The 230,686-nt window shown below is 62.8% G+C and carries 218 protein-coding genes, 2 tRNA genes, 1 other RNA gene and 1 pseudogene (2 of these 222 running past the window's edge); 90 read left to right on the top strand and 132 right to left on the bottom strand.

All coding sequences use genetic code 11. The features are described from left to right. Window positions 1-32, bottom strand: partial view of an electron transfer flavoprotein subunit beta/FixA family protein gene (locus V2B23_RS18565; protein WP_033231080.1) — the 5' end (the start) only. It extends 769 nt beyond the left edge of the window; the window shows 32 of its 801 coding nt (coding positions 1-32); its start codon is at window positions 30-32; the stop codon falls past the left edge of the window. Window positions 33-279: 247 nt separating this feature from the next. Between V2B23_RS18565 and V2B23_RS18570 the strand changes: the two genes are divergently transcribed. From V2B23_RS18570 to V2B23_RS18580, 3 genes are read left to right on the top strand one after another with little or no spacing between them, the layout of a single operon-like run. After that, window positions 280-1,074, top strand: coding sequence for a methyltransferase domain-containing protein (locus tag V2B23_RS18570; RefSeq protein WP_430951703.1), 795 nt, complete (start codon window positions 280-282; stop codon window positions 1,072-1,074). A 29-nt stretch (window positions 1,075-1,103) separates the two neighbouring features. Beyond that, window positions 1,104-2,639, top strand: coding sequence for a 1,4-alpha-glucan branching protein domain-containing protein (locus V2B23_RS18575; protein WP_430951957.1), 1,536 nt, complete (start codon window positions 1,104-1,106; stop codon window positions 2,637-2,639). Then, window positions 2,636-3,880: a glycosyltransferase family 4 protein gene (locus V2B23_RS18580; protein WP_430951704.1), complete on the top strand. Its 1,245-nt coding sequence runs from the start codon at window positions 2,636-2,638 to the stop codon at window positions 3,878-3,880. Before V2B23_RS18575 ends, V2B23_RS18580 begins: the two co-directional genes overlap by 4 nt. On the opposite strand, the gene V2B23_RS18585 is transcribed toward V2B23_RS18580, so the two are convergent. Both V2B23_RS18585 and V2B23_RS18590 read right to left on the bottom strand, forming a co-directional pair. Then, window positions 3,866-4,495, bottom strand: coding sequence for a maleylpyruvate isomerase family mycothiol-dependent enzyme (locus V2B23_RS18585; RefSeq protein ID WP_430951705.1), 630 nt, complete (start codon window positions 4,493-4,495; stop codon window positions 3,866-3,868). The two genes, V2B23_RS18580 and V2B23_RS18585, sit on opposite strands and share 15 nt — an antisense overlap. 28 nt (window positions 4,496-4,523) lie before the next feature. After that, window positions 4,524-5,285 carry an acyltransferase gene (locus V2B23_RS18590; protein WP_430951706.1) on the bottom strand — a complete coding sequence of 254 codons (762 nt, stop codon included), beginning with the start codon at window positions 5,283-5,285 and terminating at the stop codon, window positions 4,524-4,526. Window positions 5,286-5,402: 117 nt separating this feature from the next. Here V2B23_RS18590 and V2B23_RS18595 point away from each other — a divergent pair, with 117 nt between their 5' ends. Beyond that, the gene (locus V2B23_RS18595) at window positions 5,403-6,710 is read left to right on the top strand and encodes a PQQ-binding-like beta-propeller repeat protein (RefSeq protein WP_430951707.1); all 1,308 of its coding nucleotides are present in this window, start codon (window positions 5,403-5,405) and stop codon (window positions 6,708-6,710) included. A gap of 1 nt (window position 6,711) precedes the next feature. Here the strand turns inward: V2B23_RS18595 and V2B23_RS18600 are convergent, their stop codons facing one another. The 5 genes from V2B23_RS18600 to V2B23_RS18620 are packed head-to-tail and all read right to left on the bottom strand — an operon-like array spanning window position 6,712 to window position 11,434. Continuing rightward, window positions 6,712-7,869, bottom strand: a complete 1,158-nt coding sequence (locus tag V2B23_RS18600; RefSeq protein ID WP_430951708.1) for a THUMP-like domain-containing protein — start codon at window positions 7,867-7,869, stop codon at window positions 6,712-6,714. 18 nt (window positions 7,870-7,887) lie between these two features. Next, window positions 7,888-8,901, bottom strand: a complete 1,014-nt coding sequence (locus tag V2B23_RS18605; protein ID WP_430951709.1) for a class I SAM-dependent methyltransferase — start codon at window positions 8,899-8,901, stop codon at window positions 7,888-7,890. Between the two features lie 52 nt (window positions 8,902-8,953). Further along, window positions 8,954-9,733 carry an enoyl-CoA hydratase/isomerase family protein gene (locus tag V2B23_RS18610; protein ID WP_430951710.1) on the bottom strand — a complete coding sequence of 260 codons (780 nt, stop codon included), beginning with the start codon at window positions 9,731-9,733 and terminating at the stop codon, window positions 8,954-8,956. Between the two features lie 10 nt (window positions 9,734-9,743). Beyond that, complete coding sequence (locus V2B23_RS18615) at window positions 9,744-10,571, bottom strand: NUDIX hydrolase (protein WP_430951711.1); 828 nt, start codon at window positions 10,569-10,571, stop codon at window positions 9,744-9,746. Window positions 10,572-10,582: 11 nt separating this feature from the next. Next, window positions 10,583-11,434 (bottom strand): ABC transporter ATP-binding protein, encoded by an 852-nt coding sequence (locus V2B23_RS18620; RefSeq protein WP_033231090.1) that lies wholly within the window; start codon window positions 11,432-11,434, stop codon window positions 10,583-10,585. 33 nt (window positions 11,435-11,467) lie between these two features. On the opposite strand from V2B23_RS18620, the pseudogene glgX reads away from it, so the two are divergent. Next, a pseudogene (gene glgX / locus V2B23_RS18625) lies at window positions 11,468-13,393 on the top strand (glycogen debranching protein GlgX); the annotation flags it as partial. 29 nt (window positions 13,394-13,422) lie between these two features. Here glgX and V2B23_RS18630 read toward each other — a convergent pair. The 4 genes from V2B23_RS18630 to ctaD all read right to left on the bottom strand — a co-directional run bounded on the left by V2B23_RS18630 (window position 13,423) and on the right by ctaD (window position 18,107). Then, entirely contained in the window at window positions 13,423-14,112 is a 690-nt protein-coding gene (locus V2B23_RS18630) for a YczE/YyaS/YitT family protein (RefSeq protein WP_430951958.1), read from the bottom strand. Window positions 14,113-14,232: 120 nt separating this feature from the next. Next, window positions 14,233-15,006, bottom strand: coding sequence for an aminoacyl-tRNA hydrolase (locus V2B23_RS18635; protein WP_430951712.1), 774 nt, complete (start codon window positions 15,004-15,006; stop codon window positions 14,233-14,235). Further along, window positions 15,003-16,223, bottom strand: a complete 1,221-nt coding sequence (gene serB, locus V2B23_RS18640) for a phosphoserine phosphatase SerB (RefSeq protein ID WP_430951713.1) — start codon at window positions 16,221-16,223, stop codon at window positions 15,003-15,005. Before serB ends, V2B23_RS18635 begins: the two co-directional genes overlap by 4 nt. 150 nt (window positions 16,224-16,373) lie before the next feature. After that, window positions 16,374-18,107, bottom strand: a complete 1,734-nt coding sequence (gene ctaD / locus V2B23_RS18645) for an aa3-type cytochrome oxidase subunit I (RefSeq protein ID WP_430951714.1) — start codon at window positions 18,105-18,107, stop codon at window positions 16,374-16,376. A 416-nt stretch (window positions 18,108-18,523) separates the two neighbouring features. Between ctaD and V2B23_RS18650 the strand changes: the two genes are divergently transcribed. From V2B23_RS18650 to V2B23_RS18660, 3 genes are read left to right on the top strand one after another with little or no spacing between them, the layout of a single operon-like run. Beyond that, a complete protein-coding gene (locus V2B23_RS18650; protein ID WP_430951959.1) occupies window positions 18,524-19,474 on the top strand; it encodes an ABC transporter substrate-binding protein in 951 nt (316 codons plus the stop codon). Between the two features lie 37 nt (window positions 19,475-19,511). Further along, complete coding sequence (locus V2B23_RS18655) at window positions 19,512-20,576, top strand: iron-siderophore ABC transporter substrate-binding protein (protein WP_430951715.1); 1,065 nt, start codon at window positions 19,512-19,514, stop codon at window positions 20,574-20,576. Between the two features lie 4 nt (window positions 20,577-20,580). After that, a complete protein-coding gene (locus V2B23_RS18660) occupies window positions 20,581-21,057 on the top strand; it encodes an NUDIX hydrolase (RefSeq protein WP_430951716.1) in 477 nt (158 codons plus the stop codon). A gap of 66 nt (window positions 21,058-21,123) precedes the next feature. Here V2B23_RS18660 and nrdF read toward each other — a convergent pair whose 3' ends face one another. After that, window positions 21,124-22,089, bottom strand: coding sequence for a class 1b ribonucleoside-diphosphate reductase subunit beta (nrdF, locus tag V2B23_RS18665; RefSeq protein WP_033231096.1), 966 nt, complete (start codon window positions 22,087-22,089; stop codon window positions 21,124-21,126). Window positions 22,090-22,260: 171 nt separating this feature from the next. On the opposite strand from nrdF, the gene V2B23_RS18670 reads away from it, so the two are divergent. Both V2B23_RS18670 and V2B23_RS18675 read left to right on the top strand, forming a co-directional pair. Continuing rightward, window positions 22,261-23,178, top strand: coding sequence for an SPFH domain-containing protein (locus tag V2B23_RS18670; protein ID WP_430951717.1), 918 nt, complete (start codon window positions 22,261-22,263; stop codon window positions 23,176-23,178). A gap of 12 nt (window positions 23,179-23,190) precedes the next feature. After that, window positions 23,191-23,403, top strand: coding sequence for a hypothetical protein (locus tag V2B23_RS18675; protein WP_020969285.1), 213 nt, complete (start codon window positions 23,191-23,193; stop codon window positions 23,401-23,403). A gap of 69 nt (window positions 23,404-23,472) precedes the next feature. On the opposite strand, the gene nrdE is transcribed toward V2B23_RS18675, so the two are convergent. The 3 genes from nrdE to V2B23_RS18690 all read right to left on the bottom strand — a co-directional run bounded on the left by nrdE (window position 23,473) and on the right by V2B23_RS18690 (window position 26,425). Further along, the gene (gene nrdE, locus V2B23_RS18680; RefSeq protein WP_374700856.1) at window positions 23,473-25,656 is read right to left on the bottom strand and encodes a class 1b ribonucleoside-diphosphate reductase subunit alpha; all 2,184 of its coding nucleotides are present in this window, start codon (window positions 25,654-25,656) and stop codon (window positions 23,473-23,475) included. Then, window positions 25,614-26,093: a class Ib ribonucleoside-diphosphate reductase assembly flavoprotein NrdI gene (gene nrdI / locus V2B23_RS18685; protein WP_092800981.1), complete on the bottom strand. Its 480-nt coding sequence runs from the start codon at window positions 26,091-26,093 to the stop codon at window positions 25,614-25,616. Before nrdI ends, nrdE begins: the two co-directional genes overlap by 43 nt. Window positions 26,094-26,194: 101 nt before the next feature. After that, on the bottom strand, window positions 26,195-26,425 hold the full coding sequence (locus tag V2B23_RS18690) for a redoxin NrdH (protein WP_033231100.1): 231 nt from the start codon (window positions 26,423-26,425) through the stop codon (window positions 26,195-26,197). A 302-nt stretch (window positions 26,426-26,727) separates the two neighbouring features. Here V2B23_RS18690 and V2B23_RS18695 point away from each other — a divergent pair, with 302 nt between their 5' ends. Continuing rightward, complete coding sequence (locus V2B23_RS18695; RefSeq protein WP_430951718.1) at window positions 26,728-27,567, top strand: siderophore-interacting protein; 840 nt, start codon at window positions 26,728-26,730, stop codon at window positions 27,565-27,567. 75 nt (window positions 27,568-27,642) lie between these two features. On the opposite strand, the gene V2B23_RS18700 is transcribed toward V2B23_RS18695, so the two are convergent. Next, on the bottom strand, window positions 27,643-28,209 hold the full coding sequence (locus V2B23_RS18700) for an NAD(P)H-dependent oxidoreductase (protein ID WP_033231102.1): 567 nt from the start codon (window positions 28,207-28,209) through the stop codon (window positions 27,643-27,645). A gap of 107 nt (window positions 28,210-28,316) precedes the next feature. On the opposite strand from V2B23_RS18700, the gene V2B23_RS18705 reads away from it, so the two are divergent. Together V2B23_RS18705 and V2B23_RS18710 are read left to right on the top strand one after the other, a co-directional pair. Continuing rightward, on the top strand, window positions 28,317-28,916 hold the full coding sequence (locus V2B23_RS18705) for a TetR/AcrR family transcriptional regulator (RefSeq protein ID WP_430951719.1): 600 nt from the start codon (window positions 28,317-28,319) through the stop codon (window positions 28,914-28,916). A gap of 36 nt (window positions 28,917-28,952) precedes the next feature. Continuing rightward, a complete protein-coding gene (locus tag V2B23_RS18710; protein WP_430951720.1) occupies window positions 28,953-29,732 on the top strand; it encodes an META domain-containing protein in 780 nt (259 codons plus the stop codon). A gap of 15 nt (window positions 29,733-29,747) precedes the next feature. Here V2B23_RS18710 and V2B23_RS18715 read toward each other — a convergent pair whose 3' ends face one another. Beyond that, complete coding sequence (locus V2B23_RS18715) at window positions 29,748-30,302, bottom strand: nucleosidase (RefSeq protein WP_430951721.1); 555 nt, start codon at window positions 30,300-30,302, stop codon at window positions 29,748-29,750. 33 nt (window positions 30,303-30,335) lie between these two features. Between V2B23_RS18715 and nadE the strand changes: the two genes are divergently transcribed. Continuing rightward, the gene (gene nadE / locus V2B23_RS18720) at window positions 30,336-31,160 is read left to right on the top strand and encodes an ammonia-dependent NAD(+) synthetase (protein WP_430951722.1); all 825 of its coding nucleotides are present in this window, start codon (window positions 30,336-30,338) and stop codon (window positions 31,158-31,160) included. 73 nt (window positions 31,161-31,233) lie between these two features. Here nadE and V2B23_RS18725 read toward each other — a convergent pair whose 3' ends face one another. The 3 genes from V2B23_RS18725 to moaA all read right to left on the bottom strand — a co-directional run bounded on the left by V2B23_RS18725 (window position 31,234) and on the right by moaA (window position 33,711). Then, entirely contained in the window at window positions 31,234-32,007 is a 774-nt protein-coding gene (locus tag V2B23_RS18725; protein ID WP_430951723.1) for a hypothetical protein, read from the bottom strand. Window positions 32,008-32,372: 365 nt separating this feature from the next. After that, window positions 32,373-32,630, bottom strand: coding sequence for a MoaD/ThiS family protein (locus V2B23_RS18730; RefSeq protein WP_430951724.1), 258 nt, complete (start codon window positions 32,628-32,630; stop codon window positions 32,373-32,375). Beyond that, window positions 32,623-33,711, bottom strand: a complete 1,089-nt coding sequence (gene moaA, locus V2B23_RS18735) for a GTP 3',8-cyclase MoaA (protein WP_430951960.1) — start codon at window positions 33,709-33,711, stop codon at window positions 32,623-32,625. The genes V2B23_RS18730 and moaA overlap by 8 nt, the downstream gene beginning before the upstream one ends. Before the next feature lie 117 nt (window positions 33,712-33,828). On the opposite strand from moaA, the gene V2B23_RS18740 reads away from it, so the two are divergent. From V2B23_RS18740 to V2B23_RS18755, 4 genes are all read left to right on the top strand, one after another. Continuing rightward, window positions 33,829-35,028, top strand: a complete 1,200-nt coding sequence (locus V2B23_RS18740; RefSeq protein ID WP_430951725.1) for a molybdopterin molybdotransferase MoeA — start codon at window positions 33,829-33,831, stop codon at window positions 35,026-35,028. A 50-nt stretch (window positions 35,029-35,078) separates the two neighbouring features. Then, complete coding sequence (moaCB, locus tag V2B23_RS18745; RefSeq protein WP_430951726.1) at window positions 35,079-36,071, top strand: bifunctional molybdenum cofactor biosynthesis protein MoaC/MoaB; 993 nt, start codon at window positions 35,079-35,081, stop codon at window positions 36,069-36,071. Further along, window positions 36,064-36,477 (top strand): molybdenum cofactor biosynthesis protein MoaE, encoded by a 414-nt coding sequence (locus tag V2B23_RS18750; protein ID WP_430951727.1) that lies wholly within the window; start codon window positions 36,064-36,066, stop codon window positions 36,475-36,477. The genes moaCB and V2B23_RS18750 overlap by 8 nt, the downstream gene beginning before the upstream one ends. 233 nt (window positions 36,478-36,710) lie before the next feature. Further along, window positions 36,711-38,126, top strand: a complete 1,416-nt coding sequence (locus V2B23_RS18755) for a DEAD/DEAH box helicase (RefSeq protein WP_430951728.1) — start codon at window positions 36,711-36,713, stop codon at window positions 38,124-38,126. Window positions 38,127-38,141: 15 nt separating this feature from the next. Here the strand turns inward: V2B23_RS18755 and bluB are convergent, their stop codons facing one another. Genes bluB through V2B23_RS18770 form a run of 3 tightly spaced genes read right to left on the bottom strand, consistent with a single transcriptional unit; the run spans window position 38,142 to window position 40,439 of the window. Next, complete coding sequence (bluB, locus tag V2B23_RS18760) at window positions 38,142-38,771, bottom strand: 5,6-dimethylbenzimidazole synthase (RefSeq protein ID WP_033231112.1); 630 nt, start codon at window positions 38,769-38,771, stop codon at window positions 38,142-38,144. Beyond that, the gene (locus V2B23_RS18765) at window positions 38,768-39,787 is read right to left on the bottom strand and encodes a CobW family GTP-binding protein (RefSeq protein WP_430951729.1); all 1,020 of its coding nucleotides are present in this window, start codon (window positions 39,785-39,787) and stop codon (window positions 38,768-38,770) included. Before V2B23_RS18765 ends, bluB begins: the two co-directional genes overlap by 4 nt. A gap of 37 nt (window positions 39,788-39,824) precedes the next feature. Then, window positions 39,825-40,439 carry a lipocalin family protein gene (locus V2B23_RS18770; protein WP_430951730.1) on the bottom strand — a complete coding sequence of 205 codons (615 nt, stop codon included), beginning with the start codon at window positions 40,437-40,439 and terminating at the stop codon, window positions 39,825-39,827. Between the two features lie 160 nt (window positions 40,440-40,599). Here V2B23_RS18770 and V2B23_RS18775 point away from each other — a divergent pair, with 160 nt between their 5' ends. After that, the gene (locus tag V2B23_RS18775; protein ID WP_430951731.1) at window positions 40,600-43,134 is read left to right on the top strand and encodes an alpha/beta fold hydrolase; all 2,535 of its coding nucleotides are present in this window, start codon (window positions 40,600-40,602) and stop codon (window positions 43,132-43,134) included. Between the two features lie 72 nt (window positions 43,135-43,206). On the opposite strand, the gene V2B23_RS18780 is transcribed toward V2B23_RS18775, so the two are convergent. The 13 genes from V2B23_RS18780 to V2B23_RS18840 all read right to left on the bottom strand — a co-directional run bounded on the left by V2B23_RS18780 (window position 43,207) and on the right by V2B23_RS18840 (window position 54,678). Then, window positions 43,207-43,282: transfer RNA gene (locus V2B23_RS18780), tRNA-Ala, on the bottom strand. Between the two features lie 138 nt (window positions 43,283-43,420). After that, complete coding sequence (locus V2B23_RS18785) at window positions 43,421-44,158, bottom strand: DsbA family protein (protein ID WP_430951732.1); 738 nt, start codon at window positions 44,156-44,158, stop codon at window positions 43,421-43,423. Between the two features lie 60 nt (window positions 44,159-44,218). Further along, window positions 44,219-44,707, bottom strand: a complete 489-nt coding sequence (locus V2B23_RS18790; protein WP_430951733.1) for a MauE/DoxX family redox-associated membrane protein — start codon at window positions 44,705-44,707, stop codon at window positions 44,219-44,221. 9 nt (window positions 44,708-44,716) lie between these two features. Next, entirely contained in the window at window positions 44,717-45,928 is a 1,212-nt protein-coding gene (locus tag V2B23_RS18795) for an MFS transporter (RefSeq protein ID WP_430951734.1), read from the bottom strand. Between the two features lie 42 nt (window positions 45,929-45,970). After that, entirely contained in the window at window positions 45,971-47,608 is a 1,638-nt protein-coding gene (pgm, locus tag V2B23_RS18800) for a phosphoglucomutase (alpha-D-glucose-1,6-bisphosphate-dependent) (protein WP_430951735.1), read from the bottom strand. Between the two features lie 56 nt (window positions 47,609-47,664). Beyond that, window positions 47,665-48,009, bottom strand: a complete 345-nt coding sequence (crcB, locus tag V2B23_RS18805) for a fluoride efflux transporter CrcB (RefSeq protein ID WP_430951736.1) — start codon at window positions 48,007-48,009, stop codon at window positions 47,665-47,667. Then, window positions 48,006-48,404 carry a fluoride efflux transporter FluC gene (locus tag V2B23_RS18810; protein ID WP_430951737.1) on the bottom strand — a complete coding sequence of 133 codons (399 nt, stop codon included), beginning with the start codon at window positions 48,402-48,404 and terminating at the stop codon, window positions 48,006-48,008. Before V2B23_RS18810 ends, crcB begins: the two co-directional genes overlap by 4 nt. A 45-nt stretch (window positions 48,405-48,449) precedes the next feature. After that, on the bottom strand, window positions 48,450-49,229 hold the full coding sequence (locus V2B23_RS18815) for a DUF1295 domain-containing protein (protein ID WP_430951738.1): 780 nt from the start codon (window positions 49,227-49,229) through the stop codon (window positions 48,450-48,452). Continuing rightward, complete coding sequence (locus V2B23_RS18820; protein WP_430951739.1) at window positions 49,217-50,488, bottom strand: class I SAM-dependent methyltransferase; 1,272 nt, start codon at window positions 50,486-50,488, stop codon at window positions 49,217-49,219. The genes V2B23_RS18815 and V2B23_RS18820 overlap by 13 nt, the downstream gene beginning before the upstream one ends. Then, window positions 50,485-51,792: a class I SAM-dependent methyltransferase gene (locus tag V2B23_RS18825; protein ID WP_430951740.1), complete on the bottom strand. Its 1,308-nt coding sequence runs from the start codon at window positions 51,790-51,792 to the stop codon at window positions 50,485-50,487. Before V2B23_RS18825 ends, V2B23_RS18820 begins: the two co-directional genes overlap by 4 nt. Next, window positions 51,792-52,535, bottom strand: coding sequence for a DUF1365 domain-containing protein (locus V2B23_RS18830; RefSeq protein WP_430951741.1), 744 nt, complete (start codon window positions 52,533-52,535; stop codon window positions 51,792-51,794). Before V2B23_RS18830 ends, V2B23_RS18825 begins: the two co-directional genes overlap by 1 nt. Next, window positions 52,532-53,851: an NAD(P)/FAD-dependent oxidoreductase gene (locus V2B23_RS18835; RefSeq protein ID WP_430951742.1), complete on the bottom strand. Its 1,320-nt coding sequence runs from the start codon at window positions 53,849-53,851 to the stop codon at window positions 52,532-52,534. Before V2B23_RS18835 ends, V2B23_RS18830 begins: the two co-directional genes overlap by 4 nt. After that, window positions 53,848-54,678: an alpha/beta hydrolase gene (locus V2B23_RS18840; RefSeq protein ID WP_430951743.1), complete on the bottom strand. Its 831-nt coding sequence runs from the start codon at window positions 54,676-54,678 to the stop codon at window positions 53,848-53,850. Before V2B23_RS18840 ends, V2B23_RS18835 begins: the two co-directional genes overlap by 4 nt. Here V2B23_RS18840 and V2B23_RS18845 point away from each other — a divergent pair. Further along, window positions 54,656-56,032, top strand: coding sequence for a DUF222 domain-containing protein (locus V2B23_RS18845; RefSeq protein WP_430951744.1), 1,377 nt, complete (start codon window positions 54,656-54,658; stop codon window positions 56,030-56,032). The genes V2B23_RS18840 and V2B23_RS18845 overlap by 23 nt on opposite strands. Window positions 56,033-56,079: 47 nt before the next feature. Here the strand turns inward: V2B23_RS18845 and ssrA are convergent. The 3 genes from ssrA to V2B23_RS18860 all read right to left on the bottom strand — a co-directional run bounded on the left by ssrA (window position 56,080) and on the right by V2B23_RS18860 (window position 59,025). Then, window positions 56,080-56,450, bottom strand: a transfer-messenger RNA (tmRNA) gene (gene ssrA / locus V2B23_RS18850). A 66-nt stretch (window positions 56,451-56,516) separates the two neighbouring features. After that, window positions 56,517-58,004 carry an SDR family oxidoreductase gene (locus V2B23_RS18855; protein WP_430951745.1) on the bottom strand — a complete coding sequence of 496 codons (1,488 nt, stop codon included), beginning with the start codon at window positions 58,002-58,004 and terminating at the stop codon, window positions 56,517-56,519. Between the two features lie 28 nt (window positions 58,005-58,032). Continuing rightward, the gene (locus V2B23_RS18860) at window positions 58,033-59,025 is read right to left on the bottom strand and encodes an NAD(P)/FAD-dependent oxidoreductase (RefSeq protein ID WP_430951746.1); all 993 of its coding nucleotides are present in this window, start codon (window positions 59,023-59,025) and stop codon (window positions 58,033-58,035) included. Between the two features lie 65 nt (window positions 59,026-59,090). Here V2B23_RS18860 and V2B23_RS18865 point away from each other — a divergent pair, with 65 nt between their 5' ends. After that, window positions 59,091-59,675: a helix-turn-helix domain-containing protein gene (locus V2B23_RS18865; protein WP_430951747.1), complete on the top strand. Its 585-nt coding sequence runs from the start codon at window positions 59,091-59,093 to the stop codon at window positions 59,673-59,675. 14 nt (window positions 59,676-59,689) lie between these two features. Here the strand turns inward: V2B23_RS18865 and smpB are convergent, their stop codons facing one another. The 6 genes from smpB to prfB all read right to left on the bottom strand — a co-directional run bounded on the left by smpB (window position 59,690) and on the right by prfB (window position 64,496). Beyond that, window positions 59,690-60,166 carry an SsrA-binding protein SmpB gene (gene smpB, locus V2B23_RS18870; protein WP_033231128.1) on the bottom strand — a complete coding sequence of 159 codons (477 nt, stop codon included), beginning with the start codon at window positions 60,164-60,166 and terminating at the stop codon, window positions 59,690-59,692. A gap of 80 nt (window positions 60,167-60,246) precedes the next feature. After that, window positions 60,247-61,152: a permease-like cell division protein FtsX gene (gene ftsX, locus V2B23_RS18875; protein ID WP_430951748.1), complete on the bottom strand. Its 906-nt coding sequence runs from the start codon at window positions 61,150-61,152 to the stop codon at window positions 60,247-60,249. A gap of 82 nt (window positions 61,153-61,234) precedes the next feature. Next, window positions 61,235-61,915, bottom strand: coding sequence for a cell division ATP-binding protein FtsE (gene ftsE / locus V2B23_RS18880; protein WP_202025995.1), 681 nt, complete (start codon window positions 61,913-61,915; stop codon window positions 61,235-61,237). 73 nt (window positions 61,916-61,988) lie between these two features. Then, entirely contained in the window at window positions 61,989-62,489 is a 501-nt protein-coding gene (locus V2B23_RS18885) for a hypothetical protein (protein ID WP_430951749.1), read from the bottom strand. Then, window positions 62,486-63,370: a mechanosensitive ion channel family protein gene (locus V2B23_RS18890; protein WP_430951750.1), complete on the bottom strand. Its 885-nt coding sequence runs from the start codon at window positions 63,368-63,370 to the stop codon at window positions 62,486-62,488. Before V2B23_RS18890 ends, V2B23_RS18885 begins: the two co-directional genes overlap by 4 nt. 19 nt (window positions 63,371-63,389) lie before the next feature. Then, window positions 63,390-64,496, bottom strand: a complete 1,107-nt coding sequence (gene prfB, locus V2B23_RS18895) for a peptide chain release factor 2 (protein ID WP_033231132.1) — start codon at window positions 64,494-64,496, stop codon at window positions 63,390-63,392. 77 nt (window positions 64,497-64,573) lie between these two features. Between prfB and V2B23_RS18900 the strand changes: the two genes are divergently transcribed. The 3 genes from V2B23_RS18900 to V2B23_RS18910 all read left to right on the top strand — a co-directional run bounded on the left by V2B23_RS18900 (window position 64,574) and on the right by V2B23_RS18910 (window position 67,530). Further along, window positions 64,574-65,068, top strand: a complete 495-nt coding sequence (locus V2B23_RS18900) for a beta-class carbonic anhydrase (RefSeq protein ID WP_430951751.1) — start codon at window positions 64,574-64,576, stop codon at window positions 65,066-65,068. Between the two features lie 37 nt (window positions 65,069-65,105). Beyond that, a complete protein-coding gene (locus V2B23_RS18905; protein ID WP_430951752.1) occupies window positions 65,106-65,900 on the top strand; it encodes an inositol monophosphatase family protein in 795 nt (264 codons plus the stop codon). 124 nt (window positions 65,901-66,024) lie between these two features. Beyond that, window positions 66,025-67,530, top strand: a complete 1,506-nt coding sequence (locus V2B23_RS18910) for a multicopper oxidase family protein (protein ID WP_430951753.1) — start codon at window positions 66,025-66,027, stop codon at window positions 67,528-67,530. Here V2B23_RS18910 and V2B23_RS18915 read toward each other — a convergent pair. Next, the gene (locus V2B23_RS18915; RefSeq protein ID WP_430951754.1) at window positions 67,524-68,159 is read right to left on the bottom strand and encodes a response regulator; all 636 of its coding nucleotides are present in this window, start codon (window positions 68,157-68,159) and stop codon (window positions 67,524-67,526) included. The genes V2B23_RS18910 and V2B23_RS18915 overlap by 7 nt on opposite strands. Then, entirely contained in the window at window positions 68,156-69,244 is a 1,089-nt protein-coding gene (locus V2B23_RS18920) for a sensor histidine kinase (protein ID WP_430951961.1), read from the bottom strand. The genes V2B23_RS18915 and V2B23_RS18920 overlap by 4 nt, the downstream gene beginning before the upstream one ends. 187 nt (window positions 69,245-69,431) lie before the next feature. On the opposite strand from V2B23_RS18920, the gene V2B23_RS18925 reads away from it, so the two are divergent. From V2B23_RS18925 to V2B23_RS18935, 3 genes are all read left to right on the top strand, one after another. Then, window positions 69,432-70,847 carry an acyl-CoA dehydrogenase family protein gene (locus V2B23_RS18925; RefSeq protein ID WP_430951755.1) on the top strand — a complete coding sequence of 472 codons (1,416 nt, stop codon included), beginning with the start codon at window positions 69,432-69,434 and terminating at the stop codon, window positions 70,845-70,847. A gap of 27 nt (window positions 70,848-70,874) precedes the next feature. Further along, window positions 70,875-72,077: an acyl-CoA dehydrogenase family protein gene (locus V2B23_RS18930; protein WP_430951756.1), complete on the top strand. Its 1,203-nt coding sequence runs from the start codon at window positions 70,875-70,877 to the stop codon at window positions 72,075-72,077. 88 nt (window positions 72,078-72,165) lie between these two features. After that, entirely contained in the window at window positions 72,166-73,791 is a 1,626-nt protein-coding gene (locus V2B23_RS18935; RefSeq protein ID WP_430951757.1) for an acyl-CoA synthetase, read from the top strand. Between the two features lie 12 nt (window positions 73,792-73,803). On the opposite strand, the gene V2B23_RS18940 is transcribed toward V2B23_RS18935, so the two are convergent. From V2B23_RS18940 to V2B23_RS18950, 3 genes are read right to left on the bottom strand one after another with little or no spacing between them, the layout of a single operon-like run. Beyond that, a complete protein-coding gene (locus tag V2B23_RS18940; RefSeq protein WP_430951758.1) occupies window positions 73,804-75,153 on the bottom strand; it encodes an amidohydrolase family protein in 1,350 nt (449 codons plus the stop codon). Between the two features lie 25 nt (window positions 75,154-75,178). Further along, a complete protein-coding gene (locus V2B23_RS18945; protein WP_430951759.1) occupies window positions 75,179-76,156 on the bottom strand; it encodes an isopenicillin N synthase family dioxygenase in 978 nt (325 codons plus the stop codon). A gap of 19 nt (window positions 76,157-76,175) precedes the next feature. Next, a complete protein-coding gene (locus V2B23_RS18950) occupies window positions 76,176-77,381 on the bottom strand; it encodes a nitrate ABC transporter substrate-binding protein (RefSeq protein WP_430951760.1) in 1,206 nt (401 codons plus the stop codon). Between the two features lie 208 nt (window positions 77,382-77,589). Between V2B23_RS18950 and V2B23_RS18955 the strand changes: the two genes are divergently transcribed. The 4 genes from V2B23_RS18955 to V2B23_RS18970 are packed head-to-tail and all read left to right on the top strand — an operon-like array spanning window position 77,590 to window position 81,040. Then, the gene (locus tag V2B23_RS18955) at window positions 77,590-78,372 is read left to right on the top strand and encodes an ABC transporter ATP-binding protein (RefSeq protein WP_430951761.1); all 783 of its coding nucleotides are present in this window, start codon (window positions 77,590-77,592) and stop codon (window positions 78,370-78,372) included. A 56-nt stretch (window positions 78,373-78,428) separates the two neighbouring features. Continuing rightward, the gene (locus V2B23_RS18960; RefSeq protein WP_430951962.1) at window positions 78,429-79,232 is read left to right on the top strand and encodes an ABC transporter permease; all 804 of its coding nucleotides are present in this window, start codon (window positions 78,429-78,431) and stop codon (window positions 79,230-79,232) included. Between the two features lie 52 nt (window positions 79,233-79,284). Beyond that, window positions 79,285-80,346, top strand: coding sequence for an isopenicillin N synthase family dioxygenase (locus V2B23_RS18965; RefSeq protein WP_430951762.1), 1,062 nt, complete (start codon window positions 79,285-79,287; stop codon window positions 80,344-80,346). A 49-nt stretch (window positions 80,347-80,395) separates the two neighbouring features. Continuing rightward, window positions 80,396-81,040 (top strand): GntR family transcriptional regulator, encoded by a 645-nt coding sequence (locus V2B23_RS18970; RefSeq protein ID WP_430951763.1) that lies wholly within the window; start codon window positions 80,396-80,398, stop codon window positions 81,038-81,040. 74 nt (window positions 81,041-81,114) lie between these two features. Here V2B23_RS18970 and V2B23_RS18975 read toward each other — a convergent pair. Next, window positions 81,115-81,188, bottom strand: a tRNA-Met gene (locus tag V2B23_RS18975). A gap of 444 nt (window positions 81,189-81,632) precedes the next feature. Between V2B23_RS18975 and V2B23_RS18980 the strand changes: the two genes are divergently transcribed. Further along, window positions 81,633-82,187, top strand: a complete 555-nt coding sequence (locus tag V2B23_RS18980; protein ID WP_430951764.1) for a transglycosylase family protein — start codon at window positions 81,633-81,635, stop codon at window positions 82,185-82,187. Between the two features lie 85 nt (window positions 82,188-82,272). Here the strand turns inward: V2B23_RS18980 and V2B23_RS18985 are convergent, their stop codons facing one another. Beyond that, the gene (locus tag V2B23_RS18985; protein ID WP_430951963.1) at window positions 82,273-85,230 is read right to left on the bottom strand and encodes a UPF0182 family protein; all 2,958 of its coding nucleotides are present in this window, start codon (window positions 85,228-85,230) and stop codon (window positions 82,273-82,275) included. A gap of 147 nt (window positions 85,231-85,377) precedes the next feature. Here V2B23_RS18985 and V2B23_RS18990 point away from each other — a divergent pair, with 147 nt between their 5' ends. Further along, window positions 85,378-85,980 (top strand): PPA1309 family protein, encoded by a 603-nt coding sequence (locus tag V2B23_RS18990; protein WP_430951765.1) that lies wholly within the window; start codon window positions 85,378-85,380, stop codon window positions 85,978-85,980. Between the two features lie 7 nt (window positions 85,981-85,987). Here the strand turns inward: V2B23_RS18990 and V2B23_RS18995 are convergent, their stop codons facing one another. Then, a complete protein-coding gene (locus tag V2B23_RS18995; RefSeq protein WP_430951766.1) occupies window positions 85,988-87,034 on the bottom strand; it encodes a YlbL family protein in 1,047 nt (348 codons plus the stop codon). A 91-nt stretch (window positions 87,035-87,125) separates the two neighbouring features. On the opposite strand from V2B23_RS18995, the gene V2B23_RS19000 reads away from it, so the two are divergent. The 3 genes from V2B23_RS19000 to V2B23_RS19010 all read left to right on the top strand — a co-directional run bounded on the left by V2B23_RS19000 (window position 87,126) and on the right by V2B23_RS19010 (window position 90,907). Next, on the top strand, window positions 87,126-88,577 hold the full coding sequence (locus tag V2B23_RS19000; protein WP_430951767.1) for a zinc-dependent metalloprotease: 1,452 nt from the start codon (window positions 87,126-87,128) through the stop codon (window positions 88,575-88,577). A 109-nt stretch (window positions 88,578-88,686) separates the two neighbouring features. Next, on the top strand, window positions 88,687-89,580 hold the full coding sequence (locus tag V2B23_RS19005; RefSeq protein ID WP_430951768.1) for a hypothetical protein: 894 nt from the start codon (window positions 88,687-88,689) through the stop codon (window positions 89,578-89,580). A 4-nt stretch (window positions 89,581-89,584) separates the two neighbouring features. Then, window positions 89,585-90,907 carry an ABC1 kinase family protein gene (locus V2B23_RS19010; RefSeq protein WP_430951769.1) on the top strand — a complete coding sequence of 441 codons (1,323 nt, stop codon included), beginning with the start codon at window positions 89,585-89,587 and terminating at the stop codon, window positions 90,905-90,907. A 31-nt stretch (window positions 90,908-90,938) separates the two neighbouring features. On the opposite strand, the gene V2B23_RS19015 is transcribed toward V2B23_RS19010, so the two are convergent. Beyond that, window positions 90,939-91,229 (bottom strand): WhiB family transcriptional regulator, encoded by a 291-nt coding sequence (locus tag V2B23_RS19015; protein WP_430951770.1) that lies wholly within the window; start codon window positions 91,227-91,229, stop codon window positions 90,939-90,941. A gap of 371 nt (window positions 91,230-91,600) precedes the next feature. Continuing rightward, a complete protein-coding gene (locus tag V2B23_RS19020; RefSeq protein ID WP_430951771.1) occupies window positions 91,601-93,724 on the bottom strand; it encodes an ATP-dependent DNA helicase UvrD2 in 2,124 nt (707 codons plus the stop codon). 102 nt (window positions 93,725-93,826) lie between these two features. Here V2B23_RS19020 and V2B23_RS19025 point away from each other — a divergent pair, with 102 nt between their 5' ends. Beyond that, complete coding sequence (locus V2B23_RS19025; protein WP_033231152.1) at window positions 93,827-94,084, top strand: mycoredoxin; 258 nt, start codon at window positions 93,827-93,829, stop codon at window positions 94,082-94,084. A 4-nt stretch (window positions 94,085-94,088) separates the two neighbouring features. On the opposite strand, the gene nudC is transcribed toward V2B23_RS19025, so the two are convergent. Together nudC and V2B23_RS19035 are read right to left on the bottom strand one after the other, a co-directional pair. Further along, window positions 94,089-94,985: an NAD(+) diphosphatase gene (gene nudC, locus V2B23_RS19030; protein WP_430951772.1), complete on the bottom strand. Its 897-nt coding sequence runs from the start codon at window positions 94,983-94,985 to the stop codon at window positions 94,089-94,091. A gap of 42 nt (window positions 94,986-95,027) precedes the next feature. Continuing rightward, a complete protein-coding gene (locus V2B23_RS19035; RefSeq protein ID WP_430951773.1) occupies window positions 95,028-96,095 on the bottom strand; it encodes a potassium channel family protein in 1,068 nt (355 codons plus the stop codon). A gap of 80 nt (window positions 96,096-96,175) precedes the next feature. On the opposite strand from V2B23_RS19035, the gene V2B23_RS19040 reads away from it, so the two are divergent. Beyond that, window positions 96,176-96,571, top strand: coding sequence for a DoxX family protein (locus V2B23_RS19040; protein ID WP_033231155.1), 396 nt, complete (start codon window positions 96,176-96,178; stop codon window positions 96,569-96,571). Here the strand turns inward: V2B23_RS19040 and V2B23_RS19045 are convergent. Both V2B23_RS19045 and V2B23_RS19050 read right to left on the bottom strand, forming a co-directional pair. Next, window positions 96,568-99,939, bottom strand: coding sequence for an ATP-dependent helicase (locus V2B23_RS19045; RefSeq protein WP_430951774.1), 3,372 nt, complete (start codon window positions 99,937-99,939; stop codon window positions 96,568-96,570). The two genes, V2B23_RS19040 and V2B23_RS19045, sit on opposite strands and share 4 nt — an antisense overlap. After that, the gene (locus V2B23_RS19050) at window positions 99,940-103,299 is read right to left on the bottom strand and encodes an ATP-dependent helicase (protein ID WP_430951775.1); all 3,360 of its coding nucleotides are present in this window, start codon (window positions 103,297-103,299) and stop codon (window positions 99,940-99,942) included. A 63-nt stretch (window positions 103,300-103,362) separates the two neighbouring features. Here V2B23_RS19050 and V2B23_RS19055 point away from each other — a divergent pair, with 63 nt between their 5' ends. From V2B23_RS19055 to V2B23_RS19065, 3 genes are read left to right on the top strand one after another with little or no spacing between them, the layout of a single operon-like run. Further along, window positions 103,363-104,139 (top strand): alpha/beta fold hydrolase, encoded by a 777-nt coding sequence (locus V2B23_RS19055; RefSeq protein ID WP_430951776.1) that lies wholly within the window; start codon window positions 103,363-103,365, stop codon window positions 104,137-104,139. 27 nt (window positions 104,140-104,166) lie between these two features. After that, on the top strand, window positions 104,167-104,466 hold the full coding sequence (locus V2B23_RS19060; protein WP_430951777.1) for an MGMT family protein: 300 nt from the start codon (window positions 104,167-104,169) through the stop codon (window positions 104,464-104,466). A gap of 14 nt (window positions 104,467-104,480) precedes the next feature. After that, on the top strand, window positions 104,481-106,223 hold the full coding sequence (locus V2B23_RS19065) for an NTP transferase domain-containing protein (protein ID WP_430951778.1): 1,743 nt from the start codon (window positions 104,481-104,483) through the stop codon (window positions 106,221-106,223). Between the two features lie 37 nt (window positions 106,224-106,260). On the opposite strand, the gene V2B23_RS19070 is transcribed toward V2B23_RS19065, so the two are convergent. The 6 genes from V2B23_RS19070 to V2B23_RS19095 form a co-directional block, all read right to left on the bottom strand. Next, entirely contained in the window at window positions 106,261-106,968 is a 708-nt protein-coding gene (locus V2B23_RS19070; protein ID WP_430951964.1) for a sirohydrochlorin chelatase, read from the bottom strand. Continuing rightward, a complete protein-coding gene (locus tag V2B23_RS19075; protein ID WP_430951779.1) occupies window positions 106,943-108,082 on the bottom strand; it encodes a uroporphyrinogen-III synthase in 1,140 nt (379 codons plus the stop codon). The genes V2B23_RS19070 and V2B23_RS19075 overlap by 26 nt, the downstream gene beginning before the upstream one ends. Further along, window positions 108,079-108,474, bottom strand: coding sequence for a nitrite reductase small subunit NirD (gene nirD, locus V2B23_RS19080; RefSeq protein ID WP_430951780.1), 396 nt, complete (start codon window positions 108,472-108,474; stop codon window positions 108,079-108,081). The genes V2B23_RS19075 and nirD overlap by 4 nt, the downstream gene beginning before the upstream one ends. A gap of 90 nt (window positions 108,475-108,564) precedes the next feature. Further along, window positions 108,565-111,066 carry a nitrite reductase large subunit NirB gene (gene nirB, locus V2B23_RS19085; RefSeq protein ID WP_430951781.1) on the bottom strand — a complete coding sequence of 834 codons (2,502 nt, stop codon included), beginning with the start codon at window positions 111,064-111,066 and terminating at the stop codon, window positions 108,565-108,567. 56 nt (window positions 111,067-111,122) lie between these two features. Continuing rightward, window positions 111,123-112,523, bottom strand: coding sequence for an MFS transporter (locus V2B23_RS19090; RefSeq protein WP_430951965.1), 1,401 nt, complete (start codon window positions 112,521-112,523; stop codon window positions 111,123-111,125). A gap of 115 nt (window positions 112,524-112,638) precedes the next feature. Further along, the gene (locus tag V2B23_RS19095; protein WP_430951782.1) at window positions 112,639-113,868 is read right to left on the bottom strand and encodes an MFS transporter; all 1,230 of its coding nucleotides are present in this window, start codon (window positions 113,866-113,868) and stop codon (window positions 112,639-112,641) included. A gap of 105 nt (window positions 113,869-113,973) precedes the next feature. On the opposite strand from V2B23_RS19095, the gene V2B23_RS19100 reads away from it, so the two are divergent. Continuing rightward, complete coding sequence (locus tag V2B23_RS19100; protein ID WP_430951783.1) at window positions 113,974-114,654, top strand: FadR/GntR family transcriptional regulator; 681 nt, start codon at window positions 113,974-113,976, stop codon at window positions 114,652-114,654. Here V2B23_RS19100 and V2B23_RS19105 read toward each other — a convergent pair. The 3 genes from V2B23_RS19105 to V2B23_RS19115 are packed head-to-tail and all read right to left on the bottom strand — an operon-like array spanning window position 114,651 to window position 117,753. Beyond that, the gene (locus V2B23_RS19105) at window positions 114,651-115,505 is read right to left on the bottom strand and encodes a TIGR02569 family protein (protein WP_033231496.1); all 855 of its coding nucleotides are present in this window, start codon (window positions 115,503-115,505) and stop codon (window positions 114,651-114,653) included. The two genes, V2B23_RS19100 and V2B23_RS19105, sit on opposite strands and share 4 nt — an antisense overlap. 47 nt (window positions 115,506-115,552) lie before the next feature. Then, window positions 115,553-116,740, bottom strand: a complete 1,188-nt coding sequence (gene moeZ, locus V2B23_RS19110) for an adenylyltransferase/sulfurtransferase MoeZ (protein WP_430951784.1) — start codon at window positions 116,738-116,740, stop codon at window positions 115,553-115,555. 23 nt (window positions 116,741-116,763) lie between these two features. Then, the gene (locus tag V2B23_RS19115; RefSeq protein ID WP_430951966.1) at window positions 116,764-117,753 is read right to left on the bottom strand and encodes a DUF3152 domain-containing protein; all 990 of its coding nucleotides are present in this window, start codon (window positions 117,751-117,753) and stop codon (window positions 116,764-116,766) included. A gap of 410 nt (window positions 117,754-118,163) precedes the next feature. Here V2B23_RS19115 and V2B23_RS19120 point away from each other — a divergent pair, with 410 nt between their 5' ends. Beyond that, window positions 118,164-118,826: a TetR/AcrR family transcriptional regulator gene (locus tag V2B23_RS19120; protein WP_033231167.1), complete on the top strand. Its 663-nt coding sequence runs from the start codon at window positions 118,164-118,166 to the stop codon at window positions 118,824-118,826. A gap of 96 nt (window positions 118,827-118,922) precedes the next feature. Here V2B23_RS19120 and V2B23_RS19125 read toward each other — a convergent pair whose 3' ends face one another. Both V2B23_RS19125 and V2B23_RS19130 read right to left on the bottom strand, forming a co-directional pair. Then, on the bottom strand, window positions 118,923-119,153 hold the full coding sequence (locus tag V2B23_RS19125) for a DUF3107 domain-containing protein (RefSeq protein WP_033231168.1): 231 nt from the start codon (window positions 119,151-119,153) through the stop codon (window positions 118,923-118,925). A gap of 105 nt (window positions 119,154-119,258) precedes the next feature. Continuing rightward, entirely contained in the window at window positions 119,259-119,954 is a 696-nt protein-coding gene (locus V2B23_RS19130) for a ferritin-like fold-containing protein (protein WP_430951785.1), read from the bottom strand. A gap of 429 nt (window positions 119,955-120,383) precedes the next feature. Here V2B23_RS19130 and V2B23_RS19135 point away from each other — a divergent pair, with 429 nt between their 5' ends. After that, the gene (locus V2B23_RS19135) at window positions 120,384-121,922 is read left to right on the top strand and encodes a DEAD/DEAH box helicase (RefSeq protein ID WP_430951786.1); all 1,539 of its coding nucleotides are present in this window, start codon (window positions 120,384-120,386) and stop codon (window positions 121,920-121,922) included. 9 nt (window positions 121,923-121,931) lie between these two features. Further along, the gene (locus V2B23_RS19140) at window positions 121,932-123,134 is read left to right on the top strand and encodes an Rv3212 family protein (RefSeq protein ID WP_430951787.1); all 1,203 of its coding nucleotides are present in this window, start codon (window positions 121,932-121,934) and stop codon (window positions 123,132-123,134) included. 6 nt (window positions 123,135-123,140) lie between these two features. On the opposite strand, the gene V2B23_RS19145 is transcribed toward V2B23_RS19140, so the two are convergent. Next, window positions 123,141-123,938, bottom strand: coding sequence for a ParA family protein (locus V2B23_RS19145; RefSeq protein ID WP_430951788.1), 798 nt, complete (start codon window positions 123,936-123,938; stop codon window positions 123,141-123,143). A gap of 84 nt (window positions 123,939-124,022) precedes the next feature. Between V2B23_RS19145 and V2B23_RS19150 the strand changes: the two genes are divergently transcribed. Both V2B23_RS19150 and V2B23_RS19155 read left to right on the top strand, forming a co-directional pair. After that, the gene (locus tag V2B23_RS19150; RefSeq protein ID WP_430951789.1) at window positions 124,023-124,643 is read left to right on the top strand and encodes an acid phosphatase; all 621 of its coding nucleotides are present in this window, start codon (window positions 124,023-124,025) and stop codon (window positions 124,641-124,643) included. Window positions 124,644-124,648: 5 nt separating this feature from the next. Continuing rightward, a complete protein-coding gene (locus tag V2B23_RS19155; RefSeq protein ID WP_430951790.1) occupies window positions 124,649-125,128 on the top strand; it encodes a GNAT family N-acetyltransferase in 480 nt (159 codons plus the stop codon). Between the two features lie 4 nt (window positions 125,129-125,132). Here V2B23_RS19155 and V2B23_RS19160 read toward each other — a convergent pair whose 3' ends face one another. After that, a complete protein-coding gene (locus V2B23_RS19160; protein WP_430951791.1) occupies window positions 125,133-125,606 on the bottom strand; it encodes a hypothetical protein in 474 nt (157 codons plus the stop codon). Between the two features lie 41 nt (window positions 125,607-125,647). On the opposite strand from V2B23_RS19160, the gene V2B23_RS19165 reads away from it, so the two are divergent. Continuing rightward, complete coding sequence (locus V2B23_RS19165) at window positions 125,648-126,604, top strand: diacylglycerol/lipid kinase family protein (protein WP_430951792.1); 957 nt, start codon at window positions 125,648-125,650, stop codon at window positions 126,602-126,604. Between the two features lie 253 nt (window positions 126,605-126,857). Beyond that, window positions 126,858-127,112, top strand: coding sequence for a WhiB family transcriptional regulator (locus V2B23_RS19170; protein ID WP_003940950.1), 255 nt, complete (start codon window positions 126,858-126,860; stop codon window positions 127,110-127,112). Between the two features lie 127 nt (window positions 127,113-127,239). Here V2B23_RS19170 and V2B23_RS19175 read toward each other — a convergent pair whose 3' ends face one another. Then, the gene (locus V2B23_RS19175; RefSeq protein WP_430951793.1) at window positions 127,240-128,742 is read right to left on the bottom strand and encodes a sensor histidine kinase; all 1,503 of its coding nucleotides are present in this window, start codon (window positions 128,740-128,742) and stop codon (window positions 127,240-127,242) included. A 10-nt stretch (window positions 128,743-128,752) separates the two neighbouring features. Continuing rightward, window positions 128,753-128,968: a biotin/lipoyl-binding carrier protein gene (locus tag V2B23_RS19180; RefSeq protein WP_033231176.1), complete on the bottom strand. Its 216-nt coding sequence runs from the start codon at window positions 128,966-128,968 to the stop codon at window positions 128,753-128,755. Window positions 128,969-129,096: 128 nt separating this feature from the next. On the opposite strand from V2B23_RS19180, the gene V2B23_RS19185 reads away from it, so the two are divergent. Next, a complete protein-coding gene (locus V2B23_RS19185; RefSeq protein WP_095887907.1) occupies window positions 129,097-129,171 on the top strand; it encodes a 50S ribosomal protein bL37 in 75 nt (24 codons plus the stop codon). 89 nt (window positions 129,172-129,260) lie between these two features. Here the strand turns inward: V2B23_RS19185 and rsrA are convergent, their stop codons facing one another. Both rsrA and V2B23_RS19195 read right to left on the bottom strand, forming a co-directional pair. After that, window positions 129,261-129,542: a mycothiol system anti-sigma-R factor gene (gene rsrA / locus V2B23_RS19190; RefSeq protein WP_430951794.1), complete on the bottom strand. Its 282-nt coding sequence runs from the start codon at window positions 129,540-129,542 to the stop codon at window positions 129,261-129,263. Beyond that, on the bottom strand, window positions 129,539-130,264 hold the full coding sequence (locus V2B23_RS19195; RefSeq protein ID WP_430951795.1) for a sigma-70 family RNA polymerase sigma factor: 726 nt from the start codon (window positions 130,262-130,264) through the stop codon (window positions 129,539-129,541). Before V2B23_RS19195 ends, rsrA begins: the two co-directional genes overlap by 4 nt. Before the next feature lie 154 nt (window positions 130,265-130,418). On the opposite strand from V2B23_RS19195, the gene ybaK reads away from it, so the two are divergent. The 4 genes from ybaK (at window position 130,419) to V2B23_RS19215 (ending at window position 133,859) form a co-directional block, all read left to right on the top strand. Continuing rightward, a complete protein-coding gene (gene ybaK / locus V2B23_RS19200; protein ID WP_430951796.1) occupies window positions 130,419-130,913 on the top strand; it encodes a Cys-tRNA(Pro) deacylase in 495 nt (164 codons plus the stop codon). A 356-nt stretch (window positions 130,914-131,269) separates the two neighbouring features. Beyond that, window positions 131,270-132,505: a hypothetical protein gene (locus V2B23_RS19205; RefSeq protein ID WP_430951797.1), complete on the top strand. Its 1,236-nt coding sequence runs from the start codon at window positions 131,270-131,272 to the stop codon at window positions 132,503-132,505. A gap of 139 nt (window positions 132,506-132,644) precedes the next feature. Then, window positions 132,645-133,094 carry a class F sortase gene (locus V2B23_RS19210; protein ID WP_430951798.1) on the top strand — a complete coding sequence of 150 codons (450 nt, stop codon included), beginning with the start codon at window positions 132,645-132,647 and terminating at the stop codon, window positions 133,092-133,094. A 45-nt stretch (window positions 133,095-133,139) separates the two neighbouring features. Beyond that, a complete protein-coding gene (locus V2B23_RS19215; protein WP_430951799.1) occupies window positions 133,140-133,859 on the top strand; it encodes an SIMPL domain-containing protein in 720 nt (239 codons plus the stop codon). A gap of 44 nt (window positions 133,860-133,903) precedes the next feature. Here V2B23_RS19215 and V2B23_RS19220 read toward each other — a convergent pair whose 3' ends face one another. Further along, window positions 133,904-134,656, bottom strand: a complete 753-nt coding sequence (locus V2B23_RS19220) for an SOS response-associated peptidase (protein ID WP_430951800.1) — start codon at window positions 134,654-134,656, stop codon at window positions 133,904-133,906. Between the two features lie 49 nt (window positions 134,657-134,705). On the opposite strand from V2B23_RS19220, the gene aroA reads away from it, so the two are divergent. Together aroA and rsgA are read left to right on the top strand one after the other, a co-directional pair. After that, complete coding sequence (aroA, locus tag V2B23_RS19225; RefSeq protein WP_430951801.1) at window positions 134,706-136,013, top strand: 3-phosphoshikimate 1-carboxyvinyltransferase; 1,308 nt, start codon at window positions 134,706-134,708, stop codon at window positions 136,011-136,013. Further along, on the top strand, window positions 135,968-136,999 hold the full coding sequence (gene rsgA / locus V2B23_RS19230; RefSeq protein ID WP_430951802.1) for a ribosome small subunit-dependent GTPase A: 1,032 nt from the start codon (window positions 135,968-135,970) through the stop codon (window positions 136,997-136,999). Before aroA ends, rsgA begins: the two co-directional genes overlap by 46 nt. A gap of 55 nt (window positions 137,000-137,054) precedes the next feature. Here the strand turns inward: rsgA and V2B23_RS19235 are convergent, their stop codons facing one another. The 6 genes from V2B23_RS19235 to V2B23_RS19260 form a co-directional block, all read right to left on the bottom strand. Beyond that, window positions 137,055-138,296 (bottom strand): fatty acid desaturase family protein, encoded by a 1,242-nt coding sequence (locus tag V2B23_RS19235; protein WP_430951803.1) that lies wholly within the window; start codon window positions 138,294-138,296, stop codon window positions 137,055-137,057. Between the two features lie 115 nt (window positions 138,297-138,411). Continuing rightward, window positions 138,412-139,674 carry a fatty acid desaturase family protein gene (locus tag V2B23_RS19240; protein WP_430951804.1) on the bottom strand — a complete coding sequence of 421 codons (1,263 nt, stop codon included), beginning with the start codon at window positions 139,672-139,674 and terminating at the stop codon, window positions 138,412-138,414. 24 nt (window positions 139,675-139,698) lie between these two features. Continuing rightward, window positions 139,699-140,817 (bottom strand): ferredoxin reductase, encoded by a 1,119-nt coding sequence (locus V2B23_RS19245; protein WP_430951805.1) that lies wholly within the window; start codon window positions 140,815-140,817, stop codon window positions 139,699-139,701. Between the two features lie 117 nt (window positions 140,818-140,934). Then, window positions 140,935-141,429 carry a DUF6912 family protein gene (locus V2B23_RS19250; RefSeq protein WP_033231187.1) on the bottom strand — a complete coding sequence of 165 codons (495 nt, stop codon included), beginning with the start codon at window positions 141,427-141,429 and terminating at the stop codon, window positions 140,935-140,937. Window positions 141,430-141,470: 41 nt separating this feature from the next. Beyond that, on the bottom strand, window positions 141,471-142,880 hold the full coding sequence (locus V2B23_RS19255; protein ID WP_430951806.1) for a WS/DGAT/MGAT family O-acyltransferase: 1,410 nt from the start codon (window positions 142,878-142,880) through the stop codon (window positions 141,471-141,473). Then, window positions 142,874-143,338, bottom strand: a complete 465-nt coding sequence (locus tag V2B23_RS19260) for an HAD-IA family hydrolase (protein ID WP_430951807.1) — start codon at window positions 143,336-143,338, stop codon at window positions 142,874-142,876. The genes V2B23_RS19255 and V2B23_RS19260 overlap by 7 nt, the downstream gene beginning before the upstream one ends. A gap of 110 nt (window positions 143,339-143,448) precedes the next feature. On the opposite strand from V2B23_RS19260, the gene V2B23_RS19265 reads away from it, so the two are divergent. Continuing rightward, a complete protein-coding gene (locus tag V2B23_RS19265) occupies window positions 143,449-143,991 on the top strand; it encodes an Rv3235 family protein (RefSeq protein ID WP_430951808.1) in 543 nt (180 codons plus the stop codon). Window positions 143,992-144,033: 42 nt separating this feature from the next. On the opposite strand, the gene secA is transcribed toward V2B23_RS19265, so the two are convergent. The 18 genes from secA to V2B23_RS19355 all read right to left on the bottom strand — a co-directional run bounded on the left by secA (window position 144,034) and on the right by V2B23_RS19355 (window position 164,404). Next, entirely contained in the window at window positions 144,034-146,871 is a 2,838-nt protein-coding gene (gene secA / locus V2B23_RS19270) for a preprotein translocase subunit SecA (RefSeq protein WP_430951809.1), read from the bottom strand. A gap of 132 nt (window positions 146,872-147,003) precedes the next feature. Next, a complete protein-coding gene (gene hpf, locus V2B23_RS19275) occupies window positions 147,004-147,684 on the bottom strand; it encodes a ribosome hibernation-promoting factor, HPF/YfiA family (protein WP_430951810.1) in 681 nt (226 codons plus the stop codon). A gap of 174 nt (window positions 147,685-147,858) precedes the next feature. Further along, on the bottom strand, window positions 147,859-148,560 hold the full coding sequence (locus V2B23_RS19280; protein ID WP_430951811.1) for a ComF family protein: 702 nt from the start codon (window positions 148,558-148,560) through the stop codon (window positions 147,859-147,861). A 77-nt stretch (window positions 148,561-148,637) separates the two neighbouring features. Then, entirely contained in the window at window positions 148,638-150,410 is a 1,773-nt protein-coding gene (gene lpqB / locus V2B23_RS19285) for an MtrAB system accessory lipoprotein LpqB (protein ID WP_430951967.1), read from the bottom strand. After that, window positions 150,410-152,149, bottom strand: coding sequence for an MtrAB system histidine kinase MtrB (gene mtrB, locus V2B23_RS19290; protein ID WP_430951812.1), 1,740 nt, complete (start codon window positions 152,147-152,149; stop codon window positions 150,410-150,412). Before mtrB ends, lpqB begins: the two co-directional genes overlap by 1 nt. Further along, entirely contained in the window at window positions 152,146-152,823 is a 678-nt protein-coding gene (gene mtrA / locus V2B23_RS19295) for an MtrAB system response regulator MtrA (RefSeq protein ID WP_033231194.1), read from the bottom strand. The genes mtrB and mtrA overlap by 4 nt, the downstream gene beginning before the upstream one ends. Window positions 152,824-152,938: 115 nt before the next feature. Further along, window positions 152,939-153,580 (bottom strand): dTMP kinase, encoded by a 642-nt coding sequence (locus tag V2B23_RS19300; protein WP_430951813.1) that lies wholly within the window; start codon window positions 153,578-153,580, stop codon window positions 152,939-152,941. A 78-nt stretch (window positions 153,581-153,658) separates the two neighbouring features. Continuing rightward, the gene (gene ahcY / locus V2B23_RS19305) at window positions 153,659-155,137 is read right to left on the bottom strand and encodes an adenosylhomocysteinase (RefSeq protein WP_033231196.1); all 1,479 of its coding nucleotides are present in this window, start codon (window positions 155,135-155,137) and stop codon (window positions 153,659-153,661) included. A gap of 87 nt (window positions 155,138-155,224) precedes the next feature. Further along, window positions 155,225-155,845 (bottom strand): TetR family transcriptional regulator, encoded by a 621-nt coding sequence (locus tag V2B23_RS19310; RefSeq protein WP_430951814.1) that lies wholly within the window; start codon window positions 155,843-155,845, stop codon window positions 155,225-155,227. 34 nt (window positions 155,846-155,879) lie between these two features. Next, window positions 155,880-156,062: a rubredoxin gene (locus V2B23_RS19315; RefSeq protein ID WP_033231503.1), complete on the bottom strand. Its 183-nt coding sequence runs from the start codon at window positions 156,060-156,062 to the stop codon at window positions 155,880-155,882. Between the two features lie 3 nt (window positions 156,063-156,065). Further along, a complete protein-coding gene (locus V2B23_RS19320) occupies window positions 156,066-156,245 on the bottom strand; it encodes a rubredoxin (protein WP_430951815.1) in 180 nt (59 codons plus the stop codon). Then, window positions 156,242-157,453 (bottom strand): alkane 1-monooxygenase, encoded by a 1,212-nt coding sequence (locus V2B23_RS19325; RefSeq protein WP_430951816.1) that lies wholly within the window; start codon window positions 157,451-157,453, stop codon window positions 156,242-156,244. The genes V2B23_RS19320 and V2B23_RS19325 overlap by 4 nt, the downstream gene beginning before the upstream one ends. A 122-nt stretch (window positions 157,454-157,575) precedes the next feature. Next, on the bottom strand, window positions 157,576-159,069 hold the full coding sequence (locus tag V2B23_RS19330) for an amino acid permease (protein WP_430951817.1): 1,494 nt from the start codon (window positions 159,067-159,069) through the stop codon (window positions 157,576-157,578). A gap of 51 nt (window positions 159,070-159,120) precedes the next feature. After that, complete coding sequence (locus tag V2B23_RS19335) at window positions 159,121-160,047, bottom strand: cation diffusion facilitator family transporter (RefSeq protein WP_430951818.1); 927 nt, start codon at window positions 160,045-160,047, stop codon at window positions 159,121-159,123. 2 nt (window positions 160,048-160,049) lie between these two features. Further along, on the bottom strand, window positions 160,050-161,267 hold the full coding sequence (gene manA, locus V2B23_RS19340; RefSeq protein ID WP_430951819.1) for a mannose-6-phosphate isomerase, class I: 1,218 nt from the start codon (window positions 161,265-161,267) through the stop codon (window positions 160,050-160,052). After that, on the bottom strand, window positions 161,267-162,361 hold the full coding sequence (locus tag V2B23_RS19345) for a tobH protein (protein WP_430951820.1): 1,095 nt from the start codon (window positions 162,359-162,361) through the stop codon (window positions 161,267-161,269). The genes manA and V2B23_RS19345 overlap by 1 nt, the downstream gene beginning before the upstream one ends. 132 nt (window positions 162,362-162,493) lie before the next feature. Next, window positions 162,494-163,867 (bottom strand): phosphomannomutase/phosphoglucomutase, encoded by a 1,374-nt coding sequence (locus V2B23_RS19350; RefSeq protein WP_430951821.1) that lies wholly within the window; start codon window positions 163,865-163,867, stop codon window positions 162,494-162,496. A gap of 138 nt (window positions 163,868-164,005) precedes the next feature. After that, the gene (locus tag V2B23_RS19355; RefSeq protein WP_033231204.1) at window positions 164,006-164,404 is read right to left on the bottom strand and encodes a DUF3499 domain-containing protein; all 399 of its coding nucleotides are present in this window, start codon (window positions 164,402-164,404) and stop codon (window positions 164,006-164,008) included. Between the two features lie 80 nt (window positions 164,405-164,484). Between V2B23_RS19355 and V2B23_RS19360 the strand changes: the two genes are divergently transcribed. Further along, complete coding sequence (locus V2B23_RS19360; protein WP_430951822.1) at window positions 164,485-164,973, top strand: metallopeptidase family protein; 489 nt, start codon at window positions 164,485-164,487, stop codon at window positions 164,971-164,973. A 184-nt stretch (window positions 164,974-165,157) separates the two neighbouring features. Here V2B23_RS19360 and V2B23_RS19365 read toward each other — a convergent pair whose 3' ends face one another. Continuing rightward, window positions 165,158-165,421, bottom strand: a complete 264-nt coding sequence (locus tag V2B23_RS19365) for a WhiB family transcriptional regulator (protein ID WP_165826358.1) — start codon at window positions 165,419-165,421, stop codon at window positions 165,158-165,160. A 402-nt stretch (window positions 165,422-165,823) separates the two neighbouring features. Between V2B23_RS19365 and cofD the strand changes: the two genes are divergently transcribed. Genes cofD through V2B23_RS19380 form a run of 3 tightly spaced genes read left to right on the top strand, consistent with a single transcriptional unit; the run spans window position 165,824 to window position 168,738 of the window. Continuing rightward, window positions 165,824-166,816, top strand: coding sequence for a 2-phospho-L-lactate transferase (cofD, locus tag V2B23_RS19370; protein WP_430951823.1), 993 nt, complete (start codon window positions 165,824-165,826; stop codon window positions 166,814-166,816). Beyond that, window positions 166,813-168,180 carry a coenzyme F420-0:L-glutamate ligase gene (locus V2B23_RS19375; RefSeq protein ID WP_430951824.1) on the top strand — a complete coding sequence of 456 codons (1,368 nt, stop codon included), beginning with the start codon at window positions 166,813-166,815 and terminating at the stop codon, window positions 168,178-168,180. The genes cofD and V2B23_RS19375 overlap by 4 nt, the downstream gene beginning before the upstream one ends. Further along, the gene (locus V2B23_RS19380) at window positions 168,181-168,738 is read left to right on the top strand and encodes an NUDIX hydrolase (protein ID WP_430951825.1); all 558 of its coding nucleotides are present in this window, start codon (window positions 168,181-168,183) and stop codon (window positions 168,736-168,738) included. It abuts the gene before it with no gap. A gap of 3 nt (window positions 168,739-168,741) precedes the next feature. On the opposite strand, the gene V2B23_RS19385 is transcribed toward V2B23_RS19380, so the two are convergent. Genes V2B23_RS19385 through rfbD form a run of 4 tightly spaced genes read right to left on the bottom strand, consistent with a single transcriptional unit; the run spans window position 168,742 to window position 172,436 of the window. After that, window positions 168,742-169,515, bottom strand: coding sequence for an SGNH/GDSL hydrolase family protein (locus V2B23_RS19385; RefSeq protein WP_430951826.1), 774 nt, complete (start codon window positions 169,513-169,515; stop codon window positions 168,742-168,744). Between the two features lie 32 nt (window positions 169,516-169,547). Then, complete coding sequence (locus tag V2B23_RS19390; protein WP_430951827.1) at window positions 169,548-170,627, bottom strand: sugar phosphate nucleotidyltransferase; 1,080 nt, start codon at window positions 170,625-170,627, stop codon at window positions 169,548-169,550. Next, complete coding sequence (locus V2B23_RS19395) at window positions 170,624-171,538, bottom strand: glycosyltransferase family 2 protein (RefSeq protein WP_430951828.1); 915 nt, start codon at window positions 171,536-171,538, stop codon at window positions 170,624-170,626. The genes V2B23_RS19390 and V2B23_RS19395 overlap by 4 nt, the downstream gene beginning before the upstream one ends. Window positions 171,539-171,581: 43 nt before the next feature. Further along, window positions 171,582-172,436 (bottom strand): dTDP-4-dehydrorhamnose reductase, encoded by an 855-nt coding sequence (gene rfbD, locus V2B23_RS19400; RefSeq protein ID WP_430951829.1) that lies wholly within the window; start codon window positions 172,434-172,436, stop codon window positions 171,582-171,584. Window positions 172,437-172,584: 148 nt separating this feature from the next. On the opposite strand from rfbD, the gene V2B23_RS19405 reads away from it, so the two are divergent. Both V2B23_RS19405 and V2B23_RS19410 read left to right on the top strand, forming a co-directional pair. After that, window positions 172,585-174,045, top strand: a complete 1,461-nt coding sequence (locus V2B23_RS19405; RefSeq protein ID WP_430951968.1) for an LCP family protein — start codon at window positions 172,585-172,587, stop codon at window positions 174,043-174,045. Window positions 174,046-174,112: 67 nt separating this feature from the next. Then, on the top strand, window positions 174,113-174,826 hold the full coding sequence (locus tag V2B23_RS19410; RefSeq protein ID WP_430951830.1) for a TIGR03089 family protein: 714 nt from the start codon (window positions 174,113-174,115) through the stop codon (window positions 174,824-174,826). A 19-nt stretch (window positions 174,827-174,845) separates the two neighbouring features. Here V2B23_RS19410 and V2B23_RS19415 read toward each other — a convergent pair whose 3' ends face one another. The 7 genes from V2B23_RS19415 to V2B23_RS19445 all read right to left on the bottom strand — a co-directional run bounded on the left by V2B23_RS19415 (window position 174,846) and on the right by V2B23_RS19445 (window position 182,363). Beyond that, the gene (locus V2B23_RS19415) at window positions 174,846-177,293 is read right to left on the bottom strand and encodes an ABC transporter permease (protein ID WP_430951831.1); all 2,448 of its coding nucleotides are present in this window, start codon (window positions 177,291-177,293) and stop codon (window positions 174,846-174,848) included. Beyond that, window positions 177,290-178,150 carry an ABC transporter ATP-binding protein gene (locus V2B23_RS19420; protein WP_430951832.1) on the bottom strand — a complete coding sequence of 287 codons (861 nt, stop codon included), beginning with the start codon at window positions 178,148-178,150 and terminating at the stop codon, window positions 177,290-177,292. Before V2B23_RS19420 ends, V2B23_RS19415 begins: the two co-directional genes overlap by 4 nt. 129 nt (window positions 178,151-178,279) lie before the next feature. Next, window positions 178,280-178,972 (bottom strand): response regulator, encoded by a 693-nt coding sequence (locus tag V2B23_RS19425; protein WP_430951833.1) that lies wholly within the window; start codon window positions 178,970-178,972, stop codon window positions 178,280-178,282. A 10-nt stretch (window positions 178,973-178,982) separates the two neighbouring features. Then, window positions 178,983-180,164 carry a sensor histidine kinase gene (locus tag V2B23_RS19430; protein ID WP_430951834.1) on the bottom strand — a complete coding sequence of 394 codons (1,182 nt, stop codon included), beginning with the start codon at window positions 180,162-180,164 and terminating at the stop codon, window positions 178,983-178,985. 20 nt (window positions 180,165-180,184) lie between these two features. Next, window positions 180,185-180,568, bottom strand: coding sequence for a hypothetical protein (locus V2B23_RS19435; protein WP_430951835.1), 384 nt, complete (start codon window positions 180,566-180,568; stop codon window positions 180,185-180,187). 24 nt (window positions 180,569-180,592) lie between these two features. After that, window positions 180,593-181,111: a 5-(carboxyamino)imidazole ribonucleotide mutase gene (gene purE / locus V2B23_RS19440; protein ID WP_045070614.1), complete on the bottom strand. Its 519-nt coding sequence runs from the start codon at window positions 181,109-181,111 to the stop codon at window positions 180,593-180,595. Next, window positions 181,095-182,363, bottom strand: a complete 1,269-nt coding sequence (locus V2B23_RS19445; protein ID WP_430951836.1) for a 5-(carboxyamino)imidazole ribonucleotide synthase — start codon at window positions 182,361-182,363, stop codon at window positions 181,095-181,097. The genes purE and V2B23_RS19445 overlap by 17 nt, the downstream gene beginning before the upstream one ends. A gap of 139 nt (window positions 182,364-182,502) precedes the next feature. On the opposite strand from V2B23_RS19445, the gene V2B23_RS19450 reads away from it, so the two are divergent. After that, on the top strand, window positions 182,503-183,036 hold the full coding sequence (locus tag V2B23_RS19450) for a GtrA family protein (RefSeq protein WP_430951837.1): 534 nt from the start codon (window positions 182,503-182,505) through the stop codon (window positions 183,034-183,036). A 27-nt stretch (window positions 183,037-183,063) separates the two neighbouring features. Here the strand turns inward: V2B23_RS19450 and V2B23_RS19455 are convergent, their stop codons facing one another. From V2B23_RS19455 to V2B23_RS19475, 5 genes are all read right to left on the bottom strand, one after another. Further along, on the bottom strand, window positions 183,064-184,371 hold the full coding sequence (locus V2B23_RS19455) for a sensor histidine kinase (protein ID WP_430951838.1): 1,308 nt from the start codon (window positions 184,369-184,371) through the stop codon (window positions 183,064-183,066). A gap of 8 nt (window positions 184,372-184,379) precedes the next feature. Next, the gene (locus tag V2B23_RS19460) at window positions 184,380-185,060 is read right to left on the bottom strand and encodes a response regulator transcription factor (protein ID WP_033231510.1); all 681 of its coding nucleotides are present in this window, start codon (window positions 185,058-185,060) and stop codon (window positions 184,380-184,382) included. Between the two features lie 37 nt (window positions 185,061-185,097). After that, window positions 185,098-185,652, bottom strand: a complete 555-nt coding sequence (locus tag V2B23_RS19465; protein ID WP_430951839.1) for a PH domain-containing protein — start codon at window positions 185,650-185,652, stop codon at window positions 185,098-185,100. Between the two features lie 66 nt (window positions 185,653-185,718). After that, window positions 185,719-186,294 (bottom strand): HdeD family acid-resistance protein, encoded by a 576-nt coding sequence (locus tag V2B23_RS19470; RefSeq protein WP_430951840.1) that lies wholly within the window; start codon window positions 186,292-186,294, stop codon window positions 185,719-185,721. Window positions 186,295-186,346: 52 nt separating this feature from the next. After that, a complete protein-coding gene (locus tag V2B23_RS19475; RefSeq protein ID WP_430951841.1) occupies window positions 186,347-187,201 on the bottom strand; it encodes a biotin--[acetyl-CoA-carboxylase] ligase in 855 nt (284 codons plus the stop codon). A gap of 116 nt (window positions 187,202-187,317) precedes the next feature. Here V2B23_RS19475 and V2B23_RS19480 point away from each other — a divergent pair, with 116 nt between their 5' ends. Genes V2B23_RS19480 through V2B23_RS19490 form a run of 3 tightly spaced genes read left to right on the top strand, consistent with a single transcriptional unit; the run spans window position 187,318 to window position 189,972 of the window. Beyond that, window positions 187,318-188,958, top strand: a complete 1,641-nt coding sequence (locus V2B23_RS19480) for an acyl-CoA carboxylase subunit beta (RefSeq protein WP_033231222.1) — start codon at window positions 187,318-187,320, stop codon at window positions 188,956-188,958. After that, complete coding sequence (locus tag V2B23_RS19485; RefSeq protein ID WP_430951842.1) at window positions 188,955-189,293, top strand: acyl-CoA carboxylase epsilon subunit; 339 nt, start codon at window positions 188,955-188,957, stop codon at window positions 189,291-189,293. The genes V2B23_RS19480 and V2B23_RS19485 overlap by 4 nt, the downstream gene beginning before the upstream one ends. Window positions 189,294-189,330: 37 nt before the next feature. Beyond that, on the top strand, window positions 189,331-189,972 hold the full coding sequence (locus tag V2B23_RS19490) for a Maf family protein (RefSeq protein WP_430951843.1): 642 nt from the start codon (window positions 189,331-189,333) through the stop codon (window positions 189,970-189,972). On the opposite strand, the gene V2B23_RS19495 is transcribed toward V2B23_RS19490, so the two are convergent. Further along, a complete protein-coding gene (locus V2B23_RS19495) occupies window positions 189,957-191,669 on the bottom strand; it encodes a DHA2 family efflux MFS transporter permease subunit (protein WP_430951844.1) in 1,713 nt (570 codons plus the stop codon). The genes V2B23_RS19490 and V2B23_RS19495 overlap by 16 nt on opposite strands. Before the next feature lie 219 nt (window positions 191,670-191,888). On the opposite strand from V2B23_RS19495, the gene V2B23_RS19500 reads away from it, so the two are divergent. The 9 genes from V2B23_RS19500 (at window position 191,889) to V2B23_RS19540 (ending at window position 200,806) form a co-directional block, all read left to right on the top strand. Then, window positions 191,889-193,370 (top strand): condensation domain-containing protein, encoded by a 1,482-nt coding sequence (locus V2B23_RS19500; RefSeq protein ID WP_430951845.1) that lies wholly within the window; start codon window positions 191,889-191,891, stop codon window positions 193,368-193,370. Continuing rightward, a complete protein-coding gene (locus V2B23_RS19505; protein WP_430951846.1) occupies window positions 193,370-194,833 on the top strand; it encodes a condensation domain-containing protein in 1,464 nt (487 codons plus the stop codon). Before V2B23_RS19500 ends, V2B23_RS19505 begins: the two co-directional genes overlap by 1 nt. 128 nt (window positions 194,834-194,961) lie before the next feature. Next, on the top strand, window positions 194,962-195,864 hold the full coding sequence (locus V2B23_RS19510) for a sulfurtransferase (RefSeq protein WP_430951847.1): 903 nt from the start codon (window positions 194,962-194,964) through the stop codon (window positions 195,862-195,864). Next, a complete protein-coding gene (locus tag V2B23_RS19515; RefSeq protein WP_033231228.1) occupies window positions 195,861-196,277 on the top strand; it encodes a SufE family protein in 417 nt (138 codons plus the stop codon). The genes V2B23_RS19510 and V2B23_RS19515 overlap by 4 nt, the downstream gene beginning before the upstream one ends. Before the next feature lie 10 nt (window positions 196,278-196,287). Next, on the top strand, window positions 196,288-197,700 hold the full coding sequence (locus V2B23_RS19520) for a condensation domain-containing protein (RefSeq protein ID WP_430951848.1): 1,413 nt from the start codon (window positions 196,288-196,290) through the stop codon (window positions 197,698-197,700). Window positions 197,701-197,841: 141 nt separating this feature from the next. After that, on the top strand, window positions 197,842-199,638 hold the full coding sequence (locus tag V2B23_RS19525; protein ID WP_430951849.1) for an acetyl/propionyl/methylcrotonyl-CoA carboxylase subunit alpha: 1,797 nt from the start codon (window positions 197,842-197,844) through the stop codon (window positions 199,636-199,638). Between the two features lie 76 nt (window positions 199,639-199,714). Then, window positions 199,715-200,116, top strand: coding sequence for a DUF1707 SHOCT-like domain-containing protein (locus V2B23_RS19530; protein WP_430951850.1), 402 nt, complete (start codon window positions 199,715-199,717; stop codon window positions 200,114-200,116). 4 nt (window positions 200,117-200,120) lie between these two features. After that, window positions 200,121-200,462: a hypothetical protein gene (locus V2B23_RS19535; RefSeq protein ID WP_430951851.1), complete on the top strand. Its 342-nt coding sequence runs from the start codon at window positions 200,121-200,123 to the stop codon at window positions 200,460-200,462. After that, window positions 200,459-200,806, top strand: coding sequence for a VanZ family protein (locus tag V2B23_RS19540; protein ID WP_430951852.1), 348 nt, complete (start codon window positions 200,459-200,461; stop codon window positions 200,804-200,806). The genes V2B23_RS19535 and V2B23_RS19540 overlap by 4 nt, the downstream gene beginning before the upstream one ends. Window positions 200,807-200,814: 8 nt before the next feature. On the opposite strand, the gene V2B23_RS19545 is transcribed toward V2B23_RS19540, so the two are convergent. Then, window positions 200,815-201,615, bottom strand: coding sequence for a tyrosine-protein phosphatase (locus V2B23_RS19545; protein ID WP_430951853.1), 801 nt, complete (start codon window positions 201,613-201,615; stop codon window positions 200,815-200,817). 119 nt (window positions 201,616-201,734) lie between these two features. Between V2B23_RS19545 and uraD the strand changes: the two genes are divergently transcribed. Genes uraD through V2B23_RS19575 form a run of 6 tightly spaced genes read left to right on the top strand, consistent with a single transcriptional unit; the run spans window position 201,735 to window position 208,379 of the window. Beyond that, a complete protein-coding gene (gene uraD / locus V2B23_RS19550; RefSeq protein ID WP_430951854.1) occupies window positions 201,735-202,253 on the top strand; it encodes a 2-oxo-4-hydroxy-4-carboxy-5-ureidoimidazoline decarboxylase in 519 nt (172 codons plus the stop codon). After that, window positions 202,250-202,579 carry a hydroxyisourate hydrolase gene (gene uraH / locus V2B23_RS19555; protein WP_430951855.1) on the top strand — a complete coding sequence of 110 codons (330 nt, stop codon included), beginning with the start codon at window positions 202,250-202,252 and terminating at the stop codon, window positions 202,577-202,579. Before uraD ends, uraH begins: the two co-directional genes overlap by 4 nt. Before the next feature lie 17 nt (window positions 202,580-202,596). Beyond that, window positions 202,597-203,520, top strand: a complete 924-nt coding sequence (pucL, locus tag V2B23_RS19560; protein WP_430951969.1) for a factor-independent urate hydroxylase — start codon at window positions 202,597-202,599, stop codon at window positions 203,518-203,520. Continuing rightward, the gene (locus V2B23_RS19565; RefSeq protein WP_430951856.1) at window positions 203,508-204,872 is read left to right on the top strand and encodes an 8-oxoguanine deaminase; all 1,365 of its coding nucleotides are present in this window, start codon (window positions 203,508-203,510) and stop codon (window positions 204,870-204,872) included. The genes pucL and V2B23_RS19565 overlap by 13 nt, the downstream gene beginning before the upstream one ends. Window positions 204,873-204,879: 7 nt before the next feature. Beyond that, window positions 204,880-205,686: an FAD binding domain-containing protein gene (locus V2B23_RS19570; RefSeq protein WP_430951857.1), complete on the top strand. Its 807-nt coding sequence runs from the start codon at window positions 204,880-204,882 to the stop codon at window positions 205,684-205,686. Continuing rightward, window positions 205,683-208,379, top strand: a complete 2,697-nt coding sequence (locus V2B23_RS19575) for a molybdopterin-dependent oxidoreductase (protein WP_430951858.1) — start codon at window positions 205,683-205,685, stop codon at window positions 208,377-208,379. Before V2B23_RS19570 ends, V2B23_RS19575 begins: the two co-directional genes overlap by 4 nt. Here V2B23_RS19575 and lat read toward each other — a convergent pair. Beyond that, complete coding sequence (lat, locus tag V2B23_RS19580; protein WP_430951859.1) at window positions 208,369-209,700, bottom strand: L-lysine 6-transaminase; 1,332 nt, start codon at window positions 209,698-209,700, stop codon at window positions 208,369-208,371. The genes V2B23_RS19575 and lat overlap by 11 nt on opposite strands. A 65-nt stretch (window positions 209,701-209,765) precedes the next feature. Next, complete coding sequence (locus V2B23_RS19585; RefSeq protein ID WP_430951860.1) at window positions 209,766-210,227, bottom strand: Lrp/AsnC family transcriptional regulator; 462 nt, start codon at window positions 210,225-210,227, stop codon at window positions 209,766-209,768. A gap of 30 nt (window positions 210,228-210,257) precedes the next feature. Between V2B23_RS19585 and hglS the strand changes: the two genes are divergently transcribed. Beyond that, window positions 210,258-211,514 (top strand): 2-oxoadipate dioxygenase/decarboxylase, encoded by a 1,257-nt coding sequence (hglS, locus tag V2B23_RS19590; RefSeq protein ID WP_430951861.1) that lies wholly within the window; start codon window positions 210,258-210,260, stop codon window positions 211,512-211,514. Then, window positions 211,511-213,016 (top strand): L-piperidine-6-carboxylate dehydrogenase, encoded by a 1,506-nt coding sequence (gene amaB, locus V2B23_RS19595; protein ID WP_430951862.1) that lies wholly within the window; start codon window positions 211,511-211,513, stop codon window positions 213,014-213,016. Before hglS ends, amaB begins: the two co-directional genes overlap by 4 nt. On the opposite strand, the gene V2B23_RS19600 is transcribed toward amaB, so the two are convergent. Genes V2B23_RS19600 through V2B23_RS19610 form a run of 3 tightly spaced genes read right to left on the bottom strand, consistent with a single transcriptional unit; the run spans window position 212,967 to window position 216,188 of the window. Beyond that, entirely contained in the window at window positions 212,967-213,752 is a 786-nt protein-coding gene (locus tag V2B23_RS19600; RefSeq protein WP_430951863.1) for an alpha/beta fold hydrolase, read from the bottom strand. The two genes, amaB and V2B23_RS19600, sit on opposite strands and share 50 nt — an antisense overlap. Next, window positions 213,749-214,813, bottom strand: a complete 1,065-nt coding sequence (locus tag V2B23_RS19605) for an isopenicillin N synthase family dioxygenase (RefSeq protein WP_430951864.1) — start codon at window positions 214,811-214,813, stop codon at window positions 213,749-213,751. The genes V2B23_RS19600 and V2B23_RS19605 overlap by 4 nt, the downstream gene beginning before the upstream one ends. Beyond that, window positions 214,794-216,188 carry a uracil-xanthine permease family protein gene (locus V2B23_RS19610; RefSeq protein ID WP_430951865.1) on the bottom strand — a complete coding sequence of 465 codons (1,395 nt, stop codon included), beginning with the start codon at window positions 216,186-216,188 and terminating at the stop codon, window positions 214,794-214,796. Before V2B23_RS19610 ends, V2B23_RS19605 begins: the two co-directional genes overlap by 20 nt. 147 nt (window positions 216,189-216,335) lie before the next feature. On the opposite strand from V2B23_RS19610, the gene V2B23_RS19615 reads away from it, so the two are divergent. Genes V2B23_RS19615 through V2B23_RS19625 form a run of 3 tightly spaced genes read left to right on the top strand, consistent with a single transcriptional unit; the run spans window position 216,336 to window position 219,064 of the window. Then, the gene (locus V2B23_RS19615) at window positions 216,336-216,899 is read left to right on the top strand and encodes a helix-turn-helix domain-containing protein (RefSeq protein ID WP_430951866.1); all 564 of its coding nucleotides are present in this window, start codon (window positions 216,336-216,338) and stop codon (window positions 216,897-216,899) included. A gap of 21 nt (window positions 216,900-216,920) precedes the next feature. Continuing rightward, window positions 216,921-217,922 carry an acyl-CoA dehydrogenase family protein gene (locus V2B23_RS19620; protein ID WP_430951867.1) on the top strand — a complete coding sequence of 334 codons (1,002 nt, stop codon included), beginning with the start codon at window positions 216,921-216,923 and terminating at the stop codon, window positions 217,920-217,922. Between the two features lie 38 nt (window positions 217,923-217,960). After that, complete coding sequence (locus V2B23_RS19625) at window positions 217,961-219,064, top strand: N-formylglutamate amidohydrolase (RefSeq protein ID WP_430951868.1); 1,104 nt, start codon at window positions 217,961-217,963, stop codon at window positions 219,062-219,064. On the opposite strand, the gene V2B23_RS19630 is transcribed toward V2B23_RS19625, so the two are convergent. After that, window positions 219,061-220,392: an anaerobic C4-dicarboxylate transporter family protein gene (locus tag V2B23_RS19630; protein ID WP_430951869.1), complete on the bottom strand. Its 1,332-nt coding sequence runs from the start codon at window positions 220,390-220,392 to the stop codon at window positions 219,061-219,063. The genes V2B23_RS19625 and V2B23_RS19630 overlap by 4 nt on opposite strands. 118 nt (window positions 220,393-220,510) lie before the next feature. Between V2B23_RS19630 and V2B23_RS19635 the strand changes: the two genes are divergently transcribed. Further along, the gene (locus V2B23_RS19635; protein ID WP_430951870.1) at window positions 220,511-225,031 is read left to right on the top strand and encodes an ATP-dependent helicase; all 4,521 of its coding nucleotides are present in this window, start codon (window positions 220,511-220,513) and stop codon (window positions 225,029-225,031) included. A gap of 13 nt (window positions 225,032-225,044) precedes the next feature. Next, window positions 225,045-225,836, top strand: coding sequence for a DNA-formamidopyrimidine glycosylase family protein (locus tag V2B23_RS19640; protein ID WP_430951871.1), 792 nt, complete (start codon window positions 225,045-225,047; stop codon window positions 225,834-225,836). On the opposite strand, the gene V2B23_RS19645 is transcribed toward V2B23_RS19640, so the two are convergent. Beyond that, window positions 225,823-226,392, bottom strand: coding sequence for a TetR/AcrR family transcriptional regulator (locus V2B23_RS19645; protein WP_430951872.1), 570 nt, complete (start codon window positions 226,390-226,392; stop codon window positions 225,823-225,825). The genes V2B23_RS19640 and V2B23_RS19645 overlap by 14 nt on opposite strands. 206 nt (window positions 226,393-226,598) lie before the next feature. Between V2B23_RS19645 and V2B23_RS19650 the strand changes: the two genes are divergently transcribed. Then, window positions 226,599-227,135, top strand: coding sequence for a hypothetical protein (locus V2B23_RS19650; RefSeq protein ID WP_430951970.1), 537 nt, complete (start codon window positions 226,599-226,601; stop codon window positions 227,133-227,135). On the opposite strand, the gene V2B23_RS19655 is transcribed toward V2B23_RS19650, so the two are convergent. The 4 genes from V2B23_RS19655 to V2B23_RS19670 all read right to left on the bottom strand — a co-directional run. Then, complete coding sequence (locus V2B23_RS19655; protein WP_430951873.1) at window positions 227,113-227,559, bottom strand: hypothetical protein; 447 nt, start codon at window positions 227,557-227,559, stop codon at window positions 227,113-227,115. The genes V2B23_RS19650 and V2B23_RS19655 overlap by 23 nt on opposite strands. A gap of 313 nt (window positions 227,560-227,872) precedes the next feature. Further along, complete coding sequence (locus tag V2B23_RS19660; protein WP_430951874.1) at window positions 227,873-228,064, bottom strand: hypothetical protein; 192 nt, start codon at window positions 228,062-228,064, stop codon at window positions 227,873-227,875. Window positions 228,065-228,260: 196 nt separating this feature from the next. Next, window positions 228,261-229,793 (bottom strand): DUF222 domain-containing protein, encoded by a 1,533-nt coding sequence (locus V2B23_RS19665; protein ID WP_430951875.1) that lies wholly within the window; start codon window positions 229,791-229,793, stop codon window positions 228,261-228,263. Window positions 229,794-229,898: 105 nt separating this feature from the next. Then, window positions 229,899-230,686, bottom strand: partial view of a glycerol-3-phosphate dehydrogenase/oxidase gene (locus V2B23_RS19670; protein WP_430951876.1) — the final stretch only. Its footprint extends 955 nt past the window's final position; the window shows 788 of its 1,743 coding nt (coding positions 956-1,743); the start codon falls outside the window, past its right edge — the gene reads right to left on this strand; it ends in the stop codon at window positions 229,899-229,901.

The following is a 230,686-nucleotide window of genomic DNA, read 5'->3' on the forward strand; positions in this document are numbered from 1 at the left end:
ACCTGCTTGATCAAAACAACGATATTCGTCATGGGTCTTCGTCGACCTCCTGTGTGTAATTCACCTGATAAATCGTCTGTGTTGCTACGCGCAGGCCGAGGGATTCCGCAAATGGATTTCTCGTCTCACGTCGGCTGTGCGTTAGATTACCTCACGTTAAGTTACCCGTCGGTAACTTAACGTGGAACCACCCTCACCATAACGGCACGGAGTGCAAATTATCGCTGTGATCTGGACCACGTGAACACGTTCTATCCGTTTGGCACTAATCTCCCAGAGGTGAGTGAAACAAGTGTCAGCAACCACGAGGACGCACCCCTGCCCCTGACGGGCGAACGAACTGTGCCGGGAATTCCCGAGGAGAACTACTGGTTCCGGCGCCACGAAGTTGTCTACCGCGCGTTGCTGGAACGATGCACCGATCGCCGCGTACTCGAAGCCGGATCCGGAGAAGGCTACGGCGCCAACATGATTGCCGATGTCGCCACAAAGGTCACCGGCCTCGATTACGACATCTCCGCCGTCGAGCACGTCCGCGCTCGTTACCCCCGCGTCGAGATGGTGCACGGCAATCTCGCCGAATTGCCACTCGAAGACAACTCGGTGGACGTAGTAGTGAACTTCCAGGTAATCGAGCACCTGTGGGACCAGGGACAATTCCTGCGCGAGTGCTTCCGAGTCTTGGCTCCTGGCGGCGAACTTCTCATCAGCACCCCCAACCGGATCACCTTCTCCCCCGGCCGGGACACACCCCTCAACCCGTTTCACACCCGCGAACTCAACGCAGACGAGATGACGGAACTGCTGGTCGACGCCGGATTCCGCGTCCAACTCATGACGGGTGTCCATCACGGCCCGCGACTGAAGGACCTCGACGCCAAACACGGCGGATCGTTCATCAATGCGCAGATCGACCGTGCCCTCGCCGGTGAGCCATGGCCTGCGGACCTGACCCGCGACGTCGAAGGCATCACTGTCGACGACTTCACGCTCACCGTCCCCGACATCGACGCGAGCCTCGACCTCGTCGCAATCGCAGTGAAAGACGCCGCAGTGAAAGATCCCGCCGAGTGAGTAACGCAACACCCGTCCGAGAACCGGGGATGTTTGCCCTGGTCCTGCACTCGCACCTGCCGTGGCTCGCCAACCACGGGCGGTGGCCCGTCGGCGAAGAATGGCTCTACCAGTCGTGGGCCGGGTCGTACCTCCCCCTCACCGCGGCGCTACGACGCCTCGCCGACGAAGGTCGATCCAACCTACTGACGCTGGGAATCACGCCGGTACTCGCGGCGCAGCTCGACGATCCGCACTGCCTCGCCGGGATGCACCACTGGCTCGGCAACTGGCAGATCCGCGCGCACGAAGCAGCCGGCATGCCAGACGCGGCGCACCGTGAGCTCGGCGCGCGCGAGCACCGGGCGTCTGCGGAGGCGTTGGAAGACTTCGAAACCCGTTGGCAGCACGGCGCTTCCCCGGTTTTCCGTGATCTCATCGACCGCGGCGCCTTCGAACTGCTCGGGGGCCCGTTGGCTCATCCGTTCCAGCCGCTTCTCGATCCGCGGTTACGCGCGTTCTCCCTCCGCGAGGGACTCGCCGACGCTCAGGCGCGGTGGAACCACACCCCGACCGGAATCTGGGGACCCGAATGCGGGTACACCCCGGGCATGGAACGCGGGTACGCCGAAGCCGGCGTCACACACTTCATGGTCGACGGCCCCGCCCTGCGCGGTGACACCACCCTCGGCCGCCCGGTCCGCGACTCCGATGTTGTGGCCTTCGGCCGCGACCTGCAGGTCAGCTATCGCGTCTGGTCCCCGAAATCCGGATATCCCGGCCACGGCGCGTACCGAGATTTCCACACGTACGACCATGAGACCGGTCTGAAGCCGTCCCGTGTCACCGGCCGAACCGTCGATTCCGCCGACAAAGCTCCCTACGATCCGGACCTTGCAGCGGCCGCGGTCGACAAACATGTTGCCGACTTCGTCGAGGCCGTCCGTGCGCGCCTTCGGTCGGAATCCGCGCGCATCGGGCGCGACGCACTGGTGGTCGCGGCGTTCGACACCGAACTGTTCGGGCATTGGTGGCACGAGGGTCCGCAGTGGCTCGAAAAGGTACTGCGCGCCCTACCCGAGGCGGGCATCCGCGTCGGAACCCTAGGCGATGCGCAGGCCGCCGGCTACGTGGGTGAGCCTGTGCAACTGGAGGATTCGTCGTGGGGATCAGGCAAGGACTGGCGCGTGTGGGCCGGCGACCAAGTCAGTGATCTCGTGCAACTCAACACCGAGGTTGTCGACACGGCACTGAATGCGGTGGACAAGTCTCGTGGACACGACAATGCCCCCGGACGTCCGGAACTGCGAAACCGAGTAAACGATCAGGTGCTTCGGGAGACACTGATGACGGTGTCGAGCGATTGGGCGTTCATGGTGAGCAAGGATTCCGCAGCGGGATACGCGCGCGAACGCGCACACAAGCACGCCCACGCAACCAGGGAGATCGCCGAAGCCGTGGTCTCCGGCAAGGATGCGGTTGCCACCCGCCTCGCCGACGGCTGGAATCGCGCGGACGGACTGTTCCCCGGCCTCGACGCGCGCCGTCTGCCCCAGACAGAACTGCCAAACGGGAGCATCTCGTGAAAATTCTCATCGTGTCGTGGGAGTACCCCCCGGTTGTGGTCGGCGGACTGGGTCGGCACGTCCACCATCTCGCCACCGAACTGGCCGCTGCCGGGCACGAGGTGGTTGTTCTGTCGCGTCGCCCGTCCGGTACCGACGCGTCGACGCACCCGACCCTCACGCACATCTCCGAAGGCGTGCTTGTGGTCGCGGTTGCCGAGGACCCAGCACACTTCGTGTTCGGCGAGGACATGCTCGCCTGGACACTCGCGATGGGTCACGCGATGGTCCGAGCCGGAACGGCGCTGCACAAGCCTGGCGTTGGCGAAGGCTGGCAGCCTGACGTGGTTCACGCCCACGACTGGCTGGTTGCTCACCCCGCAATCGCCCTGGCCGAATTCTACGACGTACCACTGGTTTCCACGCTCCACGCGACCGAAGCGGGCCGGCACAGCGGCTGGATCTCCGGACGCATCAACCGTCAGGTCCATTCCGTCGAATGGTGGCTGGCCAACGAATCCGACGCTCTCATAACATGTTCCGCGTCGATGCAGGACGAGGTTACCGAACTCTACGGCCCCGCACTGCCGCCGGTTACAGTCATCCGCAACGGAATCGACTTGACCACGTGGAACTTTCGCGAACGCGCACCTCGATCCGGGCCACCGAAACTGCTCTTTGTCGGACGCCTCGAATACGAGAAGGGTGTCCAGGACGCCATTGCCGCGCTACCGCGAATCCGTCGTAGCCACCCCGGCACCACGCTCGCTATCGCGGGCGAGGGCACTCAGTTCGGCTGGCTCGCCGAACAGGCGCGCACCCATCGCGTCGTGCGGTCCGTCAGTTTTCTCGGCAACCTCGACCACACCGAACTCCTGAGTTGGCTGCACGGCGCCGACGCCATCGTCCTGCCGTCGCGGTACGAACCGTTCGGCATCATCGCTCTCGAAGCCGCAGCGGCCGGTACACCGCTGATTACCTCTACTGCAGGCGGATTGGGCGAAGCGGTGGTCGACGGCGTGACCGGCATGTCTTTCCAACCCGGCGATGTTGCGGGACTGACATCGGCCGTACGCGAAGTACTCGACGATCCGGCCGGAGCTCAGGAACGCGCCGTCGCAGCCCGGGCGCGCCTCACCTCGGACTTCGACTGGCACCAAGTGGCCGAAGAAACCGCGCACGTGTACGCGGGAGCCAAGCGTCGGGTGCGCCATCCACTGGCCCGCCCGGTGATTCCGGAGCGTCCGCTACCCGGCCGCTGACGTGAACCGCATCCGTGCGTCGCCGAGCAAATGGCCCGGCGGCAGGATGCGGCCACACAGCACCATCAGCAAGTCCTGTGCGGCGCCGTGTACTTCGGCGCCCGCGCCGAATTCCCAGTCCCGGTCGTCAGCGCGCAGACGTACGCCTTCGAGGTCTGCGCCGAAGTACTTCACGTTCTTGGGTGACAAGCCGCCCAGAACACGGCTGAGGCGGTCGTCCGGCACGACATAGTCGTCGCTGAGCGCTACGCGGATGTCCTGGCCGTGAATGACGTCGTGGGACAGCGCCCCGTCGAAGCCACCACCGGGCGGCTTCCAGGGGTATGCAACGTGCTCGCGCAGGGAGCCCAGCAGCTGCTGTTCGGTCAAGTCGCGTGCATCCGCGAGTGCACGGCGATTGGACATGCGGTTGAAGTTGCCGCGCGATTTCACCATTTCGAGAACGAATCGCGAAGCGGGATAGCGGTACGGCATGGTGATGTGCGCGACCACTTCACGCACACGCCACCCCTCACACAGTGAGGCGGTGTCCCATTGCGCAGCGGTAAGACTGTCCAGGAAGGTCACCAACTCGCGTCGGTGCTCCACAACCCAATCGGGTGTCTGTTCACTCATGCCGCACTCCCCTCCCGAGCGTCATGCTCTACTTCTTGACAGATTTGTCCGCCTCGGCTGCTGCCTTCTTCCGTGCGATGTCTTCGAGGGCCGCGATGTACTCGGCGCGATCCGCTGCGCCCGCTTCCCAGTCGGCCTTACGGTTCTTGACGACCTTGGCCGGGGAACCGACGGCGATGCTGTAGTCCGGGATGTCGCCCTTGACCACGGCGTGCGCCCCGAGAACACAACCCCGACCGACGCGGGTGTTACGCAAGACGCTGACCTTCGCGGCAACCCACGTGTCCGGACCGATGCGCACGGGACCCTTCACGATGCCCTGGTCCTTGATGGGTGTGTTGACGTCGTCCATGCGGTGGTCGAAGTCGCAGATGTAGCACCAGTCGGCAACCAGCGTCGAGGCGCCAATTTCGATGTCGAGGTACGTGTTGACGACGTTGTCCTTGCCGAAGACAACCTTGTCACCGATGCGAAGGGAGCCTTCGTGGCAGCGGATCGCGTTGCCGTCGCCGATGTGGACCCAGCGCCCGATTTCGAGGCGGGACAGATCGGGAGTCGAGTGAATTTCGACGTTCTTGCCGAGAAACACCATGCCGCGCAGAATCACGTGCGGATTGGCCATCTTGAACTTGGCAAGACGGTAGTACCGCACCAGGTACCAGGGTGTATATGCCTTGTTCGCCAGAACCCATTTGAGGGAATCAACGGTCAGGAACTTGGCCTGATCGCTGTCGTTTCGGCGTGATCCCCGCCACCGAGTGCGCAACGGTGCGCCCCACATGCTCGTCATGAGTATTCAGACTACGGGCAGTCGACGCACCGACCCTCGGGGTGTGCCCCGTCACGTTGCCTACGGCGGGATAGTCTCTGGTCCGAACTACTTTCGCAAGCGGCAGGGAGATGTGAGATGCGGCGGGTCCTACGGTCGTCCGTGATGGTGATGGCGGCGATCGCTACGGTGATGGCTGCCGGGTGCGGAAGCGAGAGTTCCGTCGTCGACCGCTACGCAACTACCGGTTGGCCGGCGATGCACGCCGACGCCCGAAACAGCGACACCAGCGAGGTCACGGGATCTCGCGATCTCGAGTTCGCGTGGTCGCGTCCGCTCGGCGGCCCCATTGCCGCGTATGCGTCCGTGGGAGCAAACGGACAGAGTTTCGTGACGGCGCGCGCCGAGAACGGCTGCAACCTCTTCTCGTTCCAGCTCGATACCGGCCGCAAGGTGTGGTGCACCCGGATGAACGACGGTGTTGCCGCGTCGACGCCCATCGTGGACACCGCGACCAACGTCTACGTGGGTGAGAGCGGCGCAATGGCGTCGTACACCCGCAATGGCCAGTTGCGTTGGCGCACACTTGTTGTCGGCACTCCCCTCTCGGCACAGTTCACGGGCGACGGCAATCTCCTGTTCATCACCCAGCTCGGCCAGATCAATGTGCTCGATCCCCAGACCGGCGCCAAGGTTGTCTCGTCGTTCAATCTGATTCCGCCGCCGACGTTCGATCAGCAGACCAACGCCGAACTCATTCCCGACAACCAGGGACTCAACGAGTGCTTCCTCGGCACGTCGGGCTGCCCGGTGGCAAACACTCCCGCAATCGACCTGGAAAGCGGCACGTTCTACTTCACGTTTTACGGACCCAACTCCCAGGCCGCCGATCTGGTCGCCATGAAGTACACGGGCGGCGACAACCCGTCGATCACTCCCGAGTGGTCCACCGACGCGCTGCCCGGTGGAACGGCGTCGAGCCCAGACCTGTCGAAGGACGGAAAAACCGTCTACACCACCGACAACAACGGCACCCTGTGGGCGATCGATGCCGGAACCGGCGACACCGTGTGGAGTTACGACATCGGCTTCAACTCTGCGGGCAGCCCGTCCACCTCCGACGACGGGTTGATCATCCCCGCCGGCGCTGCCGACGGTCACCTGCTTGCCGTCCAGGACAAGGGCGATCACGCCGAACTCGTCTGGGAGCGCAAGGATCTACTGCAGTTGGGTGTTCCCGCCCAAACTGCCGGGGACACCGGGTACGCCGTCGTCCGCGAAGGTGACAACGGGCTGAGCCTGGTCACGTTCGACACCCGATCCGGTGAAACCGTGGCCCAGAACACCCTGCCGGGAGCGGTCGGCTTCACCGTCGGCACCTCCATCGGCCCGAACGGTGAGGTGTTGACGCCCAGCGCAATCGGTGAGCTGTTCGTCTTCAAGTGAGCTAGCGCGACGCCTCACAGATGAAGGCCGATGCCGAGCGCCCGATCCGCACGATCACCACACTCAGCGACACGGAACCCTTGAGTTTGAGCCGCGGGCGCAGCACTGCCGGATCGACGTCGACACCACGAACCAGGATCTCGGCGACGCCGCAGTCGCGCTTCGAGAGAGTCTGCTTCAACAGCTTTTCGGAGTACTTGATCTGTTCGAGAATCCGGAATCCGCGAACACCATCGGGGACACTGTTTCCGGTGAGATACGCAATCCGCGGGTCCAGTTGCCACAGACCATGTCTGGCCGCGTAGTGACGCACCAGGCCCGCCCGAACGACGGCGCCGTCCGGGTCGATGATCCACTCCCCCGGTTCCTGCTCGGGGATGGTGTCGTCCTCCGCGTCGGTCACCGACCAGCCGGTGCCGTCGGACCGCAAGACCGATGCCCGACGCGTCACACCCGCCTCGGCAAGTCCCGCCGACCACAGACAAGCCTCTTTGACTCCCCCGTCGAGTGAGACGACCTCGACCTCGCCGTCCCAGCCGAGATTGTCGAAATCGAGTCCGGGAGCGCACTTCACGGCGATGTCGCGGCCGTCGTACGCATCGAGCAGATCCGGGAGCGGCGGCATCAATGCGGCCGGATCGTGCGTTCGTCGCCCACCCGAACGGCGTGCCGGGTCGGCAAGGATCACGGTGCCGCGCGTTGTCGGAAACAACGCGTCAGCCCGCAGCAGCGCCGCCGACGGCACGTTGTGACGGGCCATCGCCAATCGGACGCCGTCGATGTCGCTACCGATTACCCGATCCGCAACGCCGGTGAGCGCGTGCAGTTCCGCACCGATCGAACACGTCACGTCGTGCACGTTACGACCGGCAAGTCGCTGCGCTCGAAGATCTGCGACAGCTGACGGGGTAGCCTGCTGCATCGCGTCGTCGGTGAACAACCAGCCCCCGCTGCCGGGAAGTTTTGCAGCCGCCTTTCGGCGCAGCAGGACCGTGTCGACAAGCGCGGGCATGTGGCCACCGAAACGCGTACGCGCCCGGCCGATGTCGGCCAGACGCGTACGCGTGGACAGCTCGAACTGTTCCATCTCGGCCAATGCCGCTATGCCGGAATCACTTTCCAGATAGGCGACGTCGGCGAGGGTGAAGTCATAGCCCAATGTCTTGTATACCCGGTATTAGTTGCCGGGCTTTACGCCGGTGATCATGACGTTGTAGAAGAAGCCGCGGGGTACGACGTGGCGCAGAATCTTCTCGTCGACCCAGCTGAGGGTCTTCCAACCGCCGAAAGCGAAGCGTCCCCAGCCCCAACCGAGCTTTTCCTGCGGAACTGCGGCTTCGAAGGTGCGAACCGGCCAACCGAGCAGTGCGGCGGCAAACTCTTCGGTAGCTGCGTGAACCTGCTCGGCGCCTGCGGACTTCGCCATGTTCTCGAGGTCCGTCGGGTCGAACGTGTGAATGTCGACAACAGCTTCGAGAGCGGCTGCGCGCGAGGACTCGTCGAGTTCCTCCTGCGGACGACGCCAGTCGGCAAGGAACGGCAGCTTGGTCACCGTGGTGGTGGCTTCCCACGTCGCGCGGCCGAGCCAGCGAGCGTAGAAGTTACCGACGGTGGTCGGCTCGCCCGCGAAGACAAAGCGCCCGCCGGGCTTGAGGACACGAAGAACCTCGCGCAGCGACTTCTCCACGTCGGGAATGTGGTGCAGCACAGCGTGTCCGACCACGAGGTCGAAGGTGTTGTCCTCGTACGGAATGGTCTCGGCGTCGGCGACCCGTCCGTCGACGGGCAGACCGAGGTTCTCCGCATTGCGCATCGCGACCTTGACCATGCCTGGTGAGAGGTCCGTGACCGAACCCGTCTTGGCAACCCCACCCTGCATCAGGTTGAGGAGGAAAAAGCCGGTGCCACAACCCAGTTCCAGTGCCCGCTCGTACGGCAGCGGCTGATCACCGGCGACGGCGTCGAACCGGCCCCTGGCGTAGTCGATGCAGCGCTCGTCGTACGAGATGGACCACTTGTCGTCGTAGGTCTCGGCTTCCCAGTCGTGGTAGAGCACCTGGGCAAGCTTGGTGTCCTTGCGAGCGGCCTCGACCTCTTCGGCCGTGGCGTGCGGCCGCGGCGCGGGGTCCATTACTGCTGCCTCGGCAGCAGGCGGCGTGGCAATGTCGTCGTCAGTGGGGCTAGCAGTCATTCGGCTATCCTACTCGCTGGTAAGAGATGAACAAGTTCTAATTTAGGGAAGCCTACCGGCCCGTGAACTCGGCCTTGCCTGGACCGTTCTCGATGAACGATGCCATGCCGATCGACTGATCCTCGGTCGCGAACAGTCCTGCGAACAGATGCTGCTCGATCTTGAGGCCCGTTTCCAGATCCGTGTTCAGGCCATCGTCGATAGCAGCCTTCGCGGCGGCAATCGCGCGCGATGCGCCGCCCACGAACTGCGACGCCCACGTGCGGGCAGCGGTGTACACGTCGTCCGGCGCAACAACCTCGTCGATCAAGCCCATTGCCAACGCCTCGTCAGCGCCGACAAAACGACCGGAGAACACCAGATCCTTGGCCTTGGCCGGTCCGATGAGACGGGCCAGTCGCTGGGTGCCACCGCCGCCGGGAATGATGCCGAGCAAGATCTCCGGTACGCCGACTTTGGCGTTGTCTCCGGCGATACGACGGTCTGCGGTGAGCGCCACTTCGAGTCCGCCGCCCAGGGCGTAACCGGTAATTGCTGCAACTGTCGGCTTCGGGATCGCGGCGACCGCACCGATTCCGGCCTGCATTCCGGCAATCGCGTCACTGATCTGGGCGAAGTCCATCTCGGCCATTTCCTTGACGTCCGCACCGGCGGCAAAGACCTTTTCGCCGCCGTAGACGATGACGGCCTTCACTGCCGGATCGACTGCCGCCGCGCGTGCCGCGACCGCAAGTTCGTCCTGGACCTGACGGTTCAGAGCGTTCATCGGGGGGCGTGCGAGACGGATCGTGCCGATACCGTCGGAAACCTCGAGAGTTACAAATTCAGACATGCCCTGGAGATTACTTGGCGGGCCGGGCAGCCCACGGATGCGGTCCGGGGATGTAGTAATCATCCTGATTCGGGAAGTCGATCCGGAAAGTCGTCTCATCGCGGTAGAGCGTCGGGAGGATGATCGGAATCTCGGGTTCGGCGGCCAGGACGTCGGCAACGGAGTCGTACTTCGCCAACTCCGTCAGCTGAGTCCAGGTGGGCGGCAACAGGATACTGCCGCCGGCGCGCCAATGGTCCAGTGCATCGCGGGGAGTCTGCCAGCGAACCTCGGCTGCCTCGGAGGTAACTCCGTCGGCCACCTGACCCTCGGGTGACGCGGCCACGAAGAAGCGAGTGTCGTAGCGACGGTCCTCGCCGATCGGGGTTATCCAATTCGCCCACGGACGCAACAGGTCCGTACGCAGAACCAGATTCTCCTGCTTCAGGAAATCGCTGAACGTGAGTTCGTGGTTCTCGAGTGCCACCCGCGACGCCGAGTAGCCGGACGTGTCGGCGACGACGGTATCCGCGCTCGGCCCGGCGAGCAGGACACCGCACTCCTCGAACGTCTCACGGACTGCTGCCAGCACGAGCGACTTGGCGCGCGCGACATCGGTGCTGAAACGCTCAGCCCACCAACTCGGCGACGGACCCGCCCACTCGACCTCGGCCGTGCCGTCGGACTTGTCGACGCCGCCACCGGGGAACACGGTCATACCGCCGGCAAACGCCATCCCCTTGACCCGCTGGAGAAGGAATATCTCGATGCCCGATGGCGCGTTTTCCGCATCGCGCACCAGAATCACCGTCGATGCATCCTTGGGCGTGGGGACAGCGTCCGCAAACTCGTTAGCCATGTTTCGGGAACCTACACCGTCACTGGTGCCCGGTGCGCTCCGGATGCTCGCGTACGACGCGCGAAGTACCGACCGTCGACCTGGTCGAGGGTGATCGACTGACTGAACGCGTTGCTGAGGTTCTCGGCGGTGATGACGTCCTCGAGCAGCCCCTGAGCGACGACGCCACCTTCCTTGAGCAGGAGGGCGTGAGTGAATCCCGGCGGGATCTCCTCGACGTGGTGGGTGATCAGGACAGTGGCGGGCGCGTCGGGATCGGCCGCGAGTACAGCGAGGCGGGCAACCAGCTCTTCGCGGCCACCGAGGTCGAGGCCGGCTGCTGGTTCGTCGAGCAACAGCAGTTCCGGATCTGTCATCAGTGCACGCGCGATGAGCACTCGCTTACGTTCGCCCTCGGAGAGAGTCCCGTACGTGCGATCCGCCAGGTGTTCGGCGCCGAGACTCTCGAGCATCTCGACGGCACGGGATGTGTCCATCGACTCGTACTCCTCGCGCCAGCGGCCGAGAACCGCATAACCAGCCGATACGACAAGGTCGCTGACCTTTTCGTCGGCAGGCACCCGGTTGGCCAGCGAGGACGACGAGAGGCCGATGCGCGGCTTGAGCTCGTTGACGTCGACGCGGCCGAGCACCTCGCCCAGCAGATGCGCGGTACCGCTGGTGGGAAACACCTCGCCGGCCGCGATACGCAGCAGCGACGTCTTGCCCGCACCGTTGGGTCCGAGCACCACCCATCGCTCGTCGAGCTCCACCTTCCACGTCACCGGACCCACAAGAGTGGACCCGCCGCGGCGGATGAGAACGTTGTCGAAATCGATGAGCAGGTCAGGATCAGGTGTTGGCACCCGACCATCTTCCCGCACATTCTCCGGCCATCCACGGCAGGATCTACTTGCGTGTCGCCTCTAGATGAATCTCACACCCCGCTTCCGGGTTCTCCGTTCCCCCTCGGAGCTACCGTCGTCGACGGCGGAACCCAGTTTGCCGTCCATTCGCCGGACGCCACCGCGGTACAGATCTGCCTGATCAACAGCGCCGGCCACGAACAGCGTGTGAACCTCCGCCAACACACGTACGGAATCTGGCACGGAGTGATCAACGGCGTCGGGGCCGGGCAGCGCTACGGCATCCGCGCCGACGGACCGTGGAGTCCGCGCACCGGTCAGCGTTTCAATCCCCACAAGCTTCTGATCGACCCGTGGGCTCGCCGCATCGAAGGTGAACTCGGCGACGCCTCAGCGCTGCGCGACTACCAACACGATCCGTTCGGTGAACCGTCGACGGTCGACTCACTCGGCCACGTCCCGGTCGGCGTCGTGACGGCCGGCCTGACACCGCCGCACCATCGACTCGAGACACCGTGGGAGGAGACTGTGATCTACGAACTTCACGTCGGCGCCTTCACCGCCACTCATCCCGACGTACCGATCGCACACCGCGGAACATATCTCGGGCTCGCAGCCCCAGCCATCGTCGACTATCTCGTTGGCCTCGGCGTCACGGCCGTGGAACTGCTTCCCGTCCAAGCATTTCTGACCGAGGACAGCGTTCGGTCGCGCGGAATGCGCAATCACTGGGGCTATTCGACGGCGTCGTACTTCGCGCCGCACCCCGGTTATGCGGCTAGCCCTGGCAACGAGGTCTCCGAGTTCCGGTTCATGGTCGACGCGTTGCACAACGCCGGAATCGAAGTAATTCTCGACGTCGTCTACAACCACACCTGTGAGCAAGGCGTCGACGGAATCAGCGTCAGCTGGCGCGGATTGGATGCGCGCGGCTACTACCTCTTGAACGAGCACGGCAGCGATATCGACCTGACCGGGTGCGGCAATACAGTCGACGCCTCCTCCCCTGTCTCGGTGCGCATGATTACCGACAGCCTGCGTTACTGGGCCGACGAGATGGGCGTCGACGGCTTCCGCTTCGACCTCGCCAGCGCGCTGGGACGACCACGCGGCGCCGCCTTCGACCCCCGCGCAGCAGTGCTGTCGGCCATCTCGTCCGACCCCGTCCTGACGCGTCGCAAATTGATCGCCGAACCGTGGGACGCCACCGGCGACGGCTATCAGGTGGGCAACTTCGGCTTGCAATGGTCCGAGTGGAACGACAAGTACCGCAGCAGTATTCGACGCTTTTGGAACGGCGATTCCAGTGTCCGGGAAGTTGCGTCACGACTCGCGGGCTCGGAGGACGTTTTTGCCGGCAACGGCCGGCGGCCGTGGGCATCGATCAATTTCGTGACCGCCCACGACGGGTTCACCGCGGCTGATCTCGTGTCTTACAACACGAAACACAACGAGGCCAACGGTGAGGACAACCGCGACGGCGCCGACAACAACGATTCGTTCAACCACGGAACCGAAGGCCCCAGTTACGACAGCGACGTCATCGAAGCCCGCCGCCGACACGTCCGGGCGCTCCTGGCAACACTCGTACTCTCCACCGGCACACCGATGCTGACCGCCGGCGACGAGTTCGGGCGCAGCCTCGGCGGCAACAACAACGCGTACTGCGTTCCCACGTCTGCCACGCCGGCGCAATCGTGGGCACTCGATTGGTCGAGTGCGGATCCCACCCTGATCAGTTTTGTCTCCCGAGCACTTGCACTGCGCAGATCGGCGCCTGCCCTGCGGCAACCCGAGTTCTTCGAGGGGCGCCGACGCATCGACCATCCCGACCTCGTGTGGTTCGACTCCACCGGAACCGAATTCGACGACCGCGCCTGGTACGACGAGCGCAACCGCACGGTGCAAGCATGGATAGACGGCGCCGACGTCCGCTCGCATACGCGCGCCGGGCGACCACTCGGCGACAGCAGCTGGCTGTTGATCCTGCATTCCGGCGGACCGGGTCAGATCACCGTCGGAACACCGGAATGGTTCGACGGTTCACTGGTGCCTGTGTTCGATTCGGCCACCCCCACCGGCGAACCAGGTTCGGCCGGCCCCGTCGCAGTAGGTTCCACGCTGACGGTGAGCGGTCCGACGGTCCTGGCCTTGCGCGTACCTGTCACTGCCTCTGTCATGGAGTCGGGAAGCACCTTGATCAGGAGCTGAATGGTGGGCCCGATACCCAAGGCGTACAGCACGGTTCCCACACCGACCGTGCCGCCGAGGGCCCACCCCACGGCCAGGACGACAACCTCGATGCTCGTCCGAACCAGGCGAACGGACAGCCCCGTGCGCGCGACAAATCCCGTCATCAGGCCGTCGCGTGGGCCGGGGCCCATGCCCGCTCCGATGTACAGGACACTGGCCAACCCGTTGAGAAGGACACCGGATACGAGCATGAGGATTCGAACTGGCGTGGAATCGAAGTCCGGCAAAAAGGCCAGTGAGGTATCCACTGAAATGGCGATGACAACAACGTTGGCGACGGTTCCGAATCCCGGTCGTTGACGGAGCGGGATCCACAACAACAGCACAAGCGCACCGGTGATCGCGGTGATGACACCAAAACTCAACGAGAATCGCTCTGCCACTCCCTGGTGAAAGACATCCCACGGGTCCAGGCCGAGTCCGGCAGCAATCATCATCGCCATCGAGAAGCCGTACAGCCACAGGCCGAGGAACAACGAGGCAAATCTACGTATGAGCACTCAGCCATCCTGCAGGCTCACTGGACGCTTAACCCATAGCCAAGATGGCGATACTGGACTGGTCTAGCCGGGAACCGCAATCACCGTCATCGACCCGGGTGCCACTTCGGTGTATCCCGCGTCCCTGACTGCGACGGCGTCGGAACTCAACCGAGCCACAGCATCCGCCCACTGCTCTTTGTCCGCATCGCGGACTGAACAGCGGAATCCGGTCTGAGCCCAGCGCCAGGCTTCCTCGTCGGACATGGCTGCCGCCAACAACATTGACGCATGACCAACCTGTGCCGATGCTTTGCCCACCGTCATCTCGAGTGCGGGGTCAATCCACAGCACCGGCAATCCAGGTATGGGTGGACCCGGGTCGTCGTGTTCGAGGTCGGTGCCGCCGATCTGCATTTTCTTGATCCGCAGATCGAGTTCCCCGACAGGTCCGGGCACCAGAGCGCGGGCCTGGGCACCGTCGACCTCGACGGTGATTCCCGCGACATCCTGCGCCGCCAACCACTGCGCCCCCCGCGCGCGGCGCGACACCTTACGGATACGCCCACTCACCCATGCCGTGAAGTTGCCTCGCCACGGGCCGGGTTCGCCGTCCTCGGACACACCGACTCGCTCGTCGAGACACAATGCGACCGCCGCAGAAGCAGCCGCTTCGAGGAGCGAACTACGCAGAGGAGGATCAGCTTTCGGGATATGCAGGACGATGGGCATCGCCAGAACCTGGGCGGGGTCGGCCGGATCGGGCCGGCCACCGTAACCCGCAGCAAGCACGGCGTGCCGGGCGCGCCAGAGCGCGTCCGGTCCCGATATCACCGCGGCGCCGGGGTCGTCGATCATGGGATCGGCACGCGCCGAACGCCGCCGTCGATCGCGTCTGCTGCTTCGACCTCGTCGCGGGTCACGCCGAGGATGAAGAGCACAGCGTCGAGGAACGGATGCGACAGCGCCGCGTCGGCAACCTCGCGCAGTGCGGGCTTCGCATTGAAGGCCACACCCAGACCAGCAGCGTTGAGCATGTCGATGTCGTTTGCGCCGTCACCGACGGCCACGGTCTGCTCCATGGGGACACCGACCTGATCGGCGAACTTCCGGAGTGCAACAGCCTTGGCTGCGCGGTCGACAATTTCGCCGATGACGCGGCCGGTCAACTTGCCGTCGACGATTTCCAGGGTGTTGGCGTGAACGAAGTCCAATTCGAGTTCGTGCGCCAGACCTTCGATGACCTGACGGAATCCGCCGGAGACAACACCGCAGTGGAAGCCGAGACGACGCAAGGTGCGGATGGTGGTGCGCGCACCTGGAGTCAGTTCGATGCTCGCGGCCACCTCGTCGATCACCGAAGCGTCCAGTCCCGCGAGGGTTGCCACCCGCTGATGGAGCGATTCGGTGAAGTCGATCTCACCGCGCATCGCGGCTTCCGTGACGGCGCGAACCTCGTCTTCGACGCCGGCCTTGGCGGCGAGCATCTCGATGACTTCACCCTGAACGAGCGTCGAGTCCACGTCGAACACGATGAGACGCTTGGCGCGCCTCGCCAAACCGGCGCGCTCGACCGCGATGTCGACGTTCTCGAGTGCCGCGACTTCGGCAAGACCGGTGCGCAACTTCGCGTCGGCGTCGGCGCTGCCTGCGGAGCTGACACTGAGTTCCAGGCCCGTCACCGGGTAGTCGGCAACACCGCGAATCGAATCGATGTTGGCGCCCTGCTTGGCCAACTCGCGTGCCACGCCGCGCATTGCGCGAGCATTCACCGGGCTGCCGAGAACCACAACCGCGTGGGTGGATACAGCGGGCCGACCGGAATCCGCACCGATTTCGATGTCGACGTTCATGCCGACCGTCGCCATTGCCTGCTCGAGTTCTTCCTGCAGCGCCTCCGGATCGTTCGGGCAGGCAACAAGGACGCCGAGCGTGAGCCGACCTCGGATGACCACCTGCTCGACGTCGAGCAGGCTCACATCGTGCCGCGACAATGCGGCGAACAGTACCGAGGTGACGCCGGGCCGGTCAGGCCCGGTCACGGTCACCAGAACAGTGGTGTCTGAGGCACCCACCGAGAACTCCGATCATTTCTTGGAAATCGCGTCGTGATCGACATGCGTCGACACCTATTGTGCCAATCGGCAATCGAACAAGCGAAAGGCCCCACCCGTTGTGCGGGCGGGGCCTTTGGCGTTGACCTACGTGTAGGTCGGGTTGCTCATTTAGTGAGAACTGCCTTCGAGGGCGTCGTTCTTACTGCTGTGGCCGGGGCCGACGTGCGCTTCTGCGCGCATCCGCTCAACCATGTGCGGGTAGTGCAGTTCGAATGCCGGACGCTCGCTGCGGATGCGCGGCAACTCGGTGAAGTTGTGACGCGGCGGCGGGCAACTGGTTGCCCATTCGAGCGAGTTTCCGTAACCCCACGGATCGTCGACCGTGACAACTTCGCCGTAGCGGTAGCTCTTGAAGACGTTCCAGATGAACGGCAGCGTCGAGGCGCCGAGTACGAAGGCAAAGATTGTCGAGACCGTGTTCAGCGACGTGAAGCCGTCGGACGGCAGGTAGTCGGCGTAACGACGCGGCATACCTTCGGCTCCGAGCCAGTGCTGCACGAGGAACGTGCCGTGGAAGCCGACGAACGTGGTCCAGAAGTGCCACTTGCCGAGGCGCTCGTCCATCATGCGGCCGGTCATCTTCGGGAACCAGAAGTAGATACCGGCGTAGGTGGCGAACACAACGGTGCCGAAGACCACGTAGTGGAAGTGGGCGACAACGAAGTAGCTGTCCGTGACGTGGAAGTCGAGCGGCGGGCTCGCGAGGATGACACCCGACAGACCACCGAAGAGGAAGGTGATCAGGAAGCCGATCGAGAAGAGCATCGGCGACTCGAAGGTCAATTGCCCCTTCCACATCGTTCCGATCCAGTTGAATATCTTCACGCCTGTCGGCACTGCGATCAAGAACGTCATGAACGAGAAGTACGGGAGCAGAACCGCGCCGGTTGCGTACATGTGGTGCGCCCACACGGCGATCGACAGGGCTGCAATTGCGAGCGTTGCGTACACCAGACCGCTGTAGCCGAAGATCGGCTTACGGCTGAAGACCGGGAAGATCTCCGAGACGATGCCGAAGAACGGCAGCGCGATGATGTACACCTCGGGGTGACCGAAGAACCAGAACAGGTGCTGCCAGAGCAACACACCGCCCGTTGCCGGATCGAAGATGTGACCACCCAGATGTCGGTCGACGAACAGGCCGAGCAGTGCAGCGGTCAGCAGCGGGAACGCCAGCAGGATGAGAATGCTGGTGATGAAGATGTTCCAGGTGAAGATCGGCATGCGGAACATGGTCATACCGGGTGCACGCAGGCAGATCACAGTGGTGATCATGTTGACGCCACCGAGGATGGTGCCGAGGCCACCGACAGCGAGGCCCATGATCCAGAGGTCAGCGCCGACGCCCGGCGAATGCAGTGCATTCGTCAGCGGGGTGTAGGCGGTCCAACCGAAGTCGGCTGCGCCACCGGGGGTCACGAATCCGGCCGTCGCGATGATCGCGCCGAACAGGTACAGCCAGTAGCTGAAGGCGTTCAGACGCGGGAACGCAACGTCGGGCGCGCCGATCTGCAGCGGAAGAATGTAGTTGGCGAAGCCGAAGACGATCGGCGTCGCGTACAGCAGCAGCATGATGGTGCCGTGCATGGTGAACAGCTGGTTGAACTGTTCGTTCGAGAGAAACTGCATGCCGGGCACAGCTAGCTCGGCACGCATCATCAGTGCCATGAGGCCACCGATGAGGAAGAAGGCGATGGAAGTCGCCAAGTACATGATTCCGAGCACCTTGGGGTCGGTGGTCGTGATCATCTTGAAAATGAATGAGCCCTTGGGTCCCTGCCGCGGCGGGTAAGGCCTGGCTGCAGCTATCGCGGGGACTGGCTGGGGCGCTACGGCAGTCACTGATCCTCCTGAATGTGCCTTTGGTCGCTCCGCAGACTCCTTCGACAGAGCCTTTGGTCGCGCCGCAGGGTCCATTTCCCGGCGTGCGGGAAACGGCTTCTGGCTTGCGCTCATCGAATCGTAGACCGTGACCGTGACGCCTCGCGACCCGGTCCTACTCAGCGTCGTACTCGAGGGACCGTTTTGGCTTCCACTAAACGATCAACCTGCGGTTTATGTTCCCGAAGTGACGAGTGTGATCTCGTGTTGCGGCGTGTCGCACCCTGGGTTCGCTCCGCCAAGGACTCGACGCCCGAACTATCCCGTTGTTAGGTCTGGTTGTTAAGGTCTGGCTTGCCTAACCTAATACAGGAGAACCCGTGAAACACTTTGCTCGCCGAACCGCGGCGATTTCCGTCGTTGCCGCCCTGGCGTTGATCGTCCCCGCATGTTCGAATGACGAGCCGGACACCACCGCGACGTCGACCGAACAGACGTCGACCGAACAAAGGGCATTTCCTCGCACGATCGAACACTTCCGCGGTAGCACCGAGATTCCGTCACAGCCCAAGAGAATCGTGGCGCTCGACAACAGCTTCACCGACGCCACACTGCTCCTCGAGTCACCCCTCGTGGGATACGTCGACTACCGCGAGCCTGGATTGCCCGCCTACCTCGGATCAACCCGCGACGAGTTTGCCGCCGACGCGATTTCCGTCGGAACAGTCGGCGCCGTAAGCCTCGAGAAGGTCGCGGCACTCCAGCCCGATCTGATCATCTCGGCCGAAGTCCGAGACGGCAAGAACTACGAACAACTCTCCGCAATCGCCCCGACCGTGTTCACGCAGACGACGGGACCGACATGGAAGGACAACATCCGACTCGTCGGTGAGGCCCTCGGCAAAGAAGATCTTGCCGAGCAGAAGATCGGCGAATACGAAGCGCGTGCCGCCGCCGTCGGAAGCGCCATCAACAAGACTGCGAACAACCCGGTCATCTCCGTCGTCCGCTTTGCCGGCGAACCGACAGCACGCCTGTACCGCACCACCTCGTTCAGCGGCATCGTCCTCGAGGACGCCGGCCTGGCCCGCCCGGGCAACCAGGGCCCCGATCCTGCCGATCCGGGCAACATCATGATGAAGATCAGTCCAGAGCTCATCAACGAGGCCGACGCCGACATCATCTTCGTCAGCACGTGGCAGGACCCCGAGGGCAAGAGCGCCGAAGCCGCGAAGCCGTTCCTCACGAGTCCGCTGTGGCAAACTCTGCGTGGCCGTACCGTCGACGTCGACGATTCGGAGTGGATGTCTCCGGTCAGCATTCAGGGCGCGCACCTGATTCTGGACGACCTCGCGGACACGTTCGGAGTGGACAAGTCGAGCAGCTAACCTAAAGCGGCGCCCGCCCACACAGGAAGCCGTCGACTTGACCGTTCTCTCCCGCATTACTCTCCGCCGCGTCTCGATACTCGGCATCGCAGCCTCACTCGTTGTATTGAGTGGTTGTTCGTCGGACACCTCCGACGACATCGCCAGCAGCATCGTGCGGACCACGACGTCCATCGCCGGAGCCGGTGTCATGGGGCTCGCGCGCGATACGGCGACAGCGTGCCCCACCCCGACAGCGGCCGACGCCGGTGCCGGCCCCACAGTGACGCGACAGGTCGTGCATACGGCCGGCACGGCGGAAGTTCCCTCGGATCCTGCGCGGATCGTCGTGCTCGACAGCGCGTCGATGGACGCGGTGTGTGCATTGGGATTGTGGGAGCGTGTGGTGGGCGCCGCGACGGGCGTCGATTCACCTCAGCCGTCGTACCTCGGTTTCGGCATTTCCGAGATTCCGAGCGTCGGCCCGGTCAGCGCTCCCGATGTCACTGCGATCAAGGCCGCCGCACCGGATCTGATTCTCGGGTCGAGCCCGGCGTCGGCGGACCTGTACGGGCAACTCAACGGCATCGCCCCGACTGTGTTTGCCGGTTCCGATCCCGTCTATTGGAAGGCGCAGTTCGCACTGGCGGGCCAGGCCCTCGGACGATCCACCGCAGCAGCAGCCTCTCTGGACAATTACCAACGCGATGCTCGGGAACTGGGTGAGTCGCTCAATTCGGCGCAGACGCAGGCATCTGTGGTGCGGTTCGATTCGGACTCGCTGAACATCGAGGGGCCTGCCTCGTTCTCCGGTCAGATTCTCAGCGACGTCGGGGTGCGCCGACCTCCAGCACAACGACTCACCGACACCGTGACCACCGAGGTTCCCGCCGACGACCTCAGCGCCGCCGAAGGTGATCTGATCTACGTGCTCTTCGACGGTCCTGACGGGCTGAAGTACGGCACCGAAGTGATGAAGAGCGACCAGTGGCACGATCTGGGAGCGCCGTCCGGGAACCGTGTCTTTGCTGCCGAGGACGAGATCTGGAACGGCAACGGCATGACTGCCGCGCGCGCCGTTCTCGACGATCTCCAGCACACGCTCAACGGATACGCGAGCTGACGCGATGCCGATTCCTGAGTTCATCGTCGAGTTGCGCGAAAAAATCGGCCACGCGCCACTCTGGCTGTCCGGAGTCAGTGTCGTGATTCGCGACGACGAGGGCCGTGTGCTCCTCACCCGCCGCGCCGACAACGGTCTGTGGGCCGTGGTGTCCGGCGTTCTCGAGCCTGGTGAGGAGCCGGCGTCGGCTGCCGTTCGTGAGGCCAAGGAAGAGACGGGCGTCGACGCGGAGTTGGTTCGGATCACGAGTGTCGATGTGACAGAGCCCATTACGTACCCCAACGGGGATATCACGCAGTATCTCGACGTCTGTTTCCTGGCCCGCTGGACGGGCGGCGACGCGCATGTCGCGGACGACGAGAATCTCGAGGTTGCATGGTTCGCGCCGGACGACCTGCCGTCGGATCTGACCGACACGTCGCGCCTGCGTCTGGAAAAGGCGTTGCAGGACAAGGCAGAAGCCTGGTTCTCGGTGAGCTAGCCCTCCCCTACCGACAACAAAAGCCCGATTCCCGCGTCTGCAGGAATCGGGCTTTGTCGTCAGAGACTAGAAATCCCAGTCGTCATCTTCGGTGTTGATGGCCTTGCCGATGACGTAGGAGCTTCCCGAGCCGGAGAAGAAGTCGTGATTCTCGTCGGCGTTGGGTGAAAGTGCCGACAGGATAGCCGGATTGACGTCCGTCTCGTCCTTCGGGAACAGGCCTTCGTAACCGAGATTGTTGAGCGCCTTGTTCGCGTTGTAGCGCAGGAACTTCTTGACGTCCTCGGTCAGTCCGACCTCGTCGTAGAGATCCTGGGTGTACTCGACCTCGTTCTCGTACAGCTCGAAGAGAAGCTCGAACGTGTAGTTCTTGAGCTCTTCGCGCTCTGCCTCGGACAGCTGCTCGAGGCCCTTCTGGTACTTGTAGCCGATGTAGTAACCGTGCACGGCCTCGTCGCGGATAATGAGGCGGATGAGGTCGGCCGTGTTGGTGAGCTTGGCCCGCGAGGACCAGTACATCGGCAGGTAGAAGCCGGAGTAGAAGAGGAAGCTCTCGAGCAGGGTCGACGCGACCTTGCGCTTGAGCGGCGACTCACCGTTGTAGTAGTCGAGAACGATCTGCGCCTTGCGCTGCAGGTTCGGATTTTCCTCCGACCAGCGGAAGGCGTCGTCGATGTCGGGCGTGGAGCACAGCGTCGAGAAGATGGAGCTGTAGCTCTTGGCGTGCACCGATTCCATGAAGGCGATGTTGGTGTACACCGCTTCTTCGTGCGGGGTGATGGCGTCGGGGATGAGGCTGACGGCACCGACGGTTCCCTGAATGGTGTCGAGCAATGTCAGACCGGTGAATACGCGCATCGTGAGTTGCTGCTCGGGAGCGGTCAGAGTCCCCCAGGACGGGATGTCGTTGGAGACCGGCACCTTTTCGGGCAGCCAGAAGTTGCTGACGAGGCGATCCCACACCTCGGCGTCCTTCTCGTCCTGGACGCGATTCCAGTTGATTGCGGAAACGCGACTGACCAGCTTGACCATGATTCCTACCTAGCGCGAGAGATACTGCCGAATGTTGGCTTGCCTGAACACTACCCGTTGTGTCCGACTCCAGACGCCAACACAACAAGATGTGTCGTACGCGCCCACTCATCGACGCGAAAAATGTGATATCAATTAAATATCTCTTACCGATGAGGAAGCGAGTCTCACATGACCAGCACGCCCACCGTGGCCGAGAAACCAACCGGAGTTGCCACCACCACAATCGCCGAACGCCCAGGTTGGGACCTGTCGGGCAGTTGGATGCTCCTCGGCGGATTGATTCTGTTCCTCGGCGGAATCGCCCTGGCAGTTGTCGGAGGGCTCCTTGGACTCATAGCGCTGATTCCGATCGGAGTGGTGCTGTTCCTCGCGTCACTCCCCGCACTGATCGGCCTGACACTGGTACAGCCGAACCAGGCGCGTGTTCTGCAATTCCTGGGAAGTTCGTACAGCGGCACATTGCGCACCCCTGGACTGCGCTGGACAAACCCACTGACCGTGCGTCGTTCCATCTCCACCCGCATCAGAAACCACGAGACCGGCCAGTCCAAAGTCAACGACGCCGACGGCAACCCCATCGAGATCTCGGCCGTTGTCGTCTGGCAGGTAGCCGACACCGCGCTCGCGTCATTCCAGGTGGACGACTACGAGGAGTTCGTGTCGGTTCAGACCGAGGCGGCTGTACGCCACATCGCCGGCAGTTACCCGTACGACGCCGAAGACCGAGTCTCGTTGCGGGAGAACGCCGACATCATTACAACGACGCTGTCGGAGGAAGTTCACGCCCGCGTGCGCGCCGCCGGAGTAGAAGTGATCGAGACCCGCATCAACCGGCTTTCGTACGCACCGGAAATCGCCAGCGCGATGCTGCGACGTCAACAGGCAGGCGCCGTCATCGCCGCCAGGAAGCAGATCGTCGAAGGAGCAGTGTCGATGGTGGACATGGCTCTCAAGCAGCTCGAGGAACAGCACGTCGTCGAACTCGACGAAGAACGCAAAGCCACGATGATCAGTAACCTTCTGGTCGTGCTGTGCGGTGACCGCGACGCACAGCCGGTGCTCAACACCGGTTCGCTCTACCAGTAAAGGGAAGGCCACATGGCCACGGATCCAGCTCCGAGATCGGAGCGTAAGAAGATCCTTCTTCGGTTGGATCCAGCGGTGCACGACGCTCTTGCCCGCTGGGCCGCCGATGATCTCCGAAGCACAAACGCCCAGATCGAATTCCTACTCCGACGGGCGCTCACCGAGCACGGACGGATGCCGAAAAACGCCGGCAAGATGCACGGCCCTGGCCGTCCGCCGTCCTAGCAAAGAAAATGCCCCCGTGTGCCTTTCCGGTAGTGGTCACTATCAGAAAGGCACACGGGGGCAAAGCCCTTACAGCATGCAGGAAACGCAGCCCTCGACCTCGGTGCCTTCGAGTGCCAGCTGACGCAGACGGATGTAGTAGAGCGTCTTGATGCCCTTACGCCATGCGTAGATCTGCGCCTTGTTGATGTCGCGGGTGGTGGCGGTGTCCTTGAAGAACAAGGTCAGGGACAGGCCCTGGTCGACGTGCTGCGTTGCGGCAGCGTAGGTGTCGACGATCTTCTCGTACCCGATTTCGTAGGCATCCTGGTAGTACTCCAGGTTGTCGTTGGTCAGGTAGGGCGCCGGGTAGTAGACGCGACCGATCTTGCCTTCCTTGCGGATCTCGATCTTCGACGCCACCGGGTGGATGGAGCTGGTGGAGTAGTTGATGTACGAGATCGAACCGGTGGGCGGCACGGCCTGCAGGTTCTGGTTGTAGATGCCGTGCTTCTGCACCGACGCCTTCAGCTCACGCCAGTCGTCCTGCGTCGGGATGTGAAGGTCGGCGGCGGCGAACAGTCCACGAACCTTGTCCGTGGCCGGCTCCCACACCTGGTCGGTGTACTTGTCGAAGAATTCACCCGACGCGTACTTCGACTGCGGGAAGCCCTTGAAGTAGGAACCGCGCTCGATGGAGATCCGGTTCGATGCCCGCAGAGCGTGGAACAGCACGGTGTAGAAGTAGATGTTCGTGAAGTCGATGCCTTCTTCGCTGCCGTAGAAGATTCGCTCACGAGCGAGGTAGCCGTGCAGGTTCATCTGGCCGAGGCCGATGGCGTGAGAGTCGTTGTTGCCCTGCTCGATCGACGGCACAGAGTAGATGTGCGTCTGATCCGACACCGCTGTCAAACCGCGGATCGCGACCTCGATGGTCTTGGCGAAGTCGGGCGAGTCCATGGTCTTCGCGATGTTCAGCGAACCGAGGTTGCAGGAGATGTCCTTGCCGACGTGGCTGTAGGTCAGGTCCTCGTTGAACTCGGACGGTGTGGAGACCTGCAGGATCTCCGAGCACAGGTTCGAGTGCGTGATCTTGCCTTCGATGGGGTTGGCCTTGTTCACCGTGTCCTCGAACATGATGTACGGGTAGCCCGATTCGAACTGCAGCTCAGCGACGGTCTGGAAGAATTCGCGAGCCTTGATCTTGGACTTGCGAATTCGCTTGTCGTCGACCATCTCGTAGTACTTCTCGGAGACGTTGATGTCCGAGAACGGAACGCCGTAGATGCGCTCGACGTCGTACGGCGAGAACAGGTACATGTCCTCGTTCTTCTTCGCCAGCTCGAACGTGATGTCCGGGATCACGATGCCAAGCGACAGCGTCTTGATGCGGATCTTCTCGTCGGCGTTTTCACGCTTGGTGTCGAGGAAACGGTAGATGTCGGGGTGGTGTGCGTGCAGGTAGACGGCACCGGCACCCTGACGCGCTCCGAGCTGGTTTGCGTACGAGAACGAATCTTCGAGGAGCTTCATGATCGGGATGACACCCGAGCTTTGGTTCTCGATCTTCTTGATCGGTGCGCCGTGCTCACGAATGTTGGTGAGCAGCAATGCAACTCCGCCGCCGCGCTTGGAGAGCTGCAGAGCCGAGTTGATGGAGCGCCCGATGGACTCCATGTTGTCTTCAATGCGCAGCAGGAAGCAGGACACGGGCTCGCCGCGCTGCTTCTTGCCGGAGTTGAGGAACGTGGGGGTGGCGGGCTGGAAGCGTCCGGCGATGATTTCGTCGACAAGTTCGACAGCCAGGTCTTCGTTGCCGGCAGCCAACGTCAGGGCCACCATGCACACGCGGTCTTCGAAACGCTCGAGGTAGCGCTTTCCGTCGAACGTCTTGAGCGTGTAGGACGTGTAGTACTTGAACGCGCCCAGGAACGTCGGGAAGCGGAACTTCTTGGAGTACGCGTGATCGATCAGGAACTTCACGAACGTACGTGAGTACTGATCGAGAACCTCAGGCTCGTAGTAGTTTTCCTCGACGAGGTAGTCGAGCTTCTCGTCGAGATTGTGGAAGAACACCGTGTTCTGGTTGACGTGCTGCAGGAAGTACTGACGGGCCGCCGCGACATCCATCTCGAACTGGATCTCGCCGTTTGCGCCGTACAGGTTGAGCATGGCATTGAGTGCGTGGTAGTCGAGACCGTTGGTGGAATCACCGCCGCGTGCGTCACGTTCTACGCTTCCAGCCGCGATCGTGTCAGTGATGGTTGGCGCCACTGCCCGTTCTCCTTCTCTGCTTCGAGATGATTCCAGAACTCCCCCAAGCCTTCTCGTACCCGTTCGACGTCCTCGGCAGTGCCCATGAGTTCGAAGCGGTACAGAAAAGGAACGTGGCATTTCTGGGAAATGATGTTTCCTGCGTAACAAAAGGATTCACCGAAATTGGTGTTTCCTGCCGCGATCACTGCTCTGATCAACGACCTGTTGTGTGGGTTGTTCAAAAAACGAATGACCGGCTTGGGCACATAGCTGGTGTCGCGGCCTGTCACTGTTGCCCCGCCGCCGTAAGTCGGCAGGATCAGTACATAGGGCTCGTCGACCTGAAATGAGCCGTCACGGTCATGGATGGGTATGCGTGTCGCAGGCAGTCCGAGACGTTGAACGAATCGGTGGGTGTTCTCCGACACGCTGGAGAAATAAACCAGCGAAGTCATCGGTTGTCACCATTTCCTCATGCGGTGCCCGGAACTTTCGACTATTCAAAACTTCCAACTACGGGGCCGACAGCGCCGTCGGCCACCGGCGCGGTCGCGCTTCAAGCAGCGACGGCCAGCGTCTTGATGCGATCGGGACGGAAACCCGACCAGTGATCTTCACCGGCAACCACGACGGGTGCCTGGAGGTATCCGAGCGCCATGACGTAGTCACGTGCCTCGGCATCCTCGGTGATGTCGATGATGTCGTATTCGAGACCGGCCTTGTCGAGGGCGCGGTAGGTGGCATTGCACTGAACGCAAGCGGGCTTGGTGTAGACGGTGATGCTCATGAGAGTCCCTCTTTCGCTTAGCCAACGAAGGCCGATGTAGTGATGTTCAGCACCGATTCGACCGATTGCCGGAGCTTCGCTCGAGGCGTTCCGCGTTGTGGTCTCTCAGTGCTCAAGACACTACACCTAGTGGCCGACAGAATCACATAACCGAAGATGTTGTGAGTCACATAGATGAAATTCCCAGGTCGACCCAGCTCAGCACCCATAACTCCGCGCCAATTCCGCGCCGTGTCGGCGTGTCGGTGCTCACATACGCACCAAGCATTCGACCGGGTCTCGGAACACCCCACAGCTCTACCATGAGCGTCGTGGAATCAGCCCCGATCGACCTCCCCAGCGACGAAGCCCCGCGCCACCAGGCAACTGTTCTCGAGGCAACGCAGATCACGCCCGGAATGCGCAGAATCACGTTCGGTGGCGCCGGCTTGGCCGACTTCGCATCAAGTGGCCTACCCGACGAACGGGTGCTTGTCCGGTTCCCAGTCGAGCCCCCACACGCGCGTAGTTACACAGTGCGCCGCTGGAGCGCGGCCACCGGCGAGCTCGATATCGATTTCGTTCTGCATGGGCACGGCGGGGCGGCGCTCTGGGCCGAGACGGCGAACCCCGGCGACACCGTGCACCTGTCGAGCGCCAACGGATGGTTCCGCCCGCCCGAGAACATCGAGTGGCTGATGCTGCTCGCCGACCACGCCGCACTCCCCGCAGTCGGCCGAATCCTCGAGAGCCTGCCCGCCGGGATTTCCGTACAGGTGATCGCACAGATTCCCGATCCGAGCGAGCAGCAGAGCTTCACGACCGCGGCCGACGCCGACATCCGATGGATCGGTGACGCCGACTCCCTTCTCACCGAGTTGGCCGCCGATCCCCTACCTCCGGGCACCGGATACGTCTGGTGCGCAGTCGAGGCCGCAGCCGCGCGCAAGGTTCGCGCCTACCTGCGTCACACGCTGAACATCCCCGCGACCGCCATGCACACCATGGGTTACTGGCGCACGGACAAGGAGAACTGGGAACGTCGCTATGCCCTCGCCGCGGAGCGCATCGACGAGGCAATGGGCGCAGCAATGATGGCGGGCAAGGACTTCGAGTCCGTTCGTGATGCCGTCGACGACGCCATGGAACGCGAAGGCCTGTAGCGAAGCAGACACCGGCGCACATGCAACGAGGGTCACGCCAGTCCGGCGTGACCCTCGTTGAGAAACTGGTACAGATTATGCGTTGACGAGCGTCTTCGTGGCGTCGACCAGGTCTGCAACAACCTTGGATACCTGTGCGACAACCTCAGCGTTCTCGCGTGCGTGCGAGGTGCCGAACTTGTCGAACGTGCTGGCGACGGCAAGAGCGGAATCGCTGAGCACGTTGCCACCGGCGATGCCGACAGCCTTGACCGTGTCGTCGTTGGCCCACTTCGCACCGTTGCCGCTGGGCGATGCGCTGATGACTGCAACCGGCTTGCCGGAGACAGCACCTGCGCCGTAGGGACGCGAGATCCAGTCGATGGCGTTCTTGAGGACAGCGGGGATGGTGCCGTTGTACTCGGGGGTGACGAGCAGGAAGGCGTCGGCGTTGCCGGCTGCGGCGCGCAGGGCGTCGACTGCGGGGATCGATGCACCTTCGACGTCGAGGTCTTCGTTGTAGAAGGGAACGTCGGCGAGGCCTTCGAAGATCGTCAGGGCAGCACCCTCCGGCGCAGCGGACACTGCAGTCTCGGCGAGCTGACGGTTGACGGATCCGGCGCGCAGGCTTCCGACGAGAACGAGAACATTGCTCTGTGACATTGGGTGATTCCTTCGAGATTGGTGCGGTGGGTGGCTCTGGTTGAAAGTTATACCCTCTAAACGGACCACGGTCCACTTATATTCCGCAGCCATGTAACCTCGACCAAGTGAGCGCAATCCCCCTACCCCAGATCGGCGCGCAACCGGCCGAGCGCGGCGACGCCGCACGTAACCGGGCACTTCTGCTCGACGCCGCAGCATTGCTCGTGGCCGAACGCGGAGTCGACGCCGTCACCATGGACGCTGTTGCGTGCCGCGCCGGTGTGGGCAAGGGCACAGTCTTTCGCCGCTTCGGCAGCCGCGCCGGTTTGATGCAAGCACTCCTGGACCACACCGAGCGAGAGTTGCAGCACGCCTTCATGTTCGGCCCGCCGCCGCTGGGCCCTGGCGCGCCGCCGATAGACCGACTGGTCGCCTTCGGTCGCGCCCGCATTGCGATCGTGGAGGTCCAGGGCGATGTTCTCCGCGCTGCCGAGAACGCACCGGAGTTTCGATTCGGTGGCCCGGCCCGCTCGCTGAGCATCGCGCATGTGATCAATTTGCTCCGTGCAGCCGGCGTCGAGGGCGATCTGGAACTCCTCGCCTCGGCACTACTTGCACCACTCGAAGCATCGTTGGTTCTGTACCAGGTTCGTGATCTCGGGATGACGCCGGAAAGGCTCGCTGACGGTTGGGAGAATCTTGCCCGGCGCGTTACTCGATGTTGAAGACCTCGAACACATTCCAGCGCCTAGTCTGAGCAAATGCGCATCGCAGCCGCCGTCCTCGGCATCCTCGCCATCGCAGCCGTCAGCGGCTGTTCCAGCAACTCGGAAACTCCGGACTCGGTCGCCGATCCCGCGGGGCGGGTATTCATCTCCACCCAGGTGGACGGAAGCGCGATTCCCGGCGGCGGCCCGCTGTCCCTCGACTTCACGACGCCCGGCCTGGTGGCAGCGACTGCCGGCTGCAATACAGCGAGCGGCGCAGTCGAATTCACGGGCGGCAAGATCGGCACCGACACGATGGCCTCCACCATGAGGGCGTGTGAGCCCACCGTCATGGAATCCGACGCCTGGGTGACAACACTCCTGAGCGCGCAACCGTCCTGGACGCTGTCCGGTGACACACTCACCCTCACCACCGACACCATCACCGTCACGCTGGCCGACAAGAAGGTCGTCGACCCGGACCGTCCTGTCCAGGGCACTGCCTGGACCGTGACGTCGCTCATCACTCCCGATGCCGTCACGTCGAGTCTGGCACTCGAAACCTCGGCGCCGGAACTCACGATCGCCGCCGACGGATCGGTCACCGGCAGCACCGGATGCAACCGCATGATGGGCTCGGCAACGGTCACCGACACCACCATCACCTTCGCCCCGCTGGGCACCACGAGGATGGCGTGCGAAGCAGAAGTTGCCGACATCGAACGGCACGTCCTGACAGTGCTCGACGGTGAGGTCACCGTCGCCGTCGACGCCGCAACCATGACGCTTCGCAAGCCCGACGGCAACGGCTTGATCCTGACCGCCCAGGCTTGATCGAACTAGTCCGACTCAGACGTTCTCGGTCAGCCAGCGCCCCAATTCGCGGGCGCTGGCATCGATTTGGGCCGGCCAGTCCAAAGCCGAATCGTCAGCGTGATCGCTCACATGCTTGACCAACCGGCACCGAGCACCGGCGGCCTGCGCCGCGTAGGCAATCGCAAAACCTTCCATGTCCACCAGATCGGCCCGCTGCGCGAGCGCATCCCGGACGGCGGCGTCGGAGACAAACGCATCGCCGGTGGCCAGCACCGAATCGTCGCCCTCAGCCAGGACCAGGCGATCCACAACCTCGTGGCCGAACGATCTGATCGCCGCACTGCTGATGTCGTGATTGATCACGACACCCGGCACGAACAGCCCGCCGTGATGCACGTGTAGGGCGCCTGCGGTGCCGATATTGACGACCAACGGCAACTCGCCGGGAAGAAACCGTGCCAGCGCCGACGCGACTGCCGTTGCTGCACTGACCTTTCCGATACCGGCGATCACCAACTCGAACTCCTGCGGAACGTACGCCGCTTCCGCCTTGGTTGCGCTGACCACCAGAACTTTCTTCGCACTCATGCGCGAGACGATACCGGTCGCTAAAGTTCCCTCATGGCCACATTGCGCGAGAGCATCATCGACGAACTGGGCGCGAAGCCGTCCATCGAGCCGGCGGCCGAAGTCCGCACCCGGGTTCAGTTCCTGAAGGACTATCTGCTGTCCACTCCTGCCAAGGGATACGTGCTGGGCATCAGCGGCGGGCAAGACAGCACACTGACCGGTGCGCTCGCTCAGCGCGCGGTGACAGAACTGCGCGAGGAGGGCCAGGACGCCGAGTTCGTTGCCGTTCGGTTGCCGTACGGCGAGCAGGCCGACGAGTCCGACGCGCAGATCGCGCTCGGTTTCATCAAGCCCGACCGCAGCCTGACCGTCAACGTCAAGCCAGGAGCCGACGCCACAGCCCGGGAAGCATCCGAGGCCCTTGGCGACGGTGAACTGCGAGACTTCGTGCGCGGCAACATCAAAGCTCGTGAGCGCATGATGATCCAGTACGCCATCGCCGGTCAGTTGGGGTACATCGTGATCGGCACCGATCACGCTGCCGAGGCCATCACCGGTTTCTTCACCAAATTCGGCGACGGCGGAGTCGACATCACACCGCTGACCGGTCTGAGCAAGAGGCAGGGCGCCGCACTGTTGCAGGAACTGGGCGCGCCCGAGAGCACGTGGCGCAAGGTGCCCACCGCAGACCTCGAGGACGACCGCCCCGCCCTCCCCGACGAGGTGGCGCTTGGACTCACCTACGCCCAGATCGACGACTACCTCGAAGGCAAGGACGTCTCCACGGAGGTATCCGACAAACTCGAAAAGATGTACCTGAACACCCGTCACAAGCGGGCCGTTCCGGTCACGCCGCTCGACACCTGGTGGCGTTAGCCCCCAATTCCTATAGATGCACGGCGCCCACCTTCCGAGAGGAAGGTGGGCGCCGTGCTTCGTTCTGCTGTTATCAGCTGGCCGAGAGGCTGCCGAAGATGTTGCCCAGGCTGCCGAACGGGCTGGCAGGCTCGTCCTTCAGCGCGAAGTTCGTGGTGCAGCCATTGAACTTCACAGCGTCGACGTGAGTGGAGGTGCCGATTTCCCCGCGTCCGACGCTCACGCCATAGTGCTCAATCGTGGCACCCGGGTTGCCTGCGATGATGTCGTCGAGATCGGACGGCACGTTCCTGGGAGCACCCACGATGTCGCGGGTACTGATCCACTTGCCGTTCTGGATGTTGGTGTGCGTGCCGCCGGTGGTGGTGTCAACGGACTCGTTTCCGTTTGCTACCCAGTACAGCGTCGCGAAGCCGTTCTCGCCCGCAGCAGCGTTGGTGGTGCCGGTCAGACGCAACTGGAACGAAGCCTGCGAGGTGGGAGCCTTCTCCGCAAAACCGATCTCGTTCTTGACGGCGTCAGCGAGCGGGATCGAACCGGCAGAGTGGTACCACGCCGAACGGTTGTCGGGAGAGGCCTTGACGATATCCAGCTTCAGCGAACCATCGTCATCGAGAACCTTGGTATCCGAGTAGAAGGCAAGCTGATTCTTCTCGTCGTCGAACGGAATGCCCCAGCCGTTAGGGGTTGTCTCGGTCGATAGTGCCGAGCACGTGAATCCGGCAGCCGGAGCGTCGGAAGAACCGAGTGAGCCGGTGGTCGCTCCGGCAAGTGCCGGAGCGGTCAGCGCTGCTGCGCCGACGAGAGCAAAAGCGAAACCGAGACGACGTGTGGAATTGCGGGACATGTAAGTACCTTTCACCATGCACGGGGGGAATTACGACAAAAGGTAACACATGAATTTGGCGAAAATTCTGACTCGGAAAATACCTTGTCATTCATGTGAATGACTCATCTACCTGAATACCGAAAATGTTACATCCCCCAAAAGTATGAGTTGAGCCAGACAATTCCGACTAATCAGAATGACGATCAAACGTCAGCCAAACATCGCGACTAACTGCGCTGACCAGCACAACGAAGATGGATCGCGAATCGGATCGATACGTCATGCCCCGCCTCTTAGGACATCCGATCTCATCATTGAGGTCGGTACCTGTCAGCGAAAGTAAACCGTAAAAGAATTTTGACGATTATTTTTGATCGACAGCTCTAGCCGCCTGCAAAAGGCGGCAAAATGTCTACCGCAGGCCCTGCGACACGACCGGTATCACGCGTCAATTCCTCACCGACGAGAAACGCAGAAACAGACAAAACGCGCTTCATGTCGGAGCCGTATTTGTCGGACAGAACAGCAACAAGATCAGCGAGCGTGCTTGAACGCGGCAGAGCCAGGGTCTCGCTACGACACCCGGAAGCATCTGCTGCCGCAGCAAAGTACCGAACCGACATCGATTCCGAATCAGCCACCGATTGCACCCATGCTTCTCTCCGGCGGCACAAAGTCTGCTGCCGCGATTCCATGACCTGCCCACTTGTTCCACATCGCGCCCCGCCACAGATCAGCGATCTCATCGTCGCCGGCGCCCGAACGCAGTGCTGCTCGCAGGTCCACTTCACGATCACTGAACAGGCATGACCGAACAGTCCCCTCGGCTGTCATGCGCGTCCGATCGCAGTCAGCGCAGAAAGACCGGGTCACCGAAGCGATAATTCCCACCGTCGCCGGACCGCCGTCGATATTCCATTCCTCGGCCGGCGCACTGGGGTCTTCACGGCCGATCGCGGTCAAAGTGAATCGTGGACTCAATACCGTGAGAAGTTCCTCGGCGGTCACCATGTTCTCTCGCGCCCACGTGTGATCGGCGTCGAGTGGCATCTGCTCGATGAATCGCAATTCCACGCCGGCGTCCACGCACCATTGGAGAAGTTCCGCCGCCCCGCTCAACGTCTCACGCATCAGAACAGCGTTCACTTTCAGTGGAGCCAGACCTGCTCGCGCCGCAGCATGAATTCCCGCTAACACCGACGGCAGTCTGTCGCGGCGCGTCAGTTCTGCAAAATGCGCGCGATCCACTGAATCCAAAGAGACATTGACGCGAGTCAATCCGGCTGACGCCAATTGCTGCGCGCGGTGTTCCAATCCGACAGCATTAGTAGTCATAGCCAAAGGAATACCGGGAACACGCTCAGCGCAACCGGAGATAATCTTCTCGAGATCTTTGCGCATCAACGGTTCGCCGCCGGTAAAACGAACTTCTCGAATGCCGAGACGGTCGACTCCGATACCTACAACGCGAACAATCTCTTCGGTGGACAACAGATCTTCAGCGGGAATGACCGGCAGGCCTTCCTCTGGCATGCAATAAGTACAACGCAGCGAACACTTTTCGGTGATCGAGATCCGCAAGTCACGGGCGACTCGTCCGAACTTGTCGATCAACACGTCGGTATCAGGCCTGCCGGTCATCGACGCAGGATCGCCACCGACAGAGTTGCTACGGACAGAGTTGCTACGGACAGTGGGGATACCCACCACTACCGGAGTCATCGCTGCACCAAGTTCCACATCACTCCAGTATGGCGCAGCGGGCAGCGGGAAGTGTCACTCGTATCACTCCGCCTCGAACCAGACCATCTAGAATCGGACCATGTCGAGGCTATCGCTGTGAGCGCACGTTCAGTCGAAGACCATCAAGCGCACGTATCCGGATTACTGGCCGCGTTGCACACTCTGGCACCCACCGCCCTGCCCCTCACCGAGGCGCTGGGGTCGATAGTCTCGGCGGACGTCACCTCCCCTGTCGATCTGCCGCTGTTCCGCAATTCGCAAATGGACGGCTACGCCGTCGACGCCGAGTCCGTGCGCAACGCGCCCGTCACGCTCGCTGTGCGAGGAGTTCTCGCAGCGGGCAGTGGCACTCCCCCGAAACATCTCGCGGGCTCGGCATTTCGGATCATGACCGGCGCGCCCATGCCCGAAGGCGCAGACACGGTCATCCCGGTCGAGGACACCACCGGCGCCTCGAAGCACGCCGTCACGATCAACCGTGGACGCGCCGCCGGAGAGTTCGTCCGTGAACGCGGAAGCGACATCACGGCGGGCATGCTCCTGGTTCGAGAAGGCACTCGCCTGGAACCGCGGCACATCGCGGCACTCGCGGCCGTTGGCGCAGCAACTGTCATCACATACACACCGCCACGGGTTGCCGTTATCACTACTGGCGCCGAATTGAAAAGCGCGGGAACACAACTCAAACCCGGCGAGATCTACGATTCCAACGGGCCCGCTCTGGCGAGCTTGGCGCGCGCCAACGGGGCCGACGTCGTATCCATCGCCCGCAGCACCGACGATCCGGATGTGTTCCGCGAATTACTCTCGTACGCAACATCTGTCGCAGACCTAGTCTTCACCTCCGGCGGTGTGTCCATGGGCGACTTCGAGGTCGTGAAGGAAACGCTGCAACCCCTGGGTGCTGCGTTCGGTCACGTCGCGATGCAGCCGGGCGGTCCGCAGGGCTCAGCTGTAGTCAACGAGGTTCCGATACTGAGCTTCCCCGGAAACCCGGTGAGCACAATGGTGTCGTTCGAAGTGTTTGCACGCGAGAACATCAGACGCGCCGCCGGACTGCCGCCCATCACATCCGAACGTCGCCCATTGACCACCGCGCTGCGATCAATCCCCGGCAAGCGCCAATTTCTCCGCGGGCGACGCTCCGGCGAGGGCGTCGAACCGGTGTCCGGCACCGGCTCCCATCTTGTTGCCATGATGGCCTGGGCAGACGTACTTCTCGACATTCCCGCCGACGTCACCGAACTGGATGCCGGAACACCGGTAAGCGTCATTCCACTCTCTGCCTGGAATTGAAAACGCTGGAACTGAAACGCTGGAACTGAAAAGGACGGTAAGGACTTTCAATGACCGAACTGACACACGTCGACGGTGAGGGCCGCGCCCGCATGGTAGACGTGAGCGCAAAAGCCGAGACGACGCGCATTGCGGTGGCCGCAGGTGAACTTGTCACCACTGCGGAGGTCATCCGCCTTGTCCGGGCCGACGGCATGCCCAAAGCCGATGTCCTCTCGACGGCAAGAATCGCCGGAATCGCGGGCGCCAAGAAGACGTCCGAGCTCATCCCGCTGTGTCATCAACTCGCGTTGTCGTCAGTCAAAGTGGAGTTCGGGTTCACCGAGACCTCGATCACCGTCGAAGCAACGGCCAAGACTCGCGGGCAGACGGGCGTCGAGATGGAGGCCCTGACGGCGGTTGCCGTGGCCGGGCTCACGTTGCACGACATGGTCAAGGCCATCGACCCGGCCGCCACCATGAACGGCATTCGCCTGCTCACCAAAGACGGTGGGAAACGTGGACATTGGACGCGGGAGAATCAGAACGCATCTGAATCCGACACTGCCCCACACACGTTCGACACCACGCGCTCCGCAGCGGTTCTTGTTGCGTCCACCGGCGGCGCCGCTGGGACCCGCCCCGACACAACCGGCCCGGTCATCGAACAATGGCTCCGGGATCGCGATTTCGACGTGCGCGGCCCACTCGTCTACGCCGACGCCGACATCGCCGCAGGCATCGAGGACGCCAAAACCGGTTCCCCAGCCTTGATCATCAGCACCGGTGGAACCGGCGCTTCCCCCACTGATGCCACGCCCGAAGCGACGCTTGCCGTTCTCACCCGCGAACTACCGGGGATCGCGGAAGCGATCCGCGCAAAGGGGCTCGAAAAGACTCCGCACGCCTCGCTCAGCCGCGGAGTGGCAGGACTCACACAGCGCAGTGTCATCGTCAATCTGCCCGGATCTCCGGGCGGCGTGAAGGACGGGCTTGCCGTCCTCGACCCCATCATCGATCACTTGCTCGCGCAGGTTGCAGGCGGAGGAATGCATGATGAGTGAACTGCTCGCACGAATTTCCGAACATCCGATTCAAGCCGCCACTGTCGACGCGGCCGTCGCCGGACCGAAGAACGGCGCTGTTGTCGTCTTCACCGGCACGGTGCGCAATCACGATGGCGGCCAAGCTGTTTCAGCCCTCGAGTATCAGGCACACCCCGACGCCGAACGTTTTCTGCGCACTTGCTGCGAGGAAGTGTCAGCGTCTACCGGCCTACCCGTCGCCGCGATTCACCGCGTCGGGCATCTCGAGATCGGCGACCACGCTTTGGTTGCCGCGGTCGCTGCCCCACATCGCGCGGAAGCGTTTGCGGCGTGCGCCGAACTGGTGGAACGAATCAAGGCCGAAGTGCCGATCTGGAAGCGTCAGCGCTTCGCCAACGGTGTTTCCGAGTGGGTCGGGTTGTAGAGAGGCCGAGCCGTCCGGGTAGACTCGACATCACTAGGTGCCCGAAAGTGGGTACCCAGCGTCGAAAGAACGCAACTTCAGTTCGCGAAGAGTGCTTAACGCACCCGCACTTCTTACGGCGAAGAAGCCTGCCGACCGGCAGCGCCGCCACCACTGTGCTTGATTGTCAGACCGGCTAATTTGCCGTGTCGGCATCCGGGCACGCAAAGTGCCCCGAAAGGCTCTGAACACACTTGTCCGACACCTCGACTGTCACCACGACTACCGCTACCTTCGCTTCCCTCGGTGTACGCCCGCCGCTGGTCAAGGCTCTCGAAGACGGCGGAATCACCTCCCCCTTCCCGATCCAGATCGACACCCTCCCCGACACTCTGTCGGGGCGCGACGTCCTGGGCCGCGGAAAGACCGGCAGCGGTAAGACCCTTGCCTTCTCCATCCCCATGGTCTCGCGTCTCGCGGGTGAATTGGCCGGCGGTAAGCGTCGTCCGGGCCGCCCGCTCGGATTGGTTCTCGCGCCGACCCGCGAGCTCGCCACCCAGATCACGGCAACCCTCGAGCCGCTTGCCGCGGCCTACGACCTTCGCGTCACCACCATCTTCGGCGGCGTCTCGCAGCATCGTCAGGTCCAGGCACTCAAGGCCGGAGTCGACATCGTCGTCGCGTGCCCCGGTCGGCTCGAAGACCTCATGAAGCAGAAGTTCGTGAGCCTCGACGCCGTCGAGATCACAGTCCTCGACGAGGCCGACCACATGGCCGACCTCGGCTTCCTGCCCGTCGTCACCCGCATTCTCTCGTCCACTCCGGCCGACGGCCAGCGACTGCTGTTCTCCGCCACCCTGGACAACGGCGTCGACAAGCTCGTCAAGCGTTTCCTCAAGAACGAGGTCATGCACTCTGTCGACGAGGCCAACTCCCCCGTCGCCGCGATGACGCACCACGTGTTCGACGTCGACGGCGTCGAAGCGAAGAAGGCTCTGGTCGAGAAGCTGGCGTCCGGCACCGGTCGACGCATACTCTTCATGCGCACCAAGCATCAGGCTCGTAAGTTGGCTCGCCAGCTCACCGAGTCGGGCATTCCGTCCGTCGACCTGCACGGCAACCTGTCGCAGGCTGCCCGCGATCGCAACCTTGCTGCGTTCTCCGCCGGCGAGGCTCGCGTTCTGGTTGCCACCGACGTTGCTGCTCGCGGCGTTCACGTCGACGACGTCGAGTTGGTTGTGCACGTCGATCCCCCGGCCGAGCACAAGGCATACCTGCACCGCAGTGGACGTACCGCTCGCGCCGGCAGCGCCGGTGACGTAGTCACCGTCGTCCTGCCCGAGCAGCGCAAGGATCTCGCGATCCTCATGCGCAAGGCAGCTATCAAGGTGACGCCCGTTCGATCGACTGCGAACTCCGAGCACGTCGTGAAGCTTGTCGGCGACATCGCACCGCATGTCACCCCCGCACCCAAGGCGCCGGTGGCACCGCAGGGCGGCGGCCGCGGATCTCGTCCGGCACGTTCCGGTCAGGGCGGTCAGGCTCGTAGCGGCCAGGCACGTTCCGGTCAGGGTGGCCAGGCTCGCAGTGGCCAGGGTGGCCAGTCTCGTGGCGCGCGGTCCGGCGGCGCAGGCCGGGCACGCACCGGCGGACGTCCCGCAGCCCGCTAACCGCGAGCAGACAACTCAATAGGTTTCGAAATGGACAGCGTCGGCCAATGGCCGGCGCTGTTTCCATCCGAACCGCTCGAGATCCGGAACCTGTTGGAACTGAGTTACTTTCCCGATACACAGCCAGGCGATGGGCCTCACCGGAGCCGGAATGTTCATCAGTTCTGTGAGATATTCCTCGTCGTAGAACGACACCCACCCGATGCCGATGTCCTCGGCAACCGCGGCCAGCCACAGGTTTTGAATTGCGAGAACTGCAGAGAACAAGCCGGTGTCGTCGACCGTGTGACGGCCGAGAATGTTGGGGCCACCTCGCGACGGATCGTAGGTGACAACGATCCCGGTACCACTTTCCGTGATCCCCTCGATCTTGATGGGATCGAACGTCTCGCGCCGATCGTCAGGCAGTGACTGCGCAAAATTCACCCTCGCCTCCGCGACATGCGCGGCAAATGTCGAGAGCGTGTCCGGATTGCGGACCACCACAAAATCCCACGGCTGTGTGTTCCCGACGCTCGGCGCCCGATGGGCCGCGTCGAGGATGCGCATCAGCACATCGTCCGGAATAACCTCACCGGAAAACTCTGCCCGCACGTCGCGTCGGCGCCGGATCGCTTCGTACACAGATACAGCTGATTCACTCACGCTCCGACGGTATAGCGATGCAATCCCAGCATCGCATCGGGGTGCAACTCGACTCCCTCGACGCGTATGCACTCACTCAACGTGTCCCGTACGACCGCACTGTCCATGCCGCTGCCGATCACAACCAACTGTGTAGTCCGCGGCTCTCCGGACTTCCACCGCAATGGTGTGATCCGCACGTGATCACCCACCGTCTGTACTTCGAATTTTCCTGTGTAACCGCGGATATCGAAGTTCACGAACCCCTTGATCCGGTACACACCGGCAGGCTGGTTCTCGAGAAATTTTGTGACGGCGCGAGCATCGAGCGCCGTGTCAGACACAAAATCGACTGCCTCGTAGTGGGTGTGAATGTGGTCGTGATGATCGTCGCGCAGCAGTTCGTCGAGGCTCATCTGCTGACCAGGTACCGGCTGCGGGGCAGCAGCGAAATCGAACAGCAGCGCTGGGTCCACCCGCGAGTGGGTGGTGTCCACAATCGGCGCTCGGGGGTTGAGCCCACGAATCACCTCCGTGAAACCCTCGCGTTCCGCAGAGTCGACGCAGTCGATCTTGTTCACGACGAGTAGATTCGCCAACCCGACGTGCTGATCGAGCTCGGGATGGGTACTACGGGTCGACCGGAAGTTGGCCCCGTCGACAACAACAACAAGCCCGCCATACACGACCCGCGGATTCTCGCTCCCCAGCACCAACCTGATCATGTTGCGCGGCTCCGCCAGTCCGCTGGCTTCGATGACGATGACGTCGATCTCGGATTGGCTGTGCGCCAACTTGTCGAGCATCTCGTCCATGTCGGAGACATCAACTGCGCAGCACAGGCACCCGTTGCTCAGTGAGAGCGTCGAGTCGACCTGGCCGGCCACCATCATCGAATCGATGTTGACCGAACCGAAGTCGTTGACGATCACCCCGATGCGCACACCGTTGTTGTTATGCAGAAGGTGATTGAGGAGCGTCGTCTTTCCCGAACCCAGAAATCCTGCGACGACGATCACGGGAATCTGTTTTTTCACCGAGAAATCCTAAGCACCACGCAATCCTAGCGGGCCGTCAGATCGTGCAGAGCGGCCGAATCTCCTTCTTGCCTTCGGTTGTCGGCGACGTCACGATAGTGCAGGCGTTGTACCCGCGACTCTCGGCAACTCGGCGTATCTCACTCCACCCCGCAGCATCGACTGCGGGTGAACGCGACAGGACAAACCCGGACGTTCGAAGCGGGTCACCCACCAGTGCCCACGAGTAGTCGTCGGCAATGTAGGTGACGATGTAGTTGGGCGGCCCGTCCAGTCCGTCCTGAAAAGGCACGCCCGGGAAACTGACATGGAGCTGCGCGGTGGACTGAGTATCGGTAACTCGCGCATTACCGGCGATGCCGCTCTGGTCCCCAGCCCAGGTCGTGCACGTATTCCGCACGCTCACATTCGACGCATCGAGCACCTCGTACCGCGCCCGAGTGTCCTTGGCGCACATCAGGTTGAAGGGCTGCGGCACAGCCGCTAGCTGGTACCAGTCGCCGACGTAGCGTTCGACATCCAGTTTTTCGACGGGTGCCAACGGCTGCCACAATTCCGCCGACATCGGAGCGGCCTGCGCCGGCATGGCCATCATCGCCATGCCAACACTCGCTCCGGCTACCGCAATCGCACTTCTCCCCGACCACTTCATGACGTTGCCTTCCGTTTGGTTTGTCGCCTGACATTCGGAGCGGACGGTCGCGTGGATTGGTCAGTATGAAAAACTACTTTTGGTTTGTTATAGACCTCAAGACCAAACCTTCTGTAGTCTTTGCTAATAAGTAACTGATAGCTGGAACGGAGCGTCAGACATGAACGTGGTCGATCTAGGGCTCGAACGGACGCGGTACGCCGTCATCGACGAAACAATCGAATCGCGGTGGCGCCGCGTCACCTCTATGCAGCACGACACCGTCGCCGTTGTCACCCCAAGGGATCAGATCACGTTCGCAGATCTCGAAGTCCGCGCAGACGCGCTTGCTCGTGAACTCGATATTCGCGGGCCGCACGGCCGCTGTCCGGTAGCTGTGGAGCTCGACCCCACCGCCGAGGCCGTTGTCCGCATCCTTGCCACTCTGATTTCCGGTCGGCCACTCGTCATGATCGACCCGCAGCTGCCGCAAGCCAGGCGCGAGCACATCCTGTCCACGTCGGGAGCGGTCTCCATCGCAACAGTCCTCGAACACGCCGCTGCCACTCCGTTCCGTTTCGGCAACGCACTCGAGTCACTGAGCTCCGATCCAGCCATGATCGCATTCACCTCCGGCACCAGCGGCGCACCCAAGGGAGTGGTGCTCAGCCATTCGATGTGCCTGAACAAGGCGGACGAACTCGCCGCCGCCATCGATCTCCGGCCCGACGATCACATCGGGAACCTTCTGCCCGTCAGCTTCGGCGCGGGTATCACCGCACTCATCATGGGTTTGATGAACGGCGTCACCGTGTACTCCTGGGACCCCCGCGTCGACGGCAGTTCCACCCTCGGCAGTTGGCTCCGTAGAAACTCGATCACCACAGCTCATTGCGCACCGTCGTTCCTGCGGGCATGGACGCAGCAGAATGCCGCCGAACCCGGCGCCGAACCCCGGAGTTCCCTACGCGTTGTCGTTACCTACGGCGAAGCCGTTCACGGCAGCGACTACCAACGTCACCGTGATCGCGGATTCGCGAACGTGACCTATGTCAACTGGATGGCAACCACGGAAACGGGCGTCGTCGCCTACAACGCCTTTCCTCCCGCAGCCACGTTCCCGGCGGGCATCGTCCCCGCCGGTCGAGCACGTGACGGGAAGGAAGTCCGGATCGTCGATTCCGAGGGCAACCAAGTGCCCGACGGCGAGATCGGCGAAATCCATGTCATTTCCAGTGACTTGGCCGACGGTTATCACGGCGACCCGGAGCGGACTGCGCAACGATTCACGCGGCTCGACGACGGCGTCAGCCTGTATCGCACGGGCGACCGCGGATGCATCGACAGCGACGGCGAACTGCAACTCAAAGGCCGACTCGACGATGCTGTGAAAATTCGCGGATACCTTGTCGAACCCACCGAAGTCGACGTCGCCATCCGCGCGGTGGCCGGCGTCGTCGATGCGGCCGTGATCGTTCGAACCGAGAACGACCACCCAGAGCTCTGCGCGTATGTCGTGAGTGATTCACAGCGAATTGCTCTGTCTCCAGCGGAGATTCGACGCGCGTTGTCTCTGAGCCTGCCCGGCTGGATGGTTCCTCGCCACATCATGATGCTGACCTCGATCCCCCGCAACGAACGCGGAAAGATCGATCGCAACGCACTGCCGGCACCGGCGCCGGTCGCTACCTCCACCTCCACCGCCACGCCGACTCTCGAGACCATTACCGAATTTCGGGTGGCCATCATCTGGTCCAAGATCATCGGGATCGAATCACTCGACCGCGACGACGACTTCTTTGCCCTCGGCGCAGATTCCCTCGCTGCCGCAGAAATGCTCGCTGCACTACGAGCCGCTGTACTGGTCACCGTCAGCGCCGCCCAGTTCGCCGGCGCCACCACCATCCGCGAACTCGCCGCGCTCGTCGACGCGATGCTGCGAAACAAGAAGCGTGACGAAGGCCGAGCATCTGTGCTTGTACCCCTTGCCACGAGCGGTTCCCGAACTCCGCTCTTCCTGATCACCGGAGCCGGTGCGCCTGCACTGAGCTTTCTCGCTACGGTGCAGGCGATGTCCGGTGATCGACCTGTGTACGCGTTGCAAGCACACGGAATGGAATCTCGCGGGATCCCCGATCGCACCGTCGCCAAGATGGCCGACCGATACATCCGCGAGATCAGGAAGGTCCGTCCACACGGACCCTACGTGCTCGGCGGCTACTCCCACGGCGGGTTTGTCACCCTCGAAATCGCGAATCGCCTCCACGCGGAAGGCGAGATCGTCGAACAGGTTGTCATTCTGGACACTCGGTTGCGGGAGAACATGATCGGGCCGCGGCCTGACACCGCTGAGCCGCCAGCCACAACGGATTCTGGCGAGCCGGTGCTCAATGCCCGAGCCCGCACCTCGAAAACGTCGGTTCTGGGTATCTGGCTCCGGTACCAAGTTGCGGGCATCATGCAATTCGACCCGTCGATGCAGTGGTACCTCTTCTACCATCGCGGCCTGGCGTCCCTGCGCAAGTACGCACCGTGCCCGTATCGCGGTTCCGTTGCGGTCATCCGCGGCGACGACAACCGACAGGACGCACACGACTGGTCGGCCATCGCCACCGGCCAGATCACCTTCGAAGATGTAGCCGGAAGGCACGAAGACATTCTGCGGGCCCCGTACGCCGTAGCCACCGGCGAGGCGCTCGAGCGCGCGTTGAGGTAAAGGCCGACAACGACCAAAAAAGGACAACGACCAAAAAAGAGCAGGTCAGACATTTTGTCTGACCTGCTCTTTTGGTGGAGCTAAGGGGACTCGAACCCCTGACCCCCACACTGCCAGTGTGGTGCGCTACCAGCTGCGCCATAGCCCCGTATTCTGTTCCATCTTGCAGGCGGCTGTTCTGCGTGCCGCTTGCTTGAAGAAAGTTACACCACTTGCGCGGTGAGCAACAAATCGCCTGGTCAAGCCGGTGCGGCCGCTCCCGGTTTCAGAGCGGCCGCACACGCGTTCAGGAGGTGAACTGCGAAACCCAGTCGCTGTTCTTGGTGCTGACGATCTTACCGTCGGCGACAACCGTCGGAGTGCCCGTTCCGCCGGCTGCGGAGAGCGCCTCACTCGCCGCAGTAGCGTTGGCCGCAGCGGCCTCCACGTTGGCTCCCGAGGAGATGCACGCAGTAGCTGCATCCGATGCACCGGCTTCGCCGGCGATTCGAGCCAAATCGTCGTTGGTGTAATCGCTCTTGCCGCCTTCTGCCGGTTGGTTGTCCGGCGAGAAGAGTGCGGTGTGCAGATTCGAGTAGGCGATCGCGTCGCCGTCCTGCGCGACACACAGCAATGCGGCGCCGGCGCGGGTGGAGTAATCACCGCTGCTCGATGCCCTGTTGAGGAAGTTGAGCATGTGATAGCGAACAGCCACGTCACCGGTGTCGATAGCCGCCGACACCGATTGGCCACTCAAGTGCTCGAGTGCAGCGCACGCCGGGCACAGCGGGTCCTCGAAGATGTCGAGAGTGGTACGTGCGTCCGGTTTTCCGATCAGAACGACGCCGTTGTCCTCCACGGTGACAACCACCTCGGAGTTCTGCACCGAGCCGTAGCCGTCGTTTTGCACCTCGTTCTTGCTCGACTGCCACAGGACACCGCCGATGACGAGGGCTGCGATCACCAGGACGGCGATTCCACCGATGACGTAGGTGGACCGACTCGACACCGGTTCCGGTTTGTACTTGTTGTTCTTGGCGCTCACGCTGATGCAGTCCTTCGTGCGTCGAAACGATTTTACCGAGGGGTTACCTTGCCCGGGTATTCACCTTGCCATTGAAGACTGTGCTTCAACTGAGAATGCGGTACGTGATCCCTGTCCCAATGCGAGCGGTGACCGTGGGAAGAAACACAACCACAGGGCCAATGCCAGGAATCCGATGTCGCGCAGGATCTCGCTGAAGTAGTCCCACGCGTCGACGTCGGCAGCTCCACCACCACCGAAACACCCGCAGTCGATGGACAATCCGCGGGCCCACACCGAGATGATCACGCCGATAAGCACAACAAGCATGAGCACCGACACCGCGGCCGACGCTCGCACGGCAAGCCCGACGAGCAGCAACAACCCGAGAACGATCTCGACCAACGGCATCGCAATCGCCACGGGGCCGACAAGGCTCTCGGGCAGCAACTGATACGCCCGGACAGCGATCTTCGTCTGAACGGGATCAAGAAATTTGATGCCACCCGAAATCAGCCACACGGCTGCCAAACCCAAGCGGGCCACAAGACTCACGATGCGAATAGCCACGCGTCGAGCCTACAGAGGCACTTCTGAACTGACTGTTTTTGCGGCCACAGCCTTTGCCGGTACCAGCAGCCAACCCACGCTCGCAATGATCACCACAGCTCCCATCGTGGCAAAAGCCGCCGAGTACGAGAAATGCTCCACCAACAAGCCCGCGCAGATCGGCGCGACCACACCGCCGACATCGGACATCATCTGGAACACCGCCAGAACGGGACCGCCACGCGCCTTGGAACCGACAACGTCGGCAACGGCAGCCTGCTGCGACGGACTCATCAAACCGGAGCCCGCGCCCGTCACGGCAGCAATCAGGAAAAACGCCACCAAGTTGTGTGTGAATCCGATCGCCATCGTGCCCGCGCCGCACACGAGGAGTCCCGCGAGCACAAAGGGTTTGCGTCCGTACTTGTCCGAGAGCCGACCCGAGAAGGTCAGAACCAGCGCATTTCCGACCGCAAACACTGCAAGCGCATAGGCGGCCACCGAGTCTTCACGGCCGAGAGCCTCAACAACGAAGAGCGGAACCATCGCGACGCGCACGCCGAAGATGACTCCACCGAATGCCAGGTTCGAGCCCAGAGCAGCGCGGTAGACCGGCGAACGTAGACCCTCCGCCAATGTCATCGGTGCGATAACCGCGCCCTTGTCCGGCGACGCCAGATGTGAACCGCGCAGACTGAAGAAAACCACAGCGGCAGCAATGACCAGCGTCGCCGCATAGATGAGGAACGGCATCCGCAGGCCGAACTGCAGCAACGCGCCGCCAAATATCGGACCGGTAATCGAGCCCATCAGGAAGCTCGTCGCATACAGACCGGATACGCGTCCCCGATGATCAGGCGGCGACATCCGAATAAGCAGACCAAGCGCCGACACGGTGAACATGGTGGAACCGATACCGCCGAGTGACCGGAACAGCAGCAGCTGCCAATATTCCTGCGCAAACGCGCACGCTCCGGTGGACAAGGCGACGATCAACAGTCCCAAGATGTACACCGGGCGCTCGCCGAGTTTCTGCACCAACGTGCCGCTCATCGGCGCAAAGACCAAGCGCATGAACGCAAACGACGAAATGACGACTGTGGCGGCCGTAACCGATACATCGAAGCTGCGGGCGAACTGCGGTAGCGCCGGGGCGACGATGCCGAATCCGAGAGCGATGACGAAGCTGGCGGAAACCAGCACCCAGATTTCCTGTGGCAGCCTGGCTGCGCGAGTTTTCATGTCGCCCGGGATTCTAGCCGGGCGACACGAGCGGGCCGCGCGCTAGTTCGCGTTCAAGACACCAGACACCAAGTCCTTCGCCGCCGACTGAACCTGAGCCAGATGCTCGGCGCCCTTCATCGACTCGGCGTAAATCTTGTACACGTCCTCGGTTCCCGACGGCCTGGCCGCAAACCACGCGTTCTCGGTAGTCACCTTCAAACCGCCGATCGCGGCGCCGTTTCCGGGCGCTGCCGTCAGCGCCGCGGTAATCGGCTCCCCCGCCAGTTCCGTTGCGGTGACCTGCTCCGGTGACAGCTTTGCCAGTACCGCCTTCTGCGCGCGACTCGCGGGCGCATCGATGCGGGCGTAGGCGGGGCTGCCGAACTTCTCTGCCAGCGCTGTGTAGTGCGCCGACGGCGTCTTGCCGGTCACCGCCGTGATCTCGGACGCGAGCAACGCAAGAATGATGCCGTCCTTGTCCGTCGTCCACACCGAGCCGTCGTGACGCAAGAAGGACGCTCCCGCACTTTCCTCGCCGCCGAACCCGACCGAACCGTCGAGCAAACCGGGCACGAACCACTTGAAGCCGACGGGTACCTCCAGGAGTTCCCGCCCCAGCCCGTCGACAACACGGTCGATCATCGATGAGCTGACCAGTGTCTTCCCGACCTTCGTGCCGGCAGCCCACTGTGGGCGGTGAGCGAAGAGGTACTCGATGGCAACGGCCAGATAGTGATTGGGGTTCATCAAACCGCCGTCTGGGGTGACAATTCCATGCCGATCGGAATCCGCGTCGTTGCCGGTGGCGATGTCGTAGCGATCCCGAATACCGATCAACGACGCCATCGCGTCAGGCGAAGAGCAATCCATGCGGATCTTGCCGTCGGTGTCGAGCGTCATGAATCGCCAGGTCGGATCGACCAGAGGATTGACGACCTCGAGATCGAGTCGATGAGTCTCGGCGATGGCTCCCCAGTAGTCGACACTGGCGCCGCCGAGCGGATCTGCGCCGATGCGGATACCCGCATCACGAATCGCGTCGAGGTTGAGCACCGACGGCAGGTCGTCGACGTAGTAGCGCAGGAAGTCGTACCGCTCGACCCTTGCCAGCGCCTGTTCCGTCGTGACGCGCCGGACGCCGGCAAGACCGTCGCGGAGCAGTTGGTTGGCACGGTCCGCGATGACCGACGTGGCATCGGTATCGGCGGGGCCACCGTGGGGTGGGTTGTACTTGAACCCGCCGTCACGGGGCGGATTGTGCGAAGGCGTCACGACAATTCCGTCGGCCTTGGCCTCGGGCGCGGTGGAGTTGTACCGCAGAATCGCGTGACTCACAGCGGGCGTGGGGGTATAGGCGTCGCGCGAATCAACCAGCACCACTACGTCATTGGCAACAAGGACTTCGAGCGCGGACAACCAGGCCGGCTCGGACAACGCGTGCGTGTCTCGGCCGATGAACAACGGCCCGTCAATGCCCTGGGATGCGCGATACTCCACGATCGCCTGCGTCGTTGCCAGGATATGCGCTTCGTTGAACGCGCCGTCCAGACTGGAACCACGATGTCCCGACGTACCGAACAGCACCTGCTGCATCGGATCCTCGGGATCGGGTGTGCGTGTGTAATACGCGGAAACCAAGTGCGGAACGTCGATCAAATCCTGTGGTTGCGCCACCTGTCCTGCTCGTTCGTGTGCCACGAATCCCCCTAAGCCCGGTGGTCGACCACACAGCCGACACGACTGCCGCTCATTCTCTACCCTGTGATCTGAATTCCCAACCAGGCGAGGCTCAGCCCGACGGCAAGACTGGCGATGATGTACACCAGCGACATCGCCGTCTGACGCTTGTCCAGCATGCCCACATTTTCGGTCGCAAACGTCGAGTACGTGGACAAACCGCCGCAGAACCCGGTTGCCAACAGCGCCGCCATAGCGGTGGAGAGTGTTGCGCCGGTGAATAATCCGAGGAGAAAGCAACCCAGGACGTTAGCCACGAATGTTGCTGCCGGAAATCCCCCGTATGCCGGGACGTATTTCGCGAGCAGGTACCTGCCCGTCGCTCCGGCGCCTCCGCCGATCGCTACGAGGAGAACCGTCATACCGTCGTCCCCTCACGACGGCGCATCCAGCGCTCGCCGAGAGCCCTACCCCACGCTGCTGCCAAGATCGCCGGAATCAAAGTGCCGAGAACGTAAAGAATCGATCGCATCGGACTTTCGGTAACCGCCTGAACGGCAAAAGACGAGAAGGTCGTGAAGCCACCGCAGAATCCTGTGCCCAGGAAGATGTACCAGATCTTGTCGTGAATCAGCAGCGCCACAAGCACTCCGAGGATCAGCGACCCCACGACATTGATCACGAGAGTAGTCCAGATATGGGGAAACCACTCGCCCAACCCGTACCTCGTCAGCGCTCCGAGTGCCCCACCGGCGGCCACCGCCCCGATGGCCGGGACCATCGGGGCGGTGGTTGAGGGCAAACCTAATTCACTCATTCGCGCTCCTCACTCGCTCGAGCCGGATCTACTTCTGAGCCGGATCTACTTCGGCGGGCGCGGAATGAAGTAGCTCGTCCGCTCCTGGTACTCACGATAACCGGGGCGGTGCTCCATATGCCGCTCGAGAAGTCGCGCGCCGGTCGCAAACACGAGAAAATACGTCATCGCAACCGGTGAGAGAACCGTCAACACTCCTGGCCATACCGATGCCGCGACGAGGAATATCCCCCACCACACACAGGCGTCACCGAAATAGTTGGGATGGCGCGTCCACGCCCACAGCCCCTGATCCATGATGTGCCCGTAACTACCGGCATCGGATTTGAACTCGGCCATCTGACGATCCGCGACCGCCTCGAACGTCACACCGACCAGCCACAACACGACGCCCAGGAGTACCAACAGGTTGAACCCACCTGACGACACCGCGGAAACCTGAATCGGCAGCGACACAAACCACAGGGAGATACCTTGCGTCACATAAATTTTCCGTATCGCATACAGAGTTCGACTGCCAGACGCCTTTCCCAGCATCTGCTCGTACCGAGGATCTTCGCCCTTTCCGCGAGAGCGCACCGCCATGTGCCACGCCAACCGCAGGCCCCAGATACCGACCAACGCGAGCATCAGTAGTCGGCGCCACAGGTCGCCCGCACCGACAACTGCAGACACCGCGGCAATGACCACGAAACCCACACCCCAGGACACGTCGACAACGTTGTGCCTGCCGATACGTATACCGATCGCCGCAGTGACCGCCATCGTGACAACAACAGCCAGAAAGCTCGCGAACATCATCGGACCGAGCGTCATCGAAGACATGACGGCCTCACCGAGAGAATCTGATCCACACCCATCCGCCCATCACGAAATGCCATGCCGCCGCCGACGAGGTAGAGACGCCACACCCGGGCGACCTCCATGCCGACCAGTTCAACTACGCGATCGAGATTGGACTCGAACGTCTCGATCCACGCGTCGACAGTGCGCACGTAATGCTCCCGAAGGGCCTGAACGTCACGCACTTCCAGCCCACCTTCCTCGATCATCGCCACGGTGCGCCCGACCGAACGCATATACATGTCGGGTGCAATAAACGACTCGATGAACGGCCCGCCACCCGGATGCGCCCCGGTACGCGACATCTGCTGGATCAGCACGCGACCACCCTCGATCACATTGTCGTGCAGCGCTTTCACGTACGTCGGGTAATTGTCCTCGCCGACGTGCTCGCCCATTTCGATCGACGCGACGGCGTCGTAGGGTCCGTCCGGAATCTCGCGATAGTCCTGCAGTCGGATCTCGACCTGATCTTCGAGGCCGAGCGATCGGACCCTCGCGTCGACAAACGCCTTCTGCTCCGCCGAGATCGTCACTCCGACAACGTGGGCACCGTACTCGCGAGCAGCGTGCACGCTCAGCGAACCCCACCCGCAACCGACATCAAGCAAGCGTTGCTCGCGCGCCCGATCGAGCCCGATCTTGCGGCAGACCAGGTCCAACTTGTCTTTCTGAGAGTCTTCGAGAGTGTATTCCGGTGCATCGGATGTCCAGTAGCCCGAGGAGTACGCCATGTTGTTGTCGAGGATCAGCGAATAGAAGTCGTTCGACAGATCGTAGTGATGACCGATGGCCGCCCGATCCCTCGACATACTGTGCAAGCGACCCTTGACCCGCGCCTGCGACACGGGAGGTGGCAACGGACGCCCGAACACCCCTAAGGATCTCGCGGCCTTGACCGCGGCGAGGATAACCGACGGTGACGGCGAGATCGAGCCAAGACCACGCTCGGCAGACACTTTCCAGACGTGCGTGAGTGCGTCGCCAAGATCGCCTTCGACGTCGAGTTCGCCCAGAACATACGCCTGCGCCGCGCCCAACTCGCCAGGATTCCACAAGAGCCGTCGAAGCACGTTTGCGCTGTGGAGCGTCACTTTCGGCGCATCGACCGGTCCTGCTGCGCTGCCGTCCCACGCAGTCAGCCGAACCGGAAGTTCGCCGCCGACAAGCGGACTGAGGAGTTCCGCCAATCGCTCGGCGATGCCGGTGCTCTTTCCCGTTCGGTCCATCGTGGCTGTCATCGCTGGTTCCTCCGATCGAGAATCACTTGCTGCACATCGAGATATCCGGAACGGAAACCCGCCTCGGAATAGCAGAGGTAGAAATGCCACATGCGGGTAAACACGTCGTCGAATCCGAGCGCCGCAACTTCCTCCGCGCGGGCGCTGAACCTCTCATCCCAGAGGCGGAGCGTCTGCGCGTAATGATCACCCATCGACAGGCGTTCACGCACACGAAGAGTGGTCATGCGTTCGGTAACATCCTCGATCGCCCGCACGGAGGGTAGGAAGCCTCCCGGGAAGATGTACTTGTGCACCCACGTATAGGTATTGCGAGTTGCCAACATTCGATCGTGTGGCATCGTGATTGCTTGGATCGCGGCACGCCCACCCGGCGCCAGCAGGGAGTCGATCTTCTGGAAGTAGCTTCCCCAGTACTGGTGGCCGACCGCCTCGATCATCTCGACCGACACCACTGCGTCGTACTCTCCCTGCACCTGCCGGTAGTCGAGAAGGTCGACCTGAACGCGATCTGCCAGTCCCTCAGCGCTGATCCGCTTTGCTGCCAGTTCCTGCTGTTCCACCGAGAGAGTCACCGAACGCACCGTAGCACCACGCTGGGCCGCGCGGATCGCCAATTCTCCCCACCCCGTACCGATTTCAAGAACTCGCGAACCGCGGCCGACGCCCGCACCGTCCAGCAACCGATCAATCTTGCGGTGCTGCGCGGCGGCGAACACGTCCCACGACTGTGAGTCCCCACCTGACAGGTCGTCGAACAGCGCACTGGAATAGGTCATCGTGTCGTCGAGGAATAATTCGAACAACTCGTTCGAGAGGTCGTAGTGCCGCGAGATATTGGATCGAGTGTTCTGCGTCGAATTGCGTTCACTGCGTGGCTGCTTGGGAATGTAGAGGCCACGTAGCCGCTGCAAGAAGTCGGGAATCAGTGTCGCCACACGAGAGGCAAAAACTTCCAGGACTGCGGTGAGATCGGAAGCTTCCCAGTCGCCCGCCATATACGACTCACCGAATCCGATCAGACCGCTGTCGCCCACCCGAGCAGCAAAGTCATCCGGGCGATGAATAACCATCAACGGCGAATCCGGGCTACCGCCGCCGGAGAACTCACCGCCGGAGTACTCTCGCCCAGGAATCTGAACACGCAGCGGTAATCGAGCAACCGCCTTGTGGAACAGCGCCCGTGCAACCGGCGACGCCACCCGCACCTTGAGGCCGCTGGGAACTGTCGCAACTCCTGGCCAGAGTTCGACCTCAGCGCTACGAGTCGTTGTTGAAATCACGGGTGTCATCACAGTTGTCATCACACTGCCTCCTGCGGTTGATGGTGTGGCCGAGGAACTACCGGTAATCGTCTGGCCCACAACCGGATGCCCTGATATCGAATTTGCGCGGACACTCTCAGTGTCACGAGCGGGATCGCGAGGAAGCTCCGTATTATCGCGCCCGCGGTGGCCGGAACGCATCGACCACGCACCGTGGCGACAAAAGGTGCCTGATCCGGTCTAGCGAGCACTATCGACAGCTGCACCGAGTCCTTGGGAAGCGGTAGCCTCATCCGATACTCGCCGGACACGTCGTTGAACGGCGAGACGTAGAACTCCTTCGGCGCGCGTGCCGCACCATTGTCGTTGGTCTCGAGCAGGTAGCAGTGGCGTTCACCGTAGGTGTTGTGCACCTCCGCAACCACGCAGCGCTGTGTGCCGTCGTCGTTCAAACACCAGAACACGCTCAATGGGTTGAACACATAGCCGAGTACACGCGCATTCGAGAGCATGAGGATCCGGCCGCCGGCGAACTCGATTCCGTTGGCCCGCAGGAAAGACTCGACGTTGGACCGCAAAGGCGCAGTTGAATCACCGAAGTGATCGGCTGCGTCGAATCGAGCCAAGGGGCGCAACGGTTTCGGAAGTACCGGCAGCGCATCCACGTCGACAAGCCAGCTGTAGCTCCGGTATTCGAACTCGTTGTGCATCGGCTCGGATCGCACATGCCGTATTCGGGTGTGAACGATCGACGGAACTACCGTCGCGGCGCGGGAGCTCATGACCATCGCCCACCGACACGCTCAGCCGCGCGCAGGCCCGACAAGGCACCGTCCTCGTGGAATCCCCACCCGTGGTACGCGCCGGCGAATGCGAGCACATCCGAGTCCAACTCGGGAAGCCGGCTTTGAGCTGCAACGGAAGCCGGTGTGTACCGCGGATGCTCGTAGGTCATCTGGTCGATGACCGAATCCGCGGCAATCATGTCCTTGCCTCCGAGAGTCACGATGTACCGTCGACCGGTTTCCGGCAGACGCTGCAACCGGGTCATGTCGTAGCTGACGAGCACGTGGTCTGGCGTCGCATCGCAATGCGGCAGGTAGTAGTTCCACGATGCTCGCGCATTCGAATTGTCAGGCAGCACAGTCTCGTCCGTGTGCAATTGAGTGTGATTGATCGAATACGGCATAGCCCCGAGAACCTCGTGCTCCGTGGCCGTGGGATCGGCGAGAATCTTCAGCGCTTGCTGGGGATGTGTCGCGATTACCACCGCGTCGTATGTCTCGAGCTGATCCTCTCCCCCACGAATCTCGACTGAATTACCGTGCCGGTACACCGCGTGAACCGGCGTGTTCAGCCGAACGGCACTGATACTCTGTGCCACCGCTTTCACGTACTCGACCGAACCACCGGTTACGGTCCGCCAGGTCGGCGAACCGGAGATAGTAAGCATGCCGTGGTGATCGAGGAACGAGAACAGGTACCGCGCCGGATACTCGAGTGCGGCCGACGGGTCACACGACCACACCGCGGATACCAGCGGGGTCATGAAATGAGCGGTGAAATAGTCGGAGAATCTACCGTTTCGCAGGAAAACCCCGAGTGTCTGATCAGGTGTCGAGGCAGTCGAGTCCTCTGGCCGCTCGAGCAGTGCACGCGCTCGTCGATGAAACCGCTTGACCTCCATCAACATCGACAGAAAGCTGCCATTCACCAGGAGTCCAGGCGTTGGTAGAACCCCGCGCAGGCCCTGCCCACCGGAATACTCGAGGCCACACCCCTCGCAGCGCACAGACATGCTCATATCCGATTCCTGTGTCTCGACACCGAGTTCGGCAAACAATCTCAACAGCGTCGGATAGGTACGGTCGTTGTGCACGATGAAGCCTGTATCGACGGCGAAGTTGCGACCTTCAGGATCGGTCACCGCATGTGTATCGGCGTGGCCGCCGAGCCGCGAATCCGCTTCGTAGAGCGTGACGTCACTATCCTTGCTCAGCACCCACGCCGCTGTCAGGCCTGCGACCCCGCTGCCGACGACAGCAACCTTGCGCTTGTCAGAACTCCGCTTCACCGAACCCCGTCTGCCCGAATTCATCGTCGTTCTCCTGCCTTCGCTCCGGTTGTTTTCTCTGCGATCTCCGCGACCGCATCTGCTGCCAGTCGGTGCCACAGTGACGGCCGGCGCATCATGAAGTGCCCCGCACCGTCGATACCGATCCACTCGGCGTCGAAACCGGATCTACGCGCTCGCTCGACCGCCGCGTGGGAAAGATCCGGGTCGGTCCAGCGATCCGCCGTACCGTGCACTACCCGCAGTAGGCAACGCTGTCGCAGTCCGACGTCCGTCCCTGAAGGCCACCATGGCGCCAGCGCGATCACGCCTACGACTGCCGCGTCACCCGACAGAGCGGCGGCTACCCGTCCACCCATCGAATGTCCGAGCAGAATGACCTGCGCGTCAGAGTTTCGTGCCTTGATCCGATCGAGTATCTGCCGCGCATCTGCAACCGGGCTCTGCTCCGGACCGTTCCACCCACGTTTGCGATATCTGACCGCCACGACACCGAATCCACGTTGCCGAATCGCCACCGAGAAGGGGCGCATCCGGAGGTTCGATAAATGCCAGAATCGCGAACGGCGGTGACTCGAAACCTTCCCACCAGGCAGAACCATCACCGTGAGGTGTTGTTCTTCCCGATAGTGCGTCCGATGCTGAAGCGTCATATAGGGCATTCGGCGCCGAAAACCCGACGGATGGGGGCTTAGCGAGATTTCTTCTCGTGAAGAGTCTTCGCTCTGCCTGCCCCTCTTGACTGAAAGCGTCCCCGCGGGGACGCTTTTCGAACTCTGTCGGTGCCCCCAGTTACTGTCGAATGAACATTCGAACCGGGGGGTTGGCATGGACACAGACAAGCGCGACATCGATCTCGACAGCGATCTTGACAGTGAGACCGATCAAGTCATGAGCGTCGCGGACAAGCGAGAAGCCGTCGACAACATCGGCGTGGAAATCTGCGCACTAGCCGGACAAATCGCCGCAGCTACGGCTCGATTCCTCACGCTGCTCGCCGACTTCGACGAACAACGAGGCTGGGCAGGCCCCGGACTACATTCGTGCGCTCATTGGCTCTCCTGGAAATGTGGCATGAGCCTGCACACCGGACGCGAATACGTTCGTGTCGCCAAAGCGCTCCGCCCCTTGCCCGCGATGCGGAAAGCGTTCGAACAAGGCAATTTGTCCTACTCGAAGGTTCGCGCACTTACCCGAGTCACAACCCCCTCCAATGAGAAGCAGATGGTCCGACTCGGCCGCGAAGCACCAGCAGCACAGATCGACCGTCTCACTGCCGGGCTACGTAAGGTGGCCGACATCGAATCCGGCAAAAATAAAGCGCCGGAACGCTTTCAAGTCCGCTGGCATTGGGACCCCGACACGGGCGATTTTGTCGTCAAAGGTCGCCTGGCCGCACAGGACGGCGCCCGTATCCTCGCCGTCCTCACCACCGCAGAACGTGAACGCACACGGACAGCAATGCCGTCACCCGACAACGAGCCCAAGATCGACAAGGACGATGACTCCACCAAGGTGTCGGACGAGCCGATCACTCAGCAGAACACGGCAAACAAGCCACCCGGAGACATCGGACCCGCGCTCATCGCGATGGCCGAAATCGCTGCCACGGCCCCGACGAACACCACGAGTAGCGTCAGCAACTCAGCGGAGGTGGTGTTTTTCCACGAACACGACAACCTCCGGATCCCTGGCGGACCCGCACTGCCCGACAACGATTCCGAGGAAGTCCTCTGCAACGCCCACCTCCGCTTGGCTAAGACCAAGAAGCAATGCGTGCTCAATCTTGGCCGGAAGACGCGGGTCACCAGTCACAAACAAATGTTGGCGCTGAACTACCGTGACGGAAGCTGTCGCACACCAGGATGCGGTCGAACCAGATTTCTGCACGCTCACCACGTGAAATTCTGGGGTCGCGGCGGAGAAACCAACCTCGACAACCTGATCATGCTGTGCGGGACTTGTCACCGAGCGCTACATCGTGGCCAATTCACCATCACTGCGCTTGGTGATCAACAGTTCGAGTTCCAAACGACCAACGGCGACGTCATCGATCCGGCCCCTCCGATCAGCGGCCTGGCTGATCAGCTCCTGCGAGGCGACATCCCGGATAACGCAATCATCCCGAATTGGGGCGGCGACCCTCTGCACTTGGACCACGCAGTCAGCGCGCTCCTCGACGGTTGGGCGCGGCGAACGGCATAAAAATGAGGCAGGCCCTACACCTTGTCTCGGGTGTCTGACCTGCCTCTTTGTGGAGCTGCCGGGAATTGAACCCGGGTCCTACGTTGAATCGCTAGGGCTTCTCCGTGTGCAGTTCGCTAAGTCTCTACTTGGATCTCCCAGTCTCGCGAACAAGCCAGGATGACGATCCCAGTCACTGTTTGATGTCCCGTCCAACTCCGTGACCGAGCCGAACAGTAAAGCCCTCTAGCTGATGCCAGGAACCGGGTCGAGGGCAACCCCGGGCTGACAGACACGCTTCGCTACTTAGGCAGCGAGAGCGTAGTCGCGCTGATTGGAATCGGCGCTTATAGGTTTGCAGCGACGCTTACGGTGGTCTCTTGCCTGCACCGACACGCTTCCCCTAACTCAACACACGCAGTCGAAACCGTTCAGCCCCGTGTGTGCCCCGCGTCTTTCGTGGGGCTACCTACTATAACGCGCCGCTGCGCGGAAGTCATACCAATTAATTCGAGCGTTCTGCGGTGCCCGTGATGTTGGTGATCATGCCTTCGAAAACGACACCGTGGAATGGCAGGATCGAGTACCAATACAGTCGCCCAGCCAAGCCTCGCGGGAAAAATACAGCACGCTGCTCCAGGCACGATCCACTACCTTGCCCTTCGGCGGCACACTGCCCTTCGGACACTCTCAGCTCCAACCACGCTCCCCCGGGGACTTTCATTTCGGCCCGCAGTCGCAGCAACTTTCCTCTGTCGATTTCTTCGACCCGCCAGAAGTCCAGGGCCTCACCGGTATTGAGGTGACGCGGATCACGCCGACCCCGACGTAACCCGACGCCGCCCACCGCCCGGTCCATCCACCCCCGAATTGCCCAGGCCAAAGGGAATGAGTACCAACCGTTCTCGCCGCCGATGGATTCGACCACCTTCCACAAGGTCTCCGGGTCCGCAGCACAATCACGTTCACGATGGTCGACGTACACCGTTTCGCCGGCCCAATCTGGATCGGACGGTAGAGGATCCGACGGTGCGCCGGCGATAGTGGCGCCAGACCAAGACGTCTCGACCTCTCCGTTATCGATCTTGCGCAGAGCCAGCCGCACCGCTTCGCGATACGTGGTAAGGCCACCTTCGGGCGGCGGGATGAAACCGTCGATGTCGTGATCGTGCATAACGGCATCGTTCTGCAATGACTCGATCAGCGGCATTGCGAGCCCGTGCGGAATCGGCGTGACCAAGCCCACCCAGAGACCGGCGAGCCTCGGGGTCAAGACTGGCAGGACGACAATGCGTCGACGCACCAATCCCGCAACATCGGCGTAGGCGTTCATCATCTCGCCGTACTGCATGACGTCCGGTCCGCCGATATCGAATGCGCGGTTGATCTCCGGGGTCGTAGCCGCCGCGGCCACCAGGTAATGGAGTACGTCGCGCACGGCAATCGGCTGAATGTTGTTGTGCACCCATTTCGGCGTGGTCATCACCGGCAGGCGATTGGTCAGGTGGCGAACCATCTCGAAGGAGGCCGAACCCGAACCGATCACCACGCCGGCCTGGAACACGACTGTCGGAACGGCGGAGTCGAGCAGGATCCGGCCGACCTCCAGCCGAGACTTCAAATGCGTCGACAGTTCTGCGTTTGATGGATGCAGTCCGCCGAGGTAGACAATTCGGCGAACGCCTGCGGCCGCAGCCGCTTCGGCAACATTTGCCGCGCTGCGCTTGTCGACATCGGAAAACGAGCCACCACCGCCCATGGCGTGGACAAGATAGTAGACAACATCGATCTCGTCGAAAGCGCCTGCAAGGGATGCCTTGTCACTCAGATCAGCACGAACCACCTCGACGGAATCACGCCACGGAACATCGCGCAGTTTCTCAGGACTGCGAACCAGCACGCGGACGTGATGCCCCGCTGTAACCAACCTTGGAGCCAGACGCCCGCCGATGTAGCCGGTAGCTCCTGTGATCAACACTTGCAGCGTATCCATCACACCACGCTACGCAGAAAACCAACTGCTACGCAGAAATCGATCCGCGCAACGCCAATGCAGCCTCCAGATCATCGTTGGTGAGCGCCATGTTGATTCCGGCTCCCGCCTTCGCGCCTGCTGCTGCGGCCATGATGACCTGCGCACTCGGATCGACAACGTTGCCTGCCGCAAATACACCGGACACGCTTGTTGCACCCATCATGTCGACGGTGACGAACTCCCCCATCATCGTCGCCGCCGTCGATGCGCCGAACGACCGCAGAATCGAATCGTTCGGGTCCATCGTGACCGCGCCTCCGACAAAGATCGCCGACCGCGCAACAGTTCTACCGTCGGCCAGTTGCACTCCAACGAGACGATCATCCTCGAGCACGGGCGCTGCCACCTCGCCTTCGACGATCGAAATATTTAGCGCTGCAAGCTTTTCCCGATCCTCGGCACTGAGATGCTCGATTCGATGGAGGAACAGAACCACGTCGTCCGACCATTGACGGATCATCGGGGCCTGATGCATCGCGAACTCGACACTCTTGGCAATGACACCCAATGGCTGATCGCGCACGTCGTATCCGTGGCAGTACGGGCAGTGCAGGACGTCGCGCCCCCAGCGCTCGCCGAAGGCACTGAGTTCGTCGGGCAACCTGTCGGTCAGGCCCGTCGCGACAAGCACTTTGCGCACCGAGATTCGAGTGCCGTCTGCGAGGGTGATCGCGAATCCGCCACGAGAGTCATCGTCGCCGCCACGCTGTACATCGACGACGGTCCCGTCATGGAACTCTCCACCGTATTTCCGGACTTCGTCGCGTCCGATGGCGAGGAGTTCGGCTGGATTCATCCTGTCGCGAGAGAGAAATCCGTTCATGTGATCTGCCGCCGCGTTGCGCGGTGCGCCGTTGTCGAAAACCACAACGGATCTACGGGCCTGACCGAGAATGATCGCCGCGTTGAGTCCGGCAGCGCCGCCACCGATCACTGCCACGTCGTAGGTGTCTGCTGCGTCGTACGAAGTCTGTGTCATGAATTCAGGATTGCATCGCAACGCTAACTTGACAAACATCGTTGCCGATTTGGCAAAATGAAGGAATGACCGAATCATCGTTCGAGGCCGTCCTTGCGGGAATCGGCCCGCGCCTGCGCACATTGCGCCAGCAATCCGATATGACGTTGACCGACCTCTCCGAGGCCACGGGCATCAATGTCAGCACGTTGTCGCGGCTCGAATCCGGCACTCGCCGAGCCAACTTGGAACTTCTGCTGCCGATTGCGAAGGCGCACGGCGTCCCACTCGACGACCTCGTCAACAGCAAGATCGCAGACCCCCGGGTGCGGGAAGAACCGCAAAAGGTGGGATCGATGACGATCATTCCGTTGACCAGCCAGCCGGGAAACCTCCAGGCCTACAAAATGATCCTCTCGCCCACCGAGGACATCCGCGAGCCTGGTACACACGAAGGGTACGAGTGGCTCTACGTGTTGTCGGGCCGCGTCCGGCTACTGCTCGGTGATCGCGATTTTGTCATGGGGGCAGGCGAAGCCGCCGAGTTCGACACTCATATCCCCCACCGATTCAGCGCTGCGGACGGTCGCCCGGCCGAAGTGATCAGTCTGTTCGGGAAGCAGGGTGAACGAGTGCACCTACGAGCTGCGCCGGCCGACCGCCGCGGCTGAGACCAGGCCAACTGCTACCCGCGCATGCCCTTGATCCGACGGCCCAACTCGCGGGTCACCTCGCGCTCAGCGGTGCGCTTGGCCATGTCCTGACGCTTGTCGTAGTCCTGCTTGCCCTTGGCGAGAGCAAGTTCGACCTTGACCTTGCCGTCGGAGAAGTACATCGACAACGGAACCAGCGTCTGGTTGCCCTCACGGGTCTTGCCTACGAGGTGTTCGATCTCGCGCTTGTGCAGCAACAGCTTCCGGGTTCGACGCGGCGAGTGGTTGGTCCACGATCCCTGTGTGTATTCCGGAATGTGCAGCGATCGAAGCCACACCTCACCGTTGTCGACGGTTGCGAATGCGTCCACGAGCGACGCCTTGCCTTCGCGCAAACTCTTGACCTCGGTGCCCACGAGCGCGATTCCCGCTTCGTAGGTGTCGATGATCGTGTAGTTGTGACGCGCTTTGCGATTGGTCGCAATGACCTTGCGGCCCTTTTCCTTCACTGTCCGGGCCTCTCAGTCCGCTGTCTTACCCAATAATGCAAACAACTCTTGCTCTCAGCATAGAAGGCCGCGCAAACCAATTACTCGCGCACGTACAAACGAAGCGTGACATACGAGGTGATCGCTGCCATTCCCACACCTGCGAGGACCAGGAACGGTGAGACGAACAGGATGTCACTGTTGGAAATGCGCGCGACGATGTTGGCTTCGTAAACGTCGGCCAGCACTCCGTCGATGAACAGGTTCTTTGCTGTGAAGAGCCCGGCGATCGCCAGTACCGCACCGATCAATGCGGCAACAATTGCCTCGAGAAGGAACGGAAGCTGCGTGTACCAACGCGTTGCGCCCACCAGTCGCATGATGCTGACCTCGGTACGACGCGTGAAGGCGGCGATCTGAACCATGTTGGCGATCAACAGAATAGCGGCGATGGCCTGAACGACGGCAATCGCAAAGGCGGCATTGCGGACACCACCGAGGACGCTGAAGAGACGGTCGACGAGCTCACGCTGATTGAGAACGCTCTCGACGCCTGGCCGCGAACCGAACGTGTCGTTGATGACGCCGAATCGTTCCGGGTCACTGAGCTTGACCTTGAACGACGCCGGGAAGCTGTCCGGGCTGACCAGAGCGGCCAACTCGGGTTGGTCCTTGAACACTCGCTCGGTCGCGTCCTTCACCGCGTCGTCGCGATTGAGGAACTGAACCGCAACGACGGACGGTGTCTGCTCGAGTTCCTGGCGCAGAGTGCTGCAGATTTCCTGCTCACAACCGGGGTCTGCGGCGGAAATATCGTCGGTCAGGAAGATCTGGACCTCGACGCGCTCGAGGAAGATTTGCTGCGTCTTACCGGCCATCTGAACCACGAGGAGGCCACCGCCGAAGAGTCCGAGCGAAATGGCGGTCGTCAAGATCATGGCAATGGTCATCGTGATGTTGCGGCGCAGGCCGGTCATGACCTCGCTGAAAATAAAACTGGCACGCATCGGGGAATCCGATTCCTTCTCGAATGATCGGCGGCTTCGCGGCTACCGGTGGGCGTTCGGACGAGTGGTGAGCAGTCGGCGTTTACCTGCCGACGCCGTACACACCCCGCGCTTCGTCTCTGCTGACCTTGCCGAGATCGAGTTCGATGACTCGTCGACGCATCGAGTCGACGATGTGATGGTCGTGAGTGGCCATGACGACGGTGGTGCCGGTGCGGTTGATTCGCTCGAGCAGCAGCATGATGTCCTGGCTGGTTTCAGGATCGAGGTTGCCGGTGGGCTCGTCGGCGAGGAGGACCAGCGGCCGGTTCACGAAAGCGCGCGCGATAGCTACGCGCTGCTGCTCGCCACCGGACAGTTCGGTCGGAAGTCGATCGGCTTTGCCGGCCAGGCCGACCATGTCGAGGACCTCGGGAACCGTGCGCGCAATCACGTCGCGTGGCTTACCGATCACTTCCAACGCAAACGCGACATTCTCGGACACCGTCTTCTGCTGCAGCAGTCGGAAGTCCTGGAAAACGCAACCCATGGCCTGGCGCAGCTTCGGAACCCGACGGGCTGACAACTTGTTGACATGGAAATCCGCGACCTCGATGTCACCCGACGTCGGCGACTCCATCTTCAGCAGTAGTCGCATGAAGGTCGACTTGCCGGAGCCGGAGGGGCCGATGAGGAACACGAACTCCCCCTTCTCCACCTCCACACTGACATTGTCGAGCGCCGGCCTGGTGGAGGCCTTGTAGGACTTCGACACGTTCTTCATGCTGATCACAACAAGCCAGTCTAGCCGTTATCGAACAGTGACCTTGGAGCAACGCGCGGCCAGTGCGCCCGTGTTACCCGGTTCCACTCGTTGTCGCAGCTGTTGTGCTCGGAATTGTCGTGGCTGCGCCGTTGGAATTGCCCGAGTTGGAATTGTCGTTGCCGGAATTACCGACCGGAGGGCCCGGGGGCGGTGCTGTCGTCGTCACCGTCGACGTAACACCACTCTGAGCTGAACCAGGAGTCGCTGAACCAGGAGTTGCCGAGCCTGGAGCCTCGGTCGTCGACGGCACCGATTCCGAGGACGAAGGCACCGAAGACTCCGGGACAGTTGTAGTCGTCGTCCCCACCGGAGGCGGCGTGTACGGCTCCGTCACAGACGACCCTGCGGCCGGCGCGGGCGTGGCTACGGTTGGCTCCACCGGGTTGAGATACGCGTTGGCGACGTAGGCGAGCATCCAGGCGACGACCAAGATGAACGTCGACGTCCGCATTCGGCCACCGAACAAGCGGGAGGGCATCCAGTCGAGGTGGAGGATCCGGTCGAGACCGCGGCGGGGTTCCTGCTCGGTCATTCGCTCGCCTCCTCGATGTTGCCCGTATGAAGTCCCGGTGTGACCGTGATTCCTTGTCGACGCAGGGCCGCGGCAACTCGCACACGGAGTGCCCGACCGACCTGGAACTGCTTGCCGGGTAGCGTGCGCGCCACCATCCGAATGCTGACCTGATCCACTTCGAGGCTTTCGATGCCCATGACTGTGGGCTCGTCCAACAGGAGCTTCTTGAGTCCACGGTCGGACATCGCGTCAACGCCGACCTGGCGTAGAACTTCGTTGACGCGGTTGAGGTCGGCAGTCGCAGGAACCGGAACGTCGATAACCGCGCGTGCCCAATCCTTGGACAGGTTGGTCGCTTTCACGATCTGACCGTTGGGAACGGTGATCACTTCACCGTCTGCGTTCCGCATTCGAGTGACTCGCAAGGTCACGTCCTCGATGACACCTTCGGCGTCATCGGACGAACCGGTGATCGCGAGTCGCACGGTGTCGCCGAAGCCGTACTGGCGTTCGGTGATGATGAAGAAGCCGGCAAGGATGTCCTGCACGACGCGCTGTGCACCGAAACCGAGGGCGGCACCGAGGACCGTCGCCGGCGCCACGAGGCTCCCGATCGGGAGGTTCAACTGGTCGAGAACCTTGAGCGTCGCGATCACGTAGATGAAGGTGATGACCACCCACGTGATGACCTGAGCCACGGAATGGCGGTGTTTGGTGGCCTCGGAACGGACCAGAGCGTCACCCAACTGATAGTTGGCGTCGATCTGGTCGGTGACCTTGTTGCCGCCCCAACTGACCAGACGGGCAAGGATCATCGCTCCGAGCACGGTCATGAGGACTGACAATCCAGGGTTCTGGAGCCATTCGAGCAGGTTCTGCCCAGGTCTGAGAAAAGTCATCGTGCCTTTCGGTTGCCGCTTATGCGGACTGGTTCTCGCTCATGCGCCAGCGAATGCCGGCCTCGAGGAAACCGTCGATGTCACCGTCGAGCACTGCGGACGGGTTGTTGACCTCGTACTCGGTGCGCAGGTCCTTGACCATCTGGTACGGGTGCAGAACGTACGAACGCATCTGATTGCCCCAGGAGCTTCCGCTGTCGCCCTTGAGCGCATCCATCTCGGCTCGCTCTTCCAGACGCTTGACCGCCAGTAGCTTTGCCTGCAGGACGCGCATCGCCGACACCTTGTTCTGGAGCTGCGACTTCTCGTTCTGACACGTCACGACGATGCCCGTCGGGATGTGCGTCAGGCGCACCGCGGAGTCGGTGGTGTTGACGGACTGACCACCGGGACCGGACGAACGGTAGACATCGACGCGGATGTCGTTCTCGTTGATCTCGATGTGGTCGGTGGTCTCGACGACCGGCAGAACCTCGACCTCGGCAAACGACGTCTGGCGACGGCCCTGGTTGTCGAACGGGCTGATCCGGACCAGGCGGTGCGTGCCCATTTCCACCGACAGCGTGCCGTAGGTGTACGGCCCCTTGATCGCAAACGTCGCGCTCTTGAGTCCCGCTTCTTCTGCGTACGACGTGTCGTAGACCTCGACACCGTAATCGTGCTTTTCCGCCCAACGGATGTACATACGCATGAGCATCTCGGCCCAGTCCGCTGCGTCGACGCCGCCGGCACCGGAGCGGATATTGATCAGCGCGTCACGTTCGTCGTATTCACCGGACAGCATGGTCTTGACTTCCATCGCCGCGATGTCCTCGCGCAGGCTGGCGCGTTCGGCGTCGGCGTCGGCAATCGCGTCAGGACCTTCGTCTTCCGCCAATTCGTACAGAATCGGCATCTCGTCGAGCCTCTCTCGCAGCGCCACGATTCGGCGAAGCTCCGATTGGGCATGCGACAGCTGGCTGGTTACTTGCTGAGCGTGGTCCTGGTCGTTCCACAAGCCGGGATCGGCAGCCTGATGTTCGAGCTCGTCGATGCGTCGACGCAGCTCTTCGACGTCCACGACCGATTCGCAGGTGCGAAGGGTGGTGTCGAGCGCGTTCAGGTCTGCAATTACGTCAGGATGCACGGTTCTCAAGGCTACCGGGTGCCAAACCCTGCTATAACCGCGACTCGAATCAGGACCCGAACCAGAAAGGCGTATCCATGACCGTCACCGACAAATATCTACAGAACAACGCCGCATACGCCGAGCGATTCTCCGGACCGCTCCCCCTGCCACCGAGCAAACACGTTGCAGTTCTCGCCTGCATGGATGCGCGTCTGGACGTCTACCGCATGCTGGGCATCAAAGAAGGCGAATCACACGTCATACGCAACGCCGGTGGCGTCGTCACTGACGACGAAATCCGGTCGCTTGCCATCAGCCAGCGCCTACTCGGCACCACCGAGATCATCCTTGTCCACCACACGGACTGCGGAATGTTGACGTTCACGGACGACGATTTCAAGCGCACCATCCAGGATGAGATCGGCGTCAAACCGTCCTGGTCGCCCGAATCGTTCCCCGACGTCGACGAAGACGTACGGCAATCACTACGCCGAATCGAGAGCAGTCCGTTCATCACTGCGACGACCTCACTGCGCGGATTTGTCTTCGATGTGGCAACCGGAAAGCTGAACGAAGTTCTGCCCGCGTAGACAGGACTGTGCGAGCAGGACGGTAAGTTGTGTTCCCGTGACCGATCTCGCTTCCGACCTTGTTCTGGCCCTGCGTCTCGCCGACGAGGCCGACGCGATCACTCGCGCCCGCTTCGGCGCTCTCGATCTGCGAGTGGACGACAAACCCGACCTCACACCGGTCTCCGACGCCGACCTCGCCGTCGAACGCGCCGTGCGTGCGACGCTGTCCGAAGCTCGACTGGGAGATTCGGTGCTGGGCGAAGAGTTCGGCGGCGACGCGGTTTTCGAAGGACGGCAGTGGGTGGTCGATCCGATCGACGGCACCAAGAACTTCGTGCGCAACGTGCCGGTCTGGGCAACCCTGATCAGTTTGCTCGAGGACGGCGTACCCGTCGTCGGCGTCGTCAGCGCGCCAGCACTAAACCGACGCTGGTGGGCGGCAACAGGTTTGGGCGCCTATACCTCCTACGACGGCGGCGACGCCCGAGCGATAGAGGTGTCCGCCGTCGACCGCAGCGAATCCGCAAGCCTGAGTTTTTCAAGCCTGTCCGGCTGGAAGGACCGCGGAATCCGCGATCAGTTCATCGATCTCACGGATCACGTGTGGCGCGTGCGCGGGTACGGAGACTTCTTCTCGTACTGCCTTGTCGCCGAAGGAGCAGTGGATATCGCCGCCGAACCCGAGGTTTCCCTGTGGGACCTCGCAGCACTGGACGTGCTGATCCGCGAAGCCGGCGGAACCTTCACCGACTTGGACGGCGGAACCGGCCCGCACGGCGGCAGTGCCGTTGCCACCAACGGCTTGCTGCACGAGGATGTTCTCGCGCGGCTGCGGCAGCAGGCCGAGTAACAGAACTCCTCACTCGCCGCAAGGGCCTGAGGGAGGAGTCCTGGCAGGCCCGTCGGCAGGATTCGGCACGGCATCAGGGCACGTTGACTTGGAGTAGTCGATCACGCACTACTTCAGGAGAATGATGAACCGGATTTCCCGGCGCACGATACTGTTCGGTCTGGCTGCCGCGCCCCTCGGACTTGCGGTGGGCTGCGGCGCCGACTCCTCAGGGGCCTCACGGCCTACGGCAATACCAGGCTCTTCGCGTCCGTTACCGATTCCGCCGCTGGCTGCATCCACGGTCGACGACGCCGGGGTCCGCCATTTCACACTCCGCGCGGGCGCCGGAACCACCGAGATCGTCCCGGGAAAGATCACTGACACTTGGGGTTTCAACGAGTCCATCCTGGGTCCGACGGTCCGAGCCCGGCGCGGGGAATCCGTCGCATTCACGATCGACAACGCACTGGCAGAGCCCACAACCGTGCACTGGCACGGCATGCATCTACCCGCCAGGTTCGACGGCGGACCGCACCAGACCATCGAAGCCGGCGGGCGGTGGGAACCGGCGTGGACCATCGACCAAGCTGCGTCGACGCTCTGGTATCACCCACATCCGCATGGAGCCACCGAACGGCACGTACAGCGCGGACTCGCCGGACTGTTCCTGATCGACGACGCCGATACCGATACGCTGGACCTCCCGAAAACCTATGGAGTGGATGATATTCCACTGATCATCCAGGATCGCCGATTCACCGCGGACGGCAGTTTCGACGAGACCGACCCGACCGACGTCGGTCTGCTCGGCGACACGATCGTCACCAACGGCATCGCCGATGCCCACCTGGACGTCACTACCGGCGTTGTGCGACTGCGCATTCTGAACGGTTCCTCCGGTCGCCTCTACAACCTGGGGTTCCCGGACGACCGGACCTTCGATCTGATCGCCAGCGACGGCGGTCTTCTCGAATCACCGATACCGGCAAAGCGGATTCAGCTCAGTCCCGGCGAGCGCGCGGAGATCGTGGTCCACGTCGATCCGGGCTCCACCGCCACAGTGGTGTCGTTTCCGATCGAGGACGGCGGTGGCGTGAGTTACTCCGACGCAACCGAATTCGGCATGAACGACCGCTTCGACATCATCGAACTACGGGGCGTCGGCCTCCGAAAGTCACAGTCCACCCTCCCGTCGAAGTTGGCGACGATACCGCGACTCGATCCGTCGACGGCAAGCGTTATCCGGTCTTTCGATCTGCAGTGGTACATGATCAACGGCCAGCGAATGGACATGAACCGCATCGACTTCGAGGCCGTGGCCGGCGCCTCCGAAGTGTGGACGATCACCAACAAGGACAACTGGCCACACAACTTCCACGTCCACGACGTGCAATTCCAGGTCCTCGACGTCGACGGTCGCACTCCCCCACCTCACCTGCGCGGCCTCAAGGACACCGTCTACACGCCACCGGGCAGCAGGATTCGCGTCGCCCTGCGGTGGTCCGAATACACCGATCCCACTTTCCCGTACATGTTCCACTGCCACCTGCTGATGCACGAGGATCAGGGCATGATGGGCCAATTCCTCGTCCTCGAACCGGGACGGAAAGCCGCGCCGATGCAGATGGACATGCGCACCGGTCATTGACGGTTCTGTAAGTGGTACACGGCAAGGCGAACCCGATTGTCGCAGCCAGTCTTCGACATCAGGTTCGCCACGTGAGTCTTGACCGTCGTCACACCCAAATGCAGCGCGTCCCCGATTTCCTGATTGCTCTTCCCTTCCGCAACCAGGGCGAGTACTTCCGATTCGCGCGCGGTCAGCGAAACCGATTCTGTTACAGCGGTGTCCGGGGCGCCGATCACCGCTCGATTCACGACGCGCCGGAGCAGTTCCGGGGAGAACACCATCTCGCCCTCGGCTATCCGGCGGATGGCGCCGAGTAACTCGGCTGGCTCGGTGTCCTTGACGAGAAACCCCGAAGCCCCGGCAGCAAGCGCGGGATACAGATGATCGTCGTCGTCGAAGGTGGTGAGCACAAGAATACGTGCGCGGCGCCCGGAACTGACGATCTGCTGCGTGGCACCGATTCCGTCGAGGCCGGGCATCCTCAGGTCCATCAGGATCACGTCGGGATCCAGTTCGGCGGCGAGCGCTACCGCTTCGACGCCGTTCGACGCCTCACCGGATACGGTCATGCCCTCTGCCGCAGTGCACAGCATCCGCAAACCGGCGCGAACCAGTCGCTGATCGTCGACGATCAGTACGCCGATCACGAGTCCCCACCCGTCGCACCCAGCGGAATACTCACGTGCACTTCCCATCTCCCGTCATCGCGCACGCCTGCTGTCAACTCGCCGCCGACCAACTCAGTGCGCTCGTTCATACCTACCAGGCCGTGACCCGCCCCGCGGGCTGATCCTTCGAAGTTGTTGACCACCCCGACATGCACCCGATCGTCGTCTCGGTGAACCGATACCGAGACGGACCCCTTCCGGTCTCCGTGCTTCATGACGTTGGTCAGCGATTCCTGAATTACCCGTAACAACGTCAACCGGCCGATGGCGTCGAGGTCAGCTGCACCCGACTCGACGTGTGACTGAACCTGGAAGCCGGCAGCACGCACACGATCGACCGCAGCCTCGATTTCGGCGTCGACGGCCTCCGGTTCGACCAGAGCAACCTCGCCGAGCGAGGGATCGCGCAATGCGACCAGAAGGCGGCGTATATCGGTCAGCGCATCCGACGCGGTTGCACGCACGTCGGCGAGGACTTCGCGCACAGCCTCGTCCTGCGGTGCCAATACGTGTTGAGCGACTCCGATTCTCAGGACGATCGACGCCATATGGTGCGCAACGATGTCGTGTAGCTCCCGGGCCAGAGCGCTCCGTTCCGCAGCTCGGGTGTGCGCGAGATTGTTCGCGGCCAATTCACGCTGCGAGCGCAGATACAATCCGAGTAGCAGCGGTAAGCCCACGTACGCAAGCACTTTCACGGCAGTGGTGACCGACCAGAATGCTTCGTGAGATTCGAACCAAATCCCAGCCAGTACGGACCCGCACCATCCGATTGCCGATACGGCAACCAGGTCCCGGCGCTCGGCCCGCATCGTGACATCGACGACGGCTACCGCGCCGAGATACGGCACGAGTTCGGAAAGTCCCCACGCGTCGGCGACGAACATCGGAACGGCAAGTGCCGAGATGACCAGCGAAGCAGGAACCGGCCACCGGCGACCGGCCACGAAAACGAGCGCCGACAGCATCGAGACGATCCAATAGCCGACGGGAACCCGATACTCCCCGGGATACGTGCTTGCAATCAGTAGGCACGGAATCAATACCAACGGCGCGTAACGCATATACCGCTGAATCCGATCTGGCACATCTGTCCGGTTCACCTGTCGAGCCTATGACGCTCGGGGTCAGGGCACCTCCTACCCAGGGAGGAGTGGACGTGACTCGTGTCATTTCGAGGGTTTCTCGACAACTGACCTTACTCCTGAGTAAGATAGAAGCGTCCAACGCCCCGACACCGAGAAACCCCTGGTGATCATGACCAAGCAAGACAGTGTGGCCCCGAGCAAGAGCCATGCCACGGCGCACCCTCGCGACACGTCCGCAGTCGGCCTCAACCCCGTCAAGCGCGATGCGATGGGTACCGCCATGCGCGTGCTGACCAAGATCACGGGTTCTGAATTCGCAGATAAGTTCAACCTGCGCCAGACCATCGACCGGGTTACCTACGAGGGCACCAAGACCGGCTTCAAAACACTCGGCGCCGCAACGCGCGGTTTCAAGAAGGTCGCCGGCAACGACGCGCCCAAGCGACTGCCGGACAACCCCGCCAAAAACGCGGACTACTTCGATCTCACGCCCGACGACGACCAGAAGATGATCGTCGAGACCGTGCGCGACTTTGCATCGGAAATCCTGCGCACCGCGGCACATGACGCCGATGAGGCCGCCACCGCTCCCGCCGATCTGACCAAGCGTGCCGCCGAACTCGGGATCACCTTGATCAACGTCCCCGAGGAACTCGACGGCGCCGCATCCGACCGCGGCGCGGTCACCAACTCACTTGTCGCCGAGGCACTCTCGCACGGAGACATGGGGCTGGCACTGCCGATCCTCGCCCCCAGCGGCGTAGCCGTCGCCCTTACTCAGTGGGGCACCGACGCACAGCAGAAGACGTACCTCCCCGCATTCACCGGCGAGCAGGTTCCCGGCGCTGCCGTGGTAGTCAACGAACCCCGCGCACTGTTCGATCCCTTTGCTCTGCAGACTAAAGCCGTTCGCTCCCCGAGTGGATATCGCCTCAACGGTGTCAAGAGCCTGGTACCTGCCGCCGCAACGTCGGAGCTTTTTGTCATCGCCGCGGAACTCGACGGCAAGCCGTCGTTCTTCATCGTGGAGTCGGACACCAAAGGCCTTGTCGTCGAAGCTGATCCCAGCATGGGACTGCGGGCCGCATCACTGGGCCGCCTGATCCTCACTGACGTCTCGGTTCCCGAATCCGCACTTCTCGGCGACGGCGACGCCGATCAGCGCAAGGCCGAGTACGCCGACGCGATCCGTCTCGCTCGCCTCGGTTGGGCGTCGATGGCGGTAGGCACCAGCCAGGCTGTCCTGGACTACGTGATTCCGTACGTGAACGAGCGCGAAGCATTCGGCGAGCCGATCAGCCATCGCCAGGCGGTTGCCTTCATGGTGGCCAACATCGCCATCGAACTGGACGGAATGCGCCTGGTCACGCTACGCGGCGCTTCGCGTGCCGAGCAGGGGTTGTCCTTTGCTCGTGAATCCGCCCTCGCCCGGAAGTTGGCTTCCGAGAAGGGTATGCAGATCGGCCTCGACGGCGTGCAACTCCTCGGTGGACACGGATTCACCAAGGAACACCCGGTCGAGCGCTGGTACCGCGATCTTCGAGCCATCGGCGTTGCCGAGGGCATTGTCCTCATCTGACGCCGCTGACTTTCCAGGAGAACCACGATGATCAATCTCGAACTTCCCAAGAAGCTCAAAGCATCCGCGAACCAGGCGCACCAGGTCGCAGCCCAGATCTTCCGACCCATCTCGCGTAAATACGATCTGGCCGAACACGAATACCCGGTCGAACTCGACACGATGGCCGCCATGGTGGAGGGTCTGTCCGACTCGGGTGGTGACATCGGCGGCGCTGCCGGCGGCCGAGCCGATTCCGGTAAGACGGGCAACGCCAACGGTGGCAACATGTCGGCGCTGCTCAACTCCCTCGAAACCTCGTGGGGCGACGTGGGTCTCATGCTCTCGATTCCCTACCAGGGACTCGGCAACGCGGCGATCGCCGCCGTTTCCACGGACGAGCAACTCGAACGGTTCGGCAAGGTGTGGGCATCGATGGCCATCACCGAGCCCGGCTTCGGGTCCGACTCTGCTGCAGTCAGCACCACAGCGGTTCTGGACGGCGACGAGTGGGTTCTCAACGGCGAGAAGATCTTTGTCACCGCCGGTGAGCGTTCCACCCATATCGTCGTCTGGGCATCAGTCGACAAATCCAAGGGCCGGGCGGCCATCAAGTCGTTTGTCGTGCCGCGCGACGCGCCGGGCCTGAGCGTCGCCCGTCTCGAGCACAAGCTGGGCATCAAAGCGTCCGACACCGCCGTACTCTTGCTCCAGGACTGCCGAATTCCCGCGGACAACATCCTCGGCAGCGCAGAGGTCAACGTGGAGAAGGGCTTTGCCGGCGTCATGCAGACGTTCGACAACACCCGCCCGTTGGTGGCCGCCATGGCTGTCGGCGTCGGCCGCGCCGCCCTCGAAGAGCTGCGTACCATCCTGACGGAAGCCGGTGTCGAGATCTCGTACGACACACCGGTCTACAACCAGCATGCAGCGGCAGCCGAGTTCATTCGCATGGAAGCTGATTGGGAAGCCGCCTATCTGCTCGCGTTGCGCGCAGCCTGGATGGCGGACAACAAGAAGCCGAACTCCCTCGAGGCATCGATGTCCAAGGCCAAGGCAGGCCGCACGGGCACCGACATCACACTCAAGGCAGTGGAACTCGCCGGAACGTACGGCTATTCCCAACGTCCGCTGCTGGAGAAGTGGGGCCGGGATTCCAAGATCCTCGACATCTTCGAGGGCACGCAGCAGATTCAGCAGCTGATCATTGCTCGTCGCCTCTTGGGAAAGTCGTCTACCGAACTGAAGTAAACACGGCACCGAGATCGTCGGTGAAAGTCTCCGGTTTCGATTAGGCTGAGATCCGGTCCTTTCACCGACGCTCGGAAGAGGTTTACCCATGCCCGGATTGGTCACCAAGATCACAGACACCATCGGCGCCGTGGGAGTCATGACGCGAGCGGGACTGATCCCGTTTCCCCGGCTCGACAAGGGTCTGAAATCCATTGCAGCTGTGGACAAGTACGGACCCTTCGCCGGTCCCGTCCACGCGCACGCAGAAAGCGGCCTCGACGCGGTAGCCATCATCGACGAACGTGGACCGATCACGTACGCCGAACTGGAACGCCAGAGCAACGCACTGATACGGGCCTGGCAGGCCGACGGCATCACATCCGATTCCGTGATGGGCGCGATGTGCCGGAACCATCGTGGCCTGGTTCTGACCATGCTCGCGGCAGCCAAGAACGGCACCAAACTTGTCCTCATGAACACAGGATTCGCGCGCCCTCAACTGGTGGACGTCGCGGCCCGTGAAAATGTCGCGGCCTTTGTCTACGACGACGAATTCACCGAAGTCGCCGACGCCCTCCCTGCCACCACAAGGCGATACCGATCCTGGGCGGAGCGCGAAAATACCACCATCCGCACACTCGACGACGTCATTGCGGGCCGAACCACCTCTGCAGTGCCGGCGCCGGAACGCAGTGGTGGGTTTGTCCTTCTGACCAGCGGAACCACCGGAACCCCGAAAGGCGCGCCGCGCAGCCACACCTCGCCGTTGGCGTCGGCGCAATTCCTCGACCGAGTGCCACTTCGCCGCGGGCAGACAATGATGATGGCGGCGCCGGCCTTCCACGGCACCGGTGTCTCCCAGTTCGCGCTCGCCCTCGGTTTGGGACAAACCGTCGTGATGCACCGGAAATTTGATCCCGAGAACACGGTCAAGCTTGTGGCGCAACACAAGTGCGACAGCCTTGTCGTGGTTCCGACCATGCTGACTCGTATCATCGATCTCGGCCCCGAAGTGCTGTCGAAATACGACACCTCACACCTGAAGATCATTTTCTCCGCCGGGTCCTCACTCTCACCCGATCTCTGCAAACGAGTGACGGAGGCATTCGGTTACGTCCTCTACAACCTGTACGGCTCCACCGAAGTAGCCGTCGCCACTGTCGCCACACCCGAAGATCTCACGATCGCGCCGGGCACTGCCGGCCGGGCGCCCGTCACGTGCCACGTCGAACTGTTCGACGACAACAATCAGAAGATCAACTCTCCCCACACGATCGGACGAATTTTCGTGTCGAGCGGCCTCAGCTTCGAGGGGTACACCGACGGCCGTGACAAGGAGCGCATCAACGGACTCCTCTCCACCGGTGACGTCGGGCACTTCGACGCCAACGGTCTGCTGTTTGTCGACGGCCGCGATGACGACATGATCGTCTCCGGCGGCGAAAATGTATATCCCCTCGAAGTGGAGAACCTCCTAGCCGATCATCCGGATGTGCTGGAAGCTGCGGTGATCGGAGTAGAGGACGCGGATTTCGGGCACCGGCTGCGCGCCTTTGTTGTGATCGCCCCCGGTGCAGACAAGGACGCCGAGGATCTCAAATCTCACGTCCGCTCCAACTTGGCGCGATACAAGGTACCCCGTGAAGTCCTGTTCATCGAGGAACTCCCCCGCAACGCAACGGGAAAGCTGTTGCGCCGCGTGCTGATCGAGATGGACGTCGACGAGGTTTAAGACTTCACATACTCACAGCGCCGACAGTGCACTGATCAATTCAGCCTCGTCTACCCGCGTCGAGTGCCCGTCCCGGATGACAACCTCGCCGGCAACCAGAACGGTGTCGACGATCTGCCGGGTGCCGGTCGTGAGAATGGATGCACCCGGGTCGCGCACCGGCAGGCATCCGAAGTCTCTCTCGAACCGAATCATGGTGAGATCAGCAGCATCTCCGACAGACACACCGCCTGATCTCGGCGGCAATCCGAGAGCACTGTTGGCCCCGCCGGTGGCGATATCGATCATGGCCCCAAAACCGAGGAGGTCCGCACGCGCTCGGGTGGCCCGCTGCACGTAGGCACCGGTACGCAAGGTTTCGAGCATGTCCTGCGTATCGTTGCTGGCGGCGCCGTCCACCCCCAGCCCCACTGCGAGGCCGGCTTCCAGGAAACTCGGCACCGGTGCAACCCCGCTACCGAGTCGCATGTTGCTCACCGGGTTGTAGGAGACACCAACTCCCCTCTCTGCCAGCACTTTCTGACCACGATCATCGAGTTCGACGCAGTGAACCGCGAGAACTCGATCCCACAGGAAATCGTTCGCGTCCAGAAAGTCGACCGCACCCATCCCCGTGTGTTCAGTGCACATCATATTGTCGGTCTGCGTCTCCAGCAGGTGTATCGACACGGTCAGTCCGCGCGCCTGCGCAAATTCACGCACCTGCGCCATTCCCTCCGGAGTCAGCGATCGCGGATTCGGCACTGCCACAGCAGCATCGATGCGCGATCCGGCAACGTCTCGCATGATCTGATCGGTGTGATCGAGGACGTCGCCCAATGGCTGTAAAAGCCGCGGATCAAAGCCCCACTTACGCGTCGGGTCCGATCGATCCCCTACCCCGCGCCCCAACAGGGCGCGAATTCCGGTGTCGTGCAATCCTCGGATGACAGCGTCGTGTACCGCACTCGACGGGTGCGGCCACATGTGCTCCATCAATGTGGTGGTGCCGCTCCGCAGGGCCTCCAAGCTGGCCGCAACTGTTGCGGTATATGCCTTTTCCGGGGTGATCAGCACCGATTCCTCGGCGACGGCAAGCAGCCATTCGAGCAGTGGAGTTCCCTCCGCGATACCTCGCATCAGCGACTGCTGGATGTGCGTGTGCGTGTTGACGAATCCGGGAATCAGGTATGCCCCGGATCCGTCAACACTCCCGGGCTTCGGGTCACCACCGTCCGACCTACCGAGAGCCGACGTACCGCGTGACGCCTCGATCGCGGTGACAATGCCGTCTGTCACCACGACGTCTCGACCTTCGAGCCATTGCCTACCGCTGTACACGGTGACGTCGGTGATGGTGATGCTGGCGGGTGCGGTACTCATCGTTTTCTCCGTATCTTCGGTCGGCTCAGCGGGCGAAATTGGCATTCACGCGCTGGTAGAGATAATCCTCGGCGGTGATCGGCGGATACTTCCCGGCCGGACCTTCGATCGTGATGTCGCGGTTGGCCTGCGCGAAGAATGCCAGGCTGTATCGGGGTCCCCGATAGTCGTTCGGGCCTGGGCTCTTGACGCGATGAAAGTTCGACGGCAGCACATCGTCGCTCCATCGCATCAGCATGTCACCGATATTGCAGGTGATCGCTTCCTCGGCGGGTTCCACAGACGTCCATTCCTGAGCCTCCATCTCCTTACCCGGGCACAACTGCAGGCCGCCCTGACCGTCGCGCTGAAAGAGCAAGGTCAGGCAGTCGAAGTCGGTGTGGGCACCGGCCCGCCACATTCCTTGGACGTCGGCGTCGGGAGCGAGCGGGAAATAGTGGAGCAACCGGAGGGTGCTCTGGTAACTGGTTACCGACGGATCGTGCGCTTTCGCAAAGAAGTCCCGCTCGAATCCGAGTTTGTCTGCGAAACACGAGAGCAGGGCCATCGCGACGCCCCAGCACCGTGCCTCGAAATCGAGAATCGTTTCGCGGAAGCCCGCAAGTTCGTCGTCGGTGGGCCACAGGTCACCCATGTGGGGGCGAGTTACCTGGTAGGACTCCTTCTGATCGGGTGTCCCGATCGACGGCCGCACTTGCGACATGCTCTCCCAGCCGGAATTGAATCCCTTCTTCAAGGGATATCGGGCCTTGACCTCACCGGGTAGCGCAAAGAAGTTCTCGGTCGCGGCAAACGCCTTGCGAACTTCTCCGATGTCGATTCCGTGGTTGACAACCTGAAAGAATCCGATATCTGTTGCAGCCGACCATAACTCGTCCGCTATCTCGCTGCGGCGGTTCTCGAAGTCGGAGAGATCGATCCGACGCACTTCGCGGTCGGTTGTTTCGGTACCGAGGCCGCCCATACGGCTCTCACGGCTGAGTTCGGTCATCTCGTACGTCATGATTTTTCTAGTCTCCTGATCAGCGGATTCCGATGGACGGGTCGGTGAACTTGTTGGTGTAGATCTGTTCTGCGGTCAGTGAATCCGGAATCGCTGCACCGCCTGCCACCAGAACGGGCGTCAGGTCGGCGACGTTTCGGGTGACTCGGGCCATGTCATACGTTCCCACTGAACCGTCGGCCTCGTTTGCAATCAAACCTTCGTCCTTCAACATCTGAGCACTGAAGGCAGCCTCGCCCTCGGTGTAGGGACTGAACGAAATATCCTGGGAGACAATATCGACGATCGCGCTATTGGCTGCGGCCGGATCGGTGATGTAGTCGGCGCTCGCTTGCTGGATGATCGGAACCAATTTGGTCAGGCAGGACGAGAGCGATTCTACTTTGTCGGCTCGGACCGACACGTTGGATGCATAGATGTCGAAGCCTGAATCCTTCAGCAGATCAAAGGAAACCGGCTTGTCCCAGGCCGGTGTCTCGTTCTCGTACGTGTACGGTTCGGAATTCGCGAATCCTTGCTGCGCAATGGTCGGGTCGCCGACGAAGCGCGACGGTGCGCCGTCATAACTCGTGTCGAGCTGCGAGGCCTTCAACAACCCCTTCGCAACCAGCCACTGCGGGAACAACTGTTCCTTGGACACCACGACGCTTGCATCGGTCTTGCCGATGTCGGCAACACTCTTCCAATCAGGGTGCGACGCAGGATCCCACATCACGATTGCCGGGCTGTACTTGAGTAGTGGAGTCACCGCCATGACGGGCTGACTCGCCGACGCGGCGATCACCTGGTCACCATGGATCAGACCCAGGGTGATCGAATCATCCACGTACATCTGAGAACTGACGGACTGGAACCCGATCGCCGGGCCACCTGCCCGAAGCGTGAGATCGACGCCGGTATCCTTGCCGCCCGCGACCAGAGTGCCGCTGACCGACTTGTCGTCTGTGTCGACCGTATATCCCGGCCCGAGCATTTCGAACAGCGCGCCCATATCCGACTGCGGCTGCCATTGCAGCTGTACCACAACGTTTTCCGGACATGCGCCAGTCAGTGTCTGTGCCTCCGCAGCCGGTTCGAGCGCCTCCGACGCAACCGCCGTGTCAGCGTCGCTCGAACTGCATGCACTCAATCCGAATGCGGCAAGCAGCGCGAGGGCAATACCGGCAGTTCCCACAGTTGTGCGTTTACTCACTTGGGTTCTCCTCGAATGAAGTGACTCTGACATGCAGATTGGGGATGAGCCAAGTGTGTAGCACTTCGATTACATGCAGATGCCACTTTGTTTCTCGGAGGTTAATCATTCGAGATACCCGATCCACCTGCAATGTCACAATCAATTAACACTGAGAAATCCACACGACATACATGCAATCCAGACTCAAACCCATCAGAACGCAGATATTTTGCATGCATCATACGATCCGGAGGCACGGATGAAACTCGCAAACACGATGCAGGACACCGACGCACGCAGGCTGACCACGTCCATGCAGATGGCCTTCACCGATGTAGTGAAGAAATTCGACACCGGCACGGTGGCACTGGACGGCATCAATCTCGATGTTCGTCGTGGCGACTTCGTGGCCGTGGTCGGCCCGTCCGGCTGCGGAAAGTCGACACTACTGCGCATGGCCGCCGGCCTCGAGCGTCCCACCAGCGGATCCGTTGCCCTCGACACCGAATCGGTCGGCTTCATCTTCCAGGAGGCGACGCTGTTACCCTGGCGAACAGTGCAATCCAATGTCGAGTTGTCGGCCGAGTTGGGCGGCGCGCCCAAAACCCTCCGTCGTGAACGCGCCACCGAAGCCATCAACGCTGTCGGCCTGCGAGACTTTTCGGGGCAATTGCCCAATGCACTGTCCGGCGGTATGAAGATGCGAGTGTCTCTCGCTCGGGCTCTGACCTTGGCTCCGGAGGTCATGCTCCTGGACGAGCCTTTCGGCGCTCTCGACGAAATGACCCGCCTCGACATGCAGGTCGAACTTCAACGGTTGTACGCGGACAAGGGATTCACCGCTATGTTCATCACACATTCGGTGTCCGAGGCGGTGTATCTCGCCAACAAGGTTGTCATCATGACCGCGCGACCTGGTCGCATCCATTCGGTCGTCGACATCGACTTCGATTACCCACGCAGCCCGGACCTGCGGTACGACGCCCGTTTCACCGAATACGTCGCCGAAATTTCGGCCAGTCTGCACGGGAGCCTCCGATGACCGAAGCACTCACCCTTCGCCGAGAAGCAGTAAGCGCCACAGCAACTTCCCTACCCATGCAGCTTTGGAAGCCACGGCTGAAGAAAATCGGGAGCACGATCGCGTTTCCGTTTCTCTCGTTGGCCGGCGCCCTCGCGCTCTGGTCGATAGTGAGCAACCTCGTCCTCTCACCCGAACGCCAGTTCATGCTGCCGCCGCCGAGTCGAGTGCTCACGCAGTCGCTACTCGACTGGAAACACTTGGGTCCGATGCTCGAAGCGCTGGCCGTCACCGCGCAGGTCGCTGCGGTGGGCTTTGTCGTCGCCGTTGTCATCGGCGTGGGAACGGGCGTGCTGATGAGTCAGGCCAAATGGATCGAGCGGATCGTCTACCCGTATGCCGTTGTGCTTCAGGTCATTCCCATTCTCGCGATAGTCCCACTGATCGGCTTGTGGTTCGGCTACGGCATGACTGCCCGCACCTTGGTGTGCGTACTGATCGCGGCGTTCCCCATCATTACCAACACCCACTTCGGTTTGCAGTCCGTGGACCGTGGACTGCACGAACTCTTCACCCTCGGACGCGCATCACGCTGGGATCGGCTGGTGAAACTCGAACTGCGTGCGGCGATGCCTGCCATTCTCACCGGCATCCGCACCGCGTCGGGACTTGTTGTCGTCGGCGCCATTATCGGCGACATGTTCTTCGCAAAGGGACAACCCGGCATCGGCACCCTTCTGGACGTCTACCGCAGCCGACTTCAGTCCGAGGATCTGATCGGCGCGATCGTCATTGCATCGCTGTTCGGCGTCCTGGTCTTCTCCGCTTTCGGCTACCTCTCCCGCATTCTGGTCGGCAAGTGGCACACGTCAGGCCGCTGATCGACCCACTCCCCCTGAAAAGAAGCTACTGGCATGAAAAGGACCTACTGACATGAGCTTCGAGATTCCCACCATCGACATCAGCCCTTACGTCATCAGCCCCTACGTCGCGAACTCGGCGGACGAGCGCGATGACGCTGCCCGCACCGCCGTCGCTACCGACCTGGATCGAGCTTGCCGCGAAGTCGGCTTCATTCAGATTGTGGGACATGGAATTCCGCGCGAATCGATCGACGGGCTGACGTGCGCGCTGGACGAGTTCTTCAACCTGCCCCTGGATGTGAAGAAGACGTACGCTCGCTCGTCGTCCGAGAACCGCGGATACTCGCCGCCGAAGTCGGAGTCGTTGAGCATGAGCCTGGGTGTCGCGTCCGCAAATATGATGAACGATTTCTACGAAGCCGTTGTCGTCGGAACCGAGGCTGCCGACTACCCGGACCTCGACCTCCCCGAATCCAGTTACGCCGCCAACACCTGGCCGGATGCGGCACCCGGATTTCGACCTGCCGTCGAGCAATACTTCTCCCACGCACAGACTTTGGCCGCAGTCCTGATGCGCGCGTTCACCGATGCACTGGGTTTGGAGCAAGGATATTTCGACTCCATGCTCGACCACTCGATCAATGCGCTGAAAATGAACAACTACGCACTCCCCGAATACGAGATCGCTGTACCCGGCGAAATGACCGGCATGGGCGCTCACACCGACTTCGGGATTCTGACCATCCTCTGGGCAGATCAGGTGCCCGGCCTTCAGATCCTGGGTGCCGACAATCTCTGGCATGACGCCCAACCAGCGGACAACGCGCTGCTGATCAATCTCGGCGACGCGATGGCTCGCTGGACCAACGACCGCTGGCGGTCCACGATTCACCGCGTCGATCCACCGATCGTCGACGGTCGGATCATCAGACGACGTTCTGCCGCATTCTTTTTCGACGGAAACCACGACGCCGTCATCGAGGCGCTACCGGGAACGCTGCAGCCCGGCGAGGTCGGCTATCCGCCGATCACCATTGCCGAGAACATCGCGGCGAAGGTCGCAGGATTGAAAGGTGGACGCGCCCCCGGTGGGGACTTGAGAGAAGCCGAACGAGTACGCGCGGCCGGGTAATGTCGACGATGTGCAAGGGGACCTCGAATTCCATGACCAACAAGAAATCATGACCACAACCGAACGTGCACCGCTGACCGAATCAGTGCACGAGACTCTGCGCGAGCTCATCTTCTCCGGCGAACTCGCCCCGGGCGCGCCGCTCAGTGTCCCCGCACTCGCATCCAAGCTGAATGTCAGTAGAACGCCGGTTCGCGAGGCGGTTCAGCAATTGATCTACGAGGGCATCGCGGTGCACACCCGCAACGCCGGCGCGAAGGTCGAATCACTCGATGCGGACTCACTGCGCGCAGTGTTCGAGGTCCGGGAGGTCCTGGACGGTCTCGCGGCTTTCAGCGCCACAACCCGGGCCACTCACGACATCGTCGCCCAACTGAACAAAATGGTCGAGGAACAACGTGAATTGTTGGGCACCGCACCGGATCGGCGGCGCGATTCCGCGCTGGACCTCGATTTCCACAATCTGATTCGGGAGACAGCGGCCAACGACCCACTCAGAGAGGCCCTGCACCGCCTGGACGGCCAATCACATCTGTTTCGGACGGACATGTGGGGTTCGGATCTGAACCGGCGTCTCGCTGTAGCCGAACATGCCCGGATCGCCTCGGCCATCGAGACCGGTGACGCCGTCGGTGCCCGGGCCGCTGCGAGCGCTCATGTCGCCGGACTACTCGTACGTACGACGCGCTGCTGACCTACACACACCGAACACAACCTGACAAAAAAGAACCGCCGCACTGGATTCCAGTGCGGCGGTTCTTTCTTTAGTAGCGGGGACAGGATTTGAACCTGCGACCTCTGGGTTATGAGCCCAGCGAGCTACCGAGCTGCTCCACCCCGCGATGCATGGATAAAACTACACGAGCCGGTGAACAGAATGCAAATCGCCTGCGCCAGAGTCACATCCGAGCCCCGAACAATGATTTTCGGTGACCGGCCTCACAATTTTCCCGTGACCATCAACACATAACAGACATGTAACGGAGACGCCTCGAATCCGCATCGCCGGGATCTGACCTGGCGATTGTCCGGATTTCGCGGACCGATACCGAACAGTCAGCTCGTAAAACTGTGAAGTGAACCTTGAAAGCAACTCCCGTACGGTCGATCCCGGCCCGAATCAACCGGGCGAACGCCGACCCGCCGCTGCTTGACTCTGCCCCGCGGGATCGGAACCCCCGAAACCTTCGAGGGGCAGAGACACGGAGAGACAAGCGCCCGGGACGAAAGCACCACCTCGACCCGCAGGCCCGCCGTTGTCAGCGAGCGCGGAGAGGATTTACCCCATGTCTTACACCAGCATCAGCAAGCGTGCAGTAGGCACATTGGCCGTAGCCGGCGCCCTCGTTGCAGTACCCCTCACCATCTCCACCGGCACCGCATCCGCAGCCACCCACAACTGGGACGGCGTCGCGGCGTGCGAGAGCGGCGGAAACTGGAACATCAACACCGGCAACGGCTACTACGGCGGCCTTCAGTTCTCGCAGAGCACCTGGACCGCCAACGGCGGCTCCGGCTCCCCCGCAAACGCGTCGAAGGAAGAGCAGATCCGCGTTGCCGAGAACACCCTGCAGTCCCAGGGCCCGGGCGCATGGCCCAGCTGCGGCAGGCACCTGACCGTCGCATCCGAGGAGCAGGCTCCGGCGCCCGCACCGGTCGCCGAAGAAGCACCGGCCGTCGTCGAAGCACCCATCGCTGCATTCCAGATCCCGGCCGAGTTCAAGCCCGCCGCACAGCAGGGCTACGACTCCGCTCGCGCACTTGCCGACCAGTACGGTTTCGGCGCGCAGTTCCAGCAGCTCGCCGACACCAACCCGCAGGTGCTCGCAGCACTGCGCTGATACCGGCGCACACGCACAACGCACAAACTCGAAGGCCCACCATCCGATTTGGATGGTGGGCCTTCGAGTTCTGCCATGAAAACCCTTACTTCGGCAGCGCCTGGTAGGCGTCAACTGCCTTCTGCAGACGATCCAACGCCGCACCGTACGCAGCGAAGTCGCCGCTCTGCTGGGTGGATCGCAGATTTGTCAGTGCTGCATCGAGTTCCGCGACAACCGCCGCGGTGTCGGTCGGAGCCGGGGCAGGGACGCCAGGCGTCGGATTGGTTTCCGTGCTGGTATCCGGAGTCGGAGCGGTCTCGGCCGTTCCGCCTGGAGCCGTTGCCACACCGGCAGCACCGCCGTTGTCGAAGATCTGACCGAGAGCCTCGGCCAGCGTCGACGCGTAGCCGACCCGAACACGTCCGGACACACCCGGTTCCTGGTAACTGGCCAGGACACGAGAGAGCTGCGGGAACGATGTACTGGCGTTACTGCGTTCGGTGTACATCGGTTCGACGTAGAGAATGCCGCCCTTTGCGATCGGCAACGCCAACTGGTTGCCGTATCGAATGGTGTTCGTTCGCTCGAGGATCGATTTCTCCGAACCCACTCGCGGATCGGAGATCATCGAGTTCTGAGCCTGCGACGGACCCTGCGTCTGTTTGTCCGTCGGCAACTGCAGGACGGTGATCTTGCCGTAGTTCTTCGGATCCGAATCCACCGAAATGTGGGCGGAGAGGAACTCGCGACGGAAGCCGACCATCGGGCTGATGAGTCGGAACGCCGGCTCACCGGTCTCCTGATCGCCGACCATCACGTAGAACGGCGGTTCGTTCTGGTTGGAACCTTCGACCGTCGGCTCATTGGGTACCGACCAGAACGCGTTGTTGGTGAAGAACTCGGTCGGGTTGTCGACGTGGTACTTCGCCAACATCTCGCGCTGGACCTTGAACAGATCCTCCGGGTAGCGGAAGTGCGCACGCAGGTCGTCGGAAATTGCACTCTGCGGCTGGACCGTGTTCGGGAACACACCCTTCCAGGCATTGAGGACGGGATCGTTGTCATCGACCTGGTACAGCGTGACCGTGCCGTCGTAGGCGTCGACGGTGGCCTTCACCGAGTTACGGATGTACGACACCTCCTTCTTGGGAAGGAGTCGGCCGGTGGTGGCGTCGACACTGTCGGCCACCAAGCCCTCGAGCGAACTGCGCTGCGCGTACGGGTAGTTCTCGAGCGTTGTGTACGCGTCGACGATCCAGACGATCTTGCCGTCCACGGCAGCCGGGTAGGCGTCGCCGTCCATGGTCAGCCACGGAGCAACCTGGCCGACGCGATCGCGCGGGTCACGGTTGTAGATGATCTTGGAATCGGAGCCGACCGCACCGGAGAACAGGATGTTGCGCTCGGTGTACTTGGCGGCAAACGCCAACCGGTTGAACCAGTTTCCGATATCGACACCACCGGATCCGGTGTACGTGTACTTGGTCTGCTCGGTGTCGTACTCACGCGGTTCGGAGCCGCTCGAACCGCCGACAATCGCATAGTCCGAGGTGCCCTGAGCGATGACCTCGCCGTAGTAGACGCGCGGTTGGTCGACCGGAATGACCTGCGTTCCCGCGGCCAACGACGCGATGTCACTGACCGTATAGATCGGGTAACCCGCGTTGTTGTTGGCTGCTTCCTTGGTCGGATCGAGGACCGGAGCGGTGATCCTGTTGGCCGGCGCTGCCACCAAGCCGTCGCCGTGCGTGTAGACGGTGTGCTTGTTGATCCAGTCCGTCTGGTTGCCCTGCAGGTTGTTGGGCGAGAGTTCACGCGCCGCAACGATGTAGTCCTGCATTTCGCCCGCGACCTCGTAGCGGTCGATATCGAGCGACGGCGGGAATCCGTAGAAGTTCTGACGCTGCTGCTGCTGCGTGAACGTGGGCGACAGAATGTTGGGATCGAGCAAGCGCGCGTTTGCAATGGTCGTGACGTCGGCCGGAACATCGCGCGGAATTGCGGTGCCGTCACCCGAGTACGGCTCATACGTCACCTTGTCGTCGGTGATGCCGTACGCCTGCCTCGTGGCGGCGATGTTCCGCTCGATGTACGCGCTTTCCTTGTCTGCGGCGTTCGGCTTGACCGAGAACTGCTCGACGATCATCGGCCACACTGCGCCGACCAACACCGACGACAGCACGAGCAGAGCGACAGCCATCGCCGGAATGCGGAGGTCCCGCGTGAAGATGGCCGCGAAGAACGCCAGCGCGCAGATCACTGCAATGGACAGCAGGATCAGCTTGGCCGGCAGCACCGCGTTGATGTCGGTGTAACCGGGGCCGGTGAACGTGGGTTCCTTGCGATCGCTCGAGAGCAGCGAGTACCGGTCGAACCAGTACGCAACTGCCTTGAGCAGAACGAAAGTTCCTGCCAATACGGCCAACTGGATGCGAGCAGCCGTCGTGAACGTTCCCGCACGACCGGCAAGTTTGATGCCGCCGAAGATGTAGTGCGTGAGAAGGTTCGCTACGAAGGCGAGGAGAACCGCGACAAACAGCCAGTTCAGCACGAAGCGGTAGAACGGCAGATCGAACGTGTAGAAACCGACGTCGAGGTTGAACTGCGGATCGGAGATCCCGAACGAACCACCGTTGAAGAACAACTGGACCGTGACCCAGTTGGCCTGCGCGATCAGTCCGGACAGCAGTCCGATTGCGATCGGGATGATCACACCGAACAGACGCAGACGCGACATGACGGTGGTGCGGTAGCGCGCGATCGGATCATTCGGACCGGACACCGGAACGAAAACCGGACGCGAGCGGTACGCAAGCATCATCGCCAACCACACGATGGCACCGACCACAACGCCCACGACGAGGAAGAGCAGCGTGCGGGTGAGCAGAACCTTGGTGAAAACGCCTCGGAAATTGACTTCGCCGAACCACAGCCAATCGGTGTACATGCCGATCAGCCGCGGACCGATCAGCAGGAGTACCGCAACAATTACGGCTACCCCCAACAGGATTCGACTGCGTCTGGACAGAGAGGGTATACCTGCGGGGGGCCGCATGCCCACGTGCCACGCTCCAAGATTCGGCGACGCCGAGGCGCCGCAACCGAGTGCATCGATCAGTGCAGCCATGCCCGAGTGGACTTGGCCGTTTCGGACCACTCTACGTAACAACAGTCACGGCATGACAACACGAGGTGCAAGGATGAACGGGTGAGTGAAGAAAATCCGAACAGGTCACCGAAGGCTCTTGCCCGGTGCGTTCATGAAGTTGTCGACCACATCGACGCCGAAGGCTGGGATCAGCCACCCAAGTTGTATGCCCTGGTACCCACCGAGCTGCTTGCCGCAGCCGAACCTGGCCTGCTCGACCAACTCGAGGACGGGGCCGAATACACCCCGATCGAACAGGAGCCACTCCCCGACGACATCATCGGCGGATCACGCGCACTCGACGAGTTCCTGGCCACGACCAACTGGCCCGACTCCGTCGAGGGTTGCATCCTCGTGCAGGAAATCGTGGTTCTGCCGCCCGCTGCGGAATCCGATCTCGACCATGCCGTCGAGCCGGTCCTGACCGACGAACACGCGGCTGACGAAATTGCCCGACTGACGGCCGACGCGCACCCGGACCGACGAGCGGCACGCCTGTTTGTCGGCGTCCTCCGCGACGGGCCGTCGCTGTCGCTGTTGCAGATGCGCCCGGACGAGGACGCAGATCCCTACGCCGAGCCGGCGCTTCTGACATACGACGGTTTGGCTCCTCACCTCGTTCACGCGTTGTACGCGACGCTGGACGAGATCGAAGAGGACTAGTAGAGGACTAGCAGCTGGGTGCTTCGCCGCCCGAGTTGAGGCTGTCGAGTGCGTCCACCGCGCCGGACAGGTTGTCGACCTTCACCAGTCGAAGACCGTCCGGCGCGTTCTGTTTTGCCTCGTCGCAGTTCTGCGCGGGGACGAGGAACGTCGAAGCGCCGGCTTCGGCGGCGGCGATGAGCTTGAAGCGGATTCCTCCGATTGGCCCCACTTGGCCGTCCGAATCGATGGTTCCGGTTCCCGCGACGAACTGGCCACCGTTGAGTTCACCCGGCGTCAGCTTGTCCAACAGCGCGAGAGTAAACATCAGGCCGGCTGAAGGTCCACCGATATCGGCAAGGTTGAACGTCACGTCGAACGGAACGTCGGGAACCTCTTCCGGCGTGATGCCGAGGTATCCGAGTTCGGGTTGGTTGGGCCGGGCTCCGACAGTTACGGGCACTGTCGTTTCGGCTCCGCCGCGAATCACGGTGACCGGCACCTGCGTGCCCGGCGCTATCGCCGCAACGGTTTCTTGCACCGCACCGACAGTGTCGACGGGGGTGTCACCGATCTTCACCAGCGTGTCACCTTCGGCCAATGCACCACTGGCGGGACCGTCGGGAGTGACCTTGGTGACGGTCAACGCGACTGGCTTGCCCAGGAAGTTGAGTGCCGCGAGTTCCGCGCTGTTCTCGGACTGCTGGAAGTCAGCTGTGTTGGCCTGCTGAATTTCTTCCTTCGTCTTGCTCGGCGGATACACCTCGGCGCGGGGAACCAATCCGTGGTCACCGCTGGCCCAAAGACCGAAAGCCTCGAACAGGTTGAGCCCGTCACGAACGGAGACTGTGGTCATATTGAGGTTGCCGGTTGTCGGATCGAGTTCGGTGCCCTCGATGTCGACCACGGATTTCGTGACCTGCTTGCCGTCGACGGTGGTGTCGACTGTGCCCAGCGTGTTGAACGTCGGTCCCGGACCCAGCGCGACGTACGGAACGGTGACGAGGGATCCGACGATGCCCAAGACGACGATGGGAGCTAGGGCGGCCAGGAGAGTCACGATCCGTCGATTCACCTTGTCCAGGGTAGAGCCATCGCCTCCACTGTTCGCCATCAGCGTGACAGCGCGCATTACTCGAGGCCTCCAACCCTTGTACCGTTGAGCTATGAGCAACATGCCGTTCGGCTTCTCCAACTCCGACGACGATCCCGACCGCGACAAGAACGCGGCCGGTGGCAATCCGTTCGGGGGTGGTGACATGCCGTTCGGGTTCGGCGCGGGCGGTGAAGGTTTCGACCCCGCACAACTCGGGCAGATGCTGACGCAATTCGGCCAGATGCTCAGCGGCATGGGTTCCTCGATGGGCTCCGGCGGGTCGGGTCCTGTCAATTACGACGTCGCGAAGAAACTCGCACGCCAGCAGATCGGTTCTGTCACGCCGATCACCGAGGGCAACGTCAAGGCCGTCGCCGACGCGGCCCATCTTGCGGAACTGTGGCTGGACGCTGCAACGACGCTTCCAGCCGGCGCCACCAGAACCGTTGCGTGGACGGCCAACGACTGGCTCGACAACACGATCGACACCTGGAAGCGACTGTGCGATCCGGTTGCCGAGAAGGTCTCGGGCATGTGGGCTCAGGGCTTACCTCCCGAGGCCGCTCAGATGGCCGGCCCGATGATGGGGATGCTCACGCAGATGGGCGGACTCGCGTTCGGTTCACAGCTCGGCCAGGCTCTCGGCCAGTTGTCCAAGGAAGTGTTGTCCTCCACCGACATCGGACTCCCCCTCGGCCCGGCAGGGACTGCCGCTCTTCTTCCCGCGGCCGTTCAGTCGTTCAGTGACGGACTCGAACAGCCCAATCAGGAAATCCTGGTGTTCCTCGCCGCACGTGAGGCTGCTCACCATCGCCTGTACAGCCATGTGCCGTGGTTGCGTCAGCGAGTGCTCTCCACCGTCGAGGAATATGCCCGCGGGATCACCATGGACTTCTCGGCAATGGAGGAGTTCGCCAAGGATCTCGACCCGTCGGCTCTGGCCGATCCGGCCAAGTTGGAAGCCCTCATGCAACAGGGCACCTTCGAACCGCAGACCACCCCGGAGCAGAAGGCCGCTCTCGAGCGCCTCGAAACATTGCTGGCTCTGGTCGAAGGCTGGGTGGAGACGGTGGTCACTGCCGGACTCGGAGAACGCCTACCTGGTGTTGCCGCGATGAGCGAGACGCTTCGCCGTCGACGCGCCACGGGTGGACCGGCAGAGCAGACCTTCGCAACGCTCGTCGGTCTCGAACTGCGTCCGCGCAAGGTCCGCGAAGCCGCAACACTGTGGCAGCGCTTGACCGCCGAAGCCGGAATGGAAGGCCGCGACGGCATCTGGTCGCACCCGGATCTGCTGCCTGATTCCAGCGACCTCGATGCCCCGACCTCGTTCATCGAACGTGTCACCGGTGGCGGCGAGTCCGGCAACTTCGACGATCCGATGGCTCAGCTCGAGGCTCAGCTGGCCAAGGAACGGGCCGCCGAGGAAGCCATGGACAAAACAAAAACAGACAAGACGAAAACAGACAAGACACAATCAGACGAGACAAAGTCGGACAAGCCGACTGAGGACGACAAGTAAACCGAAAAGTTGCGATCCACGGCGAAATGCAAGGTCAGCGCTTCGAAAGCCTGTGGATAACTACGATTTTCGCAGTCCGGCGAGCGCAGCTCACTGTCACTATCGGTGAATGAGCACACCGAACACCACACGATCCGTGGGTCCCGAATGGGATCCACGGATCGTTGTTCTTCTGCGCCCGGACGGCCGGCTTCAACTCGGATGGCGCCCGGGGAAAGCTGTGGTCCTTACTCCCCCTGACGGAGTCGACGGCAGAGACCTGCAGGCCCTGCTCCGCATGATGGACGGACGCACGAGTATCGCGACCATCATGTGGACTGCGACGGGGCGCGGTATCAGTGCCGCAGTGATGACCGAGCTGCTCGCCGAACTCACCGCGGGCGGATACTTGCGGGCAAATCGGGGCGAGCGCGCCGGCACAGGATCGATTCGCGTCCACGGGCAAGGCCCGCTGTCCGACTCCATCACCCAGGCTCTGCGTCACGGCAGCTCTTCCGTCCATCGCTCGCACGGCTACCGAAGCAGCCACGTCGTTGCCGGGTGGCGGAATGCACTTGTTGTCCTGACCGACGACGTGGTCACCGATCCTCGTCTGTGTGCCGACCTCGTCCGGCACGGCATACCCCACCTTGCCGTTCACCTGCGCGACGGCTGCGGCGTCGTCGGGCCGTTGGTACTGCCCGGGCACTCGAGTTGTCTGCGATGTGCCGACATCACCCGGGCTGCCCATGATCCGGACTGGCTGCACTTGGCGGCGCAGTTGCTCGGTAGCGCCGGTTACGCCGATCCCGCGATGATTCATGCGACCACCGCGCTCGCTCTGTCCGAGATCGAGTCCGCGATTACTGCGTCCGAAGCGACCGCGCCGGTCAGCTTGTTCTCTACCCTCGAGATCGATCTTGTCCCGTATCGCATCTCGACACGTCGCTGGCCTCGACAAACGTCGTGCAGTTGTCATTACCTCGCACCCGTGACGGGCGCCGGTGGCATCCGTCAGACATGATGGTGTGGTGTCCGACATCCCGCGCAAAAGCTCTGCCCGTACCGCCAAACTCGCAAGCATTCCGATTGGGATGGCCGGGCGGGCCGCAATGGGCTTCGGACGCAAGCTCGCCGGTGGTGACAAGGACCAGATCGACGCCCAGCTCAGTGCCAGGGCCGCGGAACAGTTGTTCTCGGTTCTTGGCGAACTCAAGGGCGGCGCCATGAAGCTGGGCCAGGCTCTCAGCGTCATGGAAGCGGCTATTCCGGAGGAGTTCGCGGAGCCGTACCGCGAATCCCTGAACAAGCTCCAGGCAGCCGCGCCGCCGTTGCCCGTCAAGCAGGTCCACAAGATGCTGGATCAGCAGCTGGGAACCAAGTGGCGTGATCGGTTCCAGTCGTTCGACGACACCCCCACCGCATCGGCCAGCCTCGGGCAGGTCCATCGGGCCGTGTGGTCCGACGGACGCGACGTGGCCGTCAAGGTGCAGTACCCCGGTGCCGACGAAGCCCTGCGCGCCGACCTCAAGACTCTCGCTCGATTTGCGGGACTGTTCGGATCGGTGATGCCCGGCGTCGACGTGCGTCCGGTCATCGATGAGTTCACCGCGCGCACCGAGGAAGAACTCGACTACCGGATCGAAGCTGACAATCAGCGCGCCTTCGCTGCGGAATTCGACGGTGATCCACAGTTCCTCATCCCGCGCGTCGTTGCCAGCGCACCGAAAGTTGTTGTCACCGAATGGATGACGGCAACACCGCTGACCAGGATCATCGAGAGCGGAACCCCGAACCAGCGCAATGCCGCCGGTGCACTCCTTGCCGAATTCCACTTCGCGTCACCGGCGCGCGTCGGCCTGCTGCATTGCGATCCGCACCCCGGGAATTTTATGTTGCTCGACGACGGCCGATTGGGTGTCATCGATTTCGGCGCGGCGGCGCCGTTCCCGGAGGGGCTTCCTACCGTCTTGGGAACAATGGTCAGATTGGCCGTCGACGAACGATTCGACGAACTGACAGAACTGTTGCGCACCAACGGTTTTGTCATTCCGGGCCGGACTGTGACCGAACAGGAAATCGCCGACTACCTGCGCCCGTTCACCGATCCGATTCAGACCGAGTCGTTTCACTTCACTCGAACCTGGCTTCAACGAGCCGCCGGAACTGCGACCGATTTCAACAGCGCGCAGTTCCGGACGGCCCGGGCACTCAACTTGCCGCCTGAGTACCTGATGATCTTCCGAGTCCTCCTCGGCTCGGTGGGCATCTGTGCCCAGTTGGACGCGTATGCCCCGTACATGGAAATCCTGACCCGGTGGCTACCAGGATTTGCGGAGCCACAGGTGTGACCACCTCATATGCACAGGTGTAGAAGGCTCCTCACGCGCACACGAGTTGCTTACGGGGTCTGCCCCTCGGCCTCTTGGTTGCTATGACGGCACCGTGGTCGAGGATTTCTCCGCCCCACACTCCCCACGGCTCTTCGCGGTCGAGAGCTGCACCCAGGCAGAGGGAGCGGATGGGGCACTGCGCGCAGAGTGCCTTGGCTTGTTCGAGTTCTGCCGGGGACTCCGCGAACCACAGATCGGGATCGGATACGCGGCACGGCAGGTCGTGGCGGGTGGATGCGATCTCGATGAATGTGACGGCTCGACATGTCTGGGTAGACAACTCGTCTCTCCTAGCTTGGATGCGACAGGTGTGTCGCAAAATGGGTTCGATGGGTGCGAACCACAACCGAGCGGGGAAACCAGAAAGCACGGGATCCAACACAAAGGCCACGGTCCGCGTAATGCGGGGTCCGTGGCCGTAAGTGAACGGATGTGTCCTATCGAGGATTTTCTCGATGGCTTAGAGACACGGACCTGATTGCTGCTGGGCGCAGCTTGGCGGCGGCAACAGCGAACTGTTCGCGCACGGGGTACGAAATCATGTTCGTCATTTTTGCCACCTCCATTTCTGATCGGTCCGGATAGTTACTGCGCACGAGTCTCCCCGTAGCACTGGAAACCAGACTAGAGAATTCTCGGAAACTGCACAACCTATTTTTGACCTGCGGTTTTGCAAATAATGAGGACATCTTCGCCGTAGTCCTCGAGTTTCTTCGGTCCGATTCCATTGATGGCAACCAGGCCCCGAGCATCCTGGGGCCGTTGCTCGGCGATGGCAGTGAGCGTGTTGTCGCTGAACACGACGTATGCCGGCACCTTTTTCTCCCGCGACTTGTCCAGACGCCACGCACGCAGGTTCTCGAGCAATTCGACGTCGATATTGGAGGGGCATTTCTCGCATCGACCGAGCATCGTGGCCGACGTTCCCATGAGCGGCTTTCCGCAGACACGGCAACGCTGACGCTTCTTGCCCGACTGTGCCGGCGCGGCGATTCGTGAGGCCGGCGAGTCCTCGGGGATCAACCCGTTCAGGAACCGTGAGCGGCGTCGGGATTTCCGGCCGCCCTCGTTGCGCGCCAAAGCCCAGGACAAGTGCAGATGCTCACGGGCGCGCGTGACACCGACGTAGAGGAGTCGACGCTCTTCTTCGACCGCTGCCTCGTCGGGGGCGGAGTTGGAATCGCCGAGCACGTGCTGGATGGGGAGCGTGCCGTCGTTGAGGCCCACGAGGAAAACGGCGTCCCACTCGAGGCCCTTGGCCGCATGCAACGACGCCAACGTGACGCCCTGCACTGTCGGTGGGTGCCGCGCTTCGGCACGCGCCGTCAATTCCTGCAGGAGACCGGGAAGCGTCAGTTCGGGGTCGTGAACCAGCTGCTCCTCGGTGAGCGCAACCAGAGCGGTCAGTGACGCCCAGCGTTCACGGGCCTGCGTACCTGCTGGTTCTTCGTTGGTCAGTCCGAGTGGTGCCAGTACTGCGCGGACCAGCGAGAGAAGTCCCGCGCCGCTGTCTGCGCCGTCAGGAAGGTCGTCTCGGCCGCCGGCCTGCCGCAGCGCCGTCACCGCCTGACGAACCTCGGTACGAGTGAAGAAACCTTCGCCGCCGCGCACCTGGAACGGGATACCGAGCTTGGTGAGTGCCTGCTCGTGTACTTCCGACTGCGCGTTGATCCGGTACAGGATCGCGATCTCCGCGGCCGGTGTGCCGGCTGCGATGAGGCGTTTCACCGACCGGGCGATGGCGAGTGCCTCGGACGGTTCGTCGTTGAACTCCGCGAACTCGGGCTCGGGCCCCGGCGCGCGTTGTCCGATGAGTTGCAATCGGGTGCCGGCGATTCGGCCGGTGGCAGCACCGATAACCCGGTTGGCCAGCGAGACGACCTCGGGAGTGGAGCGATAGTCACGTTCGAGCCGGACCACTGTTGCCTCGGGAAACTTCCGCGAGAAGTCGAGCAGGTAGTTCGGTGTTGCTCCGGTGAACGAGTAGATGGTCTGGTTGGCGTCGCCGACAACCGTGAGGTCGTCGCGGTCGCCGAGCCACGCGTCGAGAACCCGCTGCTGCAGCGGCGTGACGTCCTGATATTCGTCCACGACAAAGCACCGGTAGCGCTCACGGAACTCGTCGGCCACGGACGAGTGCTCCTCGAGTGCCGCGGCGGTGTGCAAGAGGAGATCGTCGAAATCGAGCAGCATGCCGTCCTGGCCGCGAGCCTTCAATTCCTCGTACGCCGCGTAAACCTGCGCCACCTTCGCCGGATCGGCCGGTGCCTCCCGGCGGAACTTGGCAATGGTGCGCGGGTAATCCTCCGGCGCGATCAGCGACGCTTTCGACCACTCGATCTCACTCGCGAGGTCGCGCACGCTTTCGGTGCTGGTCGGCAAACCCACCCGGGCTGCGGCGCTGCTGACAACAGCGAATTTGCGATCCAGCAGACGCCATTCGGTATCACCGATTACCTGCGGCCAGAAGTACTTGAGTTGCCGAAGCGCAGCAGCGTGGAACGTGCGCGCCTGTACCTGGGGACCGCTGCCACCAACACCCAGCTCCCGCAGTCGGCCGCGCATTTCACCGGCTGCGCGCGCAGTGAACGTGACCGCCAGGACCTGACCGGCCTGCACATGACCGTCGGCAACCAGGTGAGCGATTCGCCGGGTAATCGTGCGTGTCTTGCCTGTTCCGGCACCCGCGAGTACACATACCGGGCCGCGTGGAGCGAGCACGGCGGCTGATTGTTCCGGGTCCAGTCCGGTGTCCGCAGGCATGAGCACCATCATGGCAGGACGTACCGACAGCGCCGCCGCGTGCCCGAGCGGATGTGGGCAAGCGAACACGGCCGGTTACGGAACAACAACCGAACTCGTGGTGTTATATGCGCCGTGACTACTTCCGAAAAAGCTCCTGCCCTCACCATCTACTCGACCACGTGGTGCGGCTACTGCCGCCGCCTCAAGACCCAGCTCAACGCGTCGGGCATCGAGTACACCGAAATCGACATCGAGAACGATCCATCGGCAGCCGAATTTGTCGGCAGCGTCAACGACGGCAATCACATCGTCCCGACGGTGAAGTACGCCGACGGAAGTGTCGCGACCAACCCGTCGCTCAATCAGGTGAAGCAGGCACTCGGACTGTAGGGCACTATTTGACCCAGCTCTCGAGCATTCCTCGCGCAATCGAGATGGAACCGGGCAGGAGCAGCGGCGCGTCGGCGTCGGACGCCCAGTCCCCCAGTTCGAGAGCAGATCGCACCTCTTCCTTGGTGAACCACGCTCCCTCGGCGATCTCGCCGTCCGCGAATACCAGCGGATCGGCGGGGTCGCCGATCGCCGTGAATCCCAACATCACCGAACGCGGGAACGGCCACGGCTGACTCCCGAGGTAACGGACGCTGTGGACGTCGACGCCCACTTCTTCCTTGATCTCACGCACCACACACGTCTCGAGTGACTCTCCCGCTTCGACGAAGCCCGCCAGGATAGAGAATCGTCGCGGCGGCCACGTCGGCTGCCGAGCCAGCAGTACTCGATCTGCGCCGTCGTGCACCAGGCAGATCACTGCAGGGTCGGTGCGCGGGAACTCCTCGTGGCCGGTGGTCGTCGAAATGCGTGACCACCCGGACATCGTCGGCTCACTCGGAGCCCCGTCGATCGAGCTGAATCCGGCACTGTCGTGCCAGTTGAGAATGGCGATCGCACCCGTCAGAAGACCTGCATCCGCGTCGTCGAGCGTTCCACCCAGCATCCGCAGATCCGACAGCTCGCCGGCAAGGAGTGACACGCGCACAGCCCACACATGCTTGTTGTCACGAATTCCGAGAAACACTGCGCCGCGAACCGGCTCAGCACCCAGGTCGCCGGCCTCGCCGAACACCAACTGGCCGCCGGACACCTTCACCTGACCGCGTGAGTTGACGCGCAAGAGCTGGGCGTTACTCCACCCCGCGGTCAGTGCAGCCGTATCGGACCGTAATTCCTCGGCGCGGCCGACACTCGAGCGGGAAAGCAAAGGTGTTTCAGTCAGCTGGAAGTCGTTCACGCTGACGACATTACTGGGCGCCGAAATACCGGGTTCGAGCTATCAGCTGACAACGCGACGGATGTACAACAGGCGATCGTCTGCCTCGACAGCGTCGACCTCCGGTGAACCGACCCGGACCAGGCGCCCGTCGCGAACAACACCCAGCACGATGTCGGACAGGTGACGCGGCGATCCGCCGACTTCGTCACGTTCGACAGCACGTTCGGCGATCGCGAATCCCGCCTCGGGTGTCAGGAGATCTTCGATCATCTCGACCACGGTGGGCGTGGTGGTGGCGATGCCGAGGAGTCGGCCAGCGGTTTCCGACGAGAGGACTACGGAATCCGCACCCGATTGACGCAGGAGATGGGCGTTGTCCGCCTCCCGAATAGCCGCGGCGATCCGTGCCTTCGGCGCGATCTCGCGGGCGGTCAGCGTCACGAGCACCGCAGTGTCGTCGCGGTTGGTCGCGACGATGATCGAATTTGCCCGTTGCGCCCCGGCGAGACGAAGCACGTCGGACTTGGTTGCCGAACCGAATACGGTTACCAGCCCCTTGGCCTCAGCGACGTCCAGCACCGCCCGGTCCGTGTCCACGACCACGATCTCGGATGCGGAAACACCGTCACCGATCATGGCTTCAATTGCTGTGCGCCCCTTGGTGCCGTATCCGACGACGACGGTGTGATTACGCACTTGCTGCCTCCAACGCTGAATTTTGAACGCCTGACGCGAACTCTCGGTCAGAGCTGACAGTGTGGTTCCGACCAACACGATCAAGAAGAAGATACGAAGTGGCGTGATCAACAAAACGTTGACCAGACGCGCCGACGGAGTGAACGGCGTGATGTCGCCGTAGCCGGTGGTCGAGAGCGACACTGTGGCGTAGTAGATGCAGTCGAGAAGCGAGAGCTCGTTGTCCTGCGCGTCCCGGTACCCCGCACGATCGATGTACACGATGAGCACGGCGGCCGCGAGCGCGCCGAGTGCAACCAGAACGCGCTTGTAGATAGCGCGGGCAGGACTGGTTTGCAGCTGCGGAATCCGCAGCACCCCGACAAGGGCAAAGTCAGGCTGGTCGGCCAATGATTCCGACCTGGAAAAACGCGCCCGGAGCTTTCCGGCCATACTTGCAACTCTCTCACTAGTAACTACGCAGACGCACCACAGTAGTGGCACGGACAGGCTCTGTAAGGCAGGGTAGGTCAATGTCTTCGAAAAGTTCGACATCCAGCCAGGCCGCCGCACTTCGACTTTCCGCTTTACTTCTCGGCGCGGGAACCATGCACTTCGTTGCGCCATCGTTCTTCGACAGCACCGTCCCACGCCAACTTCCCGGCGAAGCCCGTACCTACACCCAGGTATCCGGTGTCGCAGAATTGGCAATCGGGGCCGCTCTGGCCATTCCGAAAACTCGCCGATTGGGAGCCGGTCTCGCAGCAGCGCTGTTTGTTGCGGTGTTCCCCGCCAACATTCAGATGGCTGTGGATTGGTGCCGCAGCAACAAGACGTCCACTGCCCAGAAGGTCGGTTCGATCGCTCGCCTTCCAGTGCAAATCCCGTTGGTGACCGAAGCTCTCAAGGCGCGTCGTAACGCCGGCTAGCTCGCGCCGTCCTCCTCGCGGGCTCCTGCCGTGCGGATGAGGTGCGCCAGCGCTTCACCGTCCGGCAGGTTCTCGGGCGAGATGGTGCGTCCGGTCCGTACGTAGTGGAATGCCGCCCGAACCTTGTGCAGTGGAAACTCTTCCTTCCGTCCCGACGCGCGGGCCCGCGCGGACATCAATTCACCCCACGCCACGCGGTAGGCGGCCAACTGCATGACCACAGCATCTTCGTTGGCGGCGGACGGTTCAGCTCCGGTCTTCCAGTCGATGACCGTCCACCCACCGTCCGGGTCCGCGAACACCGCGTCGATCCGGCCGCGCAAAACCGTTCCGGCGATGGAGGTTTCGAACGGGACTTCCACCTCGACGGGACTGCGGTTGGCCCACGGGGAACGCAGGAACGCATCCTGCAGTTTGATCAGATCGGTTTCCGGGCCGGCTCCGGTATCGGCGGCGCCGGGCAGTTCGTCGAGATCCAGCAACCGCGTTGCGCCGAAGCGTCGCTCGATCCACGCGTGGAACGCCGTACCGCGCCTGGCCAGCGGGTTGGGCGGATACGGAAGCGGCCGACGCAAACGCGCTGCGAGTTCGTCGGGATCGGCTTTGAGGTCGACCAACTGCGTCACCGAAAGTTGTGCCGGGAGAATCACTTCAGCACGCGCATTGGCGCGGGCCTCTCGCTCAGCCAGGAGCACAGTCACATCCGACGCCCAGTTCTCCGGATCGTCTTCAGGGTCAGTCGCGTCAGGGTTGGTCACAGTGGGCTTCGCCAGTTCTGCCAGTACCGCGGCTGCGCCGGCCTCCACCGCTCCGCGCCGTGAACCGAGCGGATCCGGCGGCCACTGCGCAGTTCTCGGCGTGGAGGCCAACGGATTTTCGCTGTCGGGTTCGGGATCCGGCGCCCAGGTCTCGATAACGCCGACGCCTGGGGTCTCGGTAACCGTCTGGTGCAGTTCGGCCAGGAACTCCGACGGTCCCTTCGGTTCGGCTCCCGACTCGGCCCAGTGATGCGCCGAAATGAACAGTGCCCGTTCGGTTCGCGTGAGGGCAACGTAGAACAGACGCCTGTCCTCGTCGAGTCGGCGATCTCCGAGAGCCTGCTTGTGCGCGTCGATCGCGTTCTGCAGATCCTTGCGGTTGTAGACATTCTCGAGGTCGAGCACGGGAACCCCGTCGGCTGAGTCTGCATCGACCGCACGGTCACCGCGCAGCGACGGTGGCAATTCTGCAAGCGCGCCCAGCCACGAACCGGACGCAGTCGAGGACGGGAACACACCGTCGCTGACATGCGGAACGGCAACAACTTCCCATTCCAGGCCCTTCGCGGAGTGCACCGTCAGAATCTGGACCCGATCCGGCGCTACTTCCACTTCGCCGGGCGTGAGCCCTTTTTCGATCTGTTCGGCGGCCGCGAAGAACGACAACATCCCGGTGAGATTTGCGGTGGGACGCGTCGCGTAGTTGGCAACAACGTCGGCAAAGGCGTCGAGGTGCTCGCGACCGGCTGTACCCAGCACACCGAGCCTCGTTCGCGCACCGGCCTCGATTCCGATGCCGAGCACCCGCTCGACTTCTGCCACCAATTCTGTGAGCGGTTGTCCGATACGCTCGCGCAGCGACGCCAGTTCACCGGCCACGGCGCCGATTCGCGCATAGCCGAGCGCCGAATAGTGCTCGGCTGGACCGGGATCCGATATCGCATCGACCAACCCCGCCTGCTCGGCCTGCTCACCGGGCAGTGAATCCTGCACGGCTTCAGCCAACGCTGCCGAATCGGTGACGGCACCCGCCGTGCCGTAACCGGCCGAAATCGCGAGCTCCCGAGATCGCTTCGACAGCGCGGCCACGTCCTTGGCACCGATCTGCCAGCGTGCCCCCGTCAGCAGGCGCACCGCGGCGCTGCCCGCCAACGGATCAGCTACTACCCGCAGCATCGCAATGACGTCGGCAACTTCGGGTGTGTGCAGGAGTCCACCGAGGCCGACCACCTCGACCGGCAATCCGGCTGCCCGCAGCGCTTCGGCCAGGGGCGCAGCGTCGGCATTACGACGGATCAGCACCGCTGCGGTAGGCGGCGGTCGATCGTCGGCGCGCGCAGCGTCATATTGCTCGGCAATTTTCTGCGCCACCCACTCTCGTTCCTGCTCGACGTCAGGCAACAATGCGAGCCGGACATCGCCGGCACCTGCCCCGGGCCGGGCTCGCAATGTGCTGACGGCTACGCCGCGTCGACGAAGCGGCGCCGACGAGAGATTGGCAAGTTCGAGTGCCTCCGGCGGATTGCGCCAACTGGTCAACAATTCGAGCGTGGGGGCCGGGTTTCCGTTCGCAAGTGGGAAATCCGTCGCAAAGCGTGGGAGGTTGGCTGCCGATGCGCCGCGCCACCCGTAGATGGACTGCATCGGATCGCCGACGGCCGTCAAAGCCAGCCGGGCGTCGGTGCCGCCACCGAACAACGAGGACAGCAACACGCGCTGAGCGTGACCGGTGTCCTGATACTCGTCGAGGAGCACCACCCGGAAGCGGCTCCGTTCGGCTTCTCCTACTTCGGGGTGCCCCGACGCCACGCGTGCCGAGAGCGACATCTGACTACCGAAGTCGAGGGCACCTTCCCACCGCAGCGTCTCGGACAGTCTCGCAACCAGCGGTAGGAGTTCGACGCGCTTGTGCTGGACGTCGAGGTATCCGAGCAGTTCCTTGCTCGGCCCGCCGCGCTGCTTCGGGCCCGCAGGCAGCGTGTGGATCAACGCGTCCAGTTCCGCGTGAGCACCGCGAAGTTGCTCCGGGTCCACGAGGTGCTCGGAAAGCTGACCGGCAAGTGCCAGAACGGTTTCGGTGATCGACCCCGGATTCTTGTCGGTATCGAGATCGCCGTCCCAGCCGCTGACAACTCGGTGGGCGACCTGCCACAGTTCTGTCTCCGAGAGCAGAGTCGCCGACGGTTCGATAGGCAGGAGAAGACCGTGTTCGGACAACAACCGGCCCGCATACGCGTGATAGGTGCTGACCTCGGGTTCACCGGCCAAGATCCGCGCACGCACTCCCCCGGTGGGGTCGAGGGCGCGTAGAACATCGGAACCGGCAAGCCTGGCCAGACGCTTGCGGATGCGAGTGGTGAGCTGCTGCGCGGCTTTTCGGGTAAACGTCAGACCCAACACGGCCTCGGGGTCGACAAATCCGTTGGCCACCAGCCAGACGACCCGGGCAGCCATTGTTTCGGTCTTGCCGGCGCCGGCGCCGGCAACAACCAGTGTCGGGCCCAATGGCGCGGCGATGACCGCGGCCTGTTCCGGCGTCGGCGGGTGCTGGCCGAGAGCGACTGCAAGATCAACCGGGCTGATCTTGGGTCGCCGCGCCTTGGATGCCATCTAGGAACTCACCTGCCGTCCTTCGTCGTGGGCGGGGCAACTGGACCGCACCGGGCAGTGGCGGCATCCGTCGTTGACCCGGGCCAGATACTGCGGCCCCTGCGTTGCGGCAGCGGCATTGTGGATGACATCACGCCACATCTCGACGGCCTCGGCGGTCAACGGCGGCTGAACACGCTGCGTCGCACCGTCTTTCTTGTTGGACTTCGCCACGAATACCAACCGGGCCCCACCGGGTTGCGTCGCCGGCTCGCCCGCTATCGCCCCTTCGGCTGCAGCCACCTGATAGGCCGCCAACTGCGCATGGGACTGCGCCGCGTCGTTGCTGACCGGGTTTCGCGCAGTCTTGACGTCGATGACAACGGGGCGCCCCTCCGCATCGCGCTCGAGTCGATCGATGCGTCCGCGGAGTTTGACGGCCGGTTCCCCCTCCTCACGCGGTTCGAGGATGCCCTCGACCGCGACCTCCACCCCGACTTCGGTGAGTTCGCCGCGGGTGGAGCTCATCCAAGCTGTGAACGTGGCCAGCATCTCGCGAGTGCGATTGAGTTCGCGGCGCGAGTACCACTGCGAACCCAAGTCGATGGATTCCCAGGCATTTTCGAGTGCCTTCTCGACCTGATCCGGTGGGATACGCCCGGCAAGTGCCTGAACGAGAGTGTGGACCAGCGTGCCCGCGATGGCATGTGTGTTGTCTCCGTCGGAACCGCCATGACGTTCGAACACCCAACGCAGTGGACATGTTTCGAGCAACTCGATGGTGGACGGCGAGAGCGCCACCGGGCCGTCCTCCGGTTGCCACAACCGTTCCACGGTGCTGGGCGAGCTGGTGCCGTACCACTGATCGGGGTGCGCGCCGCGGACTCCCGCTGCGGCCAGGCGCGCCAATTGACGCGCTGCACGCGCATGCTTCTCGGGATCACCTGCGGCGAGGTCCGGATCGCACACCACACTGCGCAGTTGAGCGACCAACGCCGGCAGGGACAACACCCGGGTGTCACCGGGTTCGGGGGCGGGCACCGTCGGTTCACCTGCCCCGTCGTCATCGAATTGATCGCCGCGCAGGAGCTCGTCCACAAATCGGGACGGCACCAGATCCGTATCACCCGAGGCAGATTCGACGGCTGTCACCAACAACCGTCGGCGCGCGCGAGAACACGCCACCAGGAAGAGTCGACGCTCCTCGGCCAGCAGCGGCGCGGTTCGCGACAACCGCTCTTCGGCGGAATCGCTGCCGTCCGACACACCGTTGATCAGGTCGATCAACGCCTCGGTCCGAAGGAGTGATCCGCGTGCCCGCAAACTGGGCCACAGTCCTTCCTGCACACCGGCCACCGCGACAACAGCCCACTCACGTCCGGCCGCTGCGTGCGCACTGACGACAGTGACCGCATCCGGCGCGATCACCGAGCGCGAGCGCGAATCGGTGGGGATCTCCTGGCTGGTGAGGTAGTCGACAAAACCCGCGAGCTGCGAACGTGGCAGCCGATCCACATAGGTGGCTGCCGCATCGAAGAGCGCAACCACTGCGTCGAGATCGCGATCGGCCTGCGAGCCGATCGGACCACCGCGCGCCGACGCTGCCGCCCAGCGGCGTTCGAGCCCGGTGGCCTGCCACGCCGCCCACAGAACTTCCTCGACGCCAAGTCCACGATCGAGCGGCACGCGGGCTTTGCGCAATACCGACAGCACCCGATTCAACGCCGCAGATTCGACGTCGGTCAGCTTTGCGGTCAACCGCTTGGATTGCGCGCGGTCTTCGTCGATCAGGATGAGCCGCAACAGTTCTGCGGAATCGCGATCCTTCCCGGAGGCAAGTTCGATGCGGCGCAGACCACGGCGCAACCGCCGCAGCGTCACCGGTTCGGCAGCGCCGACGGGGCCGGACATGAGCGCCAACGCGTCGTCGCCGGTGAACCCGTCTCGCCCGAGAGCCCGAAGCAGCAGGAGAAGCCCGGACACTCCGTGTTGACGGGCCAACGGCAGTTCCGTGGCTGCGGTCGTGACGGGGACACCTGCCGCCAGCAAGGCGCGTCGAAGCGGAGCCAAGGTTCGCGGCACCGAACGCACGATGACGGCCATGTCGGACCACGGGATGCCGTCGAGGAGGTGCGCGCGCCGCAAGGTGTCCGCGACCACGGCCGCTTCCTTGGCTGTGGTACCCAGTACTCGCACCGACGCGTGCCCGGGATCGTCATCCGACAGGTCGGCGGGCACCGCGATACGGTGGGCCAGGTTGCCGGGCAATCGTGCGGCGATCTTCGCGGCAATCGCCGCGACATCGGCGTTGTTGCGATGCGTAGTGGGCAGGATTACTGCCCGCTCTTCGCCCTTGTCCGCCAGGTCGAGCAGGAAACGGGAATCAGCCCCGCGGAATCCGAACACCGACTGATCCGGGTCGCCGGCGATCACCGTCGTTGCCGTTCCGGTTCCGATCAGCCGAACCAATTGCGCGGCTTGCGGATCCAGGTGTTGAGCGTCGTCTACGAGGAGGTGACGGATGCGGGCGCGCTCGGATCGCAACAACTCCGGGTCCGTGGCAAACGCGGTGAGCGCAGCACCGATCAACTCGGCGGCATCAAGAGCAGGCGCCGTCGCCTCCGGGGCCTCGACGCCCACGGACGCGCGCAACAGAACACCCTGCTCGTACACCTCCGCGAATCGTCCGGCAGCCACCCATTCCGGACGGCCTTTACGTTTGCCGAGCTTGATCAGATCTTCCGGTCCGAGGCCGCGTTCGTTGGCGCGCAACATCAGATCGCGCAGTTCGACGGCAAAACCGTTCATGCCCAGTGCCGGCCTCAATCGCTCCGGCCAGTACTGCGCGCCGTCCTCGATGTCGCCGCGCAACATCTCACGCAACACCGCGTCCTGTTCGGCGCCGGTGATCAAACGCGGCGGAGCGTTGCCGTGCGCTGCGGCCTGCAAACGGAGCACCGCAAACGCGTAGGAGTGCACGGTGCGGACCAGCGGTTCCCGAGTTGCCTGCGGGCCTCGCTCGCGTTCGAACCCGAAGAGGCCCGCGGTGATCTGCTCGCGTACTGCTGTTGCCGCCCGACGCGACTGTGTGAGGACCAGAACGGATTCCGGGTCTTCGCCACCGGAAATCTTGGCGACCGCCAGATCGATCAGCAGTGACGACTTGCCGGTTCCGGGACCGCCAAGCACCTGCCAGGGGTTCCACTGCTCACCGCCGAATGCCAACATGAACGGGTCGTCGGCAGGCTCGGCGAACAACTGCGCAGCGGCGGCGTCCCACTTGCGCGGAACGAGTGAGGGCGCGGCCCGGTGCACCAACCGCGCCCGCGGGATGGTGTTCTTGGTGCGCGCCGGCGGTGGCGCCACAATCGTCTCACTCACCCAGGCATTCCATCAGAGGGCACCGACACGGCACACATCGCCTGCTTCGGGCAAGATTGGCGTGTGCCCGCACTCCACACCTATCTGTACGGCCCGGCCGGTGCGCCGGAGATACTGTCGCTGCACGGTCTGACCGGCCACGGCCGACGGTGGCAGTCGATGGCCGAGAATCAACTTCCCGACGCCCGCTGGATCGCTCCCGATCTGCGTGGTCACGGCCGCTCGACCTGGGCTCCGCCGTGGAACATCGAGGCGCATGTCGCCAGCCTGATCGATACCCTGGACGAGCACGCCAACGGCCCGGTCGTGATCGTTGCCCACTCGTTCGGCGGCGCCTTGGCACTACACCTCGCGGCGACTGCGCCGGACCGCGTCCGCGGATTGGTGTTGCTCGACCCTGCCATCGGACTCGATCCGGAGTTCATGGGCCGAGTGGCCGAACTCACCATCGGTTCACCGGATTACACGGATGCCGCCGAGGCGCGTTCGGAAAAGGTTCACGGCTCCTGGGGTGAAGTTCCCACGGCGGTACTGGACGAGGAATTCGAGGAGCATCTGATTCACCTCGACAACGGACGCGTCAACTGGCGACTCTCCACTCCCGCCGTCGTCACGGCGTGGGGAGAACTCGCTCGGCCACTGGTGCTCCCGCCGAGTTCCATGCCGACCGTGATCGTCCAGGCTATGAAGGTGCAACCGCCGTACGTCACCGACAAGTTCCGCGCGGCGATCACCGAGCACCTCAGCCCGAACCTGACCAGCGTCGAGTTCGACTGCGACCACATGGTGCCGCACGTGCGCGCCGACGAGGTTGCGGCCCTGATCCGCAAATTACTGTGATATTCACGTTGCGCTGAGAATGAGACAATGGCTGCCACTACCGACGAACAGATCGAAGAGGTCCGCCGACTCGTCGCGTCCATTCCCTCCGGATTTGTCGCCACCTATGGCGACATTGCCGATGCTGTAGGGCTTTCCAGCCCGCGCACGGTCGGGTGGATCATGCGTACCGACTCCTCGGATCTCCCGTGGCATCGGGTTCTGGGTGCATCCGGCAAACCCGCAGCGCACCTGGCCCATCGACAGATTGCGAAGTTGGAATTGGAGGGCGTTCCGATCAAGGACGGCCGGATCGACATGGCGCGCGCACGGCACACCTTCCCGTAGGGCAGCATGGACTTATGAACGCCCATCCGCCTACCTGTGCGCTGATACTTGCCGGCGGACGCGGCACCCGGATGGGCGGCGTCGACAAACCCGGACTTGTGGTGCACGGCCACCGTCTGCTCGACATCGCACTTGCTGCCACAGCACATTTAGGCACCACGGTGGTGGTCGGACCGCATCGCGACGACCTCGACACCGGGGTCGTGCAAACCCAAGAGTCGCCGATCGGCGGTGGGCCGGTGTCCGCACTCTGGGCAGGCTTGAACGCCGTTGATCTACCCGACGACGCAGTAGTGGTCGTCCTGGCAGCCGATCTGCCGCACGTCAGCCGCGGGGTCGTCGACTCCCTGGTCGACACGACGTCACACCGGGGCCCTGTGACGTGCGCGGTCGACGAGAACAACCGAACGCAATTTCTGCTGTCCGCGTGGATGTTCCATGAACTGCGTGAGCGCATCGCAGCACTTCGAGAGAGTGCCGGTCTCGACAATCAGCCGATGAAGAAGCTACTGACCCAGGGATTCTCGACACTTGCGGTCAGTGGCACAGCCGATTGCGACACTCCCGAGGATCTCGAACGGGCGCGGGAGCTACCTCGACTGACTATCGCGGGGGCCCGCGCAGCGATTCTGGAGTCGCTCGCACCACTGCGCCCCCGCCGAGCTGTGCTGGCCGAAAGCTTCGGCGCGAGCCTCGCCGAACCTCTTGTTGCACAGGGCGATCTACCGCGATCTCCCGTCTCCGCGATGGACGGCTATGCCGTGGCTGGTGACGGCCCCTGGCGGATTCGCCAGGAAGTCCGCGTCGCCGGCGCCGACACCTCTCTCGAGTTGGCAGACGGTGAAGCAATCCGCATCGCGACGGGCGCACACCTTCCCACCGGCGCAACCGCAGTAGTCCGGGACGAACACGTGGTCGCCGAGGACACTCCCCCGTTGCTGACACTGCTGCCGAATACACCGCTGCGCAACGACGCTCGGCCGCGGGGCGAAGACTGGACCGTCGGTTTCACTCTCGCACCAGCAGGCACATCGGTGACACCGGTACTCGTTTCCGCCGCCACCAGCGGCGAAGTTGTCGAAGGCGTGGTGCGCGGCCCGGTACGTGCGCGGGTCGTGACGACCGGCGACGAAATCCGTCGAGTCGGGCCACTGCGCGAAGGCCAGACGCGCGATTCCATCGGCGGCATCCTCCCACTTCTTCTCCAGCGGTGCGGCGCGGCATGCATCTCCGACACCCATTTACGCGATACCGCAGACGGTTTCGAGACCACCCTGAGTGCTGACGACGGCGCCGATGTCATCGTGATCGTCGGCGCGACTGGCGGCGGCGCTGCCGACGAAATGCGCTCTGCCCTGGACCGTCTCGGTGCCCACATTGTTGTCGGCCGGGTCGCGTCGCGTCCCGGCGGTTCACAGATCACGGCAGTCCTGCCCACCGGAAAAGTAGTGCTCGGCCTTCCGGGAAATCCCTATGCGGCAGTGACAACTCTGTTGACCATGCTGCCGACCATCGTCAGTGCGCTCACCGGGCGAACTCCATTGCCGCCGTTGCTCGGAGTGATCGCGAACGCCTCCGAGGTCAGTTCCGATGCTGTGCGATTACTTCCGGTCACGCAATCCGATGACGGCCGCTGGCACGCAGACGCTTCGGTGCGCACCTCACATCTAGCAGGCTTGACAGGCAAGGCAGCGTTTGCGCTTGTACCCGCATCGGCCCCCGACAACGTCGTTGCCGAACTCGTTCTGCTGGGGTGAGGCTCACCGTCCTCGAGCGCACTGGTCCCGAGCAGCCTCAGATCACCGCGACGCCGCTGCGAGCCGCCGAATACCGGTTGACCACAAGATCCACGACACCGGGATCAACTCCGAGAGGTTCGGTGACGCCGTCAGCGCCGGCCGCACCAAGGCGTTCGTGAAACAATCCGTGCGCAAGAAGATACGACGCGATGAACACTCGGCGCGCGCCGCGAACCCTTGCCGCTGCAACAACATCCACTACCTTGGGTGATCCGGTTGCGATATACCCGATATCGACTCGGGTTTCGGCTTGTTCCGCCAACATCAGTGCGGCGCGCTCGACATCGCGCAGGGCGCGCGAATCGGAAGATCCCGCTGCGGCAAGTACTATTGCGTCGCCGCTGCGCCACCCGCCGTCGCGTAATCGACGCATCAGGACGCTGGCCAATGCGGGATCGGGACCGAGGGCAGGTGTGACCGTGACGCCGGGGTGCCCACTGACGTCGACTTCGCGTCGCACATCGGTGTGAACGTGATATCCCGACGCCAGGAACGCCGGCACAAGGATTGCCCGGCCGGGGATGTCGCGGAGAACCTCCGACGGCGACGGACCCAGTACGTCGACAAAGGCCACCCGCGTTGTACCTACCCGCGCACTGACCGCTTCGGCCAGTGCGGCAATCATTTCCACGCCCCGCGCACTTCGTGTGCCGTGCGCTACCAGAACCAGGACGTCGCTAGAGTTCTGCGTATTCGGTGGGATCGAGTGCAAGACGATAACCTCGCTTCACAACGGTTTGAACGGCTTTGGGAGCGCCGAGGCACGCGCGCAGGCGTGCGACAGCGGTTTCGACGGCGTGTGTGTCGTCGCCACTCCCCGGAAGGGCGGCCAACAGTTCGGCACGCGAGACGACGTGCCCGGGCCTGGCCCCGAGAGATCGCATGAGAGACATTCCGGCCGGCGACACTGCTCGGATTTCCCCGTCCACGACAACACAGCCACCGCGGATACTGATTTCGTGGTCACCGGCCTGAATACGGTTGGCGCGCTGCGGAAGTTCGTCGACGATGTGTCGCGCCAGAGCGCCAAGGCGGGCCCTGGCCGGCGCCGTGGTCGGAACCTGCAATGCCTCGAGCGGCGCCGAGGTCACCGGTCCGACACACACTGCTGTCACCGGTCCGCGCATGGCATCGAGAATGCTGTCGAGTCGCCCCGTCGTATCGGCCCGCATCAGGATCGACGCCACCGCCGGTGCACTGGTGAAGCTGACGGCGTCCATTGCCGACGACGCGATGGCGTCGATCATCCGGTCGAGTGGAGTCGGATCTTCCGGCGGTTCCCAGCGGTAGACCGGTACAGCGATGACCTCGGCACCCGCGTCGCGCAGGGCCTGACAGAAATCGGGAATCGGTTCCCATTCCGTGGTGGCGCCGTGCAATTGGACGGCGATGACCTTTCCCGAAACACCCTCCGCCAGCAGATGTTCGAGCACTTCGGCCGAAGATTCCGATGCCGGAGACCATTCTTCGCGCAGGTCCGCAGCGCGAATCGCACCTTTTGCCTTGGGCCCGCGGGCCAGAAGACGTGCCGAAGTCAGTGCCGCGGACAGATTCTCGGCTTCACCCCACCCGTCGGCAGCTTCGAGCCAACCACGAAATCCGATACCGGTCGTGGCAACAACCACCTCGGGCGGACTCGCGATGATCTGCCGCGTCACCCGTTCCAATTCACGGTCGTCGGCGAGCGGGATGATGCGAATAGCCGGAGCGTGCACCACTTCCGCACCCCGACGCGTCAGCAGCATCGCAAATTCATCGGCACGGCGCGACGCCGTGATCCCGACCGTGAACCCCGCTAGTGGCATGTTGTCATTCACGAGACGGATTCGACAGCCCGAATAGTGCTGTGCACCTGCACCACGCCGGCCCAGACCCTGATCTCGTACACCGGAAGCGATACCGACTCGTCGTCGAGTGCCCGGCCGTCGACCAGCGAGAACACCTGCTTGAGCAACGGCGACACCACGATCGGCTCACCGTCACGGTCACCGACCAGTCCGCGGGACATCACTGAAGCGCGTCCGTACGGATCGTAGTTGCCGACGGCACGCAACGTGCCGTCCTCGAGGAGGAACAGGGCCACCTGCTCACCGCCGCGGAGCAGTACTGCCACCCCGCGTCCCGGGATGAGGTGACTCAGTGGGCACGCCGAAGTCCATTCCAATCGTTCGGAATCCAGCTTGGCAATCTGCGCATCGATGACACTCATCGAAGTCCTCCTGTCGATCCGGCGAGCTCGTCGCACGGGTTCTTGTCTCAAGTTGTACGGGCCCCGTGTTACCCACGGGTTACGCAGCGATTACCGGCGCGTAGGGATGCTCGGCATTCCCATCAGAACGGGAACCTTGCGCACTCCGGTCTCGTCGAACACGACCGTCGGATCGGCTTCTTCCGGCGCATTGACAAACGACACGAACCGCGACAACTTCTCCGGATCACCGAGCACACCAGCCCATTCGTCCTGGTAGCCCTCGACGTGCTTGGCCATCAGGGCCTCGAGTTCCTCGCCGATGCCCAAGCTGTCCTCGCAGATCACTGACTTGAGGTGGTCGAGTCCGCCGTCCAGCGAATCCACCCACGGCGCGGTGCGCTGAAGGCGATCAGCCGTGCGGATGTAGAACATGAGGTACCGGTCGATGTACTTGACCAGGGTGACGTCGTCGAGGCCACCAGCGAGCAACTGAGCATGCTTGGGCGACTGTCCGCCGTTGCCGCCCACATACAGATTCCAACCGTTCTCCGTTGCGATGACGCCGACGTCCTTGCCACGAGCTTCGGCGCATTCGCGGGCACATCCGGAGACACCGAACTTGATCTTGTGTGGCGAGCGCAGGCCGCGGTAGCGGTTCTCGAGGTCGACAGCCATTCCCACCGAGTCCTGGACGCCGTAGCGGCACCAACTCGATCCGACGCAACTCTTGACCGTTCGCAGGGACTTGCCGTACGCCTGCCCCGACTCCATTCCCGCGTCGACCAGGCGTTTCCAGATTGCGGGCAACTGCTCTACACGAGCGCCGAACAGGTCGATGCGCTGGCCACCGGTCACCTTGGTGTACAGACCGAAATCACGCGCCACCTCACCGATCACGATGAGCTGTTCACCGGTAACCTCGCCGCCGGGCATGCGCGGTACGACCGAGTACGTACCGTTCTTCTGAATGTTGGCCAGGAAGTGGTCGTTGGTGTCCTGCAGCGACGCTTGCTGACGGTGCAGAATGTGATCGGAATCCGTGGACGCCAGGATCGACGCGACGACAGGCTTGCAGATATCGCAACCGGAACCCTTGCCGTACTTGGCAATCAGAGCGGAGAAGGTTCGTGTCTGCGTCGACTGCACGATCTGGAACAACTCTGCGCGCGACTGCGCGAAGTGCTCGCAGAGCGCCTTCGACATCACGACGCCGGAATCGGCGAGCAACTGCTTCACAGTCGGAAGGCAACCGCCGCAGGTGGTTCCCGCGCTGGTGCACGCCTTCACTGACGCGATGTCGCACGCGCCCGCCGCGATCGCGCCGCAGATGGCGCCCTTCGTCACTCCGTTGCACGAGCACACCTCGGCATCGTCCGGCAGCGATCCCGCACCCGGCTTCTCCCCCGCGGGCGAGATCAATGCCGCTGGGTCACCGGGCAGTTCGCGACCGACCAGCGGGCGCAGTGACGCGTACGCCGACGCGTCGCCCACCAGAATTCCGCCGAGCAGGATCTTCGCGTCGTCCGAGACGACAAGCTTGGCGTACGTTCCCTTGGCTGCATCGCTGAGCACAACTTCGAGAGCACCGGGCGAGGTGGCCATCGCGTCACCGAAGCTGGCGACGTCGACACCCATGAGCTTGAGCTTGGTGGACATGTCGGCGCCCGGGAAATCTGCGGCGCCGCCGAGCAGACGGTCGGCCACGATCTCGGCTGTCGTGTAACCGGGAGCGACCAATCCGTAGCAACGGCCTTCTACCGCAGCACATTCACCGACTGCGTAGATGTTCTCGTCCGAGGTGACGCAGCCGAGGTCGGTCAGGATGCCGCCACGCTCACCCACCGCGATGCCGGCGTCGCGAGCCAGCTGATCACGCGGACGGACTCCGGCCGAGAAGACGAGCAACGACGCGTCGATGGTCGAACCGTCGGACAGTTCAACCACAATTCCGTTGTCGGTCTGCGAGATTCCCGCCGTTCCGACCCCGGTGTGGACGGTGAGCCCCAATTCGGTGACGAGTCGAGCGAGCAGAGCGCCGCCGCCCTCGTCGACCTGCATCGGCATCAGCCGCGCATTGTGCTCGACGACGTGCGCCGTCATTCCCATGAGCGAGAGAGCATTTGCGGCCTCGAGTCCGAGAAGACCACCGCCGACTACTACGCCGACGGCGCCCTTGCCGGCTTTCTCGGCCGCGGCCCGAATACCGTCCAGGTCATCGAGGGTGCGGTACACGAAGCACCCGTCGGTGTCGTGACCGGGAACCGGCGGAACAAAGGGGTACGAACCCGTCGCCATCACCAGCGCGTCGTAGGAGAGCGTGTCGCCGGTCGTTGTCGTGACCGTTCGTGCGTCCTTGTCGATCGAGAGCCCGCCCTCACCCACCCGGAGATCGACGAGGCTGTCACCGGCGTAATCGTTGCCGGCCAGCGCCAATTCCTTAGGGTCCCAAGCTCCGACATACGAGGACAGCCCGACTCGGTCGTACGCTGCGTACTGCTCGTCGCAGAGTACGGTCACCGACCAGGTGTTTGCCTCGTCGCGCGAACGGAGCGCCTCGACGAAGCGGTGTCCGACCATTCCGTGTCCGATGACAACAACCGACTTGCTCATGACGCGCCTACTTCCTGATGTAACGAGAGAGTTCTTGAGATTCTGCGGGCCGGGCGTTACGCCGTGACGGCAACCTTCGCGTCGTCGACGTCTGTAGTGAGCGTGGACGGCTTGCGCAGGAAGACGAACCAGGTCACTGCGATGCAGGCGATGTAGAAGGCCAGGAACACCCAGAACGCCATCGTCGCCGACTTTGCGGGGCTGGTGTACGACGCGCGCAGCACCAGATTGATGCCGACACCGCCCAAACCGCCTACCGCACCGGCAAATCCGATGAGAGCACCGGAAATGCTGCGCGACCACGTTGCCTTTTCCGCCCGATCCATATGGTCGAAGCTCTGAGCCTTCGCCTCGAAGATCGCGGGGATCATCTTGTAGACGGATCCGTTGCCGATACCCGAGAGCAGGAACAGTGCGATGAATCCGAGAACGAACGTCACCATGATCCCGGCACTTGCGACGCCTGCGGTGCTGTCGTCCATCGTTCCGGCGGTCACGAGGACCGATGCCGCGAATGCCATGCCGACAAACGTCCACATCGTGATCTTGCCGCCGCCGATACGGTCGGCGAGTTTGCCGCCGAGGGGGCGAGCGATCGAACCGAGGAGCGGGCCGATGAAGGCGATCTGGGCTGCATGCAGCGCCGCCGCGGCCGGAGTGGCACCGCCGGCGAGGAAGTTGATCTGCAGGACCTGACCGAAGGCGAAGCTGAATCCGATGAAGGAACCGAACGTGCCGATGTACAGGAAGCTGATCACCCAGGACTCGGAGAACTTCAGCGCGGTGGCCATCGAGCGCAGGTCCGACTTCTGGTTGCCCAGGTTGTCCATGAACAGTGCAGCGCCGACGGCAGCAGCCGCGATGAACACGAGGTAGATGGCGCACACGATCCAGGGCGCACGGTTACCGACGGTGGCGATCACCAACAGGCCGATCAGCTGGATCATCGGGACACCGATGTTGCCGCCACCCGCATTGAGACCGAGCGCCCACCCCTTGAGCCGCTGCGGGTAGAAGGCATTGATGTTGGTCATCGACGACGCGAAGTTGCCGCCGCCGATGCCTGCGGTTGCCGCCACCAACATGAACGTGGTGTATGACGCACCCGGGTTCATCATCAGGTACAGCGTGAGAAGTGTTGGTATGAAGAGGAACAGCGCACTCATGACGGTCCAGTTGCGACCGCCGAAACGCGCAGTGGCAACCGTGTACGGAATGCGGAGAACGGAACCCACCAGGGTGGGAACCGCGACGAGGAAGAACTTTCCGGCCGCGTCGATGCCGTAGATATCGGTGGGCATGAACAACACCATGACGGACCAGATCGACCAGATCGAGAAGCCGACGTGTTCGGCTACCACTGACCAGATCAGATTCCGCTTCGCGATGTCCTTGCCGCCGGATTCCCAGGCGTCGACGTCCTCTGCATCCCAATGCTCGATGTAATGACTCACCAGGGCCTCCTGAATGTGTGGGAGACCTAAAGGTAGAAAACGGTTATTGCGCCGGTGCTGCGCGCGGTGACCGCGAAGTCAATTGATCCTCACCCGGTAACAGGACCCCATGTGAGGACTATCGGGCGTGCCAGGAGTCCTCGAGCATCCGCGGCTTGCAGGCCTGATAGGCGCCTACCAGCACTACAACGACGGCAAGAACGAGCAGTCCGAAGGGTGCCGCATATCCGTCCGTCGCATCGTGAAACACACCGAACAGCAACGGTCCGAGGCACGCCACTGTGTAACCGATGCCCTGCGTGAAGCCGGACAACGCCGATGATCCGACGTGCGAACGTGTGCGGAGGTTGATCAGCGTCAGCGCCATCGGGAAGGTACTCGGACCAAGACCCAGGACGACAACCCAGACGATCGGTGCGGCCATCGGCGCAAAGTACAGGCCGGCAAAGCCGATCAGATAACAAGCAGCACAGGCGATCACCACGGGGAACGGATTGGCGATACGAGCGCAGAGCGTCGGCGCACCGAAAGCCGCGACCAGACCCATCACCGAGAAGACGCCGACCATGGTTCCACCGAAGGCATCACTGGCACCGGCGTCGGCAAGGATCGACGGAATCCAGGTGAACATCGAGTACGTGATCAGCGAGGTCATACCGAACATGCCGGCCATGCCCCACGCAACGGGTGAACGCCATACCTGACCTCGTCGGCTCGCGTCGGCGGCCGGTGCAACAACTGTTTCGGCTTCGGCCTTCCGCGAGCGTGCCAAGGTGATCAGCCACGGAACGGCGGCGGCAAATCCGAAGGCAGCCCACCATCCGATGGAGAACCGCCACCCGAAGGCGTCGGCCACGGGAACCGCAACAAATGCTGGGACGATGGTGCCGATCTGCACGGCGACGATGTAGACCGAACTCATGGTGGCAAGACGATCGGAGAAGTATCGCTTGACCAACGGCGGGATCACGACGTTGCCGATGCCCATGCCCGCCAACGCGAGAGCCGACAGGGCCAGCAGCGACCATGTCTGAGACATCATGGCGCGCAACAGCATTCCGACAGCAGCCATGATCATGGCCACCAACGCGGTGCGTTCGAGGCCGAGGCGCTTCGCCACAGCGGGCGTGAGGAGACCGAAGACGGCGAACATCGCCGTCGGCACCATCCCGAAGACACCTACCACGGAACCGGAGAACCCGAACTCGTCCTGGATTTGCGACGCGAGCGGAGAGAACGACGTCACCGCAAGTCGAAGTACGAGCGCAGACATCGCGATAGCAGCGAATACGAGCACACGGCCTTTGACGAGCGGGCGGGGTTCTGTTCTCTCCAGTTGAGCAGTCACCGAGAAATCATAGGATGACCGGACGAACTCGCACAAGCGCGGTAATCTAACGTCACATTCACACCACTACGCACCGCCACTACCCAGACCCCGAGGAAACACCACGTGCAACCCGTTCGACGCGCAAGCCTCATCTCGCAGGTCACCGAACAACTCCGCGACGAGATCCGGAGCGGAACCTGGCCGATCGGCTCCAAGATCCCCACCGAACCGGAACTGTCGGAGCTGACCGGCACCGGCCGCAATACCGTGCGCGAGGCGGTCCAGGCGCTCGTTCACGCCGGAATGCTGGAACGTCGTCAGGGATCGGGCACCTACGTAGTTGCGATCTCCGACCTCGGTGGCACTCTCGGCAACTACTTCGCCGGCGCGCACCAGCGGGATGTACTCGAACTTCGACGCGCCCTCGACATCACCGCGGCCACCCTCGCCGCCGCACGCCGAACCGAGGAAGACATCGCCGAACTGACGCGGCTACTCGAACTCCGCACCGCGTCGTGGGAGGGCCAGGACATCGATGCCGCCACCACCGCCGACGTCGCCTTGCACCGAGCGATCGTCGCAGCCAGCCACAACGAGGTCTACCTGGAGTTCTACGACTCCCTGCTCCCGGTCATCGAAACCACGATTCAGCGGCACATCGATGCAACCGGCGAGGGATTCCACTCGCAGCACGCGAACCTCGTCAACGCTGTCGTCGACGGGGATACGTCAGCAGCATCGCAGGCAGCACGCGAGTTGTTCGAGGGCCTGGTCTCGGACTTCGGTACAGGCGCGGTGCTCTAGAGCAGCAAGCGCACGATGTCGGATGTGCGGGCTAGCCCCGGGAACGCATCCGCCGTCGAACGTGGATGCAGAACATGAACGGCCAGTCGGAACATCACCGCACGTAGAAGCATCTGCGGCCACTCGGGAAGGTCTTCCCACCGGCCCACCAGTGCCTCGTCGGCGCCGCCCCACGATATGGCGTCGACAACCGCGACAGCTGCGGCCCACGCCGCCGGTCGCCAGTAGGGCGTGATGTCGGTGATCCCGGGAGCCATGCTGCCCGAGAACAGAACGGTGCCGAACAGATCACCGTGCACCAATTGATCGGGACTCTGAACCGGTTTGCGGAGAGTGGCCAGACCAGCGATCAGTTCGAGGCTCTTGCGCCCGTCAGGAGTCGGCGACTCGAGTTGCTCGACGCCCTTCGCAATTCTCAGCGGAACCGTTTCCCAGGCTGCACGGTCAGCGGCAACAAAGACGTCGACCTCCGCCCACGGCGGCACCGGCGGCTGTGCCAGGAAGCGCGGACGCTCCAGCGACGCAGTAGCAGCGTGGAGCCGGCACGACATGGAGACAACCTCGTCGTGCCGCGGTTCGGGCGTTCCGACGATGAAAGTGTCGGCGCGCCAACCCGATACGACATATCTACCGTCGGTGGATCGGACCGGACGGGCCAGACGCACCCCGTCGACTTCGAGATTCTCACGCACTTTTGCGGACCAGGCCGCGCGCGCATGATCCGCGACGGCAGAGAGGACGACGTCTCCACACAGCCAACCGCCGTCCCAATCCGCACCGAGTGGGATGGGCTCGACTTCGCGGAGGCCGAAGGTGGAGCACACGTGCTGGGGAGGTTGGCCTGTGCTCACCACCCCAACGCTACCGGTGCGAACCCGCTACGGGGCGCAAGGCACGCCTAGTAGAGGGGCAGAGAAGTATCGACCTGTTTCGCCCACGCGACGGCGCCGCCCTGCACATGAACGGCATCCGCGAATCCAGCGCTCTTGAGGACGGCAAGCGCCTCCGCCGACCGGATACCGGTTTTGCAGTACAGAACTATCTGCTTGTTCTGCGGCAACGCCGCCAACGCTTCACCCGAGACGATCCGGCCCTTCGGAATCAGAACCGCACCCGGCAGGTGCATGATGTCCCACTCGACGGGTTCTCGCACGTCAACGAGCTGCACCTCGCGGCCGCTCTCGATCAGCTGCGCGAGTTCCGGCGCCGTGATCGTCGACTGCGCCACTGCCGCGCTCGCCTCCTCGGACACCACGCCGCAGAACTCGTCGTAATCGATCAGTTCCGTCACCGGTGCGCGCGACGGGTCACGTTGCAACCGGATTGTGCGAAACGTCATCGACAACGCGTCGTACATCATCAGGCGACCGAGCAACGGTTCGCCGATTCCCGTGATCAGTTTCACGGCCTCGGTGGCCATGATCGAACCCACAGTCGCCGGCAGGACACCGAGCACACCGCCCTCCGCACACGACGGCACCATGCCAGGTGGCGGAGCTTCGGGATACAGGTCCCGATAGTTCAGGCCCATACCGCCAGGCGCGTCTTCCCAGAACACGGAGACCTGGCCTTCGAAACGATAGATCGAACCCCACACGTACGGCTTACCGGCGATGACAGCCGCATCGTTCACCAGATACCGCGTCGCAAAGTTGTCGGTGCCGTCGAGGATGAGGTCGTACTGCGAGAACAACGCCACCGCATTGGAGTTGTCGAGGCGGAACTCGTGCAAGCGCACGTCGACGTGGTCGTTGATCTCGAGGATCGACTCGCGCGCACTGACAGCCTTGGACCGGCCGACGTCCGAGCGGCCGTGAATGACCTGCCGTTGCAGGTTCGACATGTCGACTTCGTCGAAATCGACGATGCCGATCGTTCCCACTCCCGCCGCAGCGAGGTAGAGCAATGCGGGCGATCCGAGTCCACCGGCACCGATGAACAGGACTTTCGCGTTCTTGAGCCGCTTCTGACCCGACATCCCGACGTTCGGAATGATCAGATGCCGGCTGTACCTGGCGACTTCTTCCCGGCTCAACTCAGCGGCTGGCTCCACCAGAGGTGGCAGGACGACGGGTGATGCGGACACGAACGAACTCCTGAATTATCTACTTACGCTCTAGGATACGGCCACGGATTGAAGCGGCAGGTCAGTCCGTTCATCGGGACAACGCCGTCAGGATCGAGGACCGCGATGTCGTTGTTGGCGGTTCCGAACGTCTGCTGCATCATGATCGGCGCCAACCCACCTTCGGTTTCGCACGGCTGATGTTGGGCGTATCCAATGGCATGGCCGACTTCGTGGTTGATCTGATACTGCCGGTACGAACCGATGTCACCCTGGAACGAGATTGCTCCGCGAACCCATCGCGGCTCGTTGAGCAGGACTCGATCCATACCCGGGTTGTAGCACGAGCCCTCGAGTTCGATCTCGTAACCGCAGCCGTCGCGGATGGTCATCTGAGAAGTCAACGAGATACGGAAATCGGGCGAACCGGCATCGATCCGCCGGAATGCGACCTTCGGATCGTTGGTCCAACTCTTGGGATTGGCCAGCGTCTGATCGATCATCCGGCCGTACGACTCGTCGCCGCCGAATCCGGTCGTGTCGACGCCGTCCTCGATTTCGACGGTGTACGTGAACTCACGCTCGGTGCCCTGCCCGACCTTGCCGGTAGTTCCCGGGACTATGTGCCACGTGCCACCACCGGTGACCGCAAACGGTCCACCCTCCGGCAGCGCTCCGGACGGTATCGACGCCGCGAACTGGCCGTCGGCCGCCGGCGGCGCCCCGATGACATCGGTCCCGTCAGTGCTGTGCGCGAGATCGGCAGTAGCCGTCGTCGACGAAGAGGAATCCGAGACCGGGTCAGTACGCAAAGCGTCGAAGATGACAAAAATCGTCAGAATCGCGAGCACCGGAATCGCGTACGCACGCCACCCGTACGTCGCGACGAACTTGCCGAGCCGACTCTGCTTTCGGGCGCTGCGATCAGGCCTCGGGGTGCGTGGGGTCTTGCCCACCTGCCGCTTCGTGGGATCCCACTGCGCTCGCAGCGGCTGGTGCGACGCAATTCCTCGGTAGTCGCGCTCTCCGTACATACGGTCCTCGTGCGCACGGTCCTTGTGCGCACGGCCCTCACCGTCGGAGTTGCCCCACGGCTCGCTCACTCCGCTGCGCATTCGAAGCTCGTCACGGTCAGGGTTCTGCGTAGTTCGTCCACGCATGCGCGGTCCCCCTGGGTCAGTCACGGCTCCAGAATCTCACATCCCGCAAGCGGCAGGCTCCGACCGCACAAAACCCGCAGGCAAGGGCGTGTCAGATGTGCCATCCACCACATCACACCGCGCGAGGTTCCGCTTGCCGAGACGAAAAAACGCGAGCGCGCGACACACGGTATCGTTCATGCAGCTACGGCCGATGTGACGGAGGATACTGGCGAGTACGCATTCGCGACTCGACATATTCGTGCCGCGGCCGAATTTTACTTTTGCTCAGATTGGACAGCGACATGACAGAACTCGCGGATCGGACAGAATCCGATCGCGGTACATCGGCCGGTAAGCCGGCTGGAACCCGTCGCAGCACCCGCCTTCCGCGAGATGCGCGCCGACTCCAGCTTCTCGCCGCTGCCAGCGAGGTGTTCGTAGCCAACGGCTACCACTCTGCGGGTATGGACGAGATCGCCGAATGCGCAGGCGTCAGCAAGCCGGTCTTGTACCAGCATTTCCCAGGCAAACTCGAACTGTATGTAGCGGTTCTGCAGAGTTACGTCGACAGCCTCATCTCCGGTGTCCGCCAAGCCCTGCGCTCTACCACCGACAACAAACAGCGTGTGCGTGCCGCTGTTCAGGCATTCTTCGATTTTGTCGACAACGATTCACAAGGCTTCCGCCTCGTCTTCGAGTCCGACATCATGGGTGAGCCGCAGGTGCAGACGCGGGTCGAGCAAGCCACCGAAGCATGCGTCGACGCGGTCTTCGACCTGGTCAGCCACGATTCCGGCCTCGACCCCTACCGGGCGCGCATCCTTGCCGTCGGCCTGGTCGGCGCCAGCCAGTTCACGGCTCGCTACTGGCTGGAAGCAGCTCGCCCGATCCCCAAGGAAGAAGCCATCGAAATCACAGTCACCCTGGCCTGGGGCGGTCTCTCGAGGGTTCCCTTGCAGTCCTGAAGACACAGCAGTCCTGAAGACACAGCAGGCCTGATCTTCATGAGAAAGGGCGGGCAGTCTCAGCTGAGACTGCCCGCCCTTTCCCTACCTAACGCATCAGACGGTAGGCGCAAACCCAACCTTGCGAATATCGGACGGGCCGATTTCCACGTATGCGACGCGGCTCGCCTGCACCAGGAACTTGCGGCCCTTGTCGTCGACGAGCGAAAGAACCGGCTCGCCGCCACCGAGGACGCCTGAGACCAATGCCTCAACCTCGTCCGGGGTCTGTTCGCTGTTGACGATGAGCTCACGCGGGCTGTCGATTACACCGATCTTGACCTCCACGGTCAACCTCCGAACTGTTCGTGAAATACATCAGCTGTCCTGGCCAGGCTAATGCAGCATCACTCCCACATGCTCGCTGCCGCGCTGTGCCGATAGCGAACAGGCTCAGACCAGTCCGAGTGTGGCCATGCGCTCAGCATGCTTTTCCTGCATACCGTCGAACAATGCGACCACACCGTTGAGATCACCGGAGGCGGAAATCACCAGGTCCGTGAGATCGTCGCGCTGCGCGAGAACAAACTGCGCCTGCGTGATCGCCTCACCGAGCAACCGGCGTCCCCACAGCATGAGACGGTCCTTGACCCGGCTGCTCGACTCCACGGCGGCCTTCACTTCGAGGACCACGAATTCGGAATGCCCGGTCTGGGAAAGAACGTCCTCGACGATCTCGGCCACGTCTTCCGGTAGCGAGTGACCGATTTCCCGATAGAAGTCAGCGGCAATTCCGTCACCGACATACGCCTTCACAAGGGATTCCATCCACGTCGACGGAGTGGTCGACGCGTGGTAATTGTCCAGCGCACGAACGAAGGGATCCATGACCGCAAAGATCTCGTGCCCACGTTCCGTCAGAGCCGCGCTCAACGTCTCGAAGTGCGCCATCTCCGCCGCTGCCATGCTGGCGAAGGCAACCTTTCCATGCAGGTCAGGGGCCATCTGCGCGTCCTCGGACAAGCGATAGAACGCTGATATCTCGCCGTACGCAAGTACCGCGAACAAATCGATTACGCCGGGATGATCGGACGGCACCCAGCCGCCGGTTCCAGTGTCAGTCGAAGCATCAAGATCGTGTGCGCCCATGCCTACGAACTCTAGTGCCACATCCCCGCTCGGTCTCTTCGATCACGCCATGTCGGCAGGGGTGATCTAGGCCATGCTTTGCTGGGAATTGCCCGGTTACCGTTACAATGGTTTCGGGAGTCCGCTTAGTTTCCCCCGCGCTTTGATTCAGCGGGGACGATCTAGTACTCACGGACCCCACAGATAATGTGCGCGCACCTGCATCGAAGGTTGTTGCCCGCTTCGCCGCGATTTCACGGACGGCATCAGAACATCGGTCCGCGAAACCCCAGTGCTGAGGCGTAGGCAGAGCCGACGAACAAGAGGGCATCGACTTCGGCCGATTTACGGCCAGGCCCCTTACCTTGTGCGTGCGTACCGCAACGAGGAAAGGCTAGTCCCCTGAGCAAGATCACGATCGACCACGAAGACGAAGCAACAGAAAACACCGTGTCAGTCCAGCTCGACGACACTCATGTACCCCCGACGTTTGCCGAACTCGGTGTCCGCGACGAAATCGTCCGCGCACTGAACGAGATCGGCATCGAACGCACTTTCGCCATCCAGGAACTCACACTTCCGTTGGCTCTCGCCGGCGACGACCTCATCGGTCAGGCCCGAACCGGAATGGGCAAGACCTTCGGTTTCGGCGTCCCGCTCCTGCATCGCATCGTCACCGCCGAGAACGGCACAGCTGTCCTCGACGGCACCCCCCGCGCATTGATCATCGTTCCCACCCGCGAACTGTGCATCCAGGTTGCCCGCGACCTCGAGAACGCCAGCAAGTACCTCCGCGTCGGCGATCGTGGTCTTCAGGTTCTGCCCATCTACGGCGGCCGGCCGTACGAGGCGCAGATCTCGGCACTGCAGAAGGGCGTCGACGTTGTTGTCGGCACCCCGGGCCGCCTGCTCGACCTCGCCAACCAGTCACACCTGATCCTGGGCAAGGTCGGCGTCCTCGTCCTCGACGAGGCCGACGAAATGCTCGACCTCGGCTTCCTGCCCGACATCGAACGCCTCATGGGCATGGTCCCCGACAAGCGTCAGACGATGCTCTTCTCCGCAACGATGCCCGGCCCGATCATCACCCTGGCGCGCACCTTCCTGACGCAGCCGACGCACATCCGCGCCGAAGAGGCCGAATCCTCCGCAGTGCACGACCGCACGAGCCAGCACATCTACCGTGCACACGCGCTCGACAAGGCCGAGATGGTCGCTCGCGTTCTGCAGGCCGAAGGCCGCGGCGCGACCATGATCTTCACCCGTACCAAGCGCACCGCCCAGAAGGTTGCCGACGATCTTGCCGAGCGCGGCTTCTCCGTCGGTGCCGTCCACGGTGACCTCGGACAGATCGCCCGTGAAAAGGCACTGAAGGGCTTCCGCAACGGCAAGGTCGACGTTCTGGTCGCCACCGACGTCGCGGCTCGCGGTATCGACATCGACGACGTCACCCACGTCATCAACTACCAGTGCCCCGAAGACGAGAAGACGTACGTCCACCGCATCGGCCGCACGGGCCGCGCAGGACGCACCGGTATCGCCGTCACGCTGGTCGACTGGGACGACATCCCTCGCTGGCAGCTCATCGACAAGGCACTGAGCCTCGGAATTCCCGATCCGGTCGAGACGTACTCGAGCTCGCCGCACCTGTACGAAGAGCTGTCCATCCCGGCCGACGCGAAGGGCACCATCCGCAAGGCTGCGCCTGCGAAGGCACAAGCTGCGCCCGAAAAGGCGAACACGGACAAGAAGGCTGCTTCCGACACCGACGGAAGCGAAGAGAAGGCTGCTCCTCGTCGCAACCGGACCCGTCGCCGTACCCGGGCCGGCAGCGAGTCAACCGACGCACCTCAGACAACAGCAACTCAGGTAACAGCAGCACCCGCCGACGATGCAGCCACTTCAGCCGACTCCGACGCCGCATCCAAGCCGCGCCGTCGCCGTCGTCGTCGCCCGGCGCAGGCCGTTGCGGCAGCCGCAGCAGAGTAAGCTCCCCATGTGCTGGCACCTGAACGGCGTACTCGCTCTGATGTAATCGCGGCGCTCGGTATCGCGCTGGCCGTGATCGTGGCGGTGACCGTGGTGTGGTTGCGCAGTGATGCGCGCGGAACCACCTCGGTCACCGCTGACACGGCTCTCCCTCCGCTGACGACGTCCGCGGTTCTTCCGGACATTCTGCGCGAGGTGTGGGCATTTCCGAGCGCGGATTCCACGGCTCCGATCGCCGTGGGCAACGCGGCAGTCACAGCGGACGGCTCCGACGTCGTCGGCCGTGACCCCGCCACCGGGGACGAAGTGTGGCGTTACTCGCGCAACTATCCACTGTGCGGAGCTGTCGAATCGTGGGATCGAGTTGTCGCGGTGTACCAGGACGATCGTGGGTGCTCACAGGTCACGTCACTGGTAGCTGACACCGGAGCACGTAAAGACCAGCGCAACAGCGACGCCGATCCGTCAGTGACCCTGTCCGCCGACGGCACCTATGTCATTTCCCTCGGCGAGACCCGCATGGAACTGTGGCGATCCGATCTGGTGCGCACCCTCGAGTACGGCCGGGTCGACGCCCCGGTCAATCCCAACAAGCAGCCGCACGCCGGTTGCGAATTACTCAGTGCCGCTTCCAGTTCCAGCCGCGTGTCCGTCCTCCAGAAATGCGAGGGCGACGCGTCGAACCGCCTGACGATCATGAATCCCGCCCCTAAGGATGCTCAGGAACCGCAGGAATACGGCACTGTCGTACTTCCGGATTCCGAGGGCGCCCGCGTCGTCGCCGTTTCCGGTGAAAAGACCGCCGTTTATCTCCCTGGCGGTAACGGAACCGTTTCTCGCCTCAGCATTTTCGACGGCGCCGGCACCGCACTGGTCGACTACCCCGTCGAGGGAGTAGACCCGGAGCGCGCAACCGTGCATGCAGACAAGAACAGCATCACGTGGTGGACGGGCACCCAGACGATCAATCTTCGCTCGAATGACTTGTCCCCCACCTGGATCGTCGCGGGAACGTCCGGTCCGGGCACACTGGTGTCCGATCAGCTTCTGGTTCCCGTGCCCAACGGAATTGCCGTGATCAACCCCACCGACGGCACCGTCATCCGCATGATCGGCGTCGACCGCGGCAACGTCACGTCACCGATCGTCATCGCGAGCGCCGGCGACACTGTTCTCGAACAGCGCGACGGCACCCTGGTCGCGCTGCGCTGACCTCCCTCAGACCGTCAGGTCCGGCGCAAAGGTGACGACTTCACTTCCCGCCCAATGCTTTACGAGGTTCGCCGCCAGATCGCGATAGGCGTCGGCACCCTTGTTCTTCCGGCCTGCCAAGACCGTCGCACCAGACGCCGACGCCTCGGCGAACTTGACCGTCCGCGGGATCGGCGGAGCAAGCACGGGCAACGAGTAACGGTCGCTCACGTCGGCCAGAACGTCACGACTGTGAGTTGTCCGCGCGTCGTACAGCGTCGGCAATGCGCCGAGCAGAACCAGGTCGGGGTTGGTGATCGCCTGCACTTCGCGCACCGTACGCAGAAGCTGTCCGACACCGCGATGCGCCAGCGTTTCACATTGCAGCGGAACAAGAACCGACTGCGCGGCAGTCAGTCCGTTGAGCGTCAACACACCCAACGACGGCGGGCAGTCGATGATGACGACGTCGTAGTTTCCGAGCAGCGGAGACAGCGCACGCTTGAGCGCGAACTCTCGGCCCGGACGCATCAGCAGGAGCGCCTCCGCTCCCGCCAGATCGATGGTTGCGGGCAGGAGATCCATGCCGTCGCCGGTCGACAGGACCGCATCGGCAGCGTCGAGATCACCCGCAAGGACTTCGTTGACAGAACGTTCGAGCCGATCGGGATTGTGCCCGAGCGAGAACGTCAGGCATCCCTGAGGATCAAGATCCACCACCAGTACACGTTGACCGAGAGCGGACAAAGCCGCACCGAGGGAGGCGACGGTCGTGGTCTTGGCCACGCCGCCCTTTTGATTTGCCACTGCGAGAACCGTCGTCACAGATAGATCCTTGCGCATTTCGAGCGAAGAGGCGAACGCTACACGCGGATGTCGTGTCACGAGTTGTCCTGCAATGATGGGCACATGGCCCCTTCGGTTCGCAGCACCGTCACGTCCAATCCCCGCGTCATTCTCTTGCGTCACGGCGAAACCGAATGGGCCCGCAGCGGCAAGCACACCAGTCGAACCGAAGTCTCCCTCACCGCACTCGGCGAAATCCAGGCCACCGCGACCGGTAATCGCATTCGGGCACTCGACCTCCGCAATCCCATGATCCTGACCAGCCCACGACTGCGTGCTCAACGCACAGGCGAGCTCGCCGGCCTGCCGGACGAGCAGACATGGGATGCATTGTCCGAGTGGGATTACGGCGACTACGAGGGGCTCACCACGCCTGAAATTCGCACAAGCGTCCCCGAGTGGACCGTGTGGACTCATCCCTGCCCGGGCGGCGAGCATGCCGACGAGATCGGCGCCCGCACGGACATGGTGCTCAGCCTCGTGACGTCTCAGTTGGCCGAACGGGACGTCATCCTGATCGGGCACGGGCACTTCTCCCGCGCCCTCATCGCGCGGTGGCTCGAACTGCCCGTCTCCGAGGGCCGACGATTTGCCCTCTCCCCCGGCGCCTACTCGGTGCTGGGGTACGAACACGGGTCGACGCATCTCCTGCACCACAACGTGCCACCGCTCGTGGAAGGCTGAGTGCCATGATCCGACGCGCCACTCCCGCCGACGTCCAGTCGATCACCGACATGATCTACGAGCTGGCCGATTATCAAAAGGCTATCGACGAGTGCACCGTCAAACCCGCGCAGATCACCGAAGCCCTTTTTGGTGATGCGGCGTCCGCTTTTGCCCATGTCGCGGTCTCCGAGAGCGGAGATGTTGTCGGTATGGCGCTGTGGTTCCGCAATTTCTCGACGTGGGAGGGCGTCTACGGCATCTATCTCGAAGACCTGTATGTGAAGCCCTCCGAGCGCGGATCAGGCCACGGCAAAGCCTTGTTGGCTGCTCTCGCGAAGGAATGCACGGACAACAACTACTCACGCCTGTCGTGGTCGGTGCTCAACTGGAACACACCGTCCATCGAGTTCTACGAATCCCTCGGCGCGGAGGCAAAAACCGAATGGACCACCTACCGACTGACCGGCGACCACTTGGGTTCGTTGGCCGCGCAGGCTCGCTAGCGCGTCAGTTGTCGGCTTTACCCTCGGACGTTTCGGTGTCTTCGGTCTCCTCGGTCGCAATCTCGTCGGAGAATGATCCGTACTCCAGCGCCATCCACTTGGACGTGGGCGCGGAGAACAGGAAAACCAGCGTGACGAGAACAACCGCGCCGAGGACAACGCCGAGAAACACCTGGTGCGAGTCGGTCAAAAGCGACCAGGCAACCGGCAGAAGCAGCAACTGCGCGACGACGGCAATCGCGCGTCCCCACCGCCGACCCGTCAGCAGCGCGATACCGGCAGCCAACACGGCACCACCGAGAATTGCCACCCACGCGGCAAACCCGTAGCCGTTGGTCACGCTCTGATCGTGCCCGGTCAAACCCCGAATTACGGCTACTACGGCAAAGCCGGCCGCAACCAGACCTTGCAGCGTCACGAGGGCACCCGCCCACCTGACTGTGTTGGGAAGGGTATTCGGACTGGCAGTATTCGGCACGAGACCAGCCTAGAACACGACACCGGATAGGCTCATGCCCCGTGCGCGCACTGCTGATCGTCAATCCCAATGCCACCTCGACCACCGCGGCCGGTCGTGATCTGTTGGCTCACGCTCTCGAGAGTCGGGTGCGACTGACCGTGACGCACACAACCCATCGTGGTCACGCCGCCGAACTTGCACGGCAAGCGCACGAAGACGGCTTCGGCGTGGTGATCGTCCACGGCGGCGACGGCACAGTCAACGAAGTGGTCAACGGCCTTCTCGGATCGCCGCACCCGACATCGATGAAAGCCGTGCCCGTAGGACCCATTCCGACCGTCGCGGTTGTTCCCGGTGGATCCGCCAACGTGTTTGCCCGTTCACTCGGCATCGCCCCCGATCCTGTCGATGCCACCAATCAACTGATCGATCTCTTGAGCGAGCGGACTCGTCGACGCATCGGACTCGCCCACGCAGACAACCGCTGGTTCACGTTCAATGCCGGCATGGGCCTCGACGCCGATGTGTGCGAGGCCGTCGACGCCAGTCGTAAGAACGGTGATCCCGCTACGCCGAGCCGATACGTGCGCACCGCGATCGCCGCGTTCTTCCGGGCCAAGCGAGCCGAACCTGCACTGACGGTCCACCTTCCGGGTCAGGATCCTATTCCGGGCGTCCACTATGCATTCGTGTCCAATTCCAGCCCGTGGACCTATCTCGAAGCGCGCCCCGTGCACACCAATCCCGGAACGACTTTCGACTCCGGACTCGGACTCTTCGCGATGACGAGCACCAAAGTCCTTCCCTCCCTGAAGGTTGTCCGGCAACTGTTGGCAAAGGGCGCAGAGCCGAAATCGAAAGTCCTCATCCGGACCGACGACGTCGCGACCATCACCATCGAATCGTCACGGCCGATCGGTTTTCAGATGGACGGAGATTTCATAGGACTTCGCAAATCGGTCGAATTTACCGCCGTACCGGACGCACTCGAAGTGTTCTCTCCACTACCAGCGTGATCCACGCAACTGACTTGACCTGCGAAAACAGTGGAAAACGGTCATTGCGCTCCGGTAAAATGCGGATGACTACAAGGTTGCCAACCGGTACGTCCGAATTTAGTGAGTTGGCCCACGAACCTGTCCAAATCTATTGACATACCGCGAGTTCGTGAAAGCATTCACAAGTAACAGTGCGGAAACATTGATTACGCACACACAAACTCATTGGTACCAAACGGTGTATTCACACCCAGCTTAAGGAGCGAAAAGGATGGACTGGCGCCACAACGCAATCTGTCGCGACGAGGATCCCGAACTGTTCTTCCCCGTGGGAAACAGCGGACCGGCCCTCGCACAGATTGCAGATGCCAAGGTTGTCTGCAACCGCTGCCCCGTCACCGCCGAATGCTTGTCCTGGGCTCTCGAGTCCGGTCAGGATGCGGGCGTGTGGGGCGGAATGAGCGAAGACGAGCGTCGCGCACTCAAGCGTCGCAACGCACGTACTCGCGCACGCACTTCCGTCTAGGGCAAGTCCTTCAGACGTTCGACGCGAACGTGAGTACAGCTCCTCCCGTTTTGCCGTCGAAGACGACAGCCCGGCACACCATGGTGCCGGGCTTTTTGTCTGCTCGAAATATCGCGATCGGTGCGAATCAGTAACGCGCACTTCGCCTGCCGAGCGGCACACGGAGAACAGCATCGGTTCCGCCACCACTTCCCGGGTGCAATCCGAGTGAACCTCCGAGCTCCGCACCGAGCAGCGTCCGCACGATCTGCAACCCAAGACGGTCGGATTTCTCGAGACTGAAACCCGCAGGCAAACCACGCCCGTTGTCGTGGATGATCACGTCCAGCCACCGCGCCGAACGCTCAGCACTGAGAGTCACGGTGCCCGCAACGCCAGGATCGAACGCGTGCTCTATCGCGTTCTGCACCAACTCCGTCAGCACCATCACCAGCGGCGTCGCCCGCTCGGCGGAGAACACACCGAAGCTGCCCTCACGTCGGATCGTCACGGGCGCACCGACTCCCGCGACATCGGAGAGCATCGGAACCAACCGGTCGATCACCTCGTCGAGGTCGACCTCCTCGTCCACCGACATCGACAACGTGTCGTGCACCAACGCAATCGACGTCACACGTCGTACCGATTCGGTCAGGGCCTGGCGCGCTTCGTCATTGCCGGTTCGCCGAGCCTGCAGGCGCAACAGCGCCGCGACGGTCTGCAAGTTGTTCTTCACACGATGGTGAATTTCGCGGATGGTCGCGTCCTTGCTGAGCAGCGCACGATCTCGCCGCTTCACCTCGGTGACGTCGCGGACGACAACCGCAGCGCCCACATGACGCCCACCCGGTTTGAGAACCAATGCACGCAGCAACACCGTGGCACCGCGCGCTTCGATCTCCATGCGTCGACCGGGCTTGTCCGCCAAAGTATCTCGGATGTAGCCGGCAGCCTCTTGCGATTCGAACGGGTCGGTCACCAACATGCGCGTCACCGCGGCAAGATCCTGGCCCACAAGATCCGCGCTCAACCCCATGCGGTGATAAGCCGACAACGCATTCGGGCTCGCGTACACAACCCTCCCGTCGGTATCGAGCCGGATGAAACCGTCGCCCGCCCGCGGACTCGAGTTGGTATCCGAACGCGATTCCCGAACCGGGAACGTGCCGTCGCTGATCATCTGACACAGGTCGGCAGCACAATCCAGATATGCCACTTCCAGAGGACTCTGCGCCCGCTGATGCGCGAGGTTGGTATCGCGGCTCAGGGCGGCAATGACACGGCCGTCCAATCGCACCGGCAATGCCTCCCGGCGCGGCGGCATACCTTCGCGCCAGTCTGCGTCCTCCGTCCGCACCACCTGTCCCTCGACCAACGCGCGCAGAACCTGCGGATGCTCGGACTCCGAGGCGAGGGTCCCGACAGCGTCTTCCGGGAACGCCGTCGACGCGGTAGTCGGGCGGCAATGCGCGACGCAGATCACGCTTCCGGACGGCGCGGACTGATCCGATTCGGCAGCCACCCACAGCAGAACGTCGGCGAAGGAGAGGTCGGCGAGGAGCTGCCACTCACCCACCACCCGCTGCAGATGGTCGACGGCGGTGCCGGGTAGGTCGGTGTGTTCGGCCAGGAGGTCGCTGAGAGTGGACATTCGCGAACGCTTAGGAGATCACGGCGATCAAGTCGCCCTGCTGAATGACATCGCCGACCTTCACTCCCACGGTGGTGACGGTTCCCGCAACCTCCGCCAGCACCGGAATCTCCATCTTCATGGACTCCAGGATGACCAACGTGTCGCCGTCCGCGACGACATCTCCCTCACTCACGACAACCTGGAACACCGTGGAAACCATTTCCGCGCGCACGTCTTCTGCCATCGTGAACCTCACTTCTGCCGAGAATCGGTAGGACTTCCGCCGCCGGGAGACCCGATCGACCTGCCAATGGAACCACACCGGGGTGGGCGTGAAAGAATGACGCGAAAGAAACAGAAGGGAGACCAATCATGGGTAAGCGCGGTCGTAAGAAGCGTAGCCGTAAGGGCAGTGCAGCTAACCATGGCAAGCGTCCAAACGCCTGACATGTAGTGCACCGACAACAAGGGGCGGGGAAGCATTCAAGCTTCCCCGCCCCTTGTTGTTCAGAACGCCTCAGACGCCCCCCGCCGGACTAATTGTCGGTTTCGGTACTCGTGACAATGATCGTGCGTCGCAACTCGATGGTGAGCCTCTGACGGAGACTCTCGGGCGCATGATCACCGCCACACTTGCGGCTGATCAAGCTCTTGACCTTCTCCTCGATTCCGTACGCCGCGAGGCAGGAACCACAATCGTCGATATGTCGCTGCAGGCGTGCGCGACTGGCATCGTCGCATTCACCGTCGAGCATCAACCACACGTCGGCAATGACCGCTGAGCAGTCGAGCCTTTCGAATTCGTCCTGCGTGCTCATCGGGTAACACCTTCCGCTTCGGCAGCCACGTCCTTCTCGCCCCGGTTGAACCCGCGGTCCTTCGCGACGTCGGCCAACAATCCGCGCAATTGCTTACGTCCGCGATGCAGCCGTGACATCACCGTTCCGATGGGCGTGCCCATGATGTCCGCGATTTCCTTGTACGGGAAACCTTCGACATCCGCGTAGTACACCGCCATGCGGAACTCTTCGGGCAGCTCCTGCAGAGCGGCCTTGATGTCGTCGTCGGGCAGCGCGTCGAGCGCCTCGACCTCAGCGGAACGCAGGCCGGTCGACGTGTGTTCGGCCGTGGCAGCCAACTGCCAGTCGGTGATCTCGTCAGTCGGATACTGCGCCGGCTGACGCTGCTTCTTCCGATACGAGTTGATGTACGTGTTGGTGAGAATCCGGTACAGCCACGCCTTGAGATTGGTTCCGTCACGGAACGATCGGAAAGCCGTGTACGCCTTGATGTACGTCTCTTGCACCAGATCCTCGGCGTCCGAGGGGTTGCGCGTCATACGCAGCGCGGCACCGTAGAGCTGGTCGAGCAAAGGCAGCGCGTCCCGCTCGAAACGGGCAATCAACTCATCCGCAGTTTCGGGCGATTCGGACGCGACAGCGTCGGCAGGTTCGGTGACCTCCGACTGTTCGTCCTTGGGCCGGTCGTGTTCCAGCACTCTGATCCCTTCACTAGCCGTGGGGATCAAGGTTACCGCCATCGTCAGTTCCGACCTATGGGCCGGTCGTGGCTCGCACACAGCCAGCACGGTCGCTCCTTCACTTTTTCCGGATGGATCAACCAGTACCAACACCACTACCCCGGACTACATTCCCCCCGCTTCGCTCGAGCCCCTCTGGACATAGAGTGTCGCAATGGCCGGAACTGCGACCCCTGCGACCAAACTCCTCGAGAAGTCGAAAACCGCCCATCAAGTTCACAGCTACGACCACGACCCGCGCGCGGAATCCTTCGGCGACGAGGCCGTCACCGCCCTCGCCGGGTCCGTCGGCGTCACGGCAGGTCAGATATTCAAGACTCTGGTCATCAAACTCGACACCGGGAAACTCGCCGTTGCAGTACTCCCCGTCCCGAACAAACTCTCACTGAAAGCCGCTGCCGCCGCGCTCGGCGCAAGCAAAGCCACCATGGCTGATCGCGCCGACGCAGAGCGCTCGAGCGGCTACGTCTTCGGTGGCATCTCCCCGTTGGGGCAGCGCAAGAAACTGCCCACCGTGGTCGATGCGTCGGCACTCGAGTGGGATCGCATCCTGTGTAGCGCCGGCCGGCGGGGACTCGAAATCGAACTGGCACCTGGCGACCTCGTCGATCTGTGCGGCGCAACAACAGCGTCGATTACCGCCGGCTGACAACTACTCGAACCGAGCCTGTGGGCCTAAAGTCCCGAACACTCCTACACCTAAGGTCCCTCACTAGCCAGTCGACGGGACGTTTCCCGGAGAGATTCACCCCCGAATTCACCCTTTGGGCCGAATCCGAAACATGTTCCGACACAATGGATTAACGCACTTCTGTGACATGGCGCACGATCGGCAAATCGGACTTGACGGACATAGCGACCATCGAGTTACCTAGTAATTGAAGGATTGATCAACTACCCACCGCCCTCGGCACACTCTTCGATTCGACCTGCCCGGCCTTGCTGTGCCGTGCGTCCATCCGAGCCTGTGCGCCGCCGCTTTCGGGACCGAAAGGCCATACTGTCGTGAACAATCAGCGCGGACGTACCAAAATCTACGCAGCGGCAGTAGCCGTCGCCAGTTTCACCGCATTCGCGGCTGCGGGGCCGGCAGCGGCATCAGATGACGACAACGGCGAGGCGACAACGGCACAGACAACCGCCGAGTCACCCACCATCACCGAGTCGGCAACGCCTTCGGAGACCACGCCAGCAACAACACCAGCAATGTCTTCGGCAACATCGGAGACGGCAACGGCAACCTCCACCACGCCGTCGACAAGCACGACAACACCGTCACTTGACGCAAAGGCGACCCCGACGTGGACCACGCCAACGGACGGAATCGCCGCAGGTGGGCGCGAATATTCGGTATCCCCTGGAACCGTCACGGTCTACTACCCCGACGGCGAGAGCGCTGCGATGGGCCAGCACATCAACCTGACGATCACGAACCCCGACACCGGCGCCACCATGCAACTGGGGACACACATCGACGGCAACGGGCAGTGGACCGAAAAGTTCATCGGCCAATCGCCCTGGGTGCTCGATATTTCCTCACACCCGAACTTCCCGGGGTGGGAAAACTTCGACATCACCTGGGTGCAGGTCGACGGTCAGAACTACCACTACGGCGAGCACGGTGAACCGCCGATGCCCTCCGATCCGAAGACGCCCGAAACAACAACCAGCACAACAACACCCGTGACCACCACGTCGGCGTCAACAACTCAGGTGACAACAACGCAGGTCACAACAACACCCGTCACGACAACACCCGTCACGACGACCACCGAAGTCACGACGGCGGAACCGACCACCACCACCGTCACGACAGAGCCCACCGCCACGACATCCGCGCGAGTTACCACGTCCTCCACAGTGTCGACACCGTCCTCCATAGTGTCGACACCGTCAGCGACGTCGATTCCGGCCTCCACCACCCGGGTGATCGTTCTTCCCCCGATTCTCGTGGGAATCCCGAAGATCGACGGTGGTACCCCGCCGCCCACGACGGGACCGTCGAAGGAACCGGTGTACGTGGTCACTACTCCCGAGGGCTACAAGGTCCACGGTTACAACGATCCGCAGGGCACGTTTGTACCCCTGGCCTACGACGACGCTCTGGTGTTCCAGACCGGGGCGAGTGAGTCCACCGGGCCGTCCGGTGTGCTGATCGCCGGAATCGGCGGCGCGGCGTTGCTGGTCTCCGCCGCGGGTGCGTTTGTCGTGCGTCGTAAGAATGCGCCGAACCAGCACTGATCGGTGTCGTGTTCTGATCCTGGCAATGCTCTTTCTGCTACTGCCAGGGTGCGCGGTCTCCGGACAAGCTCGCCTCGAGACCGCGCACACATCGGTCGACACGATTCCTCCCAATTCTCTGCAATCGCAGTCGGTCCCGATGGCACAGCCCACACGGTTGTCGATCGCCGATCTGGGGATCGACGCGACAGTGCTCCCGATGCCTGCCGGCGCCTGCCCCGTACTCGATCCGCCGACCTTGGCGGACGCGTACTGGGTCGGCTGTCGCAGCGAGCCTGGAACAGACAGTGACGGAACGGTTTTCGTGATCGGCCATGCCGGCACCGGGACTCCGGCAGTATTCGACACCTTGCCGGACATCGTGGCCGGCAGCCGAGTACTGATCGAAACGGATTCCGGCACACTCGAGTACACGGTGCGTTCGACTGCGCTGTACGAGAAACTCGGCGAAGCGCAGGAGTCGCCGGAACTACGTTTGCGACAGCCGGGACGGCTGGTTCTCGTGACGTGTTACCTGGAGAACGGAACAACGCTGTCGTCGAAAAACTTTGTTGCCTACGCCGAGATCACCGGCGCCCTGGCTCGATGACGGATTCGACCACGCGGCATAGCGGGAGTCGCTACCCTCTGGGCCATGAACCTCGGAACCGTCCGACCGCACCTGACAACGCTTGCGGTGGCCGCCGCGCTCGCGATCTCGCTCACCGCCTGCGCGAGTAGCGACAACACGACCAAAGAGGTCACCGTCGTCGGAACAGGCGAGGTTCGCGGCGCCCCGGACATTCTCAGTGCGGGCATCGGCGTCGAGGTTGTTGCGCCGGATGTGTCGGGAGCGCTCGCCCAAGCGAACGAGAAGGCCCGGGCGATGATCGACGCGATGATCGACGCGGGTGCGGCCGCCGAAGACATTCAGACCAGCGATCTGTCCGTCCAGCCGCAGTACGACGGATCCGGTGGGCCGTTCGGCGGCGCAACTGTGACGGGTTACCGCGCGACCAACTCGGTGCGGATCGTCGTCCGGGATCTGAGTAAAGCGTCTGCGGTGCTCGACGCGGGGGTCGCCGCCGGCGGTGATGCGGCACGCCTGAATACCGTCGCCTTCGACATCGACGACGATTCGGCGCTGCTCGCCGACGCTCGGACTCGGGCCTTCGAGGACGCACAGAACCGCGCGGAGCAATATGCCGATCTTTCCGGAACCTCGCTGTCGAACGTCATCACCATCACAGAAGCACCCGGCACCACCGGCGACCAGACAATGAGGGCACCCGGTGCCTCGATGAGCGACATGGTGATCGCACCGGGAACCCAGCAGGTGTCCTTCGAGGTCACCGTGACGTGGGCTTTGGAATAACGTGGCTTTGGAATAACGTGGCTTTGAAATAACGTGGCGCTCGACTAGAGCAGACTGATCTGCTCCCCCGCGCGATCGACGTCCGGCTCGATCAATTCGCGCCCGTTGTTCTTGACGCTGTTGACGAGGGGCCTCACTCGATCGATCTCGATCCCCGAGAACAGCTCGGGCACCGGTTCGAGCAGCGACGGGTTCGCGCTGTGATCGGGATCGAGCCAGGCGTCCCAACGATCACGGGGCAGGGCCAGCGGCATCCGATCATGTACCTGCTCGAGGTGGCCGAGCGAGTCCACGGTGACGATCGAACAGCTCAGAACCGGATCGGCGTTCTCGACCCGTGGATCGCGCCAGGCCGACCACACTCCGGCCATGAACAGCCTCGATCCGTCGCCGCGGTGCATGTAGTACGGGATCTTCGATGCTTTCCTGCCGCCCTGCGGTTCGGTCTGCCACTCGTACCAACCGTCCATCGGGACCAGGCATCGCTTGTATTTGAATGACGTTCGGAATGCCGGTTTCTCGGCCAGGGAATCGGCGCGCGCGTTGAACAGAACCGGGCCCTTGCCCAGTTCTTTCGTCCAGGAGGGCACCAACCCCCATCGCATCTGCCGGATCCGCTTGGCCGGATCACTGTCGGGATTCTCGCGATCGTGGCGCTCGACAACCGTCAGCACCGGCGTTGTCGGTGCCACGTTGAAATCCTCGGCGACGGCCGACGAGTGATCGGTTTCGTCGATCGCATCGAGTTCGACTGCCAGGCTCGCCGGGTCCGCTGTGGTCGCATACCTTCCGCACATGACACCCAGGGTGGCACGGTTTCGACCAATCTCCCACCGATGAGAGAAGATGGACCTCGTGAGTCTGAGTCTGTGGAGCGCCCCTGTAGCCCAAACGCCGGTCGACGCAGTGGTGACACTGCCCGGATCGAAGTCCATCACCAACCGAGCCCTGATCCTGGCAGCGTTGGCGGACGGTCCGTCCACCCTCACGGGCGCACTCCGCAGCCGCGACGCCGACCTCATGATCGCGGCATTGCGCGACCTCGGGATCGGTATCGAGGAAGCGGGCGATCCCAGCACGCTCGCCGTCACACCCGGCCCGCTGCGCGGCGGCGACGTCGACTGCGGGCTCGCCGGTACGGTCATGCGATTCCTCCCACCCCTGGCTGCAATGGCGGACGGAATCGTCCGTTTCGACGGCGACGAGCAGGCCCGGACGCGGCCGCTCGGCACCATTCTCGAGGCTCTACGAGGCCTGGGCGCGCAGATCGACGGCGACGCTCTTCCGTTCACTGTGACCGGGACCGGGTCACTGCGCGGCGGAACAGTCACCATCGACGCATCCGGTTCGTCACAGTTCGTCTCAGGCCTGCTGCTCTCGGCTGCAGCGTTCGAGCAGGGCGTCACCGTGCACCACACCGGCAAGCCGGTTCCGTCGATGCCGCACATCGACATGACCGTCGAGATGTTGCGCGAAGCCGGAGTGTCCGTCACGACTCCGGCCACGGGCGGCGACGCTGACACCTGGCGGGTCGACCCCGGACCGGTGCGCGCTATCGACTGGGTCATCGAACCCGATCTGTCGAATGCCACACCGTTCCTGGCGGCGGCGGCTGTCACCGGCGGTACCGTCAGCGTGCCGTTGTGGCCGTCGTCGACAACTCAGCCCGGCGACGCGATCCGCGACATTCTTGCCTCGATGGGGGCCGAGGTCGCACTCGCCGACGGCATTCTCACCGTGCGAGGCCCCGAAACCTTGCGGGGCATCGACATCGACCTGCACGACGTCGGTGAACTCACCCCGACGGTTGCGGCGCTCGCCGCGCTGGCAGAGGGAACGTCTCGTCTGCGCGGCATCGCACACCTGCGGGGCCACGAGACGGATCGACTGGCGGCACTGGCCGACGAGATCAACAAGCTGGGCGGGTCGGTCACCGAAACCGATGACGGCCTGACCATTGTCCCCGCGAAACTACATGGTGGGCAATGGCTCTCGTACGCAGACCATCGCATGGCCACGGCCGGCGCGATCATCGGCCTGGTCGTCGACGGCGTGGAGGTCGATGACGTCGCAACCACGGCCAAGACGCTGCCAGGCTTCGAGAACATGTGGACAGACATGCTGGCTCCCTCCGCGCGAAAGGCAAGCTTCTGAGCCCGCGGCAGTACGACGAGTCCGACGTCCGGGTCCGCCCCGGGCGCGGGTCACGTCCCCGGACCAAGACCCGTCCCGAGCATCTCTCTGCCGAATCGGGGATGGTGGTGTCGAAGGATCGTGGCCGGTGGGGTTGCGTCCTGGGCGGCGATCCCGACCGCCTGATCGTGACGATGCGCGCCCGCGAACTGGGCCGCACGCCCATCGTCGTCGGCGATCAGGTGGACATAGTCGGCGATCTGTCGGGCAAAACCGACACCCTCGCTCGCATTGTCCGGGTCTCCGAGCGTTCCACCGTGCTACGACGCACCGCCGACGACACAGATCCGTTCGAACGCATCGTGGTCGCCAACGCACAGCAGTTACTGATCGTCGTTGCCTTGGCCGATCCGCCGCCGCGCACCGGTTTTGTCGAGCGCGCCCTGGTGGCGGCATACGTGGGCGGTCTCACGCCGATCGTGTGCCTCACCAAGAGCGACCTCGAACCGCCGGAGGAGTTCGCCAGCACCTTCGCCGACCTCGACATCCAAGTGGTTGTGGCCGGTCGTGACGACCCGCTGGACGAGCTCACCGCCATCCTGCACGACAAGTTGACAGCGCTGATCGGGCACTCGGGTGTCGGCAAGTCGACGTTGGTGAATCGCCTTGTCCCCGACGCCAATCGAGCCGTCGGCATCGTCTCGGGTGTCGGCAAGGGACGGCACACGTCGACGCAGTCGGTGGCACTCCCCCTCGCGGAGGGTGGTTGGGTGATCGACACGCCAGGCATCCGCTCGTTCGGCTTGGCCCACATTTCACCGGAGAACGTTGTTGCCGCATTCTCCGACCTCGCGGCACAGATCGAGGACTGCCCTCGCGGATGCACGCACCTCGGCCCGCCTGCGGACCCGGAGTGCAAGCTGGATCTGCTCGAAGGAAAATCGGCCCGTCGTGTGATTGCCGTGCGGCAACTCCTCGAAGCCATCAAATCCAACGACCAGTACTGACAAACGAGAAAAGCCCAGACACCGATTTCGGTGTCTGGGCTTTTTCGGCAGTTGATCAGCGCAAGCCGAGCAGGCTCCGCAGCTTTCCGCTCTTACGCTTTTGCGCGATGGCGCTCTTGAGTCCACGACGACGGCCGGTGACCGGATCGACTGTCGAGGAAGCGTTGCCGTCGAACATCAACTCGGATGCCGTTTCCGGCGCATTGTCGACGGTGTCCTTGAGGTACTTGTTGGGCAGCGACAACTTGGCGATGGTGCGCCACGACTTCGCGTACTGCACCAGGAAAGGCCCTGTCGTGTAAGGCAAGTCGTACTTGTCGGTGAGCTCACGAACCTTGACCGCGATGGCCGGGTACCGGTTGCTCGGCAGGTCGGGGAACAGGTGATGTTCGATCTGGTAGCTGAGGTTGCCGGACATGAAGTCCATCAGCTTGCTGCCCTCGATGTTGGCGCTGCCGAGCATCTGACGCAGGTACCACTGTGCCTGGGATTCACCGTCGATGTCCGCCTTGGTGAACTTCTCGGCGCCGTCCGGGAAGTGCCCGCAGAAGATGATGGCGTTGGTCCACACGTTGCGGATGATGTTGGCAGTGAAGTTGGCACTGAGAGTGCTCTTCCACGCCGGTCCCGTGAGGGCCGGGTAAATGACGTAGTCCTTGACCAGCTGCTTGCCGACCTTCTCGCCGACCTCGCGGAGTTTACGACGCGTGTCGTCCGCGTCTGCGCGGCCCTTGGCAACCTTGCCGAGTTCGAGGTGCTGCGCGGCGATGCCCCACTCGAAGAAGAGCGCAAGCAGGGTGTTGTACACGAGGTTGCCGGAGTTGAACGGCTTCCATCGCTGGTCGCGGGTGACGCGCAGCAGTCCGTATCCGACGTCGTCGTCCATGCCGAGGACGTTGGTGTACTTGTGGTGCAGGAAGTTGTGAGTCTGCTTCCAGTGCGCTGACGGTCCGGTGACGTCCCACTCCCACGAGGTCGAGTGGATTTCCGGATCATTCATCCAGTCCCACTGCCCGTGCATCACGTTGTGGCCGAGTTCCATGTTCTCGATGATCTTCGCGACACCGAGGATACCGGTGCCGAGCAGCCACGCCGGGCGCTTGCGGCTGGCGAACAGGATCGCGCGACCACTGACCTCGAGGGTTCGCTGAAGACGAATGACATTGCGGACGTAGCGTGCGTCTTTCTCGCCACGCGAATCCTCTATGTCGCGACGGATCGCATCGAGTTCACGACCGAGCGCTTCGACGTCGGCTTCGGTGAGATGCGCATATTCCTTGACGTCTGCAATCGCCATGCGGGCCTCCTACGGTGAGTTCTTGTCGAAAAGTTCATGCCGAACGGATTCAACACGACCTACTCTAGCGTAAGTTACGGCACCGTAGGTTAGCTTTTGCTCGATGTTATCTATATCACTTCTTGCGCTTCGGCAGGCGAGAACGCGCCTGCGACTTCAAAGCCGTCAACAGACCCAATCGCTTGCCGGTCACCGGATCGGTACGAAGATCGTCGACCATCGCCATTGCCGCACCTTTGAGACCAGGCTCCCGGAACCGCAGTTCCGAGGACGTCTCCGGCGCATTGTCCGAGGTCGCGATCAACCACTTGTCCGGCAGGGCAAGCTTGTGAATGGTGCGTAGCGCAAGCAGATACTGCTTGAACAACGAACCTGTCGTGTACGGAAGATCGAACTTCTCGCACAGGGCCCGCATCTTCACAGCGATCTCCGGATAGCGATTACTCGGCAGATCCGGGAAGACATGATGCTCGATCTGGTAACTCAGGTTGCCGCTCATGAACCCCATGAGCTTGCCGGAATTGAAGTTGGCACTACCGAGCATCTGACGCAGGTACCACTCGTGACGTGTTTCCTGCTCGAACTCGGCGACGGTGAACTTTTCCGCACCATCGGGAAAATGGCCGCAGAAGATGACCACGTACGCCCACAAATTGCGTACGAGATTCGCGGTGGCGTTGGCCGTCAGCGTCGATTTCCAGGCGGGCCCGGTCAGCAACGGAAAGACGACAAAATCCTTGCCGACCTGACGGACGATCTTGCGTGCAAAATCCTTGTTGGCCTGAGAGTTCAGCTGCCCCTTCGCGGCACCCTCCAACTCGGAAGCCGCGGTCAGGTCATGGAGAGCGATACCCCACTCGAACGTCGCCGCAAGAATGACATTGGCAATCGGCTGCAGAAGGTTGATCGGCTTCCACGCCTCGTCCCGCGTCATCCGCAGGATCCCGAAGCCCAGATCCTCGTCCATCCCGACAACATTGGTGTACGTGTGATGCTGGTAGTTGTGGGCACGTTTCCAGTGCTCCGACGGACCCGTCTGGTCCCATTCCCACGAGCAGGAATGAATCTCCGGATCGTTCATCCAGTCCCACTGCCCGTGCATGACGTTGTGCCCGAGTTCCATGTTCTCGATGATTTTCGAGATGCTCAGCAGTGCCGTGCCCGCCAACCAGGCGGGACGGTACCTGCTACCGAACAGTGCGATACGACCGCCGAGTTCCAATGCGCGCTGAACGCGAATGACCCGACGGATATAGCGAGCATCCCGGATTCCACGAGAGTCTTCGACATCGAGTCGAATCTGGTCCAGTTCACGCCCGAGCGCTTCGACATCAGCTGCGGTGAGGTGCGAAAACTCTTTGATGTCGGTGATTGCCACCGTTGTCCTCCGTGTGCCTAGAAGCTATGCGTCCAGCGTACAGTCGCCCGCCGCAGCGGAAATGCATGTCTGGATGCGTTCACCCTCGACATGCTGCTTTCCCGAGCGTAGGTCGATTGCATGACCGGAAACGAGAGGTACGACACAGGTCTGGCAAATGCCCATCCGGCAACCGAAAGGCATCAGGGCGCCGGACTGCTCCCCGGCTTCGAGCAGTGTTGTCGCACCGTCCACTGTGACGGTCTTTCCCGACTTCTCGAACGTGACTGTGCCGCCGTCAGCGGACGCATCGATCCTCGACACCGCGAACCGCTCCATGTGCAGGCGATCTTCGATCCCCTCGGCCTTCCACACGTCGTCGATCTCGTCGAGCAACGGCAGGGGTCCACACGCCCAGGTGTGGCGCTCACGCCAATCCGGGCACACCTGATCGAGTGAGCTGAGCTTGAACTTTCCGTCGCGGCGCGTCAGCTGAATGTGGCTGACAAAATCCTCGTGCTCGGCGTGTAGTGCCGTCAGCTCGTCCGCGAACATGACATCGGATTCCGTGGGAGCGGAGTGCACGTGCATGACATCGGGCAACTGTCCTCGCCGATTCATCGTGCGCAGCATGCCCATGACCGGCGTGATTCCGCTGCCGGCCGTAATGAACAGGATCTTCTCCGGTGGCGGGTCGGGCAACGCGAAGTTACCGGCCGGCGTTGCCAGACGGACGATCGTGCCGGACGGAACAGCTCCGCTGACCAGGTGGCTCGAGAGGAAGCCCTCGGGCATCGCCTTCACCGCAATGGAGATCTTCTTGTTCTCCCAGTTGGGCGGCGACGTCAACGAGTACGACCGCCAATGCCATCGCCCGTCGATGTGCAAGCCGATACCGATGTACTGCCCCGGCTGGTAGTTGAAGTCGAATCCCCAACCCGGCTTGATCACGATCGTCGCGGAGTCCTGCGTTTCCGGCCGAACCTCGACGATCCGACCACGCAATTCGCGTGCCGACCACAGCGGATTTGCCAGATGAAGGTAGTCGTCAGGCAAGAGAGGTGTGGTCAATCGCGCCGCGGCACCGCGCAGCAAATTGAGCTTCGACCGCGCTGCCGGAACTACCGACGTTGCCGGTGCCTCGATCCAGTCCTTCAGACCCATCAGACCTCCACCTCTCACCTGCAATACTCACCCGCAGTGCCTATGCCTACGCTATCGTAGGTCATCAGGTTACGGTACCGTAGGTTACTTCATAGTAAGGACAGCGGGTGTCCGATATCAGAGCAGGTCGAGCAGGAACGGCAACTCTTGCGCCGCGTACCACGCCAACTCGTGATCTTCCGCGTCACCGAGCGTGAACTCGGCATCCGTGTCCCCGAGATCGGCAGCATCGACAATCGCCGCCGCCCGCTCGATATCGGGTTCGGCTTGGGCAAGATCAACATGAACGGACGCGACCTGCGCCATCGTGACCGGGCCGGCCAAGCGGACCACCGCGTCATCGAGATCCGGACGCAACTTCGCGTCGTCGACATCCGCGGCAACCACCGCGCGCCGGAACGTCACCGGGCCGTCGGCACCGGCAATCAAGCGCAACGACGCCCGCGCCGCCTCGCTCATCGCGACTTCCGCCAACTCGTCGTCGTCCCCGGCCGCGTAGGCCTCACGCAGTGCCGGAGTGACGGCAAACGCAGTCCGACTCATCGCGTCGAACTCCTGATCGGCAACCAAACGCTGCAGAATTTCCACAGTTGCCGGTACGTACACCCTCATGAGACCACCTTCGTTGGACTGTCACGACGCGCGAAAAACACTTACCGACTGGCGTCGGTCAACTCCTCGAGAGACTCGAAGAGCAACGAACGCACCACGTCGACGTCCGACATCGCGTCACGGTCGGCATTCAAACCGTAGTAGACATTCCCGTCATACGACGTCAAGGCAATACTGAGTGTCTGATTCTTCAGCAACGGGGAGACCGGATACATCTCCTCCATCCGCGCCCCACCGATGTACAGCGGAAACTGCGGACCCGGCGCGTTGGTGATCATGAGGTTGAACATGCGCTGCGAAAGACTGCTGGCCGCGCGCGCACTCATCGCGTGGAGCGTGGCGGGCGCGAAACCGGACATCGTCACCATCGTCTGAGCGGTCACCCGGCGGCCCTGACGCGCGAACGCTTCCGTTGCGTGCGCGACGTGCGACAACCTGACGACAGCATTGGGCTCCCCCACCGGCAGATCGATCAGGAACGACGACACATGGCCGGGCGCCTGCGGGTCTTCGACGTCCGGGTTGTCCGGACCGTCGATGTACACCGACATCGGCACCAGCGCGCGGACAACACTCGCCTCGGTAACCGGCTCCCCCCGCGACAACAGCCAGTTCCGCAAGGCGCCAGTGACCACCGTGAGGATCACGTCGTTGATCTCGCACCCGTATTTCGCCCGAATCCGTCGGTAGTCGTCCAGCGGAGTCTTGGCGACCGACAATCGTCGACTCCGGGTGATCGGCGCGTTGAGCGGATTGTTCGGCGCGACCTGCGCGGCCGTACGCACCACTGCGGCAATCTTGCCGACAGCACTGACCGCCTCCGTCATCGACGTCGTCACGTCGCCCAACGCCGCCCGCGCCCGGGCCACGCCCTCACCCGGACTCGTCACCAGATCAGCGAGCGCACCGATGAGCAGATTCAGATCACTCGGCGGCGGGGCAGGCATCCACAACTCTTCCGCGCCGGGCTGACGCTTCTCCTGCGGATCGAACAAGACCTGACTGATCTCCAGTGCGGTGTCACCGTCGACCAAAGCCGAATGCGATTTTGTGAAGATGGCAAACCTGTCGTCCGCCAGCCCCTCGACGAGGTACATCTCCCACAGCGGCCGAGTGTTGTCCAGCGGCCGGGAAATGAGGCGCGCGATCAGGTCGTTCAACTGTTCGGCCGATCCCGGTTTCGGTAGCGCCGACCTACGCACGTGGTACGTGATGTCGAAATCTCGATCGTCGACCCACACCGGACGCGCCAGACCCAGAACAACTTCTCGGACCTTCTGCCGGTACCGCGGCACCAGGCTGAGTCGCTCCTCCACGAGCCGCAGCAACTCGTTGTGATCGATCCCGGTGCCCGGCTGCCGGAAGATCCCCAGCGAACCGACATGCATCGGAGTGCTGCCGGCTTCGAGGAAGTAGAAGGCCGCGTCCTGAGTTGTCAATCTGTTCACCATGATTGATCACCCGCCGGCATGTCGTCGAAACCAGAGGCAGCATCCACACCAGCCGCATCATCCACGTCGAGCAGGATCGACAACTCCTCGATCGTGTCGGCTGGGTCGTAGTGGTGGACACCCACCATGCCGACATCGACGGCGCCTCGAACATTTACCTCGAGGTCGTCGACGAACACGCAGTCCCCCGGACACAGACCCAACCGTGTTGCGGCCAGAAGGTAGATATCGGCATCCGGCTTTACCATCCCGACATCACCGGAGAGCACGACGTCGTCCACCAACACCCCGTCGCCGAGATCGCGGAGCCACTGCGCGTCCGCTCCACCGGGATCGTTGCTCACGATTCCCGTCGCGATTCCCGCGCTACGAGCCCGCCGAACCACAGCGCTGAGACCGTCCAGGTCGGACCCCGGACCGAACAGCACGCCACCCACATCCAACAGAAGTCCCCGCACGAGAATTACATTAGGGTGCGCCCGTGATCTCTGCGACATCTGTAGGTGTTCGTGTCATACTTCTCACCATCGTTCGGGGGAGCGATGACAAATATCCGGGGGGATACATCATGACCATCGACCAACACGTCGACAAACTCCACACACCACAACGCTTTCTCCAACCGGCGCCGCAGTGCGAACCGCCTGCCGATTCCCTGATGATCAGGCGACCCTCTGCCCGAACCGAACGAGTGCTGGGTAGCGCTCGTAGAACACCACACAGCGGAACATCCGGGCACGGTGGAACACCGGGGCTCAGTGGAATATCAGGGCCGAGCGCCGAACCTGTCGCACCCGGCGCCGATGTCTTCTGGAACACATCGCTGCGCCTTGTCCTCGAAGTCCTCGACCAACGACGAAGCCCCGCACATCTCAAGTCGGTATTGTCCCCCACGGTGATGGAACTTGTTCAGCGCCTTTCCGTTTCACATGATCCGACGCGCGGGCTCGGTGCCGCCCGAACCCACCGGACACACGTGAACACCGCTTCGCCCTGCGCCGCCGAAGTGTGCGCGACCTTTCGACGCGGACCACGAACCTTCGCGATCGCCGCCAGGATCGAGAACACCGACAACAAAGGCTGGATGGTCACCGCACTACACGTGGTGTGAGCATCCAGCCTTTGGTCAGGTGGAAAAATCAGCGCCGGAGAATCAGCGCTTGCGCTTGGACTTGGGTGCGCGGTTGCCCTTTGCCTGCGTGCGAGCAGCTTCGCGACGCTCACGACGCGACGCGGTGTCCCCCGCGTCGACGGCCGGATCGCGTGTGGCCTTTGCCTTCCCGTCCTCGTCCGGGCCGGTGTACGTCAGCCTGGACGGGCCGTTGTCGTCAAGTCCCTTGGCGCGCAAGGCCGATGGAGCCGCCGCACCGCTGGAACCTGCAGCGGCTTGCTGCGTCGGGAGCGGCTTCGGCGCTGTCGCGGACGCCGCGGCAGCGGAACCGGCCGTCACCGAGATGCCCGAAGAAGGTTGCGCGGGAGCGGCCTCGACCTGAAGGTTGAAGAGGAATCCGACGGACTCCTCCTTCAAGCCGTCGAGCATGCCGATGAACATGTCGTAGCCCTCGCGCTGGTACTCGACCAACGGGTCACGCTGCGCCATGGCGCGCAGGCCAATACCTTCCTTGAGGTAGTCCATCTCGTAGAGGTGTTCACGCCACTTGCGGTCGAGCACGGACAGGAATACCCGGCGCTCGAGTTCCCGCATTCCGTTCTCGCCGGCAATCGCGTCGATCTCGGCTTCACGCTTCTTGTACGCGGCGTGAGCGTCGTCGAGCAGCGCAGTGCGCAGTTCGTCACGAGTGAGGTCGCTGGTGATGCCACCGTCCTCGCCCACAAGAGCCTTGTAGTCGATACCCACCGGGTAGAGGGTCTTGAGTGCCGTCCACAGCTGCTCGAGATCCCAGTCCTCGACATATCCCTCAGCGGTCGCTCCGTCGACGTACGCGGTGACCACGTCGGTGATCATCTGCTCGACCTGGCCCTCCATATCCTCACCTTCGAGGATCTGGCGGCGTTCCTTGTAGATCACGGTGCGCTGCTGATTCATGACCTCGTCGTACTTGAGGACGTTCTTGCGAATCTCGAAGTTCTGCTGCTCGACCTGTGTCTGCGCGCTCTTGATGGCCTTGGAGACCATCTTGGCTTCGATCGGAACGTCGTCCGGAAGATTGAGGCGGGTCATGATCGACTCGAGTGCGGAACCGTTGAATCGGCGCATGAGTTCGTCACCGAGCGAGAGGTAGAACCGGGATTCTCCCGGGTCGCCCTGGCGTCCGGAACGGCCGCGAAGCTGGTTGTCGATACGACGCGATTCATGGCGTTCGGTGCCCAGCACGTACAGGCCACCGGCGGCGCGAACCTTCTCGGCGTCGGCCTTGACGTCGTCCTTCACGCGGTTCAGGACGTCGTCCCACGCGGCTTCGTACTCGTCGGGCGTGGTGACCGGGTCGAGGCCGTTCTTGCGCAGTGCGATGTCGGCGATGATGTCCGGGTTACCGCCCAGCACCACGTCGGTACCACGACCAGCCATGTTGGTGGCCACAGTCACCGCACCGGAACGACCGGCCTCGGCGATGATGGTCGCTTCTTTTTCGTGGAACTTGGCGTTGAGGACGTTGTGCGCCACTCCGCGCTTGGTGAACTGCTTGGACAGGTACTCAGAGCGCTCGACGCTGGTGGTACCGATCAGAACCGGCTGACCGTTCTCGTGGCGCTCGACGACGTCGTCGACCACTGCGTCGAACTTGGCTTCCTCGGTCTTGTAGATGAGGTCGCCGTTGTCGACACGGATCATGGGGCGGTTGGTCGGGATCGGAATGACGCCCAGGGTGTACGTCTGGTGTAGCTCCGCGGCCTCGGTCTCGGCGGTACCCGTCATGCCGGACAATTTTTCGTACAGACGGAAGTAGTTCTGCAGGGTGATCGTGGCGAGGGTCTGGTTCTCAGCCTTGATCTCGACCTTTTCCTTGGCCTCGATCGCCTGGTGCATGCCCTCGTTGTATCGACGGCCGACCAGCACGCGGCCGGTGAACTCGTCGACGATGATGACCTCACCGTCGCGGACGATGTAGTCCTTGTCCTTGGTGTAGAGCTCTTTGGCCTTGATGGCGTTGTTCAAGTAGCTCACCAGCGGCGAGTTCGCGGCCTCGTACAGGTTGTCGATGCCGAGTTGATCCTCGACGAGTTCGACGCCGGCCTCGTGGACACCGATGGTGCGCTTGCGAATGTCCACCTCGTAGTGGACGTCCTTCTTCAGGAGCGGCGCGATACGTGCGAACTCGCTGTACCACTTGCTGGAGCCGTCGGCCGGACCCGAGATGATCAGCGGTGTGCGGGCCTCGTCGATCAGGATGGAGTCGACCTCGTCCACGATGGCAAACGCATGTCCACGCTGGACCAGATCGTCCAGGGAGTGCGTCATGTTGTCACGCAGGTAGTCGAACCCGAACTCGTTGTTGGTGCCGTACGTGATGTCGGCTGCGTACGCGACGCGGCGCTCGGCCGGCGTCATACCCGAGAGGATCACACTGGTTTCGAGTCCGAGCGAGCGGTGAACACGGCCCATCCACTCGGAGTCGCGCTTGGCCAGGTAGTCGTTCACCGTGACGACGTGAACACCCTCACCCGCGATGGCGTTGAGATAGGCCGGCAACACACAGGTCAGGGTCTTGCCCTCACCGGTCTTCATCTCCGCGACATTGCCGAAGTGGAGTGCCGCGCCACCCATGATCTGCACGTGGAAGTGCTTCTGATCGATGACTCGCCACGACGCTTCGCGCGCGACGGAAAACGCCTCGGGCAGCAGCTCGTCCAGCGTCTCACCAGCGGCGTAACGCTCGCGGAACTCGTCGGTCTTGGCCTTGAGTTGATCGTCTGTCAGGCCTTCTACCTCGGGCGACAGTGATTCGACATGCTCAGCAATGTGCTTGAGGCGCTTGACCATGCGACCTTCACCAACACGGAGCAGCTTCGATAGCGACAGCGACGGCACAGTCTTGTTCGTCCTCAATCTTCGGCAACAAATGGGTGACACACTAAAAATCCGGCCGGGGTCCGAAAACTCCGGCCGGATTCCATGGTAGGCGCTAACTCGAGGTTGCGAGGCAACCCACCTACAGATCGGTCACGTCAGGCGGATCAAGCCGTAGTCGAATGCGTGCCGACGGTAGACGACGGACGGCTTGTCGGACTCCTTGTCATGGAAGAGGAAGAAGTCGTGACCGACCAGTTCCATCTCGTAGAGAGCGTCGTCGATGGTCATCGGCTCGGCTGGGTGGTCCTTGGTGCGGACCACGCGTCCCGGGCCATCGTATTCGTCCGGTTCTTGACCGTTCAGCGAAATATCGGGCGCGGCACCGAGTGAGTCTGCGTCGACGAGCGAGGCGGTTGCCTCGGCGACGGACAGCGGTCGCTTGTCACCGTAATGGACCTTCTTGCGGTCCTTGGTTCGACGGAGGCGGCTCTCGAGTTTGTCGATCACCGATTCGAATGCGGCATAGAAGCTGTCTGCAGCGGCTTCTGCTCGCGCTACCGGTCCTTTGCCACGCGCAGTGATCTCGACTCGCTGGCAGTTCTTGGACTGACGTCGATTGCGTTCGTGCTGAAGTTCCACGTCGAAGTGGAATATGGAGGGGTCGAAGTGTTCCAGTCGCGCCAACTTGTCCGAAACATAAACTCGGAAGTGATCGGGTATCTCGACATTGCGTCCCTTGACGACGATGTCGGACTTCGGAACGGTGGTTTGCGTGGAACGCTCGGTGGTGGCGTCCTCGATGAAAAACGAGGCTTGCGAAGGGGTCGTCACTCGTACCTCCCAATTACGGCCCCGCTCAGTGTTTGAGCGGCGGCAAGTTCTTCAAGTACCGAGAGGGGATCCGCCCGGTATCAGGATTGAAGTACCACCTCCCACCTGTTTTCGGGTGTGCCGCCGACGCTAGTACGTAATCAGCGCGAGTGCCACTGTTAGCCCGAAATTCATTTACACACCGGCAACGACAAGCACGAGAGTTGTCCGGATTCCGATCCGCGCGAGAACCCGAATCGATTCTGCTGCAGTCGCTCCCGTCGTCAGCACGTCGTCGAGGAGTACGACGTCGACGTCACGATCGACCAATCCGGCCCCCGCGCGTGTCACGACGATCTTCTCGGCAACGTTGGTGGCCCGAGCAGCGGCAGACAAGCCGACGGAATCGCGGACGCCTCGCGTCATGGCCAATGCCGAATGCACTTCGACGCGGCGGGGCGGCAAGACCTCACAGGCCGCATGAGCGATGCGGCGGACCGGATCACCGCCGCGCGAACGAGCGGCGCGCGAACGCGACGGGGCCGGGATCAGGACCAAAGGCCGACGCGTCGGATGGTGGAGCTCACCCCACCGCGCCAGATGCGTCAACGCTTCGGCCACAGCGTCTCCCAGGGGCGCCGCGAGGTCGCGTCGGCCGCGCTCCTTAATCTCGATCACGCTGCGCCGTCTAGGTCCACTGTAGGGACCGAGCGCCCACGCCGGCGCGCCGGGATCGACTCGAGGTGTGAGCCGGATCGGATGGTCGCGAAGCATGGTGACGCAGGCCTCGCACCACTGCACACCGATCCGTCCGCATCCCCCACACTCACGCGGCAACACCAGATCGAGCGCTGCTCCACCGACACTGCTCCACGTCCGAAAACCACCGACCCCCATGCCCGTCAGTGTGCGGCAACCCACCGACAGCAACCCACGTGCACCGACAGAGCAACCCCTGCGCACCGACCGGAAACTCAGCCGGGCAGTACCGGAATCGCCTTCTGCCCCGTCAATCCAGGCACCTCACGCCACAACCTGTCGCCCGCGGGATCGTTGTTGTTCAACTGGAATACCGCTCTGGCATCGGCAACGTACTCGGTGGTAGGCGACGCGTCGACGGACACCACCGGCGCCGTGAGATTGCCCCGGGGCAACGAGTCCATCCGAGAGCCGTCGATCGCGACCTGCACAACGGGGACATCGGAGTTGTTGCGTGCGATCACAATGGTGTCGCTGTTGCTCCAGTCGAGCGAGAGCGCCGTACTACCCAACCCTGGAGCCACAGCCCGTGGACTGGTCAACGCGAAGACGCCGCTGGGCAGGCGGACCACGATCGCCAGGTACACCTTGCCGTCGATGATCATCGCCGCTCGAACTCCGTCACGGGACAGGCGCAGCTCGGTGATGTTCGATCCCAGTGGGATCAAAGCGCCCACGTCCACGTTCATGACCGACGTCCGACCCGTGGTGGGCTCGCGAACCGCGCGCACCACGGTGTTGCCGTTCACCGCCGCCCAGATCGTGTTGTTGTCGATTTCCCACGTCGGTCTGGTGATCACCGGGGCGTCGAGGACCGGGGCCGCACCTTCGGTGTACGGACCGAGCGTCAGCGAAAATCGTTTTGCAGGATCAGGATTCGCGGTATCCGCCACTGCGGCGACGGTCTTGCCGTCGCGAGAGAGCGCAACCGACGCAAGATTGCCGGCAGTACCGGCAAATCCGGGCACGGGTGTGACCGCTTGTTCACCGACACTGACCAGTGAACCGTCGCGTAGGGCATGCAACCCGACCGTCGCACCGGTCGTCGCCAACGGATTCGTGGACGCGACGTCGGCCGTTGTCCAGCCCTCCGGATGCGCGCCGTCCAAGGGCGCCCCGTCCACCAGCAAAACGTACGGTCCGGCGATGTCGGCGCCGGCCAATGTCCAGATGATCTGGGCGGCAAACAAAGCGCGAGTTTCGGGGTCCATCGACTGACCGATCCGGAAATCGATGCGGATGCCACCGAGACCGACACCCACCTGACCGGATCGACCGTCGGCCTTCGTGATGGGCCCGATCACCGAGACACCTGCGCCCAGTTCGTTGCGGACAGCCGATGCGAGTGCCTCCTTGGGTCCCTCGATCAACAGGCCGACCAACTGCGAAGTCATCTGGTCCTGGGAACCCGATATCCACCGCAGATCCGGAACCATGGTCTGACCGCTGGGGTCCGGGAAGAACAACGACTTCCGTTGGTACGCACCGAGGAACGCCGCGCGCTCCATGATCACACCCGACGGAAGGTCGTTGATCCGCCACTCGCCGTCGACCAGATTCAGCGTCATCTTGGCTTCGTAGCTGCCGTCTTCGGGAACGTAGATTCCTCCGGCTTCGAGACGCCCGACCTTGTTGACTCGGATCGTGTAGACGGCTTCCTGATCGGTCCGTGACTCGGAGAGCGTGTCGACCTTGTCGACGATGATCGTGCTGGCCGCGTCGTCCCATTTCGCGGACATCTCGGGGGTCAAGTACTGCCGTGCCGCGAGGTGCCGGTTCGCGGGTTCAGTGCTTGCTTTCACGAAGTCCCGCACCAACAAATCGGGCTCACGACCCGAGGCCGGCGGAGCGACGGGAGTTCCCGGCGCCACAGTGGCAAGCGTCCCGATCGCCTGGGGCGACGACGAGGCCGGCAGGCTCGCGCACGCGCCGGTCAGTAGCACCGCGCTCAGGCTCAGCGCCAGCAGACCACGGCGATATCGCTGCATCACGAACGCTCACCCCCTTGCGAGCCGGTTCGTGATTCGGTCTCGTGCGGCGTCGGAATCGACGACGTGACCTCGCCGACCTCTTCGGCGACGATGTCCGCGTTGGAGGGTGTGCGGACGAACTTGGCAGTCGTGGGCTTCAGCGGTAGCGGACTGGACACCAGTTTCTTGCCGTGCACTCGCGGCAACGTCAGACGGAAGCACGCGCCGACGCCCGGCTCACCCCAGGCCTCGAGTTTGCCGTCGTGCAGATTGGCGTCCTCGACGCTGATCGCCAAGCCGAGACCGGTGCCGCCGCTTCGACGGACCCGCGACGGATCGGAACGCCAGAAGCGGTTGAACACAAGTTTCTCCTCGCCGGGACGCAGTCCGACACCACTGTCGCGAACGATGAAGGCCAGAGCGTCGTCGTCGGCTCGCAGGCGCAGCAGGATGGGTTTACCTTCCCCGTGATCGATGGCGTTGGCGAGCAGGTTCCGCAGGACCCGTTCGACTCGGCGCGGATCGACGTCGGCGATCACCGGGTCGTCTGGCATGTCGACTATCAATTCGGTACCGGATTCACGGGCGAGGTGGCGAACGGTGGACACCGCGGCCCGCGCACACATCCGCACGTCGAGTTGCTCGGACGCAAGTTCCGCAACACCGGCGTCGTGCCGGGAAATCTCGAGCAGATCGGCCAGCAGACCCTCGAATCGATCGAGTTCGGCGACAAGCAGTTCCGACGAGCGGCGAAGTATCGGATCGAGGCTCTCGCTACCGTCGTGGATGAGGTCCGCGGCCATCCGCACTGTGGTGAGCGGGGTGCGCAGTTCATGGCTGACATCGGATGTGAAGCGTTTCTGTAGATTGCCGAACTCCTCGAGCTGGGTGATCTGCTTCGAGAGGCTCTCCGCCATTTCGTTGAAAGACATTGCGAGACGAGCCATGTCGTCCTCACCGCGAACCGGCATACGTTCCTTGAGCCGGCCGTCGGCGAAGCGCACGGCGATCCTCGACGCCGATCGGATCGGCAGCACCACCTGCCGCGCGACGAGCAGCGAAATCGCTGCCAGCAGGACCAGCAGGACAGCGCCGCCGATCAACAGGGTGCTGCGGACCAGCGACAGGCTGCGATCCTCACTGGCAAGTGGGAACACGAGATACAGCTCGAGGCCGGAGATCGACGACGCCGTGGGACTGCCGATGATCAAAGCCGGGCCGGAATACCCTTCGGGATCCGAGACCGTGGCGAACTGGTAGGCGATCTGTCCGTTGTGAACGAACTCACGCAAGTTTTCGGGGATCTGGTCGGCCGGCCCGGCAAACACCGGATCGCGGGGCCCGTCCTGCTCGACGATCAGCGCGGGATCGAAAGTGCCCGCAGAACCCGATGCTTGACCCCCCGACTGATTGCGGCTCGTCAAACTCGACGCCGCACTCTCGAGTTGGTCCTTGAGCGCTGCGCTGCCGTCGAGGCCGGCCAACTGATCTTCGACGACGCCTCGGGCGCGATCCATCTCCTCCGTGGCGGCGGTGATCTTCGCTTCGAGCAACCGGTCCGTGATCTGGCTCGTGAGCACAACACCGAGGATCACGATCACAATCAACGACAACGACAGGGTCGAGACGACAACCCGCAATTGCAGCGATCGTCGCCACGTGTGGGCGAGGGTGTTACTCAGTGAGTGGCACCACCGCAGAAAAGGCGTCAGCCACCGATTGAGGCGGCGACGCCAACGGGAAACGCCACCGGTCACGGCGGTCCGGCCTTGTAGCCGACACCCCTCACCGTCAAAACCACTTCGGGATTCTCGGGATCGGTTTCGACCTTGGCGCGCAGACGCTGGACGTGGACGTTGACCAGGCGGGTGTCAGCGGCATGACGGTAACCCCACACCTGTTCGAGGAGCACCTCACGGGTGAACACCTGGCGGGGCTTGCGCGCAAGAGCGACGAGGAGATCGAATTCGAGGGGGGTGAGCGAAATCTGCTCGCCGCCGCGGCTGACCTTGTGCGCCGGCACGTCGATCACGATGTCGGCAATACTCAGCAGTTCCGCCGGTTCTTCCTCGGTGCGGCGCAGCCGAGCGCGAACTCGGGCGACGAGTTCCTTCGGCTTGAACGGCTTCATGATGTAGTCGTCCGCGCCGGACTCGAGTCCGAGGACAACGTCCACGGTGTCGGTCTTCGCGGTCAACATCACGATGGGAACGCCGGAATCCGCACGCAGGACCCGGCATACGTCGATGCCGTTCATACCGGGCAGCATCAGATCGAGCAGGACCAGGTCGGGCCGAGTCTCGCGCACCGCGGCAAGTGCCAGAGTTCCGTCGCCTACCACGTAGGGATCAAAACCCTCACCCCGCAGCACGATCGTGAGCATCTCGGCGAGTGCCGTGTCGTCGTCGACAACCAGAATCCTTGGTTTCATATCCCTATCGTTGCATCTTCGAGTCGTAATTAAGACCGTTACGTGACTGTGCGGCGTGCCGCGTGTTCCCTCTACTGTGCCGGAAACTTCCGAATCGGGTAGCTATCGTGACGCATCACGCCAAATCGGCCAGTTTTCGGGCAAGGTCGGATGGGTCCGTATCGGGACCAATGACCCACCACGGTGACACCCACGCCGCTGCCGCGAGCTGCGAGTACAGCTCACCGGTCCGTATCTGCAAGTCTCCGTCGCGCTCGTAGGCGTCACGCTCGCGCGTCGAATCTTCCACCTCACGACTGCGCGCACGCTCGTTCGCCAATGCGATCGGCACGTCGAGGTACATCTGCAGATCAGGTGCCGGGAGGCCGAGGCGACCGAGCTCCAGATCACGAACCCACGCCACCATCTCGCCGTCGACGCCCTGGTGCATCCGCGCCGCGTTGTACGCCGCATTGGACGCAACGTACCGATCGAGCAGAACAATGTCGTTGGCGCTCAGCAACTCTGCGACTTTCTCCGCCGCTCCCGCGCGGTCGAGCGCAAACAGCACCGCCATCGCGTTCACGGACTGTGCTAGATCTCCGTGCGCCCCTTTGAGAGCTTCGGCAGCAAGATCGGCGTGGATCGATTGTCCGTAGCGGGGGAAATCGAGCGTGGCGACGGTGGTTCCCGAACGTCGAAGCTCGTCCACCACTTTGCCGATCAACGTCCGCTTGCCGGCTCCGTCGAGCCCTTCCAACGCCACGAGTATTCCCACGGCTGACAAGCCTATCCCCCGGTCCGTCGAGCTGGACCGGGGGACGGCTGTGTTACATCAGGACGGCACTGCTCTATCTCAGTAGCGGTAGTGCTCGGGCTTGTACGGGCCCTCGACGTCGACGCCGATGTACTCTGCCTGCTCCTTGGTGAGCTTGGTCAGCGTGCCACCGAGTGCCTCGACGTGGATCTTGGCGACCTTCTCGTCGAGATGCTTCGGGAGACGGTAAACCTCGTTGTCGTACTCCTCCGGCTTGGTCCACAGTTCGATCTGCGCGATGACCTGGTTGGAGAAGCTGTTGCTCATCACGAACGACGGGTGACCCGTCGCGTTGCCGAGGTTGAGCAGACGACCTTCGGACAGCACGATGATCGAGTGACCGTCGGCGAAGGTGAACTCGTCGACCTGCGGCTTGATGTTGATCCGCGTGACATCACCGGACTTCTCGAGTCCGGCCATGTCGATCTCGTTGTCGAAGTGACCGATGTTGCCCAGGATGGCCTGGTGCTTCATGGCCTTCATGTGCTCGAACGTGATGATGTCCTTGTTGCCGGTGGACGTGATCACGATGTCGGCCCAGCCGATGGCCTGCTCGACGGTCTTGACCTCGAAGCCGTCCATCAATGCCTGGAGTGCGTTGATCGGGTCGACCTCGGTGACCGCGACGCGAGCGCCCTGGCCACGAAGCGCCTCGGCGCAGCCCTTGCCGACGTCGCCGTAACCGCAGACGAGTGCAGCCTTGCCGCCGATCAGGACGTCGGTGCCGCGGTTGATGCCGTCGAGCAGCGAGTGGCGGGTGCCGTACTTGTTGTCGAACTTGCTCTTGGTGACCGAGTCGTTGACGTTGATCGCGGGGAACGTGAGTTCACCGGCAGCGGCAACCTGGTACAGGCGCAGAACGCCCGTTGTGGTCTCTTCGGTGACGCCCTGGACGGACTCGGCGATTGCCGACCACTTGCCCTTGTCAGCCTCGAGGGACTGACGCAGCAGGGCCAGGAAGACCTTGTACTCGTCGGAATCCTGATCGTCGTCGGTCGGCGGAACAACGCCGGCCTTCTCGAACTGCGCACCCTTGAGGACGAGCATGGTGGCGTCGCCACCATCGTCGAGAATCATGTTGGCAGGCTCACCCGGCCACGTCAGCATCTGCTCGGCTGCCCACCAGTACTCCTCGAGGGTTTCGCCCTTCCACGCGAAGACCGGAACGCCCTTGGGCTCTTCCGGGGTGCCGTGGGGACCGACGACGATTGCGGCGGCGGCGTGATCCTGGGTGGAGAAGATGTTGCACGAAGCCCAACGAACCTCGGCGCCGAGCGCGGTCAGCGTCTCGATCAGAACTGCAGTCTGAATGGTCATGTGGAGCGAACCGGAAACGCGAGCGCCCTTGAGCGGCAAGACCTCTGCGTATTCACGGCGAAGCGCCATGAGGCCCGGCATCTCGTGCTCGGCCAGTCGGATTTCCTTGCGACCGAATTCCGCGAGCGAAAGATCTGCAACTTTGAAGTCGACACCGTTACGGTTGTCGGCCACGGGCGTTGTTGAAACTGAGGTCGTCATCGTCCCTCTCCTGGTTGACGTGCATACTCCACTCAAGGCTATCCGCTCGACCCACGCAGTAGGACATCACCGTGATTGCGGCGAACCTCACACCGTGCCGCGCGCACCTCGGGCAACATCGATGAACGGCCCGAGCAGGGCACCCAGATCCTCCGCCACCGACGCTCCGGACTCGGGCGGCATCGATATGTAACTCAGGCCAAGCCTCGCAATTGCCCTGGCCAGAATGCCCGCATCAGCGGCCGAGGCCTGAATCCACCCACGCTGAAAACTCTCCGACAACCGAGTTGATGCCCGATCGATGATCACGGCGCTGTCCGTCGTGATCAAACGCAACAAATCGGGCTTCGCCTCCCCCGTCAGGAGCGAATGCACCAACGGGTCGGTCGCGCTGGAGGCAAAGAACGCCCCGAACCCCGAGATAAGGGCGTCGACACTGCGTCCCTCGTTGGCCGCAACGGCATCGTCCACAGCGTCGACAAACCCGTCCGCGAGCCGCAGCGCGTACGCCTGCGCCAGGCCCTGCCGAGAACCGAACTCGTTGTAGAGCGTCTGCCGACTGACACCCGCGTGCTTGGCCAGAACAGTCAGACTCACCTCGGACCAGTCCCGCTCGGTCAGCAACTCCCGCATCGAATCGAGCACCGCACCGCGCAGCAGCAGACGCGACGCCTCTTTTTGCGGCAGGCGGGTGGGCGTCGAGATCATGATGACGACATTACCGCCGCAGCCGCCGACCCACTCAGGCCCGTTCGATCTCCACCATGAAGAAATCACTCTTCGCCGCGCCGCAATCCGGGCAACTCCAGTCGTCCGGAATATCGTCCCAGCGAGTGCCTGGTTCGATTCCGTCGTCGGGCCAGCCTTGCGCCTCGTCGTACTCGAATCCGCACTGCGCGCACTGATACAGCTTGTAGTCGTTCATGATTCACTCCCCTGCCCTTGCCGAAACAGCTTCGAAGTCCAACTTTTCCCGAACACCACAATCCGGACAGCACCAGTCGTCGTGGACTGCGTCCCACGGCGTTCCTGCCGGAAAACCTTCTCGCGGTGCGCCGTTCACTTCGTCGTAGACGTAGTCGCACACGGGGCATTTGTAGGCACTCATGCGCTCGCTCCGTACCGCGCGAGGATCTTCTCGCGCTTGCCCGGCTGGATATTGACCCGAGTAATGTCGCCGTCGTAGTGAGCAATGACCTTGGGATCCATCACTTTTCGCCACAGGGGTGGAACATAGGCCAGCATGATCATGCTGGCGTAGCCACTCGGAAGATTGGGTGCGCCGTCCATACTCCGAAGCGTCTGATAACGACGGGTGGGGTTGGCGTGGTGATCACTGTGCCGCTGCAGGTGATACAGGAAGATGTTGGTGCAAATGTGGTCACTGTTCCAGCTGTGCGCGGGCGCGGCGCGCTCATACCGGCCGCTGGCCAACTTCGTCCGCTTCAGTCCGTAATGCTCGAGGTAGTTGACCGTCTCGAGCAGACAGAACCCGAAGACGGCCTGCAGGACCAGGAACGGCAGAATCGACAGCCCGAACACGGCGGTGAGGACTGCGAACAGCACTACCGACATCAACCACGAATGCAGGACGTCGTTGCGAATTGTCCACGGCTTCTTACCCAATCGATCGAGACGCGCCTTTTCGAGTTCCCACGACGATCGCAGGGATCCCCACACACTGCGCGGCAGGAAAGCCCAGAAGCTCTCACCGAATCGTGAGGACGCGGGATCTTCCGGCGTTGCCACCCGGACGTGATGACCGCGGTTGTGCTCGATGTAGAAGTGACCGTAGAAGGACTGCGCCAGAGTGATCTTGGACAACCACCGCTCGAGATCGTCCTTCTTGTGGCCGAGTTCGTGCGCCGTATTGATTCCGATGCCCGCAACACACCCGACGGTGATCGCCACACCGATCTTCGATACCAATCCGAGTCCGCCGTCGATACCGAGCCACGAGAGGTCCGTAGCCGACCACAAGTAGCAGGCCATGACCAGGCTGACCAGCTGGAACGGAATGTAGATGTACGTGCAGTAGCGGTAGTACTTGTCGTTCTCGAGCCTCTCCATGACCTCGTCAGGCGGGTTCTCGCCGTCCGGCCCGAAGAAGATATCGAGGATCGGCAACAACACGTAAACGAGCAGCGGCCCGATCCACCACCAGAGAGGCGACACGCCGCCCAGACCGATGTTGTTGAACAGGGCCACCATCCCCGCGGCGATGAATATCGCGATCGGGGGAACCAAGCCGAGTAGCCAAAGATCCCGCTTCTTGTCCCGCCACTCCCCCGATATCTGATCGGATTGCGCGCTCATGTGCGTCGACACTGTGTGCCTCCTCCATCCGGAACGACCCACGACTGTGAGTCACTTCACCATGAAGTAGACAATACTGTCCAAGTTGTAAAAAAACTATACAAATCTTTAAATTTGTACACTTAGTCGATTTCGCCGCGCTCGCGCTTTCCGATCAACGAATGCCGACGGCTGTACGCAAAGTAGATGACGACACCGAGCGCCATCCAGACGACGAACCGGATCCACGTCTCCACCGACAGATTGAACATCAGCCACACGCAGGCCAACACCGCCAGAATCGGCACCCAAGGCACGAGAGGAACCCGGAATCCGCGGGGCAGGTCCGGACGCGTCCGGCGCAGTACCACCACTCCGATCGAGACGAGAACAAAAGCGAACAGCGTTCCGATGTTCACCATTTCCTCGAGCGTGCCGATCGGGAAGAAGCCGGCCAGTACGGCAACCACCACGCCGACGAGCACGGTGATCCGAACCGGAGTTCCGTGCTTACCCGTCGGCGCCAGCCGGCGCGGCATTAAACCGTCACGGGCCATCGCAAAAAGCACACGAGTCTGCCCCAGCATCAACACCATCACCACGGTTGTGAGTCCGGCGAGAGCACCGAACGAGATCACGTTCTTTGCCCACGTGATGTCGTGGAACGCGAATGCCGTTGCCAGATTGGACGTGTCACCCTCGAGCACTGTGTAATTCACCATTCCCGTAAGTACCAGCGTCACCGCCACGTACAGCACGGTGACGATGAGAAGTGAACCGAGAATTCCTCGCGGCAATGCCTTCTGCGGTTCCTTCGTTTCCTCCGCAGTGGTGGCAACGACGTCGAATCCGATGAACGCAAAGAACACCAGGCTCGCCGCTGCAAGGAGTCCGTACCATCCGAACGTGCTGCCGCCTGCGCCCGTGACGTAGGAGAACAACGATTGATGGATGCCCTCGCCGGTACTACCGGGCTCCGACGGCGGAATGTACGGCGTGTAGTTGTCCGTGTCGATGTAGAACAGGCCGACGATGATCACGAGGAGCACCACGGCCACCTTGATCGACGTGATCACCAACGACACCCGCGACGACAGTTTGGTTCCGGTCACCAGCAACACTGTGATGACCGCGATGATCAGCACAGCACCCCAGTCGAATGAAACCGGACCCCACTCGACGATCGGACTTCGTGAGCCCATCACCTCACCCAGGTACAGCGACCACCCCTTTGCCACCACGGACGACGCCAACGCGAATTCGAGGATGAGGTCCCAGCCGATGATCCACGCGACGAACTCGCCGAACGTCGCGTACGAGAAGGTGTACGCGCTACCGGCGACGGGAACCGTCGACGCGAATTCGGCGTAACAGAGTGCCGCCAGGCCGCAGGCAACCGCGGCGATGACAAACGCCAGAGACACCGACGGCCCGGCGACATTGCCTGCCGTCCGAGCCGTGAGTGTGAAGATTCCTGCACCGATGACCACCGCAACCCCGAATACGGTGAGATCCCAGGAGTTCAGATCTTTTCGGAGTTTGGTCTCGGGTTCGTCGGTGTCCTTGATGGACTGCTCTATCGACTTGGTTCGGAACAAATTGGAACGACCGGATCCGGCCTCGTCCTTGATCGCCACTGCCGCCTCCTTAGAGATGGCATCAGCCTAAGCCTGTGCGAGAGGCTTTGTTCAGGGTTTGCGAGTCACCAGTTTGTCCAGATCGGGCTCGATGTAGATCACGCGTGCCGCCGGAACAGCAGCACGCACACGCGCTTCCGCCTCGTCGATTGCGGTCGCGACATCCGAGATGGTGGAACCGAGCGGAACGGCAACCTTGGCCGCAACCAGAATCTCCTCGGGACCGAGGTACTGGGTCTTGCAGTGGATGACTCGTTCGATGCGGGTTCCGTCGACCAACGCGGCCAGGATGAGATCGGTTTCGACGCTGGTCGCGCCTTCCCCGATCAGCAGGGATTGCATTTCGATGATCAGCACGATCGCGATGATGCCGAGTAGCACGCCGATGCACAGGGTGCCGATGCCGTCGAACACCGGATTGCCGGTCACCATCGTCAGGCCGACGCCGCCCAGTGCCAGCACCAGTCCGATCAGTGCGCCAGTGTCCTCGAGGAGGACAACCGGTAGTTCAGGACTGCGCGACGTCCGGATGAACGACCACCACGACGCGTTTCCCTTCAGCGGACGTGATTCCTTCATCGCGGTGTAAAAACTGAACCCTTCCAGGCACATGGCGATCACGAGGATGACAACGGCCACAAACGCCGAGTTGAGTTCCTCCGGATGCTGAATCTTGTGAATACCCTCGTAGATCGCGAACAGCGAACCCAAGGTGAAGAGCACCAGAGCAACCACGAACGAGTAGAAGTAGCGATTGCGTCCGTAGCCGAACGGGTGCAGTTGGTCGGCTTCCTTCTCGGCCTTCTTCTGTCCGAGCAGTAGCAGTCCCTGATTGGACGTGTCGGCAACCGAGTGCACTGACTCGGCAAGCATCGACGACGACCCGGTGATCATGAATCCCACGAATTTGGCTACGGCAATTCCGGCATTGGCCCCCAAAGCGGCCAGGATTGCCTTCTTCCCACCTTCTGCCGACACGACTATCGGCCAACCGTGGCGCTGAAAACCTGTGCCGTCGTGCTTCGCGGAGAGATTGTCGCGAGCGGTTCATCGGCGGAAATCCAGGCTGCGCGACCACGATCGAGTTCCAGTTCGCCAGTCCCACAGCGCACCGTGACCGAACCCTCGGTGCAGATCAGGATGCGTGGGTCCCCGGCAGGCACGACGCTGTTCGTCACTTCTGCATTCAATTCGATTCGCGTCAGCCGAAATTCCGGAGCGGGCGTCGGGTAGACGATGTCCGCGCTGCCGGCGTGCGGCGACGGGTCGAGAATCGTGATGTCGGATCCGTTGAAGTCGAGGACCCGAAGCAACTCGGGCACGTCGACGTATTTAGGGGTGAGACCGCCGCGCAGAACATTGTCGGAGTTCGCCATGATCTCGACGGCCAGTCCGTGCAGGTAGGCGTGCAGGTTCCCCGCAGCCAGGAAGATTCCCTGACCTGGTTCGAGGGTGACCCGGTTCAGCAGCAACGCAGCCAGCACTCCGGCGTCACCCGGGTACGATTCGCCGAGTTCGAGCGCGGTACGGATCTCCGCGGCAAATTCGGCGTCGCGCGACGACGCGTAACTGATGCATCCCGCGAGGACGGCCGGCAGCAAAGTTCCGAGCGCGGTCGACGGCAAGGTTATCCACGTTGTGAACAACGCCCGCAAGCCGTCCGAATCCGGTTGTCCTTCAAGGAGACCGATGTACGGCTCCAGTTCGGGCACCGCCAGTGCGCGCAGCATCTTGACAGTCCTCGTCGGTTCGCGGAACCCCGCGAGCGCTTCGAACGTGCTCAGGGCGACGACCAGTTCCGGCTTGTGGCTGCCGTCCTTGTAATTGCGGACGGGTGCGTCCATCGGAACACCGAGGGCGTTTTCCCGGCGGAAGCCCTCTTCTGCCTGACGGGCACTCGGGTGCGCTTGCAGTGACAGTGGTTCCTCCGCTGCCAACAGCTTGAGCAGGAACGGCAAGCGTTCACCGAAGGCCTCGATGTTCTGCTCACCGAGTTGCCGCGCCGGGTCCCGGCCGAGCACATCGAGTAACGACTCGCTGCCGTCGTCGTTGACGACGCGCGCGGGGTCGCCCGGATGCGCGCCTAGCCACAATTCCGCTTCGGGATGTGCGGACGGCACAGGAAGCCCACGAAGTTCGGCAATAGCCGTACGTGACCCCCAGGCGTAGGACCGCAGAGCGCCCTCGAGTTCTTGCACTAGCGCGGCCCACCCGTCAACTGCAGGTATGCGGACGCCATGTCCACCCTCGATGCCAAGACAAACACCTGTTCCACTTCCGATACCCCCGTATTGGCGCTGTCCTCGTCTGCTGCAATCACCAGATCCGCATCGGCCAGCGCATCCATGCGTCGCACAACCTCGCCGCGTCCCGCTTCCATGGCAAAAACGAATGCCCGAACCGGGTCGACCGGCAACGGGCCGTCGAGCTCCGGATCATGGAAGAACGGGTCGTGAAAAACCGAATCACGGGCCCCTGCTGTCGGAGCGAACAGGGCCCGTGCCGCTGCGATCACATCCGACAGTTCACCGGAAGCCGCGGAGCGTCCCGATGCCAGAAGCGACGCGCTTGCATAGTCGGCAAGCGCCGTGGCGACCGCGCCGCTGCCGCACACGACCAGTCGGCGATCACGCATTCTGGTAGCCAAGGATTTGGCGGGATTGTGAAACACCTCGTTGGACAAACCGTCGCTGATGGCTTCGGCGTCGACGGCATCCGCGATCCGATCGAGGGACGACGGTCCCGCTTCGCTCTTCTCCCGGTTGTCGAGCGCCGAGACCACCACGACGAAGACCGCGAGAAAGCGAATCATCGTGTGGCGCGGAGCAGTGAACACACGCGCCGGCAGGGTCATCGTGCGCCCGGCCGCTGCTGCTCGCATCGGTCCCTCTTCGGGAACCGCGACAACAACTTCTGCGCCGCGGCGCACCGCCCCGTCGACGGACTCCACCAGGCGCGGATCCCCCGCGTCGTCTCCCGCAACCACCACGACGTCGAGGGGGCCGACCCACGACGGCGTCCGGTCGAGCAGCACCAGCGGGCACGGCACGGCATTGCCGAGCAAGGCAACCGCGATCCGGGCGGCGTGTCTGGCGCCGGCCGATCCCGCGATCAACACGATGCTTCGTGGCCGCAGCCCGGCCAACCGATCGAGCGAGCCTTCCGCGACCGCCGAAGCCGTCGAACGAATCTGTGCGCCCCCCATGGCTACTGAACGCAGTAACCCCTCGGAATCGGCAGCTGACAATGCGTCACTGTCGTCGAGGTCGAGGAGCGGTGTCGGCGCTGTCATCTCACCGCACCCCCTTCTCCGTAACAACTTCTCTCGCAACCAACATCGACCGCAACACCGCGTGCGCGGATAGTCCCCCAACTATCCCAGGCGGCCGACGCGCCGACAAACCAATCGGGCAGAAAAATGAACTCAGCCTCGAACGATCGCCAGAATCTCGCCGACCAACGCGTCGACATCGGCCTGCGTCGGAGCTTCGACGTTGAGTCGGAGCAACGGTTCGGTGTTGGATGCCCGCAGGTTGAACCACGCATTACCGGACAAGTTGACCGTGACACCGTCGAGGCGGTCGACGGAGTCTGTGCGGTCCGCGAACGCAGCGAGGACCGCAGCCGTTCGATCGGCCGCATCGGCAACTGTCGAGTTGATCTCGCCGGAGGCGCTGTACCGGGTGTACTCGGCCATCAGTTCCGACAGCGGCCGGTCCTGCTCACCAAGTGCGGCCAGCACGTGCAGCGCGGCCAGCATGCCGGAATCGGCACCCCAGAAATCGCGGAAGTAGTAATGAGCGGAATGCTCGCCGCCGAAGACTGCGCCCGTATCGGCCATCTGCTGCTTGATGAACGAATGGCCGACCCGGGTGCGGATCGGAACGCCACCCAGTTCGGTGACCAGTTCCGGCACAGCGTGCGAGGTGATGAGGTTGTAGATGATCGATGCGCCTGGCTCTTTTGCCAACTCGCGCTGGGCAACCAGTGCCGTCACGGCGGACGGGGACACCGGGTCACCCTTTTCGTCGACGACAAAGCAGCGGTCCGCGTCACCGTCGAAGGCAAGACCGACATCTGCGCCCGTCTCACGGACGTAGGCCTGCAGATCGACCAGGTTGGCCGGATCGAGCGGGTTCGCTTCGTGATTGGGGAACGAGCCGTCCAATTCGAAGTACAGCGGCAGCACGTCGAGCGGCATCGGACCGAAGACGGCTGGCGCTGTGTGTCCACCCATCCCGTTACCCGCGTCGACGGCAACCTTCATCGCGCGCATCTCGGACAGGTCGACCAGCCCACGCAAGTAACTCGCGTACTCGTCGAGCACATCCTGACTGCTGACTGCGCCGGCCGGACCGTCGAACTCGGGAACTCCCGAGACGACCTCGCCCGAGATGACAGCGAGGCCGGTGTCCTGACCGACCGGCTTGGCACCCGCCCGGCACAACTTGATGCCGTTGTACTTCGCGGGGTTGTGACTTGCGGTGAACATTGCACCGGGGCAGTTCAACAACCCGGAAGCAAAATAGAGCTCGTCGGTGGACGCCAGTCCGATGTGCACGACGTCGAGTCCCTGCGCGACGACGCCCTCGGCGAACGCGGCCGACAGCGCGGGTGAGGACTCACGCATGTCGTGCCCGATCACCACGGTCGATGCAGCGCCCTCCTCGTCGCGAACCAAGCGGGCAAACGACGCGCCGACATCGCGGACAAAATCTTCGTCGATCTGCTCACCGACCACGCCACGGACGTCGTACGCCTTGATGATTGCAGCAACCGACTCGGCTGTTCGCCCCACTGATTCATTCTCCTTGTGTGCGCATCCCGGCGGATCTTCTCGACCGGGACACTGGAAGTTCGCAAGACGCTGGAAGTTCTGAGCAAGCCTAATGCTTCACGCGTGACTACGGGATGTCAGGCAAAAGCGGCCGGAAATTCAGGCCGACGGATCCGGCAGAACACGCAGGTGACCGCGACGACCGGTGCGAACCGCGGGCGGCGCAACGGAACGGGCGTCATCGCCTGCGGACACGCCGGTGTCCTCACGTCCCTTGGCGCGGTCACCGAAACCTGCCTCACGGACAGCTTCGGCAAGAGCGGTCAAATCGTCTTCGTCCGGGGTGCTGGTCGAGAATCCACCCTCGTACCGGACCATTTCCCAGCCCTTGGGGACCGTGATACGCGACGCATGGTTGTCACACAGATCCCACGAGTGCGGTTCAGCGACGGTCGCGAGAGGACCGACTACCGCAGTGGAATCCGAGTAGACATACGTCAACGTCGCGACGGCGGGGTTCTTGCACCCGGGGCGGCAGCAGCGACGCAGAGATCTCACAGGTACGGAGCCTAGCCCTCCCCGCGGCGGGAACCTACTCGGACACACCGACGGAGCGTCACTGTCGTAATCTCGACGCCATGTCACGCTCCCCCCGCAGACGCTCGGTCACCACCCGTTCGATCGAACGGCACGGCCGCGGCCTGCGCGGACCTTTGTTGCCGCCGGAAGTTCCGGCACGGCGAACCCGAGCGGAGAAATTCGATCTCCTCGTGATGGAGGCGTTTGCTCCGGTTGACCTGGCATGGCACGACCGGCTGAAAAAACTCGACATCGCCGTCGACGAGGTTCCGAAGATTTTTGCCCGTGATCCGGATTCGGTGAACTGGCCACCGGAAGTTGTCGCGGACGGACCTGTCCCACTCTCACGTTTGATTCCCGCCGGCATCGATCGGCACGGCAAGACGACACGTGCGCGAATTGTGTTGTTCCGTAGACCGTTGGAGCAGCGTGCCAAGAATCCGGACGAACTCACAGATCTGGTTCACGACGTGCTGGTACATCAGGTCAGTACGTTTCTCGGTGTCGATCCGTCTGTGATCGATCCGACGTTCCCTGAAGAAGACTAGGCACTTGAAGACGACTAGTACTCGAGACGACTAAGTACTCTGCACGCTAGGGCCGAAAGCCCATATCCCTTAAGCGAATATCTCTGAAAGCCTGTGCACGACCTGCAATTCCCCGTTGCAGGTCAAGACTTTTCGCAGACCGTCCCGTCAGCCCCGACACTGACAGAACCGATTCAGCAGCAGATCAGATGATCCCCCGCTTGAGACGCCGACGCTCGCGCTCCGACAACCCTCCCCAGATTCCGAACCGTTCGTCGTTGGCGAGTGCATAGTCGAGGCACTCGTCACGAACCTCACAGCCGAGGCAAATTCGCTTGGCTTCCCGAGTAGATCCGCCCTTTTCAGGGAAGAACGCCTCAGGATCGGTCTGCGCACAGAGTGCGCGTTCCTGCCATTGATCCTCGATGGTGTCGAACAGTTCCTCGAAGCCGGTCACGAGACTCAGCACAGGCCGAGCAGTCACCGCCTCGATTTCACTGCAGGCACCTTCTGCTGCGCCTGCTTGGGAATCGGTCTGCGGTTCGTAGCTCACTGTCATTGCCAGAGCACTGATCTCGACATTTTCATTGGGCATCGTTCCGCCTCCTCACCTGTAATAGCGCAGAATTTCACTCCGTATTTCAACCCATTTCAACCCCACCCCGTTGACCACTCGAAACTACGTTCGAATGTGGTCCCGCTGCAGGCAAACTCGCCGACATCGGTGGAATGACACATTTGAGATTACACACGTCCAGCGTGTCGCGGTCAAGCTAATGAACAGGAATCCATTAGTATTCCGGCCCGAGTTTTGCATCTGACACACCGCCCAGCGGACACGGCAAGTCGAGCACCGCCTAGGCTTTGTCAAGTGAACGTGACTGTATTGGTTGGCGGCGTCGGCGGAGCTCGTTTCCTCCAAGGAGTGCAACATGCACTCGGCATCTCCGGTGGTGAAACGCTCGAGAAATATCAAGGCCCACACCGGATCACAGCCGTGGTCAACGTCGGCGACGACGTCTGGATGCACGGCCTGCGCATCTGCCCCGACCTCGATACCTGCATGTACACCCTCGGCGGCGGCATCGATACCGAGCGCGGCTGGGGCCACAAGGGCGAGAGTTGGAACGCAAAAGAAGAGCTCGCCGCGTACGGCGCAAAACCGGACTGGTTCGGCCTCGGCGACCGCGATATCGCCACCCATCTGATCCGCAGCCAGATGCTCAGAACGGGCTATCCACTCTCCGCAGTTACCGAAGCGTTGTGCAATCGTTGGAATCCCGGCGTTGACCTTATTCCCGTCAGCGACGACCGCAGCGAGACGCACGTCGTGATCACCGACCCGGAAGACGGCGAGCAGAAAGCGATCCACTTCCAGGAGTGGTGGGTACGTCACCGCGCACACGTCCCGACCCACAGCTTTGCTCACGTCGGTGCCGAACAGGCCAAGCCGGCCCCAGGAGTGCTCGAGGCGATCGAGAACGCGGACATCGTCCTGATCGCTCCGTCCAACCCGGTTGTCAGTGTCGGCGCGATTCTGGCGGTGCCCGGCATTCGTGGCGCACTGCGCACCACCACAGCCAAAGTGATCGGTCTCTCCCCCGTGATCGGCGGAAAACCGTTGCGCGGAATGGCCGACGAGTGCCTCGACGTCATCGGCGTCGAGACGACATCCGAAGCAATCGGTCGCCATTACGGCGCCCGGTCGATCAACGGCATCCTTGACGGCTGGCTGATCGACGAAGGCGACACCGCCGACGTCGACGGTGTGGATGTGCGTGCCGTCCCACTGATCATGTCCTCACCCGCGGCCACCGCCGAGATGGTGGCCACAGCATTCGATATCGCCGGAGTGTCGCTGTGACAACAAACACGACCGATCAGGCTCCCGGCGATCACTCGCCGGGCGCAGCCATCGAAGTGATTCCCGTTCAGGGTCTTCCGGAGTTCCGTCCGGGTGACGATTTGGCTGCTGCCCTCATCGAGGCAACGCCGTGGATCCGCGACGGCGACGTCCTTGTCGTGACGAGCAAAGTGTTCTCGAAGGTCGAAGGCCGCATCGTCTCGTCCCCGACCGACCCGGACGAGCGCGATGCCGCGCGGCGCGTACTCGTCGATCAGGAAGCCGTACGCGTCGTAGCGCGCAAGGGCCGAACCCTCATCACGGAGAACAAACTCGGGATCGTCCAGGCCGCATCCGGCATCGACGGCTCCAACGTCGACGGCGGCGAGTTGGCTTTGCTTCCCGTCGATCCCGACGCGAGTGCCGCCGCGCTGCGCGCTCGGTTCCTCGATGTCGCCGGAAAGTCCGTGGCCGTCGTCGTGACGGACACCATGGGCCGCGCGTGGCGCAACGGGCAGACGGACGCCGCGATCGGCGCCGCCGGAATCCCGGTGTTGCACGGTTACCTCGGAGCGCAGGACAGCCAGGGTAACGATCTGATCGTGACCGAGATCGCCGTTGCCGACGAAATCGCCGCCGCCGGTGATCTGGTCAAGGGCAAACTCGGCGGAGTGCCCGTTGCGGTGGTCCGCGGCTTGCGTTTCCAGGACAACGGTTCCACGGCCCAAGATCTCATCCGTCGCGGCGCCGACGATCTGTTCTGGCTCGGCACGGCCGAAGCCACGGCGATGGGCCGTGGCCAGTCGTTGCTTCTGCGTCGTTCGATTCGCGCTTTCAGCGAGGAACCTGTTGACGCCGACGCGATTCGGTCGTCCATCGCCGAGGCGTTGACCGCGCCGGCGCCGCACCACACCCGGCCCGTTCGCTTTGTTTGGTTGCGCACCAACACTATTCGTAAGCAGCTACTGGAAGCACTACGCGAGAAGTGGCTCACCGATCTGCGGGCCGACGGACGCACCGAGGAATCCGCGCAGGCCCGCGTCGCGCGTGGCAACATCCTGTTCGACGCCCCTGAAGTTGTCATCCCGTTCTGCGTCCCCGACGGCGCGCACAGCTACCCGGACGAGCGCCGCAGCGCTGCGGAGTCCACGATGTTCACCGTGGCCGCGGGAGCGGCAGTGCAGGGCTTGCTGGTCGCGCTCGCCACCCGTGAGATCGGGAGCTGCTGGATCGGTTCGACGATCTTTGCGGCCGACACGGTGCGCGAACATCTGGGCGTGCCCGCCGATTGGCAACCGCTCGGCGCCATCGCTGTCGGTCACCCCCTCGAACCGCTCACTCCCCGTACGGCTCCCACTCCCGGCGACGCATTGGTGGAGATGTAGGTGAGCGCCGAGACTCTGCATGCATCCGCCAAAGATGTTCTGGAACAATGGTCTACGCCGTCAGCGCACGACGAGTCCCTCCGTCACACCATGTTGGCCTTTCTCGACTCCGCACCAGACGGATGCCTTCGTCGTCATGCGCCGGGGCACATCACCGCGTCGTCGCTGGTAGTCGACGAAAGCCTGAAACACGTCCTGCTCACTCTGCATCCGCGCGTCGGAAAGTGGATTCAGCTCGGCGGCCACTGCGAACCGAGCGATGACACTGTGATCGATTCCGCCTTGCGGGAAGCTCGCGAGGAATCGGGAATTCACGATCTGCGGATCGACGCCGCACTTCTTTCGGCGCACACGCACCCCATCACGTGTTCACTCGGCGTCCCCACCCGTCACCTCGACCTGAGGTTTCTTGTTGTGGCACCGGACAACTCACCGATCGTGCGCAGCGAGGAGTCGACGGACCTGAAGTGGTGGCCCGTCGACTCGCTCCCAGCCAATGCCGAACACGAGAGCGTCGACCACATGGTCTCGCTGGCGAGACTGCGTCTTGCGAGCTAAGCCTCAGGACTGAAACGCCGGGGCCCACTCGGGCCGCTTGGCGCGGACTCCGTCACCCGAGGACACACCCTTGACGCGCCGGGCCAGCCACGGCACCAGGAACTCTCGCGTCCATTGACGGTCTTCGCGCCGGGCCTCGAATTTCGACTGCACCGGCACGGGGCCGAGATCAGGCGCGGTGAGGGTGTGGTCCACACCGATGGCGTCGAGTACGTGAGCGGCCATGTTCTGATGCCCGGCAGGTGACATGTGCAGGCGGTCGAAGTCCCACATCCGCAGATCCTGGTATTCGGCGAACCGCCAGAAGTCGACGATGGTCGCGCCGTGTCGGTCGGCGACTTCGCGCACCAATTCGTTGTAGATAGCCATCCGCCCACGGAGTTTGCCGAAGAACGCCGACCACCCGGTGTCGTAGGCGGTGAACATCACTACGCGAGCACCGGATTCGGTGAGCGCGGCAATCGCGGTGTCGTAGCGAGCGACCACGGCATCGAGGTCCAGCTTGGGGCGCATCATGTCGTTGCCGCCGGCGTAGATCGTCACGAGGTCCGGCTTCAGCGCCAGCGCGGGCCCCAGCTGCTCTTCGATGATCGGACCGAGTAGTCGACCACGTATAGCCAGGTTGGCGTATCGGAAATCCGGGTTGCCGATTGCCAACTGCTCCGCGACGCGTTCGGACCAACCTCGTAGTCCGTTGGGGAATCTGTCGTCTGTGTCGCCGACGCCCTCGGTGAACGAATCACCGAGGGCGACGTAGCGGCTCGGAAATGAAGTCATCCGGCCATTATTCCAGTTGCGAAGCTCAACAATCACACATCTGTGCTGAAACGCACGCCACCGTCGGGCAGCGTCACACCGGGCCACACCCGAGCGCCGCGGAGCAATTCGCAGCGAGCGCCGATATCGGCACCGTCCCCGATCACCGCGTCGCGGACGAGTGCGCGGGGTCCCACCCGAACACCGAATCCGAGGATCGATCGCTCGACGACGGCCCCGGCTTCCACCACGGCACCGTCGAACAGGATTGCGCCGTCGAGGCGAGCGCCGGCACCCACTTCTGCGCCGCGTCCGACAACCGTGCCGCCGATCAGCACAGCTCCGGGAGCCACACCGGCGCCGGGATGCACCAGAGACTCGCCGCGCGGGCCCTCGAGTGCGGGTGACGGAGCGATACCACGAACGAGGTCGGCGGAACCACGCACGAAGTCCTCCGGAGTGCCCATGTCACGCCAGTAGGACGTGTCGACGTGACCGAAGACGCGCTTGCCCTCCGCCAGCAGGTTCGGGAACACCTCGCGCTCGACCGACACCGGGCGACCCTCGGGGATCTGCTCGATGATCTCGCGCTTGAAGACGTAGCAGCCGGCGTTGATCTGATCGGTCGGCGGATCCTGGGTCTTCTCCAGGAACGCAGACACCCGACCTTCTTCGTCGGTGGGCACGCAGCCGAAGGCACGCGGATCGCCGACTCGGACGAGGTGCAGCGTGACGTCCGCGTCCGTTTTCGTGTGTGTGTCGAGGATCGCGTTCAGGTCGGTGCCGCCGAGTACGTCACCGTTGAACACCATGATGTTGTCGCCGCGAAGTTTCGGAAGGACGTTGCGGATACCACCACCGGTGCCGAGCGGTTCGTTCTCGAAAACGTAGTCGATCTCGAGACCCATCTTCGATCCGTCACCGAAGTAGTCCTCGAACACCTCTGCCTTGAACGACGTACCGAGCACGACGTGCTTGATGCCCGCAGCTTCGATCCGCGCGAGCAGGTGCGTCAGGAAGGGCAGACCGGCCGTCGGCAACATCGGCTTGGGAGCCGACAGGGTCAGGGGGCGCAGGCGAGTGCCCTTGCCGCCTACCAGGATTACCGCGTCGGTCGGAGTAGGTTCGGTCATCGTTGTTGTCCCCTGGGATTCGAAACTGAAGTGTCATCGGTCGAGTAATCTGTGCGAGCGCGCAGTGCGGATGCGACGGCGATCTTGGAACGAAGCGCCAGGCCGCCGCGAAGCGCCAGCCTCAGCGGGGCCTGCCACCAATGAGGATGGCGATCGGCCTGGAAACGGTAGGCACTGCGGTGGTGTGCCGGCAACATCAGCTCCGGATGACGCCCTGCCGCATGCCCTTTCGCATGAGTGACCTCCGCGGAGGGCACAAACACGTTGAGCCATCCCGCTTTTCCGAGGCGATCACCGAAATCGACATCCTCCATGTACATGAAGTAACGGGAGTCGAACCCGGAGATGGCGTCGAAGGCATCGCGGCGAACGAGCAGGCACGAACCGGACAACCAGCCGACCGCGCGCTCGGTGATCGCCTCGTTCTCCTGACGGTAGCGAGTGGTCCACGGATTCTTCGGCCACACGGTGCCCAGAATTGCGTGTCCCGCACCGGAAGTGATGTCGGGCACCGATCGCGCCGACGGATACACGCTGCCGTCGGGTTCGAGGACTTTGGGCCCCAGCGCACCGGCCCTTGGCCACCGATCTGCCGCAGCAACCAATTTGTCGAGGGAACCGGGGCTCCATTGGACGTCCGGATTGGAAATCACGATGAATTCGATAGCGGGATCGATCTCCGCGACAGCCCGATTTATCGCGCCTCCATACCCGATGTTTCCACCGGTACGGAGCAGGCGAACGTGCTCGTACTTGCTGTCGGCAGCCTCGGGAGTTCCGTCGGTCGACCCATTGTCGGCCATGATGACCTGGGGTTTTTCTGTCGTCGCCTCGGCGAGTGTGCTCAAAAAGTTCTCGAGATGCTCGCCGGGCGAGTACGTCACCGTTACCACGGCCAGCTTGGGACTCACGCCGGTCAGCCTAGCTGCCCGGAGCGCTCCACCTGAACTTTGCTCACGCGATTGAGTCGTGAAGCGCCTCACGCCACGGGCGCAACGGGCTCAGGCCCGCAGCCGCCCACGCGTCACCGGACAACACGGAGTACGCAGGGCGCGGCGCTGGACGCACAAATGCCGCGCTGGTGCACGGTCGCACCCGGTTCGGATCGGCACCGACCTCTTCGAAGACCGCGCGCGCCAGATCGAACCAACTGGCCTGCCCGGCGTTGGTCGCGTGCAGCGTCGAGGTACCCGTAAACGGACGTGACGCCAGTTCCAGCAGACCGGCCGCCAGATCGACGCTGTACGTGGGCGAACCGATCTGATCGTCGACGACGTCGATGAAGTCCCGTTCACTTTCGAGGCGGCGCATCGTGCCGACAAAATCACCGGCCTCACCCGAGTACACCCACGCGGTGCGAACGATCACGGAATCAGCGCCGGATTTGCGCACGGCCTCCTCGCCCGCAAGCTTCGTGCGGCCGTAGACCGTCGACGGCCCGGTGGGCGAATCGACCTCGTACGGGCTGTGAGCGTCACCGGGAAAGACGTAGTCGGTGGATACGTGGATCAATCGGGCACCCGTCCGCGCGCAGGCAGACGCCAGGTTGCTCGGCCCGGTCTCGTTCACTGCGGTGGCCGCTGCCTCGTCCGACTCCGCTGCATCCACTGCCGTGTACGCGGCGCAGTTGATCACCACCGTCTCGGGTGAGAGAACATCGGACGTCAGGGCCTTGTCGACGGCACCACGATCGGTGATGTCCAACTGCGCTGAACCCAGTGCCACAACGCCTCGACCCGCCGAGAGCGCAAGCGATTCGATACGACTTCCAAGCTGTCCGCGCGCCCCTGTGAGCAGGATATTAGTCATACCCGTCAGTTTGGCACGCCGTCGCCAGGTAACCGACCTGACGCGAGTCGACCAGTAACCTGGATGGGTGTCACACCAGCAACCACAACGCCGCGTGCGTCCGCAGCCTGCGCCGAGTCGAGCGAAGACCAGCCCAGGCCGGATCGCCATCGCCGTTGCCTCGGTCCTGGTGTTACTGGTTACCGGCTTTGCGTGGCGCGGGGTGGACTCACTGCGCAATTCCCTGGCCACCGCCAGCGGACTTGGCTTGGGCGGCGGCAAGGACGGCGCCATCGACATCCTCATGGTGGGAACCGACAGCCGAACGGATGCGCACGGAAATCCTCTGAGCCAAAGCGAGTTGGATTCGCTACGCGCCGGTGAAGAAGTTGCGTCCAACACCGACACGATCATCTTGATCCGCGTTCCCAACGACGGCAGTTCCGCCACCGCGATCTCCATTCCCCGCGACGCGTACGTCAACGTCCCCGGCATCGGCATGTCGAAGATCAACGGAGCCTTCGGAGCAACCAAGGAGACCGAGCGTCTGCGTCTGGTCAACAACGGAGCCAGCGAATCGGAGTCGGACCGCAAATCCACTGAAGCGGGCCGTGAAGCACTCATCGAATCCGTCGCGAACCTGACCGGAATCACTGTCGACCACTACGCCGAGGTCGGCCTGCTCGGATTTGTTCTGCTCACCAATGCTGTCGGCGGCGTCGACGTATGCCTCAACGCGGCCGTGAACGAGCCTCTCTCCGGCGCCAATTTTCCGGCCGGCAAACAGACTCTCGACGGATCGAACGCCCTCAGCTTCGTCCGGCAACGTCATGATCTCCCCCGCGGCGACCTCGACCGCATCGTGCGTCAGCAAGTCTTCATGGCCTCCCTCGTCAGCCAGGTTCTCAGCGCAAAAACACTCAGCGATCCCGGCAAACTCAGCTCGTTGACCAACGCCGTGTCACGCTCCGTCGTGATCGACGACGACTGGGACATCATCGAATTCGCGAAGCAACTGCAAAATCTGGCGGGCGGCAAGGTTCAGTTCGAAACCATCCCGGTGCTCGACATCAACGGAATGACCGACTACGGCGAGTCGATCGTCAAGGTCGATCCGAAAGAGGTGAAGAAGTACATCGCGAACCTCGTCGGCGCGGAGGTCGAGGAAGAAGAAACCACCTCGGCGGCGCCCACCGTCGATGCGTCGAAATTCACCGTCGACGTAGCTAACGCCAGCAATATCAGCGGACTCGCGAGCGGAGTCTCCGAGGCAATGAGCGCACTCGGCTACCGGGAAGGCGAAGTCGGAAACAACACCGGCGCAGACGTATCCGAGTCAACGGTCTTTGCGAAGTCCAAGGACGACGACGCAGCCCTTGCCGTCGCCGAAGCGTTGGGCGGCTTGACCGTCAAAGCGGATTCGTCGTTGCCCTCGAACACCGTCCGGGTTGTTCTCGCCTCGGACTACTCCGGTCCGACGTCCGCCGATTCCGTGTCACCAACTGATTCCGGCTCGGCCTCAGCGTCCGGGACACCGGATTCTGCGAGCACAACCGAGACCAGTCCAACCCCTGCTCCCGCCGGACCACCGATCGACGCTGCATCCAGCGGACCGCGCTGTGTGAACTGAGCGGACCCCGCTGTGTGAACTGAGCGGACCCCGCTGTGTGAACTAGTGCTCTGCGTAAACTGAGCGGATGCCTTCCTCTGCCGACAATCTCACCGACGCACTCCTCGGACCGATCCTTGCGGCCGACCCTGCCGGACCACGGGTCACGTACTACGACGACGCGAGCGGCGAGCGTATCGAGTTGTCGGCAAGCACCCTGATGAATTGGGCTGCCAAGACCGCAAACATGGTGCGCGACGAGTTTGCTCTCGAGCCCGGAGCACAGGTGGTGGTGCTGCTACCGGCCCACTGGCAGAGCGTTGCCGTCCTACTCGGTGTGTGGTGGGCCGGGTGTGAGGTTGTCCTCTCCCCCGAGTCCGATGCCGAACTGGCTTTCGTGACGGCGGATCGACTCGATGACGTCGCCGATGTCCCCGAGGTCGCGGCACTGTCCCTCGATGCGTTCGGCAAGGGCCTGAGCGACCTGCCGATCGGGGTTGCCGACTACGCGACGTCCATCCGAGTGCATGGCGATCAGTTCCGCGCCGCCGGCGCCGGAGCTGCCCTGGAAGGCCGATCGGTTGCGGAAACCGTGCGCGCGGCAACGGAATCCGCCGCCGCCCGCGAACTCGCGTCTTCGGATCGTGTGATGTCCAGCGCGTCGTGGGATTCGGCGCAAGAACTGATCGACGGACTGCTGTCTGTGCTGGCCGCCGGCGCGTCGCTCGTGCAGGTAGCCCACCCGGACGCGGATGCTACCGCGCGCCGAGTGGGCACCGAAAAGGTTACGAAGCAGATCTGATCGCACTTGACCAGGAGTCTCAACTCGACAGTGCTGTGACGGGTGAGACCATCCCGGCCCGCCGAGCAGGCAGGAGTGAGGCGACCACTCCTGCAACGCCACCGATCAAGGTGATGGCCACCAACTGCGCCCAGGGCACGGCGCCGAGCGACACGTCGCCAAGTCCGAAAACAGACGCCGTTCCCGCGACTCCGAACACCAGGCCGAAGACAACACCGATCACCGACGCGACTCCTGCGACCAACAGCGCTTCCCAGATCAGCATCGCTCGAATTCCCTTCCTGGTCAGTCCGAGTGCACGCAGCAGTCCGGATTCGCGGCGCCGCTCGAGAACGGAGAGCGCCAGGGTGTTCCCGACGCCGATCAGCGCGATCAGGATGGCAACCGATAGTAGGCCCGCGACCACCATGAGCATGGTGTCGAGGATCGAATCGATCGCCGAACGCATCTCGGTCATCCCTTGAACGTCGCTACCCGGCGCGATCTGCCGCGCGAGTTCGGTGATGCGGTCGGTGACGGCGAGCGCCTCTTCGTCGGTGGAGGTGCCCAGTCTGACCCAGTAACCGTCGATGGTCGGGGTGGACGCCGCCGCTAGGTCTGCTCGATCCACCAGTGCGGGTTGCCCTTTCACGCCCTCGATCACACTCACGGTGAATGGTCCACGGTCTCCGCGCACAGTGACGGTGTCGCCGGCAGCGAGTCCGTAGTCGGTCAACTCGGCCGGCGAAAGCACGAGTTGACCTGGCGCCGGAACTGAAATATCGGTACGCAGAACGTCTTTCACCTGCGCCGCGTCCACCCCGTACCCCTGCAGAGGCCCGTGCCCGTCGAGCATCAGATCTGCATTCACCAGGCCGCTGACGCCGTGGACTCCCGCTATCGCGCGGATGTCGGTGCCCAGAGCCTCCGGCAACGGCGCGGACCCGGAACTGTTCACCATGACATCGACCGGAAACTGGTTGTCCATCGCCACCGGCGCCGCGTCTTTCACCGTGGCGATACCCACCGCCATGGTGCTCGTCAATGCCACTCCGATCAGCAAAGCCAGTGCTGTCGCAGAGGTTCGACGCGGATTCCGGCCGGCGTTGCCCGCTGCGAGTTCGCCCACCGAGCCGATCATCCGCCCGAGGACGCCGCCGGCCGCTGTGATCAACGCAGGCACGATCCGACCTGCCAGGGCCGCGATGCCGACAAACGAGAGCAAGCCGCCGACTGTTGCCACCATCACTTGCTGTCCGATCACACCCAGCACTGTCGCCGCGATGCCGCTGAGTAGCGCCACGATGCCGAAGGCAACCCGAATCACCGAAGCTGCCACGTGTTCGGGCTTCGACTCCATCGGTACCAGCGCCGCCAAGGGCGACAACCGGGTTGCCGCACGGCCGGGCGCCGACGCCGCAACCATCGTCATCACAATTCCGACCACCAGTCCGACCAACAGAGTCACCGGTGTGACGGTCAGAGTCGACAGCGGCACCGGTACGTCCGCGGCAGTGGCCACCGCACCGATCGTGGCCGCCAATCCGATGCCCAGTCCCACTCCGAGTATCGATGCGATCACTCCAACTGCGGCTGCCTCGGTCCGAATGCTGCGACGAACCTGCGTAGCGGTCGCGCCCACACACCGCAGCAACGCGAGTTCCTGCGTTCGGGCAGCCAGCAGGACCGCAAACGTGTTTGCAATGACCAGTGCCGCAACGACTACCGCAACCGCGCCGAAGGCCAGCAGGACAGTGCTGAGAATGTCCGTGCCGCCAAGGTACTGGGCCGCGGCGGCGTCAGTGGCGGATTCCGCGCTGACAACGGTCGACCCTGCCGGCAGCGCGTGCGCCACCCGCTCCACAAGTTGGTCAGGCGTCACCGAACCGTCGCCGACGATGCGGAACTCGCGGGTGGCGGAGTCCCCCGCCCACGTCGCCGCCTGCTCCGGTGTGGCAAACACCTTGGTGCCGCCGAGTCGTTGCGCCGACCCACTCAGATCGACAAACCCGACAACTCGGGCACTCGGATCTGCTGCGCCATCCCCCGAATTCGCCGCAGTCACGATGATGTCCACGCCGAGGGGAATTCCCGAATCAGCGCTCACGAGAACCTGCCCCAGCGAGGTAGGCCACTCTCCTTGACTGAGACTCTGCCAACGCAGCTGCGGACTGTCGGACACCGACAGCACGTCACCGTAGGACACGCCCTGCTCCGCGGAATCGACCCGGACGTATCCCGCGACGTCCTCGGCCACTGCCGACACACCCGGCACGCCGCGCACCATCTCGAGGTTCACGTCCGGACCCGACGCGACCGCATCCGTCGTATTATATTGCACAGCAAGCGATGTCCGCACACTCGCGGTCACCGTCGAACTCAACGTCAACGTCGCGACGATGTACCCGACGGCGATCACCACGGCAAGAATCGACGCGACGTATCGGCCCGCATGTGCCCGGGCCTGAGCAAAAGCCAGTGCCCTCATCGGTAGACACCGATCGGTTGCGGGGCGTTGCGCGAACCGGCGTTGCTCGAACCGGCGTTGCTCGAACCGGCGTTGCTCGAACCGGCGTTGCTCGAACCAATGGGGGCGAGATCGTCTGCCCCGAGTCCGCGCATCGCGGCCATCACCGAATCAACGGTGGGGCCGGAGATCTCCCCGGCCGTACGACCGTCCGCAATCAGCACCACGCGGTCGGCATACGACGCCGCAACCGGATCATGGGTCACCATGACCACGGTCTGACCGCTCTCCCGGACAGCGGTGCGGAGCAAACCGAGAACCTCTGTGCCGGAGCGTGAATCCAGATTACCGGTGGGCTCGTCGGCAAAGATGACGTCCGGTTGTGGCAACAGTGCCCGCGCCACCGCAACGCGCTGCTGCTGCCCGCCTGACAGCTCGTGCGGAAGGTGGTCGAGTCGCTGGGACAGGCCGAGGGTTGTGACCACCTGGTCCATCCATGCCGGTTCGGGTTCACTGCCGGCCAACTTCATCGGAAGCACCATATTTGCGCGGGCCGTCAGCACTGGCAGCAAGTTGAATGCCTGAAATACGAAACCGATTCGCTCGCGGCGTAATTCGGTGAGTTCGGTGTCGCCGAGCTTGGTGATCTCGGTGTCTCCGAGGTAGACCTGCCCACCTGTCACCGTGTCGAGGCCTGCCAGGCAATGCATGAGCGTCGATTTGCCGGAGCCGGACGGACCCATGATCGCCGTGAACATTCCGCGGCCGAAATCCACGTCGATGCCGCCCAATGCGTGGACGGCGGTGTCGCCGCTGCCGTAGACCTTGGTGACACCGCGCGCCGTGATTGCAGGCGCGCTGTTCCTATGCTGATTCATGTCTACGACGCTATGGGAGCGTCGGGGGCGGGCGCGTCGGAGCGCGGACCGATTTCGAGTTCGCCGGCGTCCTCCCACAGGAGGACACCGGATCAGTCTTCAGCAGTACGACGTCCTGCAGTTCCAAGCTTACGAATCAGCACTCAACAGGTCAGCGCGGCGCACCAGTCCGATCTGGAACGCAAAGACAACTGCCTGCACCCGATCGCGGGATCGAGTTTTCGAAAGAACCCGTCCCACATGAGTTTTCACGGTGGTTTCCGAGACGTGGAACTTGGCCGCAATTTCCGAGTTCGACAGCCCGTAAGCCATGGCCTCGAGAACTTCGATCTCCCGCGGAGTGAGATCGCCGGGCAACGCCGCCTCAGGCGCGGAACCTTCGAGGAGTGGTCCGACATGCTGAAGCAGACGCCGCGTTGCCCGCGCCTCGATGACGGCGTCGCCGCGGTGCACCGTGCGAATGGCGTCGAGCAACTGCTCCGGCGGCACGTCCTTGAGCAGGAATCCACTGGCACCGGCCCTGATGGCCGACATCACGTACTCGTCGTTGTCGAACGTGGTGAGTACGACAACCTTTGGGGCATCCGCCGTGGTCAGCAGCCGCCGCGTTGCTTCGATCCCGTCCATATTCGGCATCTGGACGTCCATGAGCACAACATCCACCCGACGAGTTGCCAGCTGGTTCAGGCCCTGCTGCCCGTCGGACGCCTCGACTACCACTTCGAGGTCGGGTTGTGAGTCGATCACCATCCGGAAACCCGCTCGAACCAATTGCTGATCGTCGACAAGAGCCACTGCAATCGGAGTCACCGGGTTGTCCATGGATGACACCCTAGGTCCTCTCGTACGGCAGCACTGCATGCACGGCGTATCCGCCGCCTGCCTGGGGGCCGGCGGTAATCGTCCCGCCGTGCAACCGCGCGCGTTCCGACATCCCGATCAGGCCCTGTCCGCCGGGTGAGGATTCGACAAGTGCAGCACTACCGCCGCGTCCGTCGTCGGCGATCCGAAGTACGAGTTCGGTATCGGTCCAGGTGATCTCGACGCGCGCGTGGGCACCGGGTCCGGCGTGCTTGAGTACGTTCGTCAGCGATTCCTGCACGATCCGATACGCGGTCAGACCGGCACCGGCCGACAACTCGCGTGGTTCTCCCGTCACGGACGCGTTGACATCGAGTCCACTGCGGCGCAGGTCCCCGAGCAGAGCGTCGATATCACCGGCGCCGGGAATCACCGCAAAATCTCGCGGGCGATCTTCGCGGAGCACCGAGAGAAGCGCACGCATGTCGGTCAAAGCCGCCCGCCCCGTCGACGCGATGGTTTCCAACGCCTGAACCGCTGCCTGCGGATCCTTGGCTGCGCTGTATCGACCGCCGTCCGCCTGGGCAATCACCACGGTGAGCGAGTGGGCAACGATGTCGTGCATCTCGCGAGCGATCCGCGAACGCTCACTGATGGTGGCGATCTCGGCTTCCTGCGCTCGCTCGAGTTCGAGCAGTCGCGCGCGTTCGGTCAGACCTTCGAGTTGTTTGGTTCGCACCCGCCGCAGGTCACCGAATGCCCAGACCGCAAGCATGAAAATCATGAGGCCCACCGATTGAAACACTTGCGCGGAGAACGAAATACCGTCGTAGCCGAAGTATCGGAACTCCGCCGCGATCGACCCGAGCAAGGCGATCCCCAGTCCGGTGAAACTGCTCCACCGCGCGCCGTATGCGGCGAGGGCATACAGCGAGATGGGAACGGCTATCGCGGAGCCGAGCAGAGTGTTGCCGATTACCAGCACGTGCAGTACCGCGAAGCCGGCAATCAGCATGCCGGACAACTCAGGGCGGGACCGTCGCCACGCCAACGGGACACTCATGCCGAGCGAGACGATCACAGCCCAGACTCCGGCTGTGGCGGCGGTGACCAGGCTCATCAAGGCGACCGCGCAAGCCAGGGTGATGTCGATGCCGCGCGCGTGTTCCGTAGTCCAGCGCACAAATCGTTCACTAGTCGGAAAACGGGCCATGCCGCCCACAGTAGCGCTACTCAGACGCGATACCCGCCGTCTGCCAGCCCGGCTTCGATCTCGAACTTGTTTCGCACGCCCGGGTGGCGCAGTTCCTCGCGCAGGTACTTCGGTCCGAATGCCAGTCCGTGCCTGGCCCATTGGTCAGCGTGAATCGCCTCGTGACGCAGTACTGCCCGAGTAATATTCCGGCGGGTCAGATACACACCACCGAGAGTTGTTCCGCCGCGGGCAAATCCGCGCCGCATCCCGGAGGCGACGAAGATTCCGAACTCGTCGTCGAAGGTGATGCGCGCACCCAGCGCTCGGGCGTAGAGCAGCGCCACCCGCGTAACGAGTGCGGCCTGCGCGCTGCCCCGACTGGCTCGGATCAGGGGCAGGGGCAGGCCGCATCGTTCACGCATGAAAAATCCCAGCCGATCAGCTTCTCAGCCGAGCAGCTTTTCGCGCAGCGCCTTGTCCTTCTCGAGCACCATGGTCTCGAGGCTTTCCTGGAATGCCACCATGGCTGCCTGCAGCGCGGGGTCCGAAGCACCGAGGATTCGCGCGGCGAGCAGACCGGCATTGCGGGCTCCACCGATCGACACCGTGGCGACCGGAACACCGGCAGGCATCTGGACGATGGACAGCAGCGAGTCCATACCGTCGAGGTACTTCAGCGGAACCGGTACACCGATGACCGGCAACGGCGTTGCCGAGGCGACCATCCCGGGCAGGTGCGCTGCGCCGCCCGCGCCGGCGATGATGACCTTGATGCCACGGCCGGCAGCGTCCTTCGCGTAGTCGAGCATGCGCTGCGGTGTGCGGTGCGCCGAGACCACGCCGACCTCGAAGCGAATCCCGAACTCTGCGAGCGCTTCGGCTGCGGCTTCCATCGTCGGCCAATCGGAGTCGCTGCCCATGATCAGGCCGACCTGTGCGCTCATGCTCTCACTCACCGTGTACATCCCATCCGTCGGTCCATACTGCATACGAAAGCCAGTGCGCTGCCCGCTCAGCTCGTTCACGAACTGCGGCAACGTAATTCGGGTCGTCGATCGAGCCTGCCCCGCCCACGATGTTGACGTGGCCGATCTTGCGGTCCTTGCGCTCGCCCTTGCCGTACAGGTGAATCTTGGCGTCGGGCATCCGGGCGAAGAGGTGGTGGACACGCTCGTCCATGCTCATCTCGGGAGCTTCGGGAGCACCGAGAACATTGGCCATCACCGTGACCGGAGCAATCGGCGACGTATCGCCGAGCGGGTAGTCGAGAACGGCGCGCAAGTGCTGCTCGAACTGCGACGTCCGGGCACCGTCCATGGTCCAGTGACCCGAGTTGTGCGGGCGCATCGCCAATTCGTTGACTACGAGACGGCCGTCGGTCGTCTCGAACAGTTCCATGGCCATCGCACCGACAACCCCGAGCTCCGACGCGATGCGCAGCGCAAGCTGTTCCGCTTCTGCGGCCACGGCACCGGGCAGATCTGGAGCCGGCGCGATGACAACGGCGCACTGGCCGTTGCGCTGCACGGTCTCCACGACGGGCCACGACGCCCCCTGACCGAACGGTGACCGCGCCACCATCGCCGACAGTTCGCGGCGCATCGAGACCATTTCCTCGACGATCAGCGGAACACCCTTGTCCAACTGCTCGGTGACGATCGCCTCGGCTTCGTCGGAGTCGTCGGTGATCCACACACCGCGGCCGTCGTATCCGCCGCGTGTTGCCTTGATGACAACCGGCCAGCCGTGCTCGGCGCCGAAACGTACGACGTCCTCGGCCCACGTGACCTCGGCGTACGCGGGCACCGGTGCGCCCAGTTCGGCCAATTTACGACGCATCAGCAGTTTGTCCTGAGCGAAGATCAGTGCCTGCGGCGGCGGCTGCACGTTGACACCCTCGGCGACCAGCACCTCGAGATGTTCGGTCGGAACCTGCTCGTGATCGAACGTGAGCGCAGTGGATCCAACAGCGGCGCGGCGCAGCGCGTCCAAGTCGTCGTGGCTGCCGAGAACAACATCGGGGCTGACCTGCGCGGCCGGCTCGCCGGCCGTCCCGGACAGCACCCGGAGCGTCTGGCCGAGGGCAACGGCTGCCTGGTGCGTCATGCGCGCGAGCTGTCCACCACCGATCATGGTGACGACAGGCATGGCCTTGTTCGCCGGTCGCGCGGTGGTCGGGCGGGGGGAAGACTGAACTGCGTCGTTATTGCCGGTCACGGCTCTCTATGTTGTCATGCGCCGGATGTCGACACGCGCTGGGGCGGGGGCTTCCGCTGACAGACCCTGTCTGTGATTCTGCTGATGATTTCCGAACAAAACCATGACGGCGTGGTTTTCTTTCGTAAACTCATCTGTTGTGTCATTTGTCGACGGGGTAATCGCCCGCATACCCCAGCCGTTTCGAGACATTGCCCTGCGCCACAGCGAGCTGATCAAGTTCGCAATCGTCGGCGGAACCACCTTCCTGATCGACTCGGGCATCTTCTACACACTCAAGCTCTCAATCCTCGAATCCAAGCCGATCACGGCCAAGATCATCGCCGGCGTCATAGCGGTGATCGCGTCGTACATCCTCAACCGTGAGTGGTCGTTCAAGAATCGAGGCGGACGCGAACCTGCCCACGAGGCAGCGCTGTTCTTCTTCATCAGCGCGATCGGCGTGGTGATCAGCTTCATTCCGTTGTACATCTCCAGTTACGTCTTCAACCTGCGCGTTCCCGAAGTCAGCTTGACGACGGAGAATATCGCCGACTTCATCAGCGCCTATGTCATCGGCAATCTCCTGCAGATGGTGTTCCGCTTCTGGTCGTTCCGTAAATTCGTGTTCCCGGAAGAGAACGCCGAGATTGTCAGCGATGACCGCACCGAAGAAGAACTCGACCAAGCCTGAGAGACTCAGCGAGGTCCACGCTTCGCGTCAGCGGGGTTCACGCAGCGTGCCGACGTCCACCGGCTTTTCGGACGCCACCGGCAGGAACACCGCAAACAGTGCCGGCGTTCGACGTTGTAGCTCGAGCCGACCGCCGTCCGCTTCGATCAACGCCCGCGCGAGCGCCAATCCGACGCCGGTCGACCCTGCCCCGGAGAAGCCTCGATCGAAAATGTGCGGAGCGAGGTTGTTGTCCACCCCGCCGCCTTCGTCGGTCACCTCGATACAGACCATCGCTTCGCGCCTGGGAGCTCCGTCGATCAATCGAACGGATACCGTGCAGGTTCCATCGCCGTGGGCAAAAGCATTGTCGACCAGAACGGATACGGCTTCGCGCAGGCGAGAGCCCGTTGTCGACGCTGTCACGCCGCGGTCACCGGTCAACCGGAGCGCTCGTCCGGCATCCTCGAACTGCGGCCGCCAATCCCCGCAGACGCCTTCGAGTTCGCTGACCACCGAGACTGTTGTGGCTGCGGAACCGCTGCTGCGCGAGGACCGCACCAACTCGTCGATTCCCTCCGTCAGCCGATCCACCTGGGCCATGGCTTCTTCAGCTTCGTGAACGACATCAGGGTCGCTGTGCACCGACAACTCGTCCAGCCGCAGCCGCACTGCGGTGAGTCGGCTACGCAGTTGGTGCGAGACGTCCGCGACCAGCGCTCGCTCTCGCTGCAGTCGGCCGGCAATCTCGACAGTCGCTGCATCGAGGACATCGGACACGCGGTCGAGTTCGGGAATGTCGTGACGTCGTGGGTCCGGTCGGAAATCACCTTCGGCCAACCTCGCCGCCCGTTCGGCGACGTCCTGCAGGGGGCCGGCCAGGCGACGTGCCGTGACCACCGCGACGACGGCTCCGGTGGTGACCGCAAGAAGGACCAAAACCCCCACCGCCCCCACTGCCTGCTTCTGCTGCGTCCGCAATCTCTCCGACGGCACTTCGAGGCGCAGTGACCCGGACGATCCCATCGCCAACGACTCGACCAGCGGATTTTTCACTACCGCCTCGCCGATGTCGACGCGAGCGGCCCCGTCCGAGGTTGTCGGATACACGACCACCAATCGAGCGTCGTTGGGGGTGAGCAATCGGAGTGCGTCGGTGTTGAGGATTCCGTCGACAACGCCGTTGGAGCCTTCCTGGGCGATCACCTCGGTGGCCATGCGATCGAGCCGTACCCGTAAATCGTTGCGGCTCACGTCTTCGACCCACAACCAAGCCGTGTAGATGAGCGGAACACCGAGCAACAACGCGGTGAGGATGACGACCCCGAGAATCGACTGAAGAATGCGCCGACGCATCGAGCGAACTAGTCCGTGTTGATGCGGAAGCCGACGCCGCGCACAGTGGCAATTCGACGTTCGACAGCAGGACCCTCGTCGCCGATCTTCCGGCGCAGCCAGGACATGTGCATGTCCAAGGTCTTCGAGCCGCGTAGCTCGACGTCGCCCCAGACCTCACGCAGGATCGCGTCGCGGGAGACGACTTCGCCCGCGTGTTCGAGGAGCACCCGCAGAAGTTCGTATTCCTTGTTCGCCAAGGCGATCTCGGAGCCGTTGACCAGGACACGCCGCGCCGCCGGCTCGAGCCGGATACCGCCGACCTCGACGATGCTGTCCTCACGACTGCCGTGTCGACGTAGGAGCGCGCGCACCCGGGCCATGAGTTCGGCCAACCGGAAGGGCTTGCCCACGTAATCGTCGGCGCCGGCGTCGAGACCGACGACAAAATCGACCTCGTCGGTACGGGCGGTCAGCATCAGCACGGCCAACGTCGTCCGATGAGCGCGAATCTGTCGGCACACCTCGAGCCCGTCCATACCGGGCAGCCCCAAATCGAGGATCAGCAGATCGAAGTCACCTTCGAGCGCCTGCTGCAATGCGGCAGGACCGGTCTGTTCCACTGTGACCGTGTACCCCTCCCGCCCCAATGCTCGGGCAAGTGGTGCGGCAATGGCCTCGTCGTCTTCGGCTAGCAATACGGCAGTCACAGGGACAGCGTACGGACAGCGAGCCTTTGCGCGGTGATTACCAAGCGTTTCCGTCATCTTCGCCCTGATCCTCGGGGCGGTTTCGCTCGTGCTGTTGCTGCGTGGAATCGAAAACCTGGTGATAGAGCAGCGAGTGCACGTGCTCCACGTCCGGGATGTCGTCGAATTCGAGCGGATCGTCACTGGCCGACGCGATCACGAGCGTGCCGGTCTTGAGAAGCCGGTCGACGGGGCCGTGCCGGAACTGGACGTTGCTGATCCGGCCCATCGGGATGTCGATTCCGGTGTGGGTCAACACACCTTGCCGAATCAGGACCCGTCGATCGGTGACGATGAAATGCGTGAACTTCCAGACCGTGAACGGCGCCACCGATCGCCAGGCGACAACGCCGAGCCAGACGACGCCGATCACGATCGACAGCACGGTGCGCGCTGTCCCGTCGACCTGATTCTGTGTCACGCCGAGTAAGAACCCTGCCACGGCCGTCGCCAGGACAAACGTGAGCGCTGGAATCACCAGCATCTTCCAGTGTGGATGCCGATGCAGGATCAGTTCCTCGTCCTGGGCGAGCGCATCTTCCGGATATCCCATGACGGGAAGTGTGCCATCTACCCCGGACAGGTTAAGGCTGGGCGAGCTTGCGCAGCCCTGATCTGATCAGTTCTGGGCGAGCTTGCGCAACACGAACGGCGTGATGACGATGACGATGCCGTACAGCACCATCCAGACACCGACGACGATGCGGAAGACCTCGAGAGACAACTCGGGCTGCAGCAGCACAACCGCGCCGGCCACGATGCTGATGACACCGAGCACGATCGACAGGCCACGATCCGCCGTGCCACCGGACGCCGCGGCGATGATGTCGAGTACACCGCGGAACACCCACCAGGCACCGATCACCAAGGCGATCAGCACAACGGTCTGCAGCGGACTACGCAGGACGAGGAATCCGAGCAGCACTGCCAGCGCGCCCGAGATCGCGACGAGCGTGCGAGTGCCGCCGCTCGCGGTGACGTCGGCGAAGGAACGGATGATCTGCACGATGCCGAACGCGAACAGCTGGATGGCGATCACTACCGCGACGACAAACAGTGTGGCGTTTGGCCACACGAGAACTGCGATACCGAGGCCGAGCGTCAGGAGGCCGAGCAGCACAGTCATGCCGGTCAGCACGCGCCGGGCGCTTTCTGCCATTTCTGATTCGGTCGGAAGCACGATCGGTGTGGTCATGACCGAAAAATAGCACCCGATCGACCAAAAACGGACACGACTCGCTGTTTTTCTAGTCCGTGATCGGCGCCGCCCGCAAATGCGTGATGTCACCTGCGGCAACGGCAAATGTCTCGCCGCCACTTCCCTCGATCTCGATGACTACGCGACCGGATGTGTCGATGTCCGTCGCTGTGCCGAAAACTTCCTTGTCTCCGGGCAGGACCGCACGCACCCGCTTGCCGAGAGTTCCGCAGCGCTCGCGGTATTCGGCTGCCAGTACCGCGGTGTCCCACCCCGAGTTCTCCCAGTCACGGAACTGTCGCGCCAGTTCCCGGGCCAGCGCCCGCACCAACGTGTCCCGGTCGACGGTTTCCGCGTTTTCGAGAAGGAGCGACGTGGCCGTCGGCACCGGCAGTTCCTCGGCGCCCAGACTGACGTTCAATCCGATTCCGACGACCACCGCGGGTTCCGGGGTGGTCCGCGCGACCTCGGCGAGAATGCCGGCCACTTTCTTGTCTCCGATCAGAACGTCGTTGGGCCACTTCAGTTCTGCGGGCACCTCGGCCACCGTGCGCAATGCGTCGACGACGGCGATACCGGTGAGCAGCGGCAGCCACCCCATGTCGGCGAGGTTCAGTCCGGGCATCCCCAGCAGAACCGACATCGATATCTGGGCCTGCGCGGGGCTGACCCACGTGCGCGCGTGTCGCCCGCGCGCGCTTTCCTGATGTTCTGCGAGCAGCACATGACGATCAGCGCCCGGATCCGACGCGCGTGCCAAGAGGTCCGCGTTGGTCGACCCGGTGCGCTCGACGACGTCGAGCCGGTTCCAGAACGCTCGTGCATCGCTGTTGCCGTCGCTGCGCACGAGTGCGCGTCGCAACGCCGCTTGATCGAGGGGTGGTCGGTTCAGATCAGTCCACATAGTCCCAGCCTAAAGCGACGTGCAAAATGTACTGGTCAGTAGCTTAGGCGGGCGAAACCGCAACAAACGGACCTGCCTTCGAACCGGCCCGAGCAGCCTCGTTAAGCTCACGACTCATGACCACTGTCCAAGAGCCCAACGCGCCGGAGGCGGCGACCGCACCCGATATCCATACGACCGCGGGAAAGCTCGCGGATCTGCGGATCCGGCAAGCGCAGGCGCAAGCCCCGAGTGGCGAAGCCGCCATCGACAAAGTTCACGCCAAAGGCAAGCTGACCGCCCGTGAGCGCATCACCGCCCTCCTCGACGAGGGTTCGTTCGTCGAACTCGACGCCCTCGCCCGTCACCGCTCGGTGAACTTCGGCCTGGCCGAGAACCGTCCCGTCGGCGACGGCGTCGTCACCGGTTACGGCACCATCGACGGCCGCGACGTCTGTGTCTTCAGCCAGGACGCCACCGTCTTCGGTGGATCGCTCGGCGAAATCTACGGTGAGAAGATCGTCAAGGTCATGGACCTCGCGATCCGCACCGGCCGCCCGCTGGTCGGCATCAACGAAGGCGCCGGAGCCCGCATCCAGGAAGGCGTCGTCTCACTCGGCCTGTACGGCGAGATCTTCCACCGCAACGTCCAGGCGTCCGGCGTCATCCCGCAGATCTCTCTGATCATGGGCCCCGCTGCCGGTGGCCACGTGTACTCCCCCGCACTGACGGACTTCGTCGTGATGGTCGACGAGACCTCGCAGATGTTCGTCACCGGCCCCGACGTCATCAAGACCGTCACCGGCGAAGACGTCACCATGGAAGACCTGGGCGGCGCACGCACCCACATGGTCAAGTCCGGTGTCGCGCACTACGTCGCATCCGGCGAGCAGGACGCCCTCGACTACGTCAAGGACCTGCTGAGCTACCTGCCCAGCAACAACCAGGCAGCAGCACCGCGCGGCGAGATCACCGATCCGATCGTCGGATCCATCGAGGAGAGCCTCACCGCCGAGGACATCGAACTCGACACCCTGATCCCGGATTCGGCGAACCAGCCGTACGACATGCACGAGGTCATCCGTCGCATCCTCGACGACGACGAGTTCCTCGAGGTCCAGGCCGAGCGCGCGATGAACATCATCGTCGGCTTCGGTCGCGTCGACGGCCGCAGCGTCGGCATTGTCGCCAACCAGCCGATGCAGTTCGCCGGTTGCCTCGACATCGACGCATCCGAGAAGGCTGCGCGCTTCGTCCGCACCTGCGATGCGTTCAACGTCCCTATCATCACGCTCGTCGACGTTCCCGGCTTCCTCCCGGGCACCGAGCAGGAATACAACGGCATCATCCGCCGCGGCGCGAAGTTGCTGTACGCGTACGGCGAGGCCACTGTGGGCAAGATCACCGTCATCACCCGCAAGGCGTACGGCGGAGCGTACGACGTCATGGGCTCCAAGCACATGGGCGCCGACCTCAACCTGGCTTGGCCGACCGCACAAATCGCCGTCATGGGCGCATCGGGAGCCGTCGGATTCGTCTACCGCAAGCAGCTTCTCGAAGCCGCGAAGAACGGCGACGACGTCGACGCATTGCGCCTCAAGCTGCAGAACGAGTACGAGGACACCCTCGTCAACCCGTACGTGGCGGCCGAGCGTGGATACGTCGACGCAGTCATCCCGCCGTCACACACCCGCGGTCAGATCGTTGCCGCTCTGCGTCTGCTCGAGCGCAAGTCCGTTTCCCTTCCGCCCAAGAAGCATGGGAACATTCCCCTATGACCACAATTACCGAGGACATCACGACGGAAGAGGTCACAGTTGTGGCGACTTTGCCCGTCAACGGTGCCGATGTCGACGGCGCCGTCGCTGACACCGCGGTGACCGAAAAGGCCGAAACCCCGGTTTCGGATGCGTCGGTCATCAAGATCGTCAAGGGTTCGCCCACCGACGTCGAGATTGCCGCGCTGGTCAGCGTCCTTGCCGCTGCATCGGGTGGTTCGGCTCCGGCCGAGTCGCTCCCGAGCGAAACGTGGGGAGATCCGACGCAGTTCCATCGCACGCGTGCGCCGTTCTCGCCGTACTCGTACCTGAACCCGTTCGGACGGCGTACCTGAACCCGTTCGGGTAGCGCGGCTGATCTAGCCTGCTTGTGTGACTCAACTAGTTCTGGCTTCGGCATCCCCGGCACGCCTCGCAGTTTTGCGGGCGGCCGGGGTTTTGCCTGTTGTACGTGTTTCCGGTGTCGACGAGGACAAGATCGCGGGTGAACTCGGACCGGATGCGGCCCCGCAGAAGGTTGTCACGGTGCTGGCCGAGGCAAAGGCCGCGGAGATCGTTCCCGGCCTGGCGGCGGACGGTTTGACCGATGTTGTTGTCGTCGGTTGTGATTCGATGCTTCTGATCGACGGTGAGCTGCACGGAAAACCGGGCAGTGTCGATATTGCGCGGCGTCGTTGGGCCGCGATGGCGGGCCGTAGTGCCACTCTGCTCACCGGTCATTGCGTGATGCGGGTGATCGAAGGTCAGATTGTGCGGGTCGCGTCCGATCACAGCGCCACGGTGGTGCATTTCGCGAATCCGTCCACCGAGGACCTCGAGGCGTACCTCGCCACGGGCGAACCCCTACAGGTTGCGGGCGCTTTCACGCTGGACAGCTTGGGCGGATGGTTCGTCGAGAAGATCGAGGGCGATCCGTCGAGCGTGATCGGCATCGGATTACCTTTGGTGCGAACCCTTTTGGAGCGCGTAGGTGTCTCGGTCTCCGACCTGTGGCGCACTCAGAGCAGTTTTTGATCTTCCAACTCAGTCTGATCTTCCAACACAAGAGTATTGACCTTCGGCAGACCCAGCGATGCAAGCGCAATCGCCAGCGCGATGACGGAAATGATTGTCAGCACGCTGCGCTGGGCCTGCAGGAAGGCTTCTCCTGCCGCTGATCTGGTGGACGCATACGCCGCCGAGACGGCCACCTGGGCGGGGCCACTCGCTGCCAGGGCGGAGCCTTTCGAACTGCATTCCGGCGCTACCGTCATCGGCGAGCCGGATTCGAGTTGGCTTGTCGCACAGTCGACAAAGGTCTTCTCGGCTATGTCGCGGATACCTTCGCTCACGCCCGCTGCCTCGAGGGTCGCGACGTAGTTTTCGCGCTCCCCCTGCACCGCTGCGGGCGCATTGCCGGCGACGAGCGAAAAGAACACAACTCCGATCAATGCCAGCCCGATCGAGCTGCCCACTTGCTGCACGGTGGGCAGCAAGCCTGACACGGAACCTGCGTGTTGCGGCCGCACGGAAGCAAGAATGGCCGTCTGCAACGGCGCCACGAACAGCCCTAGTCCGGCGCCGCCGATCAGCAGCGGCCCGGCCAGGGAAAGCCAGGACGGATCGGTCCCTACCTTCCCGAGAATGGTCGAGAGCGTCAGCAGTGATCCGGCAAAGACCACCATTCCCACGATGAGTACGCGATTGCCGAGCAGCCGGTAGACCGCCGACGAGAGCACCGCCGCCACGCCCATTCCCACTGCCCAGGGCAATGTCATGACGCCGGCACGAAGTGGGGAGAACCCGAATCCGAACTGCAGCGTCAGGCTGATCGTGAAGATCAACGACGTCAAAGTGCCGAAGAACACGAAGGCCAGGGCTGCGCCGACGGCAAATGCTCGGTCTCGAAAGAGTTCGAGTCGCAGAACGGGATCACCGCCGCGTTTTCCCAATCGATATTCGTAGAGGACAAACGCCACTGCGATCGGAACCGACGCCGCGATCATCACGACGAGCGGGGTGGGCCACCCGCGAGCGCGACCCTCGGCCAGGGGGAAGATGAGCAGGAAGAGCGCGACGGACGACAGCAGCGCGCCCACCAGATCGAGCGAACGTACAGAATTCGCCTTGGCGTCGGCGAGATGGAAGTAACCCACGATCAGTGCGGCGATGCCGATCGGGATATTGACGAAGAAAATCAGCCGCCAACCCCAGTCGAAGAGATTCCATTCGATCAGCAGTCCGCCGATCAGCGGGCCACTGACCGTTGCCAGACCGATGGTGGCTCCGTAGATCCCGAACACCCGTGGATGACGGGATTTGGGAAACAATCCTGAGATGATCGCAAACGTCTGCGCAGACATCGAGCCTGCCGCGAGACCCTGCAGACCACGACAGACGATAAGCATCGTGGCACTCTGCGCCAGTCCACAGAGCAGCGACGCGACCACGAACACCGACAATGCGGTCAGAAACACCGCCCGACGCCCCCACAGGTCGCCGAGACGCGCTGCCGTGATGAGGGAACAGGCAAATGCCAGGACGTACACGCTTACCATCAGCAGCTGCGCGGAGACGCCGGCGCCCAGATCGACGGCGATGCTGGGCAATGCCACGTTCACGATCGTTGCATCGAGCAGCTGCATGAATGCCGCGGCGAGGCTGGTCGCGAGGCCGAGCCACGGCGTCAGTGACGACGGGGCGGACGACCGATCACGGGTTGTGGGAAGCACCCGGCCACACTAGACGAGGTTGTTGCCACCCTGTCCGTCTGACGGCATTCTGGACACGTCACTATGGATGTGACCACAATGTCCGGTAGGTGTGGCTGTAATCATTATCGGTTTAGAAAAGGGAAGAACAGACAATCCGTTCTCCCAAATGCGATAGTTCATCGTCTGTCCAACTCCAGGACGGATCTTCTCTTACGACATGCGCAGGAGCCCTACTCGATGGATCTGAATCTGATCACCCATTGGCGTCCACAACCCGGAAGGGTGGTCGAATGGGGGGTCACGGACGCCTGCGCGGCGAGCGCTGCCGGAGCAGAGATCAATCGGGATCTACCTCCTACAACGATGCAGGACCGTCACTTCCGACGTGCGCGGATCGCTGCGGAGAAGGGCGATCCCCAGTCGCCGTGGATCGGCATCGCCTTCGATTTCGACGGCCCGCTCGACCGCGCGGCGATGACGCGTGCGCTGACGAAGTACGTCCGCCGGCACGACACCCTGCACAGTTGGTTCTCATTCGACGCTGCGATGGCCGATCCGAGCGACCCGAACTTCCCGGTGCGACGCCATGTGGTGCCGCCGGAGACCATCGATCTCACATACCGAGAAGGCCAGGAGCTGAGTGATCCGGAGGACGTCCGCGCTCTGGTCGAGCAAAAGTTTGCCACCGAGACCAGCGGATTGAGTTGGCCCGCGTTTGTCTTCGGCGCGGTGGAGCACCTCTCGCCCCAATCACCCGGCTTCACACTTTTCCATGCGATCGATCACGCGCACACCGACATGTATTCGATGGTGCTGACGTACGCGGAGCTGCGCGCACGCTACGCCGCCGAAACGACCGGAACCGACATCGACCTTCCGGCTGCGGGTAGTTACGCCCAGCTGGGTCGGGCCGAGCAGGATCTCGCCGCGACCTTGACCATGGAATCTCCCGAGGTTCACGAGTGGCTCGGCTATCTCATGCGCAGCGGTGGGTCGTTCCCGGGATTCGCCCTGCCGCTCGGTGCCGAGGACACTGCGAAACCCGCGATCGGATCGCGGTTCGAATTGGCCGACGATATCGAATGCGAGAAATTCGGGGCGGTCTGCAAGGAGAACGGATCGAATTTCATCGGTGGAATTTTCGCCGCGCTCGCCATCACCGAATTCGAATTGGCCGGCCGCGACAAGTTCATTGCGCTCTCGCCGGTCAGCACTCGATCCGAAGCCGACGCATTCTCACAAGGTTGGTACGTCAATCTCATTCCGGTCGGAATCGACATCGGGGAGCAACAGACGTTCACGCAACTGGCCGAGATCGGTCAGCAGGCGTATCACCGGGGCAAATCACTTCTGCACGTATCGGTGCAACAAGTGATCGACGTCGTGCTCGCGGCCATGGGTGACGCGGGAGCGTCAACCGGTATTACGAAGACGTTGACGCCGCCCCCCATCGTCTCCTACATCGACGGCCGCCGCACTCCGGGATCGGAAACCTACGTCGAGACCAATGCCACCGGCATCGTCGGCGGTAAGGAAACGCAGATCGCCTCGATGTGGATCAATCGGGTGCAGACCGGCACCTGGATGGCGATTTCCCATCCCGACACCCCGACCGCGCATGAGTCGGTCACCCGTTTCGCGAAGCACCTGGCGAATATCATCACAACTGTTGCCACACAAGGTGATTACTCGATTTCACGCGCGTCGGGCGTCGCCTGATGCACGTGACATCGATTGACCGATACGGCCTCGAACCCGGCGTCGTCACCGAATGGTCACTACAGCCGGCTGACGACGCAGTCACCGAATCCGCGATTCCGCCGTCCTACAATCAGCATTTCCACCTCGAGACGGCGCGCACCCATGGCGTCGGCCGAAGTGTCTGGATGGCAGCAGCTTTCGATCTTCCCGGCCAATTGAACCGTCCAGCACTGGATTTGGCTCTGCGCCTGTTCATCAGTCGCCACGACACGTTGCACACCGGCTTCGAGGTCGGTGAGTTCGGTGCGGTTCGGATGGATCTGGACCATGCGACCGCAACTATCGCCACGTCGGAACCGATGACGACGGCCACCACTGCGGAACTGCGCAGTCATCTCAAGAAGCGGTTCACCGAGGTCTGCGATCCCTTGACGTTCCCCGCGTACACCTTCGCGACCGTGGAGCGGGCCGAGCACTACACAGTCCTGAGCGCGTTCGACCACACCTTGGTGGACGGCTATTCACTGGTCATCGCACTCGGTGAGCTTCGTCAGATCTACGAAGGTTTGAACGCCCTCCCCACGCTTGACGACGCGAGTGCGGTTGCCGACGTCATGAGCCACCTGGGCGATCCGGGCAGCTTCGTGCGCTACTGCGAACTGGAAGCCGACGGGCTGGTTCCCATCGAGAACGACCCGCGCCTGCGAGAGTGGGAGCGGTTCTACGAGATCTGCGGCGGCACGTCGCCGAGTTTCCCCCTCGATCTCGGAGTCGAAGCCGGACATCCGGCGCCGCAGGGCGCGGACGTACGGGTTCTCCTCGATGCCGAACGGACAGCGGAATTCGACTCGATCTGCACCGCGGCAGGTGGCAGTGTCTTCACCGGAGTTCTCACGGCGATGGGAATGACGACGGAATCAACTACCGGGAGATCCACACTGCCACTGCAGTTTCCGTTGCACATCCGTAAGGATCCACGCTGGGCGGACGCAATCGGTTGGCTCACCACAAGCGCGCCGATCACCGTGCGGGTCACCCCGGACCGCGATTTCGGGGCGTCGCTGGCACATACGCACGCGTCGTTCCGGGTGGCACTGACACTCGAAGGTCTCACGATGGCACAGGTTCGTGATGCGTTGGGCGAGAAGATCCGTCGCACTCGCACCGATGTCTTCATGGTCTCGTACATCGACTACCGCAGGCTTCCCGGCACCGACGATCACGACGAACTCAACGCTCACCACATCAGCAATGTCACCGTGGCCGACGACGCGCAGTTCTGGATCTCACGGACAAACCGCGGCCTGTCCCTGCGATCGAGGTTCCCGGACACCGACGTAGCGAACGTCACGATGGTGAACTTCCTCACCGAACTGCACCGGGTTCTCCATGACATCTGCGAGCGCGGCGTGACGCCGATCGGAAGCCTGACCGAACAATTGAGGGATTCGGCGATCGGAGCAGGAACACCGCTGATCTAGCTCGATCCGGTTCGGGGCAGCGGGAGCGGGCGCCCTCGCGCGCGTTCGAGCGACTCACGCGCGGGGAGCGCCTAGAATCGTTGGAGTCCGTCTATCGACCCGATCGATTCGCCTTACAGGAGCCACCCGTGCCCGTTGCCCCCGATCCTTCACCCGCGTTTGCCGAGTTCAGTAATCCCGACCGGTTGGTCTCTACTGAATGGCTGTCGGCAAATATCGGTGCGCCGGGACTGAAGGTGGTCGAATCCGACGAGGACGTTCTGCTCTACGACATCGGCCACATCCCCGGCGCCGTCAAGATCGACTGGCACCTCGACCTCAACGATCGGGTGACCCGCGATTACATCGACGGCGAGGCCTTTGCCGACCTGATGAACCGCAAGGGCATCAGCCGCGACGATACCGTTGTCATCTACGGCGACAAGAGCAACTGGTGGGCGGCATACGCCCTGTGGGTGTTCACCCTGTTCGGACACGAGGACGTCCGCCTGCTCGACGGCGGCCGCGACGCGTGGATTGCGGAGAACCGCGACACGTCGTTCGACGTCCCGTTTGCCACGTCCACCGATTACCCGGTGATCGCGCGTAACGACACTCCCATCCGCGCCTTCAAGGACGATGTCCTGGCACATCTCGGTGACGGTCCGCTGATCGACGTGCGGTCACCGCAGGAGTACACCGGCGAACGCACGCACATGCCCGATTACCCGGAAGAGGGCGCGCTGCGCGGAGGTCACATCCCCAGTGCCCGGAGCATTCCGTGGGCCAAGGCCGCAGCCCCCGACAGCCGTTTCCGCACGCGCACAGAACTCGACGAGATCTACGGTGATCTGTCGCGCGAAGACAAGATCGTGGCGTACTGCCGTATCGGCGAGCGCTCGAGCCACACGTGGTTTGTCCTCACTCACCTCCTCGGCTACCCCGACGTCCGCAACTACGACGGTTCCTGGACCGAATGGGGCAATGCCGTGCGCGTTCCGATCGCCGTCGGCGAAGAGCCCGGAGACGTTCCCGCCGGAGCATCGGCATGAGCGAACTGCCTGAGCCGCTGGCGGAGATAGTCGACGACTTCGCAGCCGTCGGTACCTCCGACAAGCTCACTCTTCTCCTCGAGTTCAGTCGCGAGTTGCCGCCGCTGCCGGCCGAACTCGAACAAGACGCCATGGAACCCGTTCCCGAATGTCAGTCGCCACTGTTCCTTTCGGTGGACGATGCCGATCGCGACAAGGTCCGGCTGTATTTCAGCGCACCCGCCGAAGCTCCGACCACTCGCGGTTTTGCCTCCATCCTGGCCCAGGGCCTCGACGGCCAGAGCGCCGACGCGATCCTTGCGGTTCCCGACGATTTCTACTCGGCGCTCGGTCTCGCGGAAGCGGTCAGTCCTCTTCGCCTACGCGGCATGTCCGCGATGCTCGCCCGTATCAAGCGTCGTTTGCGGGGCTGAGTACAAGAACATGGAATTCACCGAACTTGCCGACTACGCGATTCCCAGTGGATCGCTCGTCGAATGGCTTCCGTGCGCAACCGGTCAATGGTCGCCTGATCCGCGCCCGGCGTCGTACATCCACGAGGCACACCTGCAGCGCTCGTCCTCGGGCGCAGGCGGGCAGTCCTGGCTGGGAACAGCTTTCGAGATCCCCGGGGCACTCGACCTCGAGGCTTTCCGAATTACTTTGCAGCAGTGGATCGATCGACACGAGGTTCTTCGCTCGCACACGTCGCTCGATACGGAATCGGGTGAGATCACTCGGCACACGGTTCCTGTGAACGGAATCGACATCGGCGTTGTCGATCACGGATACAACTCGCCGAGCCAGGTCAACTTCGAGCACCTGCACCGCCTGTTCGACGAGTTCGCGTCGCCGCACAGTTGGCCGTCGTATGTGTTCGCGACCCTCACACCGCGAAACGACGACGGCCCCTTCACAGTGTTCTTCGCGGCCGATCACTCGATCATCGACGGTTTTTCCATCGTCCTGATCGCACACGAGATCGCGTCGCTGTATCGCGAGAATCTGACGGGCCAGCCGGCCAACTTGTTCCCGGTCGGCAGTTACGTCGATTTCGGGGCACAGGAACGCCAGCAGATGGCAGATCAAGACGCCGAGGACGCCGCTCTCGACGTCTGGCAAGAGGCCCTGGAAGACGGCGGACTCCCCCAGTTTCCGCTGCCGATCGGCGATCGGGGAACCGAGTCCCAGAACGGACTCTCGACGTGGCTTCTGGACACCGATCAGTCGAAGGCGTTCAGCGCCAGGTGCGCCGCGAGCGGTGTCGGCTACTTCGCGGGACTGCTGGGCCGCCTCGCCGCCGTCGGACATGACGTCGCCGGGGTCGATCATTTCCGGGTGGTGACGCCGATCCACACTCGCACCGCTCAGGAATGGGCCGGCGCGCTGGGGTGGTTCGTCGGTTTGTGTCCACTGGACATCCCGATTGAGTCCGACCTCTCCTTCGACACTCTCGCCGAGCGGGCTGCCACATCGATGTCCACACGCAAACCGGCGGCGGCGATACCGTTCGATCGCATCGGCGAGAAACTCGGAACTCCGATCCGGCCTCGATTTGTGGTGTCCTACATGGATGTTCGATTTGTCCCGGAAGCAGCACAGTGGCCGGAGTGGAAGGCGCGCGCACTGCGCAGCAAGGCCTACACCCATGACGTCTACCTCTGGATCAATCGAACCCCGCAGGGTCTCAATCTTGCCGTGCGCTATCCCAACAACGACACCGCAAACTCGTCGGTGCACACGTATGTGGCGGCGTTCCGTCGAGCGATCGAAGAAACGGTCGCCGGCAGAGAAGAGAGGAACCCGACAAACGACGCTCCCGGCTACTCGTCGGTAGCTTTGCAAACCGTTTCGTGAGCACGGCCCAGGTAGACCGATCCGGTTACAACCTGCATCGAAGCGATGAATACACTCCGAAGCGATGCCAGTAAAACTCCAACGGTGACTCCCCCGTGAGTACACCCAAGGAGACAGATAATGCGAACTACAGGAGGCTCAGTGCCCAGTCATGCCAGCGCGCACATTACGAAGGTGCTTGTCGCGAACCGCGGTGAGATCGCGGTGCGGGTCATTCGGGCAGCCAAGGACGCCGGCTACGGCAGCGTCGCTGTCTACGCCGAACCCGATGCCGACGCACAGTTCGTGAAGCTCGCAGACGAGGCGTTTGCCCTCGGTGGACAGACCTCCGCCGAGTCCTACCTCGTATTCGACAAGATTCTCGACGCAGCCCGTAAGTCCGGCGCCGACGCCATCCACCCCGGCTACGGCTTCCTCTCCGAGAACGCCGACTTCGCCCAGGCAGTCATCGACGCGAACCTCATCTGGATCGGGCCGTCACCGCAGTCCATCCGCGACCTCGGCGACAAGGTCACCGCTCGCCACATCGCCGAGCGCGCCAAGGCTCCGATGGCAGCCGGCACCAAGGACCCCGTCAAGGGTGCCGACGAGGTCGTCGCATTCGCCAAGGAATTCGGTGTCCCGGTTGCCATCAAGGCAGCATTCGGCGGCGGTGGACGCGGCATGAAGGTTGCCCAGACCATCGAGGAAATCCCCGAGCTGTTCGAATCCGCTACCCGTGAGGCCATCGCCGCCTTCGGTCGCGGCGAGTGCTTCGTCGAGCAGTACCTCGACAAGGCGCGCCACGTCGAAGCTCAGGTCATCGCCGACCAGCACGGCAACGTCGTTGTTGCCGGTACCCGCGACTGCTCGCTGCAGCGTCGTTTCCAGAAGCTCGTCGAAGAGGCTCCGGCCCCCTTCCTGACAGACGAGCAGCGCGCGCGCATCCACGCGTCCGCGAAGGCCATCTGCAAGGAAGCCGGCTACTACGGCGCCGGAACGGTCGAGTACCTGGTTCAGGGCGACACCATCTCCTTCCTCGAGGTCAACACCCGCCTGCAGGTCGAGCACCCCGTCACGGAAGAGACCGCAGGCATCGACCTCGTGCGTCAGCAGTTCCTCATCGCCAACGGTGAAGAGCTCTCCATCAAGGAAGATCCCACCCCGCGTGGACACTCCTTCGAGTTCCGCATCAACGGCGAGGACGCCGGCCGCGGCTTCATGCCCGCTCCCGGCCCCGTTTCCGTCTACCGTGAGCCCTCGGGCCCCGGCGTCCGCGTCGACTCCGGTGTTGTTGCCGGCGACGTCATCGGCGGCCAGTTCGACTCCATGCTCGCCAAGCTCATCGTCACCGGAGCCAACCGCGAAGAAGCCCTCCAGCGTGCCTCGCGCGCTCTGGCCGAGTTCGAGATCGACGGCCTCGCGACCGTCCTCCCGTTCCACCGCCACATCGTCGAGAACCCGGCATTCGTCGGCAACGGCGAGAAGTTCGACATCTACACCAAGTGGATCGAAACCGACTGGGAAAACACCATCGAGCCGTACGCCGGTTCCGGTGCCCCGGTCGACGACGAGGACGAGGCTCTGCCGCGTCAGAACGTTGTCGTCGAGGTCGGTGGACGTCGCGTCGAGGTTTCCCTCCCGGGACAGTTCTCGCTCGGCAACGGCGGCGGCGCAGCATCCGGTGCCATCCGCAAGAAGCCGAAGGCACGCAAGCGTGGCGGCGCCGGCGGCGGCGCAGCATCCGGTGACGCCGTCACCGCTCCGATGCAGGGCACCGTCGTCAAGGTTGCCGTCACCGAAGGCCAGGAAGTTGCCGAAGGCGACCTCATCGCTGTCCTCGAGGCCATGAAGATGGAAAACCCCGTCAACGCGCACAAGGCCGGTATCGTCACCGGACTGTCCGTCGAGGCCGGCGCAGCCATCACACAGGGCACGGTTCTCGCAGAACTGAAGTAAGGCTTTTGCACTGTGCGCCTTTCCGGTAGTTCCCACTACCGGAAAGGCGCACAGTCGTTTGAGTAGGCTGTCACCCATGGCTGATGTTCCCGACATTCGTATCGGCACTGCTGAACGTGAGCAGGCATTGACGGCGCTGACCGAGCATTTTGCCGCCGGTCGCCTCACTGTCTCGGAGTTCGACGAGCGCAGTGGAATCATCACGGCTGCAACAACTCGCAGTGAGCTCGCTCCGGTTTTCAAGGATCTTCCCGATCCCGTTCCATCTCCCGCCGCCACATCTGCTTCGGTTCCAGCGCGGAAGTTCGACCCCGACTGGTCCGGTCGCATCATGGCGGTCATCCCGATTCTTGCCCTCATCCTCTTCTTCGTCACCGGTACGTGGCTGTGGTTCCTTGCCATTCCGCTGGCCGGCGCACTGCTGTTCGGGACGGACAAAGAACGCAAGAAGAAACGTCGCGACGACAGGAATTCCTGAATTCATGGACCCGATAGAGATCAATGCGGGCGCGTGGTACCTGCGAGCGTTGCGCGCGGACGAGCGTGTCGACGACCGACCGGCGCTTGCCGACGGAGGGATCAGCGACCCCGGTTACGTAGATCTCCGGACATCTCAGTGGGCCGAGAACACCCTTTACTCGTGGGCGGTGTGCCAACCCAATACCGGTGAACTTCTGGCGGAGGTTCTGCTGACGCCAAATGGCGCCACCGCCGAACTCACCGGTTGGGCAAGATCGGGCCACGACGACGCTCTTGCTACCGCAGCGGACGCGGTTTCGCGTTTTGCCGAGGGCGCCCTCGAACTCACGGTGACTCGCGGATGACGTACAACCGGTACTGGCCACTTGCCATCGCTGTGGTGATCGCACTGGTCATGTTGTTCTCCCCCGGATCCACCGTTCCGTCCGGGCCGGAGAACAGCGACAAGGTCACCCACATGTTGATGTTCGTGGTTCTGGCGATGACGTCGTTGCACGCCCGAATCCCCTGGTGGCTCACGGCGCTGTGGCTGATCGCGTTTGCCGCGGTGTCCGAAGTCCTGCAGGGGGTCCTGCCGATTTCCCGTTCGGGTTCGGTGTGGGACGCGGCCGCCGATCTGGTCGGTATCGCGATCGGCATCGGGATCGCCGCGGCCGTCGGATACCGGCGACGGGCCCGCGCCGTCTGACCCTGCGTTCAGCCGATCAGGTTGCCGCGCAACCGAGTCTGAGTGTCCTGGTCGATCTTGAGCCCGTCGGTGAAATACGCCTCGATGGAACCGTGTACCGATTCCAGTTCGGCAAGCGATGCCTCCAGGTATTCGGGCCGTACGCCCAGAACTCCTTCGAGCAGTGCCGGATCCCCTCCCGAGGCGGCAAATTTCTCGAAGAGCGGCGCGAACAGCGGTAGCAGGACCGTGTTGGTGAGCAGGTAATCCTCGAACACCGCGTCCTTCGACGCACCGAGGAAGAGCAACAGCGCCGCCGCGGCCCATCCCGTCCGGTCTTTACCCGTCGTGCAGTGAATGAGTGCCGGGGCACTGGACGGCTCTGCCAGGTCGAGGAACAACTGGCGGTACGACGCCACCGCGCTCGGCAGGGTCACAAAATCTCGGTAGCTGCCCTGGAAGTACTCGAGCGCCTGCCCGCTTCCGAGCAACTCGGACGCGGCCCGGGGATCTGCGATCACCTGCTGCATCTGGGCCGGGATAGCTCGATACTGCTTGTCCGCCAATACGTCCAGTCCGAGTTCCCGGATTCCGGACGGGGTCCGGTCCGGTGCTGTTTCGCGCTCGGAGGCGGTTCGCAGGTCGTAGATCGTGGTGACGGCCAAGTCGGCCAGCGTCTGCTCCCCTTCTTTGCCGAGCGACGCAAGATCGGTGGAGCGGTACACCGCGCCGGTTCGCACCGAACCGCCGAAGCGGGACTCCGGTCCCCCGATATCACGCAAGTTCGCCAGCGAAGGAACAACGGAGGACAACTTCGGATTGTCAGTCATACCTACGAACATAGGCGATGACACCCTCACGACTTATGACACTCACGACAATTGCGACGTACGATCGCCCGTAATTGCTGCGCTACATTTCCGAAACATGTTCGGATAATGCTGTGGACATGCCTACAACGAATTCCAGCGGTCTCGATGCGTTCAACGCACTCGCAGACCAATCGGTGCACAAGGCTCTGCTCGACTGTTGCCACTCCGACGCCTGGGCGAACTCGCTCGTGGCGGCACGGCCCTTCGCGAGTGTCGACGCTCTCCTGACCAGCGCGGATTCCGTCCTGCGCGACCTACCCGAATCCGAGATCGACAATGCCATCGCGGGGCACCCGCGTATCGGTGAGCGCACCGAGAATGCGTCGTCGAGCCGCGAACAGGCTGCGGTATCCGCGGCCGGCGCCGACGTCCTCGAGCAGTTGCGAATCAAGAATGCCGAGTACGAGGACAAGTTCTCACACGTCTACCTCGTCTGTGCAAGCGGCCGCTCGGCCACCGAACTGCTCGACATACTCCGCAGGCGACTGGAAAACGATCCGGAGACCGAACGCCGCGTGCTACGAATCGAGTTGGCCGCTATCAATCGCATCAGACTCAACCGTCTGATCGACTCGTTGTCCGGAGATGATGCATGAGCAAGGTACTGAGCACACACATCCTCGATGCGACGACAGGCAACCCGGCCGCAGGTGTCCACGTCCAACTGTGCGGGCCGGACGGTTCACCGATTTCTCAGGCCCACACCGATTCCGACGGCCGGGTCGCCGAACTTGCCCCGGACGGCCTGACTCCCGGCACCTACCGCCTGATCTTCGACACCGGAACATATTTCGAGTCGATCGGAAAGCAAACCTTCTACCCGGAAGTGACAGTGACCTTCCGGATAGACGACACGAGCCGTGGATATCACGTCCCGCTGTTGCTGTCCCCCTTTGCCTATTCCACCTATCGCGGGAGCTGAGAACCACTGTGAACACCATCAACACGACCACCGCACCGCTCTCCGGGACCATCGAACTCACCGGGCACCAGTACGGCAAGGCCGAGAATCGTGTTGTCCGGATCTACCGCGACACACCGCGCCACGAGATTCACGACATCAACGTCTCCACTTGTCTGCGAGGCGATTTCGCCGATGCCTACCTCACCGGCGATCAGTCGAAGGTGCTACCCACCGACACTCAGAAGCAGACGGCGTACGCCTACGCCAAGGAAAAGGGCCTGATCTCGATCGAGTCGTACGGCCTCGAACTCGCGTCGCATTTTGTCGACGACATCGAACCGGTGACCGGCGCACGGATCGAGATCGAGGAGTACGCCTGGGAGCGCGCGGTGGTCGACGGAGCCGAGCACGATCACACGTGGATTCGTAAGGGACAGGAAGTGCGAACCGCGTCGATCACGCACGACGACGCGGGAACCTGGGTGATCGGCGGCTTGAAGGACCTGGTTCTGCTCAAGTCCACCGGAAGTGAGTTCTCCGGGTTCCTCCAGGATCCGTACACCGTTCTCGAACCGACGCAGGACCGCGTCATGGCCACCACGCTGGTAGCGCAGTGGCGATTTGTCACCACCGACGTCGACTGGGAATCGGTGTACGTCGGGATCAAGGCTCAGATCGTGAAGCAGTTCGCGACGGTGCACTCACTTGCGTTGCAGCAGACCTTGTTCCAGATCGGCAAGGCAATCCTCGAGGAGTTCCCGATCATCGCCGAGGTGCGGCTGTCCGCACCCAACAAGCACCATTTCGACTACGCACTCGGCCGTTTCGGTATCGAGAACGACAACGAGGTGTTCCAGGCCGCGGATCGCCCGTACGGTCTGATCCAGGCGGCCGTCGCTCGCTCCGACGCACCGGACGCCGGCCCGTCGTGGACCACCTATGCCGGATGGCTTTCGTGACCGATTTCGTCATCAGGGGTGCCCACGTCGTCACGATGGACGGCGCTCGAACCGAATTCACCGACGGGTACGTTGCGGTCACCGGGAACATGATCACAGCCGTCGGCCCCGGGCCGGCTCCGGAGTTTCCCGGGGCACGTACCGTCGACGCCCGCGGTTGCCTCGTGACGCCGGGTCTGGTGAACACTCACCATCACCTGTACCAGTGGATCACTCGCGGCCTGGCTGCCGATTCGACGCTGTTCGAGTGGCTGACCACGCTCTACCCGATCTGGGCCGGTATCGACGCCGGCGCAGTGCATACGGCCGCAACCGGTGGCCTCGCTGCGTTGGCGAAGACGGGATGCACCACCACCACCGATCATCACTATGTGGTCCCACGCGATGCCGGCGATGTGTTCGAAGCGGAGATCACGGCGGCAGCGCAGGTCGGCCTGCGATTCCATCCAACACGGGGGTCGATGGACCTCGGGCGGAGTTCCGGCGGACTACCGCCTGATCACGTGGTGGAGAAACTGGACGACATCCTCACCGGCACCGCGTCGGTCATTGATCGGTGGCACGACCCCAGCCCCGATTCGATGCTCCGGATCGCGGTAGCACCCTGCTCCCCGTTCTCGGTCACCGAGGCGTTACTCCGCGAGTCTGCCGTTCTGGCGCGGGATTCCGGCGTCCGAATGCACACCCATTTGGCGGAGACGCTGGACGAACAGGACTTCTGCGCAGAGCTGTTCGGCTGCACGCCGATGGAGTACATGGAGCGAGTCGGCTGGGTCGGCCCGGACGTGTGGTTCGCGCACGCCGTTCATCTCGACGATTCCGCGATCGAGACCATGGCGCGCACGGGAACCGCTGCGGCGCACTGCCCTACGTCCAATGCCCGACTCGGCGCCGGGATCGCGCGCACCCGCGATTTGCTCGATGCCGGTGTCACCATCGGGCTCGGAGTCGACGGCGCCGCCAGCAACGAGGCGTGCAGTCTGGTCGAGGAGTCGCGCCACGCCCTCCTGTTCGCCCGCGCCCGCGGCGGCCCCCAGGCTTTGACGGTTCGCACCGCACTGGAACTCGGCACCATCGGGGGCGCTAGGGTTCTCGGCCGTGAGCAGGAGATCGGCTCCCTCGAGGTGGGAAAACTCGCCGACCTCGCGGTGTGGGATCTGAACACACTCGCGCACACCGGAATCACCGACCCGGTCGCGGCGTTGGTACTCGGCTCGACACCGCCGTTGAAACTGCTGATGGTGAACGGTGCGGTTGTGGTCACCGACGATCGGGTAACCACGATCGACGAGGACGTCGTCGCATCGGACGTTGCTCGCGCTCACCTCGACCTGGTGCGAAAGGCCGGGTGAGCCGACAATGGATCTGCACACGGTCGATCAGGTTCTGGTACCGGCCACTCGGACCGATTTGCCCGGTCCGTCGACCGGTGTCGGATTCATCGGCGGCGGTACCTGGCTGTACTCCGAACCTCAGCCTCACCTGAGCACGCTTGTCGATCTGGCCGGCTTCGGCTGGGAGTCGCTCACAGTCAACGAGCAGGGCCTCGAGATTGCCGCGACGTGCACGATCGAGGAACTGTGCCGCTCCGAACTTGTGGCACCGTTCCGGGCGCGGCAGTTGTTTCGGGACTGCGCGGACGCGCTGCTGGCATCGTGGAAAGTGTTGCGCCACGCCACCGTCGGCGGAAACATCGCTCTGTCGTTTCCCGCCGGCGCCATGACCACGATGGCCGTCACCCTCGACGGCGAATTGACCGTGTGGCAGCCGGGCGGAAGCGAATACCGAGTGGCCGTAAAAGACTTTGTGACCGGCGACGGCACAAATACGCTAGGCGTCGGTGACATCATTCGTTGTATCACTCTTCCCACTCCCTCGCTGCTCGCCCGCACCGCATTACGCAAGCTCGCTCAAACCTCGCTCGGACGATCTGCCGTTGTCGTGGCGGGCCGAAAAGACGCCGCGGGCTTCACACTCAGCGTCACGGCGGCAACACGACGGCCCCACGTGCTGCGATTCGACGCCCACCCGAGCGCGTCCGAGTTGGCCGACGCACTTCGGGTGATCCCGGCTGACTGTTATTTCACGGACGTCCACGGCAGCGCGCCCTGGCGTGAGTCGATGACAGCACTACTGGCCGAAGAGGTCAGGGAGGAACTCACATGAAGTACTCCGTCGACGGGGTTGCCCGCGACGACGAACCACGTCCGGGCCAGTGTTTGCGGACGTTCCTGCGCGAGCACGGCGTCATGTCCGTCAAGAAGGGGTGTGACGCCGGGGATTGTGGCGCGTGTTCGGTGCTGCTGGACGGCACGCCCACGCATTCGTGCATCTTTCCGGCGCACCGTGTCGGTGGGCACGAGATTGTGACCGCAACCGGCCTCGGCACGGAAGGCAATCTGCACCCGACGCAGCAGGCTTTTGTCGACGCCGGCGGATTTCAATGCGGTTTCTGCACCGCAGGCATGGTGGTGACGGCGTCGGCGTTGACACCCGCCCAGAAGGAGAACCTGCCGCAGTCGATGAAGGGAAACCTGTGCCGCTGCACGGGGTATCGCTCGATCTGCGATGCCCTGGCCGGCGCCAAAAACGTCGAGGACGCGGATCGCTCGGTAGCTCAGGGTCGTTCCATCGCGGCCCCGGCTTCGAGTCGAATCGTCACCGGAACGGAACCCTTCACTCTGGATCTCGCCGCGGGCGACGTCCCGTCGGGCTTGGTGCACGCGGCGGTTCTCGGCAGCCCGCACGCCCATGCGTACATCAAGGAGATCAACACTGCCGCAGCGCAGTCCGCGCCCGGCGTCGTGGCAGTTCTCACCTATCTCGACAGCCCGGATGTTCTCTTTTCCACAGCGCGCCATCAGAACCGCACCGACGACCCGGACGACACCCGCATCTTCGACCGCACCGTGCGTTTCATCGGTCAGCGAGTTGCCGCTGTCATCGCAGAAACGCCGCGGGACGCACAGCGCGCACTGGCGCTGATCGAGGTCGAGTTCGAGGTTCGCTCAGCGGTGTTCGATCCTGAACCCGCTCGAGCGCCCGGGGCGCCGCTCCTGCACGCAGACAAGGACGTTGCCGCGCGTATCGCCGAGCCGACGCGCAACGTCGTCGCCGCGCTCCACGACGGAGTGGGCGATGTCGAGAAAGCCCTGCGTGCATCCGCTGCCGTTGTCGAAGGCACGTGGCAGACCGCTCGGGTTCAGCACGTCGCGATGGAAACGCATGCCGCAGTGGGCTGGCTGGACTCCGATGGCCGGCTTGTCATTCGCAGCAGCACGCAGGTGCCGTTCCTGGTTCGCGACGAAGTGGCACACATCTTCGATCTCGCCCGCGAGGAAGTCCGCGTGTTCACCGCGCGAGTGGGTGGCGGTTTCGGCGGCAAGCAGGAAATGCTGACCGAGGACCTCGTTGCCCTTGCCGTCCGGAAGACCGGCCGACCGGTGCAGTACGAGTTCAGCCGCAGCGATCAGTTCACCATGGCGCCGTCGCGGCACCCGATGCGGGTGTCGGTCCGGTTGGGCGCTGACGAGCAAGGCCACCTGAGCGCGCTGGCGATCGATGTCCTGTCCGACGCGGGCGCATACGGCAACCATTCTGTCGGAGTGATGTTCCACGGCTGCGCGGAATCTATTGCCGTCTACCGTTGCCCGAACAAACGCGTCGACGCCGAGGCGGTGTACACGAACAACGTGCCATCTGGTGCGTTCCGCGGCTACGGTCTGGGGCAGATCATCTTTGCCGTCGAATCCGCGATGGATCAACTCGCCCGGAAACTTGGTGTCGACCCGTTCGAGTTCCGTCGACGCAACGTAGTGGTTCCGGGTGACGACTTCGTGGACTGGCACATCGAAGAAGGCGACCTCGAGTTCGGTAGCTACGGTCTCGATCAATGCCTGGATCTGGTCGAGCGCGCCCTGTCGAGCGGACGAGGGCAGGCACCGCCCGACGGACCCCGGTGGAAAACGGGACAGGGCATGGCCGTTGCGATGATCGCCACGATCCCCCCGCGCGGACACTTCGCCGACACCTCGGTCACCCTCGAAGCCGACGGGCGGTACGTGGTTCGGATCGGCACCGCCGAATTCGGTAACGGGACAACAACAGTTCATCATCAGATCGCCGCCACTGAATTGCGAACCACCGTTGATCGCATTGTGATCGCTCAATCCGACACCGATATCGGTGGCCACGACACCGGCGCCTTCGGTTCGGCCGGCACCGTCGTGGCGGGCAAGGCTCTCCAGATCGCCTGTGAACGCCTCCGGGATCGGATACTCGCCCGCGCACAATCGCTGTGTGGCGGTCCTGTCGAACTCACGACGGACGGTGTGACCACCACAACGGGTCGTCTCGGCTTCGCGGCGCTCCTCGACGGCGGACCGCTCTCGGCCGACGGCCACCATGACGGCTCGCCGCGGTCGGTGGCGTTCAACGTGCACGGCTTTCGGGTCGCGGTGGATACCGCAACGGGCCGGGTGATCATTCTCCAGTCGGTCCAGGCTGCCGACGCCGGCACGGTGCTGAACCCCGCGCAATTGCGTGGGCAGGTGGAAGGTGGTGTGGGACAGGCACTCGGCGCAGCGATGTTCGAGGAGATCGTCATCGACGACGGCCAGGTGGTGAATCCGCAACTGCGCAACTATCACGTTCCGCAGTTGGCGGATCTCCCGATCACGGAGGTACTTTTTGCCGATACCTACGACAAGTTGGGACCATTCGGCGCCAAGTCCATGAGCGAAGCGCCGTTCAATCCCGTTGCGCCGGCACTGGCAAACGCCATCTTCGACGCGGTGGGTGTCCGGTGCCGCGCCACTCCGATGACACCGGATCGGATCTGGGCCGAGCTCACGCGGTAAGTGCGTGCAGCACCCGCTCGACGGCGTCCACCGCTGCGTCCAACTCCCCGGTTGTCACGGTCAGCGGTGGGCGGAACCGAATTCCGCGCTGCCCGCTCGGCAGAATGAGGACACGCTCGTCGTCGCGCAGCGCGGTCACCACTCGGTCACGTAACTCGCTGGTGCTCAGGGTGATCGCGCACATGAGGCCACGTCCGCGGGGTTCGGTGAGGTCGTCGAACTTCTCGCTTGCCGCGGTCAGTCGCGCAAGCAGGTGCGCGCCGGTGAATCGAACCCGGTCGATCAATCGGTCGCGTTCGATGACCTCGAGAATGTGCCGGGCACGCACCATGTCGGTGAGATTGCCACCCCAGGTCGAGTTGATCCGCGAACTGACACGAAAGACGTTGTCGTGCACCTCGTCGACGCGGCCGCCGGCCATGATGCCGCAGACCTGAGTCTTCTTCCCGAATGCCACGACGTCCGGCGCCAGCCCCAATTGTTGGTAAGCCCAGGCCGTTCCGGTTGATCCGCACCCGGTCTGCACTTCGTCGAGGACAAACAGCGCATCGTTCTCGCGGCACAATTGCTGCATCGCCTGGAGAAACTGCGGCCGGAAATGGTGGTCACCACCCTCACCCTGGATCGGTTCGGCGATGAAACAGGCGATGTCGTGCGGATTCTCGTGAAATGCGCGCCGGGCCTGTGCCAGAGTGTCCTGCTCGACAGCCTCGACGTCGCGCCCGCCGGAGAGATACGGCGAGGTGATCCGGGGCCAGTCGAACTTGGGAAATCGGGCAACCTTTCCCGGATCGGTGTTGGTGAGGGACATCGTGTAGCCACTGCGCCCATGGAAGGCCTCGGTCAGGTGTAACACCTTGGTTCCGAGATCCGGTGAGCGTCCCGCACTTTCGTTCAGCCTGCTCTTCCAGTCGAACGCCACCTTCAGTGCGTTCTCCACAGCCAGCGCTCCGCCGTCCACGAAAAACAGGTGTGGTAACGCGGGATCGCCCAGTACCCGAACAAAGGCGTCGACAAATTGCGCCATCGGCACGCTGTAGATGTCGGAATTACTCGGCTTGTTTGCTGCGACCATTGCCAATTCGCGCGAGAACGCCTCGTCGTCGGCGATGTCCGGGTGGTTCATTCCGAGCGCCGACGACCCGAAGAACCCGAACATGTCCAGATAGTCGACACGGGTGCGGAGATCTCGTAGATACACACCGTGCGAGCGTTCGAGATCGAGAACCAGATCGAATCCGTCCGTGAGAATACTGGCGGACAGGACCTCGAACACCGGGAAATCCGCACTGCCGTCGAAGCCTTGCGTCGCGGTACTCATACGCAAAGATTAAGTCAAAATTATTGCTATGTCGATGATTCGATGGAAAAATTACTGCGGAGAGGTCATTCGTCGTAAAATGTTTGAAGAATGACCGTGCTACGGGTGCTCACATTGGCCGCCGTTCGGATCTCCTGCAGCAACGCCTCCAACGCCCGAGGCGAGGCGACCCGCACAAGAAGAACGTAGCTTTCGGCCCCGGCTACCGAGTGACACGACACCACTTGGGGCAAGTGCCGAAGCCTGGCCGGCGCATCGTCGGGCTGAGAAGGATCCAGAGGGGAGATCGCGACAAATGCCGACAGATTCTGACCCACGGCTTCCGGATCGATCTTTGCCGTGTACCCCCGGATCACGTTGCGCGATTCAAGCCGACGCACCCGCGATTGCACCGCCGAGATCGACAGTCCCGCCTTGTCGGCAAGACTCGCCAAAGTGGCACGCCCGTCCACAACAAGCTCTCGAATCAACAACTTGTCCGTGTCGTCGACCGGAAGAGTTCCGCCGTCATTCTGTTCGTCACCCACCCGCGAAGATTAACGTAACCGGACATACACATGCTTGAAAAGTGGCAGTTACGTTCTCGCTTTGCCGCCGAACTGTCTCGGATGTACGGGAACGAGGTTCCCGCCTACAACACGCTGGTCGACGTAACACTGCAGGTCAATCGGGATTACACAGCCACCCATCCAGGCTCGGAACGCTGGGGAACCCTGGGCCGGATCAGCGCGGAACGCCACGGTGCGATCCGGCTGGGCACACTCGGCGAACTGCGCGACGTCGCGACGATTTTCGGCGCCCTCGGGATGTCTGCCGTCGGGTTCTACGATCTCCGGCTCACCGATCCCCCCGTTCCCGTGGTCTCTACCGCGTTCCGTCCCACCGATCCGCGAGAACTCGCATTGAACCCATTCCGCGTCTTCACTTCGGTTCTCACTGCCGGCGACAAGCGCTTCTTCACCGCCGATCTCCAGCGCCGCATCACTGCATACCTGGACACACGGTGTCTCTTCTCCCCCGACCTACTTCGCCTGGCCGCTGCCGCGCAGCGCGACAACGGGTTACCGGAGCCGAAGGCCACTCACTTCGTCGACGCCGCCACCCGCGCCTTCCGCCTCGGAACCGAGCCGATCGACGCGCCCTGGTACCGAGAACTTGCGCAGATCTCCCCGGTGGCCGCGGATATCGCGGGCCAAAGCTCGACCCACCTCAACCATCTCACTCCACGCGTACTCGACATCGACGATCTGTATCGCCGCATGACCGAGCGCGGCGTCACCATGATCGACCGGATTCAGGGACCACCACGATGGGGCGGTCCACCACTCCTGTTGCGGCAGACCTCTTTTCGGGCTTTGGCGGAGAACCGCCCGTTCCGCGAGCCCGACGGTTCGGTGCACGATGCCCCCGTCCGCGTGCGCTTCGGTGAAGTCGAGGCCCGCGGCATAGCGCTGACCCGCAAGGGCCGCGAGATCTATGACGCTCTGATCTCCTCCCCCGACACAGCGGTATGGGAGGAGATGTTTCCCTCCACGGAGGACGGCCTTGCCGACGCCGGCCTCGCGTATTTCACCTACCGACGTGACGGTTCGACGATAATTCGCGAACCCATCGTCTACGAAGACTTCCTGCCGGCGTCGGCCGCTGGGATCTTTGCGTCGAATCTCGATTCGCCCGGTGGATTCGTTTCCGATGCGAACAGCGCCGATTACGGGCAGGATCGACTCGAGGGCGCCATCGGACACACCATCCTCGACCCTTTCGAGTTGTACCGTACGCAGCAGGACGCCTCCCGCGAAAGGACTCACCCGTGAACCTTCCCGATCCTTCCGCTCTCGCCGAGCGCGCCCACTCCGCGCTTGCTCGCTGCGGAGCCGAGTGGCCCACCGGCAACCTGACGGCTCGTACCCCGATCACCGGCACCGAAATTCGCACCCTGGAACAACATTCCACCGGCGATGTGCACAGCGCGGTAGCCGCAGCACATGACGCGTTCGTGGACTGGCGCACGGTTCCTGCGCCGATCCGCGGCGGCGTCGTGCGACAACTCGGCCGACTCCTGAGCGAGCACAAAACCGATCTCGCGGAACTGGTCACCCTCGAGGCCGGCAAGATCTCGTCGGAAGCACTCGGCGAGGTGCAGGAAATGATCGACATCTGCGAATTCGCGGTTGGTCTCTCACGTCAACTCTACGGGCGGACAATGCCTTCGGAACGGCCAGGACACAGACTGATGGAGACGTGGCACCCCATCGGTGTTGTCGGTGTCATCTCGGCCTTCAACTTCCCGGTCGCGGTGTGGTCGTGGAACACCGCCATCGCCCTGGTGTGCGGAGACACGGTGGTCTGGAAGCCGTCCGAGACCACCCCTCTGACCGCGCTGGCCTGCCATACCCTCCTTCGCCGCGCCCTCGCCGAGTGCGGCGCGCCACAAGACGTTCATCAACTGGTGATCGGTGGACGCGACGTAGGTGCGGCCCTGGTCGACAATCCACAGGTCGCTCTGGTGAGTGCCACCGGGTCGGTTCGCATGGGACGCGAGGTGGCGCCGCGCGTGGCAGCGAGGTTCGGAAGAAGCCTCCTCGAACTGGGCGGCAACAACGCCGCCGTTGTCACCCCGTCAGCGGATCTTGATCTCGCAGTCCGCGGAATCGTCTTCTCTGCCGCCGGAACTGCGGGGCAGCGGTGTACGTCGTTACGCCGGTTGATTGTTCACGAATCGATAGCCGACGAACTGGTAGCACGAATTTCGGCCGCCTATGCACAACTGCGGGTAGGTAATCCGTTCGACGACGGCGTCCTGGTCGGGCCGCTGATCAACGATGCCGCATTCGAGGCGATGCAGGCCGCGCTCACCGCCGCGCAGGTGAGTGGCGGCACCGTCGTCTGCGGCGGAGAGCGCGTCGGCGAAATTGGTTGCTACGTACGCCCGGCGCTGGTCCGGATGCCGACACAGAGCGACATCATGCACACCGAAACCTTTGCCCCGATCCTCTACGTCGTCACCTACCGCGAGTTCGACGACGCCATCGCACTCCACAATGCTGTGCCGCAAGGGCTTTCATCCTCGATCTTCACTCTCGATCAGCGGGAGGCCGAACGGTTTCTCGCCGCCGACGGATCCGACTGCGGCATTGCCAACGTCAACATCGGCACGTCGGGCGCAGAGATCGGCGGCGCGTTCGGCGGCGAGAAGGACACCGGCGGCGGACGCGAATCGGGGTCCGATGCCTGGAAGGCGTACATGCGCCGCGCGACCAACACGATCAACTACTCGGACCAACTGCCGCTGGCTCAAGGCGTCGAGTTCGGCTGAGTACGTCCGCAGCAAAATCGGTAATCGCGCTGACCAATTCGGTGCGCGCCGACAATTGTGGCGCGTGATCGGTCTCGAGGCTCACCACGGTGGCGCCGGGCACTCGCTGCTGCATTCCTCGCTGCGTCTCGATCGGAACTGTACGGTCCAAGGTGCATTCGACGTACAGGCGCGCAGCGGTGCCGAAGCGCTCTGGGGTGATGGTCGGCGCCATCAGCCGTGCGGTTTCCTGTTGCGGAACAAGTTTGCGGGACGCAGCGATCGCGTCGGCGACCGGGGCCTCATGGAAGAACACCGCGGCACCTGCTTCGGGTGGGACCACAGTCGAAAACTCGTCATCCGAGCTGACCACCCATCGTGAGATCCCGACGGGCGCCGGTAATTCCAGTTCGTTGCACAGCATTCCGAAGTCCATACCGGACGGCAGCATCATCCCGGCGACGTACACGATTCCCGCGACCGCAGCGGGAACGCGCTCCGCAACCTGTGACACCACGATTCCGCCACCAGAGTGGCCTACCAGGACAGCCGGGCCGTCCATCGAATCGAGCACCGCTACAACATGATCGGTCACTGCGCCGAGGTCTACGACGGTGTTCCGATCGAGGACACCGACCCCCGGAAGATTCACGACAACCGGGTTGAACCCCAGTTCTCGCAGTGGTTCCAGCATCGAGTCCCAGACCCAGCCTCCGGCCCAGGCGCCGTGGACCAGAACGAGATTCCTGGCAATCACGATGTTGCCTCCAACTGCGCTGCGACACGAACCCTCTCGGCTTCACGCCCGGCGGCGGCGTTGGACTTGCCCTGGCGCGATCCGGCCAGTTTTGCCTTGATGTGATCACGGACGGAGACAGGTTCATACGCCAGTCCGGACTCGTCGAAGAAACTCGGCAGAGTTTCGATCATGGCATCGACGTTTCCGTCGTGGAAAAACGCGGCGGACCGACGACGCTTGATCGTGCCGTTCACCACGGGAGGTGCCACGCGGTGCAGCGTCGACATCCAGCGGTCATTGGTCAGCTGAGCCGTCAGATCGCCCAGATTGACCAGTAGCGCATCGTCTTCGGGCCACACGTCGTGCCACCGCTGGTCGCTTCCGAGCACCTGGAGCCCCTCGACCTGATCTGCCCACAGGACGGTGACAAGCCCGAAGTCGGTGTGTTCACCCATCCCTTTCAGATCACCGTCCAACGTCACGGTTCCCTCGGGCAACGCGTAGTTGTTCATTCTCAGCACGTCGATCGAGTGGTCGGTGATCGAACCGAAAAACCCCGGCGTCAGCCCGAGTGCATCATCGAAGATAGTGGTCAGTGTGCGTGCCACCCGTGCGGCGTGTGTGTAGTACGACTCGATCCGGGCCCGGAATTCCTCGACGTCCGGCCAGACGTTGATTCCGTAATCCGCCTCGGAGAGATCAAGATCGGTGAACGACCGGGCCTCGATGCCGACGTTGAAAGCCTCGAAAAAATCGTTCATCCGAGTCGCGGATTCCACTCCGAGACTCAGGCTCAGCGATTCGCTCTTGGGTGGGCTGTACCCGCGGTTGGCTCCGGCAACGCGGTACTCGTTCTTCGCCTTCATCGGTAGTGCAAAGAAATCGTCCATCGCGCCGGCGAGACCTCCCGCCGCTTCGGCCGGAATTCCGTGACCTCGGATCTGGATGAATCCCACTCTGCTACAGGCATCGTCGATCTCGGCGGCAACTCTGGCCTGCTCCTGCGGCGAACCGCCGAGAACGTACGGGGAGATGTCGATGACGGGCACTTCGAAGGTCTCAGGCGGTGACTGCGACATTGGCGTCTCCTGTTGGTGCGACTGTGGACTGTGCGACTGCTGGTGATTCGGGAAGACTCTCGCGCGAACTGCGGGCGAGTTCGCCGAGTCGGGTGTGGTTGAACAGCAGGTTGAGCGTGAAGGCGGACGCCGCGGCCAGGGTGATTCCACTGCCGAGCAGGATCTGCGCCGACGACGGGAACCTCTCGAACATTCCTTCCGCGAATTCCGGAAGGAGACCGATTCCGACGGATACTGCGGCAATGGTCGTATTGATCGGATCGCTGAGGTCGACTTTGCGGAGTGTGTTGATGCCGACGACGGCAACTGTGGAGAACAGGATGATGCCGACGCCGCCCACCACCGGATCAGGTAGTGCGGCAACAACTTCGCCCATTCGGGGGATCAGTCCGAGAACGATGAGGATGGCGCCACTGGTAGCGGTGACGTATCGGCTGTACACCCGGGTGGTCGCGACCGCGCCGACGTTCTGCGAGAACACGGTGTCGACAAAGGCGTTGAAGATTCCGCCGAGCACTCCGGACATGCCGTCGGCCACCAGGCCACGTGCCAAATCCGCCTTCTTCAAGGGCTTTCCGGTGATCTCACTGACTGCCAGCATGCTGGCGGTCGATTCTGCGAACACGACCGCCATGACGATGCTCATGGCCACCACTGCGGTGACCGGGAACTCGGGCGCACCGAAATGGAAGGGCATCGGAATGCCGACCCACGCGGAACCGGATACACCGCCGAGGTCGATCAGACCCATCGGAATAGCGATCACGGTACCGATGACCAGCGCGATAAGCACTCCCAGCTGAGTCCACATACCGCGCCCGAGGCAGATGAAACCGACGGCGATCGCAACGACAGCTGCGGCCAGCGCAAGGTTCTTGGGATCTGCGAAAGACGGTGCGGTGGGATCGTTTCCGACGATCAGGCCACCGGCGACGCCGATCAGCGAGATACCGATCACGGTCAGGACCACTCCGGTGACAAGCGGTGGGAAGTAACGGACGATCTTGGCAAACGGCACTGCCAGTGCGATTCCGACCACACCACCGACCAGCATGGAGCCGTACACCGCTTGCAATCCGTATTCCTGCGCGATGAGAATCATCGGTGTCAGACCGGCGAATGTGGCGCCGCAGACGATCGGAAGTCGTACGCCCGCAATCTTCCCCACACCGAGGCTCTGAACGATGGTGATGATGCCGGCAACAAGCAGATCGGCGCTGATCAGAAGTGCAACGGTGCTACGGTCCAGGCCCACGGCCGCACCGAACACCAGCGGTACCGTGATGCAGCCTGTGTACATGATCAGGACGTGCTGAAGAGCAAAAGCTGACTGGCGGGCAAAGGGCAACCGCTCGTCGACTGGATGGATGGCCATGCGCCGATCTCCGTCCGTAGCTGGGGGTGTTTTGTGTACTTCCCTATTGAGCACGTCGATAATTTCTTGCTGTGGTCAATTTTGTTTCGCGCATGTAATGAAATTCTCCGCTCGAACGCCCTATCCGGGCACTGCTATGTTCAGCACATGGACGACGACCAAGTGGCGATCGCAACGGCAATCGGTATCGCAGTGCGCAACGCGCGCAGGGAAGCCGGATTGACCATGCGTGAGGTGGCAATGAAATCCGGTCTGTCACAGCCATTTCTGAGTCAGACCGAGAACGGTCGCGCAGTGCCGAGTGTGATGAATCTGCACCGACTCGCACAATCGCTGGGCACTACCGCTCATGCGCTACTCGCCCAAGGTGCGCGCACGCCGTCCAGTCTGGTGCGGGCACAGGAGGGCCGAAAGTTCGAACTCGCGCACGATTCCTCCATCCGGTTCTGTTCCACCGGGTCACACACCATGGAACCGAACGAGATCACGGCGGGGCCGCACAGCGAAGCCGGTGAACACACCGAACATGCCGGCGAAGAATTCATTCACATTCTCGAGGGAACTGTCGACGTCGAAGTCGGCCTGGACGAACGGCATCGGCTGAACGTCGGGGACACATTGCTGTACGCGGCGACCATTCCGCACCGGTGGTTCAACCGAACCGATCGAATTGCCCGGTTCCTGATCGTGAGTTCTCCCCCGTCCTTCTGACACACCGCATACCCTGAAGCAGTGACCATGTGGCCGGAACTTGCGCGCGAGATCGCCGATACTGTTCTGTTCCCCGTCGCCGACAGCGTCGACGCGGACGGCGAAATTCCGAGCAGTCATTTCGACGCCCTCGCCGCCGACGGGTTCTACGGCCTGGCCGCGCTCGGCGAGGACGGACCGTCGGCGGCCGAACTTGTCGAGGTTGTCGAAACACTGTGCGGCGGTTGCCTCGCGACCGCATTCACCTGGATGCAGCATCACGGCGTCGTCGGTGCCTTGGCATCGACCACCAACACGGCACTGACTGAGCAGTACTGGGACGACCTCGTCAGCGGGGAACTGCAGGGCGGTGTCGCCTACGCCGGCGCCATCCCGCGCCCTCCACTGCTGTGGGCACGCCGGGTCGATCATGGGTACGTCCTCGACGGGATAGCCCCCTTTGTCACCGGCTGGGGAATCGTCGATGTCCTTCTCGTGTCTGCGCGGGACGAATTCGACAATTCCATCGTCCACTCCGTTGTCCAGGCGACCGACGCGCCAGGCCTGTCCGTCGAGGAACTCCCCCTGATCGCTGCTCGCGGAAGCAACACCGTCCGAATAGCTTTCGACGGTTTTGCCATCCCCGACGCCCATGTCACCGCAGTTGTCGACGATCAGCAGTTCCAGAACACCCAACTACCCGGCCTGTGGTTCAACGGGGCCATGGCGATGGGGGTCGCGCGGCGCGCAATGGCAGAGTTGGCGGATCTCGGAATCGACGCGGAACCGTTCCAAGCGCAGGCCGAACTGGTGCGTGAACATCTCGACAGCGCTCTGGCGGGCGACGCCGACATGTCTGCCGCCCGCGCCGCAGCCTCCGAGCTCGCGGTCCGGGTATCAGCGGCTCTCGTCGCGGCCACCGGCTCACGCTCCCTGGTGGGCAGCAACACAGCCGAGCGTTTGATGCGTGAAGCCACGTTCACGCTGGTAGCCGCCACCCGCCCCGGAATCAAAACAGCTCTGGTCGAGCGCCTACGTGATTAGCCGAGTGCACCCCGCTGCCCTGGATTACGCTCGGTGTCATGAACAGTGTCATGAACAACGGTGCACCTGTACTCATTCCGGCCGGAACTGTCTTCACACCCGACGATCTGACGTTCTACTCCGATCGTGATTCACGCACACTCGACGACGCGATCGCGGGCGCCGATCTTCTTGTGAGCTGCCCGCATTCGGGTTCAGCCATCCCGGAAGAGCTCGCCGAGTTTCTGGCACCCGAGTTCACCCGGCGCCTGCAGTTCGATTTCACCGACATGTCGACCAGCGCGATCGTGCGTCGGTGGGCCGAGATCGATCCGCGCATCGTGTACGTCGAGAATCCCCATCCGCGCATGATTCGTGACCCCAACCGCGCCAAGCCCGAAAACCTGGAATCTTCACTGCGCGAGGCATTTGCACGTGTTCACCAGGCCGGGGCGGGCAACAAGGTCGACCTCACGGGAGTCGACGCCGTCCGTCCGGTCACGTTCTCCTTCTACCCGTTGCTACTGGAACCAACCGACGACGCCGGGTGGAAGCGTTTGGCCGACACGTTCACCGAGACAGCCGATCGCGGACTGGGCGTGTACGAGCACACGCGTGATTCTCTGGTCGAGAAAATGGTGGAAAAGAGTTTCGAGGTCGGCCGATCGTTCACCACGCTCTCGTTCCACGACACGATGAACCACACGACGCGACGCGACGGTGCGGTCAATGTGCTTCGCCCCGAGGAGGATCGGCTGCCTGACGTCGTGGCACTGTCCAATCGTGGTGATCACGACGGCAATCGACGCGGCGACAATCCCGTAACGATGGACCCCGAACTCATTCGAGCGCTCGCGGCCGCACATCGCAAGGGATTTCAGGTCGACGATCCGGGCGCTGTAGCGCTGAACCAGCCGTATCTCGGCAGCTTCGAGATCATCACAGCAGGTGCGAGATTCGCCGAGCAGTCAGCACGCGCGGATGCTGCCTGCATCACACTCAGCGCCGTGCAGGCGGAGTTCAAACGCGAATTCCTGCTCGGCGACACCCTCGCCGCGCACATCATGGCACCTGGCGTCGACTGGCCGAGTTCCGATCCGGAGCGGGTGGACCAGCTCGCCCGCGCATGCAAGGCGAGCTGGGACCACTACCGAGACAGCTAGCCGAGCACCACTCCGAATATCGCGCCGGCGGTAATCGTGGTCACGGCCAGGATTATCGTCGGCAGGAAGAACGAGTGGTCCACGAGCTTGGTACCGAGCTTCGTGCTGCCGGAGAGGTCGAAGTTCGCGGCCGCGATCTGCGAACCGTTTGTCGGCAACAGGTAGATACCGGCAAACGCTCCGGCCCACATACCGGTCAGCAGACCAGGGGCGATACCGGCCGCGAGTCCGATCGGCACGATGGTTCGGGTGGCGGTCGACTGGCTGGTGGTGAGCACACACACCAGGAAGACACCGAGCGCGAAGATCCAGGGTGCGGCGCTGACCCAGTCGCCGACGGTGCTGGTGATCAGCTCCAAGTGAGCGCTGATGAACGTATCCGTGAGCCACGCGAGACCGAACAGCGCAATCGCCGAGACCATACCGGCACGGAACACCGTCGAGGTCGGAACGTCGGCCACGTTGGGCTTGCATACGAGCAGGATGAGGGTGCCGACCAGGAACATCAGCATCTCGATGATCGGGGTCATTCCCAGCGGCGAGCCGTCGGCCGCCTCGGGGCGAATTCCCTTGAAGAGTCCGAAGATCACGATCGCCAGAACACCCGCGAGGAAGATCAGCGCTGCGTTGCGGCCGGTCTTCGTCGAGACCAGTTCGGTGGTGGCCGCAGCGCCGGGGCCGGCCAGTTCGCCGGACTTCAGCTTTGCCTGCACGTCGGGATCGTCGGCCAGTTCCTTGCCGAGGCGGTTCACCGCGAACGACGAGATGATGATGCCGATCACCGCCGCCGGGAAGGTGATCTTGATGATATCGATGAGCTCGAAATCGTACGGCGACACATCCGTCAACGTCACCATGGCCGCCATGGCCGCTGATACGGGGCTACACGCCAGCGCAACACCGGTCGAGACGACGGACAGCGACAGCGGCCGTGAGGGACGCACGCCGTTCTTGTACGACACGTCGTAGATCACGGGCAGCAGCGGATACAGAATGTTGGACGTTCCGGCGCCGACCGAGAAGAGGAACGACACCAACGGTGCGATCAACGTGATCTGTTTTGGCCTGGATTCGATCAGTTTGGCCGCGATGGTGACCATCCAGTCGATACCACCGGCTGCCTGCATCATCGACGACGCCAGGACGACGGACAGCACGATCAGGAGGGCGTCGACCGGGGGCGCACCCACGTCCTCGCCGAACACGAACACAAGGACGGCGACGCCCGCACCGCCCCACAGACCGAGTGCAACACCACTCGATCGAGTGCCCATGACGATTGCCCCGAGCACCACAATGAGCTCGAGAGCAATAATTACAGCTTCCATCTGGCACTCGCCTTCTCGAAAAACAGCCAAATCGTCCTGATTACGGAAAAAATATAGTCCCGGCGATGTCTTCGGCACGTTTGAACACGCTGTCGGTGGGCAGGTGCACTATGGATACGTGACCGACGTCCTCGAAAAGTTCTCGCCCGCGACACGAGAATGGTTCGACGGTGCCTTCAGCGCCCCCACACCGGCTCAACTCGGCGCGTGGGAATCCATAGCAAGCGGCGCGCACACCCTGGTCGTAGCGCCTACCGGTTCCGGCAAGACACTGTCCGCTTTTCTGTGGGCACTCGATCAGTTGGCTTCGCGGGACGAGGGCCACCGCACTACCAAGGTCCTGTACATCTCACCGCTCAAGGCACTCGGCGTGGATGTCGAACGAAACCTCCGCGCTCCGCTTGTCGGCATCACTCAAACCGCCAAACGCCTCGGTCTCACGCCACCCGAGATCACGGTCGGCGTCCGCTCCGGTGACACCTCCCCCGCCGATCGACGCTCGTTGATCAAAAGGCCGCCGGACATCCTGATCACCACCCCGGAATCGTTGTTCCTGATGCTCACCTCCGCCGCCCGCGAGACGCTGGCCGGCGTCGACACCGTCATCGTCGACGAGGTCCACGCGGTGGCCGGGACCAAACGCGGCTCCCATCTCGCTCTCTCCCTCGAGCGCCTCGACGCACTACTCGAGTCCCCCGCGCAGCGCATCGGTTTGTCGGCCACCGTCCGCCCCCACGAAGAAGTCGGGCGATTCCTCTCCGGGTCGTCGCCCATCAGGATCGTCGCGCCACCGGCCGCCAAGACCTTCGACCTCACCGTCCGCGTTCCCGTGGAGGACATGACGGAACTGGGTATCGCAACACCTGCAGACGGTTCCGAATCTCCGACGCCCCAAGCGGGCTCCATCTGGCCGCACGTCGAAGAACAGATAGTCGATCTTGTTCTCGAACACCGCTCGTCCATTGTGTTCGCCAACTCCAGGCGCCTCGCGGAGCGGTTGACAGCTCGGCTCAACGAAATCCACGCCGAACGCACCGGTGTGCTGGTCGACAAAATGCCGAAGCCACCGTCACAAATCGGCACACCCACCGAAGTCAATTTCGGTGCCGAGCCACTGCTCGCACGCGCCCACCACGGCTCGGTCAGCAAAGATCAGCGAGCCATCATCGAAGACGACCTGAAATCCGGGCGACTGCGGTGCGTCGTCGCGACCAGCAGCCTCGAACTCGGAATCGACATGGGCGCAGTTGATCTGGTGATCCAAGTCGAGGCGCCGCCATCGGTCGCGAGCGGGCTCCAACGCGTCGGCCGGGCCGGACACCAGGTCGGTGAAATCTCTCGCGGTGTGGTGTTTCCGAAACATCGAACCGATCTCATTCACTGTGCCGTCACCGTCGAGCGCATGGTCGAGGGCAAGATCGAAGCGATGACGGTTCCTGCCAATCCTCTCGACATTCTGGCCCAGCAGACGGTGGCCGCGACGGCACTCGAACCGATCGACGTGGACGACTGGTTCGACACCGTCCGCCGAAGTGGTTCGTTTGCAACGCTTCCCCGCTCCGCGTACGAGTCCACCCTCGATCTGCTGGCGGGCCGGTACCCCTCGGACGAGTTTGCCGAACTGCGTCCACGCCTGGTCTGGGATCGCGAAGCCAACACACTCACGGGGCGCCCCGGGGCGCAGCGTCTGGCCGTCACCTCCGGCGGCGCAATCCCGGACCGCGGGCTCTTCACGGTCTACATGGTGGGCGAGCGGGCGTCTCGTGTTGGCGAACTCGACGAGGAAATGGTCTACGAATCCCGAGTCGGCGACGTGTTCGCCCTGGGCGCGACCAGCTGGCGGATCGAGGAAATCACGTTCGACCGCGTTCTGGTCAGCCCCGCCTACGGACAACCGGGGCGCCTCCCGTTCTGGCACGGCGACGGCCTTGGACGACCGGCAGAACTCGGCCAAGCACTCGGCCAGTTCGTCCGGGAAACAGCGCTCGGCAACGAGGCCGACGTGATCGAACGCTGCCGCGTCGGCGGCCTGGACCACAACGCCACCACCAACCTGATCCAACTGGTGGGCGAGCAGAAAAACGCGACCGGGCAGGTGCCGTCGGATCGCACGTTGGTGGTCGAGCGGTTCCGCGACGAACTCGGCGATTGGCGCCTGGTCCTGCACTCCCCGTACGGCCAGCGGGTGCACGCTCCGTGGGCACTCGCCATCGGTGCACGTCTGCAGGAACGATACGGAGTGGATTCCAGTCCCACGGCCTCCGACGACGGCATCATCATCCGCCTCCCCGATACCGAGAACGAGCCTCCCGGCGCCGAACTCTTTGCCTTCGACGTCGAAGACATCGAAGATCTGGTCACCCAGGAAGTGGGCGGGTCTGCACTGTTCGCCTCACGGTTTCGTGAATGTGCCGCTCGCGCACTGCTTCTGCCTCGCCGAAATCCCGGCAAGCGTGCGCCGTTGTGGCAGCAGCGTCAACGCAGCGCCCAGCTCCTCGACGTGGCACGCAAGTTTCCGACGTTCCCCATCCTGCTCGAGACTGTGCGCGAATGCCTCCAAGATGTCTACGACCTGCCGGCGCTCATGGATTTACTCGGCAAGATCGCCAAACGACAGATCCGCATCGTTGACGTCGAGACGGCGTCCCCGTCTCCGTTTGCCAGCGCGCTGCTGTTCAGTTATGTCGGCGCCTTCATGTACGAGGGCGACAGCCCACTCGCCGAAAGACGCGCGGCAGCACTGTCTCTCGACTCCACACTGCTCGCCGAACTGTTGGGCCGCGTCGAACTGCGCGAGCTACTCGACGGCGGTGTCATCGAGCAAGCCGAGCGCGAGCTGCAACGACTGGCGCCCGAGCGCAAGGCAAAAGATCTCGAAGGCGTTGCTGATCTACTGCGTATGCTCGGCCCACTCACGACCGAGGAGGTTACGGCGCGTTCCCTCGAAGATCCGCGTCTGTGGCTCGACACGCTTACGACAGACAAACGCGCCCTTCATGTTTCGTTTGCCGGGCAACAGTGGTGGACGGCAATCGAAGACTCAGGTCGCCTGCGTGACGGACTGGGGGTACCCCTACCCATCGGTGTACCCGCAGCATTCATCGAACCGGTGGATCAGCCGCTCGAGGACCTGTTGAGCCGCTATGCGCGCACGCACGGACCTTTCACGCTCGCCGACGCGGCTGCCAGATTCGGTATCGGCGTTTCGGTGGCGCGCGATGTTCTCGGCCGTCTTGCCTTGGAGAAGCGGGTCCTCGAGGGTGAATTCCGGCCCGGATCAGCCGGGAGTGAATGGTGCGACGCCGAAGTGCTCCGGCGATTGCGTCGACGCTCACTCGCTGCCGCCCGGGCGGATGTGGAACCGGTCAGCACCGCCACGCTGGGCCGATTCCTTCCCAACTGGCAGCACGTCGGCGGAACTCTCCGCGGGATCGACGGTGTTGCAACCGTCGTCGATCAGCTTGCCGGAGTTCCCATTCCGGCATCGGCGCTCGAATCGCTGATCCTGCCGAGTCGCATCCCCGACTATTCACCGGCCATGCTCGACGAGCTGACCTCGACCGGCGAGGTACTGTGGTCGGGATCCGGAGCCATCTCGGCCAAGGATGGGTGGGTTGTCCTGCACCCGGCGGATCTGGCCCCGGCAACCCTCAATCCGCCTGCCGATACCGATGTTTCGGACCTGCAACAGCAGGTCCTCGACGTCCTGACCGCTGGCGGTGCCTATTTCTTCCGCCAATTGGCCGAAGCACTCGACAACCCGGAAGACGGCGCGCTCACGACTGCGCTGTGGGAATTGGTGTGGCTCGGGCACATCGGCAACGACACCCTCGCTCCCCTGCGGGCCCTATTGTCCGACACCACTCGAACCACAACCAGCCACCGCGCTCCGAGGCGTGTTCCGCGGGCCCGTCCGTATCGAGGAATGATGCGCCCGGCGGTACCCGCGCGCACCGGACCGGCCACCGCTGCCGGACGCTGGTTCCTGCTGCCGGCCGCCGAGCCTGATCCCACTGTTCGGGCCCACGCCACGGCCGACCTTCTGCTCGAGCGCTACGGAGTTGTCACCCGTGGCAGCGTGGTCAGCGAGAACGTCCCCGGCGGATTTGCGTTGATCTACAAGGTGCTCAGTACGTTCGAGGACAACGGCCGGGCCAGGCGCGGCTACTTCGTCGACACTCTGGGCGGTGCGCAGTTCTCCACGCCTGCCGTCGTGGATCGTTTGCGTACGTTCGGGGAATCCATCGAGGGTCGCCATACTTCTTCTGCCACGGTCACTCTTGCCGCGTGCGATCCTGCCAACCCGTATGGAGCGGCGCTCCCGTGGCCGGCGTCGAACGCCGAAGAATCACCCGGTCACCGACCCGGACGCAAGGCCGGCGCGCTGGTTGTTCTCGTGCAGGGCGAGCTGGTGCTCTATGTCGAACGCGGTGGTCGAACTATTCTCACCTTCTCCGACGACCCCGGCGTACTCCGCACGGCAGCAACATCTCTGGCCCAGATCGTGAAGAACCGATCCGTCGAGAAGATCGTCGTCGAGAAAGTGAACGGCGAAACCATCCACGGCAACAACTTTGCGCCGGTCTTGGTCGAAGCCGGGTTTGCGGCCACCCCACGCGGCTTCAGGTTGAGATCATGAAGGCTGATTGCTGATGCCCGAAGGCGATACCGTCTGGCGGACGGCCAATGCACTTCGCACGGCCCTGAACGGCAAGGTGCTCACCACGTGCGACGTTCGTGTCCCGCGATACGCCACCGTCGACCTGACCGGCACACGTGTCGACTCCGTCGTCAGTCGCGGAAAGCATCTGTTGATCCGGATCGGCGACGCCTCCGTCCACACACATCTGAAGATGGAAGGCGCGTGGCAGATCTACGTACCGGGTGAGCGGTGGCATCGCCCAGCCCATCAGGCGCGCATTATTCTGGCAACCGAAGATGCTGTTGCCGTGGGTTTTTCGCTCGGCATCACCGAAATTCTCGATCGCGACCAGGAAGACTCCGTCGTCGGACATCTTGGTCCGGATCTCCTCGGCCCGGATTGGGACAATGCTGCGGCCGAGGAAAATCTGCGCAGCGCGGGCTCGGAACCGATCGGCGTTGCGCTCCTCGACCAACGGGTCATGGCTGGGCTCGGCAATGTGTATCGCAATGAAATCTGTTTTCTCCGTGGGCTTCATCCACGAACTCCGACGGACCGGGTCCCGGATCTCACGGCGGTCGTCGACCTGTCGTACCGCATTATCGGTGCCAACAAGTCACGTCACGTCCGAGTAACCACTGGCGATACCCGTCCCGGTCGACAGACGTGGGTGTACGGCCGCCGCGGAAAACCGTGTCGGCGTTGCGGAACGCGAATCCGCGAAGAACTACTCGGACCCGACCAGCTCACCGAACGACAGATATTCTTCTGCCCGTCCTGCCAACCGCTTACGCACGATTAGCTTTTGTCAACAGGCGGACGCAGTACGCCACAAAACGATCACGGCTCACGTCAATGGTGCCGTCGAGGTATCCGATGAACAGGGTGAACAACGCACCCACCAACCCTACGGCGGTCAACTGCTTCTCCACCGGATCACTGATTTCGGAGAGCTGTGCATAGACGAGGTCCACGAAAGCCGGCATCGATTCGATTCCGCGGCCTCCGAGTACAGGTTCGGAGAGCGGAGCAATCAGCAGCACTCGTCCCATCGCGGGATCGTCGACCATCAATTTGACGAACGTATCGACCGCTGCGGTCGCAATCGCTTCGGTTCCGGTTTCCATAGCTACTGCTGCCGCCAGTGCGGATTGCGCGCGTTCCGAAACATACGAGTGGACCGACACCACGTACTGATCGCGGTCGGTGAAGCTCTCGTAGAAGTACCGTTCCGTCAGTCCCGCAGCCTTACATACTGCCCGTACGTTGACGGCCGGACCGTCCACTGCCCCCAGTAGTGTCACGCCCACATCGAACAGCGCTGCCTTCCGTGCTGCACGCCGTTCCTCGATACTCACTGCTGCTCCGATTCCTTGACTACTGATGTTGTCGATCCTAATCTGACAACATTCGCAGTCAAGGTGATGACGTGACCTTGGGCCGATCGCTCTACCTCATCTCCGGAGTTGTCTTCGGCGGCCCCGACCCGAATCCTGCTACCCGTGACGCGCCGAGACAGCCCGATGCACTACAGCCCAAATGCCTGATCTGCCATAATCAAGCGATGCCGCGGAGCCTACGTACCCTGCTCAATCGCCCGATTACCGCCCGCGGTCGCCACCTCGGGCAAGAGCGCATCGCCGCCCGGACCACCGCCTACGTATACGGCAACATCTTGGCTCTGGCCGCTCTGATTCCGGTCACCCAATCGCAGGAATCGCTCGGCGTTGCCATTGTCATCGGCACGGCCCTGTCGACGTATATCGCGCACACCTTCGCGGAGGGTGTCGGCGAAAGTATTCGTAATGATCGAGAACTAACCACTGCGGAAAGAATCGAAGCTCTCCGTGATTCCGTGCCCATCCTGACCTCGGCCGTGGTTCCCATCGTTATTCTGGGAACCGCCTGGTTCAACATCCTCGAACCGCGGACCGCCCAACTGATTGCCGAACTTGTGTTGGTGCTCCGTATCGGTTCCACGAGTTACGTCATCAGCCACCTTCGCGGCGAAAAAGTAGGCACGGCAACTCATGTCGCGGCGTTCGGTCTCGCTGCGGTAGCGACGTTGATCGTCGCCATCAAGATCGTGCTGACTCACTGACTTGGCGCTTGCTTCTGTTCCCCGGCGTTCTGTTCCACTGCAGTGCCGCGACGAAACAGGCCGCCAGTGCGATCGGAATGAAGTAGCCATAGGCAACCAAGTGTGGTCGGGATGCAAAGAAGGCGCCGAATGCCCCGAACACCAGAATTGCTGCGACCGTAACTGCGACCCAGCGACGGGGAACTACGGCAGGGATTACGCACATTAGAGCCGGGACTGCCAACCACGCAAGAATTGCCACACCGAGATAACTGACGATCGATTCGTTGCACTGCGTCCAGTTGGTGATCCCGTCGCTCGGGAAAATACCGATCTCGCAGGATGTGATTTGGTACATCGGATCCGACGCGGCGAAGTACCCGAGCGCGGCAGCGGCTAAGGCAAGCACCACCCACACCCATCGGAAGAATGTCGTCACAGTCATCCGACAAAAACTACTGGGTCCCCACCATCCGATATACATAACGCAGACAATTCACTCTTCATGACGGATCCGGAGAACCTGCCGATATGAACGCCCCTCAACCGCCATATCCGTGGGACTCCCAACACCAGCGGGATTCCCAACCCCAGCGGGATTCACAGCCACCCGGAGATCCACAGCCACCACAAACACCTGCGTGGGTCTGGGTTCTTCTCGGCGCCGGAATAGCTGCGATTGTTGTGGTTGTGGGGCTTGTCTGGGTGCGGCCGCTGCTCTTCGACGCAGACACACATCAATCCGCGCGATCCTCGACTCAACTCGGTACAACGGCTTCTACAACAACTACACCCACCACAGAATCTTCTCCCACCACAACGTCAGCAGCTGCTCGAACCACTACTTCCGCACCGACGTCCGGTCCAGCTGTCCCGGCAAACGCAACTCGCTGCGGGCCGGTGTTTTCCAACAACGAATTGCCGAACTCCGCGACCGGTAGCAAAGCCACATCATGTGAGTTCGCCGAAGAAGTGCGGTATCAGTACGTCAGTCAGGGCAAACGAAATGCAACAGTGTCGATCAGCGCTGTCAGCCCCGTCACCAACACGCGCTATTCGATGAGTTGCACCGGAAAGAAGGTTGTCACCTGTAGTGGCGGTAACAACGCAATCGTCTATCTCTTTTAATAGATAAGGCGAAAAAATTCAGAATGGCGGCGGATCGTTGCCGTAGTCGACGGGTTTGTGGGGCAAGCGCTTTCGGGGTGTGGAGATCGGGAAGGTTTGCCGGTGTTTCCGTTCCGCGTGTTTCGCTGTGCGGTGCTGAATCTTGACGCGCCGATGTTTGCGTTCACTTCGGATGCGGGCAGCTTTGTTTTCCAAACGAGTGCGTCGCGGTTTGCCGCCTTCCGGTAGCAGCGATTCCTGTTGGCCGGCGAGTAGTCCGGCATCTCTCATGCGGTAGCAGTGCCCGGTCGGCGAGGTCAGCGAGATACTGCGATCCGGGTTCGGGTCGAGCCGCCACTTGCCGGAATGCTTGAGGCGATGATGGTTACGGCAGAACGCGCTCAGATTCGACGCGACCGTCTTCCCACCCTGTGTGGGGTCGGTGTGGTTGAACGGAACGTTGTGGTCGAGATCGCAATTCCAGGAGGGGGCATCGCAGTGCGGCCATTGGCAGCTTCCCGCGATGACCCGCAGCCACGTATCGAGTGCCGCGCCGGGGCGGTAGACCAAAGCCGAGGTGGGCTCAGAGGCGGGCACAGGTGTTTCTGGCACCCGCGCTTCCCGAACGTCTGCGTCTTTCGCGATGTCGCGGGCATGCTCGGCGCTGATCACGCCGTACCCGTCGAGATGAGCGGGCTCGTCGCTGCCGGGAATATCGCTGCCGGCGAAGGTGGATTCGTGCATCACCACATGCACGAGTGGCCGGCGAATGATCACCATGCCGCTGCGGTCCTGCGGGCAATCATCCCGGTCGCAGTCGCACACCAACACCGTGGAACCACTCACCAAAGCGCCCAACGAATCAGCGCGGCGCTGCTCATACGTACGCGAATCATGGCGGCATACCGACATCGCCAACTCCCGCAACCGGCCGTCGAAGGCACGGGCTTGTTCGGCCGGAATGCTGCCGAGGATGCGGGCCATACCGTCTTCGGCGGCACTGACCCCGACAAACCGATCCGCCAAGGCCCGGCGACGTCTCTCCCGCATCCCCTCCGGATCAACGCGGGCCACGATCCGGTCGATCGCCGCCGTCAACCGACGACCCGTCAACCCGATACCACCGTCCACTGCTGGGGCGAGAACCTGCTCGAGCAGCAAACGCTCTACTTCGTCGATCAACTCGTCACCGACATTCGCGGTCGCCGACTCGATCAACCCGACCCGGTAGGAGTCGAGTTCACCGCGGGCCATCGCTGCCCGCGTGCGATGCAACCGCGTCTTCAAAGCAAAACCCAACCCGATGAGCTTCCCCGCCGCAGCCCGCCCCATCGTCAACACCGCGCCGACCTCCGATTCGGCCAACTCGTACGCCGACGACGACCACGTACCGCCCTCGACATGCTCAGCACTACGGCGAGTGAAAAACTCCGCAACCACGGCCAGTTTCCGCTCGACCAGCATCGCTTCACATGAATGCAACTCACTCATGAGATCGATGAGGGCGCAATCGGTTTCGGCATCACTCAGCTGCGCTGAGATACCGAAACTTCCCACCCCCGGATCGAACATCCTCCCACCGTAATCGAAACCCTGTTCGATTACGAGGACTTCTCCAAACTAGTCGGAAAGGTCCGATATATGGAAAATGCCCACAGTCCATGCGCAGCCCAACGGCTACACGCGGTCCGCCACCTCGACTACAGGCTCGAGGATTTCCACCCGCGATTCCGGCGCCGCTGCCCGCAGTGCGTCCGCTGCTTCGTCGTCGGGCTGAGCCTGTGATTCCACTTCGGCCTTGACCCGCGCACGGTAGGTGTCAACCTCACGATCGACCGCTTCGGCATCCCAGCCCAGCACGGGGGCAACAAGTTCCGCGACTTGCTGGGCACAGTTGACGCCGCGGTGCGGGTACTCGATCGCGATGCGCGTGCGCCGCGCCAAGATGTCGTCCAGGTGCAGAGCGCCTTCCGCGGCTGCGGCATACACTGCCTCAACCTGAAGGTAATCGGGCGCATCGGTGATGGGCTGCAACAACTCCGGAGTAGTGCGGCCCAATTCCAACACCTCGGTGATCAAGGAGCCATACCGATCGAGGAGATGCTTGACGCGGTACGGATGCAGACCGTACGTCTCACCCAGCTGCATGGTCTGATTGACCAACGCAAAGTATCCGTCGGCGCCCACGAGCGGCACCTTCTCGGTGATCGACGACGCAACGCGCGCCGGAATGTCTTCGGATGCAACGTCAACCGCGTCCTCCGCCATGACGCGGTACGTGGTGTACTTTCCGCCCGCAATGGCAACAAGGCCCGGAGCAACTCGGGCAACGGCATGCTCACGCGACAGCTTCGACGTCTCGTCGCTCTCGCCGGCCAACAGTGGACGAAGACCGGCGTACACACCGTCGATGTCGGCATGCGTCAAAGGTGTCACGAGCACCGAATTAACGTGTCCGAGAATGT

Source organism: Rhodococcus sp. 24CO (assembly GCF_050586165.1).
GTDB lineage: Bacteria > Actinomycetota > Actinomycetes > Mycobacteriales > Mycobacteriaceae > Rhodococcus_F.

Excerpts from the sequence above, each read along its gene's own strand:
- V2B23_RS18575 (WP_430951957.1), top strand. The coding sequence starts at position 1,104 with ATGTTTGCCCTGGTCCTGCACTCGCACCTGCCGTGGCTCGCCAACCAC.
- V2B23_RS18585 (WP_430951705.1), bottom strand. The coding sequence starts at position 4,495 with ATGAGTGAACAGACACCCGATTGGGTTGTGGAGCACCGACGCGAGTTG.
- V2B23_RS18590 (WP_430951706.1), bottom strand. The coding sequence starts at position 5,285 with ATGACGAGCATGTGGGGCGCACCGTTGCGCACTCGGTGGCGGGGATCA.
- V2B23_RS18595 (WP_430951707.1), top strand. The coding sequence starts at position 5,403 with ATGCGGCGGGTCCTACGGTCGTCCGTGATGGTGATGGCGGCGATCGCT.
- V2B23_RS18605 (WP_430951709.1), bottom strand. The coding sequence starts at position 8,901 with ATGACTGCTAGCCCCACTGACGACGACATTGCCACGCCGCCTGCTGCC.
- V2B23_RS18610 (WP_430951710.1), bottom strand. The coding sequence starts at position 9,733 with ATGTCTGAATTTGTAACTCTCGAGGTTTCCGACGGTATCGGCACGATC.
- V2B23_RS18615 (WP_430951711.1), bottom strand. The coding sequence starts at position 10,571 with ATGGCTAACGAGTTTGCGGACGCTGTCCCCACGCCCAAGGATGCATCG.
- V2B23_RS18630 (WP_430951958.1), bottom strand. The coding sequence starts at position 14,112 with ATGGCGATGATGATTGCTGCCGGACTCGGCCTGGACCCGTGGGATGTC.
- V2B23_RS18635 (WP_430951712.1), bottom strand. The coding sequence starts at position 15,006 with ATGATCGACGACCCCGGCGCCGCGGTGATATCGGGACCGGACGCGCTC.
- V2B23_RS18660 (WP_430951716.1), top strand. The coding sequence starts at position 20,581 with ATGCCGATTCCTGAGTTCATCGTCGAGTTGCGCGAAAAAATCGGCCAC.
- nrdF (WP_033231096.1), bottom strand. The coding sequence starts at position 22,089 with ATGGTCAAGCTGGTCAGTCGCGTTTCCGCAATCAACTGGAATCGCGTC.
- V2B23_RS18670 (WP_430951717.1), top strand. The coding sequence starts at position 22,261 with ATGACCAGCACGCCCACCGTGGCCGAGAAACCAACCGGAGTTGCCACC.
- V2B23_RS18675 (WP_020969285.1), top strand. The coding sequence starts at position 23,191 with ATGGCCACGGATCCAGCTCCGAGATCGGAGCGTAAGAAGATCCTTCTT.
- nrdI (WP_092800981.1), bottom strand. The coding sequence starts at position 26,093 with ATGACTTCGCTGGTTTATTTCTCCAGCGTGTCGGAGAACACCCACCGA.
- V2B23_RS18690 (WP_033231100.1), bottom strand. The coding sequence starts at position 26,425 with ATGAGCATCACCGTCTACACCAAGCCCGCTTGCGTTCAGTGCAATGCC.
- V2B23_RS18695 (WP_430951718.1), top strand. The coding sequence starts at position 26,728 with ATGAGCGTCGTGGAATCAGCCCCGATCGACCTCCCCAGCGACGAAGCC.
- V2B23_RS18700 (WP_033231102.1), bottom strand. The coding sequence starts at position 28,209 with ATGTCACAGAGCAATGTTCTCGTTCTCGTCGGAAGCCTGCGCGCCGGA.
- V2B23_RS18710 (WP_430951720.1), top strand. The coding sequence starts at position 28,953 with ATGCGCATCGCAGCCGCCGTCCTCGGCATCCTCGCCATCGCAGCCGTC.
- V2B23_RS18715 (WP_430951721.1), bottom strand. The coding sequence starts at position 30,302 with ATGAGTGCGAAGAAAGTTCTGGTGGTCAGCGCAACCAAGGCGGAAGCG.
- nadE (WP_430951722.1), top strand. The coding sequence starts at position 30,336 with ATGGCCACATTGCGCGAGAGCATCATCGACGAACTGGGCGCGAAGCCG.
- V2B23_RS18725 (WP_430951723.1), bottom strand. The coding sequence starts at position 32,007 with ATGTCCCGCAATTCCACACGTCGTCTCGGTTTCGCTTTTGCTCTCGTC.
- moaA (WP_430951960.1), bottom strand. The coding sequence starts at position 33,711 with ATGACTCCGGTAGTGGTGGGTATCCCCACTGTCCGTAGCAACTCTGTC.
- moaCB (WP_430951726.1), top strand. The coding sequence starts at position 35,079 with ATGACCGAACTGACACACGTCGACGGTGAGGGCCGCGCCCGCATGGTA.
- V2B23_RS18750 (WP_430951727.1), top strand. The coding sequence starts at position 36,064 with ATGAGTGAACTGCTCGCACGAATTTCCGAACATCCGATTCAAGCCGCC.
- V2B23_RS18770 (WP_430951730.1), bottom strand. The coding sequence starts at position 40,439 with ATGAAGTGGTCGGGGAGAAGTGCGATTGCGGTAGCCGGAGCGAGTGTT.
- V2B23_RS18775 (WP_430951731.1), top strand. The coding sequence starts at position 40,600 with ATGAACGTGGTCGATCTAGGGCTCGAACGGACGCGGTACGCCGTCATC.
- V2B23_RS18795 (WP_430951734.1), bottom strand. The coding sequence starts at position 45,928 with ATGAAAACTCGCGCAGCCAGGCTGCCACAGGAAATCTGGGTGCTGGTT.
- crcB (WP_430951736.1), bottom strand. The coding sequence starts at position 48,009 with ATGACGGTTCTCCTCGTAGCGATCGGCGGAGGCGCCGGAGCGACGGGC.
- V2B23_RS18810 (WP_430951737.1), bottom strand. The coding sequence starts at position 48,404 with ATGAGTGAATTAGGTTTGCCCTCAACCACCGCCCCGATGGTCCCGGCC.
- V2B23_RS18815 (WP_430951738.1), bottom strand. The coding sequence starts at position 49,229 with ATGTCTTCGATGACGCTCGGTCCGATGATGTTCGCGAGCTTTCTGGCT.
- V2B23_RS18820 (WP_430951739.1), bottom strand. The coding sequence starts at position 50,488 with ATGACAGCCACGATGGACCGAACGGGAAAGAGCACCGGCATCGCCGAG.
- V2B23_RS18825 (WP_430951740.1), bottom strand. The coding sequence starts at position 51,792 with ATGACAACTGTGATGACACCCGTGATTTCAACAACGACTCGTAGCGCT.
- V2B23_RS18830 (WP_430951741.1), bottom strand. The coding sequence starts at position 52,535 with ATGAGCTCCCGCGCCGCGACGGTAGTTCCGTCGATCGTTCACACCCGA.
- V2B23_RS18835 (WP_430951742.1), bottom strand. The coding sequence starts at position 53,851 with ATGAATTCGGGCAGACGGGGTTCGGTGAAGCGGAGTTCTGACAAGCGC.
- V2B23_RS18845 (WP_430951744.1), top strand. The coding sequence starts at position 54,656 with ATGGACACAGACAAGCGCGACATCGATCTCGACAGCGATCTTGACAGT.
- V2B23_RS18840 (WP_430951743.1), bottom strand. The coding sequence starts at position 54,678 with ATGTCGCGCTTGTCTGTGTCCATGCCAACCCCCCGGTTCGAATGTTCA.
- V2B23_RS18855 (WP_430951745.1), bottom strand. The coding sequence starts at position 58,004 with ATGGATACGCTGCAAGTGTTGATCACAGGAGCTACCGGCTACATCGGC.
- V2B23_RS18860 (WP_430951746.1), bottom strand. The coding sequence starts at position 59,025 with ATGACACAGACTTCGTACGACGCAGCAGACACCTACGACGTGGCAGTG.
- V2B23_RS18865 (WP_430951747.1), top strand. The coding sequence starts at position 59,091 with ATGACCGAATCATCGTTCGAGGCCGTCCTTGCGGGAATCGGCCCGCGC.
- ftsX (WP_430951748.1), bottom strand. The coding sequence starts at position 61,152 with ATGCGTGCCAGTTTTATTTTCAGCGAGGTCATGACCGGCCTGCGCCGC.
- ftsE (WP_202025995.1), bottom strand. The coding sequence starts at position 61,915 with ATGAAGAACGTGTCGAAGTCCTACAAGGCCTCCACCAGGCCGGCGCTC.
- V2B23_RS18885 (WP_430951749.1), bottom strand. The coding sequence starts at position 62,489 with ATGACCGAGCAGGAACCCCGCCGCGGTCTCGACCGGATCCTCCACCTC.
- V2B23_RS18890 (WP_430951750.1), bottom strand. The coding sequence starts at position 63,370 with ATGACTTTTCTCAGACCTGGGCAGAACCTGCTCGAATGGCTCCAGAAC.
- V2B23_RS18900 (WP_430951751.1), top strand. The coding sequence starts at position 64,574 with ATGACCGTCACCGACAAATATCTACAGAACAACGCCGCATACGCCGAG.
- V2B23_RS18910 (WP_430951753.1), top strand. The coding sequence starts at position 66,025 with ATGAACCGGATTTCCCGGCGCACGATACTGTTCGGTCTGGCTGCCGCG.
- V2B23_RS18920 (WP_430951961.1), bottom strand. The coding sequence starts at position 69,244 with ATGCGTTACGCGCCGTTGGTATTGATTCCGTGCCTACTGATTGCAAGC.
- V2B23_RS18930 (WP_430951756.1), top strand. The coding sequence starts at position 70,875 with ATGATCAATCTCGAACTTCCCAAGAAGCTCAAAGCATCCGCGAACCAG.
- V2B23_RS18935 (WP_430951757.1), top strand. The coding sequence starts at position 72,166 with ATGCCCGGATTGGTCACCAAGATCACAGACACCATCGGCGCCGTGGGA.
- V2B23_RS18940 (WP_430951758.1), bottom strand. The coding sequence starts at position 75,153 with ATGAGTACCGCACCCGCCAGCATCACCATCACCGACGTCACCGTGTAC.
- V2B23_RS18945 (WP_430951759.1), bottom strand. The coding sequence starts at position 76,156 with ATGACGTACGAGATGACCGAACTCAGCCGTGAGAGCCGTATGGGCGGC.
- V2B23_RS18950 (WP_430951760.1), bottom strand. The coding sequence starts at position 77,381 with ATGTCAGAGTCACTTCATTCGAGGAGAACCCAAGTGAGTAAACGCACA.
- V2B23_RS18955 (WP_430951761.1), top strand. The coding sequence starts at position 77,590 with ATGAAACTCGCAAACACGATGCAGGACACCGACGCACGCAGGCTGACC.
- V2B23_RS18960 (WP_430951962.1), top strand. The coding sequence starts at position 78,429 with ATGCAGCTTTGGAAGCCACGGCTGAAGAAAATCGGGAGCACGATCGCG.
- V2B23_RS18965 (WP_430951762.1), top strand. The coding sequence starts at position 79,285 with ATGAGCTTCGAGATTCCCACCATCGACATCAGCCCTTACGTCATCAGC.
- V2B23_RS18970 (WP_430951763.1), top strand. The coding sequence starts at position 80,396 with ATGACCACAACCGAACGTGCACCGCTGACCGAATCAGTGCACGAGACT.
- V2B23_RS18980 (WP_430951764.1), top strand. The coding sequence starts at position 81,633 with ATGTCTTACACCAGCATCAGCAAGCGTGCAGTAGGCACATTGGCCGTA.
- V2B23_RS19000 (WP_430951767.1), top strand. The coding sequence starts at position 87,126 with ATGAGCAACATGCCGTTCGGCTTCTCCAACTCCGACGACGATCCCGAC.
- V2B23_RS19005 (WP_430951768.1), top strand. The coding sequence starts at position 88,687 with ATGAGCACACCGAACACCACACGATCCGTGGGTCCCGAATGGGATCCA.
- V2B23_RS19020 (WP_430951771.1), bottom strand. The coding sequence starts at position 93,724 with ATGATGGTGCTCATGCCTGCGGACACCGGACTGGACCCGGAACAATCA.
- V2B23_RS19035 (WP_430951773.1), bottom strand. The coding sequence starts at position 96,095 with ATGGCCGGAAAGCTCCGGGCGCGTTTTTCCAGGTCGGAATCATTGGCC.
- V2B23_RS19040 (WP_033231155.1), top strand. The coding sequence starts at position 96,176 with ATGTCTTCGAAAAGTTCGACATCCAGCCAGGCCGCCGCACTTCGACTT.
- V2B23_RS19045 (WP_430951774.1), bottom strand. The coding sequence starts at position 99,939 with ATGGCATCCAAGGCGCGGCGACCCAAGATCAGCCCGGTTGATCTTGCA.
- V2B23_RS19060 (WP_430951777.1), top strand. The coding sequence starts at position 104,167 with ATGGCTGCCACTACCGACGAACAGATCGAAGAGGTCCGCCGACTCGTC.
- V2B23_RS19065 (WP_430951778.1), top strand. The coding sequence starts at position 104,481 with ATGAACGCCCATCCGCCTACCTGTGCGCTGATACTTGCCGGCGGACGC.
- nirD (WP_430951780.1), bottom strand. The coding sequence starts at position 108,474 with ATGAGTGTCATCGATGCGCAGATTGCCAAGCTGGATTCCGAACGATTG.
- nirB (WP_430951781.1), bottom strand. The coding sequence starts at position 111,066 with ATGAGCAAGTCGGTTGTTGTCATCGGACACGGAATGGTCGGACACCGC.
- V2B23_RS19115 (WP_430951966.1), bottom strand. The coding sequence starts at position 117,753 with ATGTACGGAGAGCGCGACTACCGAGGAATTGCGTCGCACCAGCCGCTG.
- V2B23_RS19120 (WP_033231167.1), top strand. The coding sequence starts at position 118,164 with ATGACAGAACTCGCGGATCGGACAGAATCCGATCGCGGTACATCGGCC.
- V2B23_RS19130 (WP_430951785.1), bottom strand. The coding sequence starts at position 119,954 with ATGGGCGCACACGATCTTGATGCTTCGACTGACACTGGAACCGGCGGC.
- V2B23_RS19150 (WP_430951789.1), top strand. The coding sequence starts at position 124,023 with ATGGCCCCTTCGGTTCGCAGCACCGTCACGTCCAATCCCCGCGTCATT.
- V2B23_RS19155 (WP_430951790.1), top strand. The coding sequence starts at position 124,649 with ATGATCCGACGCGCCACTCCCGCCGACGTCCAGTCGATCACCGACATG.
- V2B23_RS19170 (WP_003940950.1), top strand. The coding sequence starts at position 126,858 with ATGGACTGGCGCCACAACGCAATCTGTCGCGACGAGGATCCCGAACTG.
- V2B23_RS19175 (WP_430951793.1), bottom strand. The coding sequence starts at position 128,742 with ATGTCCACTCTCAGCGACCTCCTGGCCGAACACACCGACCTACCCGGC.
- V2B23_RS19180 (WP_033231176.1), bottom strand. The coding sequence starts at position 128,968 with ATGGCAGAAGACGTGCGCGCGGAAATGGTTTCCACGGTGTTCCAGGTT.
- rsrA (WP_430951794.1), bottom strand. The coding sequence starts at position 129,542 with ATGAGCACGCAGGACGAATTCGAAAGGCTCGACTGCTCAGCGGTCATT.
- V2B23_RS19195 (WP_430951795.1), bottom strand. The coding sequence starts at position 130,264 with ATGGCGGTAACCTTGATCCCCACGGCTAGTGAAGGGATCAGAGTGCTG.
- ybaK (WP_430951796.1), top strand. The coding sequence starts at position 130,419 with ATGGCCGGAACTGCGACCCCTGCGACCAAACTCCTCGAGAAGTCGAAA.
- V2B23_RS19210 (WP_430951798.1), top strand. The coding sequence starts at position 132,645 with ATGGCACAGCCCACACGGTTGTCGATCGCCGATCTGGGGATCGACGCG.
- V2B23_RS19215 (WP_430951799.1), top strand. The coding sequence starts at position 133,140 with ATGAACCTCGGAACCGTCCGACCGCACCTGACAACGCTTGCGGTGGCC.
- V2B23_RS19220 (WP_430951800.1), bottom strand. The coding sequence starts at position 134,656 with ATGTGCGGAAGGTATGCGACCACAGCGGACCCGGCGAGCCTGGCAGTC.
- aroA (WP_430951801.1), top strand. The coding sequence starts at position 134,706 with ATGGACCTCGTGAGTCTGAGTCTGTGGAGCGCCCCTGTAGCCCAAACG.
- V2B23_RS19235 (WP_430951803.1), bottom strand. The coding sequence starts at position 138,296 with ATGGCGATTGCAGACGTCAAGGAATATGCGCATCTCACCGAAGCCGAC.
- V2B23_RS19245 (WP_430951805.1), bottom strand. The coding sequence starts at position 140,817 with ATGGGTCTGAAGGACTGGATCGAGGCACCGGCAACGTCGGTAGTTCCG.
- V2B23_RS19250 (WP_033231187.1), bottom strand. The coding sequence starts at position 141,429 with ATGAGGGTGTACGTACCGGCAACTGTGGAAATTCTGCAGCGTTTGGTT.
- V2B23_RS19255 (WP_430951806.1), bottom strand. The coding sequence starts at position 142,880 with ATGGTGAACAGATTGACAACTCAGGACGCGGCCTTCTACTTCCTCGAA.
- V2B23_RS19265 (WP_430951808.1), top strand. The coding sequence starts at position 143,449 with ATGACCATCGACCAACACGTCGACAAACTCCACACACCACAACGCTTT.
- V2B23_RS19280 (WP_430951811.1), bottom strand. The coding sequence starts at position 148,560 with ATGGGGGTCGGTGGTTTTCGGACGTGGAGCAGTGTCGGTGGAGCAGCG.
- lpqB (WP_430951967.1), bottom strand. The coding sequence starts at position 150,410 with ATGCAGCGATATCGCCGTGGTCTGCTGGCGCTGAGCCTGAGCGCGGTG.
- mtrA (WP_033231194.1), bottom strand. The coding sequence starts at position 152,823 with ATGAAACCAAGGATTCTGGTTGTCGACGACGACACGGCACTCGCCGAG.
- ahcY (WP_033231196.1), bottom strand. The coding sequence starts at position 155,137 with ATGACGACCTCAGTTTCAACAACGCCCGTGGCCGACAACCGTAACGGT.
- V2B23_RS19310 (WP_430951814.1), bottom strand. The coding sequence starts at position 155,845 with ATGATCTCGACGCCCACCCGCCTGCCGCAAAAAGAGGCGTCGCGTCTG.
- V2B23_RS19315 (WP_033231503.1), bottom strand. The coding sequence starts at position 156,062 with ATGAACGACTACAAGCTGTATCAGTGCGCGCAGTGCGGATTCGAGTAC.
- V2B23_RS19320 (WP_430951815.1), bottom strand. The coding sequence starts at position 156,245 with ATGAGTGCCTACAAATGCCCCGTGTGCGACTACGTCTACGACGAAGTG.
- V2B23_RS19325 (WP_430951816.1), bottom strand. The coding sequence starts at position 157,453 with ATGAGCGCGCAATCCGATCAGATATCGGGGGAGTGGCGGGACAAGAAG.
- V2B23_RS19345 (WP_430951820.1), bottom strand. The coding sequence starts at position 162,361 with ATGACAGCGCCGACACCGCTCCTCGACCTCGACGACAGTGACGCATTG.
- V2B23_RS19360 (WP_430951822.1), top strand. The coding sequence starts at position 164,485 with ATGTCACGCTCCCCCCGCAGACGCTCGGTCACCACCCGTTCGATCGAA.
- V2B23_RS19385 (WP_430951826.1), bottom strand. The coding sequence starts at position 169,515 with ATGACTTCATTTCCGAGCCGCTACGTCGCCCTCGGTGATTCGTTCACC.
- V2B23_RS19390 (WP_430951827.1), bottom strand. The coding sequence starts at position 170,627 with ATGACCGAACCTACTCCGACCGACGCGGTAATCCTGGTAGGCGGCAAG.
- rfbD (WP_430951829.1), bottom strand. The coding sequence starts at position 172,436 with ATGACTAATATCCTGCTCACAGGGGCGCGCGGACAGCTTGGAAGTCGT.
- V2B23_RS19410 (WP_430951830.1), top strand. The coding sequence starts at position 174,113 with ATGCCTTCCTCTGCCGACAATCTCACCGACGCACTCCTCGGACCGATC.
- V2B23_RS19415 (WP_430951831.1), bottom strand. The coding sequence starts at position 177,293 with ATGAGGGCACTGGCTTTTGCTCAGGCCCGGGCACATGCGGGCCGATAC.
- V2B23_RS19420 (WP_430951832.1), bottom strand. The coding sequence starts at position 178,150 with ATGAATCAGCATAGGAACAGCGCGCCTGCAATCACGGCGCGCGGTGTC.
- V2B23_RS19425 (WP_430951833.1), bottom strand. The coding sequence starts at position 178,972 with ATGGACAACCCGGTGACTCCGATTGCAGTGGCTCTTGTCGACGATCAG.
- V2B23_RS19430 (WP_430951834.1), bottom strand. The coding sequence starts at position 180,164 with ATGGCCCGTTTTCCGACTAGTGAACGATTTGTGCGCTGGACTACGGAA.
- V2B23_RS19435 (WP_430951835.1), bottom strand. The coding sequence starts at position 180,568 with ATGCGTGAACGATGCGGCCTGCCCCTGCCCCTGATCCGAGCCAGTCGG.
- purE (WP_045070614.1), bottom strand. The coding sequence starts at position 181,111 with ATGTACACGGTGAGTGAGAGCATGAGCGCACAGGTCGGCCTGATCATG.
- V2B23_RS19455 (WP_430951838.1), bottom strand. The coding sequence starts at position 184,371 with ATGCGTCGGCGCATTCTTCAGTCGATTCTCGGGGTCGTCATCCTCACC.
- V2B23_RS19465 (WP_430951839.1), bottom strand. The coding sequence starts at position 185,652 with ATGGGATATCCGGAAGATGCGCTCGCCCAGGACGAGGAACTGATCCTG.
- V2B23_RS19470 (WP_430951840.1), bottom strand. The coding sequence starts at position 186,294 with ATGACCACACCGATCGTGCTTCCGACCGAATCAGAAATGGCAGAAAGC.
- V2B23_RS19475 (WP_430951841.1), bottom strand. The coding sequence starts at position 187,201 with ATGTGGACTGATCTGAACCGACCACCCCTCGATCAAGCGGCGTTGCGA.
- V2B23_RS19480 (WP_033231222.1), top strand. The coding sequence starts at position 187,318 with ATGACCACTGTCCAAGAGCCCAACGCGCCGGAGGCGGCGACCGCACCC.
- V2B23_RS19485 (WP_430951842.1), top strand. The coding sequence starts at position 188,955 with ATGACCACAATTACCGAGGACATCACGACGGAAGAGGTCACAGTTGTG.
- V2B23_RS19500 (WP_430951845.1), top strand. The coding sequence starts at position 191,889 with ATGGATCTGAATCTGATCACCCATTGGCGTCCACAACCCGGAAGGGTG.
- V2B23_RS19505 (WP_430951846.1), top strand. The coding sequence starts at position 193,370 with ATGCACGTGACATCGATTGACCGATACGGCCTCGAACCCGGCGTCGTC.
- V2B23_RS19515 (WP_033231228.1), top strand. The coding sequence starts at position 195,861 with ATGAGCGAACTGCCTGAGCCGCTGGCGGAGATAGTCGACGACTTCGCA.
- V2B23_RS19520 (WP_430951848.1), top strand. The coding sequence starts at position 196,288 with ATGGAATTCACCGAACTTGCCGACTACGCGATTCCCAGTGGATCGCTC.
- V2B23_RS19530 (WP_430951850.1), top strand. The coding sequence starts at position 199,715 with ATGGCTGATGTTCCCGACATTCGTATCGGCACTGCTGAACGTGAGCAG.
- V2B23_RS19535 (WP_430951851.1), top strand. The coding sequence starts at position 200,121 with ATGGACCCGATAGAGATCAATGCGGGCGCGTGGTACCTGCGAGCGTTG.
- V2B23_RS19540 (WP_430951852.1), top strand. The coding sequence starts at position 200,459 with ATGACGTACAACCGGTACTGGCCACTTGCCATCGCTGTGGTGATCGCA.
- V2B23_RS19545 (WP_430951853.1), bottom strand. The coding sequence starts at position 201,615 with ATGACTGACAATCCGAAGTTGTCCTCCGTTGTTCCTTCGCTGGCGAAC.
- uraD (WP_430951854.1), top strand. The coding sequence starts at position 201,735 with ATGCCTACAACGAATTCCAGCGGTCTCGATGCGTTCAACGCACTCGCA.
- uraH (WP_430951855.1), top strand. The coding sequence starts at position 202,250 with ATGAGCAAGGTACTGAGCACACACATCCTCGATGCGACGACAGGCAAC.
- V2B23_RS19565 (WP_430951856.1), top strand. The coding sequence starts at position 203,508 with ATGGCTTTCGTGACCGATTTCGTCATCAGGGGTGCCCACGTCGTCACG.
- V2B23_RS19570 (WP_430951857.1), top strand. The coding sequence starts at position 204,880 with ATGGATCTGCACACGGTCGATCAGGTTCTGGTACCGGCCACTCGGACC.
- V2B23_RS19575 (WP_430951858.1), top strand. The coding sequence starts at position 205,683 with ATGAAGTACTCCGTCGACGGGGTTGCCCGCGACGACGAACCACGTCCG.
- lat (WP_430951859.1), bottom strand. The coding sequence starts at position 209,700 with ATGAGTACCGCGACGCAAGGCTTCGACGGCAGTGCGGATTTCCCGGTG.
- hglS (WP_430951861.1), top strand. The coding sequence starts at position 210,258 with ATGCTTGAAAAGTGGCAGTTACGTTCTCGCTTTGCCGCCGAACTGTCT.
- V2B23_RS19605 (WP_430951864.1), bottom strand. The coding sequence starts at position 214,813 with ATGTCGCAGTCACCGCCTGAGACCTTCGAAGTGCCCGTCATCGACATC.
- V2B23_RS19610 (WP_430951865.1), bottom strand. The coding sequence starts at position 216,188 with ATGGCCATCCATCCAGTCGACGAGCGGTTGCCCTTTGCCCGCCAGTCA.
- V2B23_RS19615 (WP_430951866.1), top strand. The coding sequence starts at position 216,336 with ATGGACGACGACCAAGTGGCGATCGCAACGGCAATCGGTATCGCAGTG.
- V2B23_RS19625 (WP_430951868.1), top strand. The coding sequence starts at position 217,961 with ATGAACAGTGTCATGAACAACGGTGCACCTGTACTCATTCCGGCCGGA.
- V2B23_RS19630 (WP_430951869.1), bottom strand. The coding sequence starts at position 220,392 with ATGGAAGCTGTAATTATTGCTCTCGAGCTCATTGTGGTGCTCGGGGCA.
- V2B23_RS19640 (WP_430951871.1), top strand. The coding sequence starts at position 225,045 with ATGCCCGAAGGCGATACCGTCTGGCGGACGGCCAATGCACTTCGCACG.
- V2B23_RS19650 (WP_430951970.1), top strand. The coding sequence starts at position 226,599 with ATGCCGCGGAGCCTACGTACCCTGCTCAATCGCCCGATTACCGCCCGC.
- V2B23_RS19655 (WP_430951873.1), bottom strand. The coding sequence starts at position 227,559 with ATGACTGTGACGACATTCTTCCGATGGGTGTGGGTGGTGCTTGCCTTA.
- V2B23_RS19665 (WP_430951875.1), bottom strand. The coding sequence starts at position 229,793 with ATGTTCGATCCGGGGGTGGGAAGTTTCGGTATCTCAGCGCAGCTGAGT.